215 protein-coding genes, 1 pseudogene and 1 riboswitch are annotated in these 227,291 nt (G+C 74.4%); of the genes and pseudogenes, 123 read left to right on the forward strand and 93 right to left on the reverse strand.

All coding sequences use genetic code 11. The features are described 5' to 3' along the window. Positions 1-9: 9 nt before the first annotated feature. The 4 genes from SM452_RS06260 to SM452_RS06275 form a co-directional block, all read right to left on the reverse strand. Positions 10-597, reverse strand: coding sequence for a cysteine hydrolase family protein (locus tag SM452_RS06260; protein WP_463839468.1), 588 nt, complete (start codon positions 595-597; stop codon positions 10-12). A gap of 10 nt (positions 598-607) precedes the next feature. Next, on the reverse strand, positions 608-2,695 hold the full coding sequence (locus tag SM452_RS06265; protein WP_463839469.1) for an amylo-alpha-1,6-glucosidase: 2,088 nt from the start codon (positions 2,693-2,695) through the stop codon (positions 608-610). Further along, on the reverse strand, positions 2,688-3,056 hold the full coding sequence (locus tag SM452_RS06270; RefSeq protein WP_355507970.1) for an SCP2 sterol-binding domain-containing protein: 369 nt from the start codon (positions 3,054-3,056) through the stop codon (positions 2,688-2,690). The genes SM452_RS06265 and SM452_RS06270 overlap by 8 nt, the downstream gene beginning before the upstream one ends. 72 nt (positions 3,057-3,128) lie before the next feature. Then, entirely contained in the window at positions 3,129-3,545 is a 417-nt protein-coding gene (locus SM452_RS06275; protein WP_463839470.1) for a MarR family winged helix-turn-helix transcriptional regulator, read from the reverse strand. Positions 3,546-3,638: 93 nt separating this feature from the next. On the opposite strand from SM452_RS06275, the gene SM452_RS06280 reads away from it, so the two are divergent. Further along, the gene (locus SM452_RS06280; protein WP_463839719.1) at positions 3,639-5,420 is read left to right on the forward strand and encodes an ABC transporter ATP-binding protein; all 1,782 of its coding nucleotides are present in this window, start codon (positions 3,639-3,641) and stop codon (positions 5,418-5,420) included. Here the strand turns inward: SM452_RS06280 and SM452_RS06285 are convergent. After that, on the reverse strand, positions 5,399-8,347 hold the full coding sequence (locus SM452_RS06285; RefSeq protein WP_463839471.1) for an AAA domain-containing protein: 2,949 nt from the start codon (positions 8,345-8,347) through the stop codon (positions 5,399-5,401). The two genes, SM452_RS06280 and SM452_RS06285, sit on opposite strands and share 22 nt — an antisense overlap. 170 nt (positions 8,348-8,517) lie before the next feature. Here SM452_RS06285 and SM452_RS06290 point away from each other — a divergent pair, with 170 nt between their 5' ends. Further along, complete coding sequence (locus tag SM452_RS06290; protein ID WP_355507962.1) at positions 8,518-9,075, forward strand: M23 family metallopeptidase; 558 nt, start codon at positions 8,518-8,520, stop codon at positions 9,073-9,075. Positions 9,076-9,153: 78 nt separating this feature from the next. Further along, positions 9,154-9,783: a VOC family protein gene (locus SM452_RS06295; protein WP_463839472.1), complete on the forward strand. Its 630-nt coding sequence runs from the start codon at positions 9,154-9,156 to the stop codon at positions 9,781-9,783. A gap of 33 nt (positions 9,784-9,816) precedes the next feature. Here the strand turns inward: SM452_RS06295 and SM452_RS06300 are convergent, their stop codons facing one another. Next, a complete protein-coding gene (locus SM452_RS06300) occupies positions 9,817-10,719 on the reverse strand; it encodes a hypothetical protein (RefSeq protein WP_463839473.1) in 903 nt (300 codons plus the stop codon). A 344-nt stretch (positions 10,720-11,063) separates the two neighbouring features. Here SM452_RS06300 and SM452_RS06305 point away from each other — a divergent pair, with 344 nt between their 5' ends. Further along, on the forward strand, positions 11,064-11,609 hold the full coding sequence (locus SM452_RS06305; protein ID WP_355507956.1) for a hypothetical protein: 546 nt from the start codon (positions 11,064-11,066) through the stop codon (positions 11,607-11,609). Here the strand turns inward: SM452_RS06305 and SM452_RS06310 are convergent. After that, positions 11,537-11,842, reverse strand: coding sequence for a hypothetical protein (locus SM452_RS06310; RefSeq protein WP_355507954.1), 306 nt, complete (start codon positions 11,840-11,842; stop codon positions 11,537-11,539). The two genes, SM452_RS06305 and SM452_RS06310, sit on opposite strands and share 73 nt — an antisense overlap. 2 nt (positions 11,843-11,844) lie before the next feature. Next, positions 11,845-12,120: a DivIVA domain-containing protein gene (locus SM452_RS06315; protein ID WP_355507952.1), complete on the reverse strand. Its 276-nt coding sequence runs from the start codon at positions 12,118-12,120 to the stop codon at positions 11,845-11,847. Between the two features lie 311 nt (positions 12,121-12,431). Here SM452_RS06315 and SM452_RS06320 point away from each other — a divergent pair, with 311 nt between their 5' ends. From SM452_RS06320 to SM452_RS06340, 5 genes and pseudogenes are all read left to right on the forward strand, one after another. Further along, positions 12,432-12,671 (forward strand): winged helix-turn-helix domain-containing protein, encoded by a 240-nt coding sequence (locus tag SM452_RS06320; RefSeq protein WP_463839474.1) that lies wholly within the window; start codon positions 12,432-12,434, stop codon positions 12,669-12,671. A gap of 153 nt (positions 12,672-12,824) precedes the next feature. Further along, a pseudogene (locus SM452_RS06325) lies at positions 12,825-13,574 on the forward strand (alpha/beta fold hydrolase). A 286-nt stretch (positions 13,575-13,860) separates the two neighbouring features. Continuing rightward, on the forward strand, positions 13,861-16,770 hold the full coding sequence (locus SM452_RS06330; protein ID WP_463839475.1) for a M36 family metallopeptidase: 2,910 nt from the start codon (positions 13,861-13,863) through the stop codon (positions 16,768-16,770). Positions 16,771-16,956: 186 nt separating this feature from the next. Then, positions 16,957-17,397 (forward strand): ribonuclease domain-containing protein, encoded by a 441-nt coding sequence (locus SM452_RS06335; RefSeq protein WP_355507948.1) that lies wholly within the window; start codon positions 16,957-16,959, stop codon positions 17,395-17,397. A gap of 61 nt (positions 17,398-17,458) precedes the next feature. Continuing rightward, positions 17,459-17,947 carry a barstar family protein gene (locus SM452_RS06340; RefSeq protein ID WP_463839476.1) on the forward strand — a complete coding sequence of 163 codons (489 nt, stop codon included), beginning with the start codon at positions 17,459-17,461 and terminating at the stop codon, positions 17,945-17,947. 135 nt (positions 17,948-18,082) lie between these two features. Here SM452_RS06340 and SM452_RS06345 read toward each other — a convergent pair whose 3' ends face one another. The 8 genes from SM452_RS06345 to SM452_RS06380 form a co-directional block, all read right to left on the reverse strand. After that, positions 18,083-18,811 carry an HD domain-containing protein gene (locus tag SM452_RS06345; protein ID WP_463839477.1) on the reverse strand — a complete coding sequence of 243 codons (729 nt, stop codon included), beginning with the start codon at positions 18,809-18,811 and terminating at the stop codon, positions 18,083-18,085. A 7-nt stretch (positions 18,812-18,818) separates the two neighbouring features. Then, the gene (locus SM452_RS06350; RefSeq protein ID WP_355507942.1) at positions 18,819-19,277 is read right to left on the reverse strand and encodes an ATP-binding protein; all 459 of its coding nucleotides are present in this window, start codon (positions 19,275-19,277) and stop codon (positions 18,819-18,821) included. Between the two features lie 236 nt (positions 19,278-19,513). Continuing rightward, a complete protein-coding gene (locus SM452_RS06355; protein ID WP_463839478.1) occupies positions 19,514-20,857 on the reverse strand; it encodes a pectate lyase family protein in 1,344 nt (447 codons plus the stop codon). 28 nt (positions 20,858-20,885) lie between these two features. Beyond that, a complete protein-coding gene (locus SM452_RS06360) occupies positions 20,886-22,052 on the reverse strand; it encodes a Gfo/Idh/MocA family protein (RefSeq protein ID WP_463839479.1) in 1,167 nt (388 codons plus the stop codon). A 43-nt stretch (positions 22,053-22,095) separates the two neighbouring features. Further along, positions 22,096-23,580, reverse strand: a complete 1,485-nt coding sequence (locus SM452_RS06365; RefSeq protein ID WP_355507936.1) for a mannitol dehydrogenase family protein — start codon at positions 23,578-23,580, stop codon at positions 22,096-22,098. After that, positions 23,571-24,872 (reverse strand): enolase C-terminal domain-like protein, encoded by a 1,302-nt coding sequence (locus SM452_RS06370; protein ID WP_463839480.1) that lies wholly within the window; start codon positions 24,870-24,872, stop codon positions 23,571-23,573. Before SM452_RS06370 ends, SM452_RS06365 begins: the two co-directional genes overlap by 10 nt. Continuing rightward, positions 24,869-26,302, reverse strand: a complete 1,434-nt coding sequence (gene uxaC / locus SM452_RS06375; RefSeq protein WP_262011792.1) for a glucuronate isomerase — start codon at positions 26,300-26,302, stop codon at positions 24,869-24,871. Before uxaC ends, SM452_RS06370 begins: the two co-directional genes overlap by 4 nt. A gap of 16 nt (positions 26,303-26,318) precedes the next feature. Beyond that, the gene (locus SM452_RS06380) at positions 26,319-27,647 is read right to left on the reverse strand and encodes a Gfo/Idh/MocA family protein (protein ID WP_262011791.1); all 1,329 of its coding nucleotides are present in this window, start codon (positions 27,645-27,647) and stop codon (positions 26,319-26,321) included. A gap of 241 nt (positions 27,648-27,888) precedes the next feature. On the opposite strand from SM452_RS06380, the gene SM452_RS06385 reads away from it, so the two are divergent. The 8 genes from SM452_RS06385 to SM452_RS06420 all read left to right on the forward strand — a co-directional run bounded on the left by SM452_RS06385 (position 27,889) and on the right by SM452_RS06420 (position 35,363). Further along, positions 27,889-28,935: a LacI family DNA-binding transcriptional regulator gene (locus SM452_RS06385; RefSeq protein ID WP_262011790.1), complete on the forward strand. Its 1,047-nt coding sequence runs from the start codon at positions 27,889-27,891 to the stop codon at positions 28,933-28,935. A gap of 97 nt (positions 28,936-29,032) precedes the next feature. Beyond that, the gene (locus tag SM452_RS06390; protein WP_262011789.1) at positions 29,033-30,376 is read left to right on the forward strand and encodes an ABC transporter substrate-binding protein; all 1,344 of its coding nucleotides are present in this window, start codon (positions 29,033-29,035) and stop codon (positions 30,374-30,376) included. Between the two features lie 21 nt (positions 30,377-30,397). Continuing rightward, entirely contained in the window at positions 30,398-31,378 is a 981-nt protein-coding gene (locus tag SM452_RS06395) for a carbohydrate ABC transporter permease (RefSeq protein WP_463839481.1), read from the forward strand. Further along, a complete protein-coding gene (locus SM452_RS06400) occupies positions 31,375-32,241 on the forward strand; it encodes a carbohydrate ABC transporter permease (protein WP_463839482.1) in 867 nt (288 codons plus the stop codon). The genes SM452_RS06395 and SM452_RS06400 overlap by 4 nt, the downstream gene beginning before the upstream one ends. After that, positions 32,238-32,882, forward strand: a complete 645-nt coding sequence (locus tag SM452_RS06405) for a hypothetical protein (protein WP_463839483.1) — start codon at positions 32,238-32,240, stop codon at positions 32,880-32,882. Before SM452_RS06400 ends, SM452_RS06405 begins: the two co-directional genes overlap by 4 nt. Then, positions 32,879-33,724 carry a DUF6807 domain-containing protein gene (locus SM452_RS06410; RefSeq protein ID WP_463839484.1) on the forward strand — a complete coding sequence of 282 codons (846 nt, stop codon included), beginning with the start codon at positions 32,879-32,881 and terminating at the stop codon, positions 33,722-33,724. The genes SM452_RS06405 and SM452_RS06410 overlap by 4 nt, the downstream gene beginning before the upstream one ends. 65 nt (positions 33,725-33,789) lie before the next feature. Further along, the gene (locus SM452_RS06415; RefSeq protein ID WP_463839485.1) at positions 33,790-34,752 is read left to right on the forward strand and encodes a sugar kinase; all 963 of its coding nucleotides are present in this window, start codon (positions 33,790-33,792) and stop codon (positions 34,750-34,752) included. Continuing rightward, positions 34,749-35,363: a bifunctional 4-hydroxy-2-oxoglutarate aldolase/2-dehydro-3-deoxy-phosphogluconate aldolase gene (locus SM452_RS06420; protein ID WP_355507924.1), complete on the forward strand. Its 615-nt coding sequence runs from the start codon at positions 34,749-34,751 to the stop codon at positions 35,361-35,363. Before SM452_RS06415 ends, SM452_RS06420 begins: the two co-directional genes overlap by 4 nt. Here the strand turns inward: SM452_RS06420 and SM452_RS06425 are convergent. The 16 genes from SM452_RS06425 to SM452_RS06500 form a co-directional block, all read right to left on the reverse strand. Beyond that, complete coding sequence (locus tag SM452_RS06425; protein WP_013476532.1) at positions 35,356-36,120, reverse strand: hypothetical protein; 765 nt, start codon at positions 36,118-36,120, stop codon at positions 35,356-35,358. The two genes, SM452_RS06420 and SM452_RS06425, sit on opposite strands and share 8 nt — an antisense overlap. An 18-nt stretch (positions 36,121-36,138) precedes the next feature. Beyond that, positions 36,139-36,615, reverse strand: a complete 477-nt coding sequence (locus tag SM452_RS06430; protein ID WP_463839486.1) for a hypothetical protein — start codon at positions 36,613-36,615, stop codon at positions 36,139-36,141. Beyond that, on the reverse strand, positions 36,612-37,532 hold the full coding sequence (locus tag SM452_RS06435; RefSeq protein ID WP_135240473.1) for a carbohydrate-binding protein: 921 nt from the start codon (positions 37,530-37,532) through the stop codon (positions 36,612-36,614). Before SM452_RS06435 ends, SM452_RS06430 begins: the two co-directional genes overlap by 4 nt. After that, a complete protein-coding gene (locus tag SM452_RS06440) occupies positions 37,529-38,158 on the reverse strand; it encodes a phage tail protein (protein ID WP_463839487.1) in 630 nt (209 codons plus the stop codon). Before SM452_RS06440 ends, SM452_RS06435 begins: the two co-directional genes overlap by 4 nt. Continuing rightward, a complete protein-coding gene (locus SM452_RS06445; RefSeq protein WP_463839488.1) occupies positions 38,139-40,760 on the reverse strand; it encodes a putative baseplate assembly protein in 2,622 nt (873 codons plus the stop codon). The genes SM452_RS06440 and SM452_RS06445 overlap by 20 nt, the downstream gene beginning before the upstream one ends. After that, positions 40,757-41,197 carry a GPW/gp25 family protein gene (locus SM452_RS06450; protein WP_463839489.1) on the reverse strand — a complete coding sequence of 147 codons (441 nt, stop codon included), beginning with the start codon at positions 41,195-41,197 and terminating at the stop codon, positions 40,757-40,759. Before SM452_RS06450 ends, SM452_RS06445 begins: the two co-directional genes overlap by 4 nt. After that, on the reverse strand, positions 41,194-41,532 hold the full coding sequence (locus tag SM452_RS06455) for a hypothetical protein (RefSeq protein ID WP_463839490.1): 339 nt from the start codon (positions 41,530-41,532) through the stop codon (positions 41,194-41,196). Before SM452_RS06455 ends, SM452_RS06450 begins: the two co-directional genes overlap by 4 nt. Continuing rightward, entirely contained in the window at positions 41,532-43,103 is a 1,572-nt protein-coding gene (locus SM452_RS06460; RefSeq protein WP_463839491.1) for a contractile injection system protein, VgrG/Pvc8 family, read from the reverse strand. The genes SM452_RS06455 and SM452_RS06460 overlap by 1 nt, the downstream gene beginning before the upstream one ends. A 49-nt stretch (positions 43,104-43,152) precedes the next feature. Further along, positions 43,153-43,911, reverse strand: a complete 759-nt coding sequence (locus SM452_RS06465; RefSeq protein WP_463839492.1) for a CIS tube protein — start codon at positions 43,909-43,911, stop codon at positions 43,153-43,155. A gap of 1,416 nt (positions 43,912-45,327) precedes the next feature. Continuing rightward, positions 45,328-45,810, reverse strand: coding sequence for a phage tail protein (locus tag SM452_RS06470; protein WP_013286679.1), 483 nt, complete (start codon positions 45,808-45,810; stop codon positions 45,328-45,330). A gap of 1 nt (position 45,811) precedes the next feature. Further along, positions 45,812-47,068 carry a phage tail sheath family protein gene (locus tag SM452_RS06475; RefSeq protein WP_357208898.1) on the reverse strand — a complete coding sequence of 419 codons (1,257 nt, stop codon included), beginning with the start codon at positions 47,066-47,068 and terminating at the stop codon, positions 45,812-45,814. A gap of 16 nt (positions 47,069-47,084) precedes the next feature. Continuing rightward, positions 47,085-47,765, reverse strand: coding sequence for a carboxypeptidase-like regulatory domain-containing protein (locus tag SM452_RS06480; protein ID WP_262011772.1), 681 nt, complete (start codon positions 47,763-47,765; stop codon positions 47,085-47,087). Continuing rightward, positions 47,762-48,370 carry a glycine zipper family protein gene (locus SM452_RS06485; protein ID WP_463839493.1) on the reverse strand — a complete coding sequence of 203 codons (609 nt, stop codon included), beginning with the start codon at positions 48,368-48,370 and terminating at the stop codon, positions 47,762-47,764. The genes SM452_RS06480 and SM452_RS06485 overlap by 4 nt, the downstream gene beginning before the upstream one ends. A 13-nt stretch (positions 48,371-48,383) precedes the next feature. Continuing rightward, positions 48,384-48,728: a hypothetical protein gene (locus SM452_RS06490; protein WP_013286675.1), complete on the reverse strand. Its 345-nt coding sequence runs from the start codon at positions 48,726-48,728 to the stop codon at positions 48,384-48,386. Between the two features lie 139 nt (positions 48,729-48,867). Further along, the gene (locus SM452_RS06495) at positions 48,868-49,695 is read right to left on the reverse strand and encodes an LppM family (lipo)protein (protein WP_262011769.1); all 828 of its coding nucleotides are present in this window, start codon (positions 49,693-49,695) and stop codon (positions 48,868-48,870) included. Between the two features lie 145 nt (positions 49,696-49,840). Further along, the gene (locus SM452_RS06500) at positions 49,841-50,146 is read right to left on the reverse strand and encodes a hypothetical protein (RefSeq protein ID WP_463839494.1); all 306 of its coding nucleotides are present in this window, start codon (positions 50,144-50,146) and stop codon (positions 49,841-49,843) included. Between the two features lie 288 nt (positions 50,147-50,434). On the opposite strand from SM452_RS06500, the gene SM452_RS06505 reads away from it, so the two are divergent. Continuing rightward, positions 50,435-50,872, forward strand: a complete 438-nt coding sequence (locus SM452_RS06505; RefSeq protein WP_463839495.1) for an FUSC family protein — start codon at positions 50,435-50,437, stop codon at positions 50,870-50,872. Positions 50,873-50,879: 7 nt separating this feature from the next. Here SM452_RS06505 and SM452_RS06510 read toward each other — a convergent pair whose 3' ends face one another. Then, positions 50,880-51,869 (reverse strand): LacI family DNA-binding transcriptional regulator, encoded by a 990-nt coding sequence (locus tag SM452_RS06510; RefSeq protein WP_355507897.1) that lies wholly within the window; start codon positions 51,867-51,869, stop codon positions 50,880-50,882. A gap of 117 nt (positions 51,870-51,986) precedes the next feature. On the opposite strand from SM452_RS06510, the gene SM452_RS06515 reads away from it, so the two are divergent. Together SM452_RS06515 and SM452_RS06520 are read left to right on the forward strand one after the other, a co-directional pair. Beyond that, the gene (locus SM452_RS06515) at positions 51,987-53,246 is read left to right on the forward strand and encodes an MFS transporter (RefSeq protein WP_463839496.1); all 1,260 of its coding nucleotides are present in this window, start codon (positions 51,987-51,989) and stop codon (positions 53,244-53,246) included. 88 nt (positions 53,247-53,334) lie between these two features. After that, complete coding sequence (locus tag SM452_RS06520; protein WP_120569611.1) at positions 53,335-53,667, forward strand: hypothetical protein; 333 nt, start codon at positions 53,335-53,337, stop codon at positions 53,665-53,667. A gap of 9 nt (positions 53,668-53,676) precedes the next feature. On the opposite strand, the gene SM452_RS06525 is transcribed toward SM452_RS06520, so the two are convergent. Continuing rightward, complete coding sequence (locus tag SM452_RS06525) at positions 53,677-54,039, reverse strand: fluoride efflux transporter FluC (protein ID WP_262011765.1); 363 nt, start codon at positions 54,037-54,039, stop codon at positions 53,677-53,679. Positions 54,040-54,061: 22 nt separating this feature from the next. Next, positions 54,062-54,544, reverse strand: a complete 483-nt coding sequence (locus SM452_RS06530) for a FluC/FEX family fluoride channel (protein ID WP_355507892.1) — start codon at positions 54,542-54,544, stop codon at positions 54,062-54,064. Between the two features lie 215 nt (positions 54,545-54,759). Here SM452_RS06530 and paaK point away from each other — a divergent pair, with 215 nt between their 5' ends. Then, positions 54,760-56,067: a phenylacetate--CoA ligase PaaK gene (gene paaK / locus SM452_RS06535; protein WP_355508099.1), complete on the forward strand. Its 1,308-nt coding sequence runs from the start codon at positions 54,760-54,762 to the stop codon at positions 56,065-56,067. Between the two features lies 1 nt (position 56,068). Continuing rightward, the gene (paaI, locus tag SM452_RS06540; RefSeq protein WP_463839497.1) at positions 56,069-56,476 is read left to right on the forward strand and encodes a hydroxyphenylacetyl-CoA thioesterase PaaI; all 408 of its coding nucleotides are present in this window, start codon (positions 56,069-56,071) and stop codon (positions 56,474-56,476) included. Positions 56,477-56,556: 80 nt separating this feature from the next. Here the strand turns inward: paaI and SM452_RS06545 are convergent, their stop codons facing one another. Beyond that, the gene (locus SM452_RS06545) at positions 56,557-58,560 is read right to left on the reverse strand and encodes an adenylate/guanylate cyclase domain-containing protein (protein ID WP_262011762.1); all 2,004 of its coding nucleotides are present in this window, start codon (positions 58,558-58,560) and stop codon (positions 56,557-56,559) included. 268 nt (positions 58,561-58,828) lie between these two features. Between SM452_RS06545 and SM452_RS06550 the strand changes: the two genes are divergently transcribed. The 4 genes from SM452_RS06550 to SM452_RS06565 all read left to right on the forward strand — a co-directional run bounded on the left by SM452_RS06550 (position 58,829) and on the right by SM452_RS06565 (position 65,350). Next, entirely contained in the window at positions 58,829-61,768 is a 2,940-nt protein-coding gene (locus tag SM452_RS06550; protein ID WP_463839498.1) for a helix-turn-helix transcriptional regulator, read from the forward strand. A gap of 117 nt (positions 61,769-61,885) precedes the next feature. Next, positions 61,886-62,656: a DUF5995 family protein gene (locus tag SM452_RS06555; RefSeq protein WP_194799235.1), complete on the forward strand. Its 771-nt coding sequence runs from the start codon at positions 61,886-61,888 to the stop codon at positions 62,654-62,656. A gap of 96 nt (positions 62,657-62,752) precedes the next feature. Then, complete coding sequence (locus SM452_RS06560; RefSeq protein WP_262011760.1) at positions 62,753-63,190, forward strand: hypothetical protein; 438 nt, start codon at positions 62,753-62,755, stop codon at positions 63,188-63,190. 63 nt (positions 63,191-63,253) lie between these two features. After that, on the forward strand, positions 63,254-65,350 hold the full coding sequence (locus tag SM452_RS06565; RefSeq protein ID WP_262011759.1) for an APC family permease: 2,097 nt from the start codon (positions 63,254-63,256) through the stop codon (positions 65,348-65,350). Between the two features lie 71 nt (positions 65,351-65,421). Here the strand turns inward: SM452_RS06565 and SM452_RS06570 are convergent, their stop codons facing one another. From SM452_RS06570 to SM452_RS06595, 6 genes are all read right to left on the reverse strand, one after another. Beyond that, on the reverse strand, positions 65,422-66,381 hold the full coding sequence (locus SM452_RS06570; RefSeq protein ID WP_262011758.1) for a TIGR03557 family F420-dependent LLM class oxidoreductase: 960 nt from the start codon (positions 66,379-66,381) through the stop codon (positions 65,422-65,424). Between the two features lie 176 nt (positions 66,382-66,557). Beyond that, positions 66,558-66,764 carry a hypothetical protein gene (locus tag SM452_RS06575; protein WP_013286658.1) on the reverse strand — a complete coding sequence of 69 codons (207 nt, stop codon included), beginning with the start codon at positions 66,762-66,764 and terminating at the stop codon, positions 66,558-66,560. Positions 66,765-66,872: 108 nt separating this feature from the next. Next, positions 66,873-68,075, reverse strand: a complete 1,203-nt coding sequence (locus SM452_RS06580) for a low temperature requirement protein A (protein WP_463839499.1) — start codon at positions 68,073-68,075, stop codon at positions 66,873-66,875. 314 nt (positions 68,076-68,389) lie between these two features. Further along, positions 68,390-69,340, reverse strand: coding sequence for a helix-hairpin-helix domain-containing protein (locus tag SM452_RS06585; protein ID WP_357211133.1), 951 nt, complete (start codon positions 69,338-69,340; stop codon positions 68,390-68,392). Between the two features lie 251 nt (positions 69,341-69,591). Next, complete coding sequence (locus SM452_RS06590; protein ID WP_262011755.1) at positions 69,592-69,939, reverse strand: TcmI family type II polyketide cyclase; 348 nt, start codon at positions 69,937-69,939, stop codon at positions 69,592-69,594. Between the two features lie 62 nt (positions 69,940-70,001). Further along, positions 70,002-70,826 carry an AfsR/SARP family transcriptional regulator gene (locus SM452_RS06595; protein ID WP_463839500.1) on the reverse strand — a complete coding sequence of 275 codons (825 nt, stop codon included), beginning with the start codon at positions 70,824-70,826 and terminating at the stop codon, positions 70,002-70,004. Between the two features lie 429 nt (positions 70,827-71,255). On the opposite strand from SM452_RS06595, the gene SM452_RS06600 reads away from it, so the two are divergent. From SM452_RS06600 to SM452_RS06635, 8 genes are all read left to right on the forward strand, one after another. Then, positions 71,256-71,603 (forward strand): TcmI family type II polyketide cyclase, encoded by a 348-nt coding sequence (locus SM452_RS06600; protein ID WP_463839501.1) that lies wholly within the window; start codon positions 71,256-71,258, stop codon positions 71,601-71,603. After that, complete coding sequence (locus SM452_RS06605; RefSeq protein WP_463839502.1) at positions 71,600-73,321, forward strand: acetyl-CoA carboxylase carboxyltransferase subunit alpha; 1,722 nt, start codon at positions 71,600-71,602, stop codon at positions 73,319-73,321. Before SM452_RS06600 ends, SM452_RS06605 begins: the two co-directional genes overlap by 4 nt. Further along, positions 73,321-73,806 (forward strand): acetyl-CoA carboxylase biotin carboxyl carrier protein, encoded by a 486-nt coding sequence (accB, locus tag SM452_RS06610; RefSeq protein WP_463839503.1) that lies wholly within the window; start codon positions 73,321-73,323, stop codon positions 73,804-73,806. The genes SM452_RS06605 and accB overlap by 1 nt, the downstream gene beginning before the upstream one ends. Continuing rightward, positions 73,806-75,323 (forward strand): acetyl-CoA carboxylase biotin carboxylase subunit, encoded by a 1,518-nt coding sequence (locus SM452_RS06615; protein WP_463839504.1) that lies wholly within the window; start codon positions 73,806-73,808, stop codon positions 75,321-75,323. Before accB ends, SM452_RS06615 begins: the two co-directional genes overlap by 1 nt. Next, a complete protein-coding gene (locus tag SM452_RS06620) occupies positions 75,320-76,027 on the forward strand; it encodes an SRPBCC family protein (protein WP_463839505.1) in 708 nt (235 codons plus the stop codon). Before SM452_RS06615 ends, SM452_RS06620 begins: the two co-directional genes overlap by 4 nt. Continuing rightward, positions 76,024-76,434, forward strand: a complete 411-nt coding sequence (locus SM452_RS06625) for a cupin domain-containing protein (RefSeq protein WP_018784080.1) — start codon at positions 76,024-76,026, stop codon at positions 76,432-76,434. Before SM452_RS06620 ends, SM452_RS06625 begins: the two co-directional genes overlap by 4 nt. After that, positions 76,431-77,699: a beta-ketoacyl-[acyl-carrier-protein] synthase family protein gene (locus tag SM452_RS06630; protein ID WP_463839506.1), complete on the forward strand. Its 1,269-nt coding sequence runs from the start codon at positions 76,431-76,433 to the stop codon at positions 77,697-77,699. The genes SM452_RS06625 and SM452_RS06630 overlap by 4 nt, the downstream gene beginning before the upstream one ends. 175 nt (positions 77,700-77,874) lie before the next feature. After that, positions 77,875-79,122, forward strand: coding sequence for a beta-ketoacyl synthase N-terminal-like domain-containing protein (locus tag SM452_RS06635; protein WP_355507866.1), 1,248 nt, complete (start codon positions 77,875-77,877; stop codon positions 79,120-79,122). A gap of 10 nt (positions 79,123-79,132) precedes the next feature. On the opposite strand, the gene SM452_RS06640 is transcribed toward SM452_RS06635, so the two are convergent. From SM452_RS06640 to SM452_RS06655, 4 genes are all read right to left on the reverse strand, one after another. Beyond that, complete coding sequence (locus SM452_RS06640) at positions 79,133-79,261, reverse strand: hypothetical protein (RefSeq protein ID WP_258545576.1); 129 nt, start codon at positions 79,259-79,261, stop codon at positions 79,133-79,135. 124 nt (positions 79,262-79,385) lie between these two features. Then, positions 79,386-80,042, reverse strand: coding sequence for a CatB-related O-acetyltransferase (locus tag SM452_RS06645; RefSeq protein ID WP_128139179.1), 657 nt, complete (start codon positions 80,040-80,042; stop codon positions 79,386-79,388). A 47-nt stretch (positions 80,043-80,089) separates the two neighbouring features. Next, positions 80,090-81,037 (reverse strand): sigma-70 family RNA polymerase sigma factor, encoded by a 948-nt coding sequence (locus SM452_RS06650; protein WP_334458620.1) that lies wholly within the window; start codon positions 81,035-81,037, stop codon positions 80,090-80,092. 48 nt (positions 81,038-81,085) lie between these two features. Beyond that, a complete protein-coding gene (locus tag SM452_RS06655) occupies positions 81,086-81,214 on the reverse strand; it encodes a hypothetical protein (protein ID WP_422747963.1) in 129 nt (42 codons plus the stop codon). A gap of 107 nt (positions 81,215-81,321) precedes the next feature. On the opposite strand from SM452_RS06655, the gene SM452_RS06660 reads away from it, so the two are divergent. From SM452_RS06660 to SM452_RS06725, 14 genes are all read left to right on the forward strand, one after another. After that, positions 81,322-81,981, forward strand: a complete 660-nt coding sequence (locus SM452_RS06660) for a TetR/AcrR family transcriptional regulator (protein ID WP_128139293.1) — start codon at positions 81,322-81,324, stop codon at positions 81,979-81,981. 219 nt (positions 81,982-82,200) lie between these two features. Beyond that, positions 82,201-83,598: a class I adenylate-forming enzyme family protein gene (locus SM452_RS06665; protein WP_334458618.1), complete on the forward strand. Its 1,398-nt coding sequence runs from the start codon at positions 82,201-82,203 to the stop codon at positions 83,596-83,598. 180 nt (positions 83,599-83,778) lie between these two features. After that, the gene (locus SM452_RS06670; protein WP_463839507.1) at positions 83,779-84,042 is read left to right on the forward strand and encodes an acyl carrier protein; all 264 of its coding nucleotides are present in this window, start codon (positions 83,779-83,781) and stop codon (positions 84,040-84,042) included. Next, complete coding sequence (locus tag SM452_RS06675; protein ID WP_128139144.1) at positions 84,042-84,287, forward strand: acyl carrier protein; 246 nt, start codon at positions 84,042-84,044, stop codon at positions 84,285-84,287. Before SM452_RS06670 ends, SM452_RS06675 begins: the two co-directional genes overlap by 1 nt. Next, positions 84,280-85,410, forward strand: coding sequence for a beta-ketoacyl-[acyl-carrier-protein] synthase family protein (locus tag SM452_RS06680; protein ID WP_463839508.1), 1,131 nt, complete (start codon positions 84,280-84,282; stop codon positions 85,408-85,410). The genes SM452_RS06675 and SM452_RS06680 overlap by 8 nt, the downstream gene beginning before the upstream one ends. Positions 85,411-85,514: 104 nt before the next feature. Next, positions 85,515-86,015, forward strand: coding sequence for a beta-ketoacyl synthase chain length factor (locus SM452_RS06685; RefSeq protein ID WP_355114738.1), 501 nt, complete (start codon positions 85,515-85,517; stop codon positions 86,013-86,015). After that, on the forward strand, positions 86,012-87,631 hold the full coding sequence (locus SM452_RS06690) for a class I adenylate-forming enzyme family protein (RefSeq protein ID WP_463839509.1): 1,620 nt from the start codon (positions 86,012-86,014) through the stop codon (positions 87,629-87,631). The genes SM452_RS06685 and SM452_RS06690 overlap by 4 nt, the downstream gene beginning before the upstream one ends. Beyond that, entirely contained in the window at positions 87,628-88,890 is a 1,263-nt protein-coding gene (locus tag SM452_RS06695) for a beta-ketoacyl-[acyl-carrier-protein] synthase family protein (RefSeq protein WP_355507851.1), read from the forward strand. The genes SM452_RS06690 and SM452_RS06695 overlap by 4 nt, the downstream gene beginning before the upstream one ends. Before the next feature lie 60 nt (positions 88,891-88,950). Then, positions 88,951-90,051, forward strand: a complete 1,101-nt coding sequence (gene hppD / locus SM452_RS06700; RefSeq protein WP_463839510.1) for a 4-hydroxyphenylpyruvate dioxygenase — start codon at positions 88,951-88,953, stop codon at positions 90,049-90,051. Next, positions 90,048-90,971, forward strand: coding sequence for a phytanoyl-CoA dioxygenase family protein (locus SM452_RS06705; RefSeq protein ID WP_262011737.1), 924 nt, complete (start codon positions 90,048-90,050; stop codon positions 90,969-90,971). The genes hppD and SM452_RS06705 overlap by 4 nt, the downstream gene beginning before the upstream one ends. 2 nt (positions 90,972-90,973) lie before the next feature. Further along, entirely contained in the window at positions 90,974-91,771 is a 798-nt protein-coding gene (locus SM452_RS06710) for a DUF3050 domain-containing protein (RefSeq protein WP_355507845.1), read from the forward strand. Next, positions 91,768-92,739 carry a thiamine pyrophosphate-dependent dehydrogenase E1 component subunit alpha gene (locus tag SM452_RS06715; RefSeq protein ID WP_402806749.1) on the forward strand — a complete coding sequence of 324 codons (972 nt, stop codon included), beginning with the start codon at positions 91,768-91,770 and terminating at the stop codon, positions 92,737-92,739. The genes SM452_RS06710 and SM452_RS06715 overlap by 4 nt, the downstream gene beginning before the upstream one ends. Next, positions 92,740-93,705, forward strand: a complete 966-nt coding sequence (locus SM452_RS06720; RefSeq protein ID WP_262011734.1) for an alpha-ketoacid dehydrogenase subunit beta — start codon at positions 92,740-92,742, stop codon at positions 93,703-93,705. It begins immediately after the preceding gene. A 3-nt stretch (positions 93,706-93,708) separates the two neighbouring features. Next, the gene (locus SM452_RS06725) at positions 93,709-95,058 is read left to right on the forward strand and encodes an ATP-grasp domain-containing protein (RefSeq protein ID WP_355507843.1); all 1,350 of its coding nucleotides are present in this window, start codon (positions 93,709-93,711) and stop codon (positions 95,056-95,058) included. Between the two features lie 248 nt (positions 95,059-95,306). Here the strand turns inward: SM452_RS06725 and SM452_RS06730 are convergent, their stop codons facing one another. The 5 genes from SM452_RS06730 to SM452_RS06750 all read right to left on the reverse strand — a co-directional run bounded on the left by SM452_RS06730 (position 95,307) and on the right by SM452_RS06750 (position 99,938). Then, positions 95,307-95,987, reverse strand: coding sequence for an SGNH/GDSL hydrolase family protein (locus SM452_RS06730; RefSeq protein WP_463839511.1), 681 nt, complete (start codon positions 95,985-95,987; stop codon positions 95,307-95,309). Positions 95,988-96,028: 41 nt separating this feature from the next. Continuing rightward, the gene (locus tag SM452_RS06735; RefSeq protein WP_463839512.1) at positions 96,029-96,661 is read right to left on the reverse strand and encodes an HAD family hydrolase; all 633 of its coding nucleotides are present in this window, start codon (positions 96,659-96,661) and stop codon (positions 96,029-96,031) included. Further along, positions 96,658-97,050: an MmcQ/YjbR family DNA-binding protein gene (locus SM452_RS06740; protein ID WP_262011730.1), complete on the reverse strand. Its 393-nt coding sequence runs from the start codon at positions 97,048-97,050 to the stop codon at positions 96,658-96,660. The genes SM452_RS06735 and SM452_RS06740 overlap by 4 nt, the downstream gene beginning before the upstream one ends. Positions 97,051-97,158: 108 nt before the next feature. Next, positions 97,159-98,379: an MFS transporter gene (locus SM452_RS06745; RefSeq protein WP_194799265.1), complete on the reverse strand. Its 1,221-nt coding sequence runs from the start codon at positions 98,377-98,379 to the stop codon at positions 97,159-97,161. Then, positions 98,376-99,938: a class I adenylate-forming enzyme family protein gene (locus SM452_RS06750; protein ID WP_355507837.1), complete on the reverse strand. Its 1,563-nt coding sequence runs from the start codon at positions 99,936-99,938 to the stop codon at positions 98,376-98,378. The genes SM452_RS06745 and SM452_RS06750 overlap by 4 nt, the downstream gene beginning before the upstream one ends. 285 nt (positions 99,939-100,223) lie before the next feature. Between SM452_RS06750 and SM452_RS06755 the strand changes: the two genes are divergently transcribed. From SM452_RS06755 to SM452_RS06780, 6 genes are all read left to right on the forward strand, one after another. After that, entirely contained in the window at positions 100,224-101,534 is a 1,311-nt protein-coding gene (locus SM452_RS06755; RefSeq protein WP_402806737.1) for an SGNH/GDSL hydrolase family protein, read from the forward strand. A 67-nt stretch (positions 101,535-101,601) separates the two neighbouring features. Further along, positions 101,602-102,825: a cytochrome P450 gene (locus tag SM452_RS06760; RefSeq protein WP_355507835.1), complete on the forward strand. Its 1,224-nt coding sequence runs from the start codon at positions 101,602-101,604 to the stop codon at positions 102,823-102,825. Further along, positions 102,822-103,796, forward strand: a complete 975-nt coding sequence (locus SM452_RS06765; RefSeq protein ID WP_262011727.1) for an alpha/beta hydrolase — start codon at positions 102,822-102,824, stop codon at positions 103,794-103,796. Before SM452_RS06760 ends, SM452_RS06765 begins: the two co-directional genes overlap by 4 nt. Next, positions 103,789-104,892: an alpha-hydroxy acid oxidase gene (locus SM452_RS06770; RefSeq protein ID WP_463839513.1), complete on the forward strand. Its 1,104-nt coding sequence runs from the start codon at positions 103,789-103,791 to the stop codon at positions 104,890-104,892. The genes SM452_RS06765 and SM452_RS06770 overlap by 8 nt, the downstream gene beginning before the upstream one ends. Before the next feature lies 1 nt (position 104,893). Continuing rightward, positions 104,894-106,237 (forward strand): aminotransferase-like domain-containing protein, encoded by a 1,344-nt coding sequence (locus SM452_RS06775; RefSeq protein WP_463839514.1) that lies wholly within the window; start codon positions 104,894-104,896, stop codon positions 106,235-106,237. A 28-nt stretch (positions 106,238-106,265) separates the two neighbouring features. Beyond that, positions 106,266-106,517 (forward strand): hypothetical protein, encoded by a 252-nt coding sequence (locus SM452_RS06780; protein ID WP_013286617.1) that lies wholly within the window; start codon positions 106,266-106,268, stop codon positions 106,515-106,517. Positions 106,518-106,581: 64 nt separating this feature from the next. Here SM452_RS06780 and SM452_RS06785 read toward each other — a convergent pair whose 3' ends face one another. From SM452_RS06785 to SM452_RS06805, 5 genes are all read right to left on the reverse strand, one after another. Then, positions 106,582-108,018 carry a glycine hydroxymethyltransferase gene (locus tag SM452_RS06785; RefSeq protein ID WP_463839515.1) on the reverse strand — a complete coding sequence of 479 codons (1,437 nt, stop codon included), beginning with the start codon at positions 108,016-108,018 and terminating at the stop codon, positions 106,582-106,584. An 18-nt stretch (positions 108,019-108,036) separates the two neighbouring features. Continuing rightward, positions 108,037-108,126: riboswitch (ZMP/ZTP riboswitch) on the reverse strand. Between the two features lie 121 nt (positions 108,127-108,247). Further along, on the reverse strand, positions 108,248-108,748 hold the full coding sequence (locus SM452_RS06790; protein ID WP_262011723.1) for a hemerythrin domain-containing protein: 501 nt from the start codon (positions 108,746-108,748) through the stop codon (positions 108,248-108,250). A gap of 106 nt (positions 108,749-108,854) precedes the next feature. Next, positions 108,855-110,339, reverse strand: a complete 1,485-nt coding sequence (locus SM452_RS06795) for a S8 family peptidase (RefSeq protein ID WP_463839516.1) — start codon at positions 110,337-110,339, stop codon at positions 108,855-108,857. A gap of 148 nt (positions 110,340-110,487) precedes the next feature. Then, complete coding sequence (locus SM452_RS06800) at positions 110,488-111,351, reverse strand: NAD(P)H-hydrate dehydratase (RefSeq protein ID WP_262011721.1); 864 nt, start codon at positions 111,349-111,351, stop codon at positions 110,488-110,490. Continuing rightward, positions 111,335-112,066, reverse strand: coding sequence for a histidine phosphatase family protein (locus SM452_RS06805; protein WP_355507822.1), 732 nt, complete (start codon positions 112,064-112,066; stop codon positions 111,335-111,337). The genes SM452_RS06800 and SM452_RS06805 overlap by 17 nt, the downstream gene beginning before the upstream one ends. A gap of 135 nt (positions 112,067-112,201) precedes the next feature. Here SM452_RS06805 and SM452_RS06810 point away from each other — a divergent pair, with 135 nt between their 5' ends. Continuing rightward, positions 112,202-112,531, forward strand: a complete 330-nt coding sequence (locus SM452_RS06810) for a hypothetical protein (RefSeq protein WP_135240406.1) — start codon at positions 112,202-112,204, stop codon at positions 112,529-112,531. Positions 112,532-112,557: 26 nt separating this feature from the next. Here SM452_RS06810 and SM452_RS06815 read toward each other — a convergent pair whose 3' ends face one another. Together SM452_RS06815 and SM452_RS06820 are read right to left on the reverse strand one after the other, a co-directional pair. After that, positions 112,558-113,226, reverse strand: a complete 669-nt coding sequence (locus tag SM452_RS06815) for a response regulator (RefSeq protein ID WP_463839517.1) — start codon at positions 113,224-113,226, stop codon at positions 112,558-112,560. Continuing rightward, complete coding sequence (locus SM452_RS06820) at positions 113,223-114,470, reverse strand: sensor histidine kinase (protein ID WP_463839518.1); 1,248 nt, start codon at positions 114,468-114,470, stop codon at positions 113,223-113,225. The genes SM452_RS06815 and SM452_RS06820 overlap by 4 nt, the downstream gene beginning before the upstream one ends. A 193-nt stretch (positions 114,471-114,663) precedes the next feature. On the opposite strand from SM452_RS06820, the gene SM452_RS06825 reads away from it, so the two are divergent. The 8 genes from SM452_RS06825 (at position 114,664) to SM452_RS06860 (ending at position 128,994) form a co-directional block, all read left to right on the forward strand. Then, the gene (locus SM452_RS06825; protein ID WP_463839519.1) at positions 114,664-115,338 is read left to right on the forward strand and encodes an ABC transporter ATP-binding protein; all 675 of its coding nucleotides are present in this window, start codon (positions 114,664-114,666) and stop codon (positions 115,336-115,338) included. After that, positions 115,335-117,632, forward strand: coding sequence for an FtsX-like permease family protein (locus SM452_RS06830; RefSeq protein ID WP_463839520.1), 2,298 nt, complete (start codon positions 115,335-115,337; stop codon positions 117,630-117,632). The genes SM452_RS06825 and SM452_RS06830 overlap by 4 nt, the downstream gene beginning before the upstream one ends. Positions 117,633-117,707: 75 nt before the next feature. Then, entirely contained in the window at positions 117,708-121,376 is a 3,669-nt protein-coding gene (locus SM452_RS06835; RefSeq protein WP_463839521.1) for a DUF4132 domain-containing protein, read from the forward strand. Then, complete coding sequence (locus SM452_RS06840; RefSeq protein ID WP_463839522.1) at positions 121,373-122,503, forward strand: ATP-binding protein; 1,131 nt, start codon at positions 121,373-121,375, stop codon at positions 122,501-122,503. Before SM452_RS06835 ends, SM452_RS06840 begins: the two co-directional genes overlap by 4 nt. Then, positions 122,500-124,800: a DUF5682 family protein gene (locus SM452_RS06845; protein WP_463839523.1), complete on the forward strand. Its 2,301-nt coding sequence runs from the start codon at positions 122,500-122,502 to the stop codon at positions 124,798-124,800. The genes SM452_RS06840 and SM452_RS06845 overlap by 4 nt, the downstream gene beginning before the upstream one ends. Further along, positions 124,797-125,909: a VWA domain-containing protein gene (locus tag SM452_RS06850; protein WP_135240398.1), complete on the forward strand. Its 1,113-nt coding sequence runs from the start codon at positions 124,797-124,799 to the stop codon at positions 125,907-125,909. The genes SM452_RS06845 and SM452_RS06850 overlap by 4 nt, the downstream gene beginning before the upstream one ends. 9 nt (positions 125,910-125,918) lie before the next feature. Then, positions 125,919-127,979, forward strand: coding sequence for a hypothetical protein (locus SM452_RS06855; RefSeq protein ID WP_463839524.1), 2,061 nt, complete (start codon positions 125,919-125,921; stop codon positions 127,977-127,979). 34 nt (positions 127,980-128,013) lie between these two features. Continuing rightward, on the forward strand, positions 128,014-128,994 hold the full coding sequence (locus SM452_RS06860) for a DNA polymerase domain-containing protein (RefSeq protein WP_457609391.1): 981 nt from the start codon (positions 128,014-128,016) through the stop codon (positions 128,992-128,994). 4 nt (positions 128,995-128,998) lie between these two features. On the opposite strand, the gene SM452_RS06865 is transcribed toward SM452_RS06860, so the two are convergent. Further along, on the reverse strand, positions 128,999-129,505 hold the full coding sequence (locus SM452_RS06865) for an Lrp/AsnC family transcriptional regulator (RefSeq protein WP_463839525.1): 507 nt from the start codon (positions 129,503-129,505) through the stop codon (positions 128,999-129,001). 72 nt (positions 129,506-129,577) lie between these two features. Here SM452_RS06865 and pdhA point away from each other — a divergent pair, with 72 nt between their 5' ends. From pdhA to SM452_RS06885, 4 genes are all read left to right on the forward strand, one after another. Further along, a complete protein-coding gene (gene pdhA, locus SM452_RS06870) occupies positions 129,578-130,777 on the forward strand; it encodes a pyruvate dehydrogenase (acetyl-transferring) E1 component subunit alpha (protein ID WP_355511961.1) in 1,200 nt (399 codons plus the stop codon). Continuing rightward, entirely contained in the window at positions 130,777-131,781 is a 1,005-nt protein-coding gene (locus SM452_RS06875) for an alpha-ketoacid dehydrogenase subunit beta (protein WP_262011708.1), read from the forward strand. Before pdhA ends, SM452_RS06875 begins: the two co-directional genes overlap by 1 nt. A 110-nt stretch (positions 131,782-131,891) precedes the next feature. Continuing rightward, positions 131,892-133,352 carry a dihydrolipoamide acetyltransferase family protein gene (locus SM452_RS06880; protein ID WP_463839720.1) on the forward strand — a complete coding sequence of 487 codons (1,461 nt, stop codon included), beginning with the start codon at positions 131,892-131,894 and terminating at the stop codon, positions 133,350-133,352. Between the two features lie 456 nt (positions 133,353-133,808). Further along, complete coding sequence (locus SM452_RS06885; protein ID WP_262011707.1) at positions 133,809-135,080, forward strand: L,D-transpeptidase; 1,272 nt, start codon at positions 133,809-133,811, stop codon at positions 135,078-135,080. Positions 135,081-135,141: 61 nt separating this feature from the next. Here the strand turns inward: SM452_RS06885 and SM452_RS06890 are convergent, their stop codons facing one another. Beyond that, positions 135,142-136,161 (reverse strand): SMP-30/gluconolactonase/LRE family protein, encoded by a 1,020-nt coding sequence (locus tag SM452_RS06890; RefSeq protein ID WP_463839526.1) that lies wholly within the window; start codon positions 136,159-136,161, stop codon positions 135,142-135,144. Between the two features lie 185 nt (positions 136,162-136,346). Here SM452_RS06890 and SM452_RS06895 point away from each other — a divergent pair, with 185 nt between their 5' ends. Then, positions 136,347-136,766 (forward strand): STAS domain-containing protein, encoded by a 420-nt coding sequence (locus SM452_RS06895; RefSeq protein WP_355511944.1) that lies wholly within the window; start codon positions 136,347-136,349, stop codon positions 136,764-136,766. Positions 136,767-136,860: 94 nt separating this feature from the next. On the opposite strand, the gene SM452_RS06900 is transcribed toward SM452_RS06895, so the two are convergent. Together SM452_RS06900 and SM452_RS06905 are read right to left on the reverse strand one after the other, a co-directional pair. Beyond that, entirely contained in the window at positions 136,861-137,229 is a 369-nt protein-coding gene (locus tag SM452_RS06900; protein WP_013286592.1) for an FKBP-type peptidyl-prolyl cis-trans isomerase, read from the reverse strand. Between the two features lie 155 nt (positions 137,230-137,384). Beyond that, entirely contained in the window at positions 137,385-137,966 is a 582-nt protein-coding gene (locus tag SM452_RS06905; protein ID WP_402806684.1) for a hypothetical protein, read from the reverse strand. A gap of 218 nt (positions 137,967-138,184) precedes the next feature. On the opposite strand from SM452_RS06905, the gene SM452_RS06910 reads away from it, so the two are divergent. Then, entirely contained in the window at positions 138,185-138,883 is a 699-nt protein-coding gene (locus SM452_RS06910; RefSeq protein ID WP_262011703.1) for a CBS domain-containing protein, read from the forward strand. A 24-nt stretch (positions 138,884-138,907) separates the two neighbouring features. On the opposite strand, the gene SM452_RS06915 is transcribed toward SM452_RS06910, so the two are convergent. Continuing rightward, entirely contained in the window at positions 138,908-139,630 is a 723-nt protein-coding gene (locus SM452_RS06915; protein WP_355511943.1) for a helical backbone metal receptor, read from the reverse strand. 33 nt (positions 139,631-139,663) lie between these two features. Beyond that, entirely contained in the window at positions 139,664-140,755 is a 1,092-nt protein-coding gene (locus tag SM452_RS06920) for a DICT sensory domain-containing protein (RefSeq protein WP_463839527.1), read from the reverse strand. Between the two features lie 107 nt (positions 140,756-140,862). Between SM452_RS06920 and SM452_RS06925 the strand changes: the two genes are divergently transcribed. Next, positions 140,863-141,729 (forward strand): PDDEXK family nuclease, encoded by an 867-nt coding sequence (locus SM452_RS06925; protein ID WP_262011700.1) that lies wholly within the window; start codon positions 140,863-140,865, stop codon positions 141,727-141,729. A gap of 310 nt (positions 141,730-142,039) precedes the next feature. Further along, positions 142,040-143,281 carry a hypothetical protein gene (locus tag SM452_RS06930; protein ID WP_463839528.1) on the forward strand — a complete coding sequence of 414 codons (1,242 nt, stop codon included), beginning with the start codon at positions 142,040-142,042 and terminating at the stop codon, positions 143,279-143,281. Positions 143,282-143,484: 203 nt separating this feature from the next. Here the strand turns inward: SM452_RS06930 and SM452_RS06935 are convergent, their stop codons facing one another. Further along, a complete protein-coding gene (locus SM452_RS06935) occupies positions 143,485-143,832 on the reverse strand; it encodes a histone-like nucleoid-structuring protein Lsr2 (protein ID WP_262011993.1) in 348 nt (115 codons plus the stop codon). A 233-nt stretch (positions 143,833-144,065) separates the two neighbouring features. On the opposite strand from SM452_RS06935, the gene lon reads away from it, so the two are divergent. The 3 genes from lon (at position 144,066) to SM452_RS06950 (ending at position 147,549) form a co-directional block, all read left to right on the forward strand. After that, a complete protein-coding gene (lon, locus tag SM452_RS06940) occupies positions 144,066-146,387 on the forward strand; it encodes an endopeptidase La (protein ID WP_463839529.1) in 2,322 nt (773 codons plus the stop codon). 239 nt (positions 146,388-146,626) lie between these two features. After that, a complete protein-coding gene (locus SM452_RS06945; RefSeq protein WP_228531456.1) occupies positions 146,627-147,052 on the forward strand; it encodes a MarR family winged helix-turn-helix transcriptional regulator in 426 nt (141 codons plus the stop codon). Between the two features lie 32 nt (positions 147,053-147,084). Beyond that, entirely contained in the window at positions 147,085-147,549 is a 465-nt protein-coding gene (locus SM452_RS06950; RefSeq protein ID WP_463839530.1) for an SgcJ/EcaC family oxidoreductase, read from the forward strand. 55 nt (positions 147,550-147,604) lie between these two features. Here SM452_RS06950 and SM452_RS06955 read toward each other — a convergent pair whose 3' ends face one another. Continuing rightward, complete coding sequence (locus SM452_RS06955; protein WP_355511940.1) at positions 147,605-149,365, reverse strand: DEAD/DEAH box helicase; 1,761 nt, start codon at positions 149,363-149,365, stop codon at positions 147,605-147,607. A gap of 118 nt (positions 149,366-149,483) precedes the next feature. After that, positions 149,484-150,311 carry a hypothetical protein gene (locus SM452_RS06960; protein ID WP_355511938.1) on the reverse strand — a complete coding sequence of 276 codons (828 nt, stop codon included), beginning with the start codon at positions 150,309-150,311 and terminating at the stop codon, positions 149,484-149,486. Positions 150,312-150,443: 132 nt separating this feature from the next. Between SM452_RS06960 and SM452_RS06965 the strand changes: the two genes are divergently transcribed. The 9 genes from SM452_RS06965 (at position 150,444) to SM452_RS07005 (ending at position 158,434) form a co-directional block, all read left to right on the forward strand. Further along, a complete protein-coding gene (locus tag SM452_RS06965; protein ID WP_355511936.1) occupies positions 150,444-151,589 on the forward strand; it encodes a sensor histidine kinase in 1,146 nt (381 codons plus the stop codon). Then, a complete protein-coding gene (locus SM452_RS06970; protein ID WP_013286580.1) occupies positions 151,586-152,191 on the forward strand; it encodes a response regulator transcription factor in 606 nt (201 codons plus the stop codon). Before SM452_RS06965 ends, SM452_RS06970 begins: the two co-directional genes overlap by 4 nt. A gap of 44 nt (positions 152,192-152,235) precedes the next feature. Then, positions 152,236-152,769 carry a 2'-5' RNA ligase family protein gene (locus SM452_RS06975; RefSeq protein WP_463839531.1) on the forward strand — a complete coding sequence of 178 codons (534 nt, stop codon included), beginning with the start codon at positions 152,236-152,238 and terminating at the stop codon, positions 152,767-152,769. Positions 152,770-152,854: 85 nt separating this feature from the next. Beyond that, positions 152,855-153,058, forward strand: coding sequence for a hypothetical protein (locus SM452_RS06980; RefSeq protein WP_463839532.1), 204 nt, complete (start codon positions 152,855-152,857; stop codon positions 153,056-153,058). A gap of 57 nt (positions 153,059-153,115) precedes the next feature. Beyond that, positions 153,116-153,859 (forward strand): ArsR/SmtB family transcription factor, encoded by a 744-nt coding sequence (locus SM452_RS06985; RefSeq protein ID WP_355511930.1) that lies wholly within the window; start codon positions 153,116-153,118, stop codon positions 153,857-153,859. A gap of 105 nt (positions 153,860-153,964) precedes the next feature. After that, entirely contained in the window at positions 153,965-154,966 is a 1,002-nt protein-coding gene (locus tag SM452_RS06990; protein WP_355511929.1) for a cytochrome P450, read from the forward strand. Continuing rightward, complete coding sequence (locus SM452_RS06995; RefSeq protein WP_463839533.1) at positions 154,963-155,760, forward strand: isocitrate lyase/PEP mutase family protein; 798 nt, start codon at positions 154,963-154,965, stop codon at positions 155,758-155,760. Before SM452_RS06990 ends, SM452_RS06995 begins: the two co-directional genes overlap by 4 nt. A gap of 102 nt (positions 155,761-155,862) precedes the next feature. Beyond that, positions 155,863-156,819 carry a hypothetical protein gene (locus tag SM452_RS07000; protein ID WP_355511926.1) on the forward strand — a complete coding sequence of 319 codons (957 nt, stop codon included), beginning with the start codon at positions 155,863-155,865 and terminating at the stop codon, positions 156,817-156,819. 4 nt (positions 156,820-156,823) lie between these two features. Further along, a complete protein-coding gene (locus SM452_RS07005; protein WP_355511924.1) occupies positions 156,824-158,434 on the forward strand; it encodes an asparagine synthetase B family protein in 1,611 nt (536 codons plus the stop codon). A gap of 40 nt (positions 158,435-158,474) precedes the next feature. Here the strand turns inward: SM452_RS07005 and SM452_RS07010 are convergent, their stop codons facing one another. After that, on the reverse strand, positions 158,475-159,350 hold the full coding sequence (locus SM452_RS07010) for a transglutaminase domain-containing protein (RefSeq protein ID WP_463839534.1): 876 nt from the start codon (positions 159,348-159,350) through the stop codon (positions 158,475-158,477). Between the two features lie 122 nt (positions 159,351-159,472). Here SM452_RS07010 and SM452_RS07015 point away from each other — a divergent pair, with 122 nt between their 5' ends. Genes SM452_RS07015 through SM452_RS07025 form a run of 3 tightly spaced genes read left to right on the forward strand, consistent with a single transcriptional unit; the run spans position 159,473 to position 161,420 of the window. Continuing rightward, complete coding sequence (locus SM452_RS07015; RefSeq protein WP_262011684.1) at positions 159,473-159,946, forward strand: DUF1203 domain-containing protein; 474 nt, start codon at positions 159,473-159,475, stop codon at positions 159,944-159,946. A 48-nt stretch (positions 159,947-159,994) separates the two neighbouring features. Then, positions 159,995-160,987 (forward strand): carcinine hydrolase/isopenicillin-N N-acyltransferase family protein, encoded by a 993-nt coding sequence (locus SM452_RS07020; RefSeq protein WP_355511920.1) that lies wholly within the window; start codon positions 159,995-159,997, stop codon positions 160,985-160,987. Between the two features lie 40 nt (positions 160,988-161,027). Continuing rightward, positions 161,028-161,420 carry a VOC family protein gene (locus tag SM452_RS07025; RefSeq protein ID WP_262011682.1) on the forward strand — a complete coding sequence of 131 codons (393 nt, stop codon included), beginning with the start codon at positions 161,028-161,030 and terminating at the stop codon, positions 161,418-161,420. A gap of 71 nt (positions 161,421-161,491) precedes the next feature. On the opposite strand, the gene SM452_RS07030 is transcribed toward SM452_RS07025, so the two are convergent. Then, on the reverse strand, positions 161,492-162,943 hold the full coding sequence (locus SM452_RS07030) for an LVIVD repeat-containing protein (RefSeq protein WP_194799303.1): 1,452 nt from the start codon (positions 162,941-162,943) through the stop codon (positions 161,492-161,494). A gap of 138 nt (positions 162,944-163,081) precedes the next feature. Between SM452_RS07030 and SM452_RS07035 the strand changes: the two genes are divergently transcribed. The 5 genes from SM452_RS07035 to SM452_RS07055 all read left to right on the forward strand — a co-directional run bounded on the left by SM452_RS07035 (position 163,082) and on the right by SM452_RS07055 (position 169,103). Continuing rightward, a complete protein-coding gene (locus SM452_RS07035) occupies positions 163,082-163,777 on the forward strand; it encodes a DUF305 domain-containing protein (RefSeq protein ID WP_262011681.1) in 696 nt (231 codons plus the stop codon). A gap of 50 nt (positions 163,778-163,827) precedes the next feature. Beyond that, positions 163,828-165,042, forward strand: a complete 1,215-nt coding sequence (locus SM452_RS07040; RefSeq protein WP_355511916.1) for a sensor histidine kinase — start codon at positions 163,828-163,830, stop codon at positions 165,040-165,042. Further along, a complete protein-coding gene (locus tag SM452_RS07045) occupies positions 165,039-165,704 on the forward strand; it encodes a response regulator transcription factor (protein ID WP_349876853.1) in 666 nt (221 codons plus the stop codon). Before SM452_RS07040 ends, SM452_RS07045 begins: the two co-directional genes overlap by 4 nt. Positions 165,705-165,852: 148 nt before the next feature. Further along, entirely contained in the window at positions 165,853-166,617 is a 765-nt protein-coding gene (locus SM452_RS07050) for an ABC transporter ATP-binding protein (protein WP_262011678.1), read from the forward strand. 5 nt (positions 166,618-166,622) lie between these two features. Then, the gene (locus SM452_RS07055; protein WP_463839535.1) at positions 166,623-169,103 is read left to right on the forward strand and encodes an ABC transporter permease; all 2,481 of its coding nucleotides are present in this window, start codon (positions 166,623-166,625) and stop codon (positions 169,101-169,103) included. Positions 169,104-169,164: 61 nt separating this feature from the next. On the opposite strand, the gene SM452_RS07060 is transcribed toward SM452_RS07055, so the two are convergent. Continuing rightward, entirely contained in the window at positions 169,165-170,544 is a 1,380-nt protein-coding gene (locus SM452_RS07060; RefSeq protein WP_463839536.1) for a serine/threonine-protein kinase, read from the reverse strand. Positions 170,545-171,043: 499 nt separating this feature from the next. Between SM452_RS07060 and SM452_RS07065 the strand changes: the two genes are divergently transcribed. The 8 genes from SM452_RS07065 (at position 171,044) to SM452_RS07100 (ending at position 178,032) form a co-directional block, all read left to right on the forward strand. Further along, positions 171,044-171,679 (forward strand): RNA polymerase sigma factor, encoded by a 636-nt coding sequence (locus SM452_RS07065; protein ID WP_262011675.1) that lies wholly within the window; start codon positions 171,044-171,046, stop codon positions 171,677-171,679. Positions 171,680-171,698: 19 nt separating this feature from the next. Further along, entirely contained in the window at positions 171,699-172,442 is a 744-nt protein-coding gene (locus SM452_RS07070; protein WP_463839537.1) for a hypothetical protein, read from the forward strand. 155 nt (positions 172,443-172,597) lie between these two features. Further along, complete coding sequence (egtA, locus tag SM452_RS07075; protein WP_355511908.1) at positions 172,598-173,833, forward strand: ergothioneine biosynthesis glutamate--cysteine ligase EgtA; 1,236 nt, start codon at positions 172,598-172,600, stop codon at positions 173,831-173,833. Further along, complete coding sequence (gene egtB, locus SM452_RS07080) at positions 173,830-175,137, forward strand: ergothioneine biosynthesis protein EgtB (protein ID WP_135240362.1); 1,308 nt, start codon at positions 173,830-173,832, stop codon at positions 175,135-175,137. Before egtA ends, egtB begins: the two co-directional genes overlap by 4 nt. A 9-nt stretch (positions 175,138-175,146) precedes the next feature. Beyond that, positions 175,147-175,893 carry an ergothioneine biosynthesis protein EgtC gene (egtC, locus tag SM452_RS07085; protein ID WP_262011672.1) on the forward strand — a complete coding sequence of 249 codons (747 nt, stop codon included), beginning with the start codon at positions 175,147-175,149 and terminating at the stop codon, positions 175,891-175,893. Between the two features lie 32 nt (positions 175,894-175,925). Then, positions 175,926-176,891, forward strand: a complete 966-nt coding sequence (egtD, locus tag SM452_RS07090) for an L-histidine N(alpha)-methyltransferase (RefSeq protein ID WP_463839538.1) — start codon at positions 175,926-175,928, stop codon at positions 176,889-176,891. Positions 176,892-177,118: 227 nt separating this feature from the next. Then, positions 177,119-177,706, forward strand: a complete 588-nt coding sequence (locus tag SM452_RS07095; RefSeq protein WP_013286559.1) for a TMEM165/GDT1 family protein — start codon at positions 177,119-177,121, stop codon at positions 177,704-177,706. Positions 177,707-177,828: 122 nt separating this feature from the next. Further along, the gene (locus SM452_RS07100) at positions 177,829-178,032 is read left to right on the forward strand and encodes a hypothetical protein (RefSeq protein ID WP_013286558.1); all 204 of its coding nucleotides are present in this window, start codon (positions 177,829-177,831) and stop codon (positions 178,030-178,032) included. Between the two features lie 60 nt (positions 178,033-178,092). Here SM452_RS07100 and nhaA read toward each other — a convergent pair whose 3' ends face one another. Continuing rightward, entirely contained in the window at positions 178,093-179,394 is a 1,302-nt protein-coding gene (nhaA, locus tag SM452_RS07105; protein ID WP_463839539.1) for a Na+/H+ antiporter NhaA, read from the reverse strand. Between the two features lie 160 nt (positions 179,395-179,554). Continuing rightward, complete coding sequence (locus tag SM452_RS07110; RefSeq protein ID WP_463839540.1) at positions 179,555-181,402, reverse strand: polysaccharide biosynthesis protein; 1,848 nt, start codon at positions 181,400-181,402, stop codon at positions 179,555-179,557. Between the two features lie 185 nt (positions 181,403-181,587). On the opposite strand from SM452_RS07110, the gene SM452_RS07115 reads away from it, so the two are divergent. After that, positions 181,588-183,036 carry a tyrosine-protein kinase domain-containing protein gene (locus SM452_RS07115; protein ID WP_355511899.1) on the forward strand — a complete coding sequence of 483 codons (1,449 nt, stop codon included), beginning with the start codon at positions 181,588-181,590 and terminating at the stop codon, positions 183,034-183,036. Here SM452_RS07115 and SM452_RS07120 read toward each other — a convergent pair. Then, on the reverse strand, positions 183,017-183,598 hold the full coding sequence (locus SM452_RS07120; protein WP_402806613.1) for an arsenate reductase/protein-tyrosine-phosphatase family protein: 582 nt from the start codon (positions 183,596-183,598) through the stop codon (positions 183,017-183,019). The genes SM452_RS07115 and SM452_RS07120 overlap by 20 nt on opposite strands. A 123-nt stretch (positions 183,599-183,721) precedes the next feature. On the opposite strand from SM452_RS07120, the gene SM452_RS07125 reads away from it, so the two are divergent. From SM452_RS07125 to SM452_RS07160, 8 genes are all read left to right on the forward strand, one after another. Further along, entirely contained in the window at positions 183,722-184,963 is a 1,242-nt protein-coding gene (locus SM452_RS07125; RefSeq protein ID WP_463839541.1) for a glycosyltransferase family 4 protein, read from the forward strand. Positions 184,964-185,066: 103 nt separating this feature from the next. Next, positions 185,067-186,851, forward strand: a complete 1,785-nt coding sequence (locus SM452_RS07130; RefSeq protein WP_463839542.1) for a DUF4012 domain-containing protein — start codon at positions 185,067-185,069, stop codon at positions 186,849-186,851. Positions 186,852-186,864: 13 nt separating this feature from the next. After that, entirely contained in the window at positions 186,865-187,485 is a 621-nt protein-coding gene (locus SM452_RS07135) for a hypothetical protein (RefSeq protein WP_262011663.1), read from the forward strand. Positions 187,486-187,584: 99 nt separating this feature from the next. Continuing rightward, entirely contained in the window at positions 187,585-188,001 is a 417-nt protein-coding gene (locus SM452_RS07140; RefSeq protein ID WP_402806603.1) for a protein-tyrosine phosphatase family protein, read from the forward strand. Positions 188,002-188,102: 101 nt separating this feature from the next. Continuing rightward, on the forward strand, positions 188,103-189,407 hold the full coding sequence (locus SM452_RS07145) for a D-alanyl-D-alanine carboxypeptidase family protein (RefSeq protein ID WP_463839543.1): 1,305 nt from the start codon (positions 188,103-188,105) through the stop codon (positions 189,405-189,407). A 54-nt stretch (positions 189,408-189,461) separates the two neighbouring features. Next, positions 189,462-190,616, forward strand: a complete 1,155-nt coding sequence (locus SM452_RS07150; protein ID WP_463839544.1) for an MGDG synthase family glycosyltransferase — start codon at positions 189,462-189,464, stop codon at positions 190,614-190,616. Continuing rightward, the gene (locus SM452_RS07155) at positions 190,613-191,335 is read left to right on the forward strand and encodes a polysaccharide deacetylase family protein (protein ID WP_463839545.1); all 723 of its coding nucleotides are present in this window, start codon (positions 190,613-190,615) and stop codon (positions 191,333-191,335) included. Before SM452_RS07150 ends, SM452_RS07155 begins: the two co-directional genes overlap by 4 nt. Positions 191,336-191,435: 100 nt before the next feature. Further along, the gene (locus tag SM452_RS07160) at positions 191,436-192,716 is read left to right on the forward strand and encodes a D-alanyl-D-alanine carboxypeptidase family protein (RefSeq protein WP_262011658.1); all 1,281 of its coding nucleotides are present in this window, start codon (positions 191,436-191,438) and stop codon (positions 192,714-192,716) included. A 15-nt stretch (positions 192,717-192,731) separates the two neighbouring features. Here SM452_RS07160 and SM452_RS07165 read toward each other — a convergent pair whose 3' ends face one another. Next, a complete protein-coding gene (locus SM452_RS07165; protein WP_262011657.1) occupies positions 192,732-193,757 on the reverse strand; it encodes a LacI family DNA-binding transcriptional regulator in 1,026 nt (341 codons plus the stop codon). Positions 193,758-193,956: 199 nt separating this feature from the next. Between SM452_RS07165 and SM452_RS07170 the strand changes: the two genes are divergently transcribed. From SM452_RS07170 to SM452_RS07180, 3 genes are read left to right on the forward strand one after another with little or no spacing between them, the layout of a single operon-like run. After that, complete coding sequence (locus SM452_RS07170; RefSeq protein ID WP_463839546.1) at positions 193,957-194,922, forward strand: acetylxylan esterase; 966 nt, start codon at positions 193,957-193,959, stop codon at positions 194,920-194,922. Positions 194,923-194,970: 48 nt separating this feature from the next. After that, entirely contained in the window at positions 194,971-195,795 is an 825-nt protein-coding gene (locus SM452_RS07175) for a M15 family metallopeptidase (RefSeq protein ID WP_463839547.1), read from the forward strand. A 44-nt stretch (positions 195,796-195,839) separates the two neighbouring features. Continuing rightward, entirely contained in the window at positions 195,840-196,346 is a 507-nt protein-coding gene (locus SM452_RS07180; RefSeq protein WP_463839548.1) for a DinB family protein, read from the forward strand. A 30-nt stretch (positions 196,347-196,376) separates the two neighbouring features. On the opposite strand, the gene SM452_RS07185 is transcribed toward SM452_RS07180, so the two are convergent. After that, positions 196,377-197,150 (reverse strand): alpha/beta hydrolase, encoded by a 774-nt coding sequence (locus SM452_RS07185; protein WP_463839549.1) that lies wholly within the window; start codon positions 197,148-197,150, stop codon positions 196,377-196,379. Positions 197,151-197,297: 147 nt separating this feature from the next. On the opposite strand from SM452_RS07185, the gene SM452_RS07190 reads away from it, so the two are divergent. Beyond that, complete coding sequence (locus SM452_RS07190) at positions 197,298-197,690, forward strand: hypothetical protein (RefSeq protein WP_013286540.1); 393 nt, start codon at positions 197,298-197,300, stop codon at positions 197,688-197,690. 389 nt (positions 197,691-198,079) lie between these two features. Further along, entirely contained in the window at positions 198,080-199,279 is a 1,200-nt protein-coding gene (locus SM452_RS07195) for an RtcB family protein (protein WP_262011651.1), read from the forward strand. A 32-nt stretch (positions 199,280-199,311) separates the two neighbouring features. Here SM452_RS07195 and SM452_RS07200 read toward each other — a convergent pair whose 3' ends face one another. The 3 genes from SM452_RS07200 to SM452_RS07210 are packed head-to-tail and all read right to left on the reverse strand — an operon-like array spanning position 199,312 to position 200,170. Continuing rightward, positions 199,312-199,476, reverse strand: coding sequence for a hypothetical protein (locus SM452_RS07200; protein WP_463839550.1), 165 nt, complete (start codon positions 199,474-199,476; stop codon positions 199,312-199,314). Then, positions 199,473-199,691 (reverse strand): helix-turn-helix domain-containing protein, encoded by a 219-nt coding sequence (locus SM452_RS07205; RefSeq protein ID WP_355508837.1) that lies wholly within the window; start codon positions 199,689-199,691, stop codon positions 199,473-199,475. Before SM452_RS07205 ends, SM452_RS07200 begins: the two co-directional genes overlap by 4 nt. Beyond that, entirely contained in the window at positions 199,691-200,170 is a 480-nt protein-coding gene (locus SM452_RS07210) for a DUF2975 domain-containing protein (RefSeq protein WP_355508835.1), read from the reverse strand. The genes SM452_RS07205 and SM452_RS07210 overlap by 1 nt, the downstream gene beginning before the upstream one ends. Positions 200,171-200,285: 115 nt before the next feature. Between SM452_RS07210 and SM452_RS07215 the strand changes: the two genes are divergently transcribed. Next, on the forward strand, positions 200,286-200,792 hold the full coding sequence (locus SM452_RS07215) for a hypothetical protein (protein ID WP_355508833.1): 507 nt from the start codon (positions 200,286-200,288) through the stop codon (positions 200,790-200,792). 12 nt (positions 200,793-200,804) lie between these two features. On the opposite strand, the gene SM452_RS07220 is transcribed toward SM452_RS07215, so the two are convergent. Beyond that, on the reverse strand, positions 200,805-201,446 hold the full coding sequence (locus SM452_RS07220) for a dihydrofolate reductase family protein (protein WP_355508831.1): 642 nt from the start codon (positions 201,444-201,446) through the stop codon (positions 200,805-200,807). A gap of 82 nt (positions 201,447-201,528) precedes the next feature. Continuing rightward, positions 201,529-202,122, reverse strand: a complete 594-nt coding sequence (locus SM452_RS07225) for an HD domain-containing protein (RefSeq protein ID WP_463839551.1) — start codon at positions 202,120-202,122, stop codon at positions 201,529-201,531. A gap of 139 nt (positions 202,123-202,261) precedes the next feature. On the opposite strand from SM452_RS07225, the gene SM452_RS07230 reads away from it, so the two are divergent. From SM452_RS07230 to SM452_RS07255, 6 genes are all read left to right on the forward strand, one after another. Further along, complete coding sequence (locus tag SM452_RS07230; RefSeq protein ID WP_355508829.1) at positions 202,262-203,221, forward strand: TolB family protein; 960 nt, start codon at positions 202,262-202,264, stop codon at positions 203,219-203,221. A 110-nt stretch (positions 203,222-203,331) separates the two neighbouring features. Beyond that, positions 203,332-204,108, forward strand: a complete 777-nt coding sequence (locus tag SM452_RS07235) for a methyltransferase domain-containing protein (protein WP_463839552.1) — start codon at positions 203,332-203,334, stop codon at positions 204,106-204,108. A gap of 55 nt (positions 204,109-204,163) precedes the next feature. Then, a complete protein-coding gene (locus SM452_RS07240) occupies positions 204,164-205,165 on the forward strand; it encodes a hypothetical protein (RefSeq protein WP_091418084.1) in 1,002 nt (333 codons plus the stop codon). Continuing rightward, entirely contained in the window at positions 205,162-205,815 is a 654-nt protein-coding gene (locus SM452_RS07245; RefSeq protein WP_262011642.1) for a sulfurtransferase TusA family protein, read from the forward strand. Before SM452_RS07240 ends, SM452_RS07245 begins: the two co-directional genes overlap by 4 nt. 15 nt (positions 205,816-205,830) lie before the next feature. Further along, positions 205,831-206,733 carry an inositol monophosphatase family protein gene (locus SM452_RS07250; protein ID WP_463839553.1) on the forward strand — a complete coding sequence of 301 codons (903 nt, stop codon included), beginning with the start codon at positions 205,831-205,833 and terminating at the stop codon, positions 206,731-206,733. A gap of 24 nt (positions 206,734-206,757) precedes the next feature. Beyond that, complete coding sequence (locus tag SM452_RS07255) at positions 206,758-207,168, forward strand: VOC family protein (protein WP_262011640.1); 411 nt, start codon at positions 206,758-206,760, stop codon at positions 207,166-207,168. Between the two features lie 14 nt (positions 207,169-207,182). Here the strand turns inward: SM452_RS07255 and SM452_RS07260 are convergent, their stop codons facing one another. Further along, entirely contained in the window at positions 207,183-207,959 is a 777-nt protein-coding gene (locus SM452_RS07260) for an SDR family oxidoreductase (RefSeq protein WP_366623913.1), read from the reverse strand. A gap of 140 nt (positions 207,960-208,099) precedes the next feature. Between SM452_RS07260 and sigJ the strand changes: the two genes are divergently transcribed. Then, positions 208,100-208,966 (forward strand): RNA polymerase sigma factor SigJ, encoded by an 867-nt coding sequence (gene sigJ / locus SM452_RS07265; RefSeq protein ID WP_463839554.1) that lies wholly within the window; start codon positions 208,100-208,102, stop codon positions 208,964-208,966. 58 nt (positions 208,967-209,024) lie between these two features. Here sigJ and SM452_RS07270 read toward each other — a convergent pair whose 3' ends face one another. Genes SM452_RS07270 through SM452_RS07280 form a run of 3 tightly spaced genes read right to left on the reverse strand, consistent with a single transcriptional unit; the run spans position 209,025 to position 211,546 of the window. Further along, on the reverse strand, positions 209,025-209,924 hold the full coding sequence (locus SM452_RS07270) for a GNAT family N-acetyltransferase (protein WP_463839555.1): 900 nt from the start codon (positions 209,922-209,924) through the stop codon (positions 209,025-209,027). Between the two features lie 55 nt (positions 209,925-209,979). Beyond that, positions 209,980-210,303 carry a nuclear transport factor 2 family protein gene (locus SM452_RS07275; protein ID WP_262011636.1) on the reverse strand — a complete coding sequence of 108 codons (324 nt, stop codon included), beginning with the start codon at positions 210,301-210,303 and terminating at the stop codon, positions 209,980-209,982. Positions 210,304-210,313: 10 nt separating this feature from the next. Continuing rightward, a complete protein-coding gene (locus SM452_RS07280; RefSeq protein WP_262011635.1) occupies positions 210,314-211,546 on the reverse strand; it encodes an ArsB/NhaD family transporter in 1,233 nt (410 codons plus the stop codon). 108 nt (positions 211,547-211,654) lie between these two features. Between SM452_RS07280 and SM452_RS07285 the strand changes: the two genes are divergently transcribed. Next, positions 211,655-217,429 carry a WD40 domain-containing protein gene (locus tag SM452_RS07285; protein WP_355508817.1) on the forward strand — a complete coding sequence of 1,925 codons (5,775 nt, stop codon included), beginning with the start codon at positions 211,655-211,657 and terminating at the stop codon, positions 217,427-217,429. Between the two features lie 80 nt (positions 217,430-217,509). On the opposite strand, the gene SM452_RS07290 is transcribed toward SM452_RS07285, so the two are convergent. The 9 genes from SM452_RS07290 to SM452_RS07330 all read right to left on the reverse strand — a co-directional run bounded on the left by SM452_RS07290 (position 217,510) and on the right by SM452_RS07330 (position 224,932). Beyond that, on the reverse strand, positions 217,510-218,157 hold the full coding sequence (locus SM452_RS07290) for a GNAT family N-acetyltransferase (RefSeq protein ID WP_262011633.1): 648 nt from the start codon (positions 218,155-218,157) through the stop codon (positions 217,510-217,512). 243 nt (positions 218,158-218,400) lie between these two features. Continuing rightward, complete coding sequence (locus SM452_RS07295) at positions 218,401-219,636, reverse strand: ricin-type beta-trefoil lectin domain protein (RefSeq protein WP_450067436.1); 1,236 nt, start codon at positions 219,634-219,636, stop codon at positions 218,401-218,403. A gap of 114 nt (positions 219,637-219,750) precedes the next feature. After that, on the reverse strand, positions 219,751-221,031 hold the full coding sequence (locus SM452_RS07300; protein ID WP_463839556.1) for an MFS transporter: 1,281 nt from the start codon (positions 221,029-221,031) through the stop codon (positions 219,751-219,753). After that, positions 221,028-221,603 carry a winged helix-turn-helix domain-containing protein gene (locus SM452_RS07305; protein ID WP_262011630.1) on the reverse strand — a complete coding sequence of 192 codons (576 nt, stop codon included), beginning with the start codon at positions 221,601-221,603 and terminating at the stop codon, positions 221,028-221,030. The genes SM452_RS07300 and SM452_RS07305 overlap by 4 nt, the downstream gene beginning before the upstream one ends. A 47-nt stretch (positions 221,604-221,650) precedes the next feature. Further along, the gene (locus tag SM452_RS07310) at positions 221,651-222,199 is read right to left on the reverse strand and encodes a DinB family protein (RefSeq protein WP_355508811.1); all 549 of its coding nucleotides are present in this window, start codon (positions 222,197-222,199) and stop codon (positions 221,651-221,653) included. Between the two features lie 42 nt (positions 222,200-222,241). Further along, positions 222,242-222,733, reverse strand: coding sequence for an SsrA-binding protein SmpB (gene smpB / locus SM452_RS07315; RefSeq protein WP_262011628.1), 492 nt, complete (start codon positions 222,731-222,733; stop codon positions 222,242-222,244). Further along, a complete protein-coding gene (locus SM452_RS07320; RefSeq protein WP_402806525.1) occupies positions 222,706-223,380 on the reverse strand; it encodes a lysoplasmalogenase in 675 nt (224 codons plus the stop codon). Before SM452_RS07320 ends, smpB begins: the two co-directional genes overlap by 28 nt. Beyond that, a complete protein-coding gene (locus SM452_RS07325) occupies positions 223,377-224,204 on the reverse strand; it encodes a sterol desaturase family protein (protein ID WP_262011626.1) in 828 nt (275 codons plus the stop codon). The genes SM452_RS07320 and SM452_RS07325 overlap by 4 nt, the downstream gene beginning before the upstream one ends. Then, a complete protein-coding gene (locus tag SM452_RS07330; protein ID WP_463839557.1) occupies positions 224,201-224,932 on the reverse strand; it encodes a FadR/GntR family transcriptional regulator in 732 nt (243 codons plus the stop codon). Before SM452_RS07330 ends, SM452_RS07325 begins: the two co-directional genes overlap by 4 nt. A gap of 135 nt (positions 224,933-225,067) precedes the next feature. Between SM452_RS07330 and htpG the strand changes: the two genes are divergently transcribed. Then, complete coding sequence (gene htpG, locus SM452_RS07335) at positions 225,068-226,960, forward strand: molecular chaperone HtpG (protein ID WP_355508801.1); 1,893 nt, start codon at positions 225,068-225,070, stop codon at positions 226,958-226,960. Positions 226,961-227,291 lie beyond the last annotated feature (331 nt).

Below are 227,291 nucleotides of genomic sequence, written 5' to 3' on the forward strand. Positions count from 1 at the left end.
GCCGGCCGGTCAGGCGATCTCGCCGGTGGTGGCGATCTCGCCGAGCTGGCCCAGCGTGCTCAGGTAGGCGTCGTGCAGCTCGTCGGTGGCCGCCGTGCACGCGTCGGAGACGGTGACGATGCGATATCCGTTGTCGACCGCCTGATAGGCGGTGGCGGCGACGGCCAGGTTCGTCGCGACGCCGGTGAACACCACGGTCCGCACGCCCCGGCCACGCAGGATCAGGTCCAGGTCGGTGCCGGTGAACCCGCCGAGCCGGGTGGAGGTGACGACCACGTCGTCCGGCTGCCGCGCGACCTCGTCGACGATCCGGGTCTTCGGGTCGCCCTCCAGGAACGCCCCGCGCTCGGCGATCATCGCGAAGCTCGGGGTGTTGGCGATCAGGTCCGGATAACCGGGCCGGTAGGCGACGCGGGTGAAGGCCACGAGGCCGCCCGCGGCCCGCCCGGCCCCGGCGACCCGGGCCGCGTTCGCCGCCACGCCGTGCCGGGCCACCTGGCCGGCGAAGAACGGGCCGAAGACGCCGTCCGGGCTGACCACCTCGTGTTGCCAGTGGACGCCCACGATCGCGGTGTGTGCCCAGTCGATGCGCTGCATGTCGGTCCCGTCAGGGTGCGGAGAGCTGCTGCGGCGCCAGCTCGTAGCGGCTCAGGCCGCCGGCGGCGGTGCTCCTGCCGAAGGCGTCCCGGCGCCCCCAGCGGCCGGGGACGTCGAGCAACGCCACGTAGTCGAGGCTAGCAGGCAGGGCGGGCCGGGCCACGAGATCGTCGCCGACCGGCCGCAGGCCGAGCATCGTCCGCAGGAGCAGCAGCGGGGCCCCGGCCGACCAGGCCTGCGGGCTGCACGCGGTCGGATACCGGATCGGGTAGCGGGTCTCGGACCGGGCGTGCCCGGCGAACGCCTCCGGCAGCCGGCCGTCGTAGAACGCCGCCGCGTCCAGGATGCCGGCCGCGATGCGGGCCGCCTCGTCGGCGTACCCGTAGCGACGCAGACCCCACGCGATGAACGAGTTGTCGAACGGCCAGATGGTCCCGACGTGGTAGCCCACCGGGTTGTAGCGGGCCTCGCCCTCGGCCAGCGTGCGGACACCCCAGCCGCTGAACATCGCCGGTGACATCAGGTGCCGCACCAGGGCCTCGGCCTTCGGCTCCTCGACGATGCCGCTCCACAGCAGGTGGCCGATGTTCGAGGACAGAGCGTCCACCTTGCTGCCGTCGCCGTCCAGCGCCAGCGCCATGTACTCGCCGTCGTCGATCCAGAAGTCGTGGTTGAATCGGCGTTTGAGGTCGGCGGCGTCCCGCTCCAGCCGGTCCGCGTACGCGGGGTCGTGCCAGATCTCGCGGGCCAGCCGGGCGGTGCGCACCTTCGCGTCGTACGCGTACCCCTGGAGTTCGCAGGTGGCGCGCGGGAAGCCCGGCAGCCGGCCGTCGCGGTAGGAGATGCCGTCCCAGGAGTCCTTCCAGCACTGGTTCTCCAGGCCGTTCACCGGGTTGCGCCGCTCGTAGGAGACGTAGCCGTTGCCGGCCCGGTCGGCGTAGTGGTCGATCCAGTCGACGGCCGCCCGCGCCTCCTGCTCCACCGCACGGACGAGGGCGGCGTCGCCGGTCCACCGCTCGTACTCGTCGAGCAGCACGAGGAACAGGGGAGTGGCGTCCGCGCTGCCGAAGTAGGGGCTGTGCGGTGTCTCGTCGAAGACGGTCAGCTCGCCGTAGCGCATCTCGTGCAGGATCCGGCCCGGCTCCTCCTCCCGGAAGTCGTCGATCCGGCTGCCCTGCCGGAAGGCGAGCACGGTGAGCGTGGTGGCGGCGAGTTCGGGTGCGAACGGCAGCGCCTGGAGGCTGGTGAGGATGCTGTCGCGGCCGAACAGGCACATGAACCACGGCAGCCCGGCGGCCAGGACGCACCCGGCTCCGGCGAGGAACGGGCTGAACCGCAGTGCGGCCAGGTCGATCAGGCTCTGCCGGTAGGTGTTCTGCAACGGTCCCCAGCTGGTCTCCAGGCGCGGCGCCCGGTCCAGCCACTCCCGCAGCTCGGCGGGCTTGTCCCGGGCGCGGCCCGCGACCCGCCCGGGCAGGCTGAGCCGCTCCAGCCCGCGGGGCAGGGGGAGGTCCGGCTCGGCGGTCAGCCGGGTCTGCCACCGGCCGTGCGGCTCGATGTGCACGCGCAGCGTCAGGCCGTTCTCGTCCACCTCCGCCGGAGCCGTCGCGGACACGATCGTCTCGCGGCGGAACCGTTCGCGCTGGTAGCCCAGGACGAGCCGCGGGCCGTCGATCCGCCGGTAGTGCCGCCCCTCGCGGTCCGTCGTGCCCTCCTTGACCGCGAAGAGGTCCGCGAAGTCCGCGTCCGCCTCGATCCGCACGGTCAGGTCGACGGGCCGCCGGTCGTTGTTGACCAGGAGCAGCTCCTCCTGGAGCCCGCTGTTCAGCGTGTGGGTGCGGCGCACCTCGAGTGTGCTGTTGACGTAGACGTCCTGACTGCCCGGGACGAGGTAGAACCGGTTCTCGAAGTACTGGATGTCGTCGATGGACAGCGTGCTGAGCCGCTCGCCGTCGATGGTCATCTGCCACCGGGACAGCAGACGCGTGTCGTGGGCGAACAGGCCGTGGGTGGCGTCGGCCGACGGGACGATGTCGCCCGCCCGGTCGCAGACCAGGAAGATCGTCCCGTCGAAGATGCCGACATGGTCGTCAACCATCGTCGTCTCCCCGGTGTCGTTCCGGGCGCGATCCGGGCGGGGAGGGGAACAGCCGGCGTACTGTCGCGAACAGCCGCGGGCTGCCCTCCACCTCGGCCTCACCGCGCAGGACCGTGGTCAGGAAGTACGCCTCACCTCGCGCGATCCGGTCGAAGACGGCCCGGTCCGCCCGGACGACCGCGTCCCCGCCGGTGGCCTGCCGTGCTGCGGTGACCTCGCCCCGGGCGATGGAGACCAGCCAGTGGTCGACCGACCCGTCGCCGGCGATGTCGAACCGGACGGTGCCCTCGTGGAGCGCTGTCAGCCCACGTTGCCCGCGCTGCCCCAGGCCCCGGAAGAACTCTTCGGTGGCGTCCGCCATCGGCCCTCCTCCCGGTGGCGCTATTCCCCGCCACGGGGCCTGTCGCCTCACCCGGAGCGGGTGAAATCGGGGCTAGTCCTCGCGCAGGCGGAGCAGGATGCGGGCCAGATCGGCCCGGTCCTCCGGCGAGAGCGCGCCGAAGAACCGTTCCGCCTCGGTGGCCCGGGCCTGCCGGATCGCCGTGCCGACCCGCTCGCCCTCGGCGGTGGGGGCGACCAGCGTGGCCCGCCTGTCGCCCGGGTCGGGCCGTCGCTCGACCAGACCCCGCTCCTGCAACCCGTCGACCACCTCGGTGGCCGAGCGCGGCGCGATGCGCAGGTGTTCGGCGAGCGCGCCGGGCCGCAACGCGCCGTGGCGCATCAGCACGCCGAGCGCCCGCGCCTGCCCGGGGCTGATCTCCCACGGCGCAAGCGCGCGCTTGGTCTGGTGCCGCAGCCGGCGGGTCACCGCCCAGAACGTCTCGGCCAGGCTCTCGTCGCTGCCGTTCACGGGGAATACGGTAACAGCCTTTCTTGTTGTTCCCTCATGTTGAGGTAACCCCAGCACTGTTTTCCCCCGGCATGAGGAGCACTCTTGGATCGCATCCCCGACGGCCGTCGTGACGGCCGCACCGTTTCCCCCGCCGAGAAGGCCCAGGCCCGCGACGTGTCCCTGCGCCGCATCGGCGGCCTGTTCACCGCACACCGCGGCCCGCTCGCCACCGTGGTGGCGATCATCGTGGCGTCCTCGATCATCGCGATGGCCACGCCGTTCCTGCTGCGTGCCGTGATCGACCGGGCCCTGCCCGAGCGTGACCTGACGCTGCTGGCCTGGCTGGTCGCGGGCATGGTCGCGGTCGCCGCTGTCACCGCCGTGCTCGGCGTCGCCCAGACCTGGATCTCCACCCGCGTCGGTCAGCAGGTCATGCACCGGCTGCGCGCCGACGTCTTCGCCCACCTCCAGCGGCAGTCGATCGGCTTCTTCGTGCGCACCCGCACCGGCGAGGTGCAGTCGCGCATCACCAACGACATCGGCGGCATGCAGGCGGTCGTCACCTCCACCGCCACCTCGATCGCCGCCAACCTCACCACTGTGGTCGCCACCACCATCGCCATGCTGGCGCTGAGCTGGCGGCTCACGCTCGTCTCGGCCGTCGTGCTGCCGCCCGCGCTCTGGCTCACCCGCCGGGTCGCCCGGCTGCGCCGGGAGATCACCGCCCAGCGCCAGCGCGAACTGGCCGACCTCACCGTGACCATCGAGGAGGGGCTGTCGGTCAGCGGCGTCCGGCTGGCCAAGACCCTCGGCACCGGCCCGGCCCTGGTCGACCGGTTCACCGCCTCCTCGGCCCGCCTGGTCGACCTGGAACTGCGCTCCGAGCTGGCCGGACGCTGGCGGATGGCCGCCATGAGCATCGTCTTCGCCGCCATCCCCGCGGTGATCTACCTCGGCGCAGGGCTGCCCGGCACCGCAGGCACGCTCACCATCGGCACGCTCGTCGCGTTCACCGCGCTCCAGGGCAATCTGTTCCGGCCGCTGATGGGCCTGCTCAACGTCGGCGTCACGCTCACCGCGTCCCTCGCCCTGTTCGCCCGCATCTTCGAATACCTCGACCTGCCCGTCGAGGTCGCCGAGCCGGCCCGCCCGGTCCCGCTGGACCCGGCCACCGCCCGCGGCCACCTGCGCGTCGAGGACGTCACCTTCAGCTACCCGGGCAGCGACACCGCCGCCCTCGCGGGCGTCAGCCTGGACGTCCCGGCCGGCACCAGCCTCGCCCTGGTGGGGGAGACCGGCTCCGGCAAGAGCACGCTCGCCGCGCTGATCAGCCGGCTGCACGACCCGGACGCCGGCCGCATCACCATCGACGGGATCGACCTGCGCGACCTGCGCCCGGCCGACCTGGCCGCCGTCGTCGGGGTGGTCAGCCAGGAGACGTACCTGCTGCACGGCACCGTGCGGGACAACCTCCGGTACGCCCGCCCGGACGCCACCGACGCCGACATCGAGGCCGCCGCCCGCGCCGCCCGCATCCACGACCTCATCGCCGCACTGCCCGACGGGTACGACACCATGGTCGGCTCACGCGGCCACCGGTTCTCCGGCGGCGAGCAGCAGCGCCTGGCGATCGCCCGGACCCTGCTGCGCGACCCGCGGATCCTGGTGCTCGACGAGGCGACGAGCGCGCTGGACACCGAGACCGAGCGCGCGGTCCAGCGGGCGCTGGACGAACTGGCCCGGGGCCGGACGGTGGTGACCATCGCGCACCGGCTCTCCACCGTCCGCGACGCCGACCGCATCGCCGTGCTCGATCACGGCCGGATCGTCGAATCGGGTACCCACGACGCGCTGCTGGACCGGCGCGGTCGTTACGCCGCCCTGGTCGGCTGAGTGCCGGCCCGTGCGGCGCCGCCGCCTTTGCCGCCGGACCCGCCGTCGGTGTCGGATGCGCTGCCGCTGCCTGGTCCGCCGATGCCCGGTCCGCCCGCGCCGATGCGGGAGGCCAGGTCCAGGGCGGCCCGGATCGGGTCGTCCGACCAGCGGCTGGCGAACGCCTCGTGCAGCCGCCACCCGGCCCGGATCAACGTGCGCTGCCGCTCCAAATGCGCCGCAACCCCGTCCGGGTTCACCGCGCAGACCACCCCGACCGCGTCGGAGTCCGTGCCCACGCAGAGGTCGACGCGCCACCGGCCCACCGGATAGCCCGGCCGCACCGGCAGCCCGAGCCGGCGCAGCTCCTCCGCCAGCTCGGCGGTCCAGCCCGTGGCCGGCTCCGCCTCCGGCGCGACAGGCGGCCGGCCCGCGTAGGCCAGGAAGTCACCCACCAGGCCCTCCGGTGAACGCAGCGAGGTGACCACCGTCAGCCGCCTCCGAGCCCGGGTGACCAGCACGTTGAACAGGTTCGGCCCGGCGGCGAACCGGTGTCGCGACGGCGGATCGTCGTCCACCAGCCCGAGCGACGCGATCACCACGTCCGCCTCGCTGCCCTGCAACCCGTGCACGGTGCCCGACCGCAGCCCGAGACGCTCGATCTCGTCGACGTCGTACGCGGCCAGCAACGCCGCCTCCACCGCGTCCGCCTGCGCGCGGAACGGGCTCACCACGGCGATCCCGCCCGCCGGGGGAGCGTCGGCGAACCGCCGTACGAGGTCGAGGACGGCAATGACCTCGGCCTGGTTGACGCCGTCGACCACGCTCGCCCCGTCCACGGTCACCACGTCGATGACGTCGGCGCGCTCGTTGCGCGGATGCCGGGTGACCAGTTCCAGCCGATCGCCGTAGAACCGGCGCGCGGAGAACCCGATCAGGTGCGGCACGGACCGGTGGTGCTCACCCAGCCAGGTGACCGGGGCGGCGCCGGCCGCCACGTCGAAGGCGCTGGAGCGGCGGACGTCGAGCCGGTCGCCGAACCGGTCCAGACCGTGCCGGCGCAGGGTGGCGACCACGTCCACGTCGGCCACGAACGACACGAACCGCAACTGGCGGGGATCGCCGGCCACCAGCGCACGCCGCGCCCGGGCCAGCGCCGGCGCCGCCCGTAACTGGTCGATGTGCGCTGCCTCGTCGAGCACCACCAGGTCGAACATCCCGGGCACCGGGGGCAGCAGGTCCTCGACGTCGGTGACCGTGCCGACCCAGAGCGGCAGCGCCCGTACCAGCGCCTGGGCGTCCAGACCGGCCAGCAGCTCGCGGCGGCGGTTCCGCCCGGCCCGCAGCGCGGCGGCCAGGCCACCGGTGGCGCGCCGCGCCGCGTCGCTCCACCGATGCGCGCTCGTCGCCCGGTGGCGCATCGCCGTTCCGACGGCCTCCGCGAGCGCGGCTTCCGCCGTCGTCAGGGCGCGCCAGGCGGCGGCCAGATCAGTCCCGCCGGTGGCGGCCAGCCGCGCCGCCGCCCGTACCGCGCCCGCCGCGTCCAACGCGGTCCGCAGCCGCTCCACGGGTACGTCGTCGCCGCTGAGCCGGCGCAGCCGCCTGCCGGCGCGGGCCCGCTGCCAGCGCCGCCACCAGCCGTCACCGGACGTCGTGGCCGCCGTCAGCGCGGACCGGGCCGCGTCCAGGTCGGCGTCCGGGTCGAACAGGCGGGGTACGTCCCGGCTCAGCGCGGGCAGCAACGGCTGCCAGTCGGGCAGCGTGGCGGCGCGGCGCTCCTCGTCGAGGGCGGCGACGATCCCCTCCGACAGGGCCGCCACCCGGTCGCGGGCGGCCGCCACGGCGGCGTCGGCGTCGCGCAGCGTGGCGTCGTCAGTTCCGTCGGCCGCACCGCCGGCCAGGTCGGCGGCGATCGTCTCGCGGCGCTCGGCGTCGCCGAACAGCACCGGCGCCGGGCCGCTGTGCCGGCGCAGCAGGTCACCGAGCACGTCGGCGGCGTGCACCGACTGGGTGGCCACGAGCACCGACCCGCCCCGGTCCACGGCGTCCAGCGCGGCGGCGACCAGCGCGTGGCTCTTGCCGTTGCCCGGCGCGCCCGACACGACCACGACCGGCTCGGTACGGGTCCGCCGCACCAGTTCACGCTGGGCCGCGTTCATCGGCAGGGGCGACAGCACCTCGGCCTCGGTGTCGTCGCTCCCGCCGCTGGTGTCCCGCCGGCCCCGGCCGGCGCGCCGGCCGCTCTCGCCGCCCCGCCTGGTGTCGTCGCCCTGGGCGTTGGTGCCGCTCGGCGTGGAGTCGCCCCGGCCGGTGTAGAGCCGGCTCAGCGCCGTGTCGGCCAGCCCGGGCCGGGCCGCCCAGGCGAGCAGTGTGTCGCGTAGCCGGCCGGCCAGCACGTCGCGGGTGGTGAACAGCGCCGCGGCGGCGACGCCGACCAGTCCGTCGTCGTCGATGCGGCGGGGCGGCCGCGCCTGAACCGTCGCCGGTTTCAGGCCGGCCGCTTCGGCGGCGGCGGTGATCCACGCCTTGGTGCCGGGCGCGCCGAGCCAGCCCGGCCCGGCCAGCCCTGGGGCGGCCTCCAGCCGGCCGGCGAGATCCCGGTCCTCGACGAGCGAGGTCAGTTCCAGGTCTCCGGCGGGCACGATCCGGTAGCTGCGGCTGGTGCGCTCCAGGCGTACCGGCTGGGCCAGCAACGGCACGCGGACCCGGCGGCGGCCACCGTCGAGGTCGGCCGCGCCGACGACGAAGGCCAGGCCCCGGCGCAGGATCCGCTGGTCACGGTGCAGCGCGTCCAGCGCCGCCAGGCGGTCCAGCGTGGCGTCGCGCGGCGCGCGGTCGGGCTCGGCCAGCCAGATCAGCGGACGACCAGCGCCGGAGACGTCGAAGATCCGCTCGGCGCCGGCCGGTGCCAGGTCGGCGAGCGCGGTGAGGATCCTGGCCGCCTCCATGGCCCGCGATTCTGCCGTATGCGCGCCCGGCCCGGCCACCGCCGGCCCCGTGCCGGCGGGTGAAGAGATGTAGAAAACCTTTGCCCCGACAATCGTGTGTGTAGCTATTTACCCGACCGGGCGGCGGCCCTAGCATCGATCTACATCGTTGTCGATGAAGAGGAGGGGCGATGTCCCTGACGTTCACCGCCGCCCGGATGCGCGTGCCCGCGATGCTCACTGTCGCCGTCGTCGCGGGCGCTATGCTCGGTGTGCAGCCCGCGCAGGCCGCCCGGCCGGGCTTCCGGATGCCGTTCCTGTGCGGCCAGACCTGGCAGGGCAACAACTGGAATGGGCACAGCCCGGCCCACGCCATCGACTGGAACCACTACGACGCCAACGGCAGCCCGGACGACCTCAACCGCCGGACTGTCGCCAGCGCCGCCGGCACCGTGCTGGAGTCGTACTACTCCACCACCTCCGGCTACGGGAACACCATCGTCATCGGGCACGGCGACGGCTGGCGTACCCGGTACGCCCACCTCAACTCGCGCGCCGTGTCCAAGGGCGACACCGTGAAGCGCGGCGACGTCATCGGCCGGGTCGGCGCGACCTCGGCGAAGTACGACCTCAGCCCGCACCTGCACTACGAGCAGATCCACGACGGCAGCGTGGTGGTGGCCGTCGTCCAGGGCGTGACCTGGTCCGACGGGCTGAAGCGCAACCAGAAGAGCACCAACGGCTGCTGATCCGGGGGGCGGGTCGCCGAGGCAGAAACCCGATCTGCGAGACGTGATTTAGAGAGCACCGATGGGTAGAGTGGCGCGGTGCGCGGTGGGGTGCAGGCTCAGGTGCCGGTGCTGTCCGTCGGCGACGCCGACGCGGCCGGCCGGTTCTACGCGCTGTTCGGCTACACCGGGCAGCCCGGCGAGGACGGCCGGACGCGCCTGCACTGCGGCGACCTGACACTGCTGCTCGTCGAGGGGACCCCGGTCCCGGCCACGCTCCACCTCCACGTCGACGACGTCGCCGCGATCGCCGAACGCCTCGCCGCCGCCGGGCACCCGGTCGAGCACACCCCCGGCGGCGAGTGCCGCACCGCCGACCCCGACGGCAACACGATCCTGTTCACCCGCGCGCCCGAAGTGCCCGCACCGCAGGCCGAACCGGACGGGCGGCCCGCGCCGGTCCGCCGAGCGGCCCAGGTAGTTGCCCGCCGCGACGGCGCGCCCGGGCACTGCCAGATCGGCGGACCACGAGGCGAGCCCTGCACCGAGCCGGCCGAGGTCAAGCTCGCCGACTCGTGGGGTGACACGGTCTGGGGCTGCCTCACCCACGCCGACGAGACGCTGGTCAACGCGCGCGGCGCGTTCCTGGCCACCGAGGACGGCACCGGGCTGGCCGCGTACCTGGCCGCCCGCCAGGCCCGCCCCGACACCGCCGCCGTACCGGGCTGACCGCCCCGGCTCAGACGAGGGGCCCGTCCCGGCTCAGACCTGGGGCGGCTCCGGCTCGCCCGGGCGGGGCCGCTGTCCCGGAGCCGTGCGCGGCACGGGCGGGGGGAGCAGCGGCTCCAACGGGGTGAACGCCTCCACCGGTCCGTCCAGCCGCGATCCACGCCGCGCCCGCCCCGCCTCGCCGGGCATCCCTCGCGCGTCCCGTACCGCTCCCGCCGGTCCGCTCCCGTCGGCAGGCGCCGCCGTGGTGGCCGGCTCGCCGTCCTTCCCGGCCCGCGCCGTCGTCGGTCGTTCACGCCGGTCGCGTTCCTCGGCGTACTCGGCGCGACGCCGGGCCAGGTCACGCTCGCACTCCAGCGCGATGCGCTGCTCCCAGTACGGCTGGAGCAGCTTGCGCACCCGCTCGTCCAGGTGGACAGTGACGTCCGGCTCGCAGGCGAACGTCACCTCGCCGCGCGCGTACGTCCAGGGCGGCGGGTCCTCGTCGGCGAGCGCGGCGGTCAACGCGGCGTGCAGGTCGCGCGGACGGTGCGGCGGCACCTCCGCCGCGCACCGCACGGCCAGCCGGTTCAGGCGTTGCGTGGCCTGCTGCTGGAAGTAGTCCACGTACCAGCCGAACAACTCCGGCCGGGCCGTCTCCGACGACCAGGTGTAGGTGGCGCGCACCAGGAACACGTACACCTGGCCCTGCGCCGGCACCGCGAGCGGCTCCGGGACGCGCCGGTCGACTGTGGTCACCGCCGTCACCGGCTCCTCGGTCCACCAGAGCTGCCGCAGCGTCGGCTGCGCGCCGTCCCAGAAACGCCGGGTCCGCACGCGCGCCGCCTCGCCCAGCGCCCGCGCCCGTCCGGCCCACCGCCGCCGGCGGCTGTCCACCGGCGCGCCGGGCTTCGGCCGGCCGCCGCCCCGCTCGGGCCCCTCCGGCACCGCGGTCATCGCACCCCCTCCATGCCGGATCGCAGCACCGCGTCCCGCGGCGTCACCGGGACGCGCGGGCCGTCGGGCGAGGGGTGGCCGGACCGCCGTGGCGGTCCGCGATCCACGCTAACAACCCCGACCGGTGTACGCGCGCAGCCGCGCGCACGGCGCTTCCGCCCGGCCCGAGAGGCGGGCGCTGACCGATCGGACGAGCCGTCCCGTAGTCCTATCCGTGGGACTCGGAGCGGTTTCGGTCCCGCTCACGGGACCGACCATCCAGAGTCGATCGGCGCACCTTGATCCGTGATCGAAGCGCTTCGTAGCGTGAGGCTCCGCGATCCTTCGGGGGAGGACCAGAACGCATGGGCGTAGACGCTCGTCAGGCCGCCGGCCAGGCCGTGACATACCTGCGGTCCCTGGCCGAGCGGCAGTACGACCGGGTCTGGACCCCGGACTTCCTGCACCTCACCCCCGACGTGCAGGGCTTCGCCGTGTTCCACCGTGGCGGCCTGGTGCTGGTCTACGGCGCGGTGTCGCCGGACGATCCGACCCGCTGGGTGTTCCGGATGGCCTGCGCGGCCGGTGCCGACGTGCCGGACATCTCCGGGGCGATGGCCTGGGCGAACATCAGAAACCGGCTGGCCGAGGCCGGGCGCTACTACTGCGTCGTGAAGGCCGACCAGAGCGCCTGCCACGTGGTGTTCGCGCTCGACGTGCGCAGCCCGCTGCTCGACGACGTCACGGCGCCCGACGCGCAGGCGGTGCGGGAACTGCTGCACTTCTCGCTCGCGGTGTGCGTGCACAACGCCGTGGCGGACTTCCGTGATCTGGCGTCCTACCTGCCGGCGCGGCCCCTCGCCCCGACCGAGATCGACGCCTGGATGCTGTTCGCCGGCACCCAGGACTGACTGTGCGGCATCGGCTCGCCGGCTCGGCGCAGCCCCGCGAGCTGTACGAAGATGTCCCGCTTCGCGGTCGCGGTGCCCCGGCGGTTGAGCACGTAGCCGGTCAGCCAGATCCAGCCCATGTGCGTCACCTCGGCGCCGATCGACAAGACCCGGAATGTGAGCGCCCGGTCGCCGCCGAACTGCACCGACGCGCGACCGTCGACCCGCAGCAGGTCACCGGTTTGCGGGCGCACCGCTACCAGTGGCCGTCGTTCGGCGGGCGGCACTCCCGGGCGTGCATTGTCTGCCAGTCCCGCAGGGCGCGCTTCAGCCTGTCGTTCTCCTGCGCGAGCAGGCGTACCTGCCGGTGCAGCTCGGTCAGCTCGTCGGCGACCCGGGCCTGGAACTCGCGTACCTGATCGGGGTCGACACCCCGCCGACGGGGATCGAAGGCGTGGGTGCGTACCTCGTGCGGGGTCATCCGGGCCGGTAGGCCGGTCAGGTAGATCCGGCCGGATCGATACTGCGTCACGTCGGTCCTTTCCGGGGCAGGCGGAGACGCGGCGGGTCGGTGCGGTGGGTCTGGAAGGGCGGGCCGCCCGCACGCCGGCCGCGGGCGGCCCGCCCGCTCCGCCCCCGCAGCCCGGATCGGCGGTACGGAGGCGGAGCAGTCCGGAGGGTCGGGACGGGTACGCACACCCGCCCCGACCGGAGGATGAGCCGAACTCGTTGCCACGCGAGGAGCGGCCCGGAGTCAACTTATCTAGACATGTCAGATGAGTCAACGCTGCTTGTTAGGCGAGTCGCGGTGTGATCGAATCGGATCGCCACGCGAGGAGTGCCATGCGAGAAGTGCCGGATTACTGGCGCATCGCCGACGATGTGATCGCCGACGTCAGGGGAAAGAAGCTGAAGCCGGGGGACAAGCTGCCCTCGATCGCTGAGCTGCGCGATCGCTACGACGTGAGTCATGGGACCGTGCAGATGGCGTATGCGCGTCTCGAAGCGTTGCGGGTGATCCGGCGTCACCAGGGCAAGGGCATCTTCGTGACCGACCCGAAGACGTGGATGAGAGAGCCGTAACCGGCGCCAGCCCAGCATGTCCCCTCGGTCGGCGCGCGACTCGCCATACTGTCGGCGATGACTGCTGACGTGCGTACCGAAGACGGTTGTCGCCTGTGGGCCGACCAGGTCGGCGCCGGAGCGCCGCTGGTGCTCTGTCACGGCGGCCCGGGCATGTGGGACTACCTCGGCCCGGTCGCCCGGCTGCTCGACGATCGCGCCCACGTCATTCGGTGGGACCAGCGTGGCTGCGGGCGCTCCGAGCGGCGCGGTCCGTACTCGATCGGCCGCTTCGTCGCCGACCTCGACGCGGTACGCGAACACCTGGCCGGCCCGTGAACGGCAGTGCTGGGCCATTCGTGGGGCGCGCACCTGGCGCTGCGGTACGCGATCGAGCACCCGGAGCGGGTCAGTCACCTGATCTACGTCTCCGGCACCGGCATCGACCCCGATCGCGGCTGGCATCCGCACTACGAACTCAATCTCAAGCGGCGACTCGGGCTGCACCTGAAGCGGTGGGAGGAGTTGGGCGCTCGCGCCCGCACCCCGGCCGAGGATCGGGAACGGGCGGTCCTGCAGTGGTCGGCCGACTTTGCCGACCCCGACGCCGCCGTGCGGCACGCCGAGGACATGGCCACGCCGTGGCTCGGTGTCAACAGTGACTGCAAGCGGGCGATCAACGCCGAGGTCAAGCAGGAACTCCGCACCTGCGACATCGCGGCGCGGTGCCGGACACTCGACCTGCCCGTGCTGATCATCGACGGACCCGAGGACATCCGTCCCCGCTGGGGCGTCGACTCGCTGGAGAAGGCGCTGCCGAACTGCGAGCGGGTCAGCCTGCCCGGATCAGGTCATCTGCCGTGGGTCGAGAACCCGCACGGCTTCCGCCGGGCCGTGGCCACCTTCCTCGACGGCCCGGGGTGAGCCACGTCCTTCTCGATCCAGTAGCTGCTGACGGCGTGGAGATCTTGGTACGAAAGGGCCCCCATGAGGGCCGTTTCGTACCAAGATCTATTCGCGTCTCGTCTGGTGAGACGTCAGTCTCGGAAGTGCTCGGGTGGAGGCTCCGTGGGGGCCGCCGAGAAATCGACGCAGCAACATTTTTGGATGTTCGGCTGGTGTCGGCGCGTTGATCGTCCTGGTCGGATGGCGGAACGGACATCGCCGTTCGACGATGACAGGAGGGACCGTGCGCACACCATCCCGTGCGTTGACGGGGACCACCGCGCTGCTGATGGCAGCCGGTCTGGTCCTGACCGCCGCTGGCGGCGGCCAGGCGGCACCCCGGGAACAGACCCGTACCCAGGCGCCACCCGACCACCTGCCGGGCGACCGGCACGACACCAAGGCCACTGACAACCGCAAGGGCCGCGTTCTCGCCAGCGACCGGCAGCGCGACCGCGCCGCCGCGCTCGGCGCTCGGGTGCGCTGGACCGACTTCGGTACGCCCGCGACGCTCACCTCGACCGGCAAGCCCCTGGCCACCGGGCTGCCCGCCGACCCGGCCGCCGCCGCGCGCGCGTACGTCGCAGCCAACCGGGACGTGCTGGGCCTGACCGTCGAGGGCGCCGCCGCGCTGGAACTGCTGACGGTGGCGCCGATGGGGCAGGGCGCCACCGTACTGTTCCGGCAGCGCTTCGGTGACCTGCCGGCCGCCGTCGACGGCATGCTGTCGATCGGCGTACGCGACGGAGCGGTGTGGCACGTCAGCTCCTCGCTCGCCCGTGACACCGGTACGCCGGCCCCCGCGACGATCAGCGCCGAGCAGGCCCGTACGGCCGCCGTCGCCGACGCGGGCCGTGCCGACGCGCAGGTCGTGCGTACCTCGTTGGTCGCGGTGCCCACCGCGGACCGTGGGCCGCGCGCGGCGTGGGAGGTGGTCCTCGGCGCGGACACCACCGGCGCGGACCCGGCCGCCTACTCCACCTACGTGGACGCCCGCGACGGCACGGTGCTGGTCCGCGAGGACCTGATCGACCACGACGCCGACCACCCCTCGTGGGAGGTCTTCCCCAATTCGCCGCGTGTCGACGGGTCCTCGGCCGACACCCGCAAGCGGTGGTGCGCCGTGCCGGCGCGCGGCTGCGCCGAGGTGGTGGGCGTGCCCGGGCACCCGGCGTGGGACGTGGACCCGGCCACCGGCCAGTCCACCACCACGACCAAGGGCAACAACGCGATCGCGGTGCAGAACTGGAACAGCAACGACCCGTTCAGCGTCGGCACCGAGACCGCGACGCCGCGCCCGGACCGCCGGTACGACTACCCGTGGACGAACCAGTGGCAGGAGCAGCGCTGCAACCCGGAGGTGTTCACGTCGCCGCAGGCGAACGACATCGACGCGGCGCGGGCGAACCTGTTCGCCATGCACAACCGGATGCACGACTGGACCTATCACCTCGGGTTCACCGAGGAGACCTGGAACATGCAGCAGGACAACCTCGGCCGCGGCGGGCTCGGTAACGACCCGGAGCAGGGCAACGCGCAGGCCGGTGGCATCAGCGGCGGTCCGCCCGCGTTCGCGGCCCGTAACAACGCCAACCAGATCACCCCGCCGGACGGCGTCGCGCCGACCACGAACATGTACCTGTGGCAGCCGATGGCGGGCTCGTTCTACGCGCCGTGCGTCGACGGCGACTTCGACATGTCGGTGATCGCCCACGAGTACGGCCACGCGGTCACCAACCGCATGATCGCCGGCCCGAGCGCCGGGGTCAGCTCGCCGCAGGGCATGAGTGAGAGCTGGTCCGACCAGCTCGCCATGGAGTACCTCTTCGAGCACGGGTACGCCGCGCCCGGCCGGCGCGGCTTCACCATCGGCGAGTACACCACCGGGGACCCGAACGCGGGTATCCGCAACTACAACATGAGCGACAGCCCGCTCAACTACAGCTCGGTCGACTACGACTTCGTCGGCCTCCAGGTGCACGCCTCCGGTGAGCTGTGGAGCGCCACCAACGCCGACATCCGCGCGGCCATGATGCGCCGCTGGGGCAGCGGCACCCCGGCCGTGCAGAAGGCGTGCGCCACCGGCGCCCGCGACGTCACCGCCTGCCCCGGTAACCGGCGATGGATCCAGCTGGTCTTCGACTCGTTCCTGCTCATGTCGGTCAGCCAGGTCAGCATGGTCGACGCCCGGGACGCGATGCTCGCCGCCGACCGGATCCGCTTCGGCGGGGCCAACCAGGACCTGCTGTGGAACGCGTTCGCCGGGCGCGGCCTCGGCGAGACCGCGGCCAGCGTCGGCCACACCGACGCCGACCCGACGCCGGGCTTCACCTCGCCGTACGCGCGGGAGGGGTCGCTGCGCCTTCTGCCGGTCGGCGAGCGCGGGCCGGTGGCCGGCGCGCAGCTGTTCGTCGGGCGCTACCAGGCGCGGGCGGTGCCGGTGGCGGACACCGACGCGGCCACCCCGCTCACCGACCGGGTCGAGCTGGTGCCCGGCACGTACGAGTTCGTGGTGCGGGCGCCCGGCTACGGCCACACCCGCATCGGCCCGGTGACGGTCAAGGCCGGTCAGAACCGGACGCTGGCGGTGACGTTGCGGCCCAACCTGGCCTCGGCCACCGCGGGCGCGGCGGTCAGCGGCGACGGGATCAATCTGCCGCAGATCGCCGACGACGACGAGGCCACCAACTGGGCCTCGCTCGGTGCGCCGGTCGCCGGCCGGCAGGTCACCGTCGACCTGGCCGGTGACGTCCAGCAGGTACGCCGGGTGCAGGTCAGCGCCATGCTGCGCCCGCCGGTCGTCGGTGACGCCGACGCCGGCACCCAGAGCCGGTACTCCGCGGTGCGGCAGTTCCGGGTTCTGGCGTGCACCGCGACCGGGCCGGTGACCTGCGCCGACGCGGCGGACTTCCGGCCGGTCTACACCAGCCGGCCGGACGCGTTCCCGGCTGTTGCGCCGCGTCCCCGAGCGCCGGAGCTGATCATGCGGTCGTTCGACATCCCGCGTACCAAGGCCACGCACCTGCGCGTCGAGGTGCTGACCAACCAGTGCACGGGCGCGCCGGACTACGCCGGTGAGCAGGACGACGACCCGCGGGCGGCGACCGACTGCGCCACCGCCAGCCCGCAGGCGCAGAACGTGCGGATCGCCGAGTTCCAGGCGTTCACGCACTGACATACGCGGCGGGTGCGGACGGGCGGCCCCTGTCGTCCGTCCGCACCCGCCACCGTGTGTTCACGCGCGGTTCGGGGCGCCGTCGCCGGATCGGGACTGTACGGCGGGCAGGATCCTCGACAGACTGAGCACCGATCGGCCATCAATGTCGATCGATGCGCTGTCGTCCCGTTCAAGGAGGATCCCTTGACCTCGTTCCGCGCCGCCGTCACCCGCGTACGCCGCGCCCTCGCCGCGTCCGCCCTGGTCACCGCCGTGGCCGCCGCCGCGCTCGTCGCCCCGTCCACCGCCTCCACCCGCCTCGCCGAACCGGCCGCGGCAGCCGTCTACGGCTCCTGCACGCAGTCCCGCTGCGCCGACGCGCGCGCCGCGCGATCCGGCTGGTCCGCGAAGAGCTTCCCGACCAGCCGCGGCTGGTACTCGTGGAGCGGCGGCCAGTGCAACTTCGCCGGCGGCCGGTTCTACAACTACGAGGGACAGCTGCCCACCGGCGCCACCTACTACGAGTACGACGTGTACCCGCGCGCCTGCAACGCCTCCCGGGACGCGTACCGGATCGTGGTCAACAAGAGCACCGGGGCGACCTGGTTCTCACCCGACCACTACGCCAACTTCTACCGGCTCTGAGCAGCCTCGACGCCGGCCGGGCCCGCTGTGCCCGGTCGGCGCCGTCGGGAAAGGACGGACCATGGGCGCAGCGTCCGCGCAACCGCCGGCCTGGCTCGTGTACGACGGCACGCCGCCCGAGCCGGAGGGCGGCGCGACCGTGTCAGGCTCGGGCGGTGACCCCCGGTCGGGTGGCGGGGCGCTCCCGGGCGGCGTGCTGATTTCCGGCGCGCAGGCGCGTATCCGGGCCACGCTGCATGAGACGCTGGCCGGGGCGCTGGAGCTGCCCGGCTGGTACGGCCGCAACTGGGACGCCCTCGCCGACGCGCTCGCCGACCGCCTCGACGCCGGTCCGCTGACAGTGGTCGTGACCGACGCGGCGGACCTGCTCGCGGACGAGCCGCCCGCCCAGCTCGGCACGCTGCTGGACGTGCTGGGCGCGGCCGCCGCCGGTGGGCACGAGACGTTGCGGGTGGTGCTGCGCGACCACCCGGACCGCCTGCCCGCCCTGCGCGCCCGGGTGGCCGCCGTGCTCGGCGGCCACGTAGGCGCCCCACCCCCCGCCGACTGACCCCCCGTAACCCGTCACCCGCGCCCACCACCCGCGGACCGGGCGGTGATCAAGGACTTTGCGTCCGGATCAGGCCCCTACGGCGACACAAACTCCTTGATCAACGTCTAGGGACGGGGCAGGGTGGGGGAGGGGTCAGGCGGGGTGGTCGAGGATGGCGCTGAAGCGTTCCTCGGCCAGGTCGAGCTGGTCGAGGATGTGTTGCTTGACCGGCGGGGACAGTGGTGTGTCCGGGCGGGCGACCAGGTCGCGGAAGACCGGCACCAGCGGGCGGTACTTGGCGGCGGCGCGGGCCACCTTCGGCCCGACCGTGTGGATCACGCCCACGCCGTTGTCGGTGAAGTCGGACACCTTGATCACCCGCGCCCAGGGTTCCCGTTCCAGGCTGGCCGCCACGTGCTCCCGGTACTGCTCGTCGCGGTCCCGGCCCGGGTCGTACGCCGGGTTGGTGACCGCCGCGACCAGCCGGGCGACCCGCGACCCGAACCGGCCGGACAGCGCGGCGAGCGCCGCCGAGGTCACGTCGGGCCCGGTGGCCGAAGGGTCGAGCCCGGCCAGCTCGGCGGGGTGGTCCTCGACCGCGTCGTGCAGCAGCCCGGCGACGATCACGTCCACGTCCCGCACCTGGTAGTGGTGCATCAGCCGGATCGCCACCCGCAGCAGGTGGTTGAGGTACGGCTCGCGTACCCGCCGGTCGTCGCGGTGCAGGTCGGCGGCCAGGCCGAGCGCCTCGGTCAGCCGGTTGCGCGCGGCCTCGTCGAACGCCTCGATCTCCAGCCGGAACCGGGCCAGCAGGCCGGGCTCACCGTGGATCTCGGTGATCGCGTGCATCGGCATGGTGGCGAGGTACGCGGGGAACTCCATGCGTCCCTTATAGCTGATCTTCGCTAGATCCGGTGCCCGCCGGGCCGCTCACGTCGCCGGTGAGGCGCTTGACCAGGCGTACGCAGGTGCCCTCCGGCGTGCCGACGATGGTGGCCTCGTCCATCACCCGCGCCATGATCAGCCGCCCGCGCCCCCGGTCGCCGCTGTCGTCGCCGTCGGCCGCGCGCCAGCCGCCGCGGTCGCGTACCTCGATCTCCAGCCGGTCGCCGCGCAGCTCGGCCCGCAGGGTGGTGATGCCTTCCGGGGCGAAGCGGTAGCCGTGCTCGATGGCGTTGGCGCACGCCTCGCCGGTGGCGATGAGGACGGTGTCGACGTCCCACTCGCTCACGCCTTGGGCGTGCAGCCAGCCGCGCAACCGTTCCCGGGTGGCGGCGAGCCGGGCCGGGTCGGCCGGTAGGTCGATGGTGAGGACCGGGCCGACGTCGCCGGATGTCCCACCCGTCACGTCCGGCCCTCCGTCCCGTGCCCGTCCCCGGGCCTGGGCGCCCACTCGCGCTCTCACCGCCTGATTCTCACCCTGTTGTCCCCGGTGGCCGCCGATTCATTCCCCCGGCGGCGATGTCCGTCAACGTGATCATCGCGCATCGGCGGCGGCGTGTCAGCCGGCGGGCCGGTGACGACGCCAGGCCGGCATCCCCCGGGGGACGCCAGCCCGGTTGCCGGGGTGGGTTCCGGCGCAGGTCAGAGCGGCAGCCGGCCGGCCCCGGCCCAGGCGTCCACGACGAACGGGACCAGGGGGGTCGGCAGCGGCCGGGCGGCGCGCAGCGTGGGCGTCCACCCGGCGTCGCCGCCGAGGTCCGGGTCGTGGGCGGCGTTGTACCCGGCGAGCAGGCTCACCGGCCGGGGCAGGCGGTCACCCTGCCGGACCCAGCTGCCCCGCTCGGTGAGCGCGGTGCCGCCCCAGTCGTAGAGCAGGTCGGCCGGGGTGGTGTCGCCGGTGAGCGTGAAGAAGTTGTTCTCCGCGTACAGGGCGGACTGCACGCCGACGCCGAGGGCGTACGCGAAGCCTGGACCGCCGAGCCGGTAGTGGTTCTCGTGCACGTCGACCTGGCCGAACCGCACCCGGGGCAGCCGTTGCAGCGTGCCGTCGAACAGGTTGTGCCGCACTGTGACGTCGAGCCGGCCCACGTCCGGGCCGACGGTGTTCGACGAGCCGATCAGCATCACCTTGTCCCGGCCGGTGAACCGGTTCCAGGACACGGTGACCAGGCTGGAGGTGTGCGTGACGTCCACCGAGCCGTCGTGCACCTGCCAGGGCCGGCCGAAGTAGACGGGCTGCGCGCTGTCCGGGTTGTCGCCGTCGGTGAACGTGTTGTGGTCGATCCAGACGTGCTCGCTGCGCCGCACCGAGATCTGGTCGTACTGGGAGTTCCAGTTGCCGGTGTCGCCGTCGGCAGGGGACCAGGCGGGGAAGCAGTCGCGGGCGTCGGCGAACTCGATGTTGCGCACGATCACGTTGTCCACCCGGTCGATCATCAGCGTCAGGCCGGTGAGCCGGGCGCCGCGCAAACCGATGATCGTGGTGTTCGAGCCGACGTTGATCTGGGTCTGCCGGGTCTGTTCGGCCACCGAGCGCACCCGGGCGGCCTCCAGCGGCCCGCTCGGGTTCGTCCGGCCCCAGGTCGCCGGGTCGTACGCGGCCAGGTAGGCGGGTAGCGAGTACTCCGGGTCGGCCAGGTCGGCGCAGTCCAGCGTTGTGCCGTCCGGGCCTTCGAAACCGTCGACGGTTCCGGCCACGTACACGATCTTTCCGGTGGCGTCGGCGGCGTTCGTGGCGTTGTCGCCGCCGAGCGCGTCGACCAGCTCGGCGCGGGTACGCACGACGCGTACCCGGTCCGGCTCGGCGGCCGACCCGCCGGTGGTGCCGGTGCCCGCGGCGGCCCAGCCGTCGTTCGCGGCGAGGGCCTGGCGGCCGATCAGCTCGGCGGCCCGGGACGGCTCACCAGGTGCGGCCGGCGCGGGCGCGGCGGTGGTGAGGACGAGCGCGGCGGTCAGCGCCGCGACGACTGCGGTTCGGGTACGCATGACTCGTTCCGTTCTCCTGGAGGGACATTCACTGCGCGGGCGGGTCCACCACGTACGGCGTGGCCGCCCACGGCACGCCCGCCTCGGACGGCAGCGCGCCGGTCTCCGCGGCGGCCCGCAGCACCGCGCCGACGCCCCGCACCATCCGCACCCGCTGCGGCCCGTCGCCCGCCTCGCGTACCAGGTCCCCGTCGAGCAGCGTGGGAACGGGGGCGTCCCGCAGCGCGTCCAGCACCGCGGTGAACGGCTCGGTACGCGCCAGCGGCGCGATCAGCGGTGTGCCGTCCGCGCGGTGGTCGAGCAGGTTCGCCAGCAGCCCTCGGCGGCCGGGCACCGGGCGCGGCGCGTCGTCGCCGGGCAGTCGCAGCCGGTCGGTCGGGTACTCCAGCAGCGCCCGTCCACGCTCGCCGGTGACGAGCACCTCCCCGGGGACGTGTTCCTCGGCGGCGAGGGTGAGCGCGGCCAGCACCGGCGGCCCGGCGTGCGGGGTCAGCCGCAGCACTGTGGTGTCGTCCACCTCGATCGGGCGGACCCGGTAGCGCTCCACAGCGATCCGGGCCGGGCGTACCGGCGCGCCGGTGACCGATTCGGCGACGGCGAGGCACTGCATGAGCGCGTGCGCGAGCGGGTTGGCGAGCGCACCGTCCAGCGCCGGGCGGCCGTCGACGGTTCGTCGTCCGGCCCAGGGGGAGCGGGCGTAGTAGGCGTCCGGACGCTGCCAGGCGGCGAGCGTGGCGATGCCGGTGACCGGGCCGAGCCGCCCGAGCGCGCCGGTCAGTTCGGTCAGCGCGGCCGAGCCGAGCGCCTGGAAGTTGACCTGCACGGCCCGGCCGGCGGCGTCCGCGGCCTCGGTGAGCATCAGGTGTTCGGCGAGGTCGAGCACCGGCGGCTTCTCCAGCAGCAGGTCCGCCCCGGCGGCCAGTACGTCGAGCGCGATCGGCAGGTGGGTGTGCGGCGGCGTGCAGATCACCACCACGTCCGGGCGGCACGCGGCGAGCATGTCCCGGTGGTCGGTGAGGACGGCCGCCTCCGGTGGAACCGGCGCTTCCGGTTCGGTCTCCAGCGGCCGCACGTCGACCAGCGCGACAAGACGCGCCCGCCCGGCCGCGTGCAGCTCCGCGATGGCCCGGCGGTGCCAGCGGCCGTGCCCGTTCGCCCCGACCAGCGCCACCCGCGGCGGGTCGTTGCCGCTCACCGGCGACCCCCGCCGGGTCGCCGCCCACCCGGCACGCCGCCGGTCACCGTGCGTCCGCCAGCGTGGCCCGGACGCCGTGGCGTTCCAGCGCGGTGAGCCAGCCGGTCACGTCGGCGCGGAACTCCTCGTCGGCGGCCAGGTCGGCGGGGAACACCTCGCGCAGCGCGAAGACCGCGTCCACCACCCCGGCCGGGGTGTGCGCTCCGGCGGCGAGCGCGGCGCGCAGCCGGTCGGCGAGCGGGTCGTCCAGCGGCAGCGGCCGGCCGTCGTCGGCGTACCCGAGCAGGAACCGCAGCCACGCGGCCACCACGAGCGCGCTCCACCGCGCCGACCGTCCGGCGGCACGCAGGTCGGCGACGGTGTGCAGGACCCGCTGCGGCAGCTTCTGCGAACCGTCCATGGCGACCTGCGTCGTCCGGTACCGGATCGCCGGGTTGCCGAAACGGGCCAGTACCTGCTCGCCGTAGTCGGCCACGTCGGCGCCGGGCGGCGGGGTGAAGCTCGGCGCGATCTCCTCGGCGAGCAGCCGCCGCAGCACCGCGTCCAGGTGCGGCAGCGTCAGTGCCTCGGCCACCGTCTCCGCGCCGGCCAGCGCACCGAGGTACGCGGTGGCGGAGTGCACGCCGTTCAGTGCCCGCAGTTTCAGCCGCTCCCACGGGCCGGCGTCGCCGGTGAGGATCGCGCCGGATCGTTCCCAGGCCGGTCGCCCGCCGGGGAAGTCGTCCTCGATCACCCACTGCGACCACGGTTCGGCGGCGACCGCCGCCAGGTCGGTCACGCCCAGCGCCCGCCGCGCCGTGTCCCGGGTCTCGTCGGTGCTGGCCGGCACGATCCGGTCGACCATGGTGCCGGGGCAGGTCACCGCCGCGAGCACCCGTTCGGCGCTCGCGTCCGGCACCCGGGCCAGCGCGAGGCACTGCTCCACCAGCCCGCGCAGCCGGCGCCCGTTGGCGGGCAGGTTGTCGCAGCTGACCAGCGCGATCGGCCCGGCGTCGGCGGCGGCGCGGGCGAGCAGCCCGCGGACCAGCAGACCCGGCACGGTACGCGGGGGACGGCCGGTGGTCAGGTCGGCGGTCAGGTCCGCGTCCACTGTCAGCGCGGCGGTCACCGGATCAAGCCGGTACGCCTTCTCCGTCACCGTCAGCGTGACCACCCGGATCGCCGGGTCGGCGAGCAGGCCGACCACCGCGTCCGGGTCGCTCGCGGCGTGCCGTACCCCGGTGAGCGCGCCGACCACCCGGGTGTCCGCGCCGTCCGCGGCGAGCGTGGTGACGCTGAACAGGCAGTCCTGCGCGGCCAGGGCGTCGACCACGTCGGTGCTGCGCGGCGCGACGCCGATGATGCCCCAGTCGCCGCCGGCCGCGCCGACCGCCGCCTCCGTGTGCACGGCCTGGTGGGCGCGGTGGAACGCGCCGACGCCGAGGTGGACGATGCCGGCCGGCACGGTGCCGGGGCGCAGCAGCGGCCGGGACTCCGGCGGCAGGTGGCGCAGCGTGGCCAGGCCGAGCCGGTCGGGGGTCAGCGCCATGCCGGGCCGTCCGGGAAGCGGAACCGCGCGATCGACTCCTGGCGCATGGTGGCGCTGTAGCCGGGCGCGGTGGGCAGCAGGTAGCGCCCGCCGCGGGTGCGGACCGGGTCGGTGAAGTGTTCGTGCAGGTGGTCGACGTACTCGACCATGCGGCCGTCCAGGCTGGTGCCGATCCGCAGGTGGTCGAAGATCGCGAGGTGCTGCACGTACTCGCACAGGCCCACGCCACCGGCGTGCGGGCAGACCGGCACGCCGAACTTCGCGGCCAGCAGCAGTTCGGCGAGCACCTCGTCCACGCCGCCGACGCGGCAGGCGTCGATCTGCATCACGCCGATCGCCTCGGCCTGGAGCAGCTGCTTGAAGATGACCTTGTTGGCGGCGACCTCGCCGGTGGCGACCCGGCAGCGACCGCCGGTCAGCTCGGTGACCGCGCGGGCGATCCGGGCGTGCCCGAGCACGTCGTCGGCGTGCGTGGGCTCCTCGATCCAGTACGGGTCGACAGCGGCGAGCACGCCCATCGCGGCGATCGCCTCGTCCACGTCCCACACCTGGTTGGCGTCCATCATGAGCAGCGCGTCCGGTCCGATCTCGGCCCTGATGATCCGGGCCCGCCGCAGGTCGTCCTCGATCCGCCCGCCGACCTTCATCTTCATCGCGCGCCACCCGGCGGCGTACGCGTCGCGGGTCAGCGCGCGCACCTGCTCGTCCGGGTAGCCGAGCCAGCCGACCGACGTGGTGTACGAGGGGAACCCGTCGCGTTCCAGCCCGGCGAGCCGGTCGGCCAGGCCGTCGCGTCCCTTGTCGAGGATGGCCGCCGCCTCGTCGGGGGTGAGCGCGTCGGTGATGTGGTGGAAGTCGACAGTCGCGACCAGCTCGTCGGTGGGGGCCTCGGCGAGGAAGCGCCACATCGGCTTTCCGGCGAGCTTGGCGCGCAGGTCCCAGACCGCGTTGACGAGCGCGCCGGTGGCCATGTGGATCACGCCCTTCTCCGGGCCGAGCCAGCGCAGTTGCACGTCGGCGGCCAGGGAGCGCCAGAACGCCACGGGCTCGGCGGCGATCTCGGCGACGGTGCGTCCCCGGACGTGGTGGGCGAGCGCGCGGACCGCCGCGCAGGTGATCTCGTTGCCCCGCCCGTTGGTGAACGTGAACCCGGTGCCTGTCGGCCCGCCGTCGGTGGTCAGCTCCACGTACGTGGCCGAGTAGTCGCCCCTGTTTATCGCGTCCGAGCCGTCGCCGCTGGCGGCGGTGGGGAAGCGCACGTCGTGCACCTCGACGTCGACGATCGTGGTCATGCGGGCCCGCCTCCGAACTTGAAGACCTGCTTCGGCAGCCGGTACGCCAGGTCGACGATGGTCTCGGCGGCCTCGTCCCCGGTCAGCCGGTGCTCGGCGACGAGGCGGGCGAGGAAGCCGGCGTCGACCCGGCGGGCCACGTCGTGGCGTACCGGGATGGAACAGAACGCGCGGGTGTCGTCGACGAACCCGGCGGTGTTGTAGAACCCGGCGGTCTCGGTGACCGCCTCCCGGAACCGGCGCAGCACCTCCGGGGAGTCCAGGAACCACCAGGGCGCGCCGAGGCGCAGCGCCGCGTACCCGCCGGCGAGCGGCGCGAGTTCCCTGGTGAACGTGTCCTCGTCGAGCGTGTAGAGCACCACTGTGAGCCGGGGGTCGTTGCCGTGCGCGTCGAGCAGCGGGGCGAGGCCGTGCACGTACTCGGTGGCCTGCGGCACGTCGCCGCCCACGTCGCGGCCGTGCCGGGCGTGCAGCCACCGGTTGTGGTTGCGCACCGCGCCGGGGTGCAGCTGCATGACCAGGCCGTCGTCGAGCGACATCCGGGCGAACTCCAGCAGCATGTGCGCCCGGAACGCCTCCGCGTCGGCCGCGTCGGCGTCACCGCGCCGCCCCTTGTCGTAGAGCGCCGCGGCCTCCGCCGGGGAGAGATCGAGGGTACGGGCGGTCGGGTGCCCGTGGTCGGTGGAGGTGGCCCCGGCGGCGGCGAACGCCTCCCGCCGTGCCCGCAGCGCGGCCAGGTATCCGGCGTACGTGCCGGTGTCCTCGCCGGAGACCTCGGCGAGCCGGTCCACGTTCGCGGCCCAGTCGCCGAACTCCATGTCCACCACGTCGTCGGGGCGGAACGTGGTGACCACCCGGCCGCCGGGCCCGCCCCAGCCGTCGGCGGCGAGCTTGGCGTGCCGGCCCAGGTCGTCCAGCGGCGACTCGGTGGTGGCGAGCACCTCGATGCCGAAGCGCTCGAACAGCGCCCGGGGCCGGAACCCCGGCTCGGCGAGGCGCGCGGCGAGCGCGTCGTAGACGGCGTCGGCGGTGGCCGGGCTCAGCGGCGTGTCGACGCCGAACACGTGCCGGAACGTCTGCTCCAGCCACAGCCGCGACGGGGTGCCGCGGAACAGGTGCCAGTGCGCGGCGAAGCGCCGCCAGATGGTCCGCCCGTCGGTCTCCACCGGGCTGCCGTCGACGCTCGGCACGCCCAGGTCGGCCGGGGGTACGCCCTGGCTGAGCAGCATCCGGGTCAGGTAGTGGTCGGGCACGATGAGCAGCCGGGCCGGGTCGGGGAACGGCTGGTCCTCGGCCAGCAGCCCGGGGTCGACGTGCCCGTGCGGGGAGATGAGCGGCTGCTCGGCGGCGAGCGCGTACAGCTCCCGGGCCAGGGCGCGAAGCCCGGGCTCGGCGGGCAGCAGCAGGTCGCCGCGGGGGATGATCGGCACAGCGAGGGCTCCTCGGTCAGGGCAGGGTGAGCAGGTCGGCGACCCGGACGGGCGCGCCGGTCTCCAGTGAGCGGTTGGCGGCCAGGCCGGTGAGCAGGGCGAGCGCGCCGTCGCGGGCGGTGGCGGCCCGGCCGAGCGGGTCGGGTTCGCCGCCGAGCAGCACCCGGGTCATCCGGGCGTCAGCGCCGCCGTGCCCGCGCCGGGTCCAGCCCTCGACCGGGATCTCCTGCGGCGGCGCCCAGAACGGGCGCAGCGTGAGCCGGGCCGCGCCCTGCTCGACGGCGGCCTCGTCGCCGTGCAGCGCGGCGCCCTTCAATGCACCGGCGACGGACGGGCTGACGTGGTCGCTCTCGGTCACCTCCAGTTCGAGGCGGCCCCGGCTGCCGTTGACCATGACCCGGTAGCCCTCCCAGGGGGCGTACGCGGTGAGGTGGTAGGTCATCGTGGCGCCGGTGTCGTAGCGGGCCAGCACCGCGAGGTCGTCCTCGATGGTCACGCCGGGGGCGAAGACGTTGCGGTCGCGGTGGTAGCCGTCCTCGGCCTCGGCGTCGAGGTACAGCTCGCGCAGCCTCGGGTGGTCGGCCAGGCGCAGCGCGAACGGGTCGCCGTCGGCGGCGGGGGAGCCGTGCGCCCGGTCGTAGTCGCGGGCGTAGCCGTGCCGGCGGCCGTCCGCGCCGTAGAAGAACAGCCGGCCGTACGCGTGCACCTCGACCGGCCGGGCGTCGAGCCACCAGTTGACCAGATCGAAGTGGTGACCGGACTTGTGCACCAGCAGCCCGCCGGAGACGGACTTGTCGCGGTGCCAGCGGCGGAAGTAGTCGGCGCCGTGGCGCACGTCGAGCAGCCACTCGAAGTGCACCGACCCGATCTCGCCCACCGCGCCGTCGGCCAGCAGCCGGCGGACCTGCTCGTGCAGCGGGTTGTAGCGGTAGTTGAAGGCGACTGTGACGCGCCGGCCGGTCTCGGCGACCGCGTCCAGGATGCGGCGGCACCGTTGCGCGTCCACGGTCATCGGCTTCTCGACGACCACGTCGCAGCCGGCCCGCAGCGCCGCCGTCACGTACTCGTCGTGGGTGGCGTCCACGCTGGTCACCAGCACCACGTCGACGCGCTCCTTGGCGAGCATGGCGGCGAAGTCACCGGCGGCGTACGTGGGCACCGGCGGGTGGCCCAGCTCGGCCAGCCAGCGGTTGTGGGCGTCCATCCGGGTGTGGTTGACGTCGGCGAGCGCTACCAGCTCGGCGGTGTCGGCGTGGTCGAGCGCGAGGGCACTGACGAACATCTCGGCGCGTGCCCCGGCACCCACCAGGGCGTGGCGGACCCGTTCCCGGGCCGGTGGTGACATGACGTCGGCCTCCCCGCCAGTCGGCTGCAAAGGTTTGCAGCCGAAGAAACCATGACGATGGATGCGTCGTCAACGGATGGCGGCCAAGCCGCCCTATCCATCCGCATTGATGAGGTTTCGCGCGCCCACCGGGATCATCGCCGCAATCGAGCCGCAACAATGGACCGTTGACACGGGCGCAACCGTTTGCATTAATGGGCGGCACCCGTGACGCCCACCACATCGGACGAGGGAGCCCGCCGTGCCAGCCACCATCCGGGACGTCGCCCGCGCCTCCGGTGTGCACATCTCCACCGTGTCCCGGACGTTCTCGGCCCCGCACCTGGTCAACCCGGAGACCCGGGTCCGGGTGCTGGCCTGCGCGGAGGACCTCGGCTACCGGCCCAACCGGGCCGCCCGGGCCCTCATCACCGGCCGTACGCACAACATCGGCCTGATCGTGGCCGACATCGCCAACCCGTTCTTCCCGCCGCTGATCAAGGCGGCGGAGGGGCAGGCGCGGCACCGCGACTACCACGTGTTCGTGGCCGACACCAACGAGGACCCGGTCGCCGAGGAGGACCTCGTCCACGCCCTGGCCAAGCAGGTCGACGGCGTGCTGCTGTGCAGCCCCCGGATGAGCAACAGCCTGATCGAGCAGGTCAGCCGCGAGGTCCCGGTGGTGGTGATAAACCGCCAGGTCGCCGGCCTGCCCTGCGTGATGATGGACGTCGGGCAGGGCGCCCGGGCCGCGATCGAGCACCTGCTCGGGCTCGGCCACCGCCGGATCGCGCTGCTCGGCGGCCCGCGCGGCTCCTGGACCGCCCGGGAGATGCGCCGCGCCGCGACCGCCGCAGCCCGGGGCGGGGGAGCGGAACTGACAGTCCTCGGACCCAACCAGCCCACCGAGACCGGCGGCGGCGCGATCGCCGAACAGGTACGCCGCAGCGGCGTCACCGCCGTGCTCGCCTACAACGACCTGATGGCGATCGGCCTGATCGAAGGGCTGGACGCGCTCGGGGCGCGGGTGCCGCACGACGTCAGCGTCGTCGGCGTCGACGACATCGCGTTGAGCCGGCTCACCCGCCCCAAGCTGACGACGGTGGCCACGCCGACCGCGGCCGCCGGCCGGACGGCCGTCGACATGCTGCTGCAACTCGACTCCGACGCGCCGCGTGGCGCCCGGGGCCGGGGCGCGGCGGCCGGCGACCGTCGCACCACCGCACAGGTAATGCTCCAGACCGAACTGGTCGTCCGCGACTCGACCGGGCCCGTCCCCGCGCCCGGCCGGGACGGCACCGGAGCCTGAGCAGGTGGCCCGGGCCCGCACAGCACTGCGGACCCGGGCGGCCCGTGGACGGCCGCCGGTGACGTCGTCGCCTCCCACAGCCGAGGAGTGAGCGCAGATGCACCCCGCAACGTCCCCCACCGCCGGCGTACCCGCCGGGCGGGATCACCGTACCCCCCTGACCCGACGCCGACTCGTGCGCGGCCTGGCCGCTGTCGCGCTCGCCGTACCCCTCGCCCTGGGCGCGGCCGGCTGCGGCGACGACTCCGCCGGCGGCGACGGCGGCCCGGTCAAACTCTCCGTCTTCTGGTGGGGCGGTGAGGCCCGGGCCAAGCTCACCGAGGACGCCCTGGCCCTCTACACCAAGAAGCACCCCGACGTGACGTTCGAGAAGACCTGGCAGGCCAACCAGGGCTACTTCGACAAGCTCGCCACGCTGACCGCCGGCGGCAACCCGCCGGACCTGTTCCAGATCGACGACAACTACCTGGCCGAGTACGCCGGCCGCAGCACCACGCTCGACCTGGGCAGCTACCGCGACTCCGGCAAGCTCGACGTGTCGAAGTTCCCCAAGAGCCTGCTGGAGTACGGCGTGGTCGACGGCAAGCTCGCCGGGGTGGCCGCCGGAGAGAACACCCAGGGCCTGGTCTACAACAAGACGCTGCTGACGAAGAACGGGCTGCCCGAGCCGACCACCGGGATGAGCTGGGAGGAGCACATCGCCTGGGCCGAGCAGGTGGCGAAGAAGACGAAGGTGCCCGGCACCCAGGACCCGAGCGCCGACTACAAGGCGCTCTGGGTGTGGCTGCGCCAGCAGGGCAAGGACCTGTACAACGGCAAGGAACTCGGGTTCACCGCCGAGGACGTGACGAAGTGGTTCGAGCTGTGGAAGGGCGCGCGGGACCGGGGCGCCACCCCGACGCCTGACGTCATTCACGAGGGCAACTCCAGCGACATCACGAAGCAACTGGTGGTCACCGGCAAGTCGGCCACCTCCTGGGTCTGGGTCAACCAGATGCCGGACCTGAAGAAGAACACCAAGGACGAGCTGGGCGTGGTCGCGTACCCGGGTGACCCCAGCGCCCAGTGGGCGCGCGCCTCGATGTACTGGTCGGTGTTCAAGGGCAGCAAGCACAAGGACGTCGCCGTCGACGTGATCAACTTCCTGAACAACGACCCGGAGGCGGTGGCGCTGCTCGGCACCGACCGTGGTCTGCCGTCCAACATGGACCTGCGCGCCAAGGTCAGCGAGACCGCCACCGACCCGGCCATGAAGCAGTCCATCCAGGTCGAGTCCGAGCTGGCGCAGAAGTTCGGCGCCTCGCCCCAGGTGCCGATCAAGGGCCACAGCAAGGTCAAGTCCGAGCTCGTAAAGGCCGCCGAGAACGCCCAGTACGGCCGCGCCACCCCGGCTCAGGCGGCGGAGCAGTTCGTCACCGCCTGCAAAGCCGCGATCGCCTGACCCCACGAAAGGACCGGTCCCGTGGCTCTCACCACGGCGCCCGGCCGGACCCCGCGTACCGGACCGGCCGGCCCCCGCCCCACGCGGCGCGGGGCCGGCCGGGCCCGGCTCGGCGAGGGTCTGGCGGGGTACGTCTTCCTCTCGCCCTGGCTCATCGGACTGATGGGCGTCACGGCGATCCCCATGCTGCTGTCGCTCTGGCTGAGCTTCACCGACTACGACATCCTCACGCCGCTGTCCGAGGTGCGGTGGGTGGGGCTGGCCAACTACGAGCGGATGTTCACCGCCGACTCGTCGTACTGGCACGCGGTCCGGGTCACGCTGACGTTCGCGCTGATCGCGGTGCCGCTGAAGCTGGCCGCCGCGCTCGGCGTGGCGCTGCTGCTCAACCGGGCCTGGCGTGGCGTCGGGCTGTTCCGCAGCCTGTTCTACCTGCCGTCGCTGCTCGGCGGCAGCGTCGCGCTGGCGATCGTCTGGGTCAACATGTTCAACCGGGACGGCGCGTTCAACTCGTTCCTCGCCCTGTTCGGCGTCGAGGGGCTGCCCTGGGTCAGCGACCCGGACTGGGCGCTGGAGACACTGATGGTGCTGGCGATCTGGCAGTTCGGCGCACCCATGGTGATCTTCCTGGCCGGGCTCAAGCAGGTGCCCACCGAGCTGTACGAGGCGGCGGCGGTGGACGGCGCCGGGGCGTGGCGGCGCTTCCGCGCGGTCACCCTGCCCATGCTCTCCCCGGTGATCTTCTTCAACCTGGTGCTGGAGACCATCAACGGCTTCCAGGGCTTCACCGCCGCGTTCGTGCTCAGCAACGGCACCGGCGGCCCGGTCGACTCCACCCTGATGTACACGCTGAAGCTCTACATCTCCGGCTTCACCGACCTGGAGATGGGCTACGCGTCGGCGATGGCGTGGGTGTTCCTGGTGGCGATCGGCGTGATCACCGCCGTCTTCTTCAGCACCGGCCGGTTCTGGGTGCACTACTCGGACGGAGACGACTCATGACGGCGCTCGCTGCCACCCGCCGGCCTCGCAGCGGCCGCAACGTGCTGCGGCTGGTCGTGCTCGTGGCGATCGTCGCGGTGGTGCTCTACCCGCTGTTCTGGATGCTCGGCACGTCGGTCAAGTCGCAGGCCGAGATCGTCAACAACGTCGGCCTGCTGCCGGAACGGTTCACCCCCGGCAACTACGTCGACGGCTGGACCAACTTCGACATCAGCTTCGGCCGGTTCTTCCTCAACAGCGCAGTGGTCAGCGGGCTCACCGTCGTCGGCAACGCGCTGTCCTGCCTGCTCGCCGCCTATGCCCTGGGCCGGCTGCGGTTCCGGCTGCGCAAGCTGTGGTTCACCGTGATGATCGGGACGCTGCTGCTGCCCGGGCACGTGCTGATCGTGCCGCAGTACATCCTGTTCCGCAGCCTCGGCCTGGTCGGCGGCGACTGGCCGTACCTGCCGCTGCTGGTGCCGCAGTTCCTGGCCACCGAGGCGTTCTTCGTCTTCCTCATGGTGCAGTTCATGCGCGGGATCCCGCGCGAACTGGACGAGGCGGCCACCATCGACGGCGCGTCCCCGTACGGCGTGTTCCGGCACGTCATCCTGCCGCTGAGCCGCCCGGCGCTGGTCACCACCGCGATCTTCTCGTTCATCTGGACCTGGAACGACTTCTTCCGCCAACTGGTGTTCCTGTCCAGCCTGGACGACTACACGGTTCCGGTGGCGCTGACGCTGTTCATCGACTCGACCAGCCAGAGCGCCGTCGGCCCGATGTTCGCCATGTCGGTGCTGTCCCTGCTGCCGGTGTTCCTGTTCTTCCTGGCCTTCCAGCGGATGCTCGTCGAGGGCATCAACACCAGCGGGTTGAAGGGATGACCGCCGTGCCTGCCCCCACCGACGCCGCACCCGTCCACCCCGCGCCGGCCCGGGCCGACTGGCGGGACACGCTGCGCGAGGCGACCGACCTGGCGCTGCTCGGCTTCGCCGTCGCGCTCGCCGCGCTGCCGGTGCTCACGCTCGCCCCGGCGGTCGCCACCGCCGGTGCCGCGCTGCACGACAGGTCGGTCACCGGTGCCTGGCCCGACGCGCGGACCAGCCTGGCCCGCTTCGGCCGCGCGCTGCCCGCCGGGCTCGCGGTCAGCGCCGTCGCCCTGGCCGCCGCCGCGCTGCTCGCCGCCGACCTGCTCGCGCTCACCACCGGCCGGGTACCAGGCGGCGGGCCCGCGCTCGCGCTCACCGCCGTCGTGGTGGCGGTCCTGCTCGGGTACGCGGGCCTGGTCGCCGTGGCGGTCGGACGCACCGGTGGCCGGGGCTGGCGGGCCGCAGCCCGCCGGGTGGCGCGTTCCTGCCTGGAGCGTCCCGGTGTGTGGGCCGCCGCCTCCGGCGTCTGCGCGCTCGCCGTGGTGCTGGGTGTGCTGGTCACGCCGGTCGCGGTGCCGATTCTCGGCGGGTACACGCTCGCGGCGCTGCACGCGCTGGACGCCCGCCGCCCGGTCCCCGCCCCGGAGCCGTCGTGACCGCCGAACCTCGGCTGGTCGTGGACGGCGTCGAGGTGGCCCAGTATCTGGTCCGGCCGGACCTGGATCCCCGCCACGGCCCTCGGCCGTACCTGCATCCGGTGCGGACCCGGGCCGGCACCCCGGTCACCGACGCGCTCCCGGCCGACCACGTCTGGCACCTCGGGGCGTCACTTGCGGTGCAGGACGTCGACGGCGTCAACCTGTGGGGCGGCCGGACGTACGTGCGCGGCACCGGCTACACCTGGCGCGACGACCACGGCGTCATCGCGCACACCGGCTGGCGGGAGCGGACCGCCGACCGGCTCGACCACGACCTGGAGTGGCGGGACCGGCACGGCCGGGTGCTGCTGCGCGAGCACCGGCGGATCACCGCCGCCCCGGCCGGGGAGGACGCGTGGTGGCTGGACCTGTCCGCCACGCTCACCTCCGCCACCGGCGCCGACGTGCACCTGGGCAGCCCGGCCACGAACGGCCGCCCGGGCGGCGCCGGTTACGGCGGCTTCTTCTGGCGTGCCGTGGCCGACGGTGAACCGCGCGTCCGCACCGCCGACGCCATCGGTGAGGGCGACGTGAACGGCTCGGCCGCGCCCTGGCTGGCGCTGTCGGCCACCGCGCCCGGCGGCGGCGCGTACACGCTGGTGTTCACCGGTCTGGGGCCTGGTGACAGGTGGTTCGTACGCACCGCCATGTACCCGGGCGTCTGCGTCGCGTACGCCTTCGACAGCCCGGCGGTGGTCGCGGCCGGGCGGCAGCGGCACAACCGGCACCGCGTGCTGGTCGCCGACGGCCACCTCGACCCGGCCGACGTGTCGGCCCGAGTCGAGGCGGTTCTCCGGTGAGCGGGCCGATTGGTGCCGCTGTCGTGGACCGAGGCGGCGCCGGGAGCGGGCCGGAGGTGGTGTGCGTGGGCGAGACGATGGTGGTGCTCGCCCCTGACGACGGCGGGTCGCTGGAGCACGCGGCGTGGCTGACCGTCGGCGCCGGCGGCGCGGAATCAAACGTGGCGGCCGGGCTGGCCCGGCTCGGGCACCGCGCGGCGTGGGTCAGCCGGGTCGGCGACGACCCGTTCGGGCGGCGGGTGGTGGCCGAGGTCGCCGCCGCGGGCGTGGACGTCAGCCTGGTCACCGTGGATCCGGACGCGCCGACCGGGCTCTACCTGAAGGATCCGGGGCCGGACGGCACCCGCGTGCACTACCACCGCGCCGGGTCGGCCGCGAGCCGCCTCGGCGCCGCCGACCTCGCGCGTCCCGGGCCGGCCGGGGCACGCCTGCTGCACCTGTCCGGGATCACCGCCGCGCTCTCCGGCACCTGCCGTGACCTGCTCGTGTCGGCGCTGGACGGGCGGGCGCTGCCCGGCGCGTGGGTCAGCTTCGACGTGAACCACCGGCCGGCGCTCTGGCCCGCCGACCGGGCCGCCCCGGTGCTGCGCGACCTGGCCGACCGTGCCGACGTGGTGCTGGTCGGGCTGGACGAGGCGGCGGTGCTCTGGTCGGCGGACGATCCGGCCGCGGTCCGTGCGCTGCTGCCGGACCCGGAACTGGTGGTGGTGAAGGACGGGCCGGTCGGCGCGACGGCGCTGCCGCGTACCGGGAAGGCGGTGTTCGTGTCGGCGCTGCCGGTGGACGTGGTGGAACCGGTCGGCGCCGGGGACGCGTTCGCCGCCGGGTTCCTCTCCGGACTGCTGCGTGACCTCGACCTGCGAGCCTGCCTGCGGCTGGGGCACCTGACCGCCGCGCCGGTGCTGGCCGTGCCGGGCGACACCGCGCCGCCACCGGATCCGGAGACGATCGCGCGGGCGCTGGCGCTGCCGGACGAGGCGTGGCCTGAGGATGCGCGAGCGCGGGTCAGGGGAGGGAGCGACGGATGAGCGGACACGACTTCGAGGCCCTGTTCGGCGAGGCGCGGGTGATGGTGATCCTGCGCGACCTGCCGCCCGGTGAGACGGTCCGGCTGGCGGAACTGGCCTGGGATCTCGGCATCGCCGTGGTGGAGGTGCCCATCCGTACCCCGGACGCGGTGCCGGCGCTGCGCGCCGCCGTGACGGCCGGGCGGCGGCGGGACCGGATCGTGGGCGCGGGCACTGTGCGTACCCCGGCGCAGGTCCACGACGCGGTGGCCGCCGGGGCGGCGTTCACCGTGGCGCCCGGCCTGGACCTGGCCGTCGCCGACGCGGCGGCCGGTCTCGGCGTGCCGCACCTGCCGGGCGTGGCCACCCCGACCGAGGCGCAGCGGGCGCTCGACCACGGCCTGGTGTGGCTCAAGGCGTTCCCGGCGGTCAGCCTCGGCCCGGCCTGGTTCCGGGCGGTGGCCGGGCCGCTGCCGGAGGCCCGCTTCGTCGCCACCGGCGGCGTCGACGCCGGCAACGCGGGTGACTTCCTCGCCGCCGGGGCCCGCGTGGTGGCGGTCGGATCGGCGCTCACCGACCCGGAGCAGCTGCCGCGCCTGGCCACGCTCGCCGCCGGCGGCGCCATCAAGTGACGGTACGGCCGGACGTGGTGGCGGTGGTCCGGATCGCCTTCACGATCGCCGGGATCGACCCGATCAGCAGCACCAGCGCCCAGATCAGCGCCACCACGGCGAACACCACGGCGCCCAGGTCGTCGAGGATGCTGACCAGGATCACCGGCACCAGGCCGTGCAGGAACTGCAACACCACTGTGCACAGCAGTGTGGTCAGCGCCAACGCGACGAGGCCCTTGTTGCGCAGGAACCGGGGCTGGGCGGCGAGCAGCAGCGCGACCCAGACCAGTTTGAGCAGCAGCGCCAGCCCGAGCAGCACCGCCGCGTCATCGACCGGGAAGAACCCCCAGACCGCGAGGTACGCCAGGGTGCCGAACGGCGGGGCCAGGAACAGCGAGACCATCACCGTCAGCTCGACGAACGCGACGATCAGCAGGACCAGCGACACCAGCAGCAGCACGATCGAGAAGACGAGCGTGGCCACGCCCTGCACCCGGCCCTGCATCCGGTCCGGCAGCACCAGGCTCAGGCAGAACAGCCCGGTCGTCCAGAGCGCCACCACGTCGATCAGCGCCAGGTAGCCGATGCCCCGGCCGGACGGTTCGGACACCGCGCCGACGTCGCCCAGCTCGACGCCGAGCCGGCCGGCGCTGTCCCGCAGCGCGCCGCTCGCGTCGCCGCCGCCGGTCAGCGCCGCCGCGCCCAGCTCCACGCCGACCACCAGCGCCACCGCGAGCAGGGCCAGCAGCAGGAACGGCTTGCGCAACTCACCCATGCCGCGTCTCCGTCCCGGTCAGGACCGGGCCAGCGTGACCGAACATCCGCCACCTCCCGGACAGCGCAGGAGCACCTCGGTCTCCCGGTCCACCGCCACCTTCGCCACCGCCGGGCCGTCCGAGTCCGGGGCGACCTCGTCGGTGACCGTGACGTCCGCGTCGCCGGGTGCGCGGGCTGTCACCTCGAACGGCGTCGTCCCGCGCAGCACGAGCGTGCGCAGCGCGCCCGGATCGGCCACCCGTAGCCGGCACACCGCCCCGAACGCGAGCGTCACCCCGTCGGCGGTGGTGGCCGGTTCGGCGGCCGGCGGCAGGCAGGTCACCGCCACCGTCGCCGGGTCCACCGTCCCGGACCCGCGTCCCAGCCGGGCCAGCGCGCCCGGCCCGGCCGCCGGGTCGCCCCTGTCGTCGCGGCGCCCGGCCACCGCCACCACGTACAGCGCCACCAGAAGCACGGCCACCGCCACCAGCAGCACCTTCTGCTTGGTCGTCATGGCCGGACGACGGGCGTGAAGCGGATCTCGTCCACCCCCGCGAAGTACCTGTCGGTGCCCTGCGTCTTGCTCACCGCCACGAGCGTCAGCTTGTGCGGCCCGCGGGTCAGCTCCACCGTGCCCACGTCCACCTCGTCGGTGCGGACCACCGTCGGGCTGAACCCGAAGAACGTGTCCCCGACCTGCCGGCCGTCGACCAGCCAGATCGTGTTCGCGTAGTCGAACGAGGTGGTGCGCACTGTGGAGAACCGCCAGGTGCCGTCGGCCGGCACGTCCACCTGCACCGTCACCCGGTCGCCCACGCCCCGGCCCAGGAAGAACAGTTGTGCGTCGCCCGACCACACCACGTCGCAGCAGTTCTCCTGCGCCACCACCTCCGCCTTCGCGCCGGTGGTGGACTGCACCGCGGCACCTGAGACGAGCGTCTCCGCCTCCACCGTCACCGCGTCCGCGCGCGGCGGAGCCGGGGTGTCCGGGCCGCGGGTCACCAGCCAGGCCACCACCCCGGCCACGACCAGCACCAGCGCCGCGGCGGCGGCGATCCACGGCCACGGCGCGCGCTTCGGGGGTACGACGGCCCGCACGTCGTACGTGACCCGGCCGCTGGAGCGGGAACTCTCCTCCGGTGCGGTGTTCGCCGAGTACGCGAACCCGGTCATGTCGTAGCGCCGGGGCGGCGTGCCGGGCGGTACGGCGAGCCGCACCAGGAACGACACCGACCCCTGCCCCGGCACCACCCGCTGCGGCTCGGCCACCGTGAACCAGGCCCGCTGGCTGCCCTCGCCGGGCGCCACGTCGAAGACGACGGTGTCCGGCGCGGTGCCCGGGTTCGACACGGTGAACGTCAGCTCACCGGCGTTTCGGGCATCAAGCGTGAACTGTTCGGCGGCGGCGACGACTGTCCATTCGGTGGTCATGACGGCTCCTCGGGCGGATCGTGGGGCAGGGGTGCGGGTACGTGGGCCCGGCCGACCGCGCGTACCGTCGCCACCCCGGCGACGGGCTCGGCGGCGTCCGGCTCGGGCTCCTCGGCGTCGAGCGGGGCGGCGCGCACCTCGACGGTGACCGCCGCCGGTTTCTCCGCCTCGACGATGCGGGTGACCAGCGCGAGCCGGTCGGCGGCGGCCGGTGGCACCCGCACCACCAGGTGGAACGGCCGGTCGGGCGGCTCGTCCAGCACGAACCCGGTCACGCCGGTGGCCAGTTCCAGCGCGGTCCGCATCCCGTACGGGGTGCCGCGCCACCGGGCCAGCAGCGCGCCGTGCTCCACCAGGTCCCGCAGCCGGCCCACCGGCAACGGCAGCGGCGCGTCGGCGCGGGGCGCGGCGACCACGTGGTCCATCGCCACCCAGCGGGTCAGGTACGCGACGAACCCGTCCGGCGTCCGGTACGGCCCGAACAGCGCGTCGACGTCGGCGAGCACCGCCTCGTCCGGGGCGTGCAGCGCCTCCATCACGTCCAGCAGCGCGCCCAGCACGCTGCCCGGGCCGGCGGCCCGCTGGTACGCGGCCGGCAGCAGCCGCTCAATCGCCGCTCGGCGCATCCTGCCGCACCACCTCGATGTCGTGCTCGCCGGAGCAGAGCAGCCAGGTGCCGGGGACGGTGACCACGTCGGCGGTGGCCTGGTTGGCGCTCGCCGTCCAGTCCTCGCCGTCGCCGCTGCGGAACACGCCGCGCTCGCCGCCCGCCAGCACCAGCCGCCCGGCGCCCGACGTGCCGGTGGGCGCGGTGGCGGCGATGGCGTCGACCGGGACGAACCGGGTCCGGTCCCGCAGCGGCAGGCCGCAGTTGACCATCACCGGCGACCACTGCGGCTGCCCGGCGAGCGTGTCGAGCCGGACCACGCCGCCGCTCTGCGTCGCGGCGAGCGCGAGCGGGCCGCTGAACGCCAGATCGCGGCAGGTGCCGCCGATCCAGCCTGATGCCATCGACTGCCACTTCACGTCCGACTCGAACAGCCGGGTGCGGTGGCAGCCCTGGCCGGGCTTCTTCGGGTCCGGCTCGCCCGTGCCGCACCACAGCAGCGTGGCCGGGCCGTCGTACTGCACGGCGAGCACCCGGTTGTCCACGTTGGCGAGGCCGACGTGGGCGAACGTGCCGGGCCGCCCGGCCGCGGTGGACAGGTAGACGCCGAATCCGGCCTGCGCGGCCACCGCGACCCCTGGTGCGCCGCGCTCGGAGACGAAGGCGCGCACCGCGTAGAAGCCCCGGTCGGCGTCGGCCGGGTCGACCAGGATCTGCAACGGAACCGCGCCGGGTAGCAGCGGCACCTCGTACAGGCCGGTGTCGGTGGCCAGCAGCAGCGCGCCGGTGCCGTCCCGGTCGATCCAGGCCAGATCGCGGACGCCGGAGTCGAGGTCGGTCAGCAGCGTCCACGTCTCACCCAGGTCGGTGCTCAGCCGGACCCGGGAGCCACCGGCGTCGCGGGTGGTCACCACCGCCACCGAGCCGGCCCGGGGGACGACGCCGGGGCGTACCGGGGCGGGCGCGGGGACCACCCGCACCACCGTCTCGTCGTCGAACCGGCCCGCCGGTTCCCAGCCGGCACCGGCGTTCGTGGAGCGGAACAGCACCGGGCCGCCGCCGGCGTACCAGGTGTCGGCCTGGTACTGGTCCACCGCCACGGTCCGCACCCGCGCGTCGGGTGCCTCGTCGACCACGAACCGCACCGACTCGACGTAGCGCACGCCCGGCTGGGCGTGCTCCAGCATCCGGTACACGTTGGAGGCGCGTAGCGGCTCGCCGAACGCCCAGCCGGCCGGGTTCAGCGGCGTGGGCAGCGGGCTGAGCGTCTGGTGCAGCCGGTCGTGGATGCGGCGGCGGACCGCGTCCACGTCCTCCTCGCGGCGCACCACCACCCGTGCCTGGATGGACACCGCCTTGTAGCGGGCCCAGCCGGCCCGCACCGCCGTACCCAGGGCGCGGCGGCGTTCCAGGTCGGCCTCGACCCGGCGGCGGGCCTCCTCCACCTCGTGCTCGCGCAGCACCGCCACCGGCAGCCGTCCGCCGGGGCGGGCCGCCTCCGGCACGTACGGCACGAGCACCACCTCGACCTCGCCGGGCCGGGCGAAGCTGTAGACGGCGGCCCTGGTGAACGCCCGCGCCCGCGCCACCGCCCCGGAGCCGGTGGCGAGGATCTCGAAGTCCCGGGCGGTCACCGCGCGCTGCTGGGCGAAGAACTCGTACGGTCCGCGCGCCAGCACCGACTCCAGGGACTCCAGTTCCCGGCCGCCGGTGGCCGGTTCCGGGTTGTCCACTGTCACGCCGGGCAGCGGGTCGCGCAGGCTGGTCAGCACACCCGCCGCCACGTTGCCGGCCGGTCCGCCGCCGCAGCGGTACCACAGCCGCACCTGCCGCCCGGCCGGCGGCACCGCCGCCACCGTGGTCGCCCCGGCCGCCCCCTCGACGGCCGGGGCGACCACATCCGGGCGCAGGTCCAGCGCCGGGGCGAACGTGACCACCCCGGAGACCCGGTCCACCAGGTAGACCTTCGCCTGCGCCCCGACCCCGGCGAAGCTGTCCACCGGCCGCCAGATCTCGTACGTGCGCCCCTCGTGCTCCCGGGCCGCCGCGCCCAGCTCCACCGAACCGGCCGGCACCTCCACGCCGAGCAGCAGGTCCAGCGCCTCGGTGGTACGGGTCAGCGGCGCGCGGGCGGCCCGGAACACCTGACCGGCCTGCCCGGTGCCGGTGCCGAGCAGCTCCGCCTCGACCGGCTCGCAGTGGTGCACGCGTACCGTCGCCGTGGTCTCCCCGGCGGGCAGCACCGCCGGTTCGGTGGTCACGAAGACGACCGGCCGGGGGTCCGCGCCGCGGGCCGCGGCGACGCGGGTGCCGGCCGGCACCCGCACCGGGCCGCGGTCCGGGCCGGTGCGGGTCAGCCGCACGTCCGCCCAGGCCGCCGCCGGCGGGTGCCGGGTGACGCCGAGCAGGTTCAGGAACGCGACGTACGCCTTCTCCGGCAACTGGTTCAGCCGGTAGATCATCACTTCGGTCAGGTAGGCGAACGCCTCCACCAGCGCCATACCCGGGTCGTGCGCGGACAGGTCGGTCCAGTCCGGGCAGGACCGGGCGATGCGTTCCCGCGCCTCGGTGACCAGGTCGAGGAAGGCGCGGTCGTCCAGGTGCGGCACCGGCAGCGTCATGGCGTGCCCTCCTCGTCTCCGGTCTCCTCGTCGGCGGGCAGCAGGTCCACGGAGAACACCAGGTGGCCGGGGGAGAGGCTGGCCCGCACCCGGTAGTCCAGCCGGATCACCAGGCGCCACGGGTCGTCCGGGTCTCCACCGGCGTCCACGTCCAGCACCTTGACCCGGGGCTCCCAGCGCCGGATCGCCTGCCGCACGTAGTGGATCGCCAGCCCGGCGGTGGTGTCGTCGTTCGGCGCGAAGACGAGCCGGTGCAGCCGCGACCCGTACCCGGGACGCATCAGCCGTTCCCCGGGCGTGGTGGACAGCAGCAGGTACAGCGCCTGGCGTACCGTCTCGTCGCCGTCGGTCATGGCGAGCCCGCCGGCGGCGGTGAGCGCGAGACCACCGGCGCGGCCGGCGTCGAAGCCGGCGCCGACGAAGCGGAAGGCCCTCATGCGTCCGCCCCCAGGAAGCCCTGCCGCACGTCGCGGACCTGGTGGTGCACGGTGCCCGGCGGGGTGCCGTCGGTCAGGCCGTCCAGGTGCGACAGCACCACCGGTTGCCGGTCCACCCGCACCCACGTGCTGTAACCCACAGTCACGGTCAGCGTGTGCAGGCACGGTTTGATCGTCGGGCCGTAGTTGGGGCAGGCGGTGATGTCGCGCCCCTCCGGGTCGGGTCGCACCAGCACGGGGTCGGCCTGGACGGTGACCCAGTGCTGGGACGGGCGGTTGCTCACCCGCCCGTCGTGTCCGCAGGTGATCAGCGAGTCCCGGTGGATCCAGCGCATCAGCCACCTCCGGCGGAACGGGCGAGTGTACGGGCCTGCGCGGCGGCGGTCTCGGCGTCCTCGGCCGCCGGGGCGTGCAGGAAGTCGACGGTGCGGCCGCGCACCACGACGGCCCGGCCGGGCGCGGACAGCACCAGGTCACCGGCGGCGTGCACGGTGGTCAGCTCGGGCCGCAGCTCGACGAAGCTGCCCGCGTCGGTGGCCAGCCGCAGCGTCCGCCCGTCGTCGTCGATCACGATCGACTGCCCGGTGCCGGTCCGCATCGACCAGCGGCGCGAGCGCCCGGAGACGATCCCCGCGTCGTACGGCTCGACCGCGCCGAACAGCGAACCGAGCACCACGCCCGAGGCGGGTTCGCCGCCGGGCAGCGCCACGAGCACGGTGTCGTCCGGGTCGGGCAGCGCGACGATCCCCTTGCCCCGGCCCGCGCCCGGGCAGAGCACCGCGAGCCAGCCGGCGTCCAGATCGCCGTACGCCGGGAGCGTCACCCGGGCCCGGCCCAGCCTGTCCGGGTCGTCGATGTCGGTGACGGTGCCGAGCGTGACTGTGGCCGCCGGGGGCGCGGCCGACGGCGGCGGGCCGGGCGGCGCCGTGGAGAACCGGGTCAGGTGCCCGTCCGCGTCCACCGTGTGCACCACCTCGGTGAGCACGTACACCCCGGCGACCGGCTCCGGGACGCCGGCGAGGGCGATCCGCCGGCCCGGCCGCAGCGCCGGGTCGCCCTCCGCGGTGCCCTCGGCGGTGACCAGCGCCGCCACCCGGGCGTCCAGCCCGGCCTGGGCCAGCGCGGCCAGCTCGTCGTCGCTGCGGCCGGGCTGGTCGACGGCGGTACGCACACCGTCCGCGCCCACGTCGCCCGGGTCCGGGCGCAGCGGGATGCGCCGCCCGCTGCGTGCCTCGCCCGCCCGCTGGCCCAACGGCTCGGCGCGTTGCGGATGCCAGCCGAGTACGGCGCACTCCGCGCCGGCCCGGTCCAGGTTCTCGGTGATCCGCAACGCGTGCACCGTCTCGCCGAGCGTCAACGGCAGCGGCTCCCCGTACCCGTCCAGCGTGAACAGCCGCAACCGGTCCCCGTCCATGCCCAGATGCAGCCCGGCCCGGCCGGCCACCTCGCACAACAGGTCCAGGTCGGTGTGCCGGTGCTGGAGCAGCCGGTCCAGGCGCGGCCCGTCCTCCTCGGCCGTCACGCTCAACCCCAGCCCGGCACACAGCTCACCGGCCAGTTCGGCGGCCGTCACCGACTCGAACACCCGCAGCTCCTGCCGCTTGCGCAGCCGGTGCAGCGGGTCGTACGCCCGGATCCGGGCCAGCGCGGCACCGTCACCGGCGTACTCCCGCTCGACTGCTGTCACCTCGCCGGTGAACAGCGCCTCCGCCTGCCCGTCGAGGCGCACGTCGACTGTGGCGCCGGGGCGTACCGGCGGGTCGAGCGGGACTGCGCCGGGAGCGGCGGTGAGCGTCAGCTCGCACTGCGCCGGCCGGTCCAGGCGGGCGGCGACGCGGATGCCACGCAGCCGGGCCGGATCGGCCAGCGGCCGGCCGTCGACAGCCACGAGGGCGGCCCGGCTCACGGCGTGCTCCCGACGGCCGCTCGCCGCGCCGGGCTGGTCGCGTGGCGGGTCACGGCGTGCCTCCCGTGGTGACGGCATCCGGCGGGGACGCGGCGGCGCCGACCGGCGGAACGGCGAGCGCGGTGCCGGCCGGCACGGTCAGCGGGTCGGTGATCCGGTTGTGCTCGGCGAGCAGCCGCCACCGCAGCGGCGAGCCCAGCGCGTCGTGGGCGAGCAGGTCGAAGCGCACCCCGGACCAGCCCGGCTCGGCCGCGCCGTCGGCGGCGGCGACCACCGCCGAACCGGGCGCGACGGCGGGCGTGCTCGCGGCGGCCAGTTCCTCCTCGAACCCGGCGCGCGCCGCCTCCGCGCCCTCCGCGACGCGGACCAGCTTCAACCGCAGCCAGGACCGCCGGGGCGTCCCGGTGAGGGTGAACGCGTCGAACCGTTCGGCGATCGCCGTGATCACACCGGGGACGTTCCAGGTCTTGCCCCAGACCAGGCGGACCAGCGGCGGGCGCAGCCAGCCGTGCTCGACCGCCGAGTTCTCGGCCAGCATCCACAGCGGCCGCGTCAGCGCGCGGACGTCCTCGGGCCGGGCCGGGGACTCCACGAAGTCGACGTCGAAGAGCAGGTCCAGGACCAGTTCGGTACGTCCGCCGCCGGTGAAGACGAGCGGGTCGTCGGCCAGTCCGGCGCCGGTGAGCGGCCCGTCCGGCCCGCCGCGCGGGCGTACCCCGGCCAGCCGGGTCACCTGCACGGTCTCCGGGTTGAGCAGGCAGTCCACGCGGGTACCGGACTCGTCCACGAGGAAGGCGACGCGCTCCATCAGTCACCCGCCTGTTCCCGGTCCAGCCGGGCCGTGTCACCCCACGGCGTGGTCCGTGTCGGAAGCCACGCCGGTTCGGCCGGGAGCACCGGCCACGGGTCCGCGTGTGCTCCGCCGTCGGTCGCCCGGGCCGCGCCGGCCGGGCTCGTCGTCCGGGCCGGGCCGGCGTCGTCCGGCAGGACCGGCCACGGGTTGCCGGACGGGGGTCGCGTGGGTCGCTGCCACTGTCGCGTCCGGAACTCGTCGCCGGTGGCCGGGTCGTGTCCGTTCGGGTACGGCGAATGCGCGGCCGGGTAGTGGTCGACGGCTCCGCCGCGACCGTCAGCCGGCCCGGTTCGGCCGCGGCCACTCACGGGCCCGTGTCCGTCGTGACCGTTCGCCGGCCCGGCCCGGTCCTCCCTAGTGCGTGCGGCCGGTCCCTGCGACGACGGTGGCGCAGCCGCGAAGACGAGCGGGAGCACATCCCCTCGATCGGGCGAGAGGTCCGCCCCGGCGTCGTCATCCCGGTGCCGTGCCCGGCCTCGGCGGACCTGTGCGAGGTTCCGGAGCGCGTCCGCCCGACCCGGGCTGCGACCGGGCCATCGCTTCGGGGCTGACGGCTGGGCCGGGTCGCCGGACGCGACGCGGCCTCGCGATCCGATCGCGTCACTGCTGCCGTCCGGGCCGGTGCGCCGGTCAGCGCTGGTGGGCGCGCTGGTACCGATGCCGGCGGAACTGTCGGTGTCGTTGAACCTGTCGGTGCCGTTGCGATCGCTGCTGCCGGTGCCTGCCCCTGGTGCTCGTCCGGTGTCGGCGGTCGCTGTGAAGCTGGTGCTGGTGCTGGTGCTGGTGCTGGTGCTGGTGCTGGTGCCGGTGGCCGGGGTGCCGTGGGTGCCTGAACTGCCGAGGGCGTCCCGCGACCCGGATCGATCGGCGACGCACCCCGATCCGGCTGGGCCGGGTGACGTTACGCATTCGCATGCCGGAGGGTCCTCACGTGACCCGGCGCCGCCCGGGCGTACCACGTCGTGCGAGCGGCACCGAGCGTCCACCGTTGGCGGGAACGTCTCCGCCCCCGCCGTGTCCTCCCCACCAACCGAGATCCCCGTCCCACTCTCCAAGACCTGCGGAAGATCTTGGTAGGAAACGGCCCCTATGGGGGCCCCTTCGTACCAAGATCTCGACGGGCCGTTGCGGGATCCGGCAATTCCGTCGATTACACGTGCCATCCAATTCCGCCACCGCCCCCTCCGGCGCCCTTCGACGGAGCGCGGGGGAGGAGCGGAGGGGGGAAGGTCGCGCAGCAGGCCGGGGGCGTGCGCCGCCACCAGCAGCCGCCAGTGCTCGGGCGGCTGTCCGGGGGAGGATGGCGCGTCCTCGGCCGGGGCCGGTCCGGACAGGCGATCGGCGGTGGCCCGCAACGCGCGGGCCAGCCGGTCACGCGGTCGCCGGGGCGGCGGCACCGCCGGCCTCCAGCTCCAGGCCCTCGTACGCCAGGGTCAGCGCCTCGATGGCGATCTCCTGCGACAGCGTGTTCAGGTGCGCGCCCCGCCACCGGGTCGGCCACGCGTTGATCATGTTCCAGCGCAGCACCTCGGCGGTGCCGGCCGGGTCGAGCAGCACCACCGACACGTTGCGCCGGTTGACGGTGCCCTTCGCCGCCGCGTTCACCCAGTCCCACAGTTCGCGTGAGCTGGTCAGGCCGAAGTGGAGGGTGACCGGGGCGTACTCGACCTGGCCCGGTACGGCCCGGATGCGCTCGTTGCCCGCCTCCCGGTACGACAGCGCCGGTATCGCCACCTCGAAGCCGCTGACCTCGGTGAAGTGCCCGTTGGTGATGCCGTTGATCAGCAGCTTGAAGTGGTACGCCCGGTACGGGTCGACGGGTGCGCCCGGCTGCGGGGTCGCAGTGGTGGGCATGTCAGCCTCCGATCGTCTCGGTCTCGGTGCCGCCGGCCCACTGGCTCAGCTTGAACACCACGAACTCCGCGGGCTTGACCACGGCGATGCCGATGTGCGCCACCACCATCCCGGCGTCGCGGACGTCGGCCGGGTTGGTCTCCTCGTCGCACTTCACGAAGAACGCCTCCTCGGGCGTTCGGCCGAGCAGCGCGCCGTCGCGCCACACCCGGGTGAGGAACGCCCCGATGTCGCGGCGGATCGAGCGCCACAGCGTGAAGTCGTTCGGCTCGAACACCATCCACCGGGTGCCGCCCGCGATGGCCTGCTCGATGGAGATGGACAGCCGCCGCACGTTCAGGTAGCGCCACTCGCTGGCTTCGGCGGCGAGCGTACGGGCACCCCACAGCCGGATGCCCTCCCCGGCGAAGAACCGGATCACGTTGACGCCCTTGGGGTTGAGCACGTCGTGCTCCGGCCGGGTCACCCGGTACGCGAGGTCGACGGCCCCGCGTACCGGCTCGTTGGCCGGCGCCTTGTGCACGCCGCGCAGCGCGTCGGTGCGGGCCCAGATGCCGGCGACGTGCCCGCTCGGCGGGGTGAGCACGAGGTCGCCGCTGAGCGGGTCGCGGACCCGGATCCACGGGAAGTAGAAGGTGGCGAAGTCCGACTGCCGGGGCCGGTCGCCGCCGGTGCCGGGCGGTTCGCCGTCGCCGTCGCCCGGCGTACCCTCGGCGGGTTTGTCGGACGACGCGGCCGCGCCGGCGGACGCGGGCTTCGGCGGCTTGCCCGGCGTGGCGACGCGGGTGAGCCGCGAGACGTCGGTGACCTCCGGCGGCGGGTCGCAGATCGCGACCATGGTGCGCAGCCGCTCGGCCATGCTGATCAGGGCCTCGTGCGACACGGGGTCGTGGTAGCCGGGCGCGGCCAGGATGGAGATCTCGTCGATCGCCTCCAGCAGTTCCAGGCCGCCGCGCCGCCCGCCGGTGCCGGTGAGCCGGCCGCCCTCGCCGACGTTGACGACCCAGCAGCGGGTGCCGCCGTTGTCCAGGAAGCCGAACACGGCGCGGGCCAGCGGGGTGCTCTCCAGCTGCTCGCCGTCGGCGTACAGCCGCAGGAACTCGGTCCAGCTGTTCACCGCCAGCGCCTCGCCGACGTGGGCGCCGCGGTCGGGCGCGACCCCGACGAACGCGGCGGTACTCATGCCGACCGGCCCGATCGGGCGGGCCCCGCTGGGCACCTCCTCGACGTAGATGCCGGGGGAGAAGTAGGTGGGCATCGGTCCTCCTCGGACGTCAGTCGGGCGCGCGGACGACGATCAGGTGGTCGCCGTCCGGATCGAGTTCGGCGGTGTGGACGCGTCCCGCGCCGACCAGCCGGATCCGCACCGGGGCGTCCGGCGCGGCGGGGTCGTGCGGCACGCCGGCCAGCCGGAACCGGCCGGCGGCGTCGGTCTCGGTGGCCTGGGCGGTGCCCACCAGCTCCACCCGGACGGCGGCGAGCGGCTGGTCCTGCGGGCCGACCACCCGGCCGTCGAGCGTGCGCATGCCGAGCTGCCGCAGTCGCAGCGGCTGCCGTACCGGCGGCGCGACCGGGACCGGCCGCTCCACCCGGGCCGGCGCGTCCAGCAGCAGCGCGGGCCGGGGCGCCACGCCGAGCGCCCGCCACAGCGCCGGGTCGCCGGCGTCCAGGACCAGCTCCGGCCGGCCCGCCGTGGTGGCGGCGGCGAGCACCCGGTCCAGCGCGGGCAGCGCCGCCGGCCCGCCGCCGGAGACCAGCAGGCGGACCACGAACCGGTACGGCTCGCGCGTCGCGCCGCCGGTAGCGGTCTGCCGGGCCGGCCGCAGCTCCAGCGGCCAGACCGTGAGGCCGCCGCCGGGGTCGTCGCGCGGCGGACCGACCGGTACGGGTTCACCCGCGGCCCCGGCCAGCCAGCTCGCGACGTCCGCGACGGCCGCCTCGATCGCGCCGGTCATCGCGGTGGTGTCCCCTGGATGCGGTACGCGATGGCCTCGTTCCACACGTGCGGGTAGACGCCGATCTCGAAGTAGCGGGTGAACCGGTTGATCGGCGCGTTGGTGTGGTCGTGCCAGAGCAGCCACACCGGGGCGATGGTGAACAGCACGTAGTTGAGCGCCACCAGCGGCAGGTAGAACGGGCCGAGGAGCCGGGCCTGGAACACGTGCACGTCCTCGTGCCGCTGGATGCCCGGGCTGGACCCGGCGCAGACGGTGCCGATCGTGGTGGCGTACCGGGGGGAGACGCCCTCGACGACGTTGACCCGGCCGCTGCCGGCCGAGACGACCCGGTCGAGCTGGTGGCCGAAGACCAGGTGCAGCGCCAGGTAGAGCGCCCCGGCGAACGTGTTGAGCAGGCTCCAGGTGTGATCGATCACGAAGAGGAAGATCCCCTTAGGGCCGGTGCCGTACGTGCCGGCGGAGGCGGACGCCCAGCCGAACGGCGCGCCGACGAGCAGGCCGACGACCGCGCCGACGAGCAGGCCGACGGTGCCGGCGGCGAGCTGCCCGAGCAGGGCGCCGAAGACGACCTGGACGGCCGCGCTGAGGATGCCGAAGATCATGGGGTCACCTCTCTCAGACCCAGGAGCGGACGAAGCGGGGCTCCTGCCCCTGGGCGAGCTGGGTCGGCGACGCCTGCGTCGCCTGCCGGTTGCCAGGGGGGAGCTGGTTGACGCCGAGCGCGGCGGAGAAGATCACCAGACCGTTGAAGAACGCGATGATCCACTTCTCCGGGCCGGCGTCGTCGGCGAAGGCGGCGGTCAGGTAGGACAGCAGGAGCGCGACGCCCAGCGCGATCCACTTGCGCGCCTTGTCGCCGCTCGGTCCGATCAGCCCGCCGATGACGTTCGTGGCGAGCAGGGTGGCGGCGCTGGCGCCGGTGAGGCTCCCCAGGGCGGCCCAGGTGAAGAGATCGTTCACGGCGATCCCCCTCTTTTCGATGGTGCGGTGGTGCGGTCGGGGTGGAGTGGTGCGGCGGCGTCCGGGTTCGCTGAACCCCGGGTTCCGCCCGGTGTGCTGGTGGGCCGCCGGCGCGGACGCCGTCGGTGGTCGGTGGGTCTCAGACCGGCGGACCGGCGGGTGGTGCCGGTGCGGCCGAGCCCGTGGTGGCGGCAGGCGCGGGGCCGGCGGGCGCACCCGGGCCGGCGGTGGCCGTCGCGTCCGGGCCGCCGCGGGAGCCCCGGCGGCGCAGCAGGAGCACGACCACCACGGCGACGACAAGCAGGAGCACGACCGCGCCGGCGACGACCGGCAGCCAGGGGAAGGAGCCGTCCCCGGTCACCACTGCCGCCGGGCTGGTGGCGGGCGGCGGGGGCGCCTGGGCGACGGCACGCAACTCGGCCGGCTTGGGCTGGTTGGCGACCACCTTCCAACTCACCGAGCGTCCGGTGATCGTGCCGTTCGTGTCGAGCACCCGGCCGGGGAACGTCACCGAGATCTCGAACTCCATCAAGGTCATGAACGCCTGTTGCTGGCGCGGATCCTGCTGTCCGAACTTGCCGCCGTATTTCTTCGGGTCCAGCGGGAGCGAGAAGCGAATGAGATCCTCGTCCCGGACGAGATTCACGCTTTCGCTCGTGAATTGCGCCAGCGGCGTTTTCCGGTACGTGATCTGAATGCCGTACGAGGTGGCGTCCTCGTACCGGGTCTCCGCTCCGGGCGGAAGTGAGGGAATGTTCGGCCGCAGTTCGGCGAACGCCACCGCCGGATCCGGGTTCCGCTGCTTGAGCACGGACTTCGGCGCGGTGAGCAGGAGCTGACCGGAGACCGTGTCGTCATCGTTCACGGTCAGCCCGAGGTTGAGCTGCATGCAGCCGCTCAATATCGCCACGAGGGCGAGACACACCGCGAGTCCGAATGCCCGGCTGCGGCGGAGTCTCGTATTCATGCGGCAAGTGTGAGCGCCCGCGGCGGGCGCGACAGTCAGCGATCAGCCGCCTTCGTGTCGCCGATCTTACCGGCCGTCTCTCCCATTCGGCCGACCCCGGGAAACCGTCGCGCTCGATATTCTGGAATGTTGTGTCCGGGTGTTCTCATCCGGTGCCCGCCACGACCCGGAACACCGGGATGCCGGCGGCGACGCGGGCGAACTCGGCGAGCGGAGCGTGCCGGTCCACCGGCACGTGCGCCCGGGCACCAGGGGCCAGCGCCAGGTGCCGCCGCAGGATCGCCGGCCGCTGTGCCACCGGCACCTCGACCAGCCGGACCGGCTCGCGGCGGCGACGCCGCAGCACCACCCGCCCGTCCGCGGCACGCACGTTCGCCACCCAGTTGGCACCCGCGCCCAGCATCGACACCACGTACCGCTCGCCGTCGAGGTCGGCGACCACTATCGGCACCGACGGTCCGGCCGGTCCGGCGGCCCGGCACCTCCATCGTCACCCAGTGCCGCGGGGCGAGGCCGGCGCCGTACTGCCAGGCCGACAGCGCGTTCATCACCCGGGCCAGCCGGTTCGGCCGGCCGCCCCGGTACATCCACGTCATGACCCCGCCCATCGGACCCCTCCTTCTCCCGTACCCATTGACGGACGTCCGCCCGGCGACGGCCAGGGCCGACCGGCCCGAACACGTCCACCGCAGCGTGAACCGCCGCGCGCCCGGCCACCGGCCGGTCCGCCGGGCCGCAGGTGAGGTACGCAGACCGGAAGGGAAGCGATGACAGCGACCGCGAGCCGGGCCGCGTCGGCGCTCCGGCAGGCGGCCGGGCGGCTCCGGCACGGCTGGCGCCCGGCCGGCGCATCCGCCGTACCGCCGAGGTGGTGCTCGGCGTGGCCGTCGGCGTGCTCGTGGCCGAGCTGGTGGTGCAGGCGCTGGGCCCGCGCACCACCAGCACCGTCCTCGTGGTCGTCCTGCTCACCGTCACGCTGGCGGTGGCGGTCGGCGCCAGCTCGGTCAGCACCGTGCAGGCCACGCTCTCCGCGCTCTACCTGGCCGTGGTGTCGCCACCGAACGAGACGCTCGTGCCGGTGCGGTTCGTCGACGCGCTCATCGGCGGTGTGGTCGCGCTCGTCACCAGCCAGGTCCTCAACGTCCGCCGGCCGCTCGTCCCGCTCGCCGGGCAGTGACCGGTGCTCAGGCGCTCTCCCGGGCGACAAGCGTCGACGGGAACGCGGTGCTCGGGGCGGCCGGCGCGCGCGTCAGCACGGCCGTGGCCGCGGCGGCCGCGATCCGGTCCACCGGATGTGTCGCGGTGGTCAGCGGCGGGCTGCTGATCGCCGCGTACGGCAGGTCGTCGAACCCGGCCACCGCCACGTCGTGCGGCACCCGCACGCCGCGCCCGCGCAGCGCCGCGATCACGCCGAAGGCGGTGGCGTCGCTGGCCGCGTAGACCGCGTCGGCGTCCGGCCACCGGCGCAGTGCCTCCAGCGCCGCCCGGCCGCCCCGCGCCGTGGTGAAGTCGCCGGTGACCAGCCGCTCCGGCGACCCCGACTCCCGCATCAGCTCCCGGTACGTGGTGACCGACCGTTCGGCGCAGCTCAGCCAGCGCGGCCCGGTGACCATGACGATGCGGCGGCGGCCGGTGGCGTACAGGTGACGCAGCACCTCGCCCGCGCCGCCGGCGTTGTCGACGTCGAACGAGGGCACCGCCGGCGAGCCCTGACCGATCGAGACGACGCGGCCGCGCAGCCTCGGCGGCACCGCGTCCAGCGCGGCCTGGGTCGTGTTGACCAGGATCACGCCGCACACGCCCCGGTCCGCGCCGAGCCGGGCCAGCCCTGACGGGTCGGCCAGCGGCAGCCACTCCAGCGCCACGCCGACGCCGTGCGGCGCGCACACCCGTGACGCCGCGCTCACCACCCGGTGCACGTACGGGTCGTCCAGCACCGTGCCGTCGCGGCCCACCACGGCCACCACCAGGCGTACCCCGGCCCCGCGCACCAGCGCCCGGGCCGCGAGGTCCGGCACGTAGTCGAGGCGCTCGGCGGCGGCCCGCACCCGGGCACGGGCGTCCGCCGAGGCGAACCCGTAGCCGCCGAGCACCCGGGAGGCGGTGGCCCGGGACACCCCGGCGTCGCGGGCGACGTCTTCGAGCGTGGCGGGACGTGCGGTCGGCGTACCCATGTCCGCATCATGCCTGCTCCGGCGCGGATGGGCGAAGCCTTAACGGCGCTTGTGGTGGAAGCGCTCTCAGGTGTGCGATTGTCGTCGGGATCAGACGGGGGAAGGGACCACCGCACCGTGAGCAGCACCATCGACGCACCGGCCGGGAAGCGGCCACCGGCGCCCCGGGCGGTGCTGACCGCCCGCAACGGCGTCGCCGTCGTCTTCGCCCTCAACGGGCTCGCGGTGGCGAGCTGGTTCTCCCGGGTCCCGGCGGCCCAGGAGGCGCTCGACTTCAGCCCGGGCCGGCTCGGCCTGCTGCTGTTCTGCGTGTCCGCGGGCTCGCTGCTGGCCATGCCCACCGCCGGCCTGGTCACCCAGCGGCTCGGGCCGACGCGCACGGTGGCCGTCTCGGTGGTGCTCGTCGCGCTCGGCCTGACCGGGGCCGGTCTCGCCGCCAGCCTTGCCGGATCGGCCGTCGGGGTCGGGCTCGGGCTCGCCGCGTTCGGCTTCGGCTCCGGCATGTGCGACGTGGCGATGAACGTCGAGGGCGCGGCGGTGGAGAAGCGCCTCGGGTACACCATCCTGCCCCGGTTCCACGCCGCCTGGAGCCTCGGCTCGGTGGCCGGGGCCGGGCTGGGCGCCGGGGCGGCGCATTTCGGCGTACCCGTCGGGGTGCATCTGCCGGTCCTGTCCGTGCTGGTCCTGGCCGGCACGCTGCTCGGAGCCCGGGCGTTCCTCGCCGCACCGGCCGAGGCGGCCGGCGACGGGGAGGCGGCGGCCCGGCGGCGGGCGCTGCTGGCCGCCTGGCGCGAGCCCCGCACCCTGCTGATCGGGCTGCTCGTGCTGGTCATGGCATTCACCGAGGGCAGCGCCAACGACTGGCTCGCGGTGGCGTTCGTGGAGGGGTACGAGGTCGACGAGGCCGTCGGCGCCGCCGTGTTCGGCGTGTTCGTGGTGGGCATGACGCTCGGCCGCACCGTCGGCACGATCGCCATCGACAGGTGGGGGCGGGTGCCGGTGCTGTACGGGACCATCGCGATGGCGTCCGCCGGCGCCGCGCTCGCCGTGCTGGCCGGCTCCGGCCCGCTCGCCGTGGCCGGCGTGGCGCTGTGGGGACTCGGCGCCTCACTGGGCTTCCCGGTCGGGATGAGCGCCGCCGCCGACGACGAGGACAGGGCCCCCGCCCGGGTGAGCGTGGTCGCCGTGATCGGCTACACCGCCTTCCTGGCCGGACCGCCGCTGCTCGGCTTCCTCGGCGACCACTTCGGCGTGCTGTCCGCGCTCGGCGTGGTGCCGCTGCTCCTGCTGCCCACGCTCGCGCTGGTGCCGGTGCTGCGGGAGCGCCGCGCCGCGCCGGACGCGCAGGCCGGAACCCCGGCGGCGAAGATCGGCTGAGCCGCTCCAGCCGACTCCCACCGCGCTCCCAGCCGCCTGCCAGGCGGGCGTGCTGCACTGGAGCGAACGCCGAGGAGAGGAGGCGGGCATGGGCTGGTTCAGCCGCCGGGCCGCCGACCCGACGACGCCCACGAAGCTCGACCGCGAGGCGACCAAGGAGGACCTGGCGCAGCTGGAGGCGTTCGTCACCAGCCGGCGCGGGGTCGAGTTCTACCTGGAACCGGAGACCACCGCCACCGACACCACAGTCGTCGCCATCGCGCACGACGGCGAGTGGATCCGCCGCCGTACCGGCTCGCCCCGCGTCGCCGGCCGGATCGCCCAGAAGCACGCGGTGCCGCTGTACGAGGCGGCCCGCACCGGCTACCCGGAGCGGATGCGGGCATGGAACCGGGCTCACCCGGAACGCCGGGCCCGCTGACCGGCGCGGTCAGCCGGTCAGCGCGGTGACGCAGGCGTAGCCCAGGAACGCCGCGCCCAGGCCCGCGACGACACTGAGCGCCACATTCGCGTACGCGAGGCGGCGCTTCCCGGTGCGGGCCAGGCGCAGCGTCTCGTAGCTGAGCGTGGACCACGTGGTCAGCGCGCCGCAGAAGCCCGTGCCGACCAGCGCTGCCACACCCGGGTCGACGGGCGCCGCTAGCAGGCCGCCGAGCAGCAGCGACCCGGCCACGTTGACGGTGAGCGTGCCCCACGGGAACGGCGAGCCGTGCCGGGCCTGCACCGCCCGGTCGGTCAGGTAGCGCAGCGGCGCGCCGATCGCGGCGCCGAGCGCGATCAGCAGAACGCTCACCGTCGCCTCCCGTCCCAGGCGGTCACCGTCGGCTCCCGTCCCGGGCGGGCAGCAGCCGGGTGGTCACCGTGTCCCCGGCGGCGACCGCCGCCAGCGCGCCGAGCACCGTCGCGGCCAGGTAGAGGCCCGCCGTACCGGCCGCGCCGTCGGTCAGCAGCCGCTGCGCGTCGACCGCGTACGCGGAGAACGTGGTGAACCCGCCGAGCACGCCGACCCCGAGGAACGGGCGGGTCAGCGGGTGGGCCGGGCGGGCGGCGAGCATCGCCATCAGCACGCCGATGAGCAGGCACCCGGCGACGTTGACGGCGAACGTGGCCCACGGGAACTCGCCGGGCCGGTGCGGCACCGCGACCTGCGCGCCGGCCCGGGCCAGCGCACCGATCACGCCACCGGCGGCGATCACGCCGAGCACGGCCGCCGGGTGCGCGGACAGTTCCGACCGGTCGGCCGGTACGCGCAGGTCGACATCCGGATCGACCCGGGGATCCGACACGACACCTCCCACCAGCACCCGAGAGCATAACCCCGCCCGCCGCCCCGCCTCCCGCTCTCGGCGATCTTGCACTTCGGCCCCGGCACAGCGGGCGAAGCGGACACCCGAGGGGCGGCAAGTGCAAGATCGCGGGGGAGGGGGGTGGGGGTGAGGAGGGGGTGGCGGGCGTACGGTGAGCGCAGCGCCCGGCGCGCGGCGTCCGGGGCCCGTCGTGCCAGGAGGTCACCGTGGAGGAGCGCACGCCCCGTCCGGACGAGCTGGATCCCGTCGAGCGGATCGGCGTCGACGAGCTGCGCGCGCTGCAACTGGACCGGCTGCGGCACTCGCTGCGGCACGCGTACGACAACGTGCCCCACTACCGGCGCGCGTTCGACGCCCTCGGCGCGCACCCCGACGACCTGCGTGAACTGGCCGACCTGGCCCGCTTCCCGTTCACCACGAAGGCGGAGCTGCGAGAGAACTACCCGTTCGGCATGTTCGCGGTGCCCCGCGAGCGGGTCGCCCGGCTGCACGCCTCCTCCGGCACCACCGGCCGTCCCACAGTGGTCGGCTACACCCGCGCCGACCTGGACACCTGGGCGAAGCTCATGGCCCGCTCGATCCGCGCCGCCGGGGGCCGCCGCGGCGACCGGGTGCACGTCGCGTACGGCTACGGGCTGTTCACCGGCGGGCTCGGCGCGCACTACGGCGCCGAGGAGCTGGGCTGCACGGTCGTCCCGGTGTCCGGCGGCATGACCGAGCGCCAGGTCATGCTGATCCGCGACCTCGAACCGGAGGTCATCATGGTGACCCCGAGCTACATGCTCGCCATCGTGGACGAGATGGAACGCCAGGGCGTCGACCCGCGCACCACCTCGCTGCGGGTGGGCGTCTTCGGCGCCGAGCCGTGGACCGAGGACATGCGCCGCGAGCTGGAGCAGCGCCTGGACATGCACGCGCTGGACATCTACGGCCTGTCCGAGGTGATGGGCCCGGGCGTGGCGGTCGAGTGCGTGGAGACCAAGGACGGCCTGCACCTGTGGGAGGACCACTTCTACCCGGAGATCATCGACCCGATGACCGGGGAGGTGCTGCCCGACGGGGAGCGGGGCGAGCTGGTGCTGACCTCGCTGACAAAGGAGGCCATGCCCGTGGTCCGCTACCGCACCCGGGACCTGACCCGGCTGCTGCCCGGCACCGCCCGCCCGATGCGGCGGATCGAGAAGATCACCGGACGGACCGACGACATGATGATCGTCCGGGGGGTGAACGTCTTCCCGACGCAGATCGAGGAGCTGATCCTGCGTACCCCGGCCCTGTCGCCGCACTTCCAGTGCGTGCTCGACCGGCGGGGCCGGCTCGACACGCTCACCGTGCACGTGGAGCGGCGCGCGGGCGCCGCCGCCGACGAGGCCGAGCGGGCCGGCGCCGCTCTCGTCGAGCAGGTGAAGAACACGATCGGGGTGTCGGTGGCGGTACGGGTGATCGAGCCGGACGGGGTGGAACGCTCGATGGGCAAGATGCGCCGCATCGTCGACCAGCGGCGGGAGTCCTGAGATGAGCGGTGACGGCGGCCGTACCGCGGCGCACGACATGTTCGACGCCGACGTGGCGTCCAAGGGGCTGGGCATCGAGCTCGTCGCGGCCGGCGACGGCGCGGCGGTGGCCCGGATGCGGGTCACCCCGGCGATGCTCAACGGGCACGCGATCGGGCACGGCGGCTTCGTGTTCCTGCTCGCCGACACCGCGTTCGCGCTGGCGTGCAACAGTCACGGCCCGGCCACTGTGGCGGCCGGCGGCGAGATCAGCTTCCTGCGCCCGGTACGCGAGGGCGACCTGCTGGAGGCGTACGCCACCGAGCGGGTCCGGCAGGGCCGCAGCGGCATCTACGACGTGACGGTACGGCGCGGCGACGAGGTGGTGGCCGAGTTCCGGGGCCGCAGCCGCACCATCGCCCGCGACTGATCCGTCCGGCCCGCCCGACCGACCTGCCCGCCGAGTGACGTCCGGGCCGGAGTGGCCCCGTGCCCGCTCCGACCCGGACGTCATGCCGCCAGCCCGAGCGCGTGCCCGCCGGGCTCGGTTCTTCGCCGGTTCCGGCCCACCCGCCAGGGCGGACCGATCCGCCGTTCCCGCCCCGCCGTGACCACTGGTGACGGGTCGGGCCAGGCTGCGACTACGGACGACGGGCTGCTCCGCTGCCCGGGCCACGCCGTGACACCCGGGACGATCCGTGTCGCGGCGGCCGCCGGTCCGGCCCGCACCGGCTGGCCCGCCCGTCCGGGCTCCGCCGGGAGCGCGCCGGCCCGGCCCGGCTGCCCGGGCACCGTGTCGCAGGCATCGGTCCGGTCCGGCGGGACGGGCGCCGGTCGGGCCCCTCCACCCGACCGGCGCGACCGCCCCGCCCCGAGCGGGCAGACCTCCCGCTCGCCGGCGCCCCGGGACGGGACGCCGGTCGCCGCTCCCGGCACACGGCCGGCAGCGGTGTCCTTCGCGGCACGCAGGCGGCGGGCGAAGTCCGCCCGTACCGCACGGGAAAGGCGCAGCGCGGCCACCCGCGCCACCAGCGCGTCGACCGCCCAGCGGCCCGCCGCGACCGGGTGGAGAAGCCGCGCCGCGGCCAGCGCCCGCAGCACCGGCTCGGCCCGGCCGGCGGGCCAGCCGAGCATCGCCTCCACCGCGGCGGCCCCGGCCGGACCGCCGGAAGCGGCAGCGGCCAGCAGCACGGCCCGGTGCGTACCGTCGAGCCGGTCCAGCCGGGCGTCCACCAGGCGGCGCGCGGCGGCGGGTACGCCGGACGGTTCCGCGCCCGCGTACGCCGCCGCGACCGCCGGGTTGCCGCCGACCAGCGTCACCAGCCGCGCGGCGAGCGCGGCCGGCCGCCCGGCCCGGTCGAGCAGGTGCCGCAGCAGCCGCCCGGTGTCCAGCGGGCCCAGCGGCTCCAGCGGGATCCGCCGCGCCGGCGCGGGCAGCGGGTCGGCCGAGCCGGATCCGCAGGTGGTGACCACCGCCAGCGGCAGTCCCCGCTCACCGGCCGCCACGTGGAGCTGGTGCAGGAACCGGCGCAGCGCCGGGGCGGCCCGGTCCAGGTCGTCCACCGCGACCACCACCGGCGCCTCGGCGGCCAAGCCGAGCAGCGCCTCGCGGCAGGCGACCACGGCGCGCTGCGCCACCGTGTCGTCGTCCGGCGCGGCCAGGAACGCCGCCAGCACGCCGCCCGGGCCGTCCACTCCCGTCGCGTCCGGCCGGGGCCGCACCAGGTCGGCCAGGGGCGCCAGCTCCCCGCACGGGTACGGCGGGCAGGCAGTCACCCGCCGGCGCACCGGCACGCCGTCCACGCTCGACACGGCGCGGGTCACCTCGTGCAGCAGCCGGCTGCGGCCACTGCCCGGCGGGCCGACCAGTGAGATCCAGCGGGGACGCCGCTCACGCAGCGCCCGGGTCACCTCGTCGGCCGCGCTCGCCAGCTCCCGGCGGCGGCCCACGAGCGGGACGCGGTGCCGGGCCGGCCGGCTCCCGGCCGGCCCGGTCACCCGCCACACGTCAAGCGGAAGCGTCTTGCCGGCGAGCGTCAGGGTGGCGAGTGGACGCTGCTCGACCAGCCCCGCCACCGCGTCCCGGGTGGCCGGGCAGACCACGACCCCGCCGGGCGGCGCGTGCTCCTGGAGGCGGGCCGCCGTGGTGATCACCGCGCCGCTGGCCGCGCCGTGGCCGCCGTCGCGGACCCCGGCCAGGTCCAGCAGCACCTCACCGGTCGCCACGCCGACCCGCACGCTCAGCCGGACGCCGGCCGGGCGCCGCCGCGCCAGCGCGGCCTGGATGTCCAGCCCGGCCCGCACCGCCCGGTACGCGTCGAGACCGTCCGAACCGGACGCGTCGAACAGTGCCATCACCGCGTCGCCGACGTACTTCTCCACCACGCCCCGCCAGCGGCGCAGCACGGAGGCGACGGTGCCGAAGTAGGCGCGCTGCAAGGCCCGCACGTCCTCCGGGTCGAGCTGCTCGACCAGCCGGGTCGAGCCCACGATGTCGACGAAGAGGACGGTCACGATCCGTCGTTCCTCGGGCACCGGCCGGCACGCCGCGATGACGGCTTCCCGACTCCCCACGGGCGTGGTGATCAACATCGCACCCACCCTTTCCCCGATAGCGGTGCCCGACGACCTCCGCAGACTTTCACCACCGGGTTCTCGGGGGATCTGTAGGACGACGTATGTCGGGCACCCGCAACCATTAGTCGTGTAGTCGACGCGAGAGGTACGAGTCCGGCCCGGAGGCCGTAGAACGGTGCGGGGACCTGTGACTAGGCTGCGTTCCATGGCCAGCGACGTGGACACGGCACCGCTCGTCGGCCGTACCGGGACCATGGCGACGCTGCGGTCGGCGCTCTACGACGACCTGCGGCCCGGGCAGACCGGCGCGGTGTTCCTCACCGGAGAGAGCGGAGTGGGCAAGACCCGCCTGCTGACCGAGGTCGGCGAGCAGCTGCGGCAGACCGGCGCGCTGGTGCTCACCGGCACCTGCCTCGACATCGGAGACGCCTCGCCGCTGCACCCGGTACGGCAGGCGCTGCGCCGGCTCGAGGCCGAGCAGTCCGAGGCGCGCACCACCTCGGCGATCCGCGGGGTGTTGCAGGTCTTCGACGAGGAGACCCCCGGCCCGGACGGCGCCGGTGCGCTGCTGGAACGCGTCGCGCAGGGCCTGCACGTGGTGGCCGGCGGACGGCCGCTGGTGCTCGTCCTCGACGATCTACAGTGGGTCGACCGCAGCACCCGCCAGCTCCTGCTCTACCTGCTGGCCGGCCTCGGCGACCTCCAGCTCTCCGTCCTGGCCGCGATCCGGGCCGAGTCGCTGCGCGGCGCGCATCCACTGCGCCGGGTGCTCACCGAGCTGCGCCGGCTGCGCTCGGTACGGGTGATCGACCTGCTGCCGCTGGACCGGTCCGCCACCGACGAGCTGGCCGCCGCCGTGGTCGGCGCGCCGCTTCCGCCGGACGCCGCCGACCAGCTCTGGCAGCGCAGCGGCGGCAACCCGTTCGTGGTGGAGGAACTGGCCCGCGACCGGCGCGACGGCCGCGACGGTCTCTCCGACACGCTGCGCGAGGTGTTCCTCGACCGGGTCGACGCGCTGCCGCAGCCGGCGCACGCGGTCGTGCACGCGGTGGCGGTCGGCGTCGAGCCGGTCGAGCACTGGCTGCTGGCCCAGGTGGTGCGGCTGCCCGAGGACGAGCTGCTCGACGCGGTCCGGGAGGCGGTCGCGCACCGGCTGCTGGTCGGCGCCGACGACGGCTACCGGCTGCGGCACCGGCTGGTCGCCGAGGTCCTGGCCCACGAACTGCTGCCCGCCGAGCGGGCCGCGCTGCACCGTCGCTACGCCGAGGCGCTCACCGCCGTACCGGCCGAGCTGCACCAGGCCCGGCTGGCCCACCACTGGCGGCACGCCGGGGAGCCGGGCCGGGCGCTGCCCGCCGCGATGGCCGCGGCCCGCGAGGCGGAACGGCTGCACGGGTACGCCGAGGCGCACCGCCACTGGTCGGCAGCGCTGACCCTGGCCACCGAGCCGGCCGCCGTCCTGCCCGACGGGGCACGGCCCGAGCCGGTCGAGGTGGACCGGGCCGAGCTGCTCAGCCACGCCGCCGAGGCCGCGCACCACAGCGGGGAGCACGCCCGCGCCCTGACGCTGCTGGAGGAGCTGGCCGACGACCCGTCCGGCCCGCCGGTCTGCGCGCTGCGCATCCGCCGGGCCCGCTACCTGGCCGCGGCCGGCCGGTCCGCCCCCGCCGAGCAGGAGTACCGGCAGGTGCTGGGCTCGCCCGACTGCACGCCGCGGGAGCGGTGCACGGCCGCCGCCCGGCTGGCCGAGCTGCTGCTGCACCTGGGCCGCTACGCCGAGGCCGGTGACCAGGCACGGGAGGCCCTCGCGCTCGCCGCCGACGTGCCCGGCACCACCTCCGAGGTGGTGATGGCCAGCGCCGCGCTCGGGTTCAGCGAGGCGTTCCTGGAGGATCCGGCCGCCGGGCTGGCGGTGATGCGCCGGGCGCTGGACACCGCCGAACGGTCCGGCCGGCCGGAGGACGTGGCCTGCGCGTACCTGCACCTGGCCGAGCTGCTCACCGGGCCGCTGAACATCCTCGAGGAGGGGGTGGTGGTGGCACGCCGGGGCGCCGACCGGGTCGCCGAGCTGGGGCTAGGCCGCACCTGGGAGACCCGGCTGCTGGCGGTGGCGACGAACGGGCTGTTCCGGGTGGGGCAGTGGGCCGAGGCGGAGAAGGTGGTCGCCGTCGCGCTGCGGCACCGCCCCTCCGGGGCCGACGCGGTCGAGCTGCTGCTGGCCCGGTGCCGGCTCTCCGTCGGGTACGGCGACGTCGAGGCGTCCGACCGTGACCTGGAGGCGGTGGCGACGGTGCTGGCCGGCGGCGGCGCCCGGCACGTGCTGCCGATGCTCATCCTGCGCGCCGGGCTGGCCATGTGGCAGGGCCGGCACGACCTGGCCCGGCAGGCGGTGCAGCGGGGCCTGACCGAGAGCCGCTCCGACGACGTGATCGTGCTGGCCACGCTGGCCTGGCACGGGCTGCGTGCGGAGGCCGAGGCGGCGGCCGGCCGCACGATCGAGGTGGACCCGAACGCGGTACGCCGGCTGCGCGAGGTGGTCGACCGGGTGACCGGCAAGAGCGCCAAGGCGGGCGCGCCGGTGCGGTACGTCGCCGAGGGGTTCCTCGCGCTCTGCGACGCCGAGCTGAGCCGGCTCGACGACGGCCGCGGCGACCCGGCGCTGTGGGAGCGTTCCGCGCTCGAATGGGACCGGCGCAACCACCCCTATCCGGCGGCGTACTCGCGGTTGCGGCAGGCCGAGGCGCTGCTGGCCCGCCGCAGCCGGGTGGCCACCGCCGGCAAGCTGCTGCACCGGGCGTACGCGATGGCCCAGTCGCTCGGCGCGGTGCCGCTGACCGCGGAGATCCGTACCATCGCCTCGCGGGCCCGGGTGCCCCTGGACGCCGAGCCGGATCCGGCACCGGTGCCCCGGCAGCGGGCGGCGGCGCCCGCCGGGCCGGCGGTGGACGAGCTGGCGACGCTCACCGCGCGGGAGCGGGAGGTGCTCGCCGCGGTCGCCGAAGGGCTGACCAACCGGGAGATCGGCCAGCGGCTGTTCATCAGCGAGCGGACCATCGGCGTCCACGTCTCGCACATCTTCGACAAGCTCCAGGTACGCACGCGGGTGCAGGCCAGCGCCATCTTCCTGCGCAACGGCGCGGAGTAGGCGTACGTCGCCAATACGTCGTTCGACGGATCCGCCGGGTGGACGACGCCTGGCAGGCTGTCCCGCGGAACAGGGGTGGTGGCGTCGTGGGGGCGCCGGGGGCGCGGTGGAGGAGAGATGACCGAACCGGTCTGGGGTCCTGTGCACCAGGACATCGTCGGGTTGCTCGCCGATCACCCCGCCGACGTGCCGGCGGTCGTGGACCATCTGACCAAGCTGCAGGACCTGCTGGTCCGGCTGCCGCCGCTGGAGGAGAGCTGCCCGCTCGCCGACTTCAACAAGCTCTACCTGGTCATCACCAGCACCGTGCTCGACGGCCTGTACGACGACCGGTTCTGCGACCCGGCGTTCCTGGCCCGGCTGGACGTGGAGTTCGCGGCCCGCTACTTCGAGGCGCTGCGGTTCTGGACCGACTCCAGCCCGAGCACCCCGAAGGCGTGGTCGTGCCTGTTCAAGCGGATGCGCGGGCCGGACGCCCGGCCGCTGCCGTCGGCCGCCGCGGGCGTCAACGCGCACATCAACTACGACCTGCCGTTCGCGCTGGTGACCACGTTCGACAGCCTGGAGTCCGAGCCGATCGACGGCAGTGACCAGCACCGCGACTACCTGGAGATCAACAAGATCTTCGCCGAGCGGATCCCGGACCTGCGCCGTGGCTACCTGGACAACTGGCAGCTCATGATCGACATGGTGAACGGCGAGATCGACGACTGGTACCAGGGCGAACTGGTGGAGTACACCCGGAACGTGGCCTGGCGCAACGCGCAGAAGATCTGGCGCTGCCGGCACGACCCGGACGCCCGCGAGTGTGAGCGGACGCGGCTGGACGACAACGCCGCGCTGCTCGGCCGGCTGCTGCTGTCGCCCCTCGGGGCGTTCCTGCAGTAGCCGGGACGGGGGGTTCCCGCGTCCCGCCGTCCGGGCGCGGGACGCGGGAACGCCGCCCGCGGGTGTCGGGCCCGCCGCACCGGGTACCTCGCCGCCGTGCCACCAGACGAACCGGCCGGCCCCGGGGCGTTCCCGCCGGGCCCGGTCCGCCGCTTCCCGTTCCGCTTCGACCCGGCGTTCCGGCTGCCGCTGGCGCTGCTCGGCGTCCGGCCCGCCACGGCCTGGCTCGACTGGGGCCCGGACGCGCTCGTCGTCCGGTTCGGGCCGTGGCTGCTGCGCACCACGCCGGGCAACGTGACCGGGGCCGAGCTGAGCGGGCCGTACCGCTGGTGGCGGGCGATCGGCCCGCACCTGTCGGCGGCCGACGGCGGGGTGACCTTCGGGGCCAGCGTGGCCGGCGGGCTCTGCCTGCGCTTCGCCGAGCCGGTACCGGCGCTGGCCCCCGGCCCGTGGCTGCGGCACCCGGCGGTCACCGTCACCGTGGCCGACCCGGCGGCGGTGCGCGACGCGCTGACCCGCGGACCGGATCTTTGACCGGTTCGGCCGGGCCGCGCCCGGGACAACCCCTACCGTCGTCATAGGGACGAAGGGGAGCAGATGGGGCAGGCGGGGGAGCCGGAACAGCCCCGGCGTACGCGGGAGCGGCGCCGGGAGGCGCACGCGGCCGCGGCGGCCCGGGCCGGGCGGCACGGCGACCACGCCGAGCGGGCCGGTCGTACCGTGCCGGAGCTGCCGGAACGGGTGGCGGCTCCGACGCGGCCGGCGGCACCGGCGGGCCGGCTGCACCGGTGGTTGTTCGCGCACCGGGTCGAGCCGGTCGGCCCGGAGGTCCGCGAGCACCAGACCCGGTCCCACCCGTGGTGGCAGGTGATGTGCCTGACCGGCGTCGACTACTTCTCCACGCTGTCCTACCTGCCCGGGATCGCGGCCGTGGCGGCCGGCGCGCTCAGCCCGCTGGCCACGCTGCTGATCGTGGCGCTGACGCTGCTCGGGATGCTGCCGATGTACCGCCGGGTGGCCCGGGAGAGCCCGCACGGGCAGGGCTCGGTGGCCATGCTGGAGCGGCTGCTGCCGTTCTGGCGCGGCAAGATCTTCGTGCTGGTGCTGCTCGGCTTCGTCGCCACCTCGTGGATCATCACGATCACGCTGTCCGCCGCCGACGCCAGCGTGCACCTGCTGGAGAACCCGGTGCTGCCCGGGTCGTTCCCGCACGGCGGCACCGCGGCGGTGCTGGTCACGGTGGCGCTGCTGCTCGTGCTCGGCGGCGTGTTCCTGCTCGGGTTCAGCGAGGCCGTGCAGGTGGCCATCCCGCTGGTGGCGGTGTTCCTGGCGTTGAACGCGGTGGTGGTGGTCGCCGGGGTGGCCGAGGTCGTCGCCGACCCGGGCCTGCTCGGTGACTGGACCGGCCGGCTGACCGACGCCGGCGGACCCGGCGACGTCCTGGTCACCAGCGTGCTCGCGTTCCCGCTGCTGGTGCTCGGCCTGTCCGGGTTCGAGACCGGGGTGAGCATGATGCCGCTGGTGCGCGGCGAGGGCGAGGACGCGCAGCGGCGGCTGGACGCCCGGATCCGCAACACCCGCCGGCTGCTCACCGCCGCCGCGCTGATCATGTCGGTCTACCTGATCGCCACCACGTTCGTGACCACCGTGCTGATCCCGCCCGAGGCGTTCGAGCCCGGCGGGCCGGCGAACGGCCGGGCGCTGGCGTTCCTCGCCCACGAGCACCTCGGCGAGGCGTTCGGCACCGTCTACGACATCAGCAGCGTGCTCATCCTCTGGTTCGCCGGCGCCTCCGCGATGGCCGGGCTGATCAACATCGTGCCCCGCTACCTGCCGTCGTACGGCATGGCCCCGGAGTGGGGGCGGGCGGTACGTCCGGTGGTGCTGGTCTACACCGCGATCAGCATCGCCATCACGATCGCCTTCTCCGCCGACGTGAACGCCCAGGCCGGCGCGTACGCCACGGGCATCCTCGCGATGATGGTCTCCGGCGCGATAGCGGTGACCATCGCGGCGGTGCGCGCCCGCAGCCGCGCCGCCGCGGCCGGGTTCGCGTCGCTCACCGCCGTGCTGCTGTACGCGCTGGTGGAGAACGTGGTGGAGAAGCCGGACGGCATCACCATCTCCGGGTTCTTCATCGCCGGGATCGTCGCGGTGTCGCTGATCTCCAGGGTCACCCGGACCACCGAGCTGCGCGCCGAGCGGATCGAGTTCGACGAGGCGGCCCGCCGCTTCGTCGACGAGTCGGTGGCCCGGGACGGGCGGTTGCACCTGATCGCCAACAAGCGGCAGACCGGGTCGGTGAAGGAGTACCGGGTCAAGGAACGGGCGCAACGGTCGATGAACCCGGTGCCGGGCGCCGCCGACGTGCTGTTCCTGGAGATCGACGTGAGCGACCCGTCCCAGTTCAGCCAGGTGCTGCGGGTGCACGGGGTGGAGTCCGGCGGCTACCGGATCCTGCGCGCCAGCAGCCCGGCGGCACCGAACGCGATAGCCGCGATCCTGCTCGCGTTGCGGGACGCGACGGGGGTTCGCCCGCACTGCCACTTCGAGTGGTCCGAGGGGAACCCGATCGCGCACCTGCTGCGCTACCTCATCCTCGGCCGGGGCGACACCCCGCCGGTGGTGCGGGAGATCATCCGCAAGTCCGAGCCGGACCCGACCCGCCGTCCCGGCATCCACGTGGGCGGCTGAGGTGCGCGGGCGGAGGCGCGAGGGCCGGCTGAGACGCGCGGGCCGGCCGAGCGCGGGGGATCGGCGGAGCGCTAGCCGAGCGCGCGGACGCGGGCGAGCAGGTCGCGGGCGCAGAAGTCCAGGAAGCCGTCCGGGTCCGGCCCGGCGTTCTGCAGCACGATGTGGTCGAAGCCGGCCTCGACGTACGTCCGCGCCTTCTCCACGTGCGGCTCGGCGTCCGGGCCGACGGAGAACTGCTGCCGGATGTGGTGGTCCTCGACCCAGGCGGTGGCGGCGTCGAAGTTCACCGGGTTGGGCAACTCGCTCATCACCTTCCAGCCGGTGATCGCCCAGCGGCTGGTCTCCCGGGCCGCGCGGACCGCCGTCTCCTCGTCGGTGGCCCAGGCCATCGGCACCTCGGCGTAGCGCGGGCCCTGGCCGCCGGCGTTGCGGTAATGGTCGACGATCGACGACTTCGGCTCGGTGGCGAACAGGCCGGTGCCCAGCTCGGCCGCGAGACCTGCCGACTCCCGGCCGCTCGCCGCCACGGCGATCACCGGCGGCTGCTTTGGCAGGTCCCAGATGCGGGCGTCCTCCAGTTGCAGGTGCCGGCCGCCGTACGAGCGGTAGCCGCCCTGCCAGAGCAGCCGGATGATCTCCAGCGCCTCGCGCAGCCGCTCGTGCCGCCCCCGGACGCTGGGGAACCCCTGCCCGACGACGTGTTCGTTGAGCCGTTCCCCGGCGCCCACGCCGAGCGTGAACCGCCCGTCGGAGATCAGCGCCATGGTGGCGGCGGCCTGCGCGACGATCGCCGGGTGGTAGCGGACCGACGGGCAGGTGACGCCGGTGGCGAGGCCGAGGGTGGTGGTGCGGGCGGCGATCGCGCCGAGCGCGCTCCAGGTGAAGCAGGAGTGCCCCTGCACCTCCAGCCAGGGGTGGTAGTGGTCGCTCATCTCGACGAAGTCGAAGCCGGCCTCCTCGGCTCGGACCGCCTGCCGGATGAGTTCCTGGGGCCCGAACGCCTCCGAGGCGAGCTTGTAGCCGATGCGCATGCCCGGTTCTCCGTTCCGTCGTCGCGGAACCGCTGCCGTTCCCACCGGTCCCGGCGGCAAACCAGGCGAAGCCCAGCCTCCTAGGACGCCGTAGGGATGGTGACGGCCCGCGCCGCGGGCACGGAACGGCCCGCGCTCGCCGGGCGGGCGCGGGCCGGGAGTACGGGGGTGGTGGCCTACTTCGACGGCTCGGGAAGCTTGCAGTCCACCTTCGGGTTGGCGCCGATGTAGTTCAGCGGGCCGGCCACGATGGTGACCAGGATCGTGCCCGCCTCCGCACAGTTGGTTTCGTCGTTGCCGTAGTAGCCGCGCTGACCGGCGGCGATGGCGCCGATGATGAGCCAGATGACGACCAGGACGCCGACTATCGAGGTGCCGCGCATCAGTTGCCTCCACTGGGGTTGTGGTGGATTCGAGGTGGAGGCCTTGTACCCCGTGCGGGTGATCCGCCAAACGGCGCACCGGTGCCGGCACGGCCGATTCCGATTACCTCAGTGCGGTGGCATCGGCTCCTCGGGCGGCCGGCCTCGGCTGCGGCGGTAGTCGGCGGACGCCACCCCGGCCAGCACCAGCATCGCCCCGGCGGAGGCGTAGACCGGCGCGAGGAACAACCCGGCCGGGGCGATCGTGAGCAGCGCCAGTATCCCGCCGGGCCGGGATGCCGACACCCGGCTGAACACCTCGTACTCGAACGCGCCCCGGCCGATCAGGAACAGCGCCGGCCCGCCGAGGATCACCGCCAGCCAGGCCGGCGGCGTGTGGCCGGTCGGTTCCAGCAGGACCAGGTCGAAGCCCGCCGCGGTGGTCACCACGCCGGCCACCATCAGCAGGTGGGTGTACGGCGCGGTGTTGAGGAACCGGCTCGGCTGGGCGGCCCGGGCGATGGCGTGCGGCAGCAGCTCACCGGACTTGTGCACGTAGATGCGCCAGAGCAGCAGCGTGGTGGCGAACGCGACGGTGAAGGCGGCCAGGTTCTCCAGCTCGGAGTGGTGCAGGCTGAACACGGTGCCGGCGACCAGCACGGCGTCGCCGAGCGCGATGATGAAGAACTGCTGGTACCGCTCGGACAGGTGTTCGGCGGTCACGTTGCGCTGGGACTCCGGCACCGCGCCCAGACCCGGCACCGGGTACGCCAGCCGGAACCCCAGGTAGTCGATGGCCAGGGCGCCGGCCCAGAACCACAACCGGGCGGTGCCGTGCGCGGCCAGTGCGCCGACCAGCCACGGCACGGCCGACACGGCGAACCAGGCGAAGATGCGCAGGACCCGGCGGTTGCTCTGCGGGTGCCGTCGCACCGCCGGCATGAGGAACAGGCCGCGTCCGAGATGGATCGCCACGTACGTGCCGCCGAACACCAGTCCCCGGGCGCCGAACGCCTCCGGGATGGCGGTGGTCATCAGCAGCGCGCCGAACATCACCGCCACGATCAGCAGCTTGATCTCGGTGCGCTGCGGATCGTAGATGTCGGTGACCAGGGTGGTGATCGCCCACGTCCACCAGATCGCCATCAGCATGACCAGGGACTCGGCGGCCCGCTCCCAGCTCACCGACCCGACCAGGTTGCGCGAGATCAACGCGAGCGCCACCACGTAGACCAGGTCGAAGAAGAGTTCGAGCAGCGTCACCCGGCGCGGCGCCTCCGGATCGCGGACCGGCGGTCGCCGGCCGGCGGGCTCCGGCGCTGCGGTGGGCACGACATGCTCCTGCGGGTGGCGGTTCGTGCGGCCGGCCGGGCCGGCCCTTCACCGACCGTAGCCATGCCCGCCCGCACGCGGTCACTTTTCCGGCATACCGGCCCGGGGCGGCGGTGGTGATGTCACCACGTCGGGTGCTGGTGCTGGTGGAGCGGCCGCCGGTTCGGGGTCGTGGCGGGGTCGGCGGGGTGCTGATGTCACTACTTCGGGGTACTGGCGGGGCGGGCCGCGAGGTCGGGGAGGTGACGGGGTGGGGAAAGGCGCCGGGCCGGTGGCGACCATCGTCACCACCGGCCCGGAATGTGGAGGACTGTCTACTCGGCGCTCGCCGGCAGCACCCGCTCGGCGTCGGCGGCAGCACCCGCCAGCACCTTGGCCTGCTGCGGCCAGGTGGCGAGGCCCGGCGCGGAGCGCAGGCCGGCGGCCTTCACGGTCTGCCGCAGTGCGGCCTCGTCCAGCTCGGCGAGCTGCCGGTAGGTGCGGATCCCGGCATCCTGCAGGGCGGTGGCCAGCTTCGGCCCGATGCCCTGGATCCGCCGGAAGTCGTCCGGCGCGTCGGTGTCCGCCGCGGCGGGGACGTCGTTTTCGACCGAGGTACGCGGGGCGGGCACGGCGACCGGCTCGGTGGCCTCGACCGGCGCGGCCTCGGTGGCCGGCGTGTCGATGGTTGCGCCGACCGCGGGCTCCTTCTCCGCGACCGGCTCGGCGTCGACGGCGGTGGCCGAAGCCGTCACCGGCTCGGCGTCGACGGTGGTCGGAGCCGTCACCGGCTCGGCGTCGGCCACGGGCGTGGCAACCGGTTCGGTGGACACCGGCTCGGTCTCGGACGTCGCCGACACCGGCTCGGACACGACCGGCTCGGACACGACCGGCTCGGAGGTGACGGGCTCCGACACTGCGGGCTCGGACACGACCGGCTCGGAGGTGACGGGCTCCGACACTGCGGGCTCGGACACGACCGGGTCGGAGGCGGCGGGAGAGGACGCGGCCGGCTCGTCGTCGGAGCGGGCGGCGGTGGCGACGGCCGGCTCGGCGGTCGCGGACTCGGCGGGGGCGGGCTCGGACACGGTGGCTGCGGCCGAGGGCTCGTCGACCACAGCGACCGGGCGCGGCTCGTCGACGGTGGCGGTCACCGCGGGGGCGGTCTCCACCGTGGGCGTCGCCGGGGCGCCGGACCGGCGACGGCCGACGACCACCCAGCCGACGCCGAATCCGATGAGCAGGGCCAGGATCACGAACAGCCACTGCCCGAAGCTCGACGGCATGGCCAACCTCCTTCTATGTACGTGCACGACGGTGGCGAAAGACTCGGGGCAGCTTCGCACACGCGCGCGGCGCACGACAGGCAGCCCGGGGCCGGGCCACGACGGTGGGACCGGCGGTGTCGGCCGGTGCCCGGAGGATGACCGAGCGTGTGCCGAAAGGCGGCGTCGAGCGGATCGGAGAACGGGGAGACGCCCCGGAACCCGGGTGCCGTGCGTGGTTCCGGGGCGTCCCGTCCGTCGCCCGTGGCCGGTCAGTGGATCCGGTCGGGCGCAGGGGTGTCGGCGGAGTCCCAGCTGTAGAAGCAGCCGGCCACGGCCTCGCGGGGCGAGTGCCAGGTCGGCAGGTACGGGGAGGTGTGCGCGGACAGCCGCTTGTTCACCTGTTCGTAGAGCGGGTTGTCGCGCAGTTCCGCGGTGAGATCGGGGGCGACGTCGACGGTCTCCATCAGATGGACGCACAGGTCGTGCAGGTAGTACAGCGACCGGTGCCGGACGCCGGTGAGGTGGGGGAGTTCGGTGGCGTCGGCCTCGGCGAAGATCTGCGCCACCCGCCCCTGTGCGCCCGGCACGATCCGGCTGACCACCAACAGTCGACTCATCGTGACCCCTCTCGCCGCCGCGGTGCTGGCCTCACGGTGCCGGTCGCGCTGTCACCTCGCCGTCACCGCGTACCCCGGGGCATTGATGGTGGTGGCGACGGTGAGGTGGGGGCGCGCGGCGCCGGTTTGGCGGTCCGGTCCGTGCGGCGCGGCGGCGGCTCCGGGCGGCTGGCCCGGCGGATCGGCGCGAGGGTGTCGTCGAGCAGCGCGGTCATCGCCGGGGACGGTTCCAGCCGTAGTTCGCGCAGCAGCAGATCGCGGTAGACGTAGAAGGAGTGGACCGCCTCGAACGCGTTGCCCTCGGCCAGGTGGATGCGGACCACCAGGCGGTGCGGGGTCTCCCGCAGCGGTTCGGCGGCCATCGCCTCCAGCGCGGCCTCCAGCGCCTCGCCGTGCCGCCCGGCGGTGAGGTGGTTGCCGGCGAGTTCCTCCAGCATGTGCAGGCGTAGCTGGCGCAGCCGTTCGCGTTCCAGCAGCACCCAGTCGTCGTACCAGCCGGGAAGCAGGTCGTGGCGGCCGGCGCCGGCGGCGCCGCGCGGGACGGCGCCCTCGCGGACCAGCGCCGCGGTCTCCACCAGGTCGTCCACGTCGAGGCGGACGGTGGGTCCGAGGCGGATGGTGTCGCCGTCGGTGCGCAGCGGGCAGCACGGGTCCTGCCGCAGCCGCCACAGCGCGGTCCGCAGCGACGACAGCGCCCGCTCCTCCGGCGTCTCGGGCCACAGCAGCCCGGCGAGGTGGCTGCGGGTCGCGGCCGGGCGCAGGCCGATCAGCGCGATGACGCGCTGCAACCCCCGGGGTACGACCACGGGCGTGTCGTCGTGCAGCAGCTGGAAGCCGCCGAGCAGGTGCAGTGACACCCGGGGCGCGGGTTCGCCCGCCGTCGGCATTTTCGATCCACCCGACACGGCGCACCCCCCAGCACCGGAACCCTCGTCCCGACGTATCGCGTTGCCCGGACCGCCGCCCGCGACGCCGGTGTCGGAACGCCTCCGCCACGGTTGGGAACCTCCGCCGTGGCCGGGCTGACCGAGACGGAGAATATCAACGCCTGTTACTCTCAGTCAACGGTCGGTCGGTCACCTGACTGTCCGTAGTGGGCTCGGTAATACGGCCGTGATCTGCGAAGAAGTGTCGTCACCCGGAAACCGGAAGGCGATCTTCCCATAGCTCGCGCACAGCTTGCGTCAACGCAGCGTCACCATGTTTGTGGCGCGATGGGGCCCGGTTGACGCCCGGTAGACGCCGCCGGCGCGACCGTGTGGCAATCCGTGCGGCGCGACCGGTTCGCCGCGCACCGGGACGTGCAGGAGGCGCGAATGGACCGTTCGCTCATCGTCGCCAAGGTGGTGCCGACGGCCGAGGACCGGGTGGCCGAGATCTTCGCCGAGTCCGACGCGACCGAGCTGCCCGGCCTGGTCGGGGTCCGGCACCGCTCGCTGTACCGGCTGCACGACCTCTACGTCCATCTGCTGGAGACGGAGACGCCCGCGCAGGGCGCGGTGGAGGACAACCGCGGGCATCCGGAGTTCATCCGGATCAGCGAGCGGCTGCGGCCGTACGTCTCGCCGTACCTGCCGACCTGGCGGTCGCCGCGCGACGCGATGGCGCACTGCTTCTACCGCTACGACGCGCCGGCCCACGACACCGCCGGGCGGCCACGGTGACCACGACCGCCCCGCGCGACGAGCAGCTCTGGTCGAGGTGCGACGGGTGCGCGTCGCTGCTCTACCGCAAGCGGCTGCGCCGCAACCTGGACGTCTGTCCGGAGTGCGGCTCGCACGCGCGGCTGGACGCGCCGGACCGGGTGGCGCAGCTGGCCGACCCGGACTCGTTCGTCCCGCTGCCGGACCGGGCGGTACGCGTCGACCCGATCGAGTTCGTCGACGAGCTGCCGTACCCGCACCGGCTCGGCGCGGCCCGCGCGACGACCGGCCTGGACGAGGCGGTGCTCTGCGGCACCGCCCGGCTGGGCGGGCACCCGGTCGCGCTGGCGGTGATGGACTTCCGCTTCCTCGGCGGCAGCCTCGGCTGCGCGGTCGGTGAGCTGATCACCCGGACCGCCGAGCGGGCGCTCGCCGACGGGATCCCGCTGGTGCTGGTTACCGCGTCGGGCGGGGCGCGGATGCAGGAGGGCGCGCTGTCGCTGATGCAGATGGCCACCGTCAGCCAGGCCGTCGCGGGGATGCGGGAGGCGGGCCTGCTCACTGTCAGCGTGGTCACCGACCCGACGTACGGCGGGGTGGCCGCCTCCTTCGCCACCAACACCGACCTGGTGCTGGCCGAGAGCGGCGCCCGGCTGGGCTTCGCCGGGCCCCGGGTGATCCGCCAGGTCACCGGCGCCACGCTGCCGGAGGGCTTCCAGACCGCGGAGTACCTGCTGCGGCACGGCCAGGTGGACATGGTGGTGCCCCGGCACGCGCTGCGGGGCCGGCTCGCGGCGCTGCTCGCCGCCGCCGAGGCGGGCCGCCGCGCCCCGGAGAACCCGCCCGCGCCGCGCCCGCCGGCCACCGCGCCCACAGCGACCGCTCGTCCGGACCGCGACCCCTGGGAGACGGTACGCACGGCGCGGCACCCGGGCCGGCCGACCACACTGGACTACCTGGAGACCGCGTTCGACGGGTTCGTGGAGTTGCACGGCGACCGGCTCGGCGCGGACTGCCCGGCTGTCGTCGGCGGCATCGCCCGCCTCGACGGACGGCCGGTGATGGTGATCGGTCACCAGAAGGGGCACACCACCGCCGAGCTGGTGACCCGCAACTTCGGCATGGCCAGCCCGGCCGGGCACCGCAAGGCGCTGCGGCTGATGCGTCTCGCGGCGCGGCTGCGGCTGCCGGTGGTGACGCTCGTGGACACGCCCGGCGCGGACCCGGGGGTGAGCGCCGAGCAGCAGGGTCAGGCGGCGGCGATCGCGGAGAACATCCTCGCGCTCACCGTGCTGCCCACGCCGGTGGTGGCGGTGGTCACCGGGGAGGGCGGCAGCGGCGGCGCGCTCGCACTCGCGGTCGCCGACCGGGTGCTCATGCTGGAACACGCCGTCTACTCGGTGATCAGCCCGGAGGGCTGCGCCGCGATCCTCTGGCCGGACAGCTCGGCCGCCCCGCAGGCGGCCCGCGCGCTGCGGCTCACCGGCGCCGACCTGTGCCGCCTCGGCGTCGTCGACGAGCTGGTGCCGGAGCCGCGCCCGGCCGCCCACGCCGACCCGGGCGGCGCGGCCGAGCTGCTGCGCCGGGCGGTCGCGGCGAACCTCGCGCCGCTGCTCACCGTCCCTCCGGCCACGCTGGTCCGCCGCCGCCGGCAGCGGTTCCGCCGCTTCGGCGCGGCCCGCTCGGCCGCCGGCCCGTCCCCGGCCTCGCCGCCGGGTGACCGGGCGGAGGTGGCGTGATGGCCGACGCCGAGTCCGAGCAGGTGCTCGACGGGCTGCGCCGGCAGGCCCGCAAGCTCGTCGCCGACCTGGCCGGGCCGGTACGCCGGGTGCGGCTGCGCAGCGGCGAGTCGGTGCTGGAGGTCGAGTGGCACGACCCGGCGACGCCGGCGCAGCGCACCGCCGACCCGGCCGAGGCGCTCCCCGCCCGGGCCGCCGAACCCGCCGCGCGTACGGCGCCGGTGACCGACCGGCCGGCCGTGCGCTCACCGGTGGTCGGCACGTTCTACCGCGCCCCCGAACCCGGCGCGATGCCGTTCGTCGTGGTCGGCGACATGGTCCGCCCGGGCCAGGTGGTCGGCATCGTCGAGGCCATGAAGCTGATGAACGAGGTGACCGCCGGCCAGGCCGGACGGGTGGTCGAGGTGCTGGTCGACGACGGCAAGCCCGTCGAGTACGACCAGCCGCTGATCGCCCTGGAACCGGTCACCGGACGGGACTCCTGATGTTCGACAAGGTGCTGATCGCCAACCGGGGCGAGATCGCGCTGCGGGTGCTGCGCGCCTGCCGGGAACTCGGCGTACGCACGGTGATGGTGCACTCCAGCGCCGACGCCGACTCGCTGCCGGTACGGCTCGCCGACGAGGCGGTACGGATCGGCCCGGCGGCCAGCCGCCGCAGCTACCTCAACGCGGCGGCGATCGTGGAGGCCGCCCGGCAGACCGGCGCGCAGGCGGTCCACCCCGGCTACGGCTTCCTGTCCGAGGACGCCGACTTCGCCGAGATCTGCGCCGAGAACGGCCTGGTCTTCGTCGGCCCGCCGCCGCAGGTGATGGCCGCGCTCGCGGACAAGTCCACGGCCCGCGCGCTGATGAGCAAGGCCGGGCTGCCGTTGCCGCCGGGCAGCGTCCGGACGCTGCCCACCGTCGGCGAGGCGCAGGAGGTGGCCGCCGAAGTGGGCTTTCCGGTGATCGTGAAGGCCGCGGCGGGCGGGGGCGGGCGCGGCATGACTGTGGTGCGCTCGGCGGCCGAGCTGCCCCGCGCGTACGCCCGGACCCGCGCCGCCGCCCAGGTCGCGTTCGGCGACGACCGGGTGTACGTCGAGCGGTACCTCGCCGACGCCCGCCACGTCGAGGTGCAGGTGCTCTGCGACGGCCACGGCAACGGCGTGCACCTGGGCACCCGCGACTGCTCGGTGCAGCGCCGGCACCAGAAGCTGATCGAGGAGGCGCCCGCGCCCGCGCTGCGGCAGGCCACCCTGGACACCGTCGCCGAGGTGGCGCTGCGCGGCGCGCTGTCGGTCGGCTTCACCGGCGCCGGGACCGTGGAGTTCCTGGTCGACGAGGCCGAACGCTGCCACTTCCTGGAGATCAACTGCCGGATCCAGGTGGAACACCCGGTCACCGAGATGGTCAGCGGCATCGACCTCGTGCAGGAACAGCTGCACGTGGCGTACGGCACGCCGCTGCGGCTGCGCCAGTCCGACGTACGCCTGGACGGCGTGGCGATCGAGTGCCGGGTCAACGTGGAGGACCCGGACCGCGACTTCGCGCCCGCGCCGGGCCGGCTGGACCGGTTCCGCCCACCGGGCGGCCCGTTCACCCGGGTCGACACCCACGGGCACGTCGGCTACCTGGTCAGCCCGCACTACGACTCGCTGCTGGCGAAGGTGGCGGTGTGGGCGCCGGACCGGGACGCCGCGCTGGACCGGCTCGACCGGGCGCTGGCCGAGTTCGACGTGGCCGGTCCCGGCGTGCGTACCACGATCCCGTTCGCCCGGCGGGTGCTGCGCGACCCGGCGTTCCGCGCCGCCCGGCACACCACCGCCCTGGTGGAACGCCTGCTCACCCCATCCGCCGACGAAGCCCCGCCGACCGACGACGTCCCGCCCGCCGGTGACGGCCCACCGGCCGAGGCGGCGCGGGCCGTCGTGCCCGATCCGCGCGGCGCTGCCGAGCCGGGCGGCCGTACCCCCGTCAGCGCCGTGCCCGCCGCCGGCCCGACCACCTGGAGGAAACGATGACCGTCGCCCCCGACCGCCCGCTCGCCCGCGAGATCACCGACATCCTGGTCACGCACTGCGGCCTGGACCCGGACGCCGCCGCCGGCGCGCCCGCCGCGAGCCTGGAGGAACTGGGCATGGACTCGCTGGCCCTGCTCGAACTGTCAGCGGTGGTGGCCGACAGGTGGCGGGTGAAGATCCCCGAACAGGCCGGGCAGCTCAGCATCGCCGGCGTCGCCGACCTGGTGGCCCGCAAGGCGGAGCCGCCCGGGCACACCGAGAACGCCGTGGAGATCGCCGCGCCGCTGCCGCTGGTCTGGGAGATCACCAACGACGTGGCCCGGTGGCCGGAGCTGTTCACCGAGTACGCGACCGCCGAGATCCTGCACCGCGACGGCGACACCGTGCGCTTCCGGCTCACCATGCACCCGGACTCCAACGGCGTGGCGTGGAGCTGGGTCAGCGAACGCACCGCCGACCCGGCCACCCGCGAGGTGCACGCGCGGCGCGTCGAGACCGGCCCGTTCGAGTACATGCGCATCCACTGGCGCTACGACGAGACGCCCGGCGGCACCCGGATGACCTGGACGCAGGACTTCGCGATGAAGCCCGACGCGCCCGTCGACAACGCCGGCATGACCGATCGGATCAACACCAACAGCACGATCCAGCTCGCCGTGATCAAGGAGAAGATCGAGCGGGCGCATGCGGGAGGCGCGCGATGACCGACACCACTACCGCCCGGGTCTCCGTCCATGACGTACCGGCCGACCGCCGCCGCGGCGGGGAACTGCGGGTGCTGCTCGGCCCGAAGACGGTCGGCAGCACCTCCGGATTCATGGGCGTCGCCACGCTCGCGCCGGGGGAGCGGATCGCCGAGCACTACCACCCGTACAGCGAGGAGTTCCTCTACGTCGCCCGCGGCGCGATCACCGTCGACCTGGACGACGTGCCGGTGCCGGTGGCCGCCGGGGAGGCGCTCTACGTACCCAAGGACGTGCGGCACCGGCTGCGCAACACCGGCGACGAGCCCGCCGAGGTGGTGTTCCACCTCGGACCGCTCGCCCCCCGCCCGGAACTCGGCCACGTCGACACCGAGAGCGCGGCACCGCCGCCACGGGAGCCGTCGTGACCGGCCGGCGCACCGTGGTCACCGGCATCGGCGTCGTCGCACCCGGCGGCGCCACCCGGGACCGCTTCTGGAAGACGATCACCGAGGGACGCACCGCGACGCGGCGGATCAGCTTCTTCGACCCGTCGCCGTTCCGCTCGCAGATCGCCGCCGAGTGCGACTTCGACCCGGACGCCGCCGGGATCACGCTCGCCGAACGGCAGCGCGCCGACAGGTACGTGCAGTTCGCGCTCGCCTGCTCCGCCGAGGCGCTCGCGGACAGCGGCCTCACCCTCACCGACGCGCTGCGGGAACGCGCCGGGGTGGTGCTCGGCACCGCCGTCGGCGGGACCATGGCGCTGGAACAGGAGTACGTGCGGGTCAGCGACTCCGGCCGGCAGTGGCTGGTCGACCACGCGCTCGGCGGGCCGTACCTCTACCAGGCGCTGGTGCCCAGCAGCCTGGCCGCCGACGTGGCCTGCCGGCACGGCCTGCACGGCCCGGCGCAGGTGATCTCCACCGGCTGCACCTCCGGCATCGACGCCATCGGGTACGCCCATCAGCTCGTCGCCGACGGCGAGGCCGACGTGGTGCTGGCCGGCGCCGCCGACTCGCCGATCTCCCCGGTCACCGTCGCCTCGTTCGACGCGATCGGCGCGACCAGCCCGGACAACGACGACCCGGAGCACGCCTCCCGGCCGTTCGACGCCGACCGGCACGGGTTCGTCCTCGCCGAGGGGGCGGCGGTGCTGGTGCTGGAGGAGGCCGAGCACGCCCGCCGCCGCGGCGCGCACGTCTACTGCGAGGTCGCCGGGTACGCCGGCCGCAGCAACGGCTTCCACATGACCGGGCTGCGCCCGGACGGCGCGGAGATGGCGGTGGCGATCAGCGACGCGCTGCGGCAGGCCCGGCTCGCCCCGTCGGCCGTGTCGTACGTCAGCGCGCACGGCTCCGGCACCCGGCAGAACGACAGGCACGAGACGGCCGCGTTCAAGCGGGCACTGGGGGAGACGGCGTACCGGGTGCCGATCAGCTCGATCAAGTCGATGGTCGGTCACTCGCTCGGCGCCATCGGCTCGATCGAGATGGCCGCCTGCGCCCTGGCCATCGAGTACGGCGTGGTCCCGCCCACCGCCAACTGGACCACCCGCGACCCGGAGTGCGACCTGGACTACGTGCCGAACGAGGCGCGGGAGGTGCCGGTGGACGTGGCGCTGTCGGTGGGCAGCGGGTTCGGCGGCTTCCAGTCGGCGATGGTGTTCCGCCGCCTCGCGGTGACACCGTGAGCGCGAGGAGTGAGCCGGGTTTGCGAGCCCCGCAGTCGCGAACAAGGACGGCACCCGTGAGCGCGAGGAGTGAGCCGGTTTTGCGAGCCCCGCAGTCGCGAACAAGGACGGCACCCGTGAGCGCGAGGAGTGAGCCGGTTTTGCGAGCCCCGCAGTCGCGAACAAGGACGGCACCGTGACCGCGCGGGCCGTGGTGACGGGCATCGGTGTGGTCGCACCCAGCGGCGTCGGCGCCGAGGCGCACTGGGACACCGTCCTCGCCGGCACCCGGCGCACCGGGCCGATCACGCTGTTCGATCCGGAGCGCTACCCGACCCGGGTGGCCGGGGAGGTGGCCGGCTTCGACCCGGCCGGGTTCAGCGACACCCGGCAGCGGGTGCAGACCGACAGATGGACGCACCTCGGCTTCGCCGCCACCAAGCTGGCGCTGGCTGACGCCGGGCTGCCCGAGGTGTCGCCGGACCCGTACAAGTGGGCGGTCACGCTCGCCAGCTCGTCGGGCGGCAACCTGTTCGGGCAGCGGGAGCTGCAACGGCTCTGGGGCGGGCCGAGCCGCACCGTCGGGGCGTACCAGTCGATCGCCTGGTTCTACGCCGCGAGCGTGGGGCAGCTGTCGATTCGCCACCAGTTCAAGGGACCGTCCGGAGTGACCGTGTCCGAGTCCGCCGGCGGGCTGGACAGCCTGGCGCACGCGGTGCGCACCATCCGCCGGGGCACCCCCGTGGTGATCGCCGGGGCGACCGAGTGCCCGCTGAGCCCGTACGCGCTCGCCTGCCAGCTCCGCTCCGGCCTGCTCAGCGACGTGTCCGACCCGGAGCGGGCGTACCGGCCGTTCGATGTCGCGGCCTCCGGGTACGTGCCGGCCGAGGGCGGTGCGGTCTTCGTGGTGGAGGAACTCGGCCACGCGCTGGCCCGGGGCGCCCGCGTCTACGGGGAGGTCACCGGCTGGGCCGCCACCCACGACGCCGCGCCCACCGACCCGGCCACCGGACCGGACCCGTCCCACTACGCCAGGTCGATGCGGCTGGCGCTGGAGCGCGCCGGGGTACGCCCGCACGACGTGGACGTGATCTGGCCGGACGCGCTCGGCGTGCCCGCGTACGACCGGGCCGAGGCGGCGGCGCTGCGTGCCGTGTTCGGCGACCGGACCCCGCCGGTGACCACGCAGAAGCCGCTGACCGGGCGGGCGCACCAGGGCGGGTCGGCGCTGGACGCGGCCACCGCGCTGCTGGCGTTCCGCCGTGGGATGCTGCCCGCCTCCGCCGGTCCGGACGAGCCGGCGCCCGGCTGCGAGCTGACGTTCCTGCGGCAGCCCCGCCCGCCGCGCAGCCGGATCGCGCTGGTCGGCGCGCGCGGCTTCGACGGGTTCAACAGCGCGCTGGTGCTGCGCGGCGCGGCGCCCCCGCCGGCCGGGGAGGGCTGACGAAGCCCGGTCAGTCGCGTCGGTCGACGCGCTGCCGGAGGGAGCGGCCGGCCCGGAGGGCGCGCCGGGGGAGCCACACCCGCAACCCGACGAGGACCAGGATCAGCCCGAGGAGCAGGACCAGGTAGAGCCAGCGCATGACGCCTCCGCTCGTTCGGGGTGGACCGGTGGTGGCCGCTGGCACCTCTGTGCCCGGTGCCGGCGCCGGTGAATCGTTCCCTGCGGCCCGGCCGTCCGAGGGTGCGCGTCGTCGCCCGGCGGTCTCACCCGGGCTGTTCCACGCCGTGCTCGGCGGCGATCCGGGCGATCTCGGCGGGCGTGCCGGCCATGATCGTGCGGGCGTGCGCGGTGACGAGGTCGGTGGGCCAGTCCCACCAGGCGGCGCGGCGGAGCCGCACGATGTCGGCGTCGTCGAAGCGTTGCCGGATCGGCCGGGCGGGATTGCCGCCGACGATCGTGTAGGGCGGCACGTCGGCGGTGACCACCGCGCCGGTGGCGATGACGGCGCCGTCGCCGATCCGCACGCCCGGCATGACCACGGATCCGAAGCCGAACCAGACGTCGTTCCCGACGACGGTGTCGCCGCGGCTCGGCATGGCGGTGACGATGTCGAGGGTCCGTTCGGCCCACTCGCCGCCGAACATGGTGAACGGGTACGTGGACACGCCCATGCTGGGATGGGCCGCCCCGGCCATCAGGAACCGGGTGCCGGAGGCGATCGCGCAGTACTTTCCGATGACCAGCCGTTCCGGTCCGTAGGCGTACAGGACGTTGCGGTGCTCGAAGCCGGTCGCGTCGTCAGGATCGTCGTAGTAGGTGTAGTCACCCACGACGATCTTCGGTGACGTCACCAGTGGCTTGAGGAACACCACGCGGTCGAAGGCGGGCAGCGGGTGGACGGTGCGGGGGTCGGGTGTCATCGGTCGGCCTCCTGGTGGGACGGTCGGTGTGCGGTCTTGGTGCCGGCTCAGGCGTGCAGGTCGGCCAGGATCCGGGCGCGGGTGGGGTGGCGCAGCTTCCGCAGCGCCTGGCTCTCGATCTGGCGGACCCGCTCCCGGGTCAGCCCGATCCTCGTGCCGATCTCGTCGAGCGTGCTCGGCCGGTCGTCGTCGAGGCCGTACCGCTGGCAGATGACGGCCGCCTCGCGCTCCGACAGGGTGCCGAGCACCTCGTCCAGGTAGCGGCGCCGCCAGGACGACACCACGACGCCGGCCGGGTCGGGCGCCTCGTCGGGGACGAGGTCGCCCAGCTCGGTCGTGCCGGCAGCCCCGGCGACCGGCGTGTGCAGCGAGACCGGCTCGCGGTCGTGCCGCAGCAGCAGTTCCACCTTTTCGACGGGCACCTCGAGCCGGGCGGCGACCTCGGCGGGCGTCGGCTCCCGGTCGAGTTCGCCCGCCAGCGTGCGGCGGGTCCGGTTCACCCGGTTGAGCACCTCGACCAGGTGCGCCGGCAGGCGGATCGTGCGGCTCTGGTCGGTGAGGGCCCGGCCGATCGCCTGCTTGATCCACCAGGTCGCGTACGTCGAGAACTTCAGTCCACGCCGGTGGTCGAACTTCTCGACCGCCCGCATCAGGCCGATGGTGCCCTCCTGGATCAGGTCGAGCAGTGGCAGCCGGCCGGCGAGCGCGTACCGTTTCGCGACCGAGACGACCAGCCGCAGGTTGGCTTCGATCATGTGGTGCCGGGCGCGCCGCCCGTCGGCGACGAGCCGCCGCAGCCGGTCCCGCTCGGCCGCGCCGACCCGGTCGCCGTCGTCGTCCAAGCGCCGCTGCGCCAGGCTGCCGGCCTCGACGCGGGCGCCGAGGCACGTCTCCTGCTCGGCCGTGAGCAGCGGCGTGCGTCCGATCGTCCGGAGGTAGTCGGCCACCGCGTCCGTGGTGTGGCCGGTGGCTGCGGGGTGGGTGGTGGCGAGCAAGAAACGTGCTCCTTCCGGGACGGTGCGGGGCTCGGGACGGGTGGCGGGTCAGCGGCGGCCGGGGAGCCGGCGGGGCTGACGCCGGGGGGCGACCACGGGGACGTGCGGCCGGCGCGCCGGAGCGAGGTGCGGGCGGCGGGGCTTGCCGGCGGCGATGTCGCGGGTGTGGGCGGGCATGTCAGGCTCCCTTCCGTGTCGGCGTCTCGCCGGCACGACATAAAATTAGAACCGACCTAAGAACATGTCAAGGATAATTTTTGGTCGGTACCAGGTATGGTGGATGCATGACCGCGCAGAGCACCGGCCTCAGGGCCTTGAAGAAGCGCCAGACCAGGGAGAACATCTCGAGCCAGGCCACCCGCCTGTTCCTCGAACGCGGCTTCGACAACGTGACGATCGCCGAGGTGGCCGCCGCCGCGCAGGTGTCCAAGATGACCGTCACCAACTACTTCCCTCGGAAGGAGGATCTGGCGCTGGACATGCACGACGAGTTCGTGCGGCAGTTGGCCACCGTCGTCCGGGAGCGCGAGCCCGGCGAGTCGGCGCTGGCGGCGCTGCGCCGCGCCTACCTCGCCGCGGTGGCCGCGCACGACCCGGTCATCGGGTTCTCCGGTCCCACGTTCGCCCGGATGATCGCCGCCAGCCCGGCGCTGGTGGCCCGCCTCCGCGAGTTCCACGACGACCGGGAGAAGGCCCTGGCCGCCGCCCTGGCCGAGGAGACCGGGAGCCCGGAGGGCGACGTCCTGCCCCGGGTCGCCGCCGCGCAGCTGGCCGGCGTCCACCGGCTGCTGTTCGAGGAGACCATGCGCCGCACCATCGCCGGGCAGGACGACGACGACATCGCGCGTGCCGTCACCGGCTACGCGCACGTCGCCTTCGACGCCCTCGCGCCCGCGCTCGCGGACTACGCCGTCCGCCCGGCGGGTGGGCGGGCACCGGGGTGAGGCTGGAGGGCAGCATCCGGCGGCCGGCGGACTACCTTGCCGGCGTGGCCCGATCCTGCCTGTCCGATCGAGCCTGAGCAATCCACCCAGCCGCTGTTTTGGATCTAGCCATTTGCATCTGGCGATGCTGAAGAGGGGCGTCGTAGGGTTCCGCCATACCCCGAACGACGTACCCGCTGGGCGGATCCGCCCAGTTCCTCAGTGGAACGGTGGCTGGTCGTGACTGCACATCCCGTGGCGGAAGATCCTGCCTCGACGACGGTGGACTGGGTGGACGACATCCTGTTCACCGGACGCGACACCGACGTCTGCCTGCGCCTGCCCGAACCGGTCGACAAGGGCACGCTGCGCCGGCTCGTCGGCGAGGCCCAGGACCGGCTCGCCGGGGCCGGGCTGCGCGCCGGAGGTGCCGCCGCGCTGCGCCTGCCGCCCTCGCTGGCGTACGTGGCGCACCTGCTCGCCACCTGGCGTACCGGCGCCCAGGCGGTGCTGCTCGACCACCGGCTCACCGACCACGAGGTCGACCAGGCGTTGCGCCGGCTCAGCCCGCAGGTGGTGGTCGCCCCGGTCCGCTCCGGCGGCGGCGCGCTGCGGATCTTCGTCGACGTCACCGCCGGGGTCAGCGCGTACTCCGACCGCCCGGCGGGCAGCCCGCACGCGGTGATCCAGCTCAGTTCCGGCTCCACCGGACCGTCCAAGGTGATCGGCCGCACCGCCGCCGACCTGGTCGCCGAGGTGCACCGCTACACCCGCATCGACGGTGTCGCGCTGCCCGGCGAGCGGATCATCCTGCTGCCCAGCATGGTGCACGTGCTCGGCCTGGTCGGCGGCCTGCTCTACGGGCTGCACGCGGGTGTCGAGCTGTGCCCGCCGGAGCGGCTCAGCGGCGACGCGATCCTCGCCGCCGTCGCCGCCCAGGACACCCCGGCCACGGTGCTCGGCGTCCCGTTCCACATCGGGCTGCTCGCCTCCACCACACCGGTCGGGCCGTTGCCCCAGCTCAAGCGCATGACCACCGGTGGCGAGCTGGTGCCCGCCGCCGTGGCGGACGCGTTCACCGACCGGTACGGCGTGCCGCTGGGCAACATGTACGGGATGACCGAGGTCGGCGTCATCGGCACCGACCTGTACGGGCGGCACCGCCCCGCCATCGCGCCCGCCCCCGGCATCGAGGTACGCGAGCGCGACGGCGAGCTGTGGGTGAGCTGCCCGGCCAACCCGTACGTCGGGCCGGCCGACCCGACCCGGTGGGCCGACGGCTGGCTGCACACCCGCGACGCCGGCGTGGTCGATCCGGAGACCGGTCTGGTCACCGTCAAGGGCCGGCTGGACTCGCAGGTGTCGGTGGGCGGCCTGAAGGTCGACCTGACCGAGGTGGAGGCCACGGTCGCCGGGCTGCCCGGCGTCACCGCCGCGGTGGTGGTCTGGGACGAGGGCATCACCGCGTACGTCCAGACCGACGGCTCGCCGACCGAGGAGACGCTCGACAAGCTGATCGCCGAGCGGCTGGCCGGCTTCAAACGTCCCCGCACGCTGCGCCTGCTGGACCAGATGCCCCGCACCACCACCGGAAAGCTGGTCCGGTCCGTGCCGGCGCTGCGGGACGCGGCGTCGTGACCGGCCCCCTGTACGAGCCGCACATCTGCCGGACGCCCGCCGGACGTCCGGTCCACCCCGAATCCCGCCCCGGACCGGCCGGGCAGCGCGCCACCCGCGCGCCCGAGCCTGCCGGTTCCCACGCACACGGTGTCCCGACCGGGCACCGTCAGCCGGTACACGGAGAAGAGGTCTGAACCCATGCGAGACGAGGTCCGCACCTTCGTCGTCGAACAGCTCGCCGACATGAACTACGACGTGGAGGAGCTCGACGACGACACCACGCTCGGCCCCTCCGGCGTCGACCTGGAGTCACTGGCCCTGGCCGACCTCGCGGTCCGCGTCGAGGACCGCTACGGCCTGAAGTTCGCCGACGACGAGTCGGAGAAGATGGCGCTGATGACGGTCGGCGAGTTCACCACGATGGTCGCCGACCAGGTGGCCGCGAACAGCGACAAGTCCTGATGTCCGGTCAGCCCGACCTGGGGCGAGCTGACCTGGTGAGCATGCTCGCCGAACTGACCGCGAAACCCGCCGACCAGGTGCCGGACCGGCTCGGCTCGATGGAGCTGGCCTGGCTGGTGCACATGGTCGAGCAGCGCTACGACCGCCGGCTGGACCTGAGCGACGACCAGCTCGCCGGCATCCGCACCGTCGACGACGCGCTCGCGGTGTTCCGTGGCTCTCTCACCGCTCCCGCAGATGGCTGAGCGGGAGACCGTACGGATCACCGGCACGTACGCGCTCAGCGCCCTCGGCAGGGGCGCCGACGCGCTGCTGGCCGGGGTGCTCACCGGCACCCCGGCGTTCACACCGGTGCGCCGTTTCGACACCGCCGGCCGCCGGGTGACGGTGGCGGCCACAGTGCCGGACGTCGGCACGCTCGCCGGCGAACTGGCCGAAGCGATCGACACCGCCGCCCGGGCCGCCGGACTGGACCGGGCCGGGCGGGCGGAGTCGGCCCTGTTCCTGGCCACCCACGGCGGGCCGTACTCGCTGCCCGTACCTCGGGGGTGGGGCGAGCCGACGGTGCCGGCGCTCGCCGGTCACCTGGCCGCGCGGTGCGGCCTGCGCGGGCGTACCCGGATCTACACCACGGCCTGTGTGTCGGCGAGCAGCGCGGTCGCCGACGCGGCGGCGCTGATCCGCCGGGGCGACCTGGAGCGGGTCGTGGTCGCGGCCGGTTACCTGGTCGAACCGGACCAGTACGCGCTGTTCGACGCCGGCCGGGCGCTCGCCGCCGACGGCGCGGTCCGCCCGTTCAGCGCCGGCCGCAAAGGGCTGCTGCTGGGCGACGGGGTGGCCGCCGTGGTGCTGGAGTCGGCGGGCGCCGCCGCCCGGCGGGGCGCCGAGACGCTGGCGACGGTGGCCGGGTGGGGCCGGGCGGGGGACGCGTACCACCCGTGCCAGCCGCACCCGGACGGGCTCGGGCTGGCCCGGGCGGTCGAGGCGGCGCTGCGCCGCGGCGGGCTGCCACCGGACGCGGTCGGCTACGTCAACGCCAACGCCACCGGTACCCCGTTCAGCGACGCCTCCGAGGCGGCGGCGCTGACCCGGGTGTTCGGCGAGGACGCCGGGCGGCTGCCGGTCAGCTCCACGAAGTCGGTGCACGGGCACGCGCTGGAGGCGTCCGGGCTGCTGGAACTGGTGGTCACCGTGCTGGCCCTGCGGCACGGCAAGCTGCCGGTCACCGCCGGGTGGCTCGGCACCGACCCGCAGTGCCCGCTGGACGTCATCCGCGACGCACCCCGCCCCGCGCGCACCGGACACGCGCTGACCCTCAACGCCGCCTTCGGCGGCGCCAACACCGCACTCCTGGTGAGCGCCTCATGACCGCCTCCGTGCCTAGCCCTCCGCGATCTTGCACTTCCGGCCCCGGCGAAACGGGCACAACGCCCGCCGAGGGGGCACCAACCGCAAGATCGCGCGCAGGGGTGGTGGTGCTCGCGGAGGCGCGGTGGCCCGAGGCGGGGGATGAGGGCAGTGCGCCGGCGGGGGTGGCGGGGTTCGTGCACTCGCCGTTCGCGCCGCTGGTGGCGGCGGTGGCGCAGCGGTGCCTCGCGCGGCGGTACGGCGACGGGCCGCTGCCGCCGGGCAACCGGACGGCTGTGGTGCTGGTCAGCGCGGGCGGGGACACCGCCGGCGCGGCGCACGTACGCGCCACTGTGGACGCGGGCGGGCGGATCGGGCCGCTGTTCTTCTTCCAGTCGGTGCCGAACAGCGTGGCCGGGCACGTCGCGGCGCGCTGGCGACTGGACGGGCCGGTGGTGTGCCTGAGCCCGACCGGCGACGCGCGGACCGAGGGGGAGGCCGAGGCGGACCTGCTGCTGTACGACGGCGACGCCGCACAGGCGTTGCTGATCCTGATCGAACTGGCACCGGACGGTACGCCGGGCGAGGCGACCGCGGTGCTGCTGGGGGAGGGAACACGTCAATGAGGACGAAGGGACTGCGCGGCGCGCTCGCGGCCGACGCGGAGCTGGGCGCGGGCAACGTGCTCGCCCGGGTGCTGGCCCACGGCGCCGACCCGGACGGGCCGGGGCTCACGTTCGACACCGAGGTCGACGGCCACCCGGCCGAGACCCCGCTGACCCTGGGCCGGCTCGACCGGATGGTCGCCGCCCGGGCCGCCTGGCTGCACGAGCGCGGGGTGAAGCCACGCGACCCGGTGGCGGTCTGGGCCGGCACCGCCGCCGACATGGTGCTGTCGTTCCTGGCGCTGACCCGCCTCGGCGCCATCCCGGCGCTGATGAACGGCAGGCTGCGCCCCGAGATCGCCGCCGAGTACATCCGCCGGCTGCGCGCCGCCGGTGTGCTCGCCGACGCCGCGCACGCCGAGGCGCTGGCCGGGCACGACCTGGGCGCGCTGATGCTCGGCGAGCCCGCGCGGGCCGGGACCGGCGACCCGGACGCCGCGCCCGCGCACTACCGGCACCACCCGGACGACCCGATCGTGATCACCCACACCTCCGGCACCACAGGCGTGCCGAAGGCTGTGCTGCACTCGCACGCCAGCCTGTTCGCCGCCACCCGCCACCTGCTGTCCATGCCGCAGGCGCAGGGCACCACGCGCATCCTCAACGCGCTGCCCGCCCCGCACACCGCCACCGTGCTCATGGTCAACCAGGCGCTCGGCAACCGGGCGGAGATGTTCCTGCTCTCCGAGCAGGGCGGCGAGCGGGTGCTCGACGCGATCCAGCGGTGGCGCCCGGACGGCGTGTTCGGATTCTCGGTCACCTGGGCCGAGCTGGCCCGCTTCGACCTGTCCGGCTACGACCTGGACTCGGTGCGGCTGTGGTTCAACACCGGCGACTGCTCGCACGAGCCGCACGTACGGCGGCTGGTCGCTGTGGGCTCCCGGGACGTGGTGACCCGCGGCGGCGTGACCCGGGTACCCGGGTCGGTGTTCATCGACGGCCTCGGCTCCAGCGAGATGGGCCACTCGATGTTCCACATCACCCACACCGCCGACACCGACCGGTACGGCCGCTGCGTCGGCCGCCCGTACCGGTTCACCAGGGTCGCCGTGCTCGACGCCGACGGCAACGAGCTGCCGCCCGGGCAGGTCGGCTGGCTCGGCATCGACTCGCCGTCGCTGTTCCGCGGCTACTGGAACGACTCCGTCACCACGTACCGGTTCCGGCTGCGCGGCTGGTACCTCACCGGCGACCTGGTGTACGCCGACGACGACGGCCGCTACTACCACCTGGACCGGGCGGTCGACTCGGTCGAGGTCGGCGACGGGAAGCGGTTCTTCACCGCGCTGTCCGAGGAACGCATCCTCGCCGCCTGCCCCGACGTGACCGACTGCACAGTGGTGATCGTCAAGGCGGACGACGGCACGGTCACCACCGACGTGCTGCTGGAACTGGCCGCCGGCGCCGACCCGGACGCGGACCGCACCGAGCGGATCCGTACCGCGCTCGGCCCGGACGTGGCCGCCACGCTGCGCCGGATCGTCCCGGTACGCGCCGACGACATCCCGGTCACCGTCACCGGCAAGGTCCGCAAGGTGGCGCTGCGCGAGCGCTACCTGACCGAGGCGCCGTCGTGACCGCCGTCATCACCGGCATGGGCCTGTTCACCCCGGCCGGGCGCGGCGCGGCGGACACGTTCAACGCGCTGCTCACCGGCCGGTCCGGGCTGCGCCGCCCGCCCGAGGGACACCCGGCGGCGGGCAGCCTGGAGGTGGCCGGGGTGCTGCCGGACATCGACCCGCGCAGCGTCGCCTCCGGACCGGAGACGAAGGTGCTCGACCGGGTGGTGCTGCTCGCCCTGATCACCGCCGCCGAGGCGCTCGCCGACGCCGGCGTCGAGGTGGGGCGCGACGTCGACCCGGAGCGCATCGCGGTGATCGTCGGCGGTGTGGGCGGCATGTCCACGCTGGAGGGTCAGGTTCTGGCGCGGGCCGCCCGGGGCCGGGCGGCGGTCAGCCCGTACCTGCTCACCGGCATCCTGCCGAACATGCCCTCGGCGCGGATCGCCATCGCGCACGGCATCCGCGGCTACAGCTCGTCGGTCGGCACGGCCTGCGCCTCCGGCGCCCAGGCGGTCGCCGACGGGGTACGCCTCATCCGCTCCGGCGAGGCCGACGTGGTGGTGTGCGGGGCGAGCGAGGCGCCGCTGTTCGGCACGTTCGCCGACACGTTCGGCAACGCCCGGGCGCTGGCCCGGGGCTGGGACGAACCCACCGAGGCGAGCCGCCCGTTCGACAAGCGGCGCAACGGTTTCGTGCTGGCCGAGGGCGCGGCGCTGCTGGTGCTGGAGCGCGCCGGGCACGCCGACGGCCGGGGTGTGCGCGGCTACGCCGAGGTCGCCGGTTTCGGGGCGAACACCGACGCGTACCACCCGACCGCGCCACGGCCGGACGGCGCCGGCGCGGCGGCCTGCATGCGCCGGGCCCTCGCGGCAGGCGGGGTCGAGCCCGCCGACGTCGGGTACGTCAACGCGCACGGCACCGGCACCAAGCTCGGTGACGTCGCCGAGACGATCGCGCTGGCCGAGGTGTTCGGCACCGGCGGTGTGCCGGTCAGCTCCACCAAGGCGCTCACCGGGCACCTGCTCGGCGCGTCAGGGGTGCTGGAGGCCGCCGCCACCGCGCTGGCGCTCGACAGTGGCCTGCTGCCACCCACCTACCACCTGGACGACCCGGACCCGGAGTGCGAGGCGGACCACGTCCGCGCCGTGCCCCGGCCCACCCGGGCCGGCCACGCGCTGACGAACTCGTTCGGGTTCGGCGGCCAGAACGTCAGTCTGCTCCTGCGCCGGCTCTCCGGGCCGGCCCGCCGGGCCGCCACCCCGGCCGCCGGCTGACCGGACTCCAGTCCCGGGCGTCCGTCCGGGTCGCGATCACGGGGGGAACAGGGGAAGCCCATGACCATCAACGGGATAGATCATCTCGAACTGTACGTGGGGGACGCCCGGCAGGCGGCCTTCTACTTCGACAACGCCGTCGGTTTCCGGCTGTGCGGGCAGGGCGGTCCGGAGACCGGGCTGGACGGGCAGCGGTCGCTGCTGCTGGCCCAGGCCGGCATCCGGCTGCTGCTGACCACCGGACTGTCCGCGGAGCACCCGGCGGCCACGTACGTGCACCGGCACGGCGACGGCATCGCCGTGGTGGCGCTCGCCGTGGACGACGCCGCCGGGGCGTACGCGGAACTGGTGGACCGGGGCGCGACGGCGCTGAGCCCGCCGCGCACCTTCACCGGCGCGGACGCCGAGGTGGTGGTGGCCGAGGTCGGCGGCTTCGGCGACGTGGTGCACCGCCTCGTCGAGCGGCGCGGCGACCCGCATGTGTTCCTGCCCGGCGCGATCGAGCCGGTGTCCGTGCCGGACGGGGAGGACACGCTGCTCGCCGAGGTGGACCACCTGGCGATCTGCGTGCCGCCGGGGCAGCTCGGCGAGACCGTCGCGCACTACGAGAAGGTGTTCGGCTTCGCCGACATCTTCACCGAGCACATCGAGGTCGCCGGTCAGGCGATGAACTCCAAGGTGGTGCAGAGCCCGTCCGGGACCGTCACGTTCGTGCTGCTGGAGCCGGACACCGGCGCCCGGCCGGGGCAGATCGAGGACTTCCTGCGCTGGCACGCCGGCGCCGGGGTACAGCACCTGGGTCTGCGTACCGACGACATCGTCACCGCCGTCGGCGCGCTCGCCGGGCGCGGGGTGCGGTTCGCCAGCACGCCCGGCGCCTACTACGACGGGCTGGAGCAGCGGGTCGGCCGGCTGGACGCGCCGGTGGACCGGCTGCGCGAGCTGAGCATCCTGGTCGACTCCGACCACGACGGGCAGCTGCTGCAGATCTTCACGGAGTCGATGCACGTGCGCCGCACGCTCTTCCTCGAACTCATCGAGCGGCGCGGGGCGCGCACCTTCGGCAGCGGCAACATCAAGGCGCTCTACGAAGCGAAGGAACGCGAGCTGGCCGCGGCGGGGGCGACCCCCGGCGTCGCGGCCGGAGGGGTAGGGGCATGACCACCATCGATCCCGGGCTGACCGCCGAGGAGGAGGCGCTGCTTCCCTCCGACGAGGACGTCCGGCACTACGCCGAGCACGGCTGGTACCTGTCGAAGAAGCTGCTCACCGACGACGAGGTGGACGAACTCGTCGCCGCCACCGACGGCTACTACGCCGGGGAACGCGACCGCCGCCTGCCGGTACGCCCGCCGAAGCTGGCCTATTGGGAGCCCTCCAAGGGTGACGTGCAGCGGCACAACGACTACGTCCACCACGAGCACGACGGCATCGCCCGCATCCTGCGCAAGCCGCTGATCGGTGCGGTCGCCGCCCGGCTGGCCCGCGCCGCCGAGATCCGGATCTTCCAGTCCACGCTGATCTGGAAGCCGCCGATCGCCGGTGAGCCGTCGAACATCGTGCCCTGGCACTTCGACAAGCACTACTGGGCGTCCTCGTCGTCGGAGAACATGCTCACCGCGTTCATCCCGTTCCACGACTGCGGCGAGGAGATGGGCACGATCACCATGGTCGACGGCTCCCACCGCTGGCGGGAGATCGGCGCCGACGACACGGTGGTGCGGCACTTCGCCGACCGGGACCGCGACCAGCTCGAGGTGATGCTCGCCGAGAACGCGGCGTACAACGGCGCGCAGATCCGCAAGATCCCCATGGTGATCCCCAAGGGACACATGAGTTTCCACCACTGCCGCACCTACCACGGCAGCGGTGCGAACGTCAGCGGGCGGCCCCGCCGGGCCATCTCGCTGCACCTGCAGGACGGCGACAACGCTTGGCGGGAGTATCCGCTCTCCGACGGCACGCTCGCCGCGTACAACCACGACGTGCTGGTCCGCCGCACCCACGAGGGCCGGCCGGACTACGCGGACCCCGATTACTGCCCGGTCATCTGGCGCGACCGCGCCCAGCAGGGAGGCTGACAATGTCACGGTACGACTGGGGTAAGACGCACCCGGGCATCGAGCGGCTGGAGCGGGCGGTGACCGAGCGCCGCGACGTGGTGGTCAAGCACCCCCTCTACGCCAACCTCGACACCCACGACGCGCTCGTCACGTTCATGGAGCACCACGTCTTCGCCGTCTGGGACTTCATGTCGCTGCTGAAGTCGCTGCAGCGGCAGCTCACCTGCGTCACGGTGCCGTGGATCCCGACCGGCCCGACCGGCAGCCGCCGCCTGATCAACGACATCGTCATGGTCGAGGAGAGCGACGAACTCGGCGACGGCTACATCAGCCACTTCGAGCTGTACGTGCAGGGCATGACCGAGGCCGGCGCCGACACCACGGCCGTCAACAAGCTCGTCGACCTGCTCCGCGACGGCACCTCGGTCACCGAGGCGCTCGGCGGCGCCGGCGTCCCCGCGGCGTCCGCCGCGTTCGCCGGCACCACCTGGCGGATCATCGAGACCACCCCGGTGCACTGCCAGGCCGCGGCGTTCGCGTTCGGCCGCGAGGACCTCATCCCGGAGATGTTCACCCAGGTCGTCGCCGTCAACGAACGCAGCAACCGGCTGAACAAGTTCGTCGACTACCTGGAGCGGCACATCGAGGTCGACGGCGAGCAGCACACCCCGATGGCCATGCAGATGCTGGCCGACCTGTGCGGCGACGACGACACCAAGTGGCAGGAGTGCGCCGACACGGTGAACGCCGCGCTGGCCGCCCGCGCCCGCCTCTGGGACGACATCCTCGCCGCCGTCAAGGAGGGCCGTCCGGCGTGACCGGCTCCGACCCGCTCCGGCTCTACCGGACGGTCCGGCTGATCCGCCGCTTCGAGGAACGCGCGATCGAGCTGGTCCGCGCCGGGGAGATCGTCGGCGGCATCCACCCGTACCTCGGTCAGGAGGGGATCGCCGCCGGCGTCTGCGCGGCGCTGTCCGCCGATGACCTGGTCACCGGCACCCACCGCGGGCACGGGCACGTGCTCGCGAAGGGCGCCGACCCGGCCCGGATGCTGGCCGAACTGTGCGGCCGGGTCACCGGGCTCAACCGGGGCCGGGGCGGGTCGATGCACGCCGCCGACTTCGGCGTCGGCGTCCTCGGCGCCAACGCCATCGTCGGAGCCGCCGGCGCGATCCTCACCGGAGCGGTGTGGGAACGCCGGCGGCGCGGCGCCGACATCGTCGGCGCCACCTTCTTCGGCGACGGCGCGGTGAACGAGGGCATGCTGCTGGAGGCGTTCAACCTGGCCGCGCTCTGGCGGATACCGGTGCTGTTCGTCTGCGAGAACAACGGCTACGCCACCACCATGCCGGTCGACGGCGCGGTCGCCGGCACCATCGCCGGGCGGGCCGCCGCGTTCGGCATGCCGGCGGCCGTCGTCGACGGGCAGGACCCCGAGGCGGTACGCGAGGTCACCGCCGCCGCCGTCGCGCGGATGCGTGCCGGCGGCGGCCCCGAGCTGGTCGAGGCCCGCACCTACCGCTTCGACGCCCACCACACCTTCGAACATCAGGTACGCCTCGACTACCGGCCGCCGGAGGAGGTGGCCGAGGGCCGGTCCCGCGATCCGGTGGACATCGCCGGAGCGCGACTCGACCCGGCGGTACGGGCCGAGGTGGACGCCGCCGTCGAGGCGGAACTGGACGCCGCCGTCGACTTCGCGCTCGCCGGGCCGCACCCCGACCCGGCGACCGCCCTGGACCACCTGTACGCCAGCGGGCTCACCGCCCGGACCGGAGGTGGCTGAATGCCCCGGCTCTCCTACCGCAGGGCGCTCACCCGGGCGCTCGCCGACGAGATGGCCCGCGACGAGTCCGTAGTGGTGCTCGGCGAGGACATCCGGGTGGCCGCCGCGAACGTCACCACCGGCCTGCTGAAGAAGTTCGGCCCGGAACGGGTCCGCGACACGCCCCTGTCCGAGCAGGCGTTCACCAGCTTCGCCACCGGCGCGGCGCTGGCCGGGGCCCGCCCGGTGGTGGAGTTCCAGATCCCGTCGCTGCTGTTCCTGGTCTTCGAGCAGATCGTCAACCACGCGCACAAGTTCCCGCTGATGACCGGTGGCCAGTGCGCGGTGCCGGTGACCTACGTGGTGCCCGGCTCCGGCTCCCGCACCGGCTGGGCCGGGCAGCACTCCGACCACCCGTACGCGTTGTTCGCCCACGTCGGGGTGACCACAGTCGTACCGGCCACCCCGGCCGACGCGTACGGGCTGCTGGTCTCCGCGATCCGCTGCGACGACCCGGTGGTGGTCTTCGCCCCGGCCGGCGCCCTCGACCTGCGCGACGACGTGACCGACCCGGCGCCGGTGCCGCTGGGCCGCGGGATCGTCCGCCGCGCCGGCACCGACGTGACTGTGGTGGCGGTCGGGCACCTGGTGCACGACGCGCTCGCCGTCGCCGAGGAACTCGCCGGCCAGGCATCGGTGGAGGTCTTCGACCCCCGCACGCTCTACCCGTTCGACTGGGACGGCCTCGTCGAGTCGGTGAGCCGCACCGGGCGGCTCGTCGTCGTCGACGACGGCAACCGCTCCTGCGGCATCGCCGGGGAGATCATCGCCACGGTGGTCGAGCGGGTCCGGCTGGCCGCGCCGCCCCGCCGCGTGACCCGGCCCGACGGCGCGGTGCTGCCCTTCGCACCCGCCCTCGACCGGGCCGTGCAACCCGGCCGCGACCAGCTCACCGCCGCCATCCAACTGACCCTCAAGGACGGATGAACGATGGACCCGAACTACACGTGGCCGCCGCTCGGCCAGGCGTGGACCGACCTGCCCGAGTCCACCCGTACCGCGATGGTGACCACCGGCGCCGCGGCCTGGGAGAAGATCTTCCACGGCCGGGCCACCTACAACAAGCAGTGGCGGCTGGCCCGCCCGCCCGTGTTCACCGCCGACGCGTTCCGCGAGCTGAACGAGGTCTGCGACCGCATCGCCCAGCTCATCCTCGAGGCCTGCCGGCGCCGCGCCCGCACCGCCGGTGAGCTGCGCCTGCTGCTCGACGTGCCGGACGGCGAGACCCGGCTGCTCGACCCGGACGAGGAACTGCACGAAGGGCTGCTCGCCGCGTACCGGCCGGACGTGCTGTTCTCCGGTGGCGTGCCGTGCATCGTCGAGTACAACATCGACAGCAGCCTCGGCGGCGGCTTCGACGCCGACACCGTGATCCAGCGGTACGCCGAGCTGTACCGTACCCATGACCTGCTCGACGGCGCGCGACCCGCACCGTCCCTGCTGGACCAGCGGTTCGTGGCCATCCGGGACACACTCGGCCTGCCCGACGGCGCCCGGGTGGCGCTGCTGATGGACTTCGACGCCGACTACCCGGGACTTGACGACCCGGAGACGTTCATCCGCATCCTGTCCCCGCTGATCGACCAGGCCCGCCCGTTCGGCATCGACCTGGTCATCGCCCCGGTCGCCACCGCCACCCTGGACGCGCAGAGCCGGCTGGTCGTCGGCGGCGCCCCGGTGGACGCACTGTTCCGGTTGTTCGTGCCCAACCGGGTCACCCCGAGCGCCGGGCTGGACGCGGTGGCCGGCGCGCTCGCCGCGGGCACGCTGCCGATGTTCGTCAGCAGCGCAGCCTGGCTGCTCAGCAACAAGCTGAACTACGCCTGGCTCTGGGACGACCTGGACCTGCTGCCGGAGGACGACCGGACGCTGATCCGCCGGTACGTGCCGCACACCGTGGCGCTCACCGCCGACCAGCTCGACCGGGCGCTCGCCGAACAGGCCGACCTGGTCGCCAAGCCGGCCGGTGGCTCGGCCGGACACGGCGTGCTCATCGGCCGGGAGATGACACCTGTGGCGTGGGCGGACGGGGTACGCGCGGCCGTCGCCGAGGGCGGCAACATCCTGCAGCGCTACCACGAGGCGGACCGGGTGGCGATGGACTTCGTGCAGATCGAGACCGGTGAGACGGTCACCGCCGACGTCCCGTACAGCCTCGCCCCGTACCTGTTCGACCGCACCGGATCCGGCGCGCTCGCGCGGGTCGGCTACCCGGGTTGCGACGAGGTCCTCAACCTGGCGAGAGGCGTCCTCCTGACCGGCATCCTCCTAACCGACTGACCCGCCCCGTCCCCTCCGCCCACCCACCCCAGCGCGTTGATCAAGGAGTTTGTGTCCTCACCAAGGCGTATTCCCGACACAAACTCCTTGATCACCGATCAGATCCGACCCGCAGGTCGGCCCGCCGGCCCCCCTCGCAGCGTCGATCATGAAGTTGGCGGGGACAAAAGGGACGCCCACTGCCGCCAACTTCATGATCGTCGGGTTGGGTCGGGCAGGGTGCTCGGGCGGGCCCGCTAGGGGAGGGGTCAGGGGTGGGGGAGGTGGGTGGCGAGGACCTTCAGGGTTTCGGCGGTGGCTATGGCGTCGCTGCGGGCACTTCCGTGCCGGCCGTCGCTGCTGTACAGCGACGCATCGGCCACCAGCGGATGGTCGGTCAGGTGGACGTGCAGCGTGCCCAGGCGCTCGGCCACGCCCCGGGTGTGCCGCGACAGCCGGCGCATCCGCTCGCCGAGCGCCGCGCGCAGCGTCTCCGGCACCGCAGGGCTGTGCGACACGTCGAACATGCCCACAGTGATGACGTCCGCCCCCGCCTCCCGCAACGCGGTGATCATGGCGGTCAGCTCGGCGTCGACCGCGTCCGGGTCGTAGGCGGACCGGAACGCGTCGTTGCCGCCGCACACCACCAGGGCCAGGTCCGGCTCGAAGGCCAGCGCGTCGGCGAGCTGGGTGGCCCGGACCTCGTGCGCGCGCAGCCCGCGCCGGCCCAGGTTCAGGTAGGCCAGCTTTGGCCGGATCGCGCGTAGCTCGGCCGCGATCCGGTCGGCCCACTGGAGGTCGGGGTAGCCGTCGGCCGGCTCGCACAGTCCTTCCGCGACGCTGTCGCCCAGCACCACGAACCGGCGCCAGGGGTGCCCGCGCAGCAACTCGGTGGCCTCCCCGGGACGCAGGCACCACGGGTCGGTCGCCTCGGTCAACGTCGATGGCATGACCGGCAGGCTAGCCGAGCGTCCCACGCGGGGAAAGAGGCTCAGGGCAGCAGGGCCAGCAGCTCCCCGGGCCGGGACAGGCTGAGGTCGGCCGGCTCGTCGGGGTCGTACTGGTGGCCCCACGCGGCGGCCACCGCTACCGCGCCGCTGTGCCGGGCGGCGCGTACGTCCAGTGGTGAGTCACCCACGTACGCGGCGCGGCCGGGCGGCACGCCGAGGTGCCGGCAGGCCGCCTCCACCCCGTCGGGCGCCGGTTTCGGGCGGTCGACCTGGTCGCCGCCGAGGACGACCTGGAAGTGGCCGAGCAGGCCCGCCCGGTCGAGCAGGATCTCGGCGGCCCGGTGGCTCGCGCCGGTGAACACGCCCACCGGCACCCGGGCGGCGATCTCGGCCAGCGCGTCCGCGACGCCGGGGTAGACGCGTACCCGCCCGGCGAGCGCATCCAGCTCGGCGTGGTAGCGCTCCAGGTCGTCGCCGGAGGCCGGCCGTCGCAGCAGGTGCGTCAGCAGGTCGATGGGGGAGCCGATCGAGTAGCCGGCGATGACCTCGGCGTCGGTGTACGACGGGCCGCCGCCGGCCCGCACCGCCGCCCGGTACGCCGCCGGCACGACCGCGTGCGACTCGACGAGCGTGCCGTCCATGTCGAAGACGATCGCCTCCACCGGGCCGGTCACGCGGTCTCCGCCCGGTGCGCGGTGGCGAGCCGCTTCGGGGCGCGCGCGTGCCACGCCTCGGTGACCAGTTCGGTCAGCTCGTCCACGTCGATGCGGTCGAGCCGGACCAGCACCGCCGGATAGCCGTCGAAGTGCGGGGTGGTGAAGTAGACCGCCGGGTCGTCGGCGATCAGCGCCTCCTTGGCGCCCAGGTCGGGCACCCGCGCGCCGAGGATCGGGCCGTCCGGCGCGGCGTCGCCGAGCGACTCTAGTTCGCCGCGCCGCAGCGGCCGTTCCCAGACGAACGACTTGTCGCGGACGCGCCAGGCGGGCGCCTGGTCGTACGTGGGTCGTTCGGTGGTCTCCGGCAGTGCCAGCGCGATGCGCCGCACGTCGTCCCAGGTCGCCATGGCCCCGACCCTACCGCCGCCCCCCGACACCGCGGCCCGGACCGGCAGGCTCAGACCGGACCCGCAGGCTCAGAGCGAACCCGCAGGCTCGGGACCGGGCCGGCGGGCTCAGACCGGGGTGGGCGTGGCCGGTTCCGCGGCCGGGCGCCGGGACGCCCGGTTCAGCAGCAGCGGTCCGACGGTCAGCACCAGGCAGACCACAGACATCACCAGCAGCGCCGGGGTCAGGTCGAGCAGCGCCACCGACCAGCCGCCGAGCAGCGCGCCGACGGGCAGGCCGAGGAACGCCACCGATCCGGAGATGCCCAGCACCCGGGTCTGCAGCTCGCCCGGCACCCGCTGGTAGAGGGCGGCGCCGAGCAGCGGGTTGACCGCCGCGATGCCGATGCCGGACAGGAACGTCACCACGAGCACCACGACCAGGTCGTCGCTGAGCGCCAGCGCGAGCAGCCGGGGTGCGCCGCTGAGCGTCAGCCCGAGCGCGAACGTCGTCCCGGCCGGCAGCCGGGTGCCGAACATCGTGAACAGCAGGTTGCCCAGCAGCGCGCCGGCCGAGAAGACGCCCAGCAGCAGACCGAACCCGGCCGGGTCGCCGAGCACCTGGTTGACCCAGAGCGGGATCCAGACCGCGACGCTGGCGTTGGCGAACATGTTCGACACCGAGACCACGATCAGCATGATCATCAGCGTCCGGTCGGTGCGCAGGTACGCGAAGCCGCCGCGCAGCGCCCGCAGGTACGGCTCCCGGGGCGCCGGTTGCGCCGGTGCGGGTGGCCGGACCAGCACGCCGATCAGCAGCGCGCAGACCGCGAACGTGGCCGCGTCGATCCAGATGGCGCGGGTCAGCCCGACCCAGTCGATGAGCAGTCCGCCGAGTACCGCGCCGAACAGCGTCATGCCCCGGGCCAGGCCGTCGTAGGCGCTGGTGAGCCGGATCAGCGGCACCCCGGCCCGCTCGGCCGCCGGTTTGAACAGCACGTGCTTGACCCGGTCGCCGATGCCGCGCAGCCCGCCGGCGATCGCCACCAGCACCAGCAGCGTGCCGAAGCCGAGCCAGGGCGCCAGCGCCACCACGGCCATCGCGACCGCGCTCGCCGCGTCCACGAACACCGAGGTACGGCGTACCCCGAACCGGTCCGCCCACGGCGTCGCGAGCGCGCTGGAGAGCATGTACGGAAGCGTCTCCGCCGCCGCGACGAGTCCCATCTTGGTGGGACTGCCGGTGGTCTCCAGCACCAGCCAGGGGATGGCGACCACCGAGATCCGCGTGCCGAGGTTGGACAGCAGGTCGGCGCCGACCAGGGTGTACAACTCCCGGCGCGGGTTCACGCCGGACTGCCGATCGGGTCGGCGCCGGCCGGGTGGGCCGCCGCGTACCGGGCCCGCAGGGCGCGCTTGTCCACCTTCGCGGACCGGTTCAGCGGCAGCGCGTCGACGAACTCGACGGCGCCGGGCGCCCACGTCTCGCTCAGTTCCCGGACCACGAGCGCGATCAGCTCCTCGCCGGTCACCGACGCGTCCGGGGCGGGCACCACGTACGCGTGCGGCAGCTCCCCGGCCACCGGGTCCGGTACACCGATGACAGCGGCGGCGCGTACCTCGGGGTGGCCGGCGAGCACGTCCTCGATCGGGCGGGAGTAGATCGGCCAGCTGCGCTGCCGGGTGAGGATGCGGTCCTGTAACCGGTCGACCAGGTAGAGGTAGCCGTCGGCGTCGAGGTGCCCGATGTCGCGGGTGCGCACCCAGTCGTCGACGAGCGTCTCGGCGGTCAGCTCCGGCCGGCCGTGGTAACCGGCGAAGCTCAGCTTGGTGCGCACCCACACCTCGCCGTCGGAACCGGCGGGCAGCACCCGCCCGTCCGCGTCGCGGATCTCCACCGTCACGTCGCCGTACGGGCGGCCGCAGGAGCGCAGCCGCTCCGGGTGCTCGGGGTCCTCGGTGAGCCCCGGCAGCGCGCAGATGACCACCGCCTCGCTGAGCCCGTACACGATGCGCAGGCACGGACCGAAGCGGGCGATGGCCTGGCGCAGCCGGGCCGGCGCGGCGGGCCCGGCGCCCACGTTGAACATGAACATGGCGGAGAAGTCGGCGCCCGGCAGGTCGGGGTGGTCGAGCACCTCGTAGAGCATCGGCGGGGTGACGAACGTGGAGGTGAGCCGCTCGGCGTCCACGGTGGCGATGAACGCGGCCGGGTCCCACTGCTCACGCAGGAACAGCACGCCGCCGGTGAACAGGTTGAACAACGTGGTGATCTGGCCGCTCGCGAGCCACATCGGGGAGTGCGACAGGTGCCGCAGCAGCGGGAACCCGGCGCCCCGGAAGTCGGCGGCCAGGGCGAGCACCTGCCGGTAGAAGCTCTCCCGGTGGTGCACCAGCTTCGGCGTGCCGGTGGTGCCGCTGGTCTGCAGGAACGACTCCGGCGCGGGTACCCCGGCGGGCGGTTCCGCGACCGGCCCGGCGGCCCGGGCGGTCAGGTCCGGTCCGGCGCCGCCGGGACCGAGGCAGAGCACCGGTACGCCGGACAGGCCCGCCGCGATCTCCACCGCCTGCGCGTCCCGCGGGTCGTGGACGAACGCCTCCGGCGTGGACAGCGCGACGAACTCGTCGACCTCCCGCCGCGAGGTCACCGGGGCGACCCACATGCTCCGGCAGCCGAGCAGGTGCAGGGCCAGTTGCAGCAGCGGCCCCTCGACCGTGTTGCCGAGCATCACCAGCACCGCGGCGCCGGGGCGTACCCCGTGGTGGTGCAAAGCGGCGGCCAGGCCGCGCACCTGCGCGGCGACCTGGGGGTAGGTGAGGCGGCGTCCGCCGCCGACGAGCGCCTCCCGGTCGCCGAACCCGGCGAACAGCTCCAGCGCCTCGTGCACATAGTTCGGCCGGTCGGTCATCGGGCAGCCCCCATCATGGTCCGCGAGCGGCGTCCGGCCAGGTCAGGGCCGGGACAGGACGGCAGGTGCCAGGGTCGGCGACCGCACCGCCGCCAGCCCCGAGCCTAGGCAGCCGCGGTCCACGGCGGACAGAGCCGATCGTCGCTGCGTCCCGTCCCGCGGGCATTTGATCATGTCGATCAGGTTGATTGACGCTCGTCACAGCCGGAAGCTAGTTTCCGGTCCATCGCCCGGGCCGGTGCCGCCGACCGCGTCACGCCCGGGGCTGCCGACCATGGAGGATCGATGCCGACCCCGAAGAGATGGCACGTCATAGCTTCCGCCGTCACGCTGCTGATCGCCGCCACCCCGGCGGTCACGGCGAGCGCCGGCCCGACCGGGAACGACCGCGCCGGGCACGGGCGCGCCGAGTGGGCCGGAACCTGGGCCGCCGCGGTGACCCGCGGGAACACGGTGGGCCTGACCAACACCGGCCTGAACAACCAGAGCATCCGGATGACAGTGCAGACCTCGGTGGGCGGCCCGCGCCTGCGGGTGCGGCTGACCAACCTGTACGGCGAGCAGGCCGTCCAGGTCGGCCGCGCCACGATCGCCCGGCCGAACACCGCCACCCCCGACGACCTGTCCGACATCGTCGGGTCGAGCGTCCGCCAGCTGACGTTCTCCGGCGCCGGATCGGCGACCATCAACAAGGGCGCCGAACTGCTCAGCGACCCGGTGGCCTTCCCGGTGGCCGAGCAGGAGGACCTGGTCGTCACCCTGTACTTCCCGGTGCTCACCGGGCCGGTCACCTTCCACGGCCAGTCCCGGGTCACCAACTTCATCGGCGCCACCGACCTCACCTCGGCCGCCGAGGGCACCGGCTTCACCATCCGGCCCAACTGCTGCTGGATGTTCCTGTCCGGCATCGACGTGGAACGCAAGGCCACGCCCGGCTCGGTGGTGGTGCTGGGTGACTCCATCAGCGACGGCAACGGCAGCACCGTCAACGCCGATCAGCGCTGGTCCGACCTGCTGGCCAAGCGGCTGATCGACGCTCGCCCGGAGCCGCGTACGCCGGGTGTGCTCAACCTCAGCCTGGCCGGCAACCGGCTCAACCACGAGGGCCCCGAGCCCGGCGCGGACAACTTCCCCGGCTACTACGAGCTGGGCCCGAACGCGCTGGCCCGGCTCAACGAGGACGTGTTCCCGCAGACCGGGGTGCGGACCGTCATCACCCACCTGGGCATCAACGACATCTGGATGAACGGCGACAGCCCCGAGGCGATCATCGCCGCGCTGCGCCAGCTCAACCGGCAGGTCCAGGCGCGCGGCCTGACCAGCATCGCCGGCACGCTCATGCCGTACGAGGGCAACGGCGGGCCGGGCGTGTGGACCCCGGAGAAGGACGCCACCCGCCAGGCGGTGAACACCTGGCTGCGTGGGCCCGGCCGGGCCGAGTTCGACGGCATCGTCGACTTCGACGCGGTGATGCGGGATCCGGCCCAGCCGAGCCGGCTGCTGCCGGCGTACGACTCGGGTGACCACATCCACCCGAACGACACGGGCGCCGCGGTCATGGCGAACGCCGTACCACTGAAGCTGCTCGGACTGTGACACCGGGCGGGGGCGGCGGTCGACACGACGCCGCCCCCGCCACCGTTTTCCTGGGGAGGAACAGACAGTGGACGTCAGCGAGATCCTGACCGGCCTCTACAGCGAACAGGGCCGGCAGAACCCCTATCCCTTCTACGCGGCCCTGCACGAGCACGGGCCGATAAACGCCGTACCGGCCCGGGCCGAGCACAGCACCGTGAGCGCGGTCGCCGGCGGATACGACGTGGTGGACCAGATCCTGCGCGATCCCGGCTGGTACAAGGGCTTCCCGCCCGGCTGGGAGGAGCAGGAGATCCTGCGCACGTTCCTCACCTCGATGATGTTCGTCAACCCGCCGGACCACACCCGGATGCGCGCGGTGTTCGCCAAGACGTTCACCCCGCGCCGCCTCGGCGCGCTGGAACCGGTGATCGAGCGGATCGTCGCCGAACGCCTGGACCACCTGGCCGAGGCGGGCGCGGACGGGCACGAGGTTGACTTCGTGGCCGACTTCGCGTACCCGGTCCCGGCGCTGGTGATGGCCGAGTTCATCGGCCTGCCCGCGGCCGACCTGACCTGGTACCGGCAGCGGGTCGACTGGATCGACGAGTACATGGACGTCTCCGGCAAGACGCCGGAGCGGCTGGCCCGGGCCAACCAGGCCGCCGAGGAGCTGCGCGTCTACTACCGGGACCTGATCGCCCACCGCCGCCGCACGCCCGGTCACGACCTGATCAGCGGGCTGGTCGAGGTGCTCGACGCGGGCGGCGTGGACCTCACCGAGGAGGAGTTGATCAGCAACCTGATCGTGCTGTTCAACGCCAGCTTCGTCACCACCGTCTACATGTTCAGCAACGGCCTGCCGCTGCTGCTGGACCACCCGGATGTCACCGCCGCGCTACCAGGCGACGACGAACTGGCACGCGGCTGCGTCGAGGAGGTGCTGCGGATGGAGAGCCCGGTGCACTTCCTGGCCCGATCCGCGCCCGCCGGCGCCGACCTCGGCGGCGTGCCGGTCAGCCGCGACGACAACGTGCTGCTGCTGATCGCCGCCGCCAACCGTGACCCGGCGAGGTTCCCCGACCCGGACCGCTTCGACCCGCGCCGCGCCGGCCCGCCGTCGCTGGCCTTCGGCGTCGGGCTGCACTTCTGCCTCGGCTCGGCGGTGTCCCGGCTGGAGGGCCGCTTGGCGCTGCCGCGCCTGTTCGCGCGCTTTCCCCGGCTCGCCGTCACCCAGCCCTACACGTACAGCGGGAGCCTGTTCCTGCGTGGAATCGACAAACTCTTCGTCACCACCGGGGAGGCCGGATGACACTCGATCCGCAGGTGGTCGCGTGGCGGGCCGCGCGCGCCGCCGCCGGCACCGCGCCGCTCTACACCCAGACCCTCGCGCAGGCCCGCGCCGCCGACCTCGCCGCGATCCGCGCCGGGTCCGGCGCGGTCGAGCCGGTCGCCGAGGTACGCGACACGACGGTGCCCGGCCCGGCCGGGCCGCTGCCGGTGCGGATCCACCGGCCGGACGGCGACGGTCCGCTGCCCACGCTCGTCTACTACTTCGGTGGCGGCTGGACGCTCGGCAGCGTCGACACGGCCGACGGGATCTGCCGGCGGCTGGTCAACCTGGCCGCCGTCCAGACCGTGACCGTCGGCTACCGGCTCGCCCCGGAGCATCCGTTCCCGGCGGCGGTGGAGGACTGCCACGCCGCGTTGCGGCACCTCGCCGCGCACGCCGCCGAGTTCCGCGTCGACGCCGACCGGCTGGCGGTGGGCGGGGACAGCGCGGGCGGGAACCTGGCCGCCGCGGTCACGCTGCTGGCCCGCGCCGACGGCGGTCCCCGGCTCGCCGCCCAGCTGCTCGTCTACCCGAACACCGACCAGCGGCCCGGGCACCGGCCGGGCGACGACGAGGACCCGATGCTGTTCAACAGGCACTCGGTCGGCTGGTACCGCGGCCACTACCTCACCGACCCCGGCGACGCCGCCCACCCGCTCGCGTCGCCGCTGCTCGCCGAGGACCTGTCCGGCCTGCCGCCGGCGTTCGTGGTCACCGCCGGGCACGATCCGCTGCGCGACGAGGGCCTGCGGTACGCCGAGCGGCTGCGCGAGTCCGGCGTGCCCACCGAGACGGACGACTACCCGGGCATGGTGCACGGGTTCTTCGCCATGCCCGGCGTGTTCGACGCCGGACGGCAGGCCCAGGAACGTGCCGCCGCCTTCCTGCGCCGCGCCTTCGGGCTCGACCCGGCGCACGCCCGGGCGGCGACGGGTGCCGACCATGGCTGACCCGGCGGACGGGTTCGTGCCGCCGGCCAGCCTGGCCGAGTTCGCCGCGCTCGCCCGGGCGGTCCTGCCGGCCGACGTGTGGGACTTCGTCGACGGCGGCAGCGGCACCGAGACCGCCCTGGCCGCGAACCGGGCCGCGCTGGACCGGGTGGCGGTGCTGCCCCGGATGCTGGCCGGGGTGGACGACCCGTCCACCGAGGCGGCGCTGCCCGGCGGCCGGGCCGCGTTGCCGGTGGCTGTCGCGCCGATGGCGTACCAGCGGCTGCTGCACCCCGACGGCGAGCCGGCGCTCGCGGCGGCGGCCCGGGCGGCGGGCGTGCCGTACGTGGCGAGCACGCTGTCCAGCACGCCGATCGAGGAGATCGCGGCGACCGGCGCGACGGTGTGGTTCCAGCTCTACTGGCTGCGCGACCGGGCGCTGGTGGCCGACCTGCTCGACCGGGCGGAGGCGGCCGGCTGCGCGGCGGTGATGGTGACTGTGGACGTGCCGGTGCTCGGGCGGCGCCTGCGCGACGCCCGCAACGGGTTCGCGCTGCCGCCGCACGTCACCGCCGCGAACCTGCCCGGCGGCCGGGACGACCTGGCGCACCAGGGCACCCCCGGCGTCTCGGCGGTGGCGGTGCACACCGGCGCGGTGTTCGCCCCGGCGCTGAGCTGGGCGGACCTGGAGTGGTTGCGGGAGCGTACCCGGGTGCCGTTGCTCGTCAAGGGCATCCTGGACCCGCGCGACGCGGTCCGCGCGGCGGACGCCGGCGTCGACGCCGTGGTGGTCTCCAACCACGGCGGACGGCAGCTCGACGCCGCCCCGGCCAGCGCGGCCGTGCTGCCCGAGGTGGTCGAGGCGGTCGACGAGCGGTGCGTGGTGCTGCTGGACAGCGGCGTCCGCGGCGGTGTCGACGTGCTGCGCGCGCTGGCGCTCGGCGCGGACGGCGTGCTGCTGGGCCGGCCGCTGCTCTGGGCGCTCGCGGCGGGCGGCCGGGCCGGCGCCGAGGCGGCACTGGCGCTGCTCGCGGCGGAACTGCGTGACGCCCTCATCCTCAGCGGCTGCCCCGACCCGGCCTCGGCCCGGCGGCTGCATACCCGGATCGGAGGCTGACGTGGAACCCGTCGACCTGGCCGTCTCGGCGCTGCACGGCAGCGTCGGCGACCCGGCGCTGAACTCGATGAACTTCCTCAACGAGGTGGCGCAGCACTACCCGGACGCGGTGTCGCTGGCGGCCGGGCGGCCGTACGAGGAGTTCTTCGACTCCGCGGTGCTGCACACGCACCTGGACCGCTTCCGCCGGTATCTGGCCGAGGACGTCGGGCTGGACCGGGCCGGCGTGGACCGGACCCTGTTGCAATACGGGCGCACCAAGGGCGTCGTGCACCACCTGATCGCCCGGCACCTCGCCGTGGACGAGGGGCTCACCGTCGACCCGGAGTCGATGGTGGTGACGGTCGGCTGCCAGGAGGCGATGTTCCTGGTGCTGCGCGCCCTGCGGACCGGCCCGGCCGACGTGCTGTTCGCTGTCGCGCCCACGTACGTCGGGCTCACCGGCGCGGCCCGCCTGGTCGACCTGCCGGTGCTCCCGGTGACCGGCGGGCCGGACGGCGTCGACCTGGCCGACCTGCGCGCCGGGGTGCGCCGGGCCCGCGCGGAGGGGCTGCGGCCCCGGGGCTGCTACGTGATGCCCGACTTCGCCAACCCGTCCGGCGTCAGCATGGACACCGCGCAGCGGCGGCGGCTGCTGGACCTGGCCGCCGAGGAGGACCTGCTGCTGATCGAGGACAACCCGTACGGCCTGTTCCCGGCCGACGGCACCGACCGGCGGCCCACGCTCAAGGCGCTTGACACCGCGCGCCGGGTGGTCTACCTCGGCTCGTTCGCCAAGACCGTCCTGCCCGGCGCCCGGGTCGGCTACGTGGTCGCCGATCAGCGGGTGGGGGAGGCGGACGGCACCGTGGTTCCGTTCGCCGACCACCTCGCGAAGATCAAGAGCATGGTCACGGTGAACACGTCGCCGATCAGCCAGGCGGTGATCGGCGGCGCGCTGCTGGCGCACGACTGCTCGCTGGTGGCCGCGAACACCAGGGAGCGGGCCGCGTACGCCCGTAACCTGCGCCACCTCGCCGACGGCCTGGCCCGGCGCTTCCCGGCCGGCGGGCCGGTCACCTGGACGGTGCCGGCGGGCGGGTTCTTCGTGGTGGTGAGCGTGCCGTTCGCTGTCGACGACGCGCTGCTGCACCGTTCGGCGCGCGAGTACGGCGTGCTCTGGACGCCGATGGCGCACTTCTACGACGCGGGCACACCGGTGAACGCGCTGCGGCTGTCGGTGAGCGCCGTCACACCGGAGTCGATCGATGTGGGCCTGGACCGGCTGGCCGCGCTGGTCACGGACGCCATGACCGGTGGTGCGATACCGGAGTGTCAGGGTTCCGGCACCGTGCGTGTTTCCTGACGCCGTTTCGTCTGTTGATAATGGACGAATGGTTGCCTGGGAGTACGCGTTGCTCGTTCGTCGGTATCAGGGTCAGGGTCGCAATTTCCACGTCTCGTTCGTGTGGTACGGCCCGGACGGGTCACGCACCGACGTGACCGCGTACGGCGACACCGCGATCGCGCACCTCAACCGGGTCGGCCGGGAGGGCTGGGAACTGGTCTCCGCCGCCGAGGACGTGAACAACGTGCAGGGCAGCACCGAGGTCCACCGCTACCACCTGAAGCGCCCGCTGCGCTGACCCGTTCACACCGGCGCCCCGGGAGACTCGTTCTCCCGGGGCGCCGCCGTCATATCAGGTCAGGTCAGGTCAGGTCCACGGCGGGGTAGAGCGGGAACGGCGTGAGCAGGTCGGCGGCCTGCTTGCCGACGGACTCGGCGACGGCCGGGTCCAGCACGTACTTCGCCTTCGACGGGGCGCCGTCCGGGCCGGTGCCGGGCGTGGTCTTGCTGAGCACGGTGTGGATCAGCTCGGCGGTGGCGTCCATCTCGGCTGCGCCGAGGCCGCGGGTGGTGAGCGCCGGGGTGCCGATGCGGATGCCGGAGGTGTACCACGCGCCGTTCGGGTCCTGCGGCACCGAGTTGCGGTTGGTGACGATGCCCGAGTCCAGCAGCGCCTGCTCGGCCTGCCGGCCGGTCAGGCCGTACCCGGACACGTCGATGAGCACCAGGTGGTTGTCGGTGCCGCCGGTGACAAGCGTCGCGCCCCGGCGCAGCAGCCCGTCGGCGAGCGCCTGCGCGTTGTCCACGATCCGCTGGGCGTAGTCGGCGAATTCGGGGCGGCGCGCCTCGGCCAGCGCGACCGCCTTGGCGGCCATCACGTGCGGCAGCGGCCCGCCGAGCACCATCGGGCAGCCCCGGTCGACCTGGTCGGCCAGCTCCGGCCCGCAGAGCACCATGCCGCCGCGCGGGCCGCGCAGCGACTTGTGCGTGGTGGTGGTGACGATGTGCGCGTGCGGCACCGGGTCGAAGTCGCCGGTGAACACCTTGCCGGCGACCAGCCCGGCGAAGTGGGCCATGTCGACCATGAAGGTGGCGCCGACCGAGTCGGCGATCTCCCGCATGATCCGGAAGTTGACCTTCCGCGGGTACGCGGAGTAACCGGCGACCAGGATCAGCGGCTTGAACTCGCGGGCCGCCTCGGCCACCCGGTCGTAGTCGATCAGGCCGGTGGCCGGGTCGGTGCCGTAGCTGCGCTGGTCGAACATCTTGCCGGAGATGTTCGGCCGGAAACCGTGGGTGAGGTGCCCGCCGGCGTCAAGCGACATGCCCAGCATCCGCTGGTTGCCCAGCTCACGGCGCAGCGCGAACCAGTCCGCCTCGGTCAGGTCGTTCACCTGCCGAGCCTGCGCCTTGCGCAGCGCGGGGGACTCGACCCGGTCGGCCAGGATCGCCCAGAACGCGACCAGGTTGGCGTCGATGCCCGAGTGCGGCTGCACGTACGCGTGGGACGCGCCGAACAGCTCCCGGGCGTGCTCGGCGGCGAGCGCCTCGACGGTGTCGACGTTCTGGCAGCCGGCGTAGAACCGGCGCCCGACCGTGCCCTCGGCGTACTTGTCGCTGAACCAGTTGCCCATCGCCAGCAGCGTCGCCGGGGACGCGTAGTTCTCGCTGGCGATGAGCTTGAGCGACTCGCGCTGGTCGGCCAGTTCCGCGGCGATGGCGTCGGCCACGCGCGGCTCGACGCCGCGGACGACCTCCAGCGCGCTGCGGAAGGCGGTGGACTCGGCGTTGCGCGACATGCGACCTCCAGGTGACGTGCGGAAGGCCCAGGCGCTCGGCATGCGTCCTCATGACGAGGCCGCTCCCCGATGGTGCTCCATCTCCACGCGCCAGTCACGGCCCGTGCCGATCCTACCGGCCCGGCCGGGACCTGCGAGGTTGGGCCGCCCGTCCCGGCGACTGAACCCCGCGACGCGAACGGGATCGCCCCGAGGGAGGGGCGGTCCCGCTCGCGTCGCGGTGCCGGTCTCAGGCGACCACGGCATCGAGGGACTTCTTCAGCGCCTTCGGGGCGGTCGGCGTCTTCGGCGCCTTGGGGCGCAGGTCGAGCATCCGCTGGCCGATCTCCTGGAGCTGGTTACGGCCGAGCGCCTCGCGGACCTTCGGGAACCACTCCTGCTCCTCCTCCTCGATGTGGTGCAGCACGTTCTCGATCAGCACCGTCGTCTTGGCGTTGTACCGCTCGTCGCCGGCGTCCATCGTGAACAGCTCGAAGCAGAGCACGTCCGCGACGTGGTGCTCCTCGTACGACTCCAGGACGTCGTCCTCGACGTCGGGCACCAGCTCGCGGACCTCCGGGTACATCACCTCGTTCTCGAGGTAGGTGTGCACCGTGAGGGCTTCGAGGATCTGCCCGACGATCTTCCCGCGCTTGCTCGCCGGTCCCTCCTCGGCCTCCTGGAAGGCCTTGAACAGGCGGCGGATCTCCTTGTGGTCCTCCTTGAGCAGGACGATCGCATCGGTGGACACCGGTTACCTCCTAGGTCGGCTGACGGTGCCCCCCTACCCGGCGCCCCACCAGGACAAACAGACCGGGCCCGGCGTGATCGCCGGGCCCGGTCCACGCGGATACCGGTTACTTCACCGCGTTGTACGCGTCCACGACGCCGGCGCCGTAGAACCCGTTGCGGTTCCCGCCGGAGCAGGTCGCGTCGTACGCGTTCGGGCCCGCCGGGATCAGCGGAACCGGGTTGTAGACGCCCGACGGGCAGGACTTCGCGACCGCCGTGCGCTCCAGGAACGAGGCCAGCTGGCCCGGGGTCATGCCCGGGTGCGCGGACAGCGCCAGCGCCGCGACGCCGGTGGCGTGCGGGCTGGACATCGAGGTGCCCTGCTTGTAGCCCCACCCGTTGGTGCGGGTGGCGGTGTTGAAGGTGGTGGACAGGATGCCGTCGGCGGACGTCGAGCGGGCGCCCTGGGTCCGGAACCGGGTGTCGCCGCCCGGCGCGGTCACGTCGATCACGCCCTGGCCGTACGAGGAGTAGTAGCTCTTCTCCCCGGTCGGGCCGACGGCCGCGACGGTCACCACGCCCGGCGCCTCGGCCGGCAGGTCGAGGCAGGCGTTGGTGAGGTTCTCGCGCTCCTCCGGGGTGCCGTTGTTCGGGCTGCCGGTGTCGGTGATCTTGTGGGCCAGGTCGTAGTTCGAGTTACCTGCCGACGCGACGTGCAGCACGCCCTGGGACTGCGAGTAGCGCAGGGCCCGCTGCACGGCCTTCCACACCGGGCGCTGACGCGCGTCGTTGCGGCAGTTCAGCTCCCACGGGTCGATGTAGTAGCTGTTGTTGGTCAGCTGCATGCCGTGCTCGGCGGCCCACATGAACCCGCAGACGGCCGCCTCCGGGAAGATGTAGCCGTCGTCGTTAACCACCTTGACGGCGGCGACCTTCACGCCCGGCGCGACACCGGTGACACCGACGCCGTTGACGGCGGCGGCGATGGTGCCGGCCACGTGGGTGCCGTGGTCGCTGGTGGTGGGGTTCCACGCGGTCTCGGCGGTGTTCGGTACGCCGCCCACACAGGAGGCGCTCTTGTCCTTGGCGATCTGGGTCGCCAGGTCCGGGTGGCTGCTGGAGATGCCGCTGTCCAGCACACCCACCACGACCGACGGGCTGCCGCCGGTCACGGCGTGCGCCTGCGGGACGCGGATCTGGGGCATGTCCCACTGCAGGTTGTAGAGCGGCTCGGCGGTCGGGTCGCCGGTGGCCGCGGCGACGGCGGCGGCCGGCACCTCGACCGTCTCGCCCTCGTCCAGGGCGGTGCCCAGGCCGGCGGTGGAGGCGACCGACTCGACGCCGGCGCCCGCCACCCGGGTGGCGAAGTCCGGGGCGGACGAGCGCACGACGAGCACACCGATCTTGTCGTACGCGGCCACCACGGTGCCGTCGGCGGCCGCCACGCGGGCGGCGGCCTTGGCGGTGCTGTTGCCCTGCGGGGCGAGCACGATGTAAGAGGTTTCCGGTCCGACGGCCGCGGCCGGTGCCGTGGCGCCGACGAGGGCGAGCCCGGCGCCGAGCGTCACTGCCGACGCCGCGGCGAGTGTCTTGCGACGGAGGTTGTTCACACAGACTCCCAGGGGTTCGTGCGGGTGGACCGCACCCCTGAGCGGGCTGCGGTCCGGGCGGAGGCACGGCGAAGTACCGGCCTCGCCCGGACCAGCGCCACCGCCTCCCGGCGTGTTACACGTGCCGCAAGCCCGGTGAAGTGGATCGTCAGACGGTGGCGATCGTGTAGGGGATCTCGTCGAGCAGTTCCCGGGCGAGGAAGCCGATCCGCCCGTACCGGGGGACCAGCCGCTGCCCGCTCACCGCGTGCGCGAACGCCGCCCAGCAGGCCGCCTGCGCCGGGTCGGCGCCCCGGGAGAGCAGACCCGCGAGCAGCCCGGCCCGCACGTCGCCGCTGCCCGAGGTGCCCAGCCCGGCGTCCCCGCTCTCCTCCCGCCAGGCCCGGCCGTCCGGCGTCGCGATGTGCCCGTACAGCGAGACGACCGCGTCGTACCGGCCGGCCAGTTCCACCGCCTCGGCGTCCAGGTCGTCGCCCGGATCACGGCCCAGCAGGTGCCGCGCCTCGGTCAGGTTGGGAGTGAGCACCGCCTTGCGGCCGGACCCGGCCAGCAGCTCCGGCGCGTGGCTGAGCGCGCCGAGCGCGTACGCGTCGAGCACCAGCGCGGTCTCCCGGCCGGCCGCGTCCAGGACCAGGCGCAGCAGCTCCCCGGTGGCCTCGATGTCCGTCAGGCCGGGTCCGACCGCCACCACGTCGGCCTCCGTGACCAGGCCGCGGAGCAGGTCGCCCGGGTCGCCGCGGACCGCGCCGTCGCCGGTCTCCGGCAGGCCGATCACGAGCGCCTCGGGCACCTGGATGCTCAGCGACGCCGCAGTCGACTCGGCCGCGGCGAGCTGGAGCACTCCGGCGCCGGCCCGCAGCGCTGCCACCCCGGCCAGCAGCACCGCGCCGGGGGTGAACCGGGAGCCGCCGACCACCAGCACGGTGCCGCGCGCCTCCTTGCCGCCGGTGGGCACCGGCAGCGCCCAGTCCCGCAGCAGCGCGGGGGTGATCACGTCAGACCGGCTCGGCATTGACCTCGTCCTCCCTGGTGGGCTTCGCCCCCTGCCGGTGCAGGTGGGCGACGTCGTTGAACACCTCCGGCACGAGCCGGCCGGCGTCGTCGGCGTGCCAGGCGGTGACCGAGCAGTTGGCGATCACGTGCTCGCGGGTCAGCGCCATCAGCTCCGCCTCGGTGAGCCCCTCCACCAGGTAGCGCAGCAGGAAGACCAGCGCGTCGTGGCCGAACAGCAGCACCCGGCCCCCCTCGTGGTCGCGGCGCAGGTCGCCGAGCAGCGCCCGCAGCCGCAGCGCCACGTCGGTCCAGGACTCGCCGCCGGGCGGGCGGTAGTAGAACTTGCCGAGCCGGGTACGCCGCTGCGCCTCCTCCGGGTAGCGCCGGGTCACGCCGTGGCCGGTGAGCCCGTCGAGGACGCCCAGCTCCCGGTCGCGCAGCCGCTCGTCGACGCTCGCCGGGATCCCGGTGCCGCCGAGCGCCAGCTCGGCCGTGCGCACCGCCCGCAGGTACGGCGACACCACCGCCACGTCCGGCCGCCTCGGCTCCGGCAGCCCGGCCAGCCAGCGGGCGGTCGCCCGCGCCTGCTCCTCGCCGGTCGGCGACAGCGGCACGTCCGCGTCCCGGTGGGTGAGGTCGATCAGCTCGGCGCCGGACGTCTCGGCCGCCGTGGCCGCCACGTTCGCCGTGCTCTCGCCGTGCCGGACGATCCAGAGCGATCCCAACTCCGCCATGCGGCTCCCGGTACCCGGGCTCGACCGGGGATAACCGTGCCGGACCGGCCCGACGCGGGACTGCGCCGCAGTGCATCGACCCGGCACAATGTCCCACGACGCGGGACGGACGGCCCGGGTCCGAGGGAGGCGCACATGGCGACTGTGGTGCGGGGTCTGCGGGAGGCGCTGGTGCTCTTCCTGATCGCCGCCGTGGTGATCGCGGCGGCGGTCGGCATCTGGGTGGCGGTCGGCGGCGGCGACTTCACGCACCGGCTGGGCGTGGCGTTCATGATCGTCGGCGCCGTGATCGGGATGACCGGCGACCTCACGCTGAGCCGCATCGGCATGCTGCCGGCCCGTTCGACCTTCGGTCTGGCGCCCGAGCGGGAGGACGGCGGCGGCGGGCGGGTGCTCACCGGCGTCGGCATCTTCCTGTTCGTCTCGGTGCCGCTGATCGTCGTCGGTGCGCTGCTGATCACCTGAGCTCGTGACGGCCGTCGCCGGACCGGTCAGTCCTCCGGCGAGCCGGGACTCACGAGGCCCGTCTCGTAGGCGACCACCACCGCCTGGACCCGGTCGCGCAGGCGGAGCTTGGCGAGGATGCGGGCGACGTGGGTCTTCACCGTCGCCTCGGACAGGTGCAGCGCCTCCGCGAGTTCGGCGTTGCTCAGGCCGCCGGCCAGCAGGCGCAGGACCTCCGTCTCGCGACGGGTCAGCGTGGCCAGGTCGCGGTGCACCGCCGCCGTCTCCGGGTCGCGGCGGGCGAAGCGCCGCACCAGCCGGCGGGTGATGGCCGGTGCGAGCAGTGCGTCACCGTCCTGCACCATGCGTACGGCCGCGACCAGGTGTTCCGGCGTCACGTCCTTGAGCAGGAAGCCGCTCGCCCCGGCGGCGAGCGCGGCGTAGACGTACTGGTCCAGGTCGAACGTGGTGAGGATGATGATCCGGGGCGCCGCGACGGCCCCGGTGAGGATGCGGCGGGTGGCCTCGAGACCGTCGAGCTCGGGCATGCGCACGTCCATGAGGACCACGTCGGGCCTGGTGCGGCGGACCGCGTTTACCGCCTCCGTGCCCGTCGCCGCCTCGGCCACCACGTCCACCCCACCGGCCGTGAGGATCATGCGGAATCCGGTACGGACCAGTGCCTGGTCGTCGGCGACCACCACACGTACCGTCATGTCGCCTCCCATGGGATCAGCGCCTCGACGTGGTAGCCGGCGCCCGGCCGGGCGCCGGCGCGCAACGTCCCACCGTAGACGGCGAGGCGCTCCCGCAACCCGATCAGGCCGCGCCCGCCCGAGCCCACGGTGGCGGCCGGGACGCCGGGCTCGGTGTTGCCGACCTCGATCCGCAGGCTCTCCGGCGCGTACTCGACGACGACGGTGCCCGCGGCGCCGGGTGCGTGCCGGACCATGTCCGTCAACGCCTCCTGCACCACCCGGTAGGCGGCCAGCCCGACACCGGAGGTGACCGGCCGGCGCTCGCCGGAGATGGTCAGCCGTACCGGCACGCCGGCGTCACGCACGCGTTCGATCAGCTCGGGCAGGCCCTCGATCCCGGGCTGCGGGTCCTCCGGGCCGTCCGGTTCGGAATCCGCCAGCAGGCCCATGACGTGCCGCAGCTCGGTGAGCGCGGACCGGCCGGTCGACTCGACGGCGAGCAGCGCCTCCCGCGCCTGATCCGGAGCGGCGGCGAGCACCGTCCGGGCGGCGCCGGCCTGGATGACCATCACGCTGACGTGGTGCGTCACGACGTCGTGCAGTTCCCGGGCGATGCGGGCCCGTTCACCGGCGACCGCGTCGCGCAGCGCCTGCTCGTGGGCGCGGGCCTCGGCGGTGAGCCGCCGCCGGTCCTCACCTGCTCGTCGCCGCCACACGTGATGGCCGCCTGCGGCGGCCACCAGCGGGGCCAGCACGACGAACGGCAGGTTGGCCGCGGGCACCGTGACCGGCATCAGCTCCCGCAGGCCCAGGGCGAGCAGCGCCACCGCCGGGACCGATGCCAGCGCCGGCAGCCGGTACGGGCTGTGCGCCGCCGCGCCGTAGACGGCGACGAGGCAGGTCAGCACCACGCACGGGTACAGGGCCGGTTGCCGGTCCCCGTCGGTCACCAGCACCAGTGACGCGGCGCCCATGGTCGCCCAGAGCACCGCGAGCGGATACCGGCGGCGCAGCACCAGCGGCGCGCACATGACGAAGACCAGCAGCAGCGCCCCGAGCGTCGACCCGGGCTGTGCCGGCTGCGCCTCCGGCGGGACCGCCAACGGCGGCAGCGGCGGCGGCAACGGCGGGGGCGGGACGCCGACGTCGTCGGTGGCGGCCTGGAAGCACACCAGCCCGAGCACACCCGCCAGCGCCGCGTCGAGCAGCAGCGCCCGCCAGCCCGGCCTCGGCAGCGGCCCGGTCGCCACGATGCCTCTCACGCGTCCATTCTCGCCGCCGGCGCCGGCCGGGGCATCGGCCCCGGTGTGCAGTGCGACTACATCGCAGGGATGACCCCGGGCGAAGATCCACCTCCGGCGGTACGGCGATGCGTCGCCGGACCGATGCCCGGCCTCCGGATCCGCCCCTAACGTCACGGCGTCCAGTCGACGGCCTGACCGCAAGGGGCGACACATGACCGATCCGGTGATCGACGTACGCGGGGTGACCCGCCGCTACGGCGAGGGGCCGCCCGCGCTGCACGACGTGTCGCTGACCGTCCGGCCCGGCGAGTGCGTGGCGGTACTCGGCCCCTCCGGCAGCGGGAAGTCCACACTGCTCAACCTGCTCGCCGCGCTCGACCGGCCGGACGCCGGCACGGTGACCGTCGCGGGCACCCGGCTGGAGAAGCTCGGCGAGGCCGCGTCGGCCCGGTTCCGGCGCGCACACGTGGGCCTGGTCTTCCAGTTCTTCAACCTGCTCGACGACCTGACCGTGCTGGACAACGTCCTGCTGCCCGCCCAACTCGCCGGCGCGCCGGCCCGCGCGTCGCGTGAACACGCGGCCTCCCTGCTGGACTCGCTCGGCATCGCCCGGCACGCGCACGCGTACCCGGGACGTCTCTCCGGCGGTGAGCGCCAGCGCGTCGCCGTCGCCCGCGCCCTGGTCAACCGGCCCGCGCTCCTGCTGGCCGACGAGCCGACCGGCGCGCTGGACACCGCCTCCGGTGAGGACGTCCGGCGCCTGCTCGACGACCTGCACCGCAGCGGCCAGACGATCGTGCTCGTCACCCACGACCTGCGGCTGGCCGAGGCGTCCGCCGGCCGGACGATCCGCCTGCGCGACGGCCGGGTCGAGGTGCGACGGTGAGCGGGCTGCGCCGGGTCGTCCGGTCCGGCGTACGGCGCCGCCGCGTGCAGACAATCGTCGTCGGCCTGGTCACCGCGGCCGCCGTGACCGCCACGGTGCTCGGCGCCGGGCTGCTCGTCGCGTCGCAGGCACCCTTCGACGACGCGTTCGCCACCCAGCGGGGAGCGCACCTGACCGTGCGGGCGGACTCCGGTGCGGTGACGGAACCGCAGCTCGCCGCGTCGGCCTCGGCGCCGGGCGTGGTGGCCGCCGCCGGTCCGTACCGGGTGCTCGTGGTCGCCTTCACGGAGGGCGGCGGGATGCGGACGCCGCCGCTGACAGTCGTCGCCCGCACCGATCCCGGCGGTCCCGTCGACCGGATCGAGCTGGCCGGCGGGCGGTGGCCGGCCGGGCCGGACGAGATCGTGCTCAGCGGCGGCGCCGTCCGCCTGCCGCCCGGCTCCCGCCTGACCACGCCGGGCGGCGCCGAGTTCACGGTGGTCGGTACGGCCCGGTCGATCAGCGACACCGCCGGCGCCTGGGTGCTGCCGTCGGCCGTCGGCGTACTCGACGGGCCGGACACGGCGGACGGGTACCAGATGCTCTACCGGTTCGCGGACGCGCGCACGGCGACCGAGGTCGGCACCGGACGGGACGCCGTGGTCGCGGCGCTGCCCGCCGGCGCGGTCACCGGCGCCCGATCCTGGCTCGACGTGCGGCAGCAGGAAGTCGAGGACGCGGCCGTCTTCGTGCCGTTCCTCGTCGCGTTCGCGCTGCTCGGCATCGTGATGGCGCTGCTGGTGGTCGGCACCGTCGTCGCCGGGACGGTCGGCGCCGCCACCCGCCGGATCGGCATCCTCAAGGCGCTCGGCTGCACCCCCGCGGGCATCGTCCGCGCCTTCGTCGCGCAGACGCTGGTCCCGGCCGCCGTGGGTGCGGCCGCCGGAACGGTCACCGGGAACCTGATCGCGCTGCCCGTACTGGCCGAGACCGAGCAGGTCTACGGCTCGGCGAACACCACCATCGCCTGGTGGGTGACGGTCCTGGCCACCGGCGGGGTGCTGGCGGTGGTGACGCTGACCGCGTGGACGGCCGCGCTGAGGGCGGGCCGGCTGCGTACCGTGGACGCCATCGCGGTCGGACGGGCGTCCGGTCCGGCGCGGGGCCGGTGGGCGTCGCGCCTGGCGTCGCGGCTGCCGGTGGCCAGGCCGGTGGGCCTCGGCCTGGCCCGCCCGTTCGCCCGGCCGGCACGCACTGTCGCGATCCTGCTGGCGGTCGCGACGGGCGCGGCGGCCGTGACGTTCGCGACCGGGCTCGCCGCGTCGCTGCTGCGCATCCAGACCGCGCTCACCCAGGACGTCGCTGACGTCACTGTGAACGGCGACCCGGACGCCGGACCGGCCGCCGCTCCCACCGCCGATCCGGCCGCGGTGCTGGCGGCGATCGACGCCCAGCCGGGCACCCGCGCCAGGTACGGCCTCACGCAGGCACCGGGCGCCGTCGCGGGCGTCGCCGACCCGGTCTCCGTCACGACGATCACCGGCGACGCGGCGTGGGACGGCTTCGAGATGGTGTCCGGACGCTGGTTCACCGCACCCGGCGAGGCCGTCGTCGGCGGACCCCTGCTGACCGCGACCGGAACCCGGATCGGTGACACCGTGACGGTCCGGATCGAGGGCGAGCCGGTACGCCTGCGCATCGTCGGCGAGGTGTTCGAGTCCGCCATGGCGGTGTTCACCGGCACCGTCACGCCCACCGGCCGGAACCCGTCCGAGTACCGGATCGCGCTCGCCCCGGACACCGACGCCGGCGCCTACGCGCAGGCGCTGACCGGCGCGCTCGCCGGCCGGGGCCTCACCGCGCGGCCGGGCGGCGGGGAGACCGACCCGCTCCTGCTGGTCGTGGAAGGGCTGACCGCCACGCTGACCCTGCTGCTGCTCGCGGTGGCCGCGCTGGGTGTGCTCAACATGCTCGTCCTCGACCTGCGCGACCGGGTGCACGATCTCGGTGTGCACAAGGCGCTCGGCATGACGCCGGGCCAGACGATCGCGATGGTGGTCGCCTCGGTCGCCGCCGTCGGTCTGGTCGGCGGGCTGCTCGGCGTACCGGCGGGTGTGGCGATGCAACGGCTCGTCGTCCCGGCGATGGCCGCCAGCGGCGGACTGCACCTGCCGGAGCGCCTGCTCGACGTGTACGGGCCGGTCCTCGTGGCGGCGCTGGCGCTGGGCGGGCCGCTGACAGCACTGCTCGGAGCGCTGCTGCCGGCCGGGTGGGCGGCCCGGACCCGGACCGCGACGGCACTGCGGAGCGAGTAGCGCGCCCGGCGGCGTCGCTGGTGTCGGTGGGGCCGGTTATGGTCCCCGCACACTGCGGGCGATCAAGGAGACGGTGTGCGCAGATTCGAGTTCGTGGGTGGCGGTTCGGCCAAGTTCTGGGAGGTCGGGCAGAGCGACGCGACGGTGACGGTCCGCTATGGATCGATCGGCGCGCAGGGCCGCACCCAGGTCAAGGAACTGGGTTCGCCGGCCGAGGCCGCCGCACACGCCGACCGGCTGATCGCGGAGAAACTGCGCAAGGGGTACGCCGAGACGACAGTCGCGCCGTCCGCCGGGCACACCGCAGCGCCCGCCGCCGGGCCGGCCGCGCCGAGCCACGACCCGGAAGCGGCCGGCGCCGATCCGGCCGGTAGCGCCCCGGCCGGGGCGCTACCGGCGGCGCCGCCCGCCGGCGAGCTGCCGGACGAGGAGGCGTTCGAGGTTCCGGCCGGCTGGCGACGGATGCTGGTCCCGCGCCGGGGTGGCGCACCGGGCCCGGCCCTGCCGAGCGCCGCGAAGGGCCGGGCCGCCGGGCGGAAGGTGCTGGACTCGGTGGCCGCCCAGGTCGCCGCCACCGCGCGGGCCACCGACGATCCCGAGCTGGGCCCGGCGCTGCGCGGCTACCTGGACGGCGAGCCCGGCCCGCTGGGCGGTGCCGCGCTGGTGGCGGCAGTGGCGGTGGCGCTCGGCTATCACGGGCGCGACCAGCAGGGGGTGGCCCTCGCCGACCTGCTGGTCGCCGATCTCGGCCCGGTCGGCGCGGCGGTCGCCGCGACCGGGCAGATCACCGTGGCGGCCACCGGGTCGGCGTCCCCGCTTCTGCTGAACCGCACCGAGGCGGAGAAGTCACACAACTACGGCCACTGGCGTCTGCGCCAGTCCGTGCTGCGCCGGGTCCGGGCGCACCTCGCGGCGGCCGGTGACGCCGACTACGCCGCCGCCCGCACCGCGCTGGTCCCGTACCGGTCCGGGCCGCTGGCGACGCGGGCGGTCACCTCGTTCCTGCTGCCGACCGAGCGGGAGTGGGTGGCCCAGGACGTCGCCGACGTGGCGCGCGACGGGGGCCCGTTCCTCGCCGAGTTGCTGCTCGCCGCGGTCGACGACGTGGACGCCATCCACGCCCTCGCCGGGCACCTGCAGGTCTACCGGCTGATGTACGACCAGGCGCCGATCGTCACCGCCACCACCGCGGTCGGGCCACCCGTCGCGCCGGTGCTGGCCGGGTGGTTCGACCACGAACACACCGGCGCGGACGGGCGGCAGCGTCTGGTGTCGCTGCTGGCGGCCCTGCCCGGCGACGAGCCGATGACGGCGCTGCTGGACCGGCTGGACCGCAGGTACGTCCCGCCCGCGGTGACCGAGATGCTGCGCCGCTTCCCGGTGCGCGGCGTGCGCCTGCTGTCCGCCGCCGCCGAGGGGCGCAGACCGGCCGCGCGGGAGGCCGCCACGTTGCTGCGCGCGCACGTGCTGGCCAACCCGGCCGCCGTCGAGGCGGCGCTGCCGGCGCTGAACCCGGCGCAGCGGGAGCGGGTCGAGCGGATCCGCGACGACGCGTCCGCGCTGCCGGTCGCCGGGCCGGACCGGCTGCCGCCGGTGCTGGTGACGCCGCCCTGGTCGGTCCGGCGCCCACGAGCCACCCCGCCTGTGGTGGACGGGCTGGAGCGGCCCGCCGGGTCCACCGTGGCCTGGCTGCCGGGGGAGCGGGAACGATGGGCCGCGATCGTGCCCGGCTGGGCCGGTCACTGGCACGGGGACGACCTGGGCGCGCTCGCCACCGAGGTCGCCGCCGGGCGGGCCGGATCCTACGCGGCGATCCACTTCTTCGTGCGGGCCACCGAGGAGCTCGCCCGGCCGCTGCTGCCGTCCTGGCGGCCCGACGAGTCCTGGGGCGCCGACCGCTGGATGCTGCGCCTCGCCGGCCGGTACGAGCTGGACGCGCTGCCCACCGCGCTGCACCTGGCTCGCAGCGCGCCGAAGAGCGTCGGCGAGGTGCTGCTGCCGTACGCCGACGGCGACGTCGCCGATCTGATGGCCGACTGGCTCGACCGGCTCAAGACGGTCCGCCCGATCGCCCGGGCCTGGCTGCGGCGGCACCCGGATTACGCCGTGCGGGCGCTGCTGCCGGCGGCCCTGGGCACTCCCGGCCCGCGCCGCCGCGCCGCCGAGCGGGCGTTGCGCCTGGTCGCCGGTGAGCACCGCGAGGTGCTCCTCGGCGTGGCCCGGGAGCACGGCGAGGAGACGCTCGCCGCGGCCACCGCCATGCTCGACGCCGACCCGCTGGCTCAGCTCCCGGCCCGGATGCCGAGCCTGCCGGCGTGGCTGGACCCGGCGGTGCTGCCGCACGTGCTGCTGCGGGACCGCTCGGCCGCGCTGCCCGCCGACGCGATCCGCCACCTCTGCACCATGCTCGCCATCTCCCCGCCCGGCGAGCCGTACCCGGGGGTGGAGATCGTCCGCGCGGCGTGCGACACCGACTCCCTGGCGGAGTTCGCCTGGGCGCTGTTCGAGAGCTGGCAGGGCGCCGGCGCGCCGTCGAAGGACGGCTGGGCGTTCACCGCGCTGGGGCTGCTCGGCGACGACTCGACCGCCCGGCGGCTCGCGCCGCTGGTCCGGGCCTGGCCGGGCGAGAGCCAGCACGCGCGGGCGGTGACCGGTCTGGAGGTGCTGGCGCAGATCGGCACCGACGTGGCGCTGATGCACCTGTACGGCATCTCGCAGAAGGTGAAGTTCCGGGGCCTGCGGGAACAGGCGGCACGCAAGGTCACCGAGGTCGCCGACGGGCTGGGCCTGACGCCCGAGCAGCTCGGCGACCGGCTGGTGCCCGACCTCGGGCTGGACGCCGACGGCAGCCTGGTCCTCGACTACGGGCCGCGCCGGTTCACAGTCGGCTTCGACGAGCAGCTCAAGCCGTACGTGGTCGACGGCACGGGCGCCCGCCGTAAGGACCTGCCCAAGCCCGGTGCCCGCGACGACGCCACGCTGGCGCCCGCCGCGCACAAGCGCTTCGCCGGCCTGAAGAAGGACGTCCGCACGCTCGCCGCCGACCAGATCCGCCGCTTCGAGTCGGCAATGGTGACCGGGCGGCGCTGGCCCGCCGCGGACTTCCGCCGCTACTTCCTGTCCCACCCACTGCTGTGGCACGTCGTGCGCCGGCTGGTCTGGGCCACAGTGGACGAAACCGGCCGGGTGGGCGCCGCGTTCCGGGTCGCCGAGGACCGCACGCTCGCCGACGCCGACGACGAGACGTACGTGCTGCCTGATGACGCCACTGTCACCATCGCGCACCCGCTGCACCTCGGCGCGGCGGTGCCGGCCTGGGCGGAGGTCTTCGCCGACTACGAGATCCTGCAGCCCTTCCCGCAGCTCGGCCGCGACGTGTACCGGCTGGAGGCGGCCGAGCGCGGGGAGACGCTGCTGCAGCGGCACATGGGCGTGACGGTCCCGGCCGGGCGGCTGCTGAGCCTGGAGCGGCGGGGCTGGCGGCGCGGCACCCCGCAGGACGCCGGCATCCAGAGCTGGCTGGAGCGCGAGGTCCCCGGGGGCCGGGCCGTGGTGCTCGACCTCGACCCCGGCATCGCTGTCGGCGTGGTGGACATGTTCCCCGACCAGAAGATCGAGGCGATCTGGGTGAACGACGTGCCGTACGGCGACTGGTTCCCGCGCGGCGGCAAGGTCCGCCTCGGCGAGCTGGACGACGTCACCGTCTCCGAGGTGCTGCGCGACCTGGCGGAGGTGACCCGGTGACCGCGCTCGACCCGACCGCCGAGCGGGCCCAGCGGCCCCCGGCCGTCGAGCGAGCGCAGCGGCCCCCGGCCGAGGTGCGGTACGCCGACGAGCTGGCCGCGCTGGCCGCGAACGACAACGATCCGCGCCCGCCGGGCTGGCGGCTGAGCCTGCGCGCCGCGCGCCGGTTCATCCTCGGCGACCCGGCGGCCGGGATCCGGCGCAAGTTCGTCGGCGACCCGTCGCTGATCGACCGGGCGCTGGTGGCGCTGGCGACCAGCCGCGGCCTGATGCTCGTCGGCGAGCCCGGCACCGCCAAGTCGCTGCTGTCGGAGCTGCTCGCCGCCGCTGTCAGCGGCGACTCCACGCTCACCATCCAGGGCGGCGCGGCCACCACCGAGGACCAGATCCGCTACTCGTGGAACTACGCGCTGCTGGTCGCGGACGGCCCGTCGCCGCGCGCGCTGGTGCCGGCGCCGCTGCTGCGCGGCATGGCCGAGGGGCGGGTGGTCCGCTTCGAGGAAATCACCCGCTGCCCGCTCGAGGTGCAGGACTGCCTTCTCTCCCCGCTGTCGGACCGCGTGCTCGCCATTCCGGAGCTGCCGGGCGCCGACGCCATGGTGTTCGCCCGCGAGGGCTTCAACGTGATCGCCACCGCGAACACCAGGGACCGGGGCGTCAACGAGATGAGCGCCGCACTGAAGCGGCGGTTCAACTTCGAGACCGTCTTCCCGATCCCCGACCTCGGCACCGAGCTGGAACTGGTCGAGGCCGAGGCGGGCGAGCTGCTGCGCCGCTCCGGCGTGGCCGCGCCGCCCCGGCGCGACCTGCTGGAGGTGCTGGTCACCACGTTCCGGGAGCTGCGGACCGGGATCACCGAACGCGGCGACGCGATGGAGCGGCTGTCGGCGGTGATGAGCACCGCCGAGGCGGTGTCGGTGGCGCACGCGGTCGGGCTGCGCGGCTGGTTCCTGCGCGGGGAACCCGGCGACGCCGCCGACCTGGTCGCCTGCCTGGCCGGCACCGCCGCGAAGGACGACGCGGAGGACCTGGCCCGGCTGCGGCGCTACCTGGAACAGCAGGTGTCCCGCCGTTCCGGCGCGCAGTGGCGGGCGGTGCACGACGCCCGGCACCTGCTGCCCGGGTGAGCACCGTCGAGGCGCCCGGCGGCGTCACCTTCCTCGGCGTCCGGCACCACAGCCCGGCCTGCGCCCGGCTGGTCGCCGCCACGGTGGCCCGGCTGCGTCCGGCGTACGTGCTGGTGGAGGGCCCGGCGGACCTGAACGGGCGGATGGACGAGCTGCTGGGAGACCACGAGCTGCCGATCGCCGTGTTCACCGCGCACCGCGACGGCGCCCGGCGGCACGCCTCCTGGAGCCCGTTCTGCGCGTACTCGCCGGAGTGGGTGGCGCTGACCGCCGGGCGCCAGGTGGGCGCGCAGCTGCGCTTCATCGACCTGCCCGCGTGGCATCCCGCGCTGTCCGGCCGCGCCAACCGGTACGCCGACGCCGACCAGCGGTACGCCGAGGCGGTCCGCCGGCTCTGCGCCACGCTCGCCGTGGACAACGTGGACGCGCTCTGGGACCACCTGTTCGAGATCGGCCCGGACGACGGGCTGGCCGAGCGCCTCGACACGTACTTCGACGTGCTGCGGGGCGAGTCGGCGGCCGGGGAGGACGACACGGCCCGGGAGGCGTACATGGCCCGCTGGGTACGCGCCGCCCGGCGCCGGGCCGCCGGCCGGCCGGTGCTGGTGGTGACCGGCGGCTTCCACCGTCCCGCCCTGGTCCGGCTGACCGCCAGCGACGACGGAGCGGACGACGACTGGCCGGAGGTGCCCGCCCCGGCAGCCGACGCGGTGGCGGGCAGCTACCTGGTGCCGTACTCGTTCCGGCGCCTGGACGCGTTCGTCGGCTACCAGTCCGGGATGCCGTCACCGGCGTACTACCAGCGGGTCTGGGAGGACGGGCCGCGCCGGGCCGCCGAGGCGCTCACCGAGGCGGTGGCGGCCCGGCTGCGCACCCGGCGGCAGCACGTCTCCACCGCCGACCTGATCGCCGCCCGGAGCATGGCCGGCGGCCTGGCCCGGCTGCGCGGCCACGCCCACCCGGGCCGCGTCGACGTGCTCGACGGCCTGGTGTCCGCGCTGGTCACCGACGCGCTCGACCAGCCGCTGCCGTGGGCGACCCGGGGCACGCTGGCACCCGGCGCCCACCCGGTGGTGGTGGAGATGGTCGCAGCGCTCAGCGGCGACCGGGTGGGCCGCCTGCACCCGGACACGCCGCTGCCGCCGCTCGTACACGACGTCGACGCCGAGCTGGCACGGCATCGGATCGATCCGCACGAGGCGGTCGAACTGGACCTGACAGTCGCCGGCGACCTGACCCGCAGCCGCCTGCTGCACCGGCTGCGGCTGCTCGACGTACCCGGTCACGTCCGCGAACGCGGCCCCCGGGTGGGCGCGGACGCGCTGCTCACCGAACGCTGGTCACCCGCGCCGTCGGCGGACCGGCTCGCCCGGGTGATCGAGGCGGGCGGGTACGGGCCGACCGTCCTGGACGCCGTCACCGCCCGGATCGAGGAGCGGGTGACGCTGCTCGGCGCGGACGTCGACGCGCTCGCCACGACGCTGTTCGACACCGCGCTGGCCGGGCTGCCCGAGCACTCCACCCGGACGCTCACCGCGATCGCCCGCGCCACCGGCTCGGTCACCGACCTGCGGGCGCTGGGCCGGGCGCTCGCAGTCGCACTGGCGCTGTGGCGGCACGACCGGCTGCTGGGCAGCGCCGGGACCGCCCCGCTCGGCGCGCTGATCACCGCCGCCGTACGCCGCGCGCTCTGGCTCGTCGAGGGCGTGCGTGCCACGGCCGCACCGGCCGACCCGGGCCGGCTCACCGCGCTCGTCGCGGTCCGGGACGCGGTCCGCCACGCCGGCCCGGCGCTCGGGCTCGACCGGGACGGCGCGCTCGCAGTGGCCGGGCGGGTGGCGGCCGACCCGGCGGCCCCGCCGGACCTGCGCGGCGCGGCGCTGGGCCTGGCCTGGTCGCTGGGGGACGTGCCGGACGCGGCCCGCGCGGTCCGGGCCGTGGCCGCGCCGGACACGCTCGGCGACTGGCTGTCCGGGCTGTTCGCGCTGGCCCGGGAGGAGGTGGTCAGCGGCGACGCGGCGCTGCTCACAGTGGTGGACGAACTGCTCGCCGCGATGGGCGCGCACGACTTCCTGGTGGCGCTGCCCGCGCTGCGGCAGGCCTTCGGCTGGTTCCCGCCCCGGGAGCGGGCGGAGGTGGCTCGGCACGTGCAGGCGCTGCACGGCGGCGACGCGCCGCCCGGTGACCTGCTGCGCCTGGACGCCGACCCGCTGCTGGTGGCCGCCGCCCGCGCGGTTGAGGAGCGGGTCGACGCGGTGCTGACCCGGGAGGGGCTGTGGGAGGGGGACCGGACGTGACCGACCCGATGCGGGAACGCTGGCGGCTGGTGCTCGGCGACGCCGCGCAGGACAGCCTGGGCGGCCTGTCGGCCGAGGCGGCCGGCCGGGACGCCGCGCTGGACTGGCTCTACGGCCGGGACGCCGAACTCGGCCGCCGCGACGTGCGGCGAGGCGGGTCCGGCCCGTCCGCGCTGACCACTGTGGACTGGCTGGACGGGATCACCCGGCTGTTCCCGAAGGAGACGGTGCAGCGGCTGGAACGTGACGCGGTCGAGCGGTACGGCATCCACGAGGTCGTCACCGACCCGGCGGTGCTGGCCCGGGTCGAGCCGAACCCGGCGCTGCTGCGCGCGGTGCTGCGCACCAAGCACCTGATGGACCCGCAGGTGCTGCGGCTGGCCCGCAAGCTGGTCGAGGCGGTGGTGCGGCAACTGGTCGAGCGGCTGGCCGCCGACGTGCGGCAGTCGTTCTCCGGGCCCCGGGCGCGCCGCCCCAGCCGGTTCCGGCAGGCCCGCAACTTCGACGTACGCCGGACCATCCGGGCGAACCTGGCGCACTGGCGGCCGGACGAGCGCCGCCTGCACGTCCGGCAGCCGCACTTCTTCTCCCGTACCCGCCGCCACCTGGACCGCTGGCAGGTGATCCTGCTGGTGGACCAGTCCGGCTCGATGCTCGGCTCGGTGATCCACGCCGCGGTGACCGCCGCCTGCCTGTGGGGGCTGCCGGGCGTACGCACCCACCTGGTCGCCTTCGACACCGATGTGGTCGACCTGACCTCCGACGTGGACGACCCGGTGGAGCTGCTGATGAAGGTGCAGCTCGGTGGCGGCACCGACATCGCTCGCGCGGTCGCGTACGGCGCGCAGCTCGTGGAGAACCCGCGCCGGGCGATCGTCGCGTTGGTGTCCGACTTCTACGAGGGCGGGGACGCCGGGCGTCTGGTCCGGTCGGTGAAGCAGCTCGTGGAGCAGGGCACGCACGTGCTCGCGCTGGCCGCGCTGGACGAGGAGGCCGACCCGGCGTACGACCGGGCCACCGCCCAGCGGCTGGCCGACGTGGGCGCGGCGGTGGGCGCGATGACGCCGGGCGAGCTGGCCGCGTTCGTGGCCGAGCACGTGGGCCGGTAGGGGGACCGGATGACCCGTGACGACCTGATCGCGCTCACCCCGGACGTGCTGGCCGCGCTGAGCAACAGGGGCCTGGTGAAGCGCGCCACGAAGGAGGTCGACGCCGGTGAGCGGCCGATGCTCACCGTGGACGCCGACGGCGAGGTGCGTGCCGCGTACCCGGACGGGGTGACGGTGACGCTGCCCGGGGGCGGCGGCCTCGCGGCCGGGATCTGCTCCTGCCCGGCGCCCGGCGTGTGCCGGCACCTGCTCGCCGTCGTGCTGACCTACCAGCGCACGCACGCCGACGCCCCGGACCACGGGGCCGCGCCCGACGGGGAGGCCGCGTCGGACCGGCACGCCGCGCCGGATCACGACGCCGCACCGGACCGGAAGGTCGCGCCGGACGGGGAGGCCGCCTCAGCCGGGAGCGAGCCGTGGCGGTGGTCGCCGGGCGACGTCACCGACGAGGAACTGGCCGCCGCGATCGGCGCGCCCGCGCTCACCGCCGCGCGACGGCGGCTGCGTCGCGGCTACGCCGCAGTGGTCCACCGGCCGGACGCCGCCGACCCGGTTCCGCGCGTGGAGCTGCCCACCGGCACGGTCCGCTTCCTGGTGCCGCGCCAGATCGGGTACGCGCGCGGCGACGCGGCCGACGACGGCGGCGAAGCGATCGCCCTCGCGGTGTGGGCGTGCCGGACGGCCGACCGGGAGCAGCCGGACCGGCCCGAGGCGCAGGTACGCGTCGGCGGAACCGCCACCGTGACGGAGCATCCGGCGCTGGACGCGGCGGTGGCGCTGGCCGCCGACGTGCTGCTGACCGGGGCCGCGCACCTGGGCTCCGGCGTGGACGGCCGGCTCGCCGCCGCCCGGCGTGACCTCGACGCGGCCGGTCTGCGCTGGCCGCTGCTCGCCGTGGAGGACCTGGCCGGGCAGCTGGAGGCGTACGCCGCGCGCGGCGCCCGGTACCGGCCGGAGACGTTCGCCGACCTGCTCGCCGAGTTGCCCGCCCGGCGGCGCGCGGTGGTGAACGCCGGCGCCACCCCGGTGGAGCGGGTACTCGGTACGCACGAGCCGGCGGAGACGCCGCTACGGCGGGTACGGCTGACCGGCCTGGGCGCCCGGGTCCGGGAGAGTGGCGGCGAGGTGGGCGTGGACGTGGTGCTCGCCCACCCGGCGGCCGTCTCGGTGCTGGTGCTGCGCCGCGCCTACCCGGTCACCGACGACGACCCGCCCACCGGGCACGAGCTGGCCGGTCGGCGCGTCACCGGCGCCACGCTCGGCGCGCTCGCCACCGGCAACGTGGTCTCCGAGTCGGCGGTGCGCAGCGCCGCGCACCGGCTCCGGATCGCCGCCGGCCGGCTGGCCCGCACCACTGTCACCCCCGGCGCGGGGGATTGGTCCGGCCTGCCGTCCGGCCTGCTCGCCCGCGACCCGGACGCGCTCGCCGCCGAGCTGGCCGGGCGGCCACCCCGGCTGCTGCGTCCCCGCACCGCCGCCGAGTCGGTGCGGGTGCTCGCGCTCGGCGAGGTGCGTGCCATCGGGTACGCGGCCGGCGAGCAGCGCCTGCACGCCACGGTGACCGGGGCCGACGGGGGCACGGCTACCGTCACCGCGACCCACCACGCCGCCGCCCCTGGTGCACTCGACGCGCTCGCGGCAGCGCTGGACGGCACACACGGGCCGCCGCGCTACGTCAGCGGAACGGTGCGCCGCGGCGCCGACGGGCTCGTGATCGAGCCGCTGGCGGTGGTCGCCGACACGGTGGTCGTACCCGATCTGGCACCCGGGGTGGGCGACGGCCGGCTGGCCGGCGCGATCGACGCCCGGCCCGACCCGGTCGCCGCGGCGCTGGGTGCGGCGTCGGCGCTGCTCGCGCAGGCCGCGCACACCGGCCTACGGCACCTGCCGGCCGGCTTCCCGGAGCGGCTGCGCGCGACGGCGGCCGGGCTCGCCGCGGTCGGCCTGGACCGCTGCGGCGCGACAGTGGCCGGCCTGGCCGGTGCGCTCGGCGCCGACCCCGGCGAACCGGCGGTACGGGCCTGGGTGGACGCCTGGATCCGGCTGTCGGTGACGGCTGAGTCCCGGTGAGCCGGTCCCCACGGCCGCGCCGGGTCGCTACGGTGTGACGGTGGCGACCACGGCGGCGCAGGAGATCCAGGTGGGGGAGCGGCTGGTCCGCGTCTCCAGCCCCGACAAGCCCTACTTCCCGGAGCGCGGGCTGACCAAGCTGGACGTGATCAGCTACTTCCTGTCCGTCGGCGACGGCATCCTGCGCGCGCTGCGGGACCGGCCGACCATGCTGGAACGCTGGCCGCGCGGCGTGTTCGAGGGCGCGAAGGTCGCCACCCGGCAGACCAACAAGGGCGACGCGTTCTACCAGAAGCGGCTCCCGGCGGGCGCGCCCGACTGGGTCCGCACCGCGCACATCACGTTCCCCAGTGGGCGTACCGCCGACGAGGTCGCCCCGAGCGAACTGGCGGTGGTGATCTGGGCGGCGAACCTGGGCACGCTGCGGTTCCACCCGTGGCCGGTGTCGAAGGACGACGTGGAGCACCCCGACCAGCTGCGCATCGACCTCGACCCGATGCCTGGGGTCGACTTCGCGCAGGTGGTGCCGGTGGCGCACGAGGTACGCGCGTTCCTGACGGAGCTAGGCCTGGAGGGCTTCCCGAAGACCACCGGCGGGCGCGGCATCCACGTGTACGTCTCGATCGAGCCGCGCTGGAGCTTCGGCGAGTGCCGGCGGGCGGTGCTCGCGCTGGGCCGGGAGATGCAGCGCCGCCTGCCCGACCTGGTCACCACCACCTGGTGGCGCGACCAGCGGGACCGGCCGGTCTTCGTCGACTACAACCAGATGGCCCGCGACCACACCATGACGTCGGCGTACTCGATCCGGCCGACCCCGGCGGCGCTGGTCTCGGCGCCGCTGGACTGGTCCGAGCTGGACGACGCCCGGCCGGAGGACTTCGACGTGCTCAGCATGCCCGCGCGGTTCGCCGGGCGGGGCGACCCGCACGCCGGGCTGGACGGGCGGCGGTACTCGCTGGAAGCGCTGCTGGAGCGGGCCGACGCCGAGGGGCTGGAGTCGCCGCCGGAACGCTGACCGGTCAGTCCCAGGGGCTCTGCCTGCCGTCGAACTCCTCGAACACCAGCCAGGTACGTGTGGACAGCACCCCGGCGATGCTCTGCACCCGGTCCAGCACCACGTCCCGCAACGTCGCGTTGTCGGGTGCCCGGACCAGGGCGAGGACGTCGTGCTCGCCGCTGAGCAGCGCCGCGTGCTCGATGTAGCGCACCCGGGCCAGCTCGGCGGAGACCTCCCGCCAGGTGTTCTGCTCGATGGTGAGCGCGATGTACGCCGACGTGCCCAGCCCGGCCGGCTCCGGCGCGATCCGCGCGGTGAACCCGGTCAGCACCCCGTCGCGCAGCAGCCGCTCCACCCGGGCGTACGCGTTGGTGCGGGACACGTGCACCCGTTCGGCGAGCGTACGGATGGACGTGCGGGCGTCGCGGACCAGTTCGCGCAGGATCCGCCGGTCCACCTCGTCCAGCGGCCCGGCCGAACGTCCCGTTCCGCCCGCCGCGCCCGGTGTGGCGCCGGTCTCCTGGCTCACCTCAGCCGCCCTCCTGTGCCATTCGTCCCGCGTTCATCCCGGATGTTGAGTCAATCATCCACGACCGGGAGCATAGGGCCACCACACGTCCAGGAGGTCCCCGCCGTGACGACCACACCCCAGGCGGTCCGCAGGGCATCCCCGCGCACCCGCCGGAAGACCACCCCGGCCGCACCCGACCCGTCGGCCGGCTTCATGCCGCAGCGGGAACCGGTCCGGCTGCTCGAACCCGACGGGACCCCGCTGCCGGCCCGCGACGACTACCCGGAGCCGCCGGTCGAGACGCTGCGCGAGATGTACCGGCGGATGGTCGTCGGCCGCCGCTTCGACGTGCAGGCCACCGCGCTCACCAAGCAGGGCCGCCTCGCCGTCTACCCGTCCGCGCGTGGCCAGGAGGCATGCCAGATCGGCGGCGTCCTCGCGCTGCGCGACACCGACTGGGTGTTCCCCACGTACCGCGAGTCGATGGCGCTGACCGCCCGTGGCCTCGACCCGGTCGAGGTGCTCACGCTGCTGCGCGGCGACTGGCACTGCGGGTACGACCCCGCCGCCACCCACACCGCGCCGCAGTGCACCCCGCTCGCCACCCAGTGCGTGCACGCCGCCGGGCTGGCCTACGGCGAGTCGTACCAGGGCCGCGACACCGTGGCGCTGGCGTTCATCGGCGACGGCGCCACCAGCGAGGGCGACTTCCACGAGGGCATCAACTTCGCCGCCGTGTTCAAGGCGCCCGTCGTCTACCTCGTGCAGAACAACAAGTACGCGATCAGCGTGCCGCTGTCCCGGCAGACCGCCGCGCCCAGCCTCGCCTACAAGGGTGTCGGCTACGGCGTACCCAGCGAGCAGGTCGACGGCAACGACCCGGTGGCCGTCCTGGCGGTGCTGGAGCGCGCCGTCGCGCACGCCCGCGCCGGCAAGGGCCCCTACCTGGTCGAGGCCCACACGTACCGGATGGAACCGCACACGAACGCCGACGACCAGACCCGCTACCGCGACGCCGACGAGGTCGAGGCGTGGCGCGCCCGCGACCCGATCGCCCGGCTCGAGGCGTACCTGCGGGCCAAGGGCGTCCTCGACGACGCCGCCGTCGCGGCGGTCGCCGAGGAGGCCGAGGAGTACGCCGCGACGCTGCGCCGCCGGATGGACTCCCAGCCGACAGTGGACCCGCTGAGCCTGTTCGACCACGTGTACGCCGAGCCGACGCCGCAACTCGTCGAGCAGCGCGAGATGGTCCGGGCCGAGCTGGCCGCCGACGCGGAGGGGGACGCCTGATGGCCACCATGACCATGGCGAAGGCGCTCAACGCGGCGCTCGCCGACGCGATGCTCGACGACGACCGCGTGCTCGTCTTCGGTGAGGACGTCGGCCAGCTCGGCGGCGTCTTCCGGATCACCGACGGGCTCCAGGCCCGCTTCGGCGACAAGCGCTGCTTCGACACCCCGCTCGCCGAGGCCGGCATCGTCGGGTTCGCCGTCGGCCTCGCCATGTCCGGGCTGCGGCCGGTCGTGGAGATGCAGTTCGACGCGTTCGCGTACCCGGCGTTCGAGCAGATCGCCTCGCACGTGGCGAAACTGCGCAACCGCACCCGCGGCGCGCTGAGCGTGCCGATCGTCATCCGGGTGCCGTACGCCGGTGGCATCGGCGGCGTGGAGCACCACTGCGACTCGTCCGAGGCGTACTACGCGCACACGCCCGGCCTGAAGGTGGTCACGCCCGCGACTGTGGACGACGCGTACTCGCTGCTGCGCGCCGCCATCGACGACCCCGACCCGGTGGTGTTCCTGGAGCCCAAGAAGCTCTACTTCACCAGCGCCGAGGCGGACCTGCCGGCCCGTACCGCACCGATCGGCAGCGCCGTGGTGCGCCGCCCCGGCACCGACGCGACGCTGATCGCGTACGGGCCGGCGGTGCCGGTGGCGCTGGCCGCCGCCGAGGCCGCCCGCGAGGAGGGCTGGGACCTGGAGGTCGTCGACGTCCGCAGCATCGTGCCGTTCGACGACGCCACCGTCACCGCCTCGGTCCGCCGTACCGGCCGGTGCGTGGTGATCCAGGAGGCGCAGGGCTTCGCCGGCGTCGGCGCGGAGATCGCCGCCCGGGTGCAGGAGCGCTGCTTCCACGCGCTGCACGCGCCGGTGCTGCGGGTGTCCGGGCTGGACATCCCGTACCCGGCGCCGATGCTGGAGCACACCCACCTGCCCTCGGTCGACCGGGTGCTGGACGCCGTGGCGCGGCTCCAGTGGGACGACCAGCCCGACACGAGGTGGGTGGCGGCATGACCGAACGCACCGAGCGGAGCGAGGGCCGTGAGGGCATGCCCGGTCAGCACACCATGACCGAACGCACCGAGCGGAGCGAGGGCCGTGAGGGCATGCCCGGCCGGCACACCATGACAGCGGCGATCGGAACCCGGGACTTCCTTCTGCCGGACCTCGGGGAAGGGCTGAGCGAGGCGGAGATCGTCGAGTGGCGGGTCGCCGTCGGCGACGTCGTCACCGTGGACCAGACGGTGGTGGAGGTGGAGACCGCCAAGGCCGTCGTCGACGTGCCGTGCCCGTACGCCGGACGGGTCGTGGCCCTGCACGGCACGGCCGGTGAGGTACGCCCGGTCGGCCAGCCACTCATCACCATCGCCCCGCTCGACGACGCCCCCGACCCGCACGCCACCTACCGTGAGGAGGAGCGGGCCGGGTCCGGCAACGTCCTGATCGGCTACGGCACCGGCCACGGTGGCACGGGCCGGCGGCGGCGCCGTCCGCGGCTGGCGCTGGCCCCCGAGCCCGCCACGCCCGCCTCGACGGGCCCCGCGTCCGGTCCGGCGGCAGGCTCTCCGGTTCCGGCCGGTTCGTCGGTTCCGGCGGGCTCGGTTCCGGCGGGCTTGTCGGCTCCGAACGGCACGGCTGCCTCGGCGGAGCGCTCGGCTGAGCCGGCAACGAACGGCGTGCAGTCGGCGCCGCTGGTCATCTCGCCGATCGTGCGGCGGCTGGCCAAGGAGCACGGCATCGACCTGGCGTCGCTGCGCGGCACCGGGCCGGGCGGCGTGATCCGCCGGGCCGACCTGGACGCCGCCGTGGCCGCCCCCGCTGCTCCGGCGGCCCGGCTGGCCGCGGTGCCGGACGCCCCGGCCGCCCACGTCGGGCTCGCCCCGGCGGGCGACGGGGACACGGTCATCCCGCTCACCGGTATCCGCAAGGTGATCGCCGACAAGCTCTCCCGCAGCCGGCGGGAGATCCCCGAGGTGACCATCTGGGTCGACGTGGACGCGACCGGCCTGCTGGAGACGCGCGCCGCGATAAACGCGGCCAACCCGGACACGCCGGTGAGCATCCTGGCGCTGCTGGCCCGGATCTGCCTCAGCGGCCTGCGGAGGTACCCGCAGCTCAACGCGCACGTCGACACCGAGGGCCAGCGGATCATCCAGTCCGCGGGCGTGCACCTGGGCATCGCCGCGCAGACCGACCGGGGCCTGGTCGTGCCGGTGCTGCGCGACGCACAGCGGCTCACCACCCGGGAGCTGGCCGCCGCGCTCGCCGAGACCACTGCGGCGGCCCGGGCCGGCACGCTGCCGCCGGCGCGGCTGACCGGCGGGACGTTCACGCTCAACAACTACGGCGTGTTCGGCGTGGACGGCTCCACGCCGATCATCAACCACCCGGAGGCGGCGCTGCTCGGCGTCGGCCGGATCGTGGACAAGCCGTGGGTGGTGGACGGGCAGCTCGCCGTCCGCAAGGTGACCCAGATCAGTCTCACGTTCGACCACCGGGTCTGCGACGGTGGCGTGGCCGGCGGCTTCCTGCGCCACGTGGCGGACTGCGTCGAGCAGCCGGCCCTCCTGGTAGCCAACGTCTGACCCGTCCGCCCTCGTCCCCGGCCCCGGCCTCTCCTCACGAGGGGCCGGGGTCGCTCCGTCCTCCGCAGCCTGCCCGCGATCTTGCGCTTGCGGCCCTTGATGTGCCCGATTCGCACCTTTCTCCAGGACCGCAACTGCAAGATCGCGGCGGCGATGCGGGTGGCGTGGGCGATCGCGTCCAGCGCATCTCGTTTTCGTCCGTCGATCATGAGGTTGGCGGGGACAAAACGGACGCCATCCGCCGTCAACTTCATGATCGACGGACCGGGGTAGCTGAGCGGCGGGTGAGGGGGTGGGGAACCGGGCGGAGGGCGCTTAGGGCGCAAGCCGGTACGGGAATTACCTGTCCGGCACGATTCTCCGCAACCGTTTCCGAGCAATTCCGCCGAAGGTGCCACGGCGCGATCCCGGGCCTACAGAATGTGGGCGAGAGGGTTCGGAAATGGGGGGCGAAATATGTTTGCGAGGCGCCGACTGACGCTTTTCGCGATGACCGTCGCAGCCGCGCCGCTGGCGGTCGGCGCGTGCACCGCCGGCCCGAAGTCGGTGGCGAAGCGGGCCGAGGCGGCGCCGCCGTCGGTCTCCGTGACGCCGGCCGACAGTACCCGGGGCGTGCCGATCAGCGCGGAGGTGGGCACGAAGGTGAGCAACGGCAAGGTGACAGCCGTCAAGCTGACCGATGACAAGGGCAACGCGGTGCCGGCCCAGCCGCGGGAGGACGGTTCCGGCTGGGTGCCGGACCGACCGCTCGCCAATTCCCGGACGTACACCGCGGAGGTGACCGCGACCGGCGATTCCGGCAAGACCGCCACGCAGAAGACGACGTTCACGACGATGGCCAAATCCACCAAACCGGCAGTCACCAGCGAATTGTATTTCCGGCCGAATCAGACGTACGGGACGGCGATGCCGGTCGTGCTCGGATTCGACCCGCCGATTCCGAAGGAGGCGCGTGCGGACGTCCAGCGCCGGCTCTTCGTGAAGACCGACCCGCCGCAGCCGGGCACCTGGTCCTGGGTGGCCGACGGCAAGCAGGCCGAGTACCGGGCGCCGGACCGCTGGAAGCCGGGCACGAAGATCAGCGTGCGCAGCGCGCTGGAGGGGCTGCCCATCGGCAAGGAGGCGGTCGGCGATTCCGACCGGGTCGCGAGCGCCAAGGTCGGCCGGCAGGTGACCCTGGACATCGACAACGGGACGAAGCAGATGACCGTCTACGAGGACGGCAAGGCGGTCAAGAAGATCCCGGTCAGCCTCGGCAAGGAGAGCACGCCGACGTCCAGCGGCACCATGGTGATCATGGAGAAGCACGAGCACACCACCTTCGACACCCGGGGCGAGCCGAACGGCGGCTACGTGGTCGACGTGGACGACGCTCAGCGGCTGACCTGGGGTGGTGAGTTCATCCACTCCGCGCCGTGGTCGGAGGGGGAGCAGGGCTACACCAACACCTCGCACGGCTGCACGAACGTCTCGGCCACCGCCGCGGACTGGCTGATGGGCTTCACGCAGGTCGGTGACCTGGTGACGGTCAAGGGCACCGAGGTGAAGCTGGATCAGGGCAACGGCTTCACCGCCTGGAACGTCAGCTGGGACGAGTTCGCCAAGGGCAGCGCGCTGCCCGTACCGGCGGGGCTGAAGCCCACGCAGAGCGCCACGCCGCACCCGGGCGCGGTGGCCGGCGGGTCGTCACCGGCCCCGGCCCCCTCGCGGAGCAACAGCGGCGGCTGAACCTGGGGAGGAACGGCCACGGGGCCGGCCCGCCGTCCGCGCGGGCCGGCCCTGCGTCGTCTCAGTCCAGGCCGACCCGGGCCACCCCGGCCGCGGTCAGGCTGCCCAGCCAGAGGTCGCGGCCGTGCTGCCGCACGCCGGTGACCATCGGGTACGCCCCGCTCGGGCCGTGCAGCGTGCGCAGCACCCGGCCGTCGCCGTCGACCAGCGCGACCAGCCCGTAGCGGCGCGGCTGCGGCTGCACCGCGCCGGGCAGCAGAGCCACGATCTGCCGGACCCGGGGATGCGGCAGCAGCCGTTCCATGGCCCGCAGCCGCGGGCTGGGCAGCGCCACCCAGTAGGTGCCGTCGCCGACGCCGGAGATGTTGTCCGGGTACGCGGGCAGGTCGGTGAGCACAGTGGCCCGCCCGCTGGGCAGGTCGACGCGGAGCAGCCGGTGGGTGGCGGTCTCGGCGAGCATCAGCGCCGACTCGTCCGGGGTGAGCGCGAGCCCGTTGGGGAAGTAGAGCCCGTCCGCGACCACGTCGGTGCGCCCGGTGCGCCTGTCGTACGCGAGTACCCGCCCGTTGGGCCGGTGCTCCAGCAGGTCGCGTTTCCAGTGCGAGAGCGGGAACCGGTCGGACGAGTCGGTGAAGTAGACGGTGCCGTCACGCGCCACCGCCGCGTTGTCGGCCAGGTGCACCGGCGGCGCGGTGCCGGTCAGCTCGTGCACCCGGCCGGCCGGGTCGACGCGCAGCAGCCCCCGGTACGCGTCGCAGACCAGTAACCCGCCGTCGACCGGATCCCGCTCGATGCCCAGCGGCCGTCCGCCGGTCTCGGCCAGCAGGGTCGGCGGCGTGCCGGGCGGGGAGTCGGCCGGCCACCACCAGAGCCGGCCGTCCTCGTCGCCGCTGACCACCCGGCCGTCGCCGTCGACCACGACGTCCTCCGGGCCGTGCCCGCCGGCCGGCAGCGGCAGCAGGTCGGCCCGGTCGAGCCGGGTGTCGGCGGGCGACCAGGGGCCGGTGAGCGGCGGCGGCACCGTCGCCGGCTCGCGGACCGGCCGGATCAGCAGTGGGGCGCGCGGGCGGGGGACGACCATCGGCTCATTGTGGCCCCGCGGCGTCGCGCAGGGCAGTCCCCGGCGGCGTTTCGCCGATTCCCGCGCGGCGTGGCGGCACGGCTGCGGGATGACCCTGAGACGGCTCGGGGTCGGTTCCCGGACACTACCCGGAACCCCCGCCGCGAGGTCCGGAAATGTCGGAGGGCGCGGGTAGGTTTGGCCGCATGGTACACAGCGGTGAGCGCTTCTTCGTGGCGATGGACGTGCACGACCACGTGGTCGAGCTGCGACCGGTCGGCGAGATCGACATCGCCACCGTGACGGCGTTCCGGGCCGCGCTCTGGGCGGCGCCGGCCCGGCCGGTGCTGCGGGTCGACCTGGCCGGTGTCCGGCTGCTCTCCGCCGCCGGCGTCCGCGCGCTGGTCGCCACCCACCTGCGGGTCCGCTCCCGGGGTGGCGAGCTGGTGCTCACCGACCCCGACCCGGTGGTGGCCCGGGTGCTGCGGGTGACCGGCCTGCACCGGGTGCTCCCGGTGCGCTGCACCGACCGCGCCCAGAACCTCCCCGACCGCGCCCAGAACCTCCCCGACCGCGCGCCGGACCTGCCCGGCCGCCCCCGCGAGCTGGTGGCCTGCGCGGCCTGAACAGGCGGCGGCCCGAGCAGAGGCGGGCCGGCGGCCCGAACATGCGCCGGGCCGCCGGCCCGGAAGCCGGCGGCTCGACGGGACGGTGTCGCGCTCAGCGCACGCCGAGCAGGTCCACCACGAAGACGAGCGTCTCGTTCGGCTTGATGACGCCGCCCGCGCCCCGGGCGCCGTAGCCCAGGTGCGGCGGGATGGTGAGCTTGCGCCGGCCGCCGACCTTCATGCCCACGACGCCCTGGTCCCAGCCGGCGATGACCTGGCCGCCGCCGAGCGGGAACTCGAACGTCTCACCCCGGTTCCACGAGGCGTCGAACTCGCGGCCGTTCGAGTGGGCCACGCCCACGTAGTGCACGCTCACCAGCTGGCCCGCGCGGGCCTCCGGGCCGTCGCCGACGGTGATGTCCTCGACGACCAGATCGGCGGGCGGCGCGCCCTCGATCGGGCCGATCTGGGGCTTGTCCATGAGCGGGTCTCCTCGGTGCTGACGGTGTGGTCACCGTCGATCCTGCCGGATCGCGACCGGCCGATACGCGCCGGTCCCCGCACACCGGCGTGGCGGGGACACGAGAAGAGGGCGGGCGCCGCCTGTCGGCGACGCCCGCCCCGGAGCGGGCTGGTTCACTTCAGCCAGGGGAGACGCTGGACCAGGGGGAGCTTCGCCCAGATCCGGCCGAGGCCGAGGGTGTTGCCGGCGCCCACCAGGGCGAGACCGGCCAACAGGCCCGCGTAGATGAGGTGGTCGTCCATGAAGGGGTTGTTCGCCGGGGGCAGCACGGCCGTCCACATCAGGACCAGGAGCAGTCCGCCGGCCACGGCGGCGATCCGGATGCCGATGCCGAGCATCAGCGCGACACCGATGCCGAGCAGGCCGACCATGAACAGGGTGTCCGCCCAGGCCGCGCCGGCGATGTTCCGGTAGAGGTCCGCGAACGGGCCCTCGACCGCGTTGCCCAGGAAGCCCTTGGTCGGGCTGCCGCCGTTGATCCAGGCGTTCTTCGCCGGGGTCTCGTGGCCGAGGCCGAACATCTTGTCGAGGAAGGCCCAGAGGAAGATCCAGCCCAGGGCGAGCCGCAGCCCGGCCCAGACGTACCGGGTGGCCTTCTGGCGGGTGGTCTCGGTGTGCGCCGCCGGAGCGATGGTGGCGGCGGGGGTCCGCTTGACGGCGGGGGTCCGCTCGATTGTCGCGGTCATGGTGTCCACGTCCCTTCCTGTGCCTCGCACCGCGCTTCCCGGTGGCACATTCATTCCACCGCCGCGCGGCGCCCGGGAGCAGGGCCGAGAGGTGCCCTCGTGACCGGGTCCTTGGTCCTGTCCGTACCCGGTCCGGTCGGCCCCTCGCGGCCGGTCCGCCGCCCCTGACCAGGCCGTACGCCGGCGGCCTACCGTCGCAGGTGGAAACCCGGTACGAGGAGGTCGTGATGAGGGCGTGGCAGGTTACCGACGTGATGACCAGGGACGTCGCCACGGTGACGGAGGAGACCCCGTACCGCGAGGTCGTCGACGTGCTGGTGCGGCAGCGGATCAGCGGTGTGCCGGTGGTGGACTCGTTCCGCCGGGTGCTCGGGGTGATCTCCGAGGCGGACCTGCTGCACAAGGTGGAGCGGTCCGGTCACCCGGACGAGCGGCGGGTCTTCGAGGGACGGCGCCGCCGTACCGCGCGGGAGAAGGCGGGCGCGCTCGTCGCCCGGGACCTGATGACCGCGCCCGCGGTCACCACCCACGAGCGGGCGTCGCTCGCGGCGACCGCCCGGCTGATGGACCACGAGGCCGTCAAGCGGCTCCCGGTGCTGGACGACCTGGGCCGGCTCGCCGGCATCGTCACCCGCGGTGACCTGCTGCGCGTGCACCTGCGTACCGACGCGGAGATCCGCGAGGAGGTCGTGCACGAGGTGCTGCGCCGGGTGCTGTCCGTACGCGACGGCCTGGTCACGGTCCAGGTCCGCGGCGGCGAGGTCACCATGGACGGGCGGCTGGACCGGCGCAGCGCCGTCGAGCTGGCGGGCCGTCTCGCCGCGCAGGTCGCGGGCGTGGTCGCGGTGCACAACGCGATCGGGTACGACGTGGACGACACCACGCTGATGGAGCTGGACCCGGTGCACGCCACCCCGGTCGCCTGAGCACCGGCACCCGGGCCTCACCGGTCAGGTGGGGCCCGCGGCGGCGAGCTGGGCGGCCAGCAGCGCCGGGGCCTCGGCCAGCGACGGGCCGTACCAGGTGAGGTGCCGGCCGGACACCAGCGCCGCCGGCACACCGGGGAACGCCTCCGGCCCGTCGTCGGAGGTGAACCGGTACGGCTCGTCGGGCAGCACCACCAGCTCCGCCGCCCGGGCGCGCAGCTCGTCCAGGCTGGGCCGGGGATAGCGTTCCGCGTCCCCGGCCCAGCCGTTGCGCACACCCAGCCGGGCCAGCACGTCCCCGGCGAACGTGTCCCGTCCCAGCACCACCCACGGGCGCCGCCACACCGGCACCACGGCGGTGCGGACGTGTCCCGGCGCGGGCAGCGCGGCCCAGGCGTGGCGGGCCTCCCGCAGCCACCGCGGCTCGGCCGGCACACCGAGCGCGTCGACCAGCTCACCGAGCTGGTCGAGGGCCTCGGGGACGGTACGCGGGAAGGTGACCCGGACCGGCACCCCGGCGGCGCGCAGCGCCTCGGCGTCGGCCAGCCGGTTCTCCTCCTCGTTGAGCAGCACCAGATCCGGCTCGAGCGCGAGCACCCGGTCCAGGTCCGGGTACTTCGTCCCACCGACCCGGGCGACGTCCAGCCCGGCCGGGTGGGTGCACCAGTCGGTCGCGCCGACCAGCACCTCCGGGCGGGTGGCCGCGACCGCCTCGGTCAGCGACGGCACCAGCGAAACCACCCGCACCGCGTCTCCCTCTCCTCGAACCGGACCGGCCGGTCAGCCGGCCGGCGCGGCCACGGCGTCGGCGTTCTCCGGCGGCAGGCCCGCCACCGGCAGGCCCTTGCGTACCGCCCAGTCGACGGCGGCGCGCAGGTCCGCGGTGGGCAGCGGCCGCCGGGTGGTCACCCCGACCGCCGCGTGCACGATGTACGCCATGAACGGGTACGACCGGGCCAGCGCGCCGATCGCGTCGTGCAACCGGCGTACCACCTCCAGCGCGGCCGGTTCGTCGAGCCCGGGCAGGACGAGCTGGAACTCGTTCTCGGTGACGCGCACCGCGCGGTCGACCGGCCGCAGCACGCCGGTGATCGCGGTGAGCACGGCGTGCCCCTCGCGGGCGACGCCGCGCCGGCCGAAGCGTTCCGGTGAGCCGGGCGGCGTCTCCACCCGCAGGCCGACCAGCGCCACCGGCAGCGTGCCGGAGGCGGTCACCCCGTCCGCGCCGGACCACCGGGCCAGGCCTGATTCGTCCAGCATGGTCTCGGCCGGCTCGACCGGCTGGTGGTTCCGGTCGCCGCGGCGGGCCAGCATCCGCAGTGCCGCCTCGGCGCGCGGTTCGCCCGGCCCGGCCGGGATGTCCCGCACCCGGGCGATCGCCTCGTCCAGCGCGGTGCGTGCCGCGGCGGGCAGCCGCTCGGCGAGCTGTTCGCGCAGCCGGATCACCTCGTGCAGCGCCTCGTCGCGGCGGAAACCCCAGCGGCCCTCGAACAGCCGGCCGGCCTCCAGCGTCGGCGCGGGCGCCACCTCGGCCCGGTCGTGCGCGACGAGTGTGGCGCCGAAACGCGGGCTCAGCGCCACCACCGTCCACTCCCGGGCCAGCGCCTCCGCCTCGTCCAGGGTCACGCCGTACGCCCCTTCGGGCAGGTCGGGCGGCGGTCCGCCGACCATCGCCACCACCGTCACGGCGGCGCGGCCGGCGATGCGCCGGTAGACCTCGCGCTCCCGGGCGAAGTACGGCAGCCGCTGGAACAGCGCGAGCACGACGAGCGGGCCGTCCTCGGCCTCGGCGAGCGCGGCGCGTTCGATGGCGTGGGAGACGGCGACGAGACTGCGTTTGGTGAACTGTTCCGGGGTCCGTCCGCTGGGCACGGGCAGAGCCTAGAGGGACGGGCGCGGTAGCGCACCGGGCGGCCGTACCGACTGCGCCGCACCGCCTACACTCGGGCGTCGACCGGACGAGGGGGGATCGGGGCGAGATGACGAGCACAGGCAGCGTGACCGCCTCCTGGCTGCGGCCGGTCCCGCCCGGCGTCGCGCCGTCCCTGGTCCGGGCCGGCCACCTCGGTCACGCCGGCCGGCGGCTCGGTGACCTGGTGCAGGGCCGCCCGCCGGGGGTCACCGGCAGTCAGTGGAGCACCGCCGGGCGGGCCTCGCTCGACCTGGTGGTCTGCGCCGCCGACACCGGGCTGCCGCGCTTCGCGGTGCGGTTCACCGCGCCCGCTCCGGACGGGTCGCCGGCCCGGCGGGAGGAACGACTCACCGACGCGGTCTGCGCCGCCGTCGGCCTGCCGCTGGTGCGCGTCGAGTCGCCGGCGCTGGGCGGCGCGGAGCAGGTCCGCCGGTTCGCCGAGTACGTGCTGGACGCGCGGGCCTACGCCGACGGCACCGACCCGGACGCCGGCGACGCGGTGGGCTTCCGGGACATCATCGGCCGGCTGCCGGACGGCCGGCGTGGACCGGTGAACGACCTCGGCGCGCTGGCCCGGGTCGAGGCGGTCGAGGCGTACGTGGCGGGCCGGATCGCCGACCCGATCGTGCGCGGCCTGCACGTGCGCTGGACCGACGGGCCGGCGGAGGGCTGGGCCTGGGCCGAGGTGCGGCCCGGCCGCTGTCTGCTGGAGCGGGTCCGGCTGACCGCGCGCGGCTTCGCCTGCGGCGTCGACGCGGGGCGGCTCGCCGAGGATCTGGCCGTGGTGGCACTGGGGGAGCGGCTGCGTGACCTCGACGGGGCCGCGCCGTCCCTGCTGGACCGGGACGAGCTTCTCCGGCAGGTCCGCGCGCTCGCCGCGCGGCGGGACTCCTTCGACGGCGGCTTCGCCTTCGACCACCTCTGCGCCGACTGAACCGTCCCCGCCGGCGCGGACGGCGACTTTTCGATTTTTTTCCGATCTCCGGTTGAACCTTCGCCGACGGCGCTCCGTACCTCATCGGGAATGGACGCAGATCTTCCCCGCCGCGCCCGGACGGCGCGGAGACGGTGCGGAAAGGGCATCGTCGGCCATTGACTCGCGACTGAGCGTCGCAGTGATCTCACACCCCGAATTCGTCGGTCCGCCGGGATCACCAGTCAACTACCGGATCGAGAAGGAGAGCAATTCGATGCGCAGGTCCACACGGGCGCGCCGGTCATCCGGTAACGCGCGGAGCAAGCGGATGCTGGCGGTTGTCGGCACGCTCGCGGTCTTCGGCGGCATCGTCGCCGTCACCCAGATCTCGTCCGCCCAGGACCGGCGGACGACCACCCGCGCCGCCTCGGCGTCCTGCGTGCCCGCGAGCCCGGGGGCGACCGCCCCGGACGGCCAGGGCAGCACCACCCGTACCTGGCAGAACGGCCGCTGGGTCCGCAACCACTGGGGTGACGGTCAGATGTCGCCGGCCGAGTGCCAGCAGACCACGGCGGGTGGCGCCGGCGCCGGCGCCCCGACGGTGGCCTGCCCGGACGTCCGTGGCCGGCTGCCGCAGGTGCCCGGCCAGGCCCGTGCCGAGGTGGACCGCACCCTGGCGCTGCTGGAGAGCCAGATCGGCGAGGCGAACCGGCGGCTCGCGGCGGAGGGCCGCAACGGCGGTGAGTTCATGAACAACGCGGTCCTCGGTCCGCTCGCGGACAAGCGGACGGCGGCGCTCAACCGGATCGCCACCGCCATCGGCCGGTTCGCGCAGCGCCCCCAGGGTCTGGACCAGTTCGCCCGGTGCGCGGTGAGCGACACGCCGCAGAGCGGCGGCCAGAACGGTGGCGGTCAGAACGGCGGCGGCCAGAACGGCGGTCAGAACGGCGGCAACAACGGAGGCCAGAACGGCGGGAACAACGGCGGTAACAACGGCGGCGGGAACAACAACGGCGGCAACAACGGCCTGAACGTGCTCGCCAAGGACTGCTCCGGCAGCCGGCTTCAGGGCCACGACGGCTTCCAGAACGGCAATCGGTGCGTGAGCACCGCGTTCGGTGAGGTGGGCGCCGCGGCGAACAACCCGTCGCTGCTGATCACGCAGTTCCCGAACCAGGTGCGGCGCAACCAGCCGTTCACGCTCCGGGTCACCACCAAGAACCTGGTGCGGGACCGCTTCCTCGCCGCCGGTCAGGGCGGCTACTACCTGGAGAGCTCGCTGCTCAACGGACAGGGCCTGGTACGCGGTCACTTCCACACCGCCTGCCGGATGCTCGGCAGCACCCGGCAGCCCCCGAACCCGCAGGACGTGCCGGCGTTCTTCGTCGCCACCGAGGACGGCCGGGGCGGCAACCAGCCGGACGACGTGCTGATCCAGATCCCGGGCCTGGCGCAGTCGGGCGTGGCGCAGTGCGCGGTCTGGGCCGGTGACGGCTCGCACCGCATCCCGATGATGGAGCGGGCGAACCAGACCCCCGCCATCGACGTGGTGCGCATCCGGGTCAACTGAGCGACGCGACGGCCGCGGCCGTCCGGGGGACTCCTCCGGGCGGCCGCGGCCTTTCCGCGTACGGGAACGGTGGGAGACGATCCCGGAGGAAATCTCGTGCCGTGGGTATCCGCCGGACGAAAAGCGCCGTGCGGAGAATGCCGATCGGGCCACGCCGATTTCTCAGCGTGACCCCGGGATGCCCGACGGTGAACCGGTGGCGGTCAGCGGTTCTTGTACGCCTCGACCACCGACACCGGGATGCGCCCGCGCTCGGAAATCTCGAACCCGTTCTTGGCGGCCCATTCCCGGATGGCGCGGTTCTGCTCGCGGTCCATTCCCGAGGTGCTCGGCCGGGTCGTGCGACGGGCGCCGCGGGTGACCTCGGCGGCTCCGCGGCCGATTCGCCTGCCAGCGCTGATGTACGGATCCAGGGCCTTGCGCAGGACGCCCGCGTTCTCGTCGGAGACGTCGATCGTGTACGCCACGCCGTCCAGGCTGAACTCGACGGTCCGATCGGCCTTTCCACCGTCGAGGTCGTCGGTCAGAACGGTGATTACTTTCCTTGCCATCGCCATTGCTCCCTGTGTCGGGCGGGGTGTGGCTAAGAGTTTGACCTACCGCGCGGTAATCCCGCAACAATAGCCGACTGTTTCCATTCGGCGGGTCGCGGTAAACGGTGCCGCCATTGGGCGCGGAGCGCCGGAACGGGGCGCTCGGCGTGGCGTGGGTCACAACCCGGAACAAGGGGCACGTTTTGTTACTTGAGCCAGACACGCTCAACCAACGTGATGGCAGGTGTTCGATGGCAACTCTTCCGGTACTCCCACTGACCGACGCCGTCCTGCTGCCCGGGATGGTCATCCCGGTGACCCTCGACCCGACCACCCAGGCCGCCGTCGACGCGGCCCGCGCCACCGGCGACAAGGAACTCCTTGCCGTACCCCGTATCGACGGCGAGTACGGCTCCGTCGGCGTGGTCGCCACGATCGAGAAGGTGGGCCGGCTGCCCAGCGGCGAACCGGCGGCGGTCGTCCGCGGTCTCACCCGCGCCCGCATCGGCTCCGGCGTGCCCGGTCCCGGCGCCGCGCTCTGGGTCGAGGCGACCACACTCGACGAACCCGCACCGGCGGGCCGCGCCCGGGAACTCGCCCGCGAGTACCGCGCGCTCATGAGCTCGGTGCTGCAACAGCGCGGCGCCTGGCAGGTGATCGACGCGATGGAGCGGATGACCGACCTGTCCGAGCTGGCCGACTCGGCCGGCTACGCGCCCTGGCTCAGCCTGACCCAGAAGACCGAACTGCTCGTCGCGCCGGACGTCACCGCCCGGCTGGAACTGCTCGTCGGCTGGGTGAAGGAACACCTGGCCGAGCAGGAGGTCACCGAGCAGATCAACAGCGACGTCCGCGAGGGGCTGGAGAAGTCCCAGCGGGAGTTCCTGCTCCGCCAGCAGCTCGCCGCGATCCGCAAGGAACTCGGCGAGGACGAGCCGGACGGCTCCGCCGACTACCGCTCCCGGGTGGAGTCCGTCGACCTGCCGGACAAGGTCCGCGAGGCGGCGCTTCGTGAGGTCGGCAAGCTGGAGCGGGCCAGTGACGCCTCGCCCGAGGCGGGCTGGATCCGTACCTGGCTGGACACCGTGCTGGAGATGCCGTGGAGCACGCGTACCCAGGACAACACCGACCTGGCCGCGGCCCGGAACGTGCTCGACGCCGACCACGCCGGCCTGGCCGACGTGAAGGACCGCATCCTGGAGTACCTCGCGGTGCGCAACCGGCGCGCGGAGCGCAACCTCGGCGTCGTCGGCGGACGCGGCTCCGGCGCGGTGCTGGCCCTGGCCGGCCCGCCCGGTGTCGGCAAGACCAGCCTCGGCGAGTCGGTCGCCCGGGCGCTGGGCCGCAACTTCGTCCGCGTCTCCCTCGGCGGTGTCCGGGACGAGGCGGAGATCCGCGGCCACCGGCGCACCTACGTCGGCGCGCTGCCCGGCCGGATCGTGCGGGCGCTGCGCGAGGCCGGCTCGATGAACCCGGTCGTGCTGCTCGACGAGGTCGACAAGCTGGCCGCCGGCTACTCCGGCGACCCGGCGGCGGCCCTGCTCGAGGTGCTCGACCCGGCGCAGAACCACACGTTCCGCGACCACTACCTGGAGGTCGACCTCGACCTGTCCGACGTGCTGTTCCTCGCCACCGCCAACGTGGTCGAGGCGATCCCGGGCCCGCTGCTGGACCGGATGGAGCTGGTCGCGCTGGACGGCTACACCGAGGACGAGAAGGTCGCCATCGCCCGGGACCACCTGCTGCCCCGGCAGCGGGAGCGGGCCGGGCTGACCGGCGAGGAGGTGAGCGTCGCCGACGAGGCGCTGGCGCTGATCGCGGGCGAGTACACCCGGGAGGCCGGCGTCCGGCAGCTCGAACGAGCCCTGGCGAAGATCCTGCGCAAGGTGGCCGTCGCGCTCGCCACGGACCCCGCGCCGGTGCACGTGGACGCCGGCAACCTGGCCCGATACCTGGGCCGGCCGAAGTTCACCCCGGAGTCGGCCGAACGCACCGCCGTGCCCGGCGTGGCGACCGGCCTGGCTGTCACCGGCGCCGGTGGCGACGTGCTGTTCATCGAGGCCACCACGATGGAGGGTGAGCCGGGACTGACGCTGACCGGCCAGCTCGGCGACGTGATGAAGGAGTCCGCGCACATCGCGTGGTCGTACCTGCGGTCCAACGGACGGCGCTACGGCCTGGACCCGAACGCGCTGGCCGGACGGCGGATCCACCTGCACGTCCCGGCGGGCGCGGTGCCGAAGGACGGCCCGAGCGCCGGCATCACCATGGTGACCGCGCTGGCCTCACTGGTGACCGGGCGGCCGGTGCGGCCCGAGTTCGGGATGACCGGCGAGGTGACGCTCTCCGGCCGGGTGCTGCCGATCGGCGGGGTGAAGCAGAAGCTGCTCGCCGCCCACCGGGCCGGTCTCACCGAGGTGATCATCCCGAAGCGCAACGAGCCGGACCTGGACGACCTGCCGGCCGAGGTGCGGGAGGCGCTGACCGTGCACACCCTGTCCGACGTGGCGGACGTGCTCGCGCTGGCGCTGCGCCCGGCCGAGATCGAGGCGGGAACGCTCGCCGCGGCCTGAGCGGGGGCGGGGGTCCGGTGACGGCCGGACCCCCGCTCCACGGCGCGACCGGATGGTCCGTCCGGCACCCCGGCCGGCCGGAGCGTCGACAGCCGTTCCCGGCCCGGCATACTGGCCGGCGTGCGGCCAGGACCGACGGACGCCGCACGGAGAGGGCTGGTCAGGTGGCGCGCAGAGCAACTGACGGGGATCCGCCGGGAAGCGGAACTCCGGACCTCGGCGATCTTCTGGGCCGGGAGTTGAGCACCGCCGTGGTGATGTTCCACGAGGCGGTGGCCGCCCGGCGTGGCCTGACGGCCACGGAGAACAAGGCGCTCGATCTGCTGGCCCGGCGTGGCCCGCTCACCTCCGGTGATCTCGCCCGTCAGCTCGGGCTCACGCCGGGTGCGGTCACCGGGCTGGTGGACCGGCTTTCCCGCGCCGGGTACGCACGGCGCAGCCCGGACGCGACGGACCGGCGCAAGACGTTCGTCGTCGCCGACGTGGAGCGGCTCGACGCCGAGATGGGCCCGGTCTTCGCGCCCCTGGGTGCGGCGATCAGGGAGCTGACCCGCGGGTACACGGAGGCGCAGCTCGCCACCGTCGAGCACTTCGTCCGCAACGTGGTGGTCATCCTCCAGGAGCAGACCTCCCGTGTCTCCGACTCCTCGACTGACAGGGCCTGACAAAAACATTTCAGCATGCTAAAATGTTTAGCATGCTGAATCAATCTACGGAAGTCGGCGTCCGCCACGCCCTGGCCCGGGTCGCCGACGCCTGGGGTGAGGGCGACCCGGACCGGTACGCGGCCCTCTTCAGCGAGGACGCGGACTACACGGCCTACGACGGCACCCGGATGGCGGGTCGGCGCGCGATCGCCGACGGTCACCGGGCGCTGTTCGGGGGCGTCATGCGCGGCTCGCGCATGACCGTCCGAGAGCCGCGCATCCGGCACGTCGCCACCGACGTCGCCGTGGTGTGGGCGCTGGGCGGGATCATCATGCGCTGGCAGCGCGGCCGTACCGAGCCGTCGGCGAAGCGGCTCTCGGCGGTCACGTTCGTCCTCGTCCACCAGGGGGACGACTGGCTCGTGACCGCGTTCCAGAACACCAGGTACCGCCCGTGGTCGCGTACCGTCGTCGGGCGGCTGACGAACCGCATGGCGGGTGGGAACGGCCGGTGACCGTCACCGACGGCGGCTTCTCCGGCGGTGCCGGTCACCGGCTGCGGTGGACACCTCAGCGGCGGCCGCGGCGGGAGGCGTCGAAGGGACGCTCCCGGCCGTCGGACTCGCCGCCGTCCCGGTCCCGGCGTACCGTCGCCTTGCGGCCCTTGATGGTGGTGCCGCGCAGCCCCGCGATGATCTCGTCGGCCACCGCCTGCGGCACCTCGACCAGGGAGAACCGGTCGGCGATCTCGATCGAGCCGATGTCCCGGCCGTTGATCCGGGTCTCCCCGGTGATCGCGCCGACCAGGTCCTGCGGCCGCACCCCGGCCCGGCGGCCCAGCCCGATGAAGACCTGGGTGGTCCCGCCGGTACGCGGACGCCCCGGCCCTCGGCGCTCGCCCCGCCCGCCGGTCTCCGGCCGGCCCTCGCGCGGGCCCCGGACCGGAACCTGCGGGATCTCCTCCTCGTCGTCCGAGCCCGGCGACGTCGCCTCGTGCGCCAGCTTCACCGCCGCCAGCGCCACCTCGACCAGGTCGAACTCGTCGGTGAGCGACTCCACGATCGCCCGGTACGGGTCGAGGTCGTCCTCCAGCAGGCTCTCCCGCAGCGCGCCCTGGGTCAGCTCCAGCCGCCGGGTCCGCATGTCCGCGACAGTGGGGATCTTGTCGATGGCGATCCGCTGCCCGGTGACCCGCTCGATGGTCTTGAGCATCCGGTGCTCACGCGGCTCGGCGAGCGTGATCGCCACACCCTCCCGCCCGGCCCGGCCCACCCGGCCGATCCGGTGCACGTACGACTCCGGGGCCGACGGCACGTCGTAGTTGACCACGTGGGTGAGCTGCTCGACGTCCAGCCCTCGGGCGGCCACGTCGGTGGCGACCAGCAGGTCCGCCGTGCCGGCGCGCAGCCGGCCCATCACCCGGTCCCGCTGCTCCTGGCTCATCCCGCCGTGCAGCGCCTCGGCCCGGTAGCCCCGGCCGTTCATCGTCTCGGTGAGCCGGTCCACCTCCTCGCGGCTGCGGCAGAACACGATCGCCGCGGTGGGCGACTCCACGTCCAGCACCCGGCCCAGCGCGGCCGGCTTGTGCGCCCGGGCCACGATGTACGCGCTCTGCCGCACCCGGGGTGCCTCCCCGGCGACCGGCCGCTCCCGCTCGATCCGGATGCGGACCGGGTCGGTCAGGTGCTGCCGGGCCAGCCCGTCGATACGGGCCGGCATGGTGGCGGAGAACAGCACCGTCTGCCGGCCCGCCGGGGCGTGCTCCAGGATCGCCTCGATGTCCTCGGCGAAGCCCATGTCGAGCATCTCGTCCGCCTCGTCCAGCACCACCGTGCTCAGCGCACCGAGCCGCAGCGTGCCCCGGGCGATGTGGTCCAGGGCCCGGCCCGGCGTCGCCACCACCACGTCCACCCCGTGGTCGAGCGCGCGCAGCTGCCGGCCGATCGGCTGCCCGCCGTAGATCGGCAGCACCCGGGCGCCCAGATCCTTGCCGTAGCGGTGGAACGCCTCGGAGACCTGCACGGCCAGTTCCCGCGTCGGCACCAGCACCAGCGACACCGGGTCGCCCTCGGCCCGGCCGACCGGCATCCGCTGCAGCAGCGGCAGCGCGAACGCGGCGGTCTTGCCCGTACCGGTCGCCGCCTGACCCAGCAGGTCCTGCCCGGCCAGCAACGGGGGGATGGCCTCCCGCTGGATCGGCGTCGGTTCCTCGTACCCGAGCGCGGACAGCGCGCCCAGCAACTCGGTGCGCAGCCCGAGATCGGCGAAGGCGAAGGCGTCCTCGGCGTCGTCGGGAACGGCGGGGTCGGTCGGGCTCGGTGCGGCGGTCATGCGACAAGTTTTTCATCACCGCCGCGCGGGGGTCGCGGCGACCGGGGCAAACGTTCGCCGCGCCACCCCGGCGCCGTCCCCTCCGGGTGATCCGGCGCGGCCCCGTGCCCCCGCCGGATCACCGGGACAGGACGGCCAGCAGCGTGGTCAGGCCCACCCCGACGTCGAACACCGCGCACCACAGCGCGTACCCGCGCGGCACCACCGCGCCGGTGCGGTGGTACCAGGCGTCCCAGGCCGCGTGGACGAGCCAGCCCACCCCGACGAGCACCCCGGCGACGTCGGCGGACGCGATCATCGCCACGACCGCCAGGCCGCCCCACACGGCCGCCCCGGCGAGCTGCGCCGCCAGCGCGCGCCGGTCGCCCCACTGCCGCCGCCAGGTGCCGATCAGCAGGTAGCCGGCGGGCAGGACCAGCAGCGTCCACGGCGCGAAGACGGTGGGCGCGAACCACATGTCCACCGTCATGAGCAGTCCCAGCCCGGCCGGCCATCCGCGCGCCACGGCCGCCGCGACCGGATGCCGGCGCGGCGGCGCCGTGGGCGTGTGCCGGTGCCGCAGCGCCACCAGCAGCATCGCCGGCACCATCAGCAGGTGACCGCCGAGCAGCAGCGCGTCGCCCCCGACCCACCCGGCCCACCAGGGCGGGAGCAGCAGCAGGAACGGCACGTACATGGCCGCTGACATCTCCGCGGTGGCGGCCCGGCCGTCCCCCCGGTACCACATCCACGCGGCCATGCCCGCCGCCATGTTCGTCGCCATCACCAGCGCGCCCACGTCCGGCCGCGCCAGCACCGCCGCGCCGCCGAGCAGGCGCCCGCCCACCTTCCACAGCGGCCCGAGCAGCACCATCCCGGCCACCATCGCCACCACCATCCCGGCCAGGTGCCGGGTCCGCGCCCACCCGGCCCACCGCCGGGGTACGACCACAGTCATCTCCGTCATGCCCCGACCCTGCCGCCGCCCGGCGCACCGGAGAAGGCGCGTCAGTCATCGGGAAACCGTGCGGATCGCACGGTCCGGCCGTGACGTTTCTCAGGGGTGGGCGGACCGGTGCACGCCCTAGGATCAGCGGGCATGAGCGTCGATCCGGCGGACCACCGGCTGCGCCGGGCCCGGCGGGTCACCCTGCTGTCGCTGGCCACGAACGTCTGGACCACGGTGCTGCTGCCCGCCGTCGGCCTGGCCCGCGAACCCGACCCGGTACGCGTCGCGCTCGGCGCCGCCGGGCTGCTCGCGTTCACCGTCGCCCAGATCGCGGTGCTGCACGCCGCCGTCACGCCGTGGCTGCCCGTACCGGCCCGTCGCCGCCGGCACGCCGCGCTCACAGTGGCGGCGTTGCTCAGCCTGCCGCTGCTCGGCCCGGTCGCGGCCGGAACCTGGCCCACCTGGGCCTGGCTCGGCGCGTCCCTGGTCGGCATGACGCCGCTGCTGTTCCGGCCCGTCGTCGCGTCGGTGGCGGCGGCCGGCGTCCTCGCGGTGTCCGCCGCCGTTACCGGGGCGACGGGCGGGCCGGTGCCCACGGCGCTGCTGGTAACCGGCGTGGTGGGCGCCGGGATCGCCGCGCTCACCTGGGTCCAGGTCTGGTTCTGGGACCTGCTCGTCGAGGCCCGGCAGGGGCAGGCCGCCCAGGCGCGGCTCGCCGCCGCCGAGGAACGGCTGCGCTTCGCCCGCGACGTCCACGATCTGCTCGGCCACGACCTGACGGTGATCGCGCTCAAGGCCGAGCTGGCGGAGCGGCTGGCGCCGCGCGACGCCGGCCGGGCCGCGCGGGAGGCGGCCGAGGCGCGGCGGCTGGCCGGCTCGGCGCTGACCCGGGTCCGGGCGGCGGTGCACGGCTACCGCGCGGTCGACCTGGCCGAGCAGGCCGCCGCGGTGGGGGAGGTGCTGCGCTCCAGCGGGGTCCGCACGACAGTGGTCCCGCCCGCCGGTGAGGTGCCCGCGCCGGTCGCCGCCGACCTGGCCGCCGTGCTGCGCGAGGCCGGAACCAACGTGCTGCGGCACAGCCGGGCCGGCTGGTGCCGGATCGAGATCACCCGGGAGGACGGCGTGGTGACGCTGACCGTACGCAACGACGGCGTCCGCGACGACGCCGGACCGGACCGGCTCAGCGGCGGCCTGCGCGGCCTGGCCGACCGGCTCGCCCCGGCCGGCGGACGGGTCCGGGCCGAGGCCGCCGACGGCGTGTTCAGCCTGGTGGCGACAGTGCCGGTGACGCCGTGATCCGGGTGCTGCTGGCCGACGACGAGGAGCTGATCCGGCTCGCCCTGGCCGCGCTGCTCGACCTGGAACCGGACATCGAGGTGGTCGCGCACGCCCGCGACGGGCGCAGCGCCCTGGACGCGGCGCTGGCCCACCGCCCCGACGTCGCCGTGCTCGACCTGGAGATGCCGCCGCCCGGCGGCGTCGAGGTCGCCGCCGAGCTGACCCGGGCGCTGCCCGGCTGCGCGCCGGTGATCCTCACCGGACACGGCCGTCCCGCCCAGCTCCGCCCGGCGCTCACCGCCGGGGTGCGCGGGTTCCTCGCCAAGGGCGCCCCCGGCGGCGCGCTGGCCGACGTGATCCGCCGGGTGCACTCCGGGGCGCGTTACGTCGATCCCGCGCTCGCGGCCGACGCGCTCACCCTGCCCGAGTGCCCGCTCACGCCGCGTGAGCTGGAGACGCTGCGGCTGGCCGAGCTGGGTACGCCGGTCGCGGTGATCGCCCGGCGCACCCACCTGGCCGCCGGAACGGTCCGCAACCACCTCAGCGCCTGCGTGCAGAAGCTCGGCGCCGCCGACCGGGCGGAGGCGGTCCGGCGGGCGCGCGAGGCCGGCTGGCTCTGACGTACGGGGCGTCGCGGGCGGTCGCCGGCGACTAGCCTGATCACGTGCGGACGGTCGAACTGCTCTGCTCACCCGAACTGGAAGCGGCGGTTCGCGCTGCCTGGGAAAGGCTCGCCGCCGCGGGGCTGCCCAGCCTGGCCCGCAACACGCACCCGACGAACCGGCCGCACCTCACGCTCGCCTCGGTGGAGGAGTTCCCGCCCGGCGCCGAGCAGCGCCTGGCCGACCTCTGCGACGCGGCGCTCCCGCTGCCGGTGCGGCTGGGCCGGATGACGGTGCTCGACGGCAGCGCGCCACTGGTGTGGCTGGTCCGCCCGGCACCGCAGCTCGTCGCGCTGCACGGCGCGGTCTGGGACGTGCTGGCCGAGGCGTCCGGCGGGCACTCGTGGCACCAGCCCGGCCGGTGGGTGCCGCACCTGAGCCTGGCGCTGCGGTTCGGCGCGGCGGACCGGCGCCGCGCCCGGGCGGTCGCCGGGGCGCACCCGCCGGCCGGGGCGTTCGTGGCGGCGCGCAGCTACGACGGCGACACCCGCACGGTCAGCGAGCTGACCACCGCCTGCCCGCGTTCCGGCGGCTGACCGAGAGGTCATACCCGGCGCTGGTGGGCGTCGGTTACGTTGACCGGGACCCCCGGCGTGGGCAGATCCGGGTACTCTTCGCCCCATGATCGACAGTGTTCGATTGGCGGTCGTCGGTGTGGGCAACAACACGTCGGCGTTGGTGCAGGGCATCGCCTTCTACCGCAACACCGGCAGCCTGGTAGGGCTCCACCGGCCAGAGATCGCGGGACTGGGCGTCAGCGACATCGACGTCGTCGCCGCTTTCGCGGCATCCCTCCTGAAGTCCCCACCCGGAACCGCGATCTGACCCCAACCCCCGGACCGTTCGGCGCGGCCCGAACCGTGCCCGTGTCAGCATGGGCCGATGACCACCGGTGCCGACGGCCGCGGACTCGCCGGGTTCGCCGCGCTGCTCGCCGACCCCACCCGGGCCGGCTTCTGCCTGGCCCTGCTCGACGGCCGCGCCTGGACCGCCGGGGAGCTGGCCCGCGCCGCCGGGGTCGCCGCGTCCACCGCGAGCGACCACCTCACCCGGCTGGTCGCCGGCGGCCTGCTGGTCGAGCAGCGGCAGGGCCGCCACCGGTACGTCCGCCTCGCCGACCCGGGCGTCGCCCAGCTCGTCGAGGACCTGGCCGCGCGGGCGCCCGCACCGGTTACCCCGCCCGGCACGTTGCGCGCCGCCTCGGCCGGCGCCGCCCTGGCGTACGCGCGCACCTGCTACGACCACCTGGCCGGGCGGCTCGGCGTGCTGCTGCACGACGCCCTGCTCGACCGTGGCGTGCTCGATCGCACCGGCGGCCTGGCGCTGACCGGCAACGGCGTGACCTGGCTGGCCGGTCTCGGTGTACCGGTCGAGCCGTTGCGCGCCACCCGGCGACCGCTCGTCCGCGACTGCCTGGACTGGACCGAACGGCGCCCGCACCTGGCCGGCGCGGTCGGGGCGGCGCTGTGCGGGCGCTTCCTCGACCTCGGCTGGACCGCGCGTGGCACCGGCCGGGCGGTACGGGTCACCCCGGCGGGACGGGACGCGCTGGCCGCGACGCTCGGGCTCGACCCGGCGCTGCTGGCCCCGCCCGCCGCCCGCGACACCGGTCCGGCGCGCGCCTGACCCGCCCGTGTTCCGCGCCGCCGGTCCCGCCCGCGCCTGACCGCCGGGTGTGCCCGGCCGGATCGTTCGGTCCGGACCGAACTGTCGGCGCCCTACGGTCGGGCGATGGATTCACCGACGATCACGGCTGCTCCGGGCACACCGCCCTGCGGGCAGCCGACCTCGGACGACGGCGGCTGGGTGGTCACCCGGTACGCGGACGTCGTCTCCGTCCTGACCGATCCCCGCTGCGTGGTGCCGCCCGCCGAGGAGGCGCCGGAGGGTGGCCTGGCATGGCTGCGCGCCTCGGTGAGCCGGTTCAGTCCGCCGGACCGGCATGCCGCGCGGCGCGCCGTCGGGGTGGCGGCGCTCGACACGCTCGACCCACGGGAACTGCGCGTGGCCGCGGCACGGCTGACCGGGCGGATCCTCGACCGCGCCGCGACCGCGGACAACGGCGGCGACCGGGTGGACGTGACCGGTGACCTGGCTCGGCGCGTACCCCTTGTGGTGCTGGCGGAGCGGCTCGGCCTGGCCGACCCGGCGGCGGCCGTCGCGGAGGTGACGGCGGTGGCCGCCGCCTACCACCCGGGTGCCGGCCCGGTGGCGGTGCGGCGGGCGGACCGGGCGGTGGCGGCGCTGCTGGCCATGTCGCCGCCCGCTCCGGCCGAGGTGACAGCGAACCGGCTCGGGCTGCTGGTGCAGGCCGCCGACGCCACCGCCGGGCTGATCGTGGCCGCCGTCCGGCACGGGCTCGACGCGCCGGACGGGCTCGGGACCGACGCGCTGCTCGCCGAGGTGCTGCGCCTCGACCCGCCGGTCCGGGTCACCCGCCGGGTCGCCGCCGACCCGCTGAGCCTGGGCGGCCGGCCGGTGCGCGCCGGGGAGCGGCTGCTGCTGCGGTTCGACGCCGCCAACCGCGACCCGGCGGTCTTCCCGGAGCCGGACCGCTTCCTCGCCGGCCGGGCGAACGCCGCGCTGACGTTCGGCGCCGGCCCCCGCGGCTGCCCCGGGCGGCGGCACGCGCTCGCCCTGGCCGCCGGCGTGGTCGGCGTGCTGCGCCGCCGCTGCCGTCCCGCCCGCCCGACCCCTGACGTCCCCACGACCCGACTCGAGGTGATCCGATGACGACCGACAGGTACCGCGCATTCCGGGAGCTGCACCGGTCCGGCGACCCGCTGCTCCTGCCCAACGCCTGGGACCACGCCTCCGCCGCGGCCCTCGCCGCCCGGGGCCATCAGGCGATCGGCACCACCAGCCTGGGCGTGGCGGCGGCCGCCGGGCGGCCGGACGCGGTCCGGGCGACCCGCGCGGAGACGCTGGATCTGGCGTACCGGCTGCGGGACCTGCCGACGCTGCTCACGATGGACATCGAGGACGGCTTCCACGACGACCCGGCGGAGGTCGCCGGGTTCGTGGGCGAGCTGGCCGCGCTCGGCGTGGTCGGCGTGAACCTGGAGGACGGGCGCCCGGACGGGCGACTGGCCCCGGCCGAGCACGTCGCCGCCGTGATCGCGGCGGTCCGCGCGGCAGTGCCGCGGATGGTCGTCAACGCCCGCACCGACGCCTGGTGGCTGGGCGTGCCGGCGCCGCTGGACGAGGCACGGCGGCGGGCGGCGGCGTTCCGGGCCGCCGGGGCCGACTGCCTGTTCGTGCCGGGCGCACCGGACGACCTGGTCGGCCTGCTCGCCGCCGAGGCGGGGTTGCCGCTGAACGTGCTCTACCGGCCGGGCGGCCCGGACCTCGCCGCCCTCGGACGGCTCGGCGTGGCCCGGGTCAGCACCGGCTCGCTGCTGTTCCGGGCCGCCCTCGGCGCGGCGCTGCACCTGACCGACGCGATCTGCGCCGGGCGCGACGCGGGCCTGCCGCCGCCGCCCGGGTACGAGGAGGTGCAGGCGCTGGTGCAGCCGTCCGCCACCTGATCGGGCACTTCGGGGGAGATGGGAGGAATCGCGCCTTCTCCGGTCTTTACGGTGTGTGCAGGCCCAATCACGCCGTGTCCTGACCGAGAGGGGACGGAGACCATGCGAGTGCCCAGCCGCAGCCCAGGTCGCCAGCCCGGTCCCGCCGTCACGTCCACCGCTCCCGCCCGGCGGGTGCCCGGCGGTCGCCGCGCCGGCGCCGAGCCGGACCTGTCCGCGTACCGGGCGGCGGTGGCGGAACTCCTGGTCGAGGTGGGCGCGCTCGCCGACGCGCCGTCCACCACCGCCCGCCAGGTGCTGCTCGACCAGCGGCTGCGTGAACCGGCCATCGCCGCCGTCCTCGACGCCACCCCGCAGGGGCTGATCGGCGCCCGGGAGACGCTGCTGCTGGAGATGGCCCGCTACCAGCCCAGCGCGCGCAGCTCGGCGCAGGACCTCACCGCGCTGGTCCGCATCTACCTGCTCTCCCGCGTCGACGTGCTCTGGTGGCGGGACAGCCCGACGTTCCTCACCGACGACCAGGTCCGCACCAGCACCGAACTGGTCGACCTGGAATGGCTGCGCCGCCGCGGCCTGGTCGAGTTCCGCTACCAGGAACAGCCCGCCACAGTGGTGGGACGCGGGCTGCGGGCGGTCCGGCGGCGGCTGCGCCCGGACGCCACCCCGCGTACCGCCGGCCTGCTGTTCCGCCGGGCCCGCCGCGAGATGATCGCGTTCCTCAACGACCTGGCCCGCGAGTTCACCGCGATCGCGCCGGACGGCACGCCACCGCTCTGGGTGACCAGCCTGGCCCGCAGTGCCGAGCACCAGCACCGGCTGCGCCGCCTCGGGTACGCGGCGATGGTGCCCAGCGGGCACTGCCTCGGCTGGGCCGCCGACGTCGAACTGGAGTGGTACGACCGCTTCGGCGCCCGCCCGGCGCTCGCCGGACTGCTGCTGGCCCGCCAGGACGCCGGTGAGGTGAACGTGGTCGACGAGGGACAGGCCTGGCACGTGTGCCTCGCCCCGGACGCCCGCCGCCGGTACCGGCGGGCGTACGAGGCCGAGATGGGGGTGTGACCCGGTGTGCGGCATCGCGCTGAGCATCGGCCCCGAGGCGGATCCGGCCACCTTCCGGCGGATGCTCGCCGCGCTCGCACCGCGCGGTGAGGTCACCGAGAGCCGGCAGGAACACAGCCTGCTCGCCGGCGTACGGCGGCTGAAGATCGTGGACCGGGAACGATCCGTGCAGCCGTGGATGTCACCGGACGAGCGGCACCTGCTCTGCTTCAACGGCGAGGTCTTCAACCACCACGAGCTGCGCGCCGAGCTGACCCGGCTCGGGCACCGGTTCCGCACCACAGGCGACACCGAGGTGGTGCTCACCGCGTTCCACCAGTGGGGCGAGAACGCGGTCCGGCGGCTGCGCGGCGAGTACGCGTTCGTCATCGTCGAGCGCGACAGCGGCCGGGCGTACCTGGCCCGCGACCCGCTCGGCGTCAAGCCGCTGTACTGGTCCCGCCTGCCCGGCTGCCTGCACCTCGCCTCCGAGGTCAAGGCGCTGGTCGGGCACGGCGCGCCGATCGGCGAGGTGGCACCCGGGCACCACGGCTGGGTCGAGCCCGGCCGCCCGGTCCGGCTCGGCCCGCACGTCGACCTGCTCACCCTCGGCGACGGCCTGCCGGTGATCGACGACCCGGACGAGGCGGCCCTGCTGGTCCGCGTCGCGCTGACCGACGCGATGCGCGCCCGGCTGGACACCGACCTCACCGTCGGCGTGGTGCTCTCCGGCGGTCTGGACAGCTCGCTGGCGCTGCTGCACGCCCGGGAACTGCACCCGGACTGCGTGGCGGTCACCATCGGCGTGCCGGAGAGCCCGGACGTCGCGTACGCCCGGCGGCTCGCCGCCGACCTCGGCGTACCGCACGAGGTGATCGAGCTACGCCCGCGTGACATCCGGCTCGCCGACGTCCGCGAGGCGATCCGGATCTCCGAGCTGACCGAGTACGGCGACATCATCAACGCGGTCGTCTCGGTGCCGATCTTCCGGCGGCTGCGCGAGCTGGGCGTCCGGGTGGTGCTCACCGGCGACGGCTCCGACGAGTTGTTCGGCGGGTACCCGATGTACCACCGGGTCGGGCCGGAGCGGTCCCGCCGGCTGTTCCTGCACAAGATCCGCAACCTGTGCCGGACCGAGCTGCAGCGGGTGGACCGGGCCAGCATGGCGCACGGCGTGGAGGCCCGGGTGCCGTTCCTCGACCTCAGCGTCGTCGAGCTGGCCATGCGGCTGCCGCTGGACGTGAAACTGCGCGACGGGCAGGAGAAGTGGATCGTCCGGCGGGCCTTCGCCGACCTGCTGCCCTCCTACGTGCGGCAGCGGCCGAAGAACCCGATGTCGTACTCGTCGGGGCTGCACGAACGGGCCCGCCTCTACAAGCCGCTGTTCGCCCGGCTGCACCGCTCCTTCGGCTACGACCTGCTCGAACCGGTGCGCCGGGACTTCGACAGCGTGCTCACCCGCTGCGGCAACGACCTCGACCGGGCCATCGCCGAGGGCATCGCCCGGCCCGACTACACAGTGCTCGAACACGCCCGGGACCTGGTCGGCGCGGCCCGCTGGAACGCCGCCCCGATGGTCCGCCGGCTGGTCAACCCGCGTCGCACCCGAGGCGACGAGGCGCCCCTGCCCGGGTGAGCCCGCGGCCTCGTCCGGCCGGTCGGTGCGCGACGGTGGGTCAGCGCCGCAGGTCCACGTCGACGGTCACGCCGGAGACCGGGTCCATGCAGTGCACCGTCGGGCCCGGACGCAACCGGGCGTCCGAGGCGTACCGCCGGGCCAGCTCCCGCTCGGCGGCGGCGTCGCCGCGGTCGGCCGCCACCAGCAGCGCGGCGACCTCGTCGACGAGGGTGAGATCGGCGCCGGTCAGGTCCTCGGTCATCGCCCCGAACCCGTCCCAGAGCAGCACCTCGTCCTTGTGCCGGTGGGCCAGTTCCAGCAGCACGTAGTCGTGGATGAGCCAGTCGCCCCGGATCGGCAGCGACGGGTCGACGCCGTAGGTGTCCGGGTCGATCCGGCCCGCCCGGTACGCCAGCCACACCCGGGCCGCCGACTCGAAGTGCCCCGCCTCCGGGTCGATGTCGTAGCCGTCGAACGGCCGGTCGGCGGCCGGGTCGAGCTCCGGGTCGGACCAGACCCAGCGCTCGCCGTTCCACCACTCCGCCAGCACGTGGTCGTGGTGCCAGTCCGGGGCGAAGTAGCTCACGAACCCGACCCGGCTGCGCGCCGGGATCCCGTGCCGGCGCAGTGCCGCGACGGTGAACAGCGTGTGGTCCCGGCAGCAGCCGGCGACCCGCTCGGCGGCCGGGCGCTCGGTGGTCAGCGGCAGCGGGAACCGGGACTGGTCGGTGTCGAGGATGCGGTCCAGCCAGCGCAGGTTCACCTCGGCCTGGCGGACGTCCGGCAGCTCCACGCCGCCGGCGCGGTAGTGGACGATCACGTTGCGGGCGGTCGCCGCGACGGTGGGCAGGTCGGCCGGCACAGTGTCGAGCAGTGCCGCGTGGTGGCGGGGATCGCTGTACGGGGAGTGGGTCCGGTAGTCGTCGACGTCCATCCGGTCATTGTCGGCGCGGGACGCGGCCGGCGGGTGCCCGCTCGGCGCGCAATCTCGCGGTGCCCGAACGCCAGGTCCGATCACCGCCAGCGCTGCGGCCGGGGCCGCGCCAGGCTGGGACCGTGACGACCACCCGTACCGCGTTCGGAATCCGCCCGCTGCCCGCCGGGACGCTCGCCGAGCTACGGCGCACCGGCCGCGACGCCACCGGGCAGCCACCCGAGCACCGGCGCGCCACCGGCGGCGAGCCGCTGCGCTGCTGCCTGCGCGACGCCCGCCCGGACGAGGCGCTGCTGCTGTTCGGGTACGCCCCGCCGCTGCCGCCGGGCCCGTACCGCGAGGTGGGGCCGGTGTTCGCGCACGCCACCGAATGCGCCGGCCCGGACGACGTGACGGCGTACCCGGTCCAGTGGCGCGGACGGGAGCAGGTGCTGCGCGCGTACGACAGCCGGGGCCGCATCGTGGGCGGACGGCGACACGACGGCGGCGATCCGGAGGCGGTGCTCGCGGAGCTGTTCGCCGATCCGGCGGTGGACCAGCTGCACAGTCGCAACGTGGTGTACGGCTGCTGGATGTTCGCGGTCGTGCGGAGCTGACCGAGTCCCGGATGGACATCGGCGCACGCCTCTTCTAGCGTCGCTGTCATGCGGAGGACCCTCATCGCCGGCGGGCTCGCGCTGCTCCTGCTCGCCACGGCCTGCGGGGAGAGCCGCCGGTCCGGCCCGCCGGCCGCGGCCGGCTCACCGACCGCGTCCCGGCAGGATCCGGGGCAGGTCGAGCGGACCCTGGCCAGCCTCCGCAAGATCGACGACCTGCCGATGTACGAGATGACGTACGACGGCGACTACGACCCGACCGCCGGGCTGGCCGGGTCCACGCCGCCGAGCCCGTTCGGCTGCTCGCTGTTCGCCGCGCTCGCCGACCGGGAGCGCCCGCTGTTCGCCCGCAACTTCGACTGGGAGCCCAATCCCGCGCTGGTGCTGCGCACCGACCCGCCGGACGGGTACGCCTCGATCTCGCTGGTCGACATCTCGTACCTGGGCGTGTCCGCCGACCCGACCGGGGACCGGCGGCTGCTGGACGCGCCGCTGCTGCCGTTCGACGGCATGAACGAGCGGGGTCTCGCGGTCGGGCTGGCCGCCGACGACGGTGCGCGCGCCGAGCCGGTGCCGGGACTGCCGAAGGTGGGCTCGGTGCGCATCCTGCGCCTGGTGCTCGACTCGGCCGCCACCGTGGACGAGGCGGTCGCCGTCTTCCGGCGCTACAACCTCGACTTCGACGGCGGCCCGCCGCTGCACTACCTGCTGGCCGACGCGACGGGCGCGTCCGCCGTGGTGGAGTTCGTCGACGGGAAGCTCTCCGTGGACCGGCGGCAGGGCCCGTGGCAGGCGCTGACCAACGTGCCCGCCGTCGGCGTGCCGGACCGCGAGCTGCGCCAGGACCACCGGTACGGGGTGCTGGCGAAGGAGCTGGACCGCGCCGGCGGGGTGGTAGACGCGGCCGGGGCGCTGCGGCTGCTGAACGCGGTACGCCAGTCGCACACCCGCTGGTCGGTGACGTACGGTCTGCGCAGCGGCGAGGTGCGGGTGGTCACGGCCGGCGGCGGCACCCGCGACTACCGGCTGCCGATGAGCTGACCAGGGCGCCTGCGGTCCGCGCCGGAGTTACTGTCGGACGATGACGCCCGTGACCCGGCTGGACCACGTCGTGATCGCCGTCTCGGACTGGCGGGTCGCCACCGACTTCTATCGCGACGTGGTCGGCGCCGAGGTGATCGGCGTCGGCGGCGAGCGCGTCGCGTTCCGGATCGGGCCCACCCAGCTCAGCGTGCACGGGCCGGGGACGGACCTCGCCGGCAACGTCGCCCGCCTGCCCGTCCGCCCCGGCAACAGCGACGTCTGTCTCGTCTGGGACGGCCCGGTCGACGCGGCGGTGGCGCACCTGCGCCGTCACGGCGTCGAGGTGGAGACGGGGCCGGTCCCGCGGTTCGGCGCCGGCGGCCCCGGGACGAGTGTCTACTTCCGCGACCCCGACGGGAGCCTCCTGGAGTTCATCTCCTACGAGGCGTGACGGGTGCGCGGACCGCGACGGGCCCGGCGTCCCCGCGAGGGGGAGCACCGGGCCCGGCGACGGTCAGCGGGTCACCAGCTCAGGTAACCGGCCTGGGTCTGCACGTTCAGCTCGGGCACCAGCAGGAACTGCGCCAGCCAGGTACGCGGGTCACGCAGCTCCAGCACGTCCAGTCCCTTCTGGATGTCGCTGGAGTAGATGTGGCCGTTGTACCAGTAGGCCGACCACGACCCGCCGGTACGCAGCTGCGAGGCGTCCAGCGGCCCGCGCTCCCAGTAGGCGATCTCCTTGGGCTTGCGCGAGTCGGTGAAGTCCCACACCGAGATGCCGCCCTGGTACCAGGCCTGGACCATGATGTCGCGGCCGGGCACCGGGATCAGCGAACCGTTGTGGGCCACGCAGTTCTCCGTGTCGGCGTTGACCCGGGGGATCTTGTAGTAGCTGCGGAACTCCAGCTTGCGGGCGTCGCCGCGGCCGGTGATGTCGTAGATGGCGTCCGCGCCGCGGTTCGGACCGACCACCTCGTTGCAGGTGGCCGCGCCGCCGCCGCCCAGCTCGTCGGTGAAGACGACCTTGGTGCCGGCGTTGTTGAACGTGGCCGAGTGCCAGAACGCGAAGTTCTCCGCGTCGGTGACCCGCTCGATCACCCGGGGCGCCTCACGGTTCTTGATGTCCAGCAGGATGCCGTCACCCATGCAGGCGCCCGCGGCCAGGTCCTTCGACGGGTACGCGGTGATGTCGTGGCAGCCGGTGGTGGCCGACGACTGACCCGGGATGCCCGGGTAGCCGCCGTCCGGGAACAGGTTCGGCGTGGCGACCACGGAGGCGGTGGTGGGGTTCTTCACCGGCACCTTGACGATGGAGATGGAGTCGTGCGGCGGCTGGCAGTCCGGGAACTCGGCCCGCGGGCTGTACGAGGAGACGTACAGGTAGACGTTCCGCTTGTCCTTGCCGGGCACCAGGGTGTGGGTGTGCGAGCCGCACGCCGTCTCCACCGACTTGATGTAGCGCGGGTTGCGCTTGTCCCGGATGTCGAAGATCTTGATGCCCTCCCAGGACTCCTTCACCGACGCCGGCTGGGTGGTGCTGGCGCAGGAGTCGTCGCTGCGGGAGGAGTCGGTCGACAGGAACAGCAGGTCGCCGTGGACCGAGATGTCGTTCTGCGAGCCGGGGCAGAGCACCTGGGACACGATCGCCGGGCGGTTCGGGCGGGAGACGTCGTAGACGACGAACCCGTCGTAGTTGCCGACGAACGCGTACCGCCCCTGGAAGGCGATGTCGGTGCCGAGGGCGGCGGTGGTGTCGAACGGCGCCTGCTTCGGCAGGTTCGCCACCTGGCGCAGGTTGGGGCTGCTGGAGATCTCGTCGACACCGGGGACGGCGTTGTCCACGGTGGCCGGGGCCGCCTGGGCGCGGGGGATCTCCTGCGCGCTGCTCGGGGGCGCGGTGAACACGCCGGCGAGCAGCAGGCCGGCGGCGGCCAGGCTGACGGTCCGGATTCGGGACGTGCGGAGGCTGATCATCGGCAACGCCCTTCGAAAGGGGGTCATGATTCGCCACACCTTACCCATTTGAGACGGCCATCAATGTGACCTGGGTCACACTTGGGAACTTTCGTCTATGGATAGGATCGCTGTCACCTTGACCGGAGGAGGCGTCGTATGACCAGCCGGCAGGCGCGTGTGTGGGTGGGCGTCACAGCACTGGTGACCCTTGTGGTGGTCGGCGCACTGGCGCTGACCGGGCGCGAGGAAACCCGTGCCCCGGAGGCGGCCGGAACCGCCGCGGCGGCCGCGCCGAGCGCGAGCGCCGCCGGGTCGGCGCCACCCGTGGTGGTACCGGGACGCCCGGGGGAGCCCGCCGCGACCCGCCCGGCCGAACAGGTCCGGGGCGCCACCACGCCGCGCTGGAACAGCCTCGACGTCTGGTACGTCCGGATGATGATCCCGCACCACGAGCAGGCCCTGGAGATGGCCGCCCTCGCGCCCGAGCGCGCCGCCGACGCGCGGGTGCGCGCCGTGGCCGACCGGATCCGTGCCGCGCAGGGCCCGGAGGTCGGCCTGCTGCGGGCCTGGCTCAGCACGCGCGACCTGCCCGCCGACGTACCCGGGCACGACCACGGCAGCATGCGCGGGATGCAGTCCCCGGAGGCGATGCGGCGGCTCGCCGACGCCCGCGGCGCGGAGTTCGACAAGCTGTTCGTGCAGATGATGTCCGACCACCACCGGGGCGCGATCGTCATGTCCACCGACCTGCTGAAGGTCGGCGTCGACCAGCCGATGCAGGAGTTCGCCACCTCGGTGGCCGTCGAGCAGTCCGCCGAGATCAGCCGCATGCAGGCCCTCCTGACCCGCTGACCTGGGAGCGGGCGGGGGAGGACGCAGGGGCGGGCCTAGGCTGGGGGATCGTGAACCGCCTGATCCTCGGTCGCCCGCTGCGGGGCGTCGCGTTCGACGCGGCAGTCTGCGGCCTCGTCGCGTTCTTCGCGCTGTCCGGCTTCGTCGCCGGGCAGACCGGGATCCCGGCGACCGCTGTCGGCCTGGCGATGGCGGCGGCGCTGTTCCTCCGGCGTACCCACCCGTCGGCCGTGGGCGCCCTGGTGGCCGCGCTCGCGCTGGTCCAGGTGATCGCCGGCTGGGGCCCGCTCAGCTACGACATCGCCGTCCTGATCGCCCTCTACAGCGTGGTCAAGTACGCCGACCGGCTCCGCGACGGCATCGCCGCCGGGATCGTCGCCGTGATCGGCGGGGTACTCGCCGCGCTCCAGACGCCCGGCACCGGTCCCTGGTGGATGGGCGCGTTCTTCTACACCCTGATCGTCGGCGCGGTCTTCCTGGCCGGACTGAACCTGCGGACCCGCCGGCTCTACGTGCTCAGCCTGGAGGAACGCGCCGCCACGCTGGAACGCGAGCGGGAGGCCGAGGCGCGCGCCGCCGTCGCCGAGGAACGCACCCGCATCGCCCGTGAGTTGCACGACGTGGTCGCCCACAGCATGGCCGTGATGATCGTGCAGGCCGACGGGGTGCGGTTCACGCTCGACCGGGACCCGGCCACCGCCCGGGAGGCGGCCAAGGTGGTCGCCGACACCGGCCGGGCGGCGCTGGAGGAGATGCGGCGGCTGGTCGGCGTACTCCGGGAACCGGACCGCCCGGAGCCGGCGCCGGCGGACCAGCCGGCCGCCGAGCCGGCGCATCGGCGGCCCGCGCTGGTGGAGTTACCCGCGTTGCTCGACCGGTTCCGCGCCGCCGGGCTGCGGATCACCTGCGGCGGCACCGGCACGCCGCGGGCGCTGCCGCCCGGCCTGGAGCTGACCGTCTACCGGGTGGTGCAGGAGAGCCTGACCAACGCGCTCAAGCACGCCGGTGTCGGCGCGTCGGTGGAGCTGACGCTGGACTGGGCCGCCGACGCCGTCGTGGTCCGGGCGGTCGACGACGGCGGCGGCGCTCCGGTGGTCCGGCCGGCGCCGTCCGGCGGGCACGGCCTGGTCGGCATGCGGGAACGGGTCGGGGTGTACGACGGCAGCCTCGCCGCCGGCCCCACACTCGCCGGCGGCTGGCGGGTACAGGCGCGGCTGCCACTGCCGGCGGGCGCCGGCACCGAGGAAGGGAGCGCGGCGGCGTGACAGTGCGGGTGATGATCGTCGACGACCAGATGCTGGTGCGGGCCGGGTTCCGGATGGTGCTCGACTCCCAGCCGGACCTGGAGGTGGTCGGCGAGGCCATCGACGGCGCGGACGCGCTGCGGGTGCTGGACCGGGTCGAGGCCGACGTGGTGGTGATGGACCTGCGCATGCCCACCATGGACGGGGTGGAGGCGACCCGGCGGATCTGCGCCCGCCCGGACGGCGGCGGCCCGCGCGTGCTGGTGCTCACCACGTTCGACACCGAGGCCGACGCGTTCGCCGCGCTGCGCGCCGGGGCGAGCGGGTTCCTGCTCAAGAACGTGCCGCCGGAGGAGCTCATGGCCGCGATCCGGGTGGTGGCCCAGGGCGACTCGGTGGTGGCACCGTCGATCACCCGGCGGCTGCTCGACCGGTTCGCCGGTCAGCTCGGTCCCGCGCCGGCCGCCGACCCCCGGCTGGCCCAGCTCACCGAGCGGGAGCGCGAGGTGCTGCTGCTGGTGGCGCAGGGGCTCTCCAACGCCGAGATCGCCGCCCGGGTGCACGTCGCAGAGGCGACGGTGAAGACCCACGTGGGTCGCATCCTGGCCAAGCTCCAGCTCCGCGACCGGGTCCAGGCGGTGGTGCTGGCGTACGAGAGCGGCCTGGTCACGCCCGGCGGCTGACCGGCCGTACGTCTCAGGTCGTACGGGTTCCCCCGGTGGGGGACGACCGTGGTCGCACCGAGGTCGAGCGCGCAGGTGGAGATCGACTCAGCGGTGCCGGACCTAGCGTCGGAAGGGTCTTCAGACCGTGTCCGACAGGAGCACCACAGTGTCCGCACCACCGACCACAGGCGTCGCCCTCGCCGCCCGCGCGCTGCGCAAGGAGTACGGCGCCGGCCAGTCCCGCGTCGTCGCGCTCGACGGCGTCGACCTCGACCTGGCCGCCGCCCGGTTCACCGCCGTGATGGGACCCTCCGGCTCCGGCAAGTCCACACTGCTGCACTGCCTCGCCGGCCTCGACCGGCCGACCGCCGGGGCGGTCCACATCGGCGACGCCGACCTGACGGGCCTGGACGACCGGCGGCTCACCCGGCTGCGCCGGGACCGGATCGGCTTCGTCTTCCAGAAGTTCAACCTGCTGCCCACGCTCACCGCCGAGGAGAACGTCGTCCTCCCGCTGGCCATCGCCGGCCGCCGCCCGGACCCGACCTGGCTGCGTCAGGTGGTGGCCGCGGTCGGCCTGACCGATCGCCTCGGACACCGCCCGGCGGAGCTGTCGGGCGGCCAGCAGCAGCGCGTCGCGGTGGCCCGCGCCCTGATCACCCGGCCGTGGGTGATCTTCGCCGACGAGCCGACCGGCAACCTCGACTCGCGCTCCGGCGCGGAGGTGCTGCGGCTGCTGCGCGAGGCGGTCGACACGCTCGGCCAGACCGTCGTCATGGTCACCCACGACCCGGCCGCCGCCGCGTACGCCGACCGGGTGGTCTTCCTCGCCGACGGCCGGCTGGTCGACGAACTGCACGCGCCGACGGTCGGCGCGGTCCGGGACGCGCTCAGCCGGCTCGACCCGGCCGTGACCCCGGCGGGGCGGTGACCGGGATGTTGCGCCTGACCCTGCGCCAGGTCCGCGCCGACGGCCTGCGCCTGCTGCTGTCCTCGCTGGCGATCGTGCTCGGCGTCGCGTTCGTCGCCGGCACGCTGATGCTCATCGACGGCATGCGCGCCGGGGCGTACGAGCGGGCCGGTGAGTTCGACAGGCACACCGACCTGGCCGCGTACGCCGAGACCGACCCGCTGCCCCCGGCGCTCGTGGACCGGGTGCGCGCCGTCGACGGGGTGGCCGCCGCCGCGGGCGAGCTGACCGGCTCCGCCGGGGTGGTCGGCCGCGACGGCCGTCCCGTGCTCGGGTACGCGGTGCTCGCCGCGATCCCCACCGAGACGGACCTGCAGTCCTACGACGTGGTCGCCGGGCGGCTGCCGCAGCGCCCCGGCGAGGTGGTGCTCGACGACGAGACCGTCGCCGAGCAGCGCTTCACCGTCGGCGGGCCGGTGTCGATCGGCGGGCAGGACGGCGCGGCCCGCCCGTACACCCTGGTCGGCACCGTCGACGTGGACGGCAGCTCCCGCGACGTCGGCGGCCCGTACATCGGGTTGACCGGACCGGACGCGCTCACCGTCGGCGGCGAGAAGGGGTACGGCCGGATCATGGTGGCGGCGCGGCCCGGGGTGGACACGGCCGCGCTGGCCGACCGGATCCGCGCCGTGGTGGGACCGGACGTGACGGTCCGGGACCGCGATGCCATCCTCGACGCCGCAGTCGACGACGCGGTCCGCGACCTGCGGCAGTTCGGCATGCTGCTGGGCACGTTCGCGGCGGTGGCGGTGGTGGTGGCCGGCTTCGTGATCGCCAACACCTTCGCCATCGTGCTCGCCCAGCGCTCCCGGCGTACCGCGCTGCTGCGCCTGGTCGGCGCCACCCGGGGACAGATCTACCGGGCCACGCTGTCCGAGGCGGCGGTGACCGGCCTGCTCGCCTCCGCGGCCGGGGTGCTGGCCGGCGCGGCGGTGGCCGGCGGCCTCGGCGTCCTGCTCGCCGGCACCGGCGCGCCGCTCGGCAGCGGGCTCACCCTGACCCCGCGGACGCTGCTGCTCTCGCTGGGGCTGGGGACGCTGCTCACCGTGGCGTCGGCCGCGCTGCCGGCCTGGCAGGGCACCCGGGTCGCCCCGGTGGCCGCGCTCACCGACGCGGCGATCAACCCGGTACGCCCGGCCGGGCGGGTCCGGCTGGCGGTCGGCGCGCTGGCGCTCGCCGCCGGTGTGGCGGCGCTGGCCGGCGCGGGAGCCACCGGCCAGGTGGTGCTGGTCGCAGCCGGCGCGTTGCTGGCCTTCGGCGGCATCGTGGCATTCGGCCCGGTGCTGGTGCCGGCCCTGGTACGGGTGCTCGGCGGGCCGTTCCGCGCGGCGTTCGGCGCCACCGGCGGGCTGGCCGTGTCGAACGCGGTACGCAACCCGCGCCGGGTCGCCGCCACCGCGACGGCCATGGTGATCGGCATCGGGCTGGTGTCCGCGTTCGTGGTCGGCGCCGCGAGCGTCAAGTCCGGCATCGAACGCGCGGTGGACGCCCGGATCGGGGTGGACTTCCTGGTCACCGGTATCGGCGGCGACCTGCCGGCCACCGTCGCCGACGACCTGGCCGCCCGCCCGGAGCTGGGTGTGGTGCACGAGCAGCGCAGCCGGGTGGTCGGCGACGTGCAGCTGCGCGCCTCGCATCCGGCGCTGGTCCGGCGCACGCTGTCCGCGGTGGACGCCGGTGACCCGGCGGACCTGGGCCCGGGTTCGGTGCTGGTGCACCGCGAGCTGGCCGCGGCGCGGGGCTGGACGGCCGGCTCCACGATCACGCTGGCGGGCCGCCCGTTCCGGGTCGTCGCGGTGGTGGCCGACGAGGAGCCGGTCCTGGCCGGCAGCCCGGTGCCCGCCGGCCACCTGGTGGACGTGCTGGACACCGACTTCACCGCCATGTTCCCCACCGAGCGCGGCTACCTGGCCGAGGTGGACCCGGCCCCCGGGGTGGGTGTCGACGCCGCCCGGACCGCCGTCGAGTCGGTGCTGGCCCGTTATCCGACGGTGAACGTGATGGACCAGGCCGCGTACAAGAAGATGCTCACCGGCACCGTCGACATGGTGCTGGGGTTCGTCACCGCGCTGCTCGGCCTGGCCGTGGTGATCTCGCTGGTCGGGGTCGCCAACACGCTCAGCCTGTCGGTGGTGGAACGCACCCGGGAGACTGCGGTGCTGCGCGCGGTCGGGCTGAGCCGGGCCGGGATGCGGGGCGTACTGGCGGTCGAGGCGGTGCTCACCGCGCTCGTCGGCACGCTGCTCGGCATCGCGCTCGGCACCGGGGCGGCGGCCGGGGCGATGGCAGTGGTGGCCCGCATCGGCGGCGACTTCACGCTGGTGCTGCCCTGGGCGCGGATCGGGCTGATCGTCGCGGTGGCGGTGGTGGCCGCGCTGCTCGCCTCGGTCCTGCCGGCCCGCCGGGCGCTGTCCCGGCCGGTGGTGGCGTCGCTCGGCGCGGACTGAGCACCGCCGCCCGGACACGGACGAGCCGGCTCCGCCGTGGGCGGGGCCGGCTCGTGGTGGGTCAGGGCTGGGTGGCCGGCTGCCCGCCGGTGTCACCGCCGCCTTCGGTCGGCGGAGTGCTCGGTGGGGTCGTCGTCGGCGTGACCGGCTCCGTCGTCGTCGGCAAGCTCGACGGCGTGCTGCTCGGCTCGGCCGACGGGGCCGGCTCGTCGGTGACGCTCGGCTGCGCCGACGGGGTCGCCGAGGTGCTCGGCGTCACCGAGGGCGTGGCCGACGGCCGACCGCCCGGGCCGACCGGACGGTAGGTGTACTCGTCGCCCGCCGACGGCTCCTCGACGACCGGCTCCGCGGCCGGGTCGCTCGGCGCCACCGCGGGCGCGGTCTTGTCGATCTTCGTGGCCGGTTCGGCGGTGTCGTTGGCGGCGGCCACGAGCGCGCCCAGCGCGCCCATCGCCACCAGCACCGCGCCCAGCGCCCCGACGAGCGTGCCGCGCCGGCCCCGCCGCCGCGACGTCGCCACCGCGGCGCCCGGGCGGACCGCAGGCTGGTCGTCGCGGGACCGCGCCGAGCCCGCCGCGCCGCGCAGCGCCACCGTCGCGGTCGGCGAGTCGTTACGCGCGGCCCGTGCCGCGTCGGCCATCGCCGCGGCACTCGGGTAACGGTCGGCCGGGTCCTTGGCCAGCGCGCGGGAGACCAGCTCCCGCACCGACGCCGGGATCTCCGCCGGCAGCTCCGGCGGCTCGTCGTCGAGATGGCGTACGGCCACCTGGAGCGGGTTGTCGCCGGTGAACGGCGGGCTGCCGGTGAGGCAGCAGTACGCGACGGCGCCGAGCGCGTACACGTCGGTGGCGCCCGAGACGGGCCGGCCGGCGGCCTGCTCCGGCGCCATGTAGAGGGCGGTGCCGGGCACCGCGTTCGTGCTGGTGATGCTCGTGACGTTCGTCGACCGGGCCACCCCGAAGTCGACCAGGACCACGGTGCCGTCGTCCTGCACGAGCAGGTTGCTCGGCTTCACGTCCCGGTGCACGATGCCGCGGCCGTGCGCCGCGTGCAGCGCCTGCGCCACCTGCGCCACGATCGACATGGTCTCGGCGACCTCGAGCTGTCCGGCGGTCTCGATCCGCCGCGACAGTGGCTCACCGGCGACGAACTCCATCACCAGGTAGTCGGCCCGGCCGCCGCCGGGCAGGTCGTCCTCGCCGCAGTCGAAGACCTGGACCACGCCGGGGTGGCGCAGCGAGGCCATGATCCGCGCCTCGGAACGGAACCGGGCGATGAAGTCGGGGTCGGACACCAGGGCGGGAAGCAGCACCTTCACCGCGACCGGGCGGCCGAGGACAAGGTCGGTGGCACGCCAGACGTCGCCCATGCCGCCGGTGGCGACACGGTCATCCAGGCGGTACCGACCGCTGAGTACGACGTCTGAGGACAGCACCCCCATACCGTACCCACAGCAGGCGCGAAGTATTTCCCGCGATATCCGTGGCCGGTCCGGGCGGGCCGTTCGGCCGGGTGTCCGGCACCCGGGACGCCGATCGGCTGATCGTGATCGACCCGGTACGATCGGCCAGAAAGTGACGCGCCCCCCGCTCTCGCGGCCCGCCGCCCCGGCGGGGATCCGACCCGGGGAGCGTCGCGACCGCCGTCCGTGTTACCCCGACACGCCGGTGACGCAGGTAGACATTTCTCTCTGTTTCTCCGCCGTGCGGAGGCTTGCCGACGCGACCCGCCCGCACCGGCGTCGGCCCGACTCCCGGCCGCCCCCGGACGCCGGTACGGTATGTCCCGCCGACGCCCGTGCCGCGCGGCAGTGTCCACGGCGCTCCGCACCCTCGTGCGGGTGCCTGATTCAGCTCACCGGGGGGCCGAGTGCGGATGGCGGTGTGGTCCCTGGCACCCGTTGACCGGCTCCGGGGCGTCATCCGGCTGGGGCGGCGCGCGTGACGGCCGAACTGAACGAGGCGGTCGCCGCGGCGCAGGCGGGGGACGAGGAGGCGTTCCGGTTCCTCTACCGCAGCCTGCAACCCGCGCTGCTGCGCTACCTGACCGCCCTCGTCGGCGCCGACGCCGAGGACGTGGCCTCGGAGGCGTGGCTCCAGATCTCCCGCGACCTGCCGTCGTTCACCGGCGGCGAGTTCCGCGCCTGGGTGGTCACCATCGCCCGCAACCGGGCCATGGACCATCTGCGCCGGCAGCGGCGGCGGCCCTCCGTGCCGGTGCCGGTGCAGGCCCTCAACGACCTGGCCGCCGACGTCGACACCGCCGACCGGGCCGGTGAGGCCATCGCCACCGAGAGCGCGCTCGCGCTGATCCGTACGCTGCCGCCGGCCGAGGCCGAGGCGGTGATGCTGCGGGCCGTCATCGGCCTGGACGCGGAGACCGCCGGGCGGGTGCTGGGCCGGCGGGCCGGCGCGGTGCGCACCGCCGCGCACCGCGGCCTGCGCCGGCTCGCCGCGCTGCTGGAGCGCTCGGCGGCGCAGGCCGCGCCGGAGGACACCCGGGACGCCGTCGCGCCGCGTCCCCGGACCGAGCGCCAGGTGCCGCACGCGCCCGAGGCCGAGCCGGCGGAGGGCTGACGTGAGGGGAGACGACGGCATGCACGCTCGCCGGTCCGGCGGGCCCGCCGACCGTACGGAGTCCGACCGGCTGCTCGACGCCGCGCGCGCCGGCACGCCGCCGGGCGCCGACACCGACCCGCTGACCCGGCTGCTGTCCGCCGCGGCCGGCCCGGCCGGCCCGGACGAGGTCGCCGGGGAGGAGCAGACGCTCGCCGCCTTCCGGGCGGCCCGCGCCGGGACCGCGCCGGCGCCGGTGATCGCGCCGCGCCCGCGTCGGCGCCTGCGGATCGCCGCCGCGCTGGCCGGGCTCGCCGCCACCGCCGTCGCCGGGGTGGCGTTCGCCGCCGTGCGCCTGGACCACGACCCCGAGCCGGTGGTGCCGCCCGCGACGACGGCCGGGCCGACCGACGCCGGACCGACGGGCACCGGCCCCGCCGTCACCGGGCCGTCCCGGCCGGCGCCGAGCACCCCGGCCGGTGACGCGTCCGGCGCGGTGTCCCCACCGGCTCCGGCCCCGTCCGGTACGCCGAGCGCCAAGGCCCGGCCGTCCGCGCCCCCGGCCGGCGGGGCGAGCCTGGCCGGCCACTGCCGCGCCTACCTGGCCAAGCCGGAACGACAGCGGGAGAAGGCGCTCACCAAGCCGGGCTTCGCCGACCTGGTGGCCGCCGCCGGCGGCCCCGAGCAGGTGGAGAGCTACTGCCGCAACCTTGTGGGCGCGTCGCCGGAGGGCCCGGACGACGCGCCGGAGCCCGAGCCCCCGGGCCGGGAAGCGGACGACTGAGCGCCGCGGCGCAATCAGATTCCGGACAAAAATTCATCTCTCCGGGCAAGCGGATCTCGTCTGCTAGACAGAGGATGGTGGGGCGGCGTCCCGTGCCGTCCCGGCCGGGCGCGTCGCGACGACGTCGTCGCCCATCGCCGAGGAGGAGCCGTTCCATGGTGATGTCGCCGGACCTGGACCGCGCAGTCGTCCTGGGGGACGAGGAGGCGGCCCGCGGCCACCTCGCCCGGATCTGCTTCAAGACCGGGCCACCCGCACTCGTCGGCGTCGAACTGGAATGGACCGTGCACGACGCCGCGGACCCGGCCCGGCCGGTCGACCGCGAGCGACTACGCGAGGCGCTGGGGCGGCACAGCCCGGTGACCCTCGACCCCACCAGCCCGGCCGACGAGCTCCGGCACGGCGGCGCCGTGACCGTGGAGCCCGGCGGGCAGGTGGAGATCTCCGCGACGCCCCGATCGTCGGTCGGCGCCCTCATCCTGGCCACCGAGGCCGACGTCGCCGAGCTGCGGGCCCGGCTGGACGGCGCCGGCCTGGTGCTCGGCCGCAGCGGCATCGACCCGTGGCGCCTTCCCCGGCCCGTCGTGGAGACCCCGCGCTACCGGGCCATGCGCTGCGCCTTCGACCGGCGTGGCCCGGCGGGACGGGCGATGATGTACAGCACGGCCGGGCTCCAGGTCTGCCTGGACGCGGGCGAGCCGGAGCACCTGGCACAGCGCTGGGCCGCCGCGCACGCCGTCGGCCCGCCGCTGCTCGCCGCCTTCGCCACCGCCGACCGGCACGCGGGCCGCCGCACCGGCTGGGCCTCCGCCCGGATGGCCACCTGGCTGGCCATCGACCCGGCCCGGACCCGTCCGGTGTGGTCGCCCGAGCGCGCCGACGACGATCCGGTGGCGACCTGGACCCGGTACGCGCTCGCCGCGCCGCTGCTGTGCGTACGTGGCGACGGCCCCGACTGGACCGCGCCGCCCGGTGTCACGTTCGCCGACTGGCTGGCCGGGGCGCTGCCCCGCCCGCCCACCACCGGCGACCTGGAATACCACCTCAGCACGCTGTTCCCGCCGGTCCGCCCGCGCGGCTACCTGGAGCTGCGCTACCTGGACACCCAGCCCGGCCCGGCGTGGACGGTGCCGCTGGCGGTGCTCACGTCGCTCTTCACCGACCCGGCCACCACCCGGGACGCGCTGGCGGCGGCCGGCCCGGTCGCCGACCGGTGGCGCGCGGCGGCCCGGTGCGGGCTGGCCGAGCGTCCGCTGGCGAGCGCCGCGGCGGCGCTGTTCGACCTGGCCCTGACGGCCCTGCCGAGGCTCGGCCTGCCCGAGGGCATCCACGACGAGACCGACCGAGCGATCCGGCGGCACCGCGCCGCCGCGGAGAGGGGACACCGGTGACCACCACCGAGCGACTACGCGACCGGATCGCCGCGGAACTGGAGCGGACCCGGGCCCGTACCGCGCTGCTGACCGACGCGGTGGACGACGACGACCTGGTCCGGCAGCACTCCACGCTGATGTCGCCGCTGGTCTGGGACCTGGCGCACGTCGGCAACCAGGAGGAGCTGTGGCTGGTCCGCGACGTCGGCGGCCGCGAACCGGTACGCCACGACATCGACGACCTCTACGACGCGTTCAAGCAGCCCCGCAAGGACCGCCCGGCGCTGCCGCTGCTGCCGCCGGCCGAGGCCCGTGCCTACGTGCGTACGGTCCGCGACAAGGTGTTCGACCTGCTCGACGGCATCCGCTTCACCGAGCGTCCGCTCGTCGCCGACGGGTTCGCGTTCGGCATGATCGTGCAGCACGAGCAGCAGCACGACGAGACCATGCTCGCCACCCACCAGCTGCGCGCCGGCGCCCCGGTGCTGGACGCGCCGCCCCCGCCGGAGCCCCGGGCCCGGGTCGGCGGGGAGGTACGGGTTCCGGCCGGGCCGTTCACCATGGGCACCTCCACCGACCCGTGGGCGCTGGACAACGAGCGCCCGGCGCACACCGTCGACCTGCCCGCGTACGTCATCGACGCCGCGCCGGTGACGAACGGTCAGTACCGGGCGTTCATCGCCGACGGCGGGTACGACGAGCCGCGCTGGTGGAGCGAGGCGGGCTGGCGGCACCGCGTCGAGGCGGACCTGAGCGCGCCGATGCACTGGCGGCGCGACGGGGACGGGTGGGCGTACCGCCGGTTCGGCCGCTGGTCGCCGGTACGCGACGACGAGCCGGTGGTGCACGTCTGCTGGTACGAGGCGCAGGCGTACGCGGCGTGGGCCGGCAAGCGGCTGCCCACCGAGGCGGAGTGGGAGAAGGCGGCCCGCTGGGATCCGGCGACCGGCCGGTCCCGCCGCTATCCGTGGGGCGACGAGGACCCGGGCACCGAGCACGCCAACCTGGGGCAGCGGCACCTGTGGCCGGCGCCGGTGGGCGCGTACCCGGCGGGCGCCTCGCCGCTGGGCGTGCACCAGCTCGTCGGCGACGTGTGGGAGTGGACCTCCTCGCCGTTCCGGGGTCACCCGGGCTTCACCGCGTTCCCGTACCGGGAGTACTCGGAGGTCTTCTTCGGCGACGACCACCGGGTGCTGCGGGGCGGCTCGTTCGGCACCGACCGGTCCGCCTGCCGGGGTACGTTCCGCAACTGGGACTACCCGATCCGGCGGCAGATCTTCAGCGGTTTCCGCTGCGCCCGTGACGCCGGACCGGAGGAGTGAGCCGGCCCGATGTGCCGTCACCTCGCGTACCTCGGTCCACCCGTGCTCCTGGGCAGCCTGCTGTTCGACCCGCCGTACGGGCTGCTGCGCCAGTCGTGGGCGCCGCGTGACATGCGCGGCGGCGGCACGGTGAACGCCGACGGTTTCGGCGTCGCCTGGTATCCCGGCGACGGCGACCCGGTCCGTTACCGGCGGGCCCAGCCGATGTGGAGCGACACCACGCTGCCGGAACTGGCCGCCGTGACGCGGGTGCGGGCGGTGCTGGCCGCGGTCCGCTCCGCCACCGTCGGCATGCCGCTGCACGAGACCGCCGCCGCCCCCTTCGCCGAGGGGCGGTGGCTGTTCAGCCACAACGGCGTGGTGCGGGGCTGGCCGGACAGCCTGGTCCCGCTCGCCGCCGGCCTGCCCGTCCGCGACCTGATCACCCTGGACGTGCCGACCGACTCGGCGCTGCTGTGGGCGCTGGTCCGGCACCGGCTGCGGGCCGGCGCGCCGCCGGACGAGGCGGTGGCGGACACCGTCGCGGCGGTGACCGCCGCCGCTCCCGGCTCGCGGCTGAACCTGCTGCTCACCGACGGTACGACGGTGGTGGCGAGCACGGCCGGGCACGCGCTGTCGGTGCGCCGCGGCCCGGACTCGGTGCTGCTGGCGTCCGAACCGTTCGACGACGACCCGGCCTGGCGGGCCGTGCCGGACGGCCGGCTCGTGGTGGCGACCACGGGCGGGCTCGACGTGCGGGACACGACCGCCGCCTGACGATCCGTACCCACCGCAAGAGAGGACACCCGATGAGCGCGGAGCCGCTGGAGATCCACCTGGAGCAGCAGGACCTCGACCGTGGGTTGCGGCAGGACGTACAGGTCGGGCTGACCGCGACGCCGAAGTGGCTGCCGCCGAAATGGTTCTACGACGCCCGGGGCAGCGAGCTGTTCGAGGAGATCACCCGCCTGCCGGAGTACTACCCGACCCGGGCCGAGCGGGCGGTGCTGGCGGCGCACGCCGACGACGTGGCCACCATGACCGGCGCGAAGACGCTGATCGAGCTGGGTTCGGGTTCGTCGGAGAAGACCCGGCTGCTGCTCGACGCGTTCACCCGCCACGGCGACCTGGGCACGTTCGTGCCGCTGGACGTGTCGGTGAGCGCGTTGCGGTCGTCCACCGAGCAGATCGCCGCCGCGTACCCGGGGCTGCGGGTGCGGGGCATCGTCGGTGACTTCACCCGCCACCTGGACCGGCTGCCCACCGGCGGCCGGCGCCTGGTGGCGTTCCTCGGCGGCACGATCGGCAACCTGCTGCCGGTGGAACGGGCCGAGTTCCTCACCGCGATGCGCGCGGCGCTGGAGACCGGCGACTGGCTGCTGGTCGGCACCGACCTGGTCAAGGACCCGGGCGTGATCGTGCCCGCCTACGACGACGCGGCGGGCGTGACCGCCGAGTTCAACCGCAACGTGCTGCGGGTGATCAACCGCGAGCTGGGCGCGGACTTCGACGTCGACGCGTTCCGGCACGTGGCGGTCTGGGATCCCGAGCGGGAGTGGATCGAGATGCGGTTGCGCGCCGAGCACCCGACCCGGGTGCGGGTGCTGGACACCGACGTGGTGTTCGCCGCCGGTGAGGAGCTGCGGACCGAGGTGTCGGCCAAGTTCCGGCCGGACGGGATCGCGGCCGAGCTGACCGCCGCGGGGTTCGACAGGCGGGCGTTCTGGACCGACCCGGACGGGCTGTTCGGGGTGAGCCTGGCCCGCGCCGACTGAGGGCCGCCGTGGCCCCGGCCACACCCGGTGACCGGGCCGGCCGGTGATCGGCTAGGCTGGCGGCGCGAAGGGGAGTAGCCCCCAATGTCGTGGTCGACACACTGGTGCGTTCCGCATCCGGCCACGCGGCCCCGGTCTCCGGGGCGGGCGAGACCTTCGACTCAGGCTGTCGCAGCCGGGTCGAGGGCGCCCCCGTTCCTCCTCCCGGCTTGATCGGGAAGGTTCACATGGAGGGTTTCCTCGTCGCGCTGGTGGTCAGCTTCGGCGTCATCTTCGTCGCCGAGCTGGGCGACAAGTCCCAGCTCATGGCTCTGACGTTCGCCACGCGGTTCAAGCCGGTGCCGGTGCTCATCGGCATCACGATCGCCACCGCCGTCGTCCACCTGGCCTCGGTGGCCATCGGGTACGGCCTGAACGCCGCCCTGCCCACCGACTGGATCTCGCTCATCGCCGGTCTGGCGTTCCTCGGCTTCGGTGCCTGGACGCTGCGCGGCGACAGGCTGACCGAGGAGGAGAAGCGCAAGGCCGAGCGCGGCGGCCGGTCCGCCGTCATCGCCGTCGGTGTGGCGTTCTTCCTGGCCGAGCTGGGCGACAAGACCATGCTCGCCACCATCACGCTGGCCACCAAGTACGGCTGGTTCGGCACCTGGCTCGGCTCGACGCTCGGCATGGTGGCGGCGGACGCGCTGGCGATCCTGGTGGGCCGGATGCTCGGCCGGCACCTGCCGGAGCGGACCATCCGCTACGGCGCGGCCGTGCTGTTCGCCATCTGCGGCCTCTGGCTGATCTTCGAGGCGGTCTCCGAGCTGACCTGACGTGCGTGGTGCGGCGGCGCCCGATGATCGGAGGGCGCTCCGGTGGGTAAGTAGCCCGGGTGAGCGCCGTGGCGGTGACCGCCCGGCGGAGGACGAATCGGCACGACCGGGAGGTTCCGCCCATGAGCAGGCACGACGAGCCCAACGAGTACGGCTTCGCCGGGGGCGCCACCGCGCCGGAGCCGCCGCCGGGCGGGCGCGAGGACGAGCAGGACCGCGCCGAGCAGGTGGCCGTGCCCGGTGACGACCTCACCGCGCCGGCCGCCGAGGCGCTCGAGGAACCGGAACGCAAGCGCGAGCCGCGGCCGGCCGAGCGCCGGCGCTGAGGCGTACCGCGTCGAGGGTGGCGGCGGGCGTGACCGGACGGTCGCGCCCGCCGCGCCGGTTCAGACCGGGCCCTCCTGGTAGACGTCCGGTACGCCGTCACCGTCGGCGTCCCGGCTCTCCCGCTCGCTGATCCGCCGGTAGACCCGGTTGCGGCGCACCAGCACCACCGAGGCCAGCATTGCGGAGATCAACGAGCCGAGCAGCACGGCCACCTTGACGCCGTCCTCCTCCGGGCTGCCGGCACCGAACGCCAGTTCGCCGATGAGCAGCGACACGGTGAAGCCGATGCCGGCCAGCAACGCCAGCCCGAGCAGGTCGGCCCAGGTGATCTCCTCGTCCAGTTCGGCCCGGGTGAACCGGGCGAGCAGGTACGTCGACCCGAACACGCCGATCACCTTGCCGAGCACCAGCCCGGCGGCCACCGCGATCACCACCGGGTTGGTCAGCACGCCGCCCACGTCCACGCCGACCAGCGTCACCCCGGCGGCGAAGAAGGCGAAGACCGGCACGGCCAGGCCGGCGGAGACCGGCCGCCAGCGGTGCTCCAGCCGCTCGGCCAGGCCGGGCGCGCCGTCGCGGCCGCGCAGCACCGGCACTGTGAAACCGAGCAGCACGCCCGCCACCGTGGCGTGCACACCGGAGGCGTGCACGAGCGCCCAGGCGGCCACCGCCAGCGGGATCAGCGCCCACCACCAGGTCCGCCGCCGCTGCACCAGCAGCCCGAACGCGGCGATCGGCAGCAGTGCGCCGAGCAGCGGCAGCGGGTGGAACGCGTCGGTGTAGAAGACCGCGATGATGGTGATCGCGAAGAGGTCGTCGACCACCGCGAGGGTGAGCAGGAAGGCACGCAGCCCCTGCGGCAGGTGGGAGCTGACCACGGCGAGCACGGCGAGCGCGAAGGCGATGTCGGTGGCGGTGGGGATGGCCCATCCGCGCAGGCCGTCGCCGCCGGCGCTGAGCGTCACCGCGAGGTAGACCAGCGCGGGGGCGATCATGCCGCCGAGCGCGGCGACCACCGGCAACGCGGCCCGCCGGGGGTCGCGCAGGTCACCGGCGACGAACTCGCGCTTGAGCTCCAGGCCGACCACGAAGAAGAAGATCGCCAGCAGCCCGTCGGCGGCCCAGGTGCGCAGGTCCAGGTCGAGGTGCAGCCCGGCGCCGCCGGGCCAGGGCACCCAGTGGCTCAGTTCGGCGTACGCGGCGCGCCACGGCGAGTTGGCCCAGATCAGGGCGAGGACCGCGCCGAGCAGCAGCAGGCCGCCGCCGACGGTCTCGGTGCGCAGCACGTCGGCCAGGAAGCGGGCCTCCGGCCAGGAGCGGCGGGACAGCAGGCGCGAGCGGTGCGGGGTGTGCTGGGGCATGCGGCGTCCGTTCGGAAGCTGGGGTCGGCGGAACCATCGCCGACCAGGCTTCCCGGCACACCGGGATCAACCCTAACGGGCGCCGCCACCCGCGGCGAGCCGAGCCGGCCGATGGGACGCCCCTCTCACCACTCGGGCGAAGCGTCCCATCGGCCGGCAGTCAGCGTTGCCCAGGCAGAGCCGGCAGGGACGCCCCGACCGGGTCGCAGAACGCGGCCATCCGCTTGATCAGCTCGTCCGGGTCGGCGTACGGGTCGAGCCCGCGCACCTCGTCCGGGTCCAGCTCGGGCACCGGCACGTGGGAGATCAGCGGGTGCAGCGGCCGGGTGTCCACCTCGTCGGCGCCGAACAGGTGCTCGTGCAGCTTCTCGCCCGGGCGCAGACCGGTGAAGACGATCTCCACCGGGCGGTCCGCCTCGGCGGCGAGCCGGCGGGCCACGTCGGCGATCCGGACCGGCTCACCCATGTCGAGCACCAGCGCCTCACCGCCCCGGCCGATCGTCGCGGCCTGCAGCACCAGGTGCACCGCCTCCTGGACGGTCATGAAGTAGCGGGTCACGTCGGGGTGGGTGACAGTCACCGGCACCCCGGCGCGGATCTGCGCCTGGAACGCGGTGAGCACCGAACCGCGGCTGCTGAGCACGTTGCCGAACCGGACGCTGAGGTACCGGCCGTCCAGGCGCTGCGCGTGGTACGCGGTGAGCCGCTCGGTGATCCGCTTGGAGTAGCCGAGGACGCTGGTCGGGTTGGCCGCCTTGTCGGTGGAGATGTTCACGAACTCGGCGACGTCCCGGCACGCCTCCAGCACGTTCAGCGTACCCAGGATGTTGGTCTTGATCGCCTCACCGGGGTGGCGCTGCAGCAGCGGGAGGTGCTTCAGCGCGGCGGCGTGGAACACCACGTCGGGCTGCCGGTCGGCGACCACCCGGGCGATGCCCTCGGCGTCGCGGATGTCGGCCAGGATCAGCTCCGGCCCGTCCAGCAGCGCGCGCCCGTGCAGGGACATCTGCAGCGCGTGCAACGCGGACTCGTCCCGGTCGAGCATCATCAGCTCGTCCGGCTCGCAGCGGGCGATCTGCCGGCACAGCTCCGAGCCGATCGAGCCACCGGCCCCGGTGACGAGCACCCGGCGCCCGGCCAGCCCGCCGCGCTCCACGCTCAGCTCGGCCGCCCGGTGCGCGCGACCGAGCAGGTCGGTGAGCTGGAGGTCGCGGACGTCGGTGGCGGCCACCGGGCGGTCGAGGACCTCGCGGACCGGCGGCAGGACCTTGAACGCCGCCCCGGCCTCCAGCGTGCGGGTGCGGACGTCGCGCAGCAGCTGCGGGTCGGAGCCGCTCATCGAGAAGATGACCGTGCTCGCCCGGGTGGCCCGGACGGCTACGCCGATCTGCTCCCGGCCGCCGAGCACGCGCAGCCCTTCCAGCCGCAGGCCGCGGCTCTCGGGCGCGTCGTCGAGCAGGCCCACCGGCCGGTAGCTGCTGTCCGCGTCGTGCAGCAGCACCCGGACGAGGCGCTCGCTCGCCGCGTCCACCCCGTAGACCAGGCAGCGCTCGGCGTGTCCCGCAGCCGGCGGCCGGCGGTCGGCGTGGGCCCGCCAGAGCCCGCGGGCGGTCGCCATCACCACGAGCGCCACCGCGCCGCCGACCAGCGGCGTGCTGGCCGGGACCGGGTGCTCCGTCCACGGCAGCAGGGCGACGAAGCCGACCGCCGCGACGAGCGCGACGGTGGTGGCCAGGCCCTGCGCGTCACCGGCGCTGCCGATCGGGTACCGGCCGTAGAGCCGGGTCCGCAGCAGCGTGAGCGTGGCGTACAGCGCGGCGCAGGTCAGCGCCAGGCCGAGCGTACGGGCGCTGGCGGCGGCGGTGAGGTCGAATTCGTACCGCGTCCAGGCGGCGCCGAGAAAACCTCCGCACCACGCGGCCGTGTCCAGCGTTAACAGGGAAGGGGTGGCGGCGCGGTGGGTGATCCGGCCGGGGGGTCGAACGGTTGTGATCGCGTCACGAGCCATGGGCTGCCCTCTACGTCCTATCCGTATTGAAAGGATTAGACCGTCTGTGCCTGTTCGGTCGTTTACTGTCGTCCAGTCACGTAACGTCGTGAATAGGCGATTCGATCCTGGCACGGCGACTGGGGTTTTTAGGGGGCTTTCGTGCAGTTTCATCGGCAGACCGGTGTGTCGCGAGGGGGAGCGTGATGGACGTTCTCGGCTACCTGCGCCTGGTCCGACGCCACTGGTGGATCGTGCTGGTGACGGTGATGCTCGGCCTGGGCACCGCCGCGCTGGTGACGGTCCGGACGGCGCCTCGGTACGAGGCCTCGGTGACCTTCTTCGTCACCACGCCCAGCCAGGGGGTCACCGACGCCTACCAGGGCGGCCTCTTCCTCCAGCAGCGGGTGAAGTCCTACGGTGACCTGCTCACCAGCGACCGGCTGGCGCAGAGCGTGGTCGCCGACGCGCCGCTCGGCCTCACCGCCGACCAGGTGCGCAGCCGGATCCACACCACCGCCACGACCGGCACGGTCCTGCTCCAGGCGACGATCACCGACACCGACCAGACCCGGGCGCTGAAGACCACCGAGATGCTCGCGACCAAGTTCACCGAGCTGGTCCGCAAGGTCGAGACGCCGCCGGACGGCAAGGCCCCGCCCATCAAGATCGAAGTGGTCAGCGGTCCCCGGGTCACCTCCGACCCGGTCTCGCCCCAGCCCACCCGCAACCTGGTCCTGGGCGGTCTGCTCGGCCTGCTGCTCGGCGCCGGCCTCGCAGTGCTGCGCGGGGTGGCCGACGTCCGGATGCGCGACGGCGCCGGGCTGCAACGGGTGACCGGCAGCCCGCTGCTCGGCGAGATCCCGTACGAGACCGGCGCCCGGTCGGCGCCGCTGATCGTCGGCGAAGCGGCCACCTCCGCCCGGGCCGAGGCGGTCCGCAAGCTGCGCACCAACCTGCGCTTCGTGGACGTGCACGAGCCGGCCCGGGTCATCGCGGTGACCAGCGCGCTGCAGGGTGAGGGCAAGACCACGATGGCCTGCAACACCGCCATCGCGCTGGCCGAGGCGGGCTGGCGGGTGCTGCTGATCGACGCCGACCTGCGCCGCCCCAAGGTCGCCGACTACCTCGGGCTCGACGGCGGTGTCGGCCTCACCGACGTGCTCGTCGGCGACGTCCAGGTCGGTGACGTGGTGCAGCGCTGGGGCGAGAAGTCACTGCTGGTGCTGCCCAGTGGCGCCACCCCGCCCAACCCGAGCGAGCTGCTCGGCTCCAAGTCCATGGCGGACCTGCTGGTCGCGCTGCGGGACTCGGCGGACATCGTGGTCATCGACACCGCGCCGCTGCTGGCGGTCACCGACGGTGTGGTGGTGGCCGTGCAGGCCGACGGCGCGCTGCTGGTCACCCAGCAGGGGCGTACCTCCCGCAGCCAGGTCGCCGCGGCGGCGCACGCGCTCAGCTCGGTGTCGGTGCGCCTGCTCGGCTGCGTGCTCAACATGGCCAAGGTGGCGAAGGCGGACGCCTACCAGTACGAGGCGTACAAGGTGGTCGTGCCGCCCGCGGCGCCGTCCGTACCGGCCGACCGGGCCGGCACCCGGCGGGGCGCGAAGGCCGTGGGCGACCGGACGCAGGAACTCACCCGGCTGTCGCGATGAGTGCGAGCACGGGCCGGATCGACCGCTCGATCTCCTCGGCGCACCGCCGGAAGTCGGCGGGCGAGCCACCGATCGGATCGCGCAGGTCCTCCGCGTCGGGGGCGGCGGGTTGCAGCCGCCCCCGGGCGCGGACCGCGGCCGACACCGCAGCCCGCAACGGCGTGCCCGCGTCCGCCTCCGCCTCGGCGGGGCGGGCCTCCGCGGCCAGCCGGGCGAACTGCCGCAGCGTGAACGTCCGGGTCAGCGCGGCCGGCGCCAGCGAGGTGCAGGCCGAGCGTTGCCGGCGGGTCGCGGTCAGCACCAGCGCCGCACCGGTCAGGTGCTCGGCGCGCAGCCGGCGAGTGCGGAAGACCGCCGGGTCCGCGCCGGTGGCCGCGGTCACCTCGACCGCGTACGGGTGCATGGCCGCCCCGTCGATCGCGTCGGTTCCCGCGCTGGCCACCGTCAGCGGCAGGCCCGCCAGCATGCGGCGGGCGATGAACTCCGCCATCGGTGACCGGCACATGTTCGCGTGGCAGACGAAGAGCACCTCGTCGACCATCTGCACCCCTCTCGTCGGCACGGTCGCGACGGAGGGTGCCGCGACGGCGTTCTTCCGGCGGTCGCGGCCGGACGCAGAGGGGATGCGGGAATGGTACGCGGTGCGGCGCCCGGCCGTCCGGAAAGCCGCGCCGGGAGCGCGGTCATGAGGGTCGGCATCCTCACCTACCACTTCCCGCCGGAGCCGGCGTTCGTCCCGGGCAGCCTGGCCGAGGAGCTGGTGGCCCGGGGTCACGAGGTGCGGGTGCTCACCGGATTCCCGGACTACCCGGGCGGCCACGTCTATCCCGGCTGGCGGCAGCGCTGGCGGCACCAGACGCACAGCGAGCGGCTGACCGTGCGCCGGGTGCCCCGGTACGCCGCGGGCGACGGCTCCGCCCGCGCCCGTACCGCGAGCTGGCTCTCCTTCGCCGGCAGCGCCGCGCTCGCCGGACGGGGCCTGCTGCGCGACGTCGACGCGCTCTACGTCTACGGGCACCCGGCGGTCACGTTCGCCGCCACCGGGCTGCTGCGGCTGCTCGGCCGTACGCCGACGGTCCTGCACGTGCAGGACGTGTGGACGGAGCGGGACGGTCGCGCGGCGCCGGACGGCGGCTGGTCGGCGCGGCTGGAGGCCGCCTCCCGCCGCCTCTACCGGGAGGCGGCGGTGGTGGCCGTCGGTTCGCCGTCCATGGCGGATCTGGTCCGCGCCGCCGGGGCCGACCCGGGCCGGGTGCGCGTGGCGCCGAACTGGACCGACGAGCGCATCTTCCGCCCCACCCAGGCCGGTCCGGCGGTGCGGCGGCTGGTCCGCCGGGACGACCGCTGCGTGGTGATGCACGCCGGGACGATCGGCGCGCGCCAGGATCTGGAGACGGCGGTCCGGGCGGCCGCGGCGCTCGGCGACCGGCTGGATCTGGTGCTCGTCGGCTCCGGTCCGCAGGAGCGGCAGGTGCGGGGGCTCGCCGCCGATCTCGGCGCGGACAACGTCAGGTTCCTGGAGCGACGGTCCGCGGTGGACATGCCGCAGCTGTACGCCGCCGCCGACTACCAGCTCGTGGCCCAGCGCGACCTGCCGGAGCTGCGGGGCCGGGTGCCCGGCAAGCTCCAGGCCGCGCTCTCCTGCGCCGCGCCGGTGGTCGCCTCCGCGGCGGGGGAGACGGCGGAGCTGGTGGAGCGGGCCCGCGCCGGCCTGTCCTGCCCGCCGGAGGACTGGGCGGCGCTGGCCGACCGCTTCTGGCTGGCCGCCGCCATCCCGCCGGCCGCCCGGCTCGACATGGGCAGGCGGGGCCGCGACGCGTACCTGCGGGACATGTCGATGCGAGCCGGGGTGGACCGGATCGAGGCGCTGCTGCACGAGGCGGCCGAGCGGTCCTCGAACCGAATAAAGCTCGCACACAGCCGATGAATTGCCAGAGTGTCGAATAACGCCTCAAACAGGCACTTTCTCGTGCTAAAAAGCACTCGATCGTGAATTGTGTCCGATTCGACCGACACGTAGGGGGAAATCCGTGACCGGACCTGGTGCCACGCCCGGCCGGCGGCGCCGTTCGCGACGGCGCCGCCGCGCCCGGGTCCGCCGGATCCTGCTGACCGGGCTGGTCGTCGTGTCGGTGCTGCTCAGCGCCGGCGGCTGGGTCGCGTTCCGGGGCTGGCAGGCCCGCGCCCACCTGGTGAACGCCGCCGGGCTGGCCCGGGAACTCAGCGCCCAGGTGCTCGACGGCGACGTGGCCCGCGCCCAGCGCACGCTCGCCGCGTTGCAGGAGCAGGCCGCCGCCGCGCGCGGCGAGACCGGCGATCCGGTGTGGTGGGTGGGTCAGCAGACGCCGTACGCGGGGGACAACCTGACCGCGGTCCGGCAGATCTCGGTGGCGGTGGACGACCTGGCCCGGCTCGCGTTCCCCACGCTGCTGCGCGTCGACCTCGCCTCGCTGGTGCCGAAGCAGGGCAAGCTCGATCTGGCCCGCCTGCGCGCCGTCTCGGCCGAGGTGTCCGCCGCCGACCAGGCCGTGCGCCGCACCGCCGACCGGCTGCGGCAGGTGCCCACCGGCGACCTCGTGACGCAGGTACGCGACGCGGTCGTCGCGCTGCGCACCGAGCTGGACCAGCTCGGCGAGCTGACCTCGGCCGCCGACCGGGGCGCCCGGCTGCTGCCGCCGCTGCTCGGCGCGGACGGGCCGCGCACCTACCTGCTGGTCTCGCAGAACCCGGCCGAGCTGCGCGCCACCGGCGGCATGTTCGGCGCGTACGCCGTGCTGCGCGCCGAGGGCGGAGGGATCCGCCTGGTGAAGCAGGGCAGCTCGTCGGACCTGCGGTTCTTCGACCCGCCGCTGAAGGTCGGCGCGGACGCGAAACGGCTCTGGGGCGACCTGCCGGGCATCTATCCGGCGGACGTGAACCTCACGCCGGACTTCCCGGCCGCCGCCGCGCTCTACCGGGACATGGTGCGCCGCCGGACCGGCACCACTGTGGACGGGGTGCTGGCGGTGGACCCGGTGGTCCTGTCGTACCTGCTCGGCGTCGTGGGTCCGGTGAACGTGCCGGACGGGCCGTCGCTGGCCGCCGCCACCGCGGTACGGACGCTGCTCAGTGACTCGTACCGGGACCTGGACACGAAGGACCAGGACGAGTTCTTCAGTAGATCCGCGTCGGGCGTCTTCGACACGCTGTTCACCAAGACGGTAGACCCGAGGGCGCTTTTGACCGTTTTTACCCGTTCAATCAATGAACGTCGGATATTGTTCTGGAGTGTCCGATCCGAGGAGCAACGCGCACTGGCCGGCAGCCGGCTGGCCGGTCAACTCCCGGAGAAGGACACCGTGCCGACAGTCGGCGTGTTCCTCAACGACGGCAGCGGCGCGAAGCTCGGCTACTACCTCAGGTTCTCGGCCACTGTGACGGTCGGCGAATGCCACCCGGACGGGCGCCGCGAGCTACGGCTGCGGGTCACGGTGCACTCCACCGCCCCCAAGTCGGGCCTGAGCAAGTCGGTCACCGGGCTGGCCCTGGCCGGCGACAAGTACACCGCACGCACGTTCGTCTCCGTGCACACGCCCACCGGCGGTGCCGTGCTCACCGGCCGGCTGGACGGACGGGACACCGCGATGGGCAGCGGCACCCACGGCCGCCGCCAGGTCGCGGTGGCGAACGTGGAGACCCGCCCGGGGCAGACCCGGACGCTCGACGTCACGGTGCTCACCGGACAGACCGGCGCCGGGACTGCCGAACTGGTGCACACGCCCACCGTCACCCCATGGACCACCCAAGTAGTCAACGCACCAAGCTGTGAACAGTAGGAGGGAAACCATCATGCGGCTATCCCGCATCATCATGGCGCTCACGGTGGGCCTGGCCGTAGCGGCCGTGCCGACCGCGGCCGGGGCGGCGCAGCCGCAGCCCCCGGTCTACCCGCCCGAGGTCGCGTCGCTGACCGTCTCACCGACGACCATCCGGCTCGGCGAGACGTTCACCCTGCGGGGTTCGAACTTCGCGCCGAACGAGTCGGTGCGCATCGACGTGGCGATCACGGGCCTGCCCGCGGCCGCCCCCGCCGAGGGAACCGCGCGGCGCAGCGACGGCAGCACGGTGGCGATGGCGCCCGTCGCCTACACGCCCAACCGGGCCCAGCCGCAGCCCGCGCCGACCACGTTCACCGTGACGGCCGACGCCAGCGGCAACTTCACCGTCACCTACCGGCCGACCCGGCCGGGCCGGTACACGTTCACCGCCACCGGTCTGACGTCCGGGCGGATCGCGAGCGCGACCGGCACCGTTCTGCCGCCGCGGCCGACCAAGTCGCCGCACCACGGCGGGCTGCCGGTCACCGGTGACAGCATCGGCACGCCGCTGAAGCTCGGTGGGGGCCTCGCCGCCGCCGGTGCGGTGCTGCTGCTGGCCTCGATGGCCTGGCGTCGCCGCCGCCTCGGCTGATCCGGGGTGCGCCGGGGACGACCCGGCTCGATCGTGAGTGCCCGCCGGACGGAGTCCGGCGGGCACTCACGTGTCCGCCCGCCGGGACACAATGAGCCGATGGACCCGACACCGTGGACCGACCCGGCCGGCCTGCTCACGCTCCCCGGGGGCGCCACCGTACGCGGCCGCCGGGTCGCGGGGCCCGCGTCGCCGGCCGACTTCGCCCTGCTGCTGGCGCCCGGTCCCGAGCCGGAGTGGCCGTCCCGGCGGGTCCGCTGGCCCGACTTCTGGATCCCGGCCGACCGCGCCGACGCCCTCGACGCGCTGCGGGAGGCGTGGCGGCGCGCGTACGCGGGGGAGCGGGTCGAGGTGGCCTGCCACGGCGGCATCGGCCGTACCGGCACCGCGCTGGCCGCCCTCGCCGTGCTGGACGGGCTGCCGCCCGCGCGGGCGGTGGCCTGGGTGCGGTCCGGCTACCACAGGCGCGCGGTGGAGACGCCATGGCAGCGGTGGTGGCTGCGCGGCGTGCGCTGACGCGCCAGTCGGTCACCGACCGGGACCGCATGATCGGCACCGCGTCACGACACCGGTGAGCCGTCCGGACCTGATCATCGGGCTCGGTAGGGTGCCATCTCATGAGTGCCCGGGTCCTCGCCGCCGCCACCGCCGTCACCCTGCTCACCACCGGCGTTCCGGCCCCGGCCACAGGCGCCGCCCCGGCGCTCACACCCGCAGCCGCCCCGGCCGGCCCACCCGCGGCTGCGCCGGCCGCCGTACCCGTGCCCTGCCCGCGCCTGCCCGCGCCGAAGGTCAGCCGGCCGCCGCGCCCGACGCCGCCGGCCACGACGCCCGAACAGGCGGCGGTGGGCGGCGAGGCGCTGGCCGGCACCGGGCTGGTCACGCCACCCGGCAGTCCCGCACCCCCGGCGGTCACCGCCACCACCTGGCTCGTGGCGGACCTGGACACCGGCGCGGTCCTCGGCGCCTGCGGCGCACACGTCCCCGGCACCCCGGCCAGCACCCAGAAGCTGCTGCTGGCCGCCACCATGCTGAGCCGGCTGGACCCCAAGCAGGTCGCCGTCGCCACTCGCGCCGACCTGGACATCGAACCGGGCAGCTCGGCCGTCGGCCTGCTCGTCGGCGGCCGCTACAGCGTGGAGACGCTGTGGCTGGGCCTGCTGCTCCAGTCCGGCAACGACGCCGCCAACATGCTGGCCCGCCTCGGCGCCGGCAGCTCCCAGGCCGGCGTCGCCGAGATGAACGCGCAGGCCCGCCGGCTCGGCGCCGGCCAGACGCACGCGGTCACCCCGTCCGGCCTGGACGGCCCCGGCCAGTTCACCAGCGCGTACGACCTGGCGCTCATCGCGCGGGCCTGCTTCGCCGACGCCGCGTTCCGCCGGTACGCGCGCACCGAGCGCACGCAGATCCCGGCCCAGCCCGCGCTGAAGAAGGGCGGGTTCCAGATCCAGAACGAGAACCAGCTCATCTACCGCTATCCCGGCGCGCTCGGCGGCAAGACCGGCTTCACCGAGCTGGCCCGGCACAGCTACGTCGGCGCCGCCCAGCGCGACGGACGCCGTCTCGTGGTGACGCTGCTCGGCGCCGAGGCCCGCCCGGTACGCGGCTGGCAGCAGGGCGCCCAGCTGCTCGACTGGGGCTTCCGGCAGCCCCGGGACGCCTCGGTCGGCCGGCTGGTCGAGCCGGGCGAACGGGACGCCGAGGCGGCGGAGCCCAAGCAGGCGGCGGCCGCGGAGCCGAGCCGTACCGCCTCCCCGCCCTGGCGAGGGCCGGCCGGGACCGCGCTGCGCCGCGTCGGCGACGGGGACTGGCGGATGATCGTGCCGCTCGCCGGTGTGCTGGCCCTCACCGTCGGCGGGGTGGCGGCGGTGCTCGCCGCCCGCCGGGGCCGGTCCCGCCGTCGCGGACGCCGCCGCGCCTGAACCCGGCGTCCCGGCGGGTCGCGTGGACACCGATTCCGTGGGTATGCGCCCGGCATGGAGCACCCGGGCCGGATCGTGGTGGTCTCGGCGGACATCGGCGCCGGACACGACCGGGCCGCCGACGAGCTGGCGCACCGGCTGCGTGCGCGGGGCTTCGCGGTGGACCGGCTGAACCTCCTGCACCTGCTGCCCCGCCCGGTGCACCGGGCGGTACGCGAGACGTACCGGGGGGTGCTGCACCGGCTCCCCTGGGGCTACCACGCGCTGTTCCGGCTGACCGGCAGCTCGCGGACCGCCGTACGCGCTATCCGCGCGCTGATGCGGCCGTTCCGCCGCCGCCTGCGCCGCCGCATCCCGCCCGACACCCGGGCCGTGGTCACCACCTACCCGTTCGCCAACCAGATCCTCGGTCCGCTGCGGCGGCGCGGGCGGCTCCGTGTCCCGGTGATCACCTATGTGACCGACTTCGTGGTGCACCCGACCTGGCTCGCGCCGGGCGTGGACGTGTACTGCGCGGTCCGCCACGCCGAGACGCACCGGGCCGGCGCCGCCGACGTCACCGCCGTGCAGCCGCTGGTGTCCCGCGACTTCGCCCGGCCCGCCCCGGAGGACCGGCGGCGGGCCCGGCAGCGGTTCGGCCTCCCGGCCGACGGGGTGCTCGCGCTGGTCGTCGCCGGCTCCTGGGGCGCCGGCGAGGTGGCGGCCACGGTGGCCGAGGTCGCCGCCGCGGGCGTCCGGCCGGTGGTGGTGTGCGGGCACAACGCGGCGCTGCGCCACCGGCTGCGCGGCGCCGGCCGGCACGTGCTGGGCTGGGTCGACGACATGCCGGCGCTGATGCGCGCGGTCGACGTCATGGTGGAGAACGCCGGCGGGCTGACCTGCCAGGAGGCGCTGGCGGCCGGGCTGCCGGTGGTCACGTACCGGCCCATCGCCGGGCACGGGCGCGCCAACGCCGCGATCCTGGCCCGGGCCGGCCTGAGCCGGTGGGCGGCCACACCGCAGCAGCTCGGGCCGGTCCTCGCGGCCGTGATCGGGACCGGACCGGTGAGCCCGTCCCGCGACGACGTGTCCCGCGACCCGGCCGGCCTGGTCGCCGAGGCCGCACGCCGGGCACCGCCGGCCGGTACGCGCCGCCCGCTGCTGGACCCGGTCGGCGACGCCGTCGCCGTGCTCGCCGCGCTGCTGCAGTCCACCGGCGGCCTGCGATGAGAGCGGCCACCCTGGCCGGGGCCGCCGCGCTCGCGCTGCCGGCGCTGCACGCGGCACCGGCGGTGACGGCGCTACCCGCGCTGCGGCGACGGCTGCTGCCCGGGCTGCACGGGCTCGGGACACCCGGCCGGGTCGCGCTGACCTTCGACGACGGCCCGGACCCGGAGTCCACCGGCAACGTCCTGGACGTGCTGGCGGCGCACCGGGTCCGCGCCACGTTCTTCGTGCTCGGCGCGATGCTGGCGCGCCACCCCGCGCTGGGCCGCCGGGTGGCCGGCGACGGCCACGAGATCGCCGTGCACGGCTGGACGCACGACAACCTGCTGCTGCGCGGCCCGGCCCGCACCGTCAGCGACCTGACCCGCACGTACGACCTGGTCACCGACGTGACCGGCCGTCCGCCCCGGTTCCTGCGACCGCCGTACGGCGTGCTCACCACCGCCGCGCTGGTGGCCGCCCGGCGGCTGCGCCTGCGGCCGGTGCTGTGGAGCTGCTGGGGCCGGGACTGGACCGCCACCGCCACCGCGGACACGGTCGCGCGCACCGTCCTGACCGGACTGGACGCGGGCGGCACGATCCTGCTGCACGACTCCTCCCGTACCGCCGCGCCGGGCGCCTGGCGGGCCGGTCTCGCCGCGCTCCCGCGCGTGCTGGCCGAGTGCCGCCGCCGCGGATGGCAGGTCGGCCCGCTCGCCGGGCACGGGCTCCGCGCGCGCTGACCCGCGAGCGACCAGCGGAGCCTACCGCCTGACCTCGGTGCCGGGGCCCGAATCCCGGAGCCGGTGACCCGTTCGGGTCGGCGTGGCTAGCGTCCGGGTCATGAGGACCTGGGGATCCTTCGTGGCGCTGACCGCCGCCCTGCTGCTGCCGGCCTCGGTGACACCGGCGGCGGCCGCCGCCCGCGCGCCGGTACGCCGGCTGCCGGCCGCGCCGCCCTGCCCGAACGTGCCGGCCCCGGCGACCCGGCCGCCGCAGCCGCCGCCCACGCCCGACCCGGCCGCGCGGGCCGTCGGCGGCGCCGCGCTCGACACCGCCGGCCTCGTCGTCCCGCCCGCGTCGAGCGCGCCGCCGGCGGTGACCGCCACCTCCTGGGTGGTCGCCGACCTGGACAGCGGCGCGGTGCTCGGCGGCTGCGGCCCGCACGAGTACGGCGTGCCCGCGAGCGTGCAGAAGCTGCTGCTCGCCGCCACCATGCTGCCCCGGCTGGATCCGCACCGGGAGGTCACGGTGACCGCGGGGGACCTGGCCGTGGAACCGGGCAGCTCGGCGGTGGGGCTGGTCGAGGGCGGGCACTACCGGATCGAGACGATCTGGCTCGGCCTGCTGCTGCGTTCCGGCAACGAGGCGGCCAACGCGCTCGCCCGCCTCGGCGGCGGCCCGGACGGGCTGGCCGGCGGGGTGCGGGCGATGAACGAGGAGGCGCACCGGCTCGGGGCCCGGCAGACGCACGCGGTCACCCCGTCCGGGCTGGACGGACCGGGGCAGTTCACCAGCGCGTACGACCTGGCGCTGATCGCGCGGGCGTGCTTCGCCGACCCGGCGTTCCGCGAATACGCCGCGACCCGGGTCGCGCAGATCCCGGCCCAGCCGGCGCAGCGGGCGAAGGGGTTCGCCATCTCCAACGACAACATGCTGCTGGACCACTATCCGGGCGCGCTCGGCGGCAAGACCGGCTTCACCGACCTGGCCCGGCACACGTACGTCGGCGCGGCCGAGCGCGGCGGCCGGCGCCTCGTGGTCACGCTGCTCGGTGCCGAGGTGACCAGCCGGCGGGGCTGGCAGCAGGGCGCGGCGCTGCTCGACTGGGGGTTCGCGCAGCCCCGTGACGCGCGGGTCGGCCGGCTGGTCGAGCCGGGGGAGCTGGACCGGTCCGCGCCACCGGCGGGCGGGGCGGCCTCGGCACTGGCCGGGCACGCCGATCTGCGCGGCGGCGGGGCGGCGCCCGGGCCGCGGCCCGGCGCGGGCGTGACGGTGGCGGTGGGCGCGGTGCTGACGGCCGGGGGAGCGCTGCTCCTGGCCCGGCGGCGCCGCAACGCCGCCGTGGTAGCCATGTCGACCGGGTCGGCGCTGCGAGAGCCGGAAATTCCGGAACAGGAGTGAAAACAGGGGCCCGGATCAGCGGGCCGCGGGCCCTGCGGTGCTGTCCCGCACCACCAGTTCGGTGGCCAGTTCGACCCGGGGCGAGTCGATCTCCTCGCCCTGGGCCAGCCGCAGCACGGTACGTGCGGCGAGCCGGCCCATCTCGACCAGCGGCTGGCGCACAGTGGTCAGCGGCGGGGAGGCCCAGCGCGCCTCGGGCAGGTCGTCGAAGCCGACCACGCTCACGTCGTCGCAGACCCGCAGTCCGCGGCGGCGTATCGCCTCGTACACGCCGAAGGCCATCTGGTCGCTGGCGGCGAAGATGGCGGTCGGCGGGTCGTCCAGGTCGAGCAGCGCGCCACCGGCGGTGAACCCGGAGGCGTGGTAGAAGTCGCCGGGCTGCACCAGCCGGTCGTCGGCGGCCACCCCGGCGGCGGCGAGCCCGGCCCGGTAGCCGTCCAGCCGGGCCCGGCTGCACAGCAGGTGCGGCGGGCCGGCCACGAAACCGATCCGGCGGTGGCCGAGCTTGAGCAGGTGCTCGGTGGCGGCCAGGCCGCCGGTCCAGTTGGTGGCGCCGATCGCCGGCACGTCGGTGGCGGCCACGCCGGCGGCCGGGTCGACCACCACCACCGGCACGTTGAGGCGCCGCAGCTGCGCCTGCACGGCCGGGCTCAGGTGCGAGGTCACCACGATCACGCCGTCGGACGCGCGGGCGCGCAGGTTGTGCAGCCACTGCCGGGTGGAGCTGGACTCGCGGTGGATCGCCGAGACGACGGTGCCCACCCCGGCGGCGTGGCTGACGTCCTCCACGCCGCGGATGATCTCCACGGCCCACGGGCTGTCCAGGTCGTTGAAGACCAGGTCGACCAGGTCCGCCCGGCGCACGGTACGGCTGCCGCGGCGCCGGTAACCGTGGTGACGCAGGAGTTCCTCGACGCGCTCCCGGGTGTCCGGTGCGACGTCGGAACGCCCGTTCAGTACGCGCGACACGGTCGGGACCGAGACGCCGGCCTCCCGTGCGATCGCGGTGATGGTCACCCTGCGCTCGTCGTCCGCGCTCACCCGTGTTCCCTTCGCCGGCTGCCGGAACCGACCGGTAGACCGTCCCGCCCCACGCACATCTTGCCGTACGGCGAGGGCTTGACGACAGGCCGGACCGGCCCTAGCGTTCGCACGAGTTGCGGAAACGTTCCGGAAATGCGCCAGTCATCTGCCGACGGCTCGCCGTCCACCCCCGACGAACGACGAGGAAAAACGAGGCGTGTTCACCGACCTGACCGAGGCCGAACTCCGCACCTACCGCAGCGACCTGCACGAGCCTCCGGACTTCGATGCCTTCTGGACTGACACTCTGGCACAGGCGCGCTCGTGCGGCGACCCGGTGTCCGCGACCCCGCTGCCCACGCCGCTGACCGGTGTCGACGTCTTCGACGTGACCTTCCCCGGCTTCGCCGGCCAGCCGATCCGCGCCTGGCTGCGGGTGCCGCGCGGCGCGACGGAGCCGCTGCCCACGATCGTGCAGTACGTCGGGTACGGCGGCGGCCGCGGCCACGCCCTGGAGAACCTGCTCTGGTCCGCGGCCGGTTTCGCCCACCTCCAGATGGACACGCGCGGTCAGGGCTCGGGGTGGAGCCGGGGCGACACACCGGACGTCGCCGCCGCCGGACCGCAGGCGCCGGGCATGGCCACCCGGGGCATCGAGGACCCGAACAAGTACTACTACCGGCGCTTCCTCACCGACGCGGTCCGCGCCGTGGACGCCGCGTGCGAGCTGCCGGCTGTCGACCCGGACCGGATCGCCGTACTCGGTCACAGTCAGGGCGGCGCCGCCGCGCTCGCGGCCGCAGCGCTGGCCCCGCGGGTCCGCGCGGCGGTCGCGCACGTGCCGTTCCTCTGCGACATCCCGCGCGCCGTCACGATCACCGATGCCACGCCGTACCGGGAGATCCGCGACTACCTCGCCGTGCACCGCGACCGCGAGGAGCAGGCGCTGCGCACGCTCGGCTACGTCGACGGCGTCGCGTTCGCCCGCCGCGCCACAGTGCCGGCCCGGTTCTCCGTCGCGCTGATGGACGAGATCACGCCGCCGTCCACCGTCTACGCCGCCTACCACGACTACCGGGGCGACAAGGACCTGACGGTGTGGCGGTTCAACGGCCACGAGGCGGGCGCGATCGACGACGACGCCGCCGCTGTCGACTTCCTGCGTACCGTGCTGGGCGGCTGACCACCGGTTCCGCCGATGCCGGCCCGCCCGGGCTGGTAGACACGGCGGATGGGCACCGGCAAGCGCGCGACGGCGGTCCTGGCCGTCGCGGCCGCGCTGCTCGCCACCGCCTGCCAGCGGCCCGCGCCGTCGCCGTCACCGTCCGCGCCGCCGTCACCCACCCCGACCGGCCCGCGCGCGCCGGCGGACATCGTGGACCTCACCATCGTCGATCCCACCGTCCGCACCGACATCCGGTACGCGGGCCCGCACAACTTCGTCGGCCGTCCCATCGACGGGTACGCCGAGCCGCGCTGCCTGCTCACCCGCCCGGCGGCGCAGGCGCTGCACCGGGTGCAGACCGCCGCGCTCGCCGGTGGGCACAGCCTCAAGGTGTACGACTGCTACCGCCCGCAGCGCGCCGCCGACGACTTCGTCGCCTGGGCGAAACTCCCCGGCGAGCAGCGGATGAAGGGCGAGTTCTATCCCGGCGTACCCAAGGACCGGCTGTTCGCCGACGGCTACATCGGCGCGCCCACCGCGCACAGCCGGGGCAGCACCGTCGACCTGACGCTGGTCCCGGTCTCCGGGCCGCCGCAGCCCGCGTACACGCCCGGCCAGGCGCTCGTGCCCTGCACCGACCCGGCCGGGCGCCGCTTCGCCGACGACTCGATCGACATGGGCACCGGGTTCGACTGCTTCGACCCGCGCGCCCACACCGCCGACGCGCGGATCAGCGACACCGCCCGGAACAACAGGGACCTGCTGCGCCGGCTGATGTCCGCGCAGGGCTTCGAGAACTATCCGCTGGAGTGGTGGCACTACCGGTACGTCGACGAGCCGTACCCGGACACCTGGTTCGACTTCCCGGTGGCCGGTTCGTCACTGCGGTGACGCGGTCGTCCCACCAAGATCGATCGCGGCTAGGCTCGACGCTCATGGAGACCGAACGGATCGGCCCGCCGCTGCTCGCCGGCGAACGGGAGTCGCTGCGCGCCTTCCTCGACTTCCACCGGGCCACGCTGGCCCTCAAGTGCGAGGGGCTGACCGACGAGCAGTTGCGCCGGGCGGCGTCGCCGCCGTCCACGCTGTCCCTGCTCGGCCTGGTCCGCCACATGGCCGAGGTGGAGCGCACCTGGTTCCGCCGGGTCATCGCCGCCGAGGACGTGCCGCTGGTGTGGTCGGACAGCGGCGACTTCCAGCAGGCGTACGACGCCCGCGACGCCGACCCGGCCGAGGCGTTCGAGGCGTGGCAGCGGGAGATCGAGCACGCCCGGCGCATCGAGCGGGAGGCCGAGTCGCTCGACGTGACAGGTCACCAGGCCCGCTGGGGCGAGAACGTCTCGCTGCGCCTGGTCATGCTGCACATGCTGCACGAGTACGCCCGCCACAACGGGCACGCCGACCTCATCCGCGAGGCGATCGACGGCACCGTCGGCGTCTGAGCCGGCCCGGTCAGCGCCCGCGCACACCGGTCAGCGCGTGCGCAGCGGCAGCCAGGCCAGCACGTCGGAGATCTGCGCGTCCCAGTACGCCCAGTCGTGGTCACCCGGACCGAAGTCGACGGTGACCGGGACGTCGCGCCGCCGGGCCACGTCCAGGAACCGCAGGCTGTCCTCGTACAGGAAGTCCTCGGTGCCGCACGCGACGTAGAGCGCCGGGAGGTCGTCGCCGGCGCGCTCCAGCAGCCCCACCGTGTCGTCGTCGGCGGGCACCGGGCCGTCACCCCAGACGGTGTGCCACACCGCCGGGTCGACCGGATGGGTCGGATGGTGACGGCGGCGCGTCACGTCCAGCGCGCCGGACAGGCTCGCCGCCGCCGCGAACCGCTCCGGCCGGCGCAGCGCCCACTTCATCGCCCCGTAGCCGCCCATCGACAGGCCCGCGACGAACGTGTCCTCCCGCCGGTCGGACAGCCGGAAGAACGACCGGCACACCTCGGGCAGCTCCTCGCTGAGGAACGTCCAGTACCGGTTGCCGTGCGACTCGTCGCAGTAGAAGCTCCGCTGCACCTGCGGCATCACCACGGCCAGCCCCAGCGGTGCCACGTACCGCTCGATCGCGGTACGCCGGGTCCACACCGTGTCGTCGTCGGTCAGGCCGTGCAACAGGTAGAGCACCGGCGGGTCGCCGTCGGCGGCGGCGCCAGGCACACCGATCCCGGCCGCGCCGCGATCGGGCAGCAGCACCGTCATCGACGTGCCCACGCCCAACGCCTCAGAGAAGAAGTCACAGCGGATCAGCGCCATGAGGCGGCAGCGTACCTCGGAGGGGTTCGATGAGGGCGTTCCTATTGCCCCGGGACGGTCGTACGGGAAAAGATGGCCGTGCGTGCCGGAAACACACTCGTAACCTGCGCGCTGCTGGTCTCTGTCACAAGGAAGTGGGAGTCAGGCATGAGCGACGTGTCCGCCGCACTGGGTGTGCGCCTCTACCCGGACCTGGTCGAGCCCGGCGGTCTCGCCCCCGCGCTCGTGGCGACCGCCGCCGCGCACCAGCTCGACGTCGGCGAGGTGACCGCGCCCGAGCAGGGGCGCAGCCGGTTCACCTGCGCCGAGATGACCTCCGCCCGGGGCGTGGTCTGCGTCAGCCTCGGCTCCCAGGCCCGCTACTTCATGATCGACCTGCGGGTGGACGGCGACGTCCAGGCCCGGGGCGACGCCACCGACCTGCTCCAGGTCGCGCAGGTCGCGGCCGCCTGGCGGGCCGGCATCACGCTCGCCGAGCTGACCGCGCGCTACCCGTTCATGGAGGAGATGCGCCGCCACCCGGTCGCACACGCCGGCTAGCAGCCGGCCGCCGGGCGCGCCCGGCACTCCTGGAGTCGCGAGGCGGGGTGCGTCGTCCGTCGCCCCCGCTGTCGCCACTGCGCCCGAAGAGATATCGCGTTGCCGCTCGTGCGGGACGGCCGTACCGTGAGCGGGCAACGTCGATCCGATCCACCAGGGAGCCTGCCGTGTCGCAGCAGAACCGCACCCGCGCCGAGCGGCAAGCGCCGCGCGCCGGTGTCCTGCTGCCCGAACCGGGCACGGGCCGGGAACGGCAGTGGCAACCCGGGTGGTGGCGCGTCTAGCGCCGGCGCGACGATCCGCGCGAACCGCCCGCCCCGACACCGGAGCCGGGCGGTTCTCCGTGTCCGGGGCACCTATCTCAGACGGACATGAGCGAGGAGACGACGATGGGTTTCACCCCGCTGGCCGGTACCCGGGCACCGGTCCGGGTCTGGACCGACCCGTACGCGATCGAGGCGCAGGCGGCCCGGCAGCTGCGCAACATCGGCGCGCTGCCGTGGGTGCAGGGCGTCGCGGTGATGCCGGACGTGCACTTCGGCAAGGGCGCCACGGTCGGCTCGGTGATCGCGATGCGGCAGGCCGTGTCGCCGGCCGCGGTCGGCGTGGACATCGGCTGCGGCATGTCCGCGGTACGGACCTCGCTGACCGCCGCCGACCTGCCCGACGATCTCGCGCCGCTGCGGTCGGCGATCGAGGCGGCGATCCCGGTCGGCTTCGCGATGCGCGACGACGCGGTCGATCCGCGCCGGATCCGGGGCCTGGAGCAGGCGGGCTGGGACGACTTCTGGCGGCGGTTCGGCACGCTGGACCGGAAGGTGGCCCAGCTCCAGACGCGGGCGCAGCGTCAGCTCGGGACGCTCGGCGGCGGCAACCACTTCATCGAGGTCTGCCTGGAGCAGGGCGGCGCGGACGACGGCCGGGTCTGGCTGATGCTGCACTCCGGGTCCCGCAACATCGGCAAGGAACTGGCCGAGCGGCACATGGCGGTGGCGCGCGGCCTGCCGCACAACACCGACCTGCCGGACCGGGACCTCGCGGTGTTCCTCGCCGGCACGCCGGAGATGGACGCGTACCGGCGGGACCTGTGGTGGGCGCAGGAGTATGCCCGCCGCAACCGGGCGGTCATGCTCGCACTGCTGAGCCAGGTGGTCCGGGAGGCGTTCCCGCACGTCGGCTACGACGAGCCGATCTCCTGCCACCACAACTACGTGGCGGAGGAGAGCTACGACGGGGTGGACGTGCTGGTGACCCGCAAGGGCGCGATCCGGGCCGGGAAGGGGGACCTGGGCATCATCCCCGGCTCGATGGGCACCGGCTCGTACATCGTGCGCGGCAAGGGGAACCTGGACGCGTACTGCTCGGCGTCGCACGGCGCCGGGCGGCGGATGTCGCGGGGGCAGGCGAAGCGGACGTACAGCACCGCGGACCTGGCCGCGCAGACCGCCGGGGTGGAGTGCCGTAAGGACGCCGGGGTGGTCGACGAGATCCCCGGCGCGTACAAGGACATCACCGAGGTGATGGCCCAGCAGGACGACCTGGTCGAGGTGGTCGCCCACCTCAAGCAGGTCGTCTGCGTGAAGGGCTGAGTGATGGGGCCGGCGTCGAGGGGGCGCCGGCCCTACCGGGTACGCCGGGCGACGCGTACGCCGATGGCGACCGCGCCGATGACGAGCAGCGCGGACAGGAGCTGCAGGCCGGGGGAGTCGTCGGCCTCGCCGTACACGAAGCCGGTGACGCCGAGCACGACGGCGAGCAGGGCGACGGCGGCGGCCAGGTGTCTCATCGGTCCTCCTCGTCGGGGACCCATTCGAGCAGGTCGCCGGGCTGGCAGTCGAGCACCCGGCACATGGCCTCCAGGGTGCTGAACCGGACGGCCTTGGCGCGGCCGTTCTTGAGTACGGCGACGTTGGCCGGGGTGAGCCCGACACGCTCGGCGAACTCGCCGACGCTCATCTTGCGCTTGGCCAGTTCGACGTCGATGCGCACGACGATCGGCATCAGATCACCGCTTCCATGTCGGTGCGCAGCGTGGTGGCCTGGCGCAGCAGCGCGCGCAGCACGACCATCAGCAGCCCCAGCACGCTGACGCCGGTGACCAGCAGGAACAGCAGCAGCGGCAGGCCCGGGTCGTCGGCGTTGAAGCCGACGTAGAGGAACACACCGACGAGCACCAGCCAGGCGGCGGCGACCGCCCAGACGATCCCGTCGACCCAGCCCAGGGACGCCTCGGTGAAGATGCGGTCGCGTTTGACCAGGGTGAGCAGGTGCCAGGTGCAGACGATCACCACCTGCACGCACAGCACCCAGAAGATCGTCACCGCGGTGGCGGGCCACCGCAGGTACGCCATGTCCGGGTTCTCGCGCGCCATGTGCGCGAACTGCCCGGGCAGCGACATGGTCTGGAACAGCACCAGGATCGCGAACAGCAGGACCAGGAAGGCGCGGAGTGGTGTCACCGCGCGTTGCGCTGTAAGCATGCATCGACTATCGCGCGTAACCTATCGAAAGTCAATCGGTTCCGATCGTGGGTCGCTGTCGATAGGATCGGTCCGGGATGCTCGCCCGGCTCCGGCCCACCCTGGGGAGGACGACATGACCGGACACCGCCGTCGCGCGGTCCGGCCGACGGCCCTTGTCCTGGCCGCCGCCCTGACCGGCGCCGCCTGCCAGCCGGGAGAGCCCGACCCGGCGGCCCCCGGCGCCGTGGTGATCGACCGCCTCACCGCGCCGGCCGAGCTGGCCGGTCTGCCCCGTCAAGACGCCGGCAGGGACCGCATACCGGCCCTGGTCGACGATCCGCCGGGTCTCGCCATGGTGATCAACGGGTACGGCGAGGCGACTCCGCCGCCACTGACCCTCGAGGCGTACTACGGCAACCGGGTGGGCATCGCGGCGGTGGGGCGGGCGTTGCAGTCGCGTCTCGGCGGAGGCACTGCCGCACCCGGCGCGGAGACCACCTGCCACAGTGGCGCCGACGGGTCTGTCACCTGCTGGCGGCGGGCGGACACGCTCGTCGTGACGGTCACCGCCCGCGACGGCCGGTCCGCCGAGCGGACGCGGGACGCCACCGAGCAGGCGTGGCGCGCCGTCACCGGCTGAGCGCCGCCGACGTCAATCGGTGCCCCTCGCTGGGCGGCCGACGGCGTAGCGGACGTGTACGGCGTACCGCGAGTGGTGCACCGCGCGGATCTCCAGGTCGACGTCCCGGTCGAAGCCCTCGAACAGCCGCTTCCCGCGGCCGAGGATCACCGGCGCGGTGGACAGGCCCAGCTCGTCGACCACGCCGGCCGCGAGCGCCTGCCGGATCACGTCGGCGCCCCCGCCGATGACCACCGCGCCGTCACCGGCCGTACGCCGGGCCGCTGCCAGCGCCGCGTCGAACCCGTCGACCATGAGGAAACCGGCGTCCGGGTCGGGCTGGTCGGCGGTGCGGTGGGTGAGCACGACCAGGGGCGCCTCGAACGGGTTGCGGCCGCCCCAGGCGCCGGCGGCGTCGTACATGCCCCGGCCGCACAGCGCAGCGCCGACGCCCGCCAGCAGCTCGTCGAAGTACGCGCGGTCCTCACCGGTCATGCCGGTGCCGGGTTCGCGTGGCGTGTCGTAGGTCCACGGCCCACCCATCACCCAGTGGTGCAGCCGCTCGCCGCCGACACCGAGCCCCTGGCCGGCGTGGTCGTCCGGACCGGTGACGTAGCCGTCCAGGGACACGGTGACGAACGCCCGTACCCGGCCCCGCGCTTCGCTTGTGCTCATGTTTCCTCCCGGAGATCGGAGAACACCGACCCAGGGCAGACCGGCGGCCGGTGCCGGACTCATCGCCGCCGTCGGTCCGGCGTCAGCCGTACACCGAATGTTCGGCCTGGAACGCCAGCCGGCGGTCCGCGCCGGCGGCCAGCTCGGCGAGCACGTCGTCGAGGTCCAGGAACGTCTGCCAGCGCTCCTGGCCGGTGATGCCGGCGAGCCGGTCGACCACGAGCTGTTCCAGGTCGGTGACCCGGCGGCCCTTCCACACCTTGTCGGCGAGGCTGACCATCAGGTCCTCCAGCTGCACGCCGGGGGAGTGCCAGGCGGCGTGGGTGACGGCGAAACGGGCCCGCTCCTCCGGTACGCCGAAGCGCAGCAGCAGCTGGTAGCCCGCCTCCTCGTGCGCCGACCCCGGGCCGGTCAGCTCGCCGGGATGCTCGACCTTGCCGAGGTCGTGCACGGCGGCGCCGAACAGCACCGCCTGCCTGTCGAACGGCACTGCGGCGAACCGGTCGGCGAACGCGGCGGTCAGGTGCCAGGCGACGTCGTGCACCAGCCGCAGGTGCGCGCCGAGGCGCGGCGGGGCGGCGAGGGCGGCCAGCAGCTCGACCGCCACGCCCGGGAGCGGGAGCAGCGGCGGGTCGCCCGCTTCGGTGAGGGCGCGGTGCAGCGCGTCGGAGGTCATCGGGGCGAGCGTACCGGTCTCCGGTGGGCTCACCGGCGGTGATGGACGAGCAGCCGAACGTGAAGCGGCCGCTCGTCCGATTCCGGTGCGTCGATCCACTCGGGAGGGTGGGGGCCACGTCTCTCACGGGGGTTGTCGAATGACCGCACTGAATCGTCGTGCCCTGCTGCGTGCCGCCGCGCTGACCGGGCTCGCCGCCGCGACCGGGGTGGCCGCCGCGCCCCACGCCGCGTCCGCCGCACCGGCCGCCGCCGACGTGGTGAACGGGTCGTGGCTGGTCAGCGTCGGCTGGGGTGTGCTCCAGGTCGACCCGGGCCGCACCACGCCGCGGGAGCTGCTGCCCAACGGGGACCACGCGAAGTCCTCGCCGGACGGCCGGTACGTGGCCTGGGTCAACACGGCCCGCTCGGGCGACGGCACGCTGGAGCCGTTCGTGGCGGTGTACGACCGGGTCACCGGCCAGAAGCGCACGCTGCTCGCCGACCCGTTCGGTGTCCGCTACGGCGCGCCGACGTGGTCGCCGGACGGCACCGAGATCGCGCTCGTCACCGGGCAGGACAACGACCGGCTGATCGCTGTGGACGTGGTCACCGGCGCCACCCGCGTGCTGGTCGAGGGGCACTCCATGACCGACCCGGACTGGTCCCGGGACGGCTCGATGATCGTCCTGCGGTGGCGCAGCCGTTCGCAGGGCTGGCAACTGCGGGTGCTGGAACTCGCGACTGGGACGGTGCGGCCCGTCTACACGCCGGTGGCGGGCGAGACGTTCATCTCGCCGGCCTTCATGCCCGACTCCGGGCGCGTCGTCTTCTGCACCAACCGCTGGCACCTGGACCGCGAGGTCTACAACCAGTCGCTCGCGTCGGTGCGCATCGGCGGCACCGGGCTGAAGAAGCTCACCGACGAGCCCCGGTTCTACCTGTCGCCGGTGTTCTCCCCGGACGGCCGCTACTGCGCCGCGCTGTCGATCCCGCCGGAGAACGAGCACCCGGACGGCGGCAACATCATCGTGTCCACCAGTGGCTTCGGCGAGCAGTGGTGGGTCCCCGGCGACGAGTACGACGACAGCACCCGGCTGGACTGGGCGCGGGCGATCTGACGTACCGCCGCGCGCACATCCGGTGACGGATGTGCGCGCCGCCGGGCGCGACCGGTGCGAGGCTTGGAGCGGACGCCGCCGACGGGGCCGGCGTCCGCTGTGGAGGGGTGATGGCCGAGCCGCCGACCGGGACGTCGTCGCACCGCGCGCAGGCGCACGGCAGGCACGCCAACCACCGCCGCTACCACGACGGCGCCGAGGTCGACGGGTACGTCGACGACCCGTACCACCGGGTGCGCCGCACGGTCGCGGCCCGGCTGATGGCCGAGGGGGTGACCGGCCGCGGACCGGTGCTGGAACTGGGCTGCGGGCCGCGCGGCATGCTCGACCCGGCCGCGCTGCCCGGCCCGGTGGTGCTCGCCGACACGGCCGAGACGGCGCTGCGCACCGCCCGCGCGGCGGCCTGCGGACGGGCGCTGCCGGTCTGCCTGGACGCCACCCGTGGGCTGCCGTTCCGGGCGGGCAGCTTCGCCGGGCTGCTCGCCGGGGAGCTGATCGAGCACGTGTACGACCCGCTGGCGCTGCTGCGGGAGTGCCACCGGGTGCTGGCGCCGGACGGCCTGCTGGTGCTCACCACCCCGAACCTCGCGCCGGTGCAGGACCGGCTGGCGTTCCTCGCCGGGCGGGCGCCACGTCAGGTCGACCCGCTGCACCCGTACCTGTGGCTGCACATCCGCCCGTTCACCGCCTCGCTGCTGCGCCGCACGCTGCGCCGGGCCGGGTTCACGCCGGTCGCGCTGCGGTCCAACGAGGTCGGCTGGCGGCTGCCGGGCGGCCGGTGGGTGGCCTCGCGCCGGCTGGCCCGCGCCGCGCCCGGCCTGGGCGGTTCGCTGATCTGCGCCGCCCGCCGGCAGGGCGGACCGCCACCGGCCCGAAACAGGGTGTGATGGCGACATTGACAGCGGGCTATCATGGAGGTTCCGTCGTCGACCGGGGGATGTCATGACGCGCCTGCTCGCCTGGGTCGTGACCAATCTCGACGCGTTCATCGGCCTCGTCCTGGCGCTCACGGTGTCCGTGCTCGGCCTCACCAACGCGGTCGACCAGGAGGTCGTCAACAGCGCGATCCTGCTGGTCCTGGGCCTGCTCGCACAGGCGATGCTGCGCGACCGGCTGCGCCGGCGCACCACCGAGCGGGAGGTCCGCCAGGTCATCTCGGACACCCGCGACCGGCTGACCGACCTGGTGCCGCAGATGCAGGAGATCACCGGCCCGGAGGGCGCGCTGAACCGGGCCCGCGAGGCCATCGACAGCGTCTCCATGGTGCGCGTGCTGCACGGCAGCGAGGTCGGGCAGGCGCTCGCCGAGGCGCGGCGGCACACCGACCAGTGGAGCTTCAAGGGCGGCACCGGCACCTTCCTGCGCGCGGTCACGCTGCCGGACTGCCTCGAGCACGCCCGGCGGCGCAACGCCACACTCACCGTCGCGATCGAGATCATCGACCCGACCGACGAGGAGGTCTGCGAGCGGTACGCGCGGTTCCGGCGCAGCCTCGACCCGGACGCGCCGGGCGAACCGTGGACCGTCGACCGCACCCGCAAGGAGTCGTACGCGACGGTGCTGGCCGCCTGCTGGCACCTGCAGCGCTCCGGCCTGCTCACCGTCGACGTGCGGCTCTCCGCGCAGATGACCACGTTCCGCTACGACCTCTCCTCCTCCTGTGTCGTCATCACCCAGGAGAACCCGCAGACGCCCGCGCTGCGCATCGACCGCGGCGAGGTCTACTACAACCGTTTCAACATCGAGCTGGACTACAGCCGCCGGCAGAGCCGGCGCGTGCCGATCGAGGCGGCGGCCCAGGTCAAGCTCGACGACGAGCCGTCGGTCGAGCAGGTACGGCGGTTGTTCACCGCCCTCGGCCTGACGCTGCCCCGGTCCTTCGGCGACCGTGAGGTCGCCGACATCATCGGCAAGGCCGTCCAGGCGAGGAATCCCTACTCATGACCAGTTACGCCGACCTCGAACGGGAGATCGACCGGGGCACCCGGCCGGAGATGCTGCGCGGCTGGGTGCTGGACGTGCTCGGCGACGTCGCCGAGGGGCGTCGGCCGCTGCGCGCGGTCCGGCATCCGCTCGGCTTCACCTGCCTGCCGGTGGAACGCGACGGCCCGGACGGCATCTGCGTGCACGCCTGGCCGGCCGACCCGCCGCCGGTGCGCCCGACCACGTCCACCATGCACTCGCACAGCTGGGATCTGCTGAGCCACGTGCTGCACGGCACCGTCCGCAACGAGCTGATCGAGGTCGACGACGCGCCGGCCGACCCGGCCTGGCGGATCTACGAGGTGCACAGCCTCGGCGAGGTGGACGAGATGGCCGCGACCGACCGGCTGGTCACCGCGATGACCGCGACGGTGGAGACGCACTCCGCAGGCGACTCGTACGCGCTGCGCGCCGGCGGCTTCCACACCTCGGAGGTCGACGCCGGTGAGCCGGCGGTGACAGTGGCGCTCGGCCGGACCACTCCCGGCGCGTGCGACCTGAGCCTCGGCGCGGTGGACGGGCGCAGCCACCGGGTACGCCGGGACCGCTGCGACGCGGCGGAGACCGCGCGGATGGCGCGGGAGATCGCGCGACTTGTGGCACGGGGCTGACTGGCTGGAGGAGCCATGGACGTGGAGCCGAGCAGAGGCGGGCCCGACCTGCGCGACGCGCACCGGTTCGCGGTGGAGGCCGCGCAGGCGGCGGGCCGACTGCTGCGCCGGGGCACTCGGGGGGAGGTGCACGCCCGGGCCAAGAACGACACCGGTGACCTGGTGACCGACCTCGACCTGGCCGCCGAACGGCTGATCGTCGACCGGATCCGGGCCCGCTGGCCGGAGCACGGCGTGATCGCCGAGGAGGGCGGCGAGTACGCCCCGGACACCGCCTGGGCGTGGCTCGTCGACCCGCTCGACGGCACAAACAACGTGGCGATCGGGCTGCCCGCGTACGTGGTCGGGATCGCCCTGTGCGACAACGGCTCGCCGGTGCTCGGCGTGGTGCACGACCCGGTCGCCGGCCGTACCTGGTCGGCGGTGCGCGGCCGGGGCGCGTTCGTGCACGCGTCCGGCCCGGCCGCGCGGGCGCTGCGCGCCGCGCAGCGCCCGGTGCCGTCCGCGCCGGTGCTGGCCTGGACCCAGGGGCACGAGGTACGCCGGGACGACAGCACCGCCCGGGCGCTGAAGGTGGTGCTGGACACCAGCGCGCGCCGGGTGCTGCAACTGTGGGCGCCGCTGCTGTCCTGGGTGATGCTGGCCCGCGGCGACATCGACGGCATCGTCGGCTACCGCCCCGAGGCGGTCGACCTGCCGGCCGGGATGCTGCTCGCCGTCGAGGCCGGCATGGCGGTCCGCGCGCTCGACGGCGGCACGTTCGACGACAGGTACGGCTGCCCGGCGGACCGGCGCAGCTTCGTGGCCGGGCCGCCGGAGACCATCGACCGGCTGGTCAAGCTGGTCACCGCAGCACAGTGGATCGAGCCGCAGGTGCGCCGCCTCACCCCGGTCGGCCTCGGTTCGGTGGGCTGGTGAGCCGGGTCGGCTAGCCTCGGCCGGATGGCCGCCAGACAACTCAAGCTCGGGCTCCGGGTGCGTGACCTGGACCGTTCCCACAGGCTCTACCTGCGACTCGGCTTCAAGGAGATCCCACAGACCGAGCAGGTGAACCTGCGCTACCTGACGTTCGGCCACACCTGGCTGATCCTGTCCGACCTGCACCGCCACGGGCACCACGACGCGCAGCGGGAACGCGAGGTCAAGGCCGGGCCGCCCGGGCTCGGAGTCGTGCTCACCGTGCCCACCGCCGACCTGGACGCCACGTACGCGCTGTGGCGCGACGAAGGGCTGCCGGTGACGCTGGAGCCGGAGGACGTGGGCTGGGCGCGGATCTTCTACGGGCTCGACCCGGACGGATACGAGGTCATGTTCGAGCAGTTCCATCCCGTCACGCGTGCCGCCGACGCCTGACGTGCCGCGGTGCGTCAGGTGACCGGCCGCGACGGCGCCCGCTCGGCCAGGAAGTCGGCCCAGGTCCGCACGCCTCTCGCCGCACCGGGCCGGGCGAGGTTCGCGCCGTCCCGGTACGCGCGGCCGGCTCGCCCGGGGATGCGTACCGGCAGCCGGGCCCGGCGCTTCCCGGTGGCGGTCAGGTAGCCGGTCAGCAACTCGCCGACGCCGTGGGTGTCCGGACCGGCCAGGTCCGGCACCAGCCCGGCCGGTGCGCCCAGCGTCAGCTCGGCCAGCCGGGCCGCCACCTCGGCGGCGTCGACAGGCTGCAACCGCAGCCCGCCCGGCACCGGCACCACGGGCAGCCGGGCCATCGCCGTCAGCATGGTCAGCACCAGGTCGTGCACCTGCGCGGCGCGCAACACCGTCCACGGGACGCCGGAGTCCGTCACCGCGCGCTCGGCGTCGAGCTTGGACCGGATCCAGGCCAGCGGCACCCGGTCGGCGCCGGTCACCGAGATGTGCACCAGGTGCGCCACACCGGCCCGGTGCGCGGCACGGGCCAGGTGTGCGGTGGCGCGGTCGTCGCCCTTCGCGCCGCCGGCCAGGTGCAGCACCGTGGACACCCCGCGCAGGGCGGGGCCGAGGTCGGCGCCGCCGAGCAGGTCGGCGGTCACATGGGTGACGCCGTCGCCGGACCGCCCGCCGCGCCGGCTGAGCACCCGCACGGGGTGCCCGGCGGCGCGCAGCAGCGGCACGACGTGCCGGCCGATGGTGCCGGTGCCGCCGGTGACCAGGATCTGTCTGTTCATCGTCTCGCCTTCCGTCGCCTGTGCTGCCACCTCGACCCGCGTCGCACCGCCGGCGTGACAGGTGTGACGGCCATCACCTCCGGTCACATCGACGGGGTCCGGCGGGGTCGAGACGGTGTGCGGGAGGGGAGGCTCAGGTGATGGACACCGGGCTGGCGGAACGGTTCGAGCGGGAGCGACATCGGCTGCGCGCGGTGGCGTACCGGCTGCTCGGGTCGCTCACCGACGCCGAGGACGCGGTGCAGGAGACCTGGCTGCGGTTGTCCCGTACCGACCCGGCCATCGTGGACAACCTGGACGCCTGGCTCACCACTGTGGTCGCCCGGGTCAGCCTCAACACGCTGCGGTCCCGCGCCGCCCGCCGGGAGGACCCCCTCGACGTACGCCTGCCCGACCCGGTGGTGGACACCGGCGCCGACGACCCGGCGCACGCCGCGGTGCTCGCCGACTCGGTGGGCCTGGCGCTGCTCGTGGTGCTGGACACGCTGACCCCGGCCGAGCGGCTCGCGTTCGTGCTGCACGACATGTTCGGCGTGCCGTTCGACGAGATCGGCCCGCTCGTCGACCGCTCACCGGCGGCGGCCCGGCAGCTCGCCAGCCGGGCCCGCCGCCGGGTACGCGGACAGGCGCCCACCCCCGATCCCGACCTGGCCCGGCAGCGGGCGGTGGTGGACGCCTTCCTCGCCGCCGCCCGCGACGGTGACCTCGGCGCGCTGATCGCGGTGCTGCACCCGGATGTGGTGCTGCGCTCCGACGCCGGGACCGCCCGCGCCCGCCACACGGTCGTGCTCTCCGGCGCGACGACCGTGGCGGCGCAGGCGACCACGTTCGGCCGGCTCTTCCCGCACGCCCGGCCGGTGCTCGTCAACGGCGCCGCCGGGGTGCTGGTGAGCGCCGGGGACCGGCCGCTGTCGGTGATGGCGTTCACCGTCACCGGCGGCCGGATCGCGGCGGTGGACGTGATCGCCGACCCGCACCGGCTGGCCGCGCTCGGCCTCGCCGGCTGACCGTGCTCGGTCTGCGCGGCTGACCCGGAACCGCGTCGGTCGACCAGACCAGGTGGGCTCAGTCGACCAGCACCAGGTTGGCCATGTCGACCACCGGCCGGAAACCGAGCCGGGCGTAGAGCCGGTTCGACACCGGGTTGGCCTGGTCGGTGAACAGGCACACCCGCGCGCCCTCGGCGGTGAGCAGCCGGCTGACCTCGGCGACGGCGTTTCCGGCCCAGCCGCGCCCGCGCTGCTCGGGTGGCGTGTAGACAGGGCCGACGCGGGCCACGCCGAACGACGTCGGGTTGGCGGCGGTCAGGTGTACCGGAGCACCCGACTCGTCGGTCCAGAACCACACCCGGCCGTCCCGGATCCGGTGCAGCAGCTCGGCGTGGTCGGGCGTCTCGTGGGCGCTCGTCCCGCGCGGGCGGCCCGCCTGCTCGTCGGCGTCGGCCGAAAACGCGCCGAACCACGCGGCGACCAGGTCGACGTCGTCGACGGTGGCGCTCCGCAGCGCGCCGGGCACCGGTGCGGGCGGGATGGGCTGGTCGAGCACGTGCAGCCGGGTGTGCTGGGCCACCGCGACCCGCCCGCCGTCGAGACGTGCGACCTCGTCGGCGCAGGCGCGCGCGGCGGGCAGCGCGCCGTTCACCGCGCGGACCCGCTCGCCGCGCCGGTGCCACGCCCCGGCCAGCGCCACGGCTGCTTCCCGCGGCATCGGCAGCAGGAACGGCGGTCGCGGCGGGAACGGCGCGGTACGCATCGCGGCGCCCACCACCGCCCCGGAGCCGTCCCGCACCACCAGCCACCAGTCGTCCTCGGGCAGCGCGACGCCCTCGGCGCGGCGGGCCACCATCCGGTGCGTGACGCTGGCGACGACGGTGCCGACCACCGGATCGGCGGCCAGATAGGCCCCGGCGGCGGCGAGGAACTCGCCCGGGTCGGTGCAGAAGTGCAGCGTGGGCGCGGCGGTCATGTGGGCACGGTAGCCACCGGCCGGGATCGGGCCGTACCGGTTTTCCCGCCCCGGCTCAGGGGGCGATGCGCAGCCGACGGATGCGGGTGTCGTCGTACTCCTCGAACCGGAACCGCAGCCCGGCGAACGGGCTGCCGGGGAAGTCGCCGCTGATCGTGGCCGTCACCACGATCCCGGCCGGCGTCTGCTCCACGTCGGTGATCTCGTACGACACCAGCGGCGTGCCGCTGCGCCAGGCGCGGATCTCGTCGATGCCGCGGTGGGTGCGTCCCTCGTCCTCGACCACCGCGTCGTCGGCGAACAGCGCGAGGTAGGGCTCCTTGTCGGCCTGGCCGGCGAGCGCGAAGTAGCGGCGGACGATCTCGGGCGCGTTGCTCATGGTCGCGATGCTAGGCGCCGGGACCGACAAGAAGCGCCGTGACGGTGGCGGTGGTGGCGAGCACGGCGAGCGCGGCGCTGGTGGCCACGAACCGGCCCAGTGGCACGGCGACCCCGGCGGCCCGGCAGCGTTCGTACCAGATCAGTGTGGCCAGCGACGCCCACGGCGTGGCCAGCGGGCCCACGTTCGTGCCGATCAGCAGCGCCAGCAACTGGGTGTGCCGGTCGGCTGCGATCACCGCCTCGCCGGCCAGGTACGCGGGCAGGTTGTTCACCGCGTTGCTGAACAGCGCGCCGACCGCGCCCGCCCGCAGCGCCCCCTCCGCGCCCGGGTCGGTGCCGATCAGCGTGCCCATCACCGTGTCCAGGCCGTACCGGCCGATGGTCTGCACCACCAGGAACAACCCGGTCACGAACACCAGCAGCCGCCACGGCACCAGCGCGGGCCGCAGCCGGTGCCGGGCCCGCACCGCGAAACCGGCGACCAGGATCGCGGCGGCCACCCCCGAGGCGATGCCGATCTCCACCCCGGCGAGGATCCCGGCGACGAACAGCAGGCAGGCGGCGAGCGCGGTGCGGTAGAGCACCCGGTCCGGCGGCACGTACGGCGGCGGCGGGACGAACGGGTCGGCCCCGGCGCGCGCCGGACGCCAGTACCACCACCACAGCAGCAGCGCGGTCACCGCGACGGCCACCAGCTGCGGCCACCACATCCGGGCCGCCCACGGCACCGGGTCCAGGTCGACCCGGTCGCTGGCCAGGATGTTCGTCAGGTTGGACACCGGCAGCAGCAGGCTCGCCGTGTTCGCCAGCCACACGGTGGTCATCGCCAGCGGCGTCGGCGGCACGTTCAGCGCCCGGGCCAGCGCGATCATCACCGGCGTGAGCAGCACCGCCGTGGTGTCCAGGTTGAGCGCGATGGTGGTCACCGAGGCGAAACCGACGCAGAGCCAGAACAGGGCCCGGAAACTGCCCCGCGCGGTCACCGCCACCCGGGTCGCGAGCGCGTCGAACACCCCGGCCACGGCGGTCAGCTCGGCCAGCACCACGACCGTGCCGAGGAAGATCAGGATCGGGATGATCCGGCGCATCGTGCCCTCGGCGTCGGCGCGGGGCAGCAGCCCGGTGAGCACGAACACCACGCCGAGCACGGCCAGCCCGATCGCGATCCAGTCCAGCACGTGCAGGCGGCCCCAGCGGGAGCGGTCGGGCACGGCGTTCGGCGGATCGCCGGGGGTCTCCACGAGGGATGATCCTCCCACACGCCGGTGCGGACGCAGGAGCCCGACGCGGTCGCGAACCGGGCTGCCGAGGGTGTCGATCTGTTGACCGTCGGTGGCCATAATGACCATGTGGTTGTAGGCGCGCACCCCACCCGGTCCGACCGACCCATCGATTTCTTCATCAGCTACTCACCGGCCGACGAACGCTGGGCCACGTGGCTGGCGTGGGAGTTCGAGGCGGCCGGCTATCGCACGCTGCTGCAGGCGTGGGACTTCGTCGCCGGCACCAACTTCATCGACTTCATGGACCGTGGCGTCCGCGAGGCCGAGGTGGTCGTGGCGGTGCTGTCCGAACGCTACCTGCACTCCACGTACGGCAAGCTGGAGTGGCAGGCCGCGCTGCGCGCCGACCCGGACGGCACCGGCAACAAGCTCGTCACGGTACGCGTCGAGGACTGCCCGATCGACGGCCTGCTCGCCACCATCACCTATGTGGACCTGGTCGGCGTCAACGACCCGGCGCAGGCCCGCAACCGGGTGCTCGACCGCATCCGGGAGGCGCTCGACGGCCGCGCCAAGCCGATGCGGCAGCCGGCGTTCCCGCACCACCCGGCCGACCCGCACGGGGTGCTCGCCGCGCCGGCCGCCGGCGCGCCCGCGCCCCGCCGCGCCCGGCGTACCCCGATCAACCCGCCGCCGTTCCCGCCCGCCGCGGTGGCGCCACCGACCACCCGGGACACCGTCACCGTGCTCCAGGTGGCCGGGCCGCGCTTCGGCCGGGGCGTGATCACCCCCGGCGCGCCGGTCACCCCTGGTGAGGTGCAGGAACACCTGATGGGCGACCTCACGCTGCTGATGAACGACGGCGTGCCCCGGCCGGACCTGCTCGTCGTCGCCGGCAACCTCACCGAGTCGGGCAGCCCGCGCGAGTTCTCCGACGCGCTGAGCTTCCTCACCGGCCTGCGGGTGCTGCTCGGGCTGGAACCGCACCGCCTCGTCGTGGTGCCCGGCCCGCGCGACGTGACGATGGCCGCCAGCCGCGCGTACTTCGCCACCTGCGAGGCCGACGACGTCGACCCGCAGCCGCCGTACTGGCCGAAGTGGCGGCACTACGCGCGCCTGTTCGACGACCTCTACCAGGGGCTCGACGACCGGATCTTCGACAGCGAGCAGCCCTGGACACTGTTCCCGGTACCCGACCTGCGGGTGGTGGTGGCCGGGCTGAACTCCACCATCGCCATCACCCACCGGGAGGAGGACCGGTACGGCTTCCTCGGCGAGGCGCAGTCCAGCTGGTTCGCCCAGCGCCTGCGCCACTACCAGCAGTCCGGCTGGCTGCGGCTGGGCGCGATGGCGCACGCGCCGGGGGCGCGCAGCCCGTACGCCGACGAGGTGCCCCCGGACCCGGTGTCGCTGCGCGACCGCGGCTCGGTCAACCGGCTGGTCGGCCCGATGCTCAACCTGCTGCTCTCCGACGCCGCGCCGTCGGCCCGGGTCGACCCGGTGGTGCCGCTGGCCGCCGCGCCCCGCGACGGCCGGGCGCAGGTGCTGCGGCTCGGCGGCGACGGGATGACCCGCTGGGTGCTCGGCCGCGACGACCGGCTCGACGGCGGCACGGTCACCGCCGTGTCCTGGCCGCACGCGGAGGCCACCTTCGGCGCGTCCGGCCCGGCCCAGGTGCCCGACCCGCGTCGCCCGGCCGCCGTCGAGGGGGCCACCCAGGGCGCGGCGGTGGCCGCCGCGCCGGTCGCCCCGGTGCAGCGGCTACTGGACCGGCTCGCCGAGGTCTGCGAGGCCCGCTACGACCGGGTGGTGGTGCGCCGCGTCGGCACCGATCCGCCGCACCTGTACATCAGCTACCGCTCCGACGGGGTGGTCCGCCAGCAGCGCGTCGGCGCGCACGTGGGCACCCCCACCGCCGCCGACGTGGACGTCTTCGCCCGCCGGGTGCACGCCACCGACCCGGACATCGCCTCCGAGCTGGTCTACGACGGCGACCGGGTGCCGCGCGGGCTGGCCGAGGAGGCGCAGCGGCGCGGCGTACGCGTGCTGCACCTGACCGAGTTCCAGGGCCTGCTCGACCTGCGCGAGTACGTCGCCGCGCAGACCGCCCGGCTGCAGGCCGACCGGCTCTACCCGCCCGGGCAGTACGTGCCGCAGCGCTACCGCCACCTCGTCGGCGCCGACCAGCGCGTCCGCGACGACGTGGTGGACGAGCTGCTGGAGACCGTGTCCGCGCCGGACGGCCGGTTCGTGCTGGTGCTCGGTGACTTCGGCCGGGGCAAGACGTTCGCGTTGCGGGAGGTGGCCCGGCGGCTGCCCACCGCCGCGCCGGACCTGATTCCGATCCTGGTGGAGCTGCGGGCGCTGGACAAGGCGCACTCCGTGGACGGGCTGGTCGCCGCGCACCTGGCCAACCACGGCGAGCAGGTGATCGACCTCAAGGCGTTCCGCTACATGCTGCGCCAGGGCCGCATCGTGCTGCTGTTCGACGGCTTCGACGAGCTGGTGGCCCGGGTGACCTACGACCGGGCGGCCGACCACCTGGAGACGCTGCTGCAGGCCGCCGAGGGCAACGCGAAGATCGTGGTGAGCAGCCGGACCCAGCACTTCAAGACCAACTCGCAGGTGCTGACCGCGCTCGGCGAGCGGGTCGGCCTGCTGCCGCACCGCCGCGTCCTGGCCGTGGAGGACTTCACCCCCGGGCAGATCGAGGCGTTCCTGCGCAACCGGTACGGCGGCGACGAGCGGGCCGCCCGCGAGCGGATGGACCTGCTCGCCGGCGTGAAGGACCTGCTCGGGCTCTCCCGCAACCCGCGCATGCTCGGCTTCATCGCCAACCTCGACGAGGGGCGGCTCGCCGCCGTCGCCGGGGCGGGCGGCACGTTCAGCGCCGCCGCGCTGTACCGGGAGATCCTGGAGTCCTGGCTGGACTTCGAGGAGCGCCGTACCCAGGGCATCCCGGGCGCCCCGGTGAGCCTGCGCCGGCCCGAGCTGTGGCAGGCGGTGAGCCGGCTGGCGTTCCAGCTCTGGGAGAGCGGCGAGGCGTACCTGCGCCTGGCCGAGCTGGCCGAGTCCACCGGCCAGCTCGCCGGCCGGGCCGACTCGCGGCTGTCCGGCCCGCAGGCGGCGCACGCGGTCGGCGCGGGCAGCCTGCTCGTCCGTACCGACGACGGGCTGTTCGGGTTCATCCACACCTCGGTGATGGAGTGGCTCGTCGCCGAGGGGGTGGCCGAGCAGATCAACAGGGGCGAGGAGCCGGGCGCGCTGGCGGTACGGTCGCTGTCCGCGCTCGCGGTGGAGTTCCTCGGCGACCTCGCCGACCCGGCCCGCTGCACCGCCTGGACCGCGCGGGTGCTCGGTGACGAGTCGGCGGGCGAGACGCTGCGCGCCAACGCTCTGCGGCTGTCCGCCCGGCTGCGCCTGCCCGACCGGGCCGACCTGCGCGGCGCGGTGCTGCGCGGCGAGGACCTGTCGCACCGCGAACTCGCCGGCGCCGACCTGACCGGTGCCGACCTGACCGACGCGCGGCTGATCGCCACCAACCTGACCGAGGCGCGGCTGGAGCACGCCCGGCTGCGCGGCGCCCGGCTGGACCAGGCCCGCCTCGCCGGGGCGGACCTGCGCGACACGGAGATGGCCGGCGCGCGCCTGTTCCGGACCGATCTGCGCGGCGCGCGCGTGGCCGGCAGCAGCTGGCACCGCACCGCGCTGATCGACGTCAGCGCCGACCCGGCGCTGCTGCGCGCCCCGGAACTGCGCGGCGCCGTCGTCGCACCGGGCCGGCCGGTCGCGCCGGGCCTCGCTCCGCCCGCCGTGGGCGTCGGGTACGGCTTCGAGGTGGGCCGGCTGCCGGTGCCCGTGGCGTACAGCCCTGACGGCGCGGTGCTCGCCGTCGGCAGCGACGACGGCGGTGTGCTGCTCTGCGACACCGCCACCGGGCTGCCGGTACGCACGCTCCAGGGGCACCGCTCCCGGGTGTACGCGGTCCGCTACGACGCCGCGTCCCACCAGCTCGTCACCGGCTCGGCCGACCTCACCGTACGGCTGTGGGACGCCGACCACGGCGACGTGCGGCACGTCATCGAGGACGTGTTCACCGGCTGGGTGTGGCCGCTGCTCACCGACGGCCGCCGCGGCCGCCTGGTGGTCGGCGACGCCGCGGGCGTGGTGCGGCTCTACGACACCCGTGGCGCCCGGCTGCGCCACGAGTGGCCCGGCCACTCCGCGCCGATCTGGGGCACCTCGTTCAGCCCGGACGGACGGCGGGTCGTGGTCGCCGACAGCGCCGGCACGGTCCGTGGGTGGGACATCCCGACCGGCAAGCTGGCGTTCGAGGTGCAGGAGCCCGAGGTGGTCTACCGGGTCGTGCACTCACCGGACGGCCGGCTGCTGGCCGCCGTCGGGCAGCACGGCCGCATCTGGATCCGCCGGGCCGCCGACGGCGAGCTGCTGCGCGCGCCGCGCGGCCACGAGGCCGACGTGTACGCCCTCGACATCCACCCCGACGGCACGCTGATGGCCACCGGCGACACGCACGGCGCGCTGCGGCTGTGGGAGACCGAGACGGGCCGGCCGGTGCGGGTGCTCGGGCGGCAGCGCGGCGCGATCTACAGCGTCCGGTTCAACGGCGACGGCAGCCTGCTCGCCACCGCCGCCAGCGACGGCGCGATCCAGCTCTGGGACACCGACGACGGGCAGGTGCGGCACGAGCTGACCCGGCACCGCGGCTCGGTCTGGCCGGTGGTCTGGCGGCCGGACCAGAACCAGGTGGCGACCAGCAGCAACGACGGCACCACCCGGCTGTGGGACGTCCGCAGCGGGCAGCTCCAGCACACGCTGCGCGGGCACGGCCGCAAGGTCACCGCGCTGTCCTTCCGCGACGACGGCGAGGTGCTCGCCGCCTGCGGCAACGACGGCGTGATCCGGCTCTGGGAGCCGCGTACCGGCCGTCTGCTGCGGCAGCTCGCCAGCCCGGCCGACCGGCTGCTGTCCGTGGTGTTCTGCCCGGATGAACCGCTGGTGGCCACCCCGAGCGGCGACGGCGGCGTGCACCTGTGGAACACCGACACGGGCGCCGACGAGCGCGAACTCAACGTGGACACCGACCACGTCTGGGCGGTCGCGTTCAGCCCCGACGGCGACGCCCTCGCCACCGCGAACGACGACGACACGGTACGCCTCTGGTACCGCCGTACCGGCCGCCACTTCGCCACGCTCACCCCGCACCGGGGGCGCGTGCGCACCGTCGCGTTCAGCCCCGACGGCGAGACCATCGCCACCGGCTGCGACGACCAGACGGTACGGCTCTGGGACGCCGCCACCGCCACCTGCCGGCTCACCCTCGAACACCACACCGACCGGGTCTACTCGGTCGGCTTCAACAGCGAGGGCACGCTGCTCGCCAGCGCCGGCAACGACGGCACGGCGGTGGTCTGGGACGCGGTCACGGGTGAGCGGCGCCTGGTGCTCACCGAACACGACGGCCGGCTCTGGTCCTGCGCGTTCAGCCCGGACGGCAACCTGCTCGCCACCGCCGGCGACGACCTGGTGATCCGGCTGTGGGATCCGGTCACCGGCCGGCTGCACGGCACCCTTGCGGCGCACACCCGGCGCGTCTGGTCGGTGCACTTCAGCCCGGACAGCAGCCTGCTCGCCAGCGCCGGTGACGACGGCACGGTACGGCTGTGGGACGTCGCCGACCCGGAGCACGCCCAGTTGCGGACCACGCTCATCGGCCTGCCCGACGGGTGGGCGGCGGTCAGCCCGGACGGCCGGTACAAGCTGGACGGCGACCCGGGCGGCCAGTTCTGGCACGTCATCGGCACATGCCGCTTCGAGGTGGGCGAACTGGACCCCTACCTGACCCAGGTCCGCCGCCTCTCCGTGGACGCCCCCTTCTGACCCCCCGGCCCCCGCGCTCTCCCCGGTGATCAAGGAGTTCGTGTCCGGATCGGACGTCGTATCCGACACGAACTCCTTGGTCAACTCGGGGCAGGCGGGGGAGGCGGGGCGGCAGGTCCGGTCCAGCGGACCTCGCCGTCGTGCCACACGTCGGTGGGGGTCAGGCCGCAGGCCGTGGCCACCGCGGCCGACGCGCGGTGGCCGGGATGGATGTGGGCCACGAGGGTACGCACACCGCGCCGCCCCAGCCAGCCGGCCATCCCACGGGCGGCCTCGGTGGCGATCCCGCGCCCCTGCCACCGGGTTCCCACCACCCAGGCGATCTCCGCGACCGGTCCCGCGGTGGCCGGTGCCGCCTCGTCGAGGTGCCGGTGTCCTACCGCCCGCGCGCCCGCCGTGGCGGCGTCCGTCACGGTCCCGTGTGGCTCGGTGACCGTGGCTTGGACGAAGCCGGCCAGCCGGCCGCCGTCCCGGAGCCGGATGACCCAGTTGCACCACGACTCGGCCGGGTCGGGTGAGCCGGCGACAAGCCGTTCGTAGCGGGCCCGCAACGCCGCCGGGGTGGCGGGCCCGCCGCCGATGAAGGTGTGCAGCGCCGGGTCGGCGAGGACGGCGGCCATCTCCTCGGCATGCTCGACACCCAGCGGCAGCAGATTCAGCCGTGCGGTGGGGATCGGTTCCGGCGTGAACCCGCTCGTCGACGCCGGCGCGCCGGTCACTTCATCCATGATCGCGCTTCCAGGAGATCGATGACCTGGTCTCGCGGCAGCGAAACGAACCTCACGGTATCCCAGGCCGCCCCGAGAAACGCAACGCCATCAGCGATCCCCAGCCCCGGCCAGCCAGCCCTGGCCAGCCAGCCTCGCTGATCTTGCAGTTTGTGCCCGGGTGAATGGGGCATTCGGGGCGCCGCTCGGGCCGAAAGTGCAAGATCGCGGGGAGAGAGGGAGGGGCGGGGGCGGGGGCACCGGTCAGCGCCGCCATTTCTGGTTGGCGGCGCCGGTGCAGTCCCAGATCTGCAGCCGGGTGCCGTCGGCCGAGCTGGGACCCGTCGCGTCCAGGCACTTGTTCGCCTGGGGGTTCACGATGTCCCCGGCCGCGCTGAACACCCACTTCTGCGCGCCGGTGCCGTTGCAGTCGTAGAGCTGCACCTTGGCGCCGCTCGCCGTGGACCCGGCGGCCACGTCGAGGCACTTGCCGAGCGCGCGTACCGAGCCGTCTGCGTTCCAGGTCCAGCGCTGGGCGGCGGTGCCGTTGCAGGTCCACAGTTGCACCGGGGTGCCGTTCGCGGTGCCGGCGCTGGCCACGTCGACACACTTGTTCCCGTACCCGACGATCTGGCCGCCGGTGCCCCCGCCGCCGTTGTCCCACGCCTGGACCCGGACGTAGTCGATGGTCATGGTCTGCGGGAACGTGGTGCTGCCGTCCGGCGAGCCGGGCCAGTTGCCGCCGACCGCCACATTCATGATCATGAAGAACGGGTGGTCGAAGACCCAGCGGTTGCCGCCGATGTCGGCGGGCGTCTTGCGGGAGTACGCCACGCCGTCGAGGTACCAGGTGATCGAGTCCGGCGCCCAGTCCACCGCGAACGTGTGGAAGGCGTCGGCGAGCGCCTGGCCGCCCGGGAGCGAGGTGGACGCGCCGACGCCGCTGCCGCCTGAGTAGCCGGGGCCGTGCAGCGTGCCCCAGACGGTCGACGGCGCGTAGCCGACGTTCTCCATGATGTCGATCTCGCCGCTGCCGGGCCACGGGTTCGTGCCGATGTCGTTGCCGAGCATCCAGAACGCCGGCCACAGCCCCTGTCCACGCGGGACCTTGATGCGCGCCTCGAACCGCCCGTACGCCTGGGCGAAGGTGCCGTTGGTGAGCAGCCGGGCCGAGGTGTACTGGCAGCTTCCGTACCAGCACGAGTAGCCGGCGGGGTTCTCCTTGCGGGCGGTGATGACCAGGTTGCCGTTGCCGTCGAGTGCGGCGTTGCGGGTGCTGTTCGTGTAGTACTGCAGCTCGTTGTTGCCCCAGCCGCCGCCACCGATGTCGTAGCGCCACTTGCTCGCGTCGGGGGCGGCGCCGGCCGGGCCGTTGAAGTCGTCGGACCAGGTGACCGCGCCGGGGGCGGCGGCGGCCGGGGTGCTGGGGACGGCGGCGAGGGCGGCGGTGAGGCCGACCGCTGTCACCGCCAGGGCGGCGAGGGTACGGATGGTGCGCACGGGGCGCCTCCTGCGGGGTGGTGGCTGTTCCCCGTCACGGCGGCCGGCCCCGCCCAACGGTTAACAAACCATACAAATAGACTTCGATGAAGGTATGAACGAAGCCGGTCGATGTCAAGAGAGCGTTTCCCGCTGGCGCTCCGATGTGGGCTCCGGCTCGCGTTGCCGCACCACGGTGGGCCGGCGCATGTCCCGCCACGGGCCGCCGAGCAGCGGCGTCAGCACCACCAGCAGATAGCAGGCGCCCATCACGACGAGCGTGGACGTGGGGCCGAACCGGTCCGCGGCGAACCCCGCGCCGACCGCGCCGGCCGGCATGGCCGCCCACGCGCCCGCGCCGATCACCCCGTACACCCGGGCCCGCATGGCCGGCGGCACGCGCTCCAACTGGACCGCGCCCATCAGCGGGTTGAGCGCACCGGCGGCCAGCCCGGCCGTCGCGACCACGGCGACCACCACCGGCAGCGGCGGCGCGGCGGCGAGCGCCCACAGTGGTGGCGCGCCGCACACCACGTACGCGGTGACGAACGTGGCCCGGCGGGGCAGCCGGTGACCGATCGCGCTGAACACCAGCGAGCCGATCAGCGCTCCACCGCCCATGACGCCGACCAGCAGGCCGAACGCGGCCGGCCCGCCGAGTTCCCGTTCGGCGACCACCGGCAGCAGCACCTGGCTCTTGGCCGCGTCGAACAGGTTCGTCACCAGCACCAGCAGGACCATGGCGCGCAACAGCGGCTCGCGGACCAGGAAGCGCAGCCCGGCGGCGAACTGCCGCCAGTAGCCACCGGTCTCCGGCTCGCTCCCGTCGTCGGACGGCCGCAGGCCACGCGGTACCAGCAGGGTCACCACGAGCGCCGACACGGCGAACGTCACCGCGTCCAGCGCCAGCACCGGCACCGCCCCGAAAACCCCGACCAGCAGGCCGGCCACGGGTGCGCCGATCATCCGGGCGCCGCGCGAGGTCGCGTCCTCCCACCCGGCGGCCCGCTCGATCGGCACCCCTGCCGCCGCCGCGGCCTCCGGCAGCAACGCCGTGCGCGCGGTCTGCCCCGGCGTGTCGAGCAGGCCGCTGACGAAGACCAGGGCCAGCAGCGCCGGGAACGGCAGGCCGACGGTGGCGTGCAACAGGGGTACGGCGGCGATCGTCACGCCGGAGATCACGTCGGCGAGCACGCTGGAGCGCCGGTAGCCGATCCGGTCGACGAGCACGCCGCCGAACGCGCCGCCGAGCACCACCGGCGCGGTGGCGAACGCCCCGGCGAGCCCGGTGGCGGCGGGTGAGCCGGTCTCGGCCAGCACGTAGAGCGGCAGCGCGATGAGCGTGAGCACGTTGCCGGTCAGCGAGACGGCGTGCCCGATCAGCAGTCCGGCCAGGGGCCGGCGGTCGCGGGTCACTGCGGCCCCCGGTACGCCTGCCAGATGAGCGTGACCATCTCGGCGCCGGGCCGGCCGGGCGCGCCGCGCTCCTGCCAGCGCCGGCCCAGCGCGGACAGCTCGTCGCGCAGTTCGACCAGTTCCTCCGGCGTCAGGCGCAGCACCATGTCGCTGCTGGTGGTGCCGCGGACCCACGCCGGGTCGAGGCTCGCCTCCGAGTCCAGGTACGCCTGGTAGCGGTCGACGTAGCGCTGCATGGCGGCCTGGCGCAGCATGTTGCCGGCGAGCCGGCGCTCCGGGTCGTCGAGCAGTTCGAGGGGATCCCAGTCGGTGGTGGCGTGCGCGGCCCGCCACCACCGCTCGCGCCGGTCCCGGGCCAGCTCGGGCGCCTCGGCCACGAAGCCGTGCTCGACCAGCTTGCCGACGTGGTAGCTGACCGAGCCGACCGCCTCGCCGGTCCGCTCGCTGAGCATGCCGACCGTCTGCGGGCCGCGCAGGCGCAGCTCGCCGAGCAGCCGCAGCCGGGTGGGGTGGGCGAGCGCCCGCATGGCTCGCGGGTCGCTCACGCGCCGGTTGCCGGTTCCGTCAGTCATGCCGCCAGGCTAGACCTACAAGATATGATGTACAAGGAGTCTTGTATTTATCGCGCTGCCTCGGATGTGTGGCGGTACAGGTCGCGCAGCAGGCACACCTCGGAGAGGTGGTGGATCACCTCCCGGTTGATGTGCAGCACGAGCGTGGCCATCGGGACGTCGGCGAACGGCCCCTCCGCCGGGCCGCAGGGGCGGGCCAGGCCCTCCTCGCCGAGCGCCTCGACCCCCGCCGTCCAGGCGGCGTACTCCTCGTCGAGCTGGGCCAGCGCGCCGGCCGCCGTCGGGGAGTAGGGGAACGAGGCGTAGTCGGTGGGCGCGCGGCCGAAGTGCGACGCGTTGCGCATGGCCAGCACGCCGACGATGACGTGGGCCAGCCGCCAGGCGATGGTGGTGAACGGCGGCGGGTCCGGCTGCGGCATCGCGAAGTCGATCGCCGGGGTGCCGTCGTCGCCGCGCGGCCGCACGCTCCAGCAGTCGGGGACCGGCTCCCAGAGGTATTCGGCGTCGGTGAGCCCGGCGAGGCGGTCGCGCAACTGGTAGGTCCAGTGCCAGGTGAGCTGCTCGCGGAGCAGCGGGTTCCAGGTCAGATCGGTCATGCGCCTCAGCGTGCCACCGCCCTGGGACAGAAAACGGCGCGCTCAGCCCCGCCGCGCCGCCGCCCGGCCCTTGAGCCGGCGGCCCATCTCCCGGGCGATCTCCTTCTTCGCGTCCCGCTCGGCCAGCGCCTGGCGCTTGTCGTACGACCGGCGGCCCCGGGCCAGGCCCAGCTCCACCTTGGCCCAGCCGTCGGCGAAGTACATCGACAGCGGCACCAGCGTGATGCCGCCGTCGCGCAGCTTCTCCAGGATCCGGGCGATCTCCACCCGGTGCAGCAGCAGCTTGCGGGTGCGCCGGGGCGCGTGGTTGGTCCAGGTGCCGAAGCCGTACTCGGCGATGTGCAGGCCGTACAGCATGATCTCGCCGTCGCGCTCCTGGGCGAACGCGTCGACAAGCGACACCCGCCCCTCGCGCAGCGACTTGACCTCGGTGCCGGCCAGCACGATGCCCGCCTCGTACGTCTTGAGGATGTCGTAGTCGTGCCGCGCCTTCTTGTTCGAGGCGATCAGCTTGCGCCCGTTCTCCCTGGCCACGCGAGCAGGATACTCGCCGGGGGCGGTTGCGGGCCGGTCGCCGGGCGCGCCGCGGCCACCCAGCCGGTGGTGATGAGCAGCAGCGCGGCGCAGTAGGTGACCATCACCAGCAGCCCTCGCCCGGGCAGGTCCACGCCGGCCGCGCCCACGCCGATGAGCAGATCGGAGACGAGGAAGAGCGCCCCGCCCGCGGCGACCCGCGCCGACACCCCGGTCGCGGCGGCGGCCATCAGGCACAGCGCCAGGCTGTAACCGAGCACCGGCAACCGAAGCGGCCCGAGCATGCCCCAGAGCAGCGCGTTCGCGCCCGCCCAGGCGACCAGGTAAGCGGCCCACGCCACGACCGGCGCGCGCCGGTGCCGGACGAAGGCGGTGATGAACGCGATCTGGGTGACCAGGAAGAAGCCCATCCCGGCCAGGAACGCGGTATCGCCCGGCAGAAGCAGCGCGACGTCGCCCGCGGTGGCGGCGACCAGGCCGACCGCCACCGCGTCGACGCGGCGCCGGTGCGCCCAGAGGTACGCCAGCAGCACCGGCGCCAGCAGCGGCTTGGCCAGCCACTGGAGCGCTGTCGAGTCGAGCGCGACCCCGACCAGTTCGACGGTCGCGATCAGCCCGAACAGGGGCAGCAGCCAGGAGCGCCTCATCGGGCCGGCTGCCAGCCGGGACGGCCGAACAGGTAGCCCAGCCGGTGCCGCCAGGAGTCGGCCCGGCGTACGTCGGACCAGATCGCGGCGAACTCGTGGGTGGCCACCCGCAGCGGGTTGTAGGTGCCGATGTTCTTGGTCAGGCCGTAGCGCGCGGTGGCCCGCTCCGGCTCGAACGTGCCGAACAGCCGATCCCAGATGATCAGGATGCCGCCGTAGTTGCGGTCCAGGTACTCGGTGTTCGAGCCGTGGTGCACCCGGTGGTGCGACGGCGTGTTGAAGATCCACTCGATCGGCCGGGGCAGCACCCTGATCCGCTCGGTGTGCAGGAAGAACTGGTACAGCAGGCTGACCGACTGCTGGAGGAAGATCATCCACGGCGGGATGCCGAGCAGTGCCAGCGCCAGCCAGAACGGCAGCGAGGTCATCGGCGTCCAGCTCTGCCGCAACGCGGTCGAGAAGTTGTAGTAGACGCTGGAGTGGTGCACGACGTGGCTGGCCCAGAGCACGCGTACCTCGTGGTGCGAGCGGTGGAACCAGTAGTAGGCCAGGTCGTCGGCGAAGAACAGGATCACCCAGGTCCACCAGTCGCCGGGGGACAGGTGCACCGGCGCCACGGTCCACAGCGCCGCGAACGCACCGACGGTCAGCAGCTTCCACGGGAAGCCGATGATCTGGCTGCCCAGCCCCATCGACAGGCTGGTGGTGGTGTCGCGCAGCTCGTAGCCGCGTTCGTCGTCGTCGGGCAGGAAGCGGTAGGAGACCGCCTCGATGACGATCAGGAGCAGGAACGCCGGGACGGCGTACAGCACGGCGGGGATCATGCGCGCGCTTCCCTTCCGGAGGTGGGGGTGGTGGTGGGGGTGGTGATCGGCGCGGTCAGCAGCTCCCGGGCGTGCCGGGCCGCCGCCGCGCCCTGACCGGAGGCGATCGACGCGGCGAGACGGCGGTGCCCGGCCACGTCGAGCAGTTCGGCCGCGCGGGCGTCCGGGGGGACGTCGCCGACCGCGAACGTGCCGGCCACCAGGCTGTTGAAGGCGAGCTGGTAGGCGGTGTTGCCGCTGCCGCGCACGATCAGCCGCCAGACGGCGATGTTCGCCTCGTTCATCAGGTCCAGATCGGGGGCCAGGTCGCCGTACTCCTCGGCGGCCCGGACCAGGGCGGCTACGAGCGCCGCGTCCGCGCGCTCGGCGCAGAGCCGGGCCGCGTCGATCCCGACGCAGGCCCGCATCTCCAGCATGTCGCGCACCAGCGTCTCGACCGGGAGTACGTCGCCGGAGCGGGCCAGGGACAGCGCGAGGTCCAGTCCGGCGTGGACCCGCCAGTCCAGCACCCGGGTCGCGCCGCCCTGGCTGACCCGGACCAGGCCGAGCTGTTGCAGGCGGCGCAGTGCCTCCCGGACGGCGTGCCGGTTGACCGCGAACGCCCCGGCCAGCTCCCGCTCGCCGGGCAGCGTCTCGCCCGGCGCGTAGCGACCGGACACGATCGCGTCGCGCAGCCGCCCGAAGACGTGGTCGGAGACCGAGACACGAGGCGCGGGATCGAAGGTCATGCGAGGCAGTGTGGCCCCGAACACATCAACCCGTCAACTGGTTGTACCAGTGGATTCGGGGCGGCCGGTGCGTGCCCCCTTGGTCACCCCTCGTATCCTTTGCGCCGTAGGCCCGCCAGAGGGAAGGGAGTCGGTGTGAGCGACCGGGTCGAGACGTTGGAGTTCCAGGCCGAAGCTCGTCAGCTGTTGCAGCTGATGGTGCACTCGATCTACTCGAACAAGGACGTCTTCCTGCGCGAACTGATCTCGAACGCGTCCGACGCGCTGGACAAGCTGCGGCTGGAGTCGCTCGTCGACAAGGAGCTGCCGGCGGACACGTCCGACCTGCACATCGAAATCGAGGTCGACAAGGACGCCCGTACGCTCACCGTGCGGGACAACGGCATCGGCATGACCCGCGACGAGGTGGTCGGCCTGATCGGCACGATCGCCAAGTCGGGCACCGCCGAGCTGCTGCGCAAGCTGCGCGAGTCCGCCGACGCCGCCGCGTCCCAGGAGCTGATCGGCCAGTTCGGCGTCGGCTTCTACGCCACGTTCATGGTGGCCGACAAGGTGACGCTGCTGACCCGCCGCGCCGGGCAGTCCGGCGGCACCCGCTGGGAGTCCGCGGGCGAGGGCACGTACTCGATCGAGGAGGTCGAGGACGCACCCCAGGGCACCTCGGTCACGCTGCACCTCAAGGCGGTCGACACCGAGGACAACCTGCACGACTACACCGCCGAGTGGACGATCCGCGAGATCGTCAAGCGGTACTCCGACTTCATCTCGTGGCCGATCCGGATGACTGTCGACAAGCCCGGCGAGGACGGCGCCACCACCCGCGAGGAGCAGACGCTCAACTCGATGAAGGCGCTCTGGGCGCGTTCGCGGGACGAGGTCGACGAGGCCGAGTACAAGGAGTTCTACCGGCACGTCGCGCACGACTGGGCCGACCCGCTCGAGACGATCCACATGCGCGGCGAGGGCACCTTCGAGTACGAGGCGCTGCTGTTCCTGCCCTCGCACGCCCCGCTCGACCTGTTCTCCCCGCAGGGCCGCCGCGGCGTGCAGCTCTACGTCAAGCGCGTGTTCATCATGGACGACTGCGACGCGCTGATGCCCAACTACCTGCGCTTCGTCAAGGGCGTGGTGGACGCGCACGACCTGTCGCTGAACATCTCCCGGGAGATCCTCCAGCAGGACCGGCAGATCCGCGCGGTGCGCCGCCGGCTGGTAAAGAAGGTGCTCGCCACGCTCAAGGACATGTCCGCCGAGTCGTACCGCACGTTCTGGACCGAGTTCGGCGCGGTGGTCAAGGAGGGTCTGCTGGAGGACCCGGACAACACCGAGACGCTGCTGGAACTCGTCCGCGCCGCCAGCACCCACGACCCGGCCGAGCCGACCACGCTGCGCGACTACGTGGAGCGGATGAAGGACGGGCAGAGCGAGATCTACTACGCCACGGGCGAGAACCGGGCCACCATCGAGAACTCGCCGCATCTGGAGGCGTTCCGCGCCAAGGGTTACGAGGTGCTGATCCTCACCGACCCGGTGGACGAGGTGTGGGTCGAGCGCGTCGGCGCGTACGACGGGAAGACGCTGCGCTCGGTCGCCAAGGGGCAGGTGGACCTGGAGACGGAGGAGGAGAAGGAGAAGGCAGAGGCGGAACGACAGGAGTACGCCGACCTGCTCACGTTCCTCGGCGGCGCGCTCGCCGACAGCGTCAAGGAGGTGCGGCTGTCCACCCGGCTGACCACCTCGCCGGCCTGCGTGGTGGGCGACGCGCACGACATGACGCCGACGCTGGAGAAGATGTACCGGGCGATGGGCCAGGAGGTGCCCCGGGTCAAGCGGATCCTGGAGCTGAACCCGGCCCACCCGCTGGTCACCGGGCTGCGCAAGGCGCACGGCGAGGGTGCCGACGCCGCAGCGCTGACCGAGACCGCCGAGCTGCTGTACGGCATGGCGTTGCTGGCCGAGGGCGGCGAGCTGGCCGACCCGGCCCGGTTCACCCGGATCCTCGCCGACCGCCTCGCCCGAGGCCTGTAGCCCCACCCGCCCCGCCCCGCCCCGCCGGCCGGACCCGGCCGGCTTGATCGACTCCATTACGCCGAGGTGGCGGTATCAGGATGCCCCCGATACCGCCACCTCGCCGAGCTGGCGTGGATCAAGCTGGCTTGTCCCAGGATGGGGAAGATCAGTCCCAGATGGAGGGAGCAGGCTCGGTGAGTGAGCTCCCGGTGGGTGGTCTCTGCAGGCCCGCGTCGGCAGGGCCTGCCTGGGTGGACGGGTGTGGGTCGGGCTGGATCTGCTGGAGCCGGTGAGGCGCCGGCCTGGTGTCCAGCCGCGCGGCCGGCCGTAATCGCCGTTGGCTGGTGAA

This window comes from Micromonospora sp. SYSU B005, from assembly GCF_055362685.1.

Excerpts from the sequence above, each read along its gene's own strand:
- SM452_RS06260 (WP_463839468.1), bottom strand. The coding sequence starts at position 597 with ATGCAGCGCATCGACTGGGCACACACCGCGATCGTGGGCGTCCACTGG.
- SM452_RS06265 (WP_463839469.1), bottom strand. The coding sequence starts at position 2,695 with ATGGTTGACGACCATGTCGGCATCTTCGACGGGACGATCTTCCTGGTC.
- SM452_RS06270 (WP_355507970.1), bottom strand. The coding sequence starts at position 3,056 with ATGGCGGACGCCACCGAAGAGTTCTTCCGGGGCCTGGGGCAGCGCGGG.
- SM452_RS06285 (WP_463839471.1), bottom strand. The coding sequence starts at position 8,347 with ATGGAGGCGGCCAGGATCCTCACCGCGCTCGCCGACCTGGCACCGGCC.
- SM452_RS06290 (WP_355507962.1), top strand. The coding sequence starts at position 8,518 with ATGTCCCTGACGTTCACCGCCGCCCGGATGCGCGTGCCCGCGATGCTC.
- SM452_RS06300 (WP_463839473.1), bottom strand. The coding sequence starts at position 10,719 with ATGACCGCGGTGCCGGAGGGGCCCGAGCGGGGCGGCGGCCGGCCGAAG.
- SM452_RS06305 (WP_355507956.1), top strand. The coding sequence starts at position 11,064 with ATGGGCGTAGACGCTCGTCAGGCCGCCGGCCAGGCCGTGACATACCTG.
- SM452_RS06320 (WP_463839474.1), top strand. The coding sequence starts at position 12,432 with ATGCGAGAAGTGCCGGATTACTGGCGCATCGCCGACGATGTGATCGCC.
- SM452_RS06340 (WP_463839476.1), top strand. The coding sequence starts at position 17,459 with ATGGGCGCAGCGTCCGCGCAACCGCCGGCCTGGCTCGTGTACGACGGC.
- SM452_RS06345 (WP_463839477.1), bottom strand. The coding sequence starts at position 18,811 with ATGGAGTTCCCCGCGTACCTCGCCACCATGCCGATGCACGCGATCACC.
- SM452_RS06355 (WP_463839478.1), bottom strand. The coding sequence starts at position 20,857 with ATGCGTACCCGAACCGCAGTCGTCGCGGCGCTGACCGCCGCGCTCGTC.
- SM452_RS06365 (WP_355507936.1), bottom strand. The coding sequence starts at position 23,580 with ATGGCGCTGACCCCCGACCGGCTCGGCCTGGCCACGCTGCGCCACCTG.
- SM452_RS06370 (WP_463839480.1), bottom strand. The coding sequence starts at position 24,872 with ATGACCACGATCGTCGACGTCGAGGTGCACGACGTGCGCTTCCCCACC.
- SM452_RS06380 (WP_262011791.1), bottom strand. The coding sequence starts at position 27,647 with ATGTCACCACCGGCCCGGGAACGGGTCCGCCACGCCCTGGTGGGTGCC.
- SM452_RS06390 (WP_262011789.1), top strand. The coding sequence starts at position 29,033 with ATGCACCCCGCAACGTCCCCCACCGCCGGCGTACCCGCCGGGCGGGAT.
- SM452_RS06400 (WP_463839482.1), top strand. The coding sequence starts at position 31,375 with ATGACGGCGCTCGCTGCCACCCGCCGGCCTCGCAGCGGCCGCAACGTG.
- SM452_RS06405 (WP_463839483.1), top strand. The coding sequence starts at position 32,238 with ATGACCGCCGTGCCTGCCCCCACCGACGCCGCACCCGTCCACCCCGCG.
- SM452_RS06420 (WP_355507924.1), top strand. The coding sequence starts at position 34,749 with ATGAGCGGACACGACTTCGAGGCCCTGTTCGGCGAGGCGCGGGTGATG.
- SM452_RS06425 (WP_013476532.1), bottom strand. The coding sequence starts at position 36,120 with ATGGGTGAGTTGCGCAAGCCGTTCCTGCTGCTGGCCCTGCTCGCGGTG.
- SM452_RS06430 (WP_463839486.1), bottom strand. The coding sequence starts at position 36,615 with ATGACGACCAAGCAGAAGGTGCTGCTGGTGGCGGTGGCCGTGCTTCTG.
- SM452_RS06435 (WP_135240473.1), bottom strand. The coding sequence starts at position 37,532 with ATGACCACCGAATGGACAGTCGTCGCCGCCGCCGAACAGTTCACGCTT.
- SM452_RS06440 (WP_463839487.1), bottom strand. The coding sequence starts at position 38,158 with ATGCGCCGAGCGGCGATTGAGCGGCTGCTGCCGGCCGCGTACCAGCGG.
- SM452_RS06445 (WP_463839488.1), bottom strand. The coding sequence starts at position 40,760 with ATGACGCTGCCGGTGCCGCACCTGGACGACCGCGCCTTCCTCGACCTG.
- SM452_RS06450 (WP_463839489.1), bottom strand. The coding sequence starts at position 41,197 with ATGAGGGCCTTCCGCTTCGTCGGCGCCGGCTTCGACGCCGGCCGCGCC.
- SM452_RS06455 (WP_463839490.1), bottom strand. The coding sequence starts at position 41,532 with ATGCGCTGGATCCACCGGGACTCGCTGATCACCTGCGGACACGACGGG.
- SM452_RS06465 (WP_463839492.1), bottom strand. The coding sequence starts at position 43,911 with ATGGAGCGCGTCGCCTTCCTCGTGGACGAGTCCGGTACCCGCGTGGAC.
- SM452_RS06470 (WP_013286679.1), bottom strand. The coding sequence starts at position 45,810 with ATGCCCACCACTGCGACCCCGCAGCCGGGCGCACCCGTCGACCCGTAC.
- SM452_RS06475 (WP_357208898.1), bottom strand. The coding sequence starts at position 47,068 with ATGCCCACCTACTTCTCCCCCGGCATCTACGTCGAGGAGGTGCCCAGC.
- SM452_RS06480 (WP_262011772.1), bottom strand. The coding sequence starts at position 47,765 with ATGACCGGCGCGATCGAGGCGGCCGTCGCGGACGTCGCGAGCTGGCTG.
- SM452_RS06485 (WP_463839493.1), bottom strand. The coding sequence starts at position 48,370 with ATGATCTTCGGCATCCTCAGCGCGGCCGTCCAGGTCGTCTTCGGCGCC.
- SM452_RS06495 (WP_262011769.1), bottom strand. The coding sequence starts at position 49,695 with ATGAATACGAGACTCCGCCGCAGCCGGGCATTCGGACTCGCGGTGTGT.
- SM452_RS06510 (WP_355507897.1), bottom strand. The coding sequence starts at position 51,869 with ATGGGTACGCCGACCGCACGTCCCGCCACGCTCGAAGACGTCGCCCGC.
- SM452_RS06520 (WP_120569611.1), top strand. The coding sequence starts at position 53,335 with ATGGGCTGGTTCAGCCGCCGGGCCGCCGACCCGACGACGCCCACGAAG.
- paaI (WP_463839497.1), top strand. The coding sequence starts at position 56,069 with ATGAGCGGTGACGGCGGCCGTACCGCGGCGCACGACATGTTCGACGCC.
- SM452_RS06550 (WP_463839498.1), top strand. The coding sequence starts at position 58,829 with ATGGCCAGCGACGTGGACACGGCACCGCTCGTCGGCCGTACCGGGACC.
- SM452_RS06555 (WP_194799235.1), top strand. The coding sequence starts at position 61,886 with ATGACCGAACCGGTCTGGGGTCCTGTGCACCAGGACATCGTCGGGTTG.
- SM452_RS06565 (WP_262011759.1), top strand. The coding sequence starts at position 63,254 with ATGGGGCAGGCGGGGGAGCCGGAACAGCCCCGGCGTACGCGGGAGCGG.
- SM452_RS06570 (WP_262011758.1), bottom strand. The coding sequence starts at position 66,381 with ATGCGCATCGGCTACAAGCTCGCCTCGGAGGCGTTCGGGCCCCAGGAA.
- SM452_RS06575 (WP_013286658.1), bottom strand. The coding sequence starts at position 66,764 with ATGCGCGGCACCTCGATAGTCGGCGTCCTGGTCGTCATCTGGCTCATC.
- SM452_RS06585 (WP_357211133.1), bottom strand. The coding sequence starts at position 69,340 with ATGCCGTCGAGCTTCGGGCAGTGGCTGTTCGTGATCCTGGCCCTGCTC.
- SM452_RS06590 (WP_262011755.1), bottom strand. The coding sequence starts at position 69,939 with ATGAGTCGACTGTTGGTGGTCAGCCGGATCGTGCCGGGCGCACAGGGG.
- SM452_RS06595 (WP_463839500.1), bottom strand. The coding sequence starts at position 70,826 with ATGCCGACGGCGGGCGAACCCGCGCCCCGGGTGTCACTGCACCTGCTC.
- SM452_RS06600 (WP_463839501.1), top strand. The coding sequence starts at position 71,256 with ATGGACCGTTCGCTCATCGTCGCCAAGGTGGTGCCGACGGCCGAGGAC.
- accB (WP_463839503.1), top strand. The coding sequence starts at position 73,321 with ATGGCCGACGCCGAGTCCGAGCAGGTGCTCGACGGGCTGCGCCGGCAG.
- SM452_RS06615 (WP_463839504.1), top strand. The coding sequence starts at position 73,806 with ATGTTCGACAAGGTGCTGATCGCCAACCGGGGCGAGATCGCGCTGCGG.
- SM452_RS06620 (WP_463839505.1), top strand. The coding sequence starts at position 75,320 with ATGACCGTCGCCCCCGACCGCCCGCTCGCCCGCGAGATCACCGACATC.
- SM452_RS06625 (WP_018784080.1), top strand. The coding sequence starts at position 76,024 with ATGACCGACACCACTACCGCCCGGGTCTCCGTCCATGACGTACCGGCC.
- SM452_RS06640 (WP_258545576.1), bottom strand. The coding sequence starts at position 79,261 with ATGCGCTGGCTCTACCTGGTCCTGCTCCTCGGGCTGATCCTGGTCCTC.
- SM452_RS06645 (WP_128139179.1), bottom strand. The coding sequence starts at position 80,042 with ATGACACCCGACCCCCGCACCGTCCACCCGCTGCCCGCCTTCGACCGC.
- SM452_RS06655 (WP_422747963.1), bottom strand. The coding sequence starts at position 81,214 with ATGCCCGCCCACACCCGCGACATCGCCGCCGGCAAGCCCCGCCGCCCG.
- SM452_RS06660 (WP_128139293.1), top strand. The coding sequence starts at position 81,322 with ATGACCGCGCAGAGCACCGGCCTCAGGGCCTTGAAGAAGCGCCAGACC.
- SM452_RS06670 (WP_463839507.1), top strand. The coding sequence starts at position 83,779 with ATGCGAGACGAGGTCCGCACCTTCGTCGTCGAACAGCTCGCCGACATG.
- SM452_RS06675 (WP_128139144.1), top strand. The coding sequence starts at position 84,042 with ATGTCCGGTCAGCCCGACCTGGGGCGAGCTGACCTGGTGAGCATGCTC.
- SM452_RS06680 (WP_463839508.1), top strand. The coding sequence starts at position 84,280 with ATGGCTGAGCGGGAGACCGTACGGATCACCGGCACGTACGCGCTCAGC.
- SM452_RS06690 (WP_463839509.1), top strand. The coding sequence starts at position 86,012 with ATGAGGACGAAGGGACTGCGCGGCGCGCTCGCGGCCGACGCGGAGCTG.
- hppD (WP_463839510.1), top strand. The coding sequence starts at position 88,951 with ATGACCATCAACGGGATAGATCATCTCGAACTGTACGTGGGGGACGCC.
- SM452_RS06705 (WP_262011737.1), top strand. The coding sequence starts at position 90,048 with ATGACCACCATCGATCCCGGGCTGACCGCCGAGGAGGAGGCGCTGCTT.
- SM452_RS06710 (WP_355507845.1), top strand. The coding sequence starts at position 90,974 with ATGTCACGGTACGACTGGGGTAAGACGCACCCGGGCATCGAGCGGCTG.
- SM452_RS06720 (WP_262011734.1), top strand. The coding sequence starts at position 92,740 with ATGCCCCGGCTCTCCTACCGCAGGGCGCTCACCCGGGCGCTCGCCGAC.
- SM452_RS06725 (WP_355507843.1), top strand. The coding sequence starts at position 93,709 with ATGGACCCGAACTACACGTGGCCGCCGCTCGGCCAGGCGTGGACCGAC.
- SM452_RS06730 (WP_463839511.1), bottom strand. The coding sequence starts at position 95,987 with ATGCCATCGACGTTGACCGAGGCGACCGACCCGTGGTGCCTGCGTCCC.
- SM452_RS06740 (WP_262011730.1), bottom strand. The coding sequence starts at position 97,050 with ATGGCGACCTGGGACGACGTGCGGCGCATCGCGCTGGCACTGCCGGAG.
- SM452_RS06750 (WP_355507837.1), bottom strand. The coding sequence starts at position 99,938 with ATGACCGACCGGCCGAACTATGTGCACGAGGCGCTGGAGCTGTTCGCC.
- SM452_RS06755 (WP_402806737.1), top strand. The coding sequence starts at position 100,224 with ATGCCGACCCCGAAGAGATGGCACGTCATAGCTTCCGCCGTCACGCTG.
- SM452_RS06765 (WP_262011727.1), top strand. The coding sequence starts at position 102,822 with ATGACACTCGATCCGCAGGTGGTCGCGTGGCGGGCCGCGCGCGCCGCC.
- SM452_RS06770 (WP_463839513.1), top strand. The coding sequence starts at position 103,789 with ATGGCTGACCCGGCGGACGGGTTCGTGCCGCCGGCCAGCCTGGCCGAG.
- SM452_RS06780 (WP_013286617.1), top strand. The coding sequence starts at position 106,266 with ATGGTTGCCTGGGAGTACGCGTTGCTCGTTCGTCGGTATCAGGGTCAG.
- SM452_RS06785 (WP_463839515.1), bottom strand. The coding sequence starts at position 108,018 with ATGTCGCGCAACGCCGAGTCCACCGCCTTCCGCAGCGCGCTGGAGGTC.
- SM452_RS06800 (WP_262011721.1), bottom strand. The coding sequence starts at position 111,351 with ATGCCGAGCCGGTCTGACGTGATCACCCCCGCGCTGCTGCGGGACTGG.
- SM452_RS06805 (WP_355507822.1), bottom strand. The coding sequence starts at position 112,066 with ATGGCGGAGTTGGGATCGCTCTGGATCGTCCGGCACGGCGAGAGCACG.
- SM452_RS06810 (WP_135240406.1), top strand. The coding sequence starts at position 112,202 with ATGGCGACTGTGGTGCGGGGTCTGCGGGAGGCGCTGGTGCTCTTCCTG.
- SM452_RS06815 (WP_463839517.1), bottom strand. The coding sequence starts at position 113,226 with ATGACGGTACGTGTGGTGGTCGCCGACGACCAGGCACTGGTCCGTACC.
- SM452_RS06825 (WP_463839519.1), top strand. The coding sequence starts at position 114,664 with ATGACCGATCCGGTGATCGACGTACGCGGGGTGACCCGCCGCTACGGC.
- SM452_RS06855 (WP_463839524.1), top strand. The coding sequence starts at position 125,919 with ATGACCCGTGACGACCTGATCGCGCTCACCCCGGACGTGCTGGCCGCG.
- SM452_RS06875 (WP_262011708.1), top strand. The coding sequence starts at position 130,777 with ATGGCCACCATGACCATGGCGAAGGCGCTCAACGCGGCGCTCGCCGAC.
- SM452_RS06880 (WP_463839720.1), top strand. The coding sequence starts at position 131,892 with ATGACAGCGGCGATCGGAACCCGGGACTTCCTTCTGCCGGACCTCGGG.
- SM452_RS06885 (WP_262011707.1), top strand. The coding sequence starts at position 133,809 with ATGTTTGCGAGGCGCCGACTGACGCTTTTCGCGATGACCGTCGCAGCC.
- SM452_RS06890 (WP_463839526.1), bottom strand. The coding sequence starts at position 136,161 with ATGGTCGTCCCCCGCCCGCGCGCCCCACTGCTGATCCGGCCGGTCCGC.
- SM452_RS06895 (WP_355511944.1), top strand. The coding sequence starts at position 136,347 with ATGGTACACAGCGGTGAGCGCTTCTTCGTGGCGATGGACGTGCACGAC.
- SM452_RS06900 (WP_013286592.1), bottom strand. The coding sequence starts at position 137,229 with ATGGACAAGCCCCAGATCGGCCCGATCGAGGGCGCGCCGCCCGCCGAT.
- SM452_RS06910 (WP_262011703.1), top strand. The coding sequence starts at position 138,185 with ATGAGGGCGTGGCAGGTTACCGACGTGATGACCAGGGACGTCGCCACG.
- SM452_RS06925 (WP_262011700.1), top strand. The coding sequence starts at position 140,863 with ATGACGAGCACAGGCAGCGTGACCGCCTCCTGGCTGCGGCCGGTCCCG.
- SM452_RS06930 (WP_463839528.1), top strand. The coding sequence starts at position 142,040 with ATGCTGGCGGTTGTCGGCACGCTCGCGGTCTTCGGCGGCATCGTCGCC.
- SM452_RS06935 (WP_262011993.1), bottom strand. The coding sequence starts at position 143,832 with ATGGCAAGGAAAGTAATCACCGTTCTGACCGACGACCTCGACGGTGGA.
- lon (WP_463839529.1), top strand. The coding sequence starts at position 144,066 with ATGGCAACTCTTCCGGTACTCCCACTGACCGACGCCGTCCTGCTGCCC.
- SM452_RS06950 (WP_463839530.1), top strand. The coding sequence starts at position 147,085 with ATGCTGAATCAATCTACGGAAGTCGGCGTCCGCCACGCCCTGGCCCGG.
- SM452_RS06955 (WP_355511940.1), bottom strand. The coding sequence starts at position 149,365 with ATGACCGCCGCACCGAGCCCGACCGACCCCGCCGTTCCCGACGACGCC.
- SM452_RS06960 (WP_355511938.1), bottom strand. The coding sequence starts at position 150,311 with ATGACGGAGATGACTGTGGTCGTACCCCGGCGGTGGGCCGGGTGGGCG.
- SM452_RS06965 (WP_355511936.1), top strand. The coding sequence starts at position 150,444 with ATGAGCGTCGATCCGGCGGACCACCGGCTGCGCCGGGCCCGGCGGGTC.
- SM452_RS06980 (WP_463839532.1), top strand. The coding sequence starts at position 152,855 with ATGATCGACAGTGTTCGATTGGCGGTCGTCGGTGTGGGCAACAACACG.
- SM452_RS06985 (WP_355511930.1), top strand. The coding sequence starts at position 153,116 with ATGACCACCGGTGCCGACGGCCGCGGACTCGCCGGGTTCGCCGCGCTG.
- SM452_RS06990 (WP_355511929.1), top strand. The coding sequence starts at position 153,965 with ATGGATTCACCGACGATCACGGCTGCTCCGGGCACACCGCCCTGCGGG.
- SM452_RS06995 (WP_463839533.1), top strand. The coding sequence starts at position 154,963 with ATGACGACCGACAGGTACCGCGCATTCCGGGAGCTGCACCGGTCCGGC.
- SM452_RS07000 (WP_355511926.1), top strand. The coding sequence starts at position 155,863 with ATGCGAGTGCCCAGCCGCAGCCCAGGTCGCCAGCCCGGTCCCGCCGTC.
- SM452_RS07010 (WP_463839534.1), bottom strand. The coding sequence starts at position 159,350 with ATGGACGTCGACGACTACCGGACCCACTCCCCGTACAGCGATCCCCGC.
- SM452_RS07020 (WP_355511920.1), top strand. The coding sequence starts at position 159,995 with ATGCGGAGGACCCTCATCGCCGGCGGGCTCGCGCTGCTCCTGCTCGCC.
- SM452_RS07025 (WP_262011682.1), top strand. The coding sequence starts at position 161,028 with ATGACGCCCGTGACCCGGCTGGACCACGTCGTGATCGCCGTCTCGGAC.
- SM452_RS07030 (WP_194799303.1), bottom strand. The coding sequence starts at position 162,943 with ATGATCAGCCTCCGCACGTCCCGAATCCGGACCGTCAGCCTGGCCGCC.
- SM452_RS07035 (WP_262011681.1), top strand. The coding sequence starts at position 163,082 with ATGACCAGCCGGCAGGCGCGTGTGTGGGTGGGCGTCACAGCACTGGTG.
- SM452_RS07055 (WP_463839535.1), top strand. The coding sequence starts at position 166,623 with ATGTTGCGCCTGACCCTGCGCCAGGTCCGCGCCGACGGCCTGCGCCTG.
- SM452_RS07060 (WP_463839536.1), bottom strand. The coding sequence starts at position 170,544 with ATGGGGGTGCTGTCCTCAGACGTCGTACTCAGCGGTCGGTACCGCCTG.
- SM452_RS07070 (WP_463839537.1), top strand. The coding sequence starts at position 171,699 with ATGCACGCTCGCCGGTCCGGCGGGCCCGCCGACCGTACGGAGTCCGAC.
- egtA (WP_355511908.1), top strand. The coding sequence starts at position 172,598 with ATGGTGATGTCGCCGGACCTGGACCGCGCAGTCGTCCTGGGGGACGAG.
- egtC (WP_262011672.1), top strand. The coding sequence starts at position 175,147 with ATGTGCCGTCACCTCGCGTACCTCGGTCCACCCGTGCTCCTGGGCAGC.
- egtD (WP_463839538.1), top strand. The coding sequence starts at position 175,926 with ATGAGCGCGGAGCCGCTGGAGATCCACCTGGAGCAGCAGGACCTCGAC.
- SM452_RS07095 (WP_013286559.1), top strand. The coding sequence starts at position 177,119 with ATGGAGGGTTTCCTCGTCGCGCTGGTGGTCAGCTTCGGCGTCATCTTC.
- SM452_RS07100 (WP_013286558.1), top strand. The coding sequence starts at position 177,829 with ATGAGCAGGCACGACGAGCCCAACGAGTACGGCTTCGCCGGGGGCGCC.
- nhaA (WP_463839539.1), bottom strand. The coding sequence starts at position 179,394 with ATGCCCCAGCACACCCCGCACCGCTCGCGCCTGCTGTCCCGCCGCTCC.
- SM452_RS07110 (WP_463839540.1), bottom strand. The coding sequence starts at position 181,402 with ATGGCTCGTGACGCGATCACAACCGTTCGACCCCCCGGCCGGATCACC.
- SM452_RS07115 (WP_355511899.1), top strand. The coding sequence starts at position 181,588 with ATGGACGTTCTCGGCTACCTGCGCCTGGTCCGACGCCACTGGTGGATC.
- SM452_RS07125 (WP_463839541.1), top strand. The coding sequence starts at position 183,722 with ATGAGGGTCGGCATCCTCACCTACCACTTCCCGCCGGAGCCGGCGTTC.
- SM452_RS07135 (WP_262011663.1), top strand. The coding sequence starts at position 186,865 with ATGCGGCTATCCCGCATCATCATGGCGCTCACGGTGGGCCTGGCCGTA.
- SM452_RS07140 (WP_402806603.1), top strand. The coding sequence starts at position 187,585 with ATGGACCCGACACCGTGGACCGACCCGGCCGGCCTGCTCACGCTCCCC.
- SM452_RS07145 (WP_463839543.1), top strand. The coding sequence starts at position 188,103 with ATGAGTGCCCGGGTCCTCGCCGCCGCCACCGCCGTCACCCTGCTCACC.
- SM452_RS07150 (WP_463839544.1), top strand. The coding sequence starts at position 189,462 with ATGGAGCACCCGGGCCGGATCGTGGTGGTCTCGGCGGACATCGGCGCC.
- SM452_RS07155 (WP_463839545.1), top strand. The coding sequence starts at position 190,613 with ATGAGAGCGGCCACCCTGGCCGGGGCCGCCGCGCTCGCGCTGCCGGCG.
- SM452_RS07160 (WP_262011658.1), top strand. The coding sequence starts at position 191,436 with ATGAGGACCTGGGGATCCTTCGTGGCGCTGACCGCCGCCCTGCTGCTG.
- SM452_RS07175 (WP_463839547.1), top strand. The coding sequence starts at position 194,971 with ATGGGCACCGGCAAGCGCGCGACGGCGGTCCTGGCCGTCGCGGCCGCG.
- SM452_RS07180 (WP_463839548.1), top strand. The coding sequence starts at position 195,840 with ATGGAGACCGAACGGATCGGCCCGCCGCTGCTCGCCGGCGAACGGGAG.
- SM452_RS07185 (WP_463839549.1), bottom strand. The coding sequence starts at position 197,150 with ATGGCGCTGATCCGCTGTGACTTCTTCTCTGAGGCGTTGGGCGTGGGC.
- SM452_RS07190 (WP_013286540.1), top strand. The coding sequence starts at position 197,298 with ATGAGCGACGTGTCCGCCGCACTGGGTGTGCGCCTCTACCCGGACCTG.
- SM452_RS07195 (WP_262011651.1), top strand. The coding sequence starts at position 198,080 with ATGGGTTTCACCCCGCTGGCCGGTACCCGGGCACCGGTCCGGGTCTGG.
- SM452_RS07200 (WP_463839550.1), bottom strand. The coding sequence starts at position 199,476 with ATGAGACACCTGGCCGCCGCCGTCGCCCTGCTCGCCGTCGTGCTCGGC.
- SM452_RS07205 (WP_355508837.1), bottom strand. The coding sequence starts at position 199,691 with ATGCCGATCGTCGTGCGCATCGACGTCGAACTGGCCAAGCGCAAGATG.
- SM452_RS07210 (WP_355508835.1), bottom strand. The coding sequence starts at position 200,170 with ATGCTTACAGCGCAACGCGCGGTGACACCACTCCGCGCCTTCCTGGTC.
- SM452_RS07215 (WP_355508833.1), top strand. The coding sequence starts at position 200,286 with ATGACCGGACACCGCCGTCGCGCGGTCCGGCCGACGGCCCTTGTCCTG.
- SM452_RS07220 (WP_355508831.1), bottom strand. The coding sequence starts at position 201,446 with ATGAGCACAAGCGAAGCGCGGGGCCGGGTACGGGCGTTCGTCACCGTG.
- SM452_RS07225 (WP_463839551.1), bottom strand. The coding sequence starts at position 202,122 with ATGACCTCCGACGCGCTGCACCGCGCCCTCACCGAAGCGGGCGACCCG.
- SM452_RS07230 (WP_355508829.1), top strand. The coding sequence starts at position 202,262 with ATGACCGCACTGAATCGTCGTGCCCTGCTGCGTGCCGCCGCGCTGACC.
- SM452_RS07235 (WP_463839552.1), top strand. The coding sequence starts at position 203,332 with ATGGCCGAGCCGCCGACCGGGACGTCGTCGCACCGCGCGCAGGCGCAC.
- SM452_RS07240 (WP_091418084.1), top strand. The coding sequence starts at position 204,164 with ATGACGCGCCTGCTCGCCTGGGTCGTGACCAATCTCGACGCGTTCATC.
- SM452_RS07245 (WP_262011642.1), top strand. The coding sequence starts at position 205,162 with ATGACCAGTTACGCCGACCTCGAACGGGAGATCGACCGGGGCACCCGG.
- SM452_RS07250 (WP_463839553.1), top strand. The coding sequence starts at position 205,831 with ATGGACGTGGAGCCGAGCAGAGGCGGGCCCGACCTGCGCGACGCGCAC.
- SM452_RS07255 (WP_262011640.1), top strand. The coding sequence starts at position 206,758 with ATGGCCGCCAGACAACTCAAGCTCGGGCTCCGGGTGCGTGACCTGGAC.
- SM452_RS07260 (WP_366623913.1), bottom strand. The coding sequence starts at position 207,959 with ATGAACAGACAGATCCTGGTCACCGGCGGCACCGGCACCATCGGCCGG.
- sigJ (WP_463839554.1), top strand. The coding sequence starts at position 208,100 with ATGGACACCGGGCTGGCGGAACGGTTCGAGCGGGAGCGACATCGGCTG.
- SM452_RS07270 (WP_463839555.1), bottom strand. The coding sequence starts at position 209,924 with ATGACCGCCGCGCCCACGCTGCACTTCTGCACCGACCCGGGCGAGTTC.
- SM452_RS07275 (WP_262011636.1), bottom strand. The coding sequence starts at position 210,303 with ATGAGCAACGCGCCCGAGATCGTCCGCCGCTACTTCGCGCTCGCCGGC.
- SM452_RS07290 (WP_262011633.1), bottom strand. The coding sequence starts at position 218,157 with ATGGATGAAGTGACCGGCGCGCCGGCGTCGACGAGCGGGTTCACGCCG.
- SM452_RS07305 (WP_262011630.1), bottom strand. The coding sequence starts at position 221,603 with ATGACTGACGGAACCGGCAACCGGCGCGTGAGCGACCCGCGAGCCATG.
- SM452_RS07310 (WP_355508811.1), bottom strand. The coding sequence starts at position 222,199 with ATGACCGATCTGACCTGGAACCCGCTGCTCCGCGAGCAGCTCACCTGG.
- SM452_RS07320 (WP_402806525.1), bottom strand. The coding sequence starts at position 223,380 with ATGAGGCGCTCCTGGCTGCTGCCCCTGTTCGGGCTGATCGCGACCGTC.
- SM452_RS07325 (WP_262011626.1), bottom strand. The coding sequence starts at position 224,204 with ATGATCCCCGCCGTGCTGTACGCCGTCCCGGCGTTCCTGCTCCTGATC.
- SM452_RS07330 (WP_463839557.1), bottom strand. The coding sequence starts at position 224,932 with ATGACCTTCGATCCCGCGCCTCGTGTCTCGGTCTCCGACCACGTCTTC.